The organism is Leisingera daeponensis (assembly GCF_019801465.1).
Taxonomy (GTDB): Bacteria; Pseudomonadota; Alphaproteobacteria; order Rhodobacterales; family Rhodobacteraceae; genus Leisingera; species Leisingera daeponensis_A.
In genome coordinates this window covers 167,331-390,920 of record NZ_JAHVJA010000001.1, presented here as the reverse complement: position 1 = coordinate 390,920, position 223,590 = coordinate 167,331, and the positions used below count along the sequence as shown (strand labels likewise).

Here is a 223,590-nt window from a genome sequence, read left to right as displayed (position 1 = left end):
CAGCGCGGCGTACAGGCCTATTCTTTCGAGAAATTCCGTGACCTGCAGGCGCTGATGGATAACATCGCAAGCAATTGCCATAGGTACGCTTACCAGCCTCTGCCCCGCCTCTGCCCCGCTTCTAAGCCTCATTGCAACGGCGGTTGACTGCACAGGCTGGAGGGAAAAAGGATTGCAATGACCAAGCTTTTATAAACGATGATTGCTGTTCTGACGTCAGCTGGTCCGCTCTTGGCGCAAGACGCCAAACCGATGCATCTGGTTCTGGAAGAGCGGGAGTATTTCAACAAAGTTGCCGATGAAGTCTGCGAGGGCGAGCTCAGCCGCTGGGATGAGTTGGTGGCCCGCGGCAACACCATCGACGCATTCCCCCCGCAGGCCGCCGTTTCATTGGGCTGGATCATGACCAATGAAGATTGCCGCGGAAACCCCATACCGGACGATATGGAGAAAGTTCAGTACCGGCTCAACCTGCACGCCGCAGCCCATGGGTATCCGATTGCAATGTGCAACCTGGCCCACATGCTGATCGTTGGCGAGGGCACAGACCCGAGCCGCGGCGCCCAGCTGGCGATCAAGTCTGCTGAAGCGGGATACTTTCCGGCTGCAGCCAATTTGGCCAAGCAGCTGTCAACCGGGGAACACATGCCCCGCAACCTGAAGCCGGCGGTCCGGCTGAATGAATTCGCAGAGGAAAACGGGGGTCCGGTGACGCATTGCAGAATGCCAAACAGGCCTACAGGGACGCGCTCTGGGAGTGATGCAGCGGCACGCACCGCCAGCAACGGAAAGGGCCGCCCAACAGGCGGCCCTTTCGCAATACTGTCCCTCGAAACGCTTAGCGCTTGGAGAACTGGAACGAACGGCGGGCTTTGGCCTTACCGTATTTCTTACGTTCGACAACGCGGCTGTCGCGGGTCAGGAAGCCGGCCGCTTTCAGCGCGCCGCGCAGCGACGGATCGTACAGCTGCAGCGCTTTGGAGATGCCGTGCTTGACCGCACCGGCCTGACCGGACAGGCCGCCGCCTTTGACGGTGGCGTAGACGTCGAACTGGTCTTCAACGCCGGCAACCGTGAACGGCTGGCGCAGGATCATCTGCAGCACCGGACGGGCGAAGTACTTGTTGATTTCCTTGCCGTTCACCTCGACCTTGCCGGAGCCCGGCTTGATCCAGACGCGGGCAACAGCGTCTTTACGCTTGCCGGTGGCATAGGAGCGGCCCAGTTCGTCACGAACCGGCTCACGCGCGATGGTTTCTTCAGCCACTGCTTCCACACCGGTTGCAGCTGCGAGCTCTTCAAGAGTGTTGATCTGATCAGCCATCGGTATCAGCTCCGGGTGTTTTTCTTGTTCATGGATTTGACGTCCAGAACTTCAGGTGCCTGGGCTTCATGCGGGTGCTCGGCGCCGGCATAGATACGCAGGTTGGTCATCTGCTGGCGCGACAGGCGGTTGCCCGGCAGCATGCGCTTAACGGCCTGGAACACGACACGCTCCGGGTGCGCGCCTTCCAGGATTTCCTGTTTGGTGCGCGACTTGATGCCGCCCGGGTGGCCGGTGTGCCAGTAGAAGTGCTCTTCGCGCTTCTTGCCGGTCATCTGCACCTTGTCGGCGTTGATGATGATGACGTTGTCGCCCATGTCCATATGCGGAGTGAAGGACGCTTTGTGCTTGCCACGCAGGCGCATGGCAACGATCGAGGCAAGACGGCCCAGAACAACGCCCTCGGCGTCGATCAGGATCCACTTCTTCTCGATATCTGCCGGTGTAGCAGAGAAGGTTTTCATGGCAGGTCAATCCTGTTTGTCGTGAAGGCAGAATCCCAGTGGTTCCCTGCCTGAATTCGATGGACGGGGTTTACGGGCATCCCGGGCCCCAGTCAACACCGGGAAACAACATTAACCTGTTTAAAATCAAGGTGTTAAAAAATAGGTATAATAATACCCCAAGAATTCCCTCCCTGTTCAGACTGCGGTGTTGTCAATAACGCACACCCGCACACATTCCCACCAGCGCATGGTGCCGCCGTTGGTCTCCCATGAAACCGGGCGCTAAGCCCCCGCGCAGGAAAACAACTTAAGAGAATGGCCACTCATGTTTCGCAAAATAGCTTTTGCCTGCACGCTTCCTGTAATCCTCGGCGCCTGCATGCAGAACGCCGAAGTCTCCGCCCCACCGGTCACAGCTGCCCTCAAGCACGAAGGCATTACTGCTCCCCGCGTTCAAGGCTACAAGGAGCTTACCTTCCGGACGCATGTCATTCTTGACAAGGAAAAGCTGGAAGAAACAGGCGGCTACCCCAGCAGCGACAACATGCAAGAAGTCGTCGGCGCAAAATGCACCATCGAAAGCGCCGAATTCAAGGCGGCATTCATAACCCCCGCCAAGGTCAACGTCCCGACGCTGAAACGGCAGCCAACGGACGCGTATGTAAAATGCGCAACCGGCAGCCAGTCCGGAGACGCCACTTTGGCCCCGATGCTTAACGGCACTGTCGTTGGCGGCGCGTCGGCTGCTGGGCTTCTGGCGGCAGCGGTAACCGCCGGGATCGCGGCAGGCCGTGACGTCTGGTCGTTCAATGCCAATCACACCTCTGGCGTTTCGATCCAGGTTGAATAACGTCTGGTCGAACCCGTCCGGAATGGGGCCCGCAGGCGCCGGGCCCCATTATACACTTCCTCTAAACGCTGATCTGCTCCGGCGGATTGTCCAGAAGGGCGCGCAGGCGCAGCATCGCCTCTTCAAACTGCTTCAAGGGCACATGCGCGTTGATGGCGATGCGGACCGCATGGGGCGCGCGGCCGTCACGCAGCGCAAATTCGTCCGCTGACCGGATCTGCACACCATTGGCCTCCGCCGCGCGGGTGAAGGCGGCAGCGCGCCAGCCCGATGGCAGTTTGAGCCACAGGAACGGAACCTCCGGATTCCAGGTCAGGTCAAAACCGCCGAGCGCATTGACCGCCACGCGCACATAGCGGGCCATTTCACTGCGGACCGACTGCACCAAGCCGGGCAGCCGCGGATCGGAGAGCAGGATCCGCACGACTTCCGCCAGCGGCTGCGCCAGACCGAAGTAACCGTATTCCGCAACCCGGCGCAGGTCCGCTGCCCGCCCTTCCGGCGCCAGGGCGAAACCGACGCGCAGGGCTGGCGTCAGGATCTTGGAGATCGAAGAAACGTGCCAGGCCAGTTCCGGCGCCAGCGCCCGGTAGCTGGGCGCCCGCGATTCTCCGAGGCGGTAGCAGTCATCCTCGACAATCTGCACACCGTGGCGGCGGGCGATGCGGACAATTTCCTTGCGCCTCTCCAAAGGGGTAAACAGGCCGGTGGGATTTTGCACTTCCGGGCTGGTGCAGATGACCGTTGCACCGGATTTGCGGATCGCAAGCTCCATGGCGTCCGGAAGGATGCCGTGCTCATCCATGGCGACCTCGACCACTTGCGCGCGCAGAAGCTCTGACGCGCGCCGGAAGCCGGCATAGGTCAGATCCTCGACCATGATCACCGGCTGCGGCCCCTCCAGGATTGCCTGCAGAACCACCATGATACCGTTCTGGCCGCCGTGGGTCAGGACAATGTCGTTTTCACTGACGGTTCCCACTGGCGACTGGCCCACCCAAGCGGCAGCAGCCTGGCGCACCGGCAGGTAGGCATCGCGGGTCGGATAGTTGAGAAAACGGTAGGCTTCCCCTTCCGCCACCTTATGCAGCGCCTCGCGCACCGCGGCCACCTGCCCCATGTCGGCAATCCGCGGGCTGAACAGGCTGACATGGCCGGGATCGCGCGCCTCCAGCAGATGCAGTTGCCGCGACCATACGTCATCGGGCACCGGGTTTTTCTTTTCCGCTACAAAGGTGCCGCGCCCGACTTCGGCCTGCAGCACGCCTTCGTCGGTCAGGATGCTGTAGGCCCTTGCCACGGTGCCAGGAGTAATACTCAACTGGTACGCGAGATCGCGCACCGGAGGCAGCTTTGTACCAGTTTTCAAACTTCCCGCCGCAACGGCTGACCGGATTGTATCTGCAACCTTTTTGTACTTGGGGCCTTTTGCCTCCCCCAAGCTCTGCGGCCAAATTGTACCCATTACAATCCATCCTTGGACAATATTGCACCCTCTTTGTATCAAAACACCACGACAAATCTACAGGATTGTATCAATACAATACAGAGGAAGCCTCCCATGGCACAGCATACGCAAATGGCACAATCGAACATGTCCTATCTGAACAGCCGTCCGGCCCTGCCGGTTCTGGCGCAGTGGGCCGTCTCCTTTGCCGTGCTGGTGACCAAGTGGAGCCTGCGCCATCGCACCCGAACCCATTTGAAACGTCTGAGCGATACGCAGCTGAAGGACATCGGGCTCTCCCGCGAGGACGCCCATTATGAAGCCACTCTTCCGTTCTGGCGCCCGTGATCCCCTGGGCAAAGGAACAACCTGACGGCCGGGGCATGCCCCGGCCTTTTTTTTGCACCCGCCGGACCGGTGCCGTCCTGGTGAAGCGGGTTCGCTAGACACCCGGAACATGCGCAGCTCAGGTTGCGCCGGATAAATTGCGCCTTGGCGCGACCGCGGCTTCTTGCTAGGCGCAGCGGGATGGAACCAGATTGGCAGATTTGATGCAGCGCGACCCCATTCTTGTTGTTGACCGCGAGACCGGCGAGACCTTTGAGGAGGCCGTGCTGGGCGAGAAATGGATCCGCTGGGCCTATCAGAATGCCAGCGCGCGGCCGGTGGAGAAACTGCTGTTCCGCTCCGCCCTGGTCAGCCGACTGATGGGGGCATGGTTCGACTCGCGGTTTTCCCGGGGCAAGATCGCCGCGGTCATAGACGCACTCTCCATCGACATGAGCGAGGCCACTGCCCCGGCCGAAAGCTATGGCTGCTTCAACGACTTCTTTGTCCGGCACCTGAAGCCCGAGGCCCGCCCCTTCAGCCCGGATCCGAAGGACATCGTTTCCCCCGCCGACGGCCGGGTCCTTGTGTTTCCGCAGCTGGCCGAAGATGTTTTTGTCCCGGTCAAGGGCCACCCGATGTCAGTGCGCACTATGCTGCCCGGCATAGCCGACCGCTTCATCGGCGGCGCGCTGGCGATCGTGCGGCTGTGCCCCGCGGATTACCACCGCTACCACTTTCCTGCCGCGGGCAGGATTACCGCATCACAGGACATTCCCGGCGCTCTCCATTCGGTGAACCCGATTGCACTCGGCGCCGGGCCGGATGTGTTCGGCGAAAACAAGCGGACATGGACGCTCATCGAAACCGGGACGCTGGGCACCTATTGCTTTGTCGAGGTGGGCGCCTTCGGCGTTGGCTCCATCGTGAACACCCGCACAAGCGGCGCAGTGCAAAAGATGGACGAAAAGGGCTATTTCAGGTTCGGCGGCTCCACTGTGGTGATGGTTTTCGAGCCTGGAAAGGTGCAGTTCTCTAAGGATCTGGCGGCAAACAGCGCGATAGGCCGGGAAACGCTGGTGAAGGTCGGTCAGCCGCTGGCCACCGCGCTCTAACGCTTGGGCGGGATCGAATAGGTCATCGACGCGCGGGCGACCGGTTCTGCCTGGCCTTCGGAATACATCAGCACATCGGCCACCGCCAGAACCCGGCCCAACTTCAACAGCCGCGCTTCGGCGATAACATCCGCGCCTGCCACCGGTTTGCGCATGAAATCCAGCGAGCAATTGGTGGTCACCGCCAGCGCCTCCTGGCCCAGCCGCGACAGGATAAGCGCATAGATCGCGCAATCGGCCAGCGCAAACATCGACGGGCCCGACACGGTGCCGCCCGGCCGCAAATGCCGCTCCGCCGTCAGCAGGCGCATCCGCAAGCCCTGCTCATCCATCGCATCGATGGCAAAGTCATCTTTCACCTGCGGAAAAATCTCATGCAGGTATTCCGTCAGACCTGCGACATCAAATGCCAGAGCCATGCTTTTCCTTTCCTTTCACGCTGATTAGAGTTGCCGCAACCCTTGGGAGGAGAGCAAGATGGCAATTCTGGAACGTTGCGACACTGGGAGTATCGCCCGGCTGACAATGAACACGCCGGAGAAGCTGAACGCCCTGTCGGATGAGATGCTGGCAGCGCTGCAGGAACAGATCGAGGCGCTGCGCGAAGACAGCAGCGTCAAGGTGGTGATCCTGTCCGGCACCGGCAAAGGTTTCTGCGCCGGCCATGACATTAAGCAGATGACTGCAGGCCGTGCGGGCGCAGATGGCGGCAAGGCATACTTCCAGGATCTGTTTGCCCGCTGCACCAGCGTGATGACCGGCCTGCAGTCCCTGCCCCAGCCGGTGATCGCCCAGGTTCACGGCATCGCCACCGCAGCGGGCTGCCAGCTGGTTGCCTCCTGCGATCTGGCGGTGACTGCGGAAGGCACGAAGTTTGGCGTCAACGGGGTGAACATCGGCCTGTTCTGCTCCACCCCAATGGTGGCCCTGTCGCGCAACATCCCGCGCAAGCAGGCGTTTGAGCTGCTGACAACGGGGGAGTTCATCGACGCCGCCCGCGCCGTCGAACTGGGGCTGGCCAACCGCGCCGTGCCGCTGGACCAGCTGGAGGCGGAAACCAACCGGCTGGCCGAAACCATTGCCTCGAAACTGGGAGCTGCGGTGAAGATCGGCAAGCAGGCGTTTTATCAACAGCTGCAGATGCCGCTGGATCAGGCCTACGCCTATACCAGCGGGGTGATCGTCGAGAACCTGATGTACCGCGACACTATCGAAGGCATGGCCGCCTTCATTGAAAAACGCGCGCCCGACTGGCAGGAGTGAAATTTTCCGAAAATTAACGGAAAGCTTTAGCCTTTGTTTACCAATAGGAACGTAGTGTTTCCGTAATGGGCCAAACGACCGCCTTTCAATTCGGGCGGAAAGATGGCAAAGATTGGGCAAGGCCGCTGAGCAGTCACCGGCCCGCACAATTTGGGCTGCTGCTGCGGAAGGGTCCCTCCAACCGGCTCTCTCACCCCGGTGATCCATTCCCGCAGCGGCGGCCCCAAATTTACCTTCAAACCCGCAACCCTAATTATGCATCCGGCCGCCCCTGAGAGCATGCCGGAAACGCCCATCCCTGTTGCACCGGCCCGCCCCCTGTCCTATGTGGCGGGCATGACAGATCATTCGGCAAAAACACTGCATATCGTGGGCGGCGGCATGGCCGGCTCGGAAGCGGCCTGGCAGGCGGCAAACATGGGCGTCACTGTGGTAATCCACGAAATGCGCCCCAAAGTGGAGACCTTTGCCCACCAGACCGGCAACCTGGGTGAAATGGTTTGCTCCAATTCCTTCCGCTCCGATGATGACGAGCAGAACGCGGTCGGCCTGCTGCACTGGGAAATGCGTGCTGCCAACGGGCTGATCATGACCACCGCGGATGAACACCGGCTGCCCGCCGGCGGCGCCTTGGCCGTGGACCGCGAACCCTTCGCCGAATCCGTGACCGCCAAGCTGAAGGCGCATCCGAATGTGTCTGTCTCTTATGAGGAGGTCACCGAATTGCCCGCGGAGGGCCACTGGATCTTTGCCACCGGCCCGCTGACCTCGCCGGAACTGGGCAAGGCGATCCAGGCCGAGACCGGCGCCGAGGCGCTCGCCTTCTTCGACGCTATTGCGCCGATCGTCTACGCCGAGTCGATCGACATGAGCCAAGCCTGGATGCAGTCGCGCTACGACAAGGGCGAAACCGAGGAAGAGCGCACCGCCTACCTCAACTGCCCGATGACGAAGGACCAGTACGAGGCCTTCATCGACGCCCTGCTGGCCGCCGACAAGACCGAATTCCACGAGGGCGAGACCGCTGGATATTTCGACGGCTGCCTGCCGATCGAGGTGATGGCGGAACGCGGCCGCGAAACCCTGCGCCACGGGCCGATGAAGCCGGTAGGACTGACCAATCCGCACCAGCCGGACGTCAAGGCTCATGCGGTGGTGCAACTGCGCCGCGACAACGCGCTGGGGACGCTGTTCAACATCGTTGGCTTCCAGACCAAGATGAAATACGGCGCCCAGACCGAAGTGTTCAAGATGATCCCGGGGCTGGAGAACGCCAGCTTTGCCCGGCTTGGCGGCATCCACCGCAATACCTTCATCAACTCGCCCACCCTGCTGGACGCGCAGATGCGGCTGAAGTCGAAGCCGAACATCCGCTTTGCCGGTCAGATCACCGGGGTTGAGGGCTATGTTGAAAGTGCTGCCATGGGCCTGCTGGCGGGCCGTCTGGCCGCTGCTGAGATCCTCGGCCGGGAGCTTCCCGAAGTGCCGCAGGACAGTGCCATGGGCGCGCTGATCCACCACATCACCGGCGGTGCCGAGGCCAAGACCTTCCAGCCGATGAACGTGAACTTCGGCCTGTTCCGCCCGGTCGACGGCCTCAAGGGCGGCCGCCGCGGCCGCAAGGACCGCTACAAGGCCTATACCGACAGGGCAAAACAGGTCTGGCAGGAGTGGCTCAGCAACTTTTCCTAGACGCTGCGCAAACCGCGTGTCTAGAATTGTTGCATGAGCGAAAAATTCCTCGGTAAATCCTACGGCCTTACCAGCCAGGAGGCGACCCGCGACCACTATGACCGCTGGGCCGCCTCATATGACGCTGAAATTGCGGAGAATGGTTATGCAACGCCGGCGCGGATCGCTGCGGCGCTGTGGAAATACCTGCCGGAGCCGGACACGCCGATCCTCGATTTCGGCTGCGGCACCGGCCTTGCAGGCCTGGCGCTGCGCGCGGCCGGCTACAACGTGGTCGACGGGCTGGAACCGTCCCCCGAGATGCTGGCCAAGGCACGGAACAAAGGGGCCTACAGGAACCTGTCCGAACTGGATGTCACCGACAAAGCACCGGTCAAACCCGGCACCTACCGCGCGATCGTCGGCTGCGGCGTACTGGGCACCGGCGCAGCACCGCCCGCCGCCTTTGACGTGATCATGCGCGGGCTGGACCGCAAGGGGCTGTTTGCCTTTTCCTACAACGATCATGCGCTGGAGGACCGGGCCTACACCGGCAAGCTCAATGAATGGCTGGACTGTTCGGCCGCACGGCTGCTATTCCGGGAACACGGGGATCACCTGCCCGGCATCAACCTGAAGTCCACCGTCTATGTAATTGAGAAAGCGTGACATTCACTACACGTTTTGCACCGTCGCCAACCGGACCGCTGCACCTGGGGCATGCCTATTCCGCCTTGCTGGCGCATGATATGGCCGTGGCGGAAGGCGGCACTTTTCTGCTGCGCATCGAGGATATCGACCAGTCACGCGCGCGGCCGGAGTGGGAGGCGCAGATTTACGGGGATTTGGAGTGGCTCGGACTCCGGTGGCCGCAACCGGTCATGCGCCAGTCCGACCGGCTGCCGCGCTATCAGGCAGCAATGGAGCAGCTGACCGCCATGGGCCTCACCTACCCCTGCCGCTGCAACCGCGCCGATATCGAGGCCGCTGCAGGGGCTCCGCAGGAAGGGATGCCGCAATTCGGCCCCGACGGCCGCATCTATCCAGGCACCTGCCGCGGCCGCCTGCCTGGCGCGGCTTCCGGCCGCGACGTGATCCGGCTGAATATGGAAAAGGCCGTCCGGGCCGCAGAGCCGGGAAGCTTCACCGAAACCGGGCCGGATCATGACGGCACGCATCATCTGGATCCGGAACAGCTGATCTCGGCCGTTGGCGACATCATCCTGGTGCGCCGCAATATGGGCGGTTCCTACCACCTGTCCGTGGTGGTCGACGACGCAGACCAGGGAATCACGCACGCGGTACGCGGTGCCGACCTGTTCGAAGCCACCCAGATCCACGTGCTGCTGCAAAGCCTGCTGGGGCTGCCCGCGCCCGTCTATCACCACCATCGCCTGATCCGTGATGAAAGCGGCAGACGCCTCGCCAAGCGCGATGACGCCCGCGCCATTGCCAAGTACCGCGCCGAGGGCGCTACCCCGCAAGACATCCGCGAAATGGTGGGCCTGCCGCCTTCTTCTTCCTGAAAAAATTCCCGCCGGAGGCACGGCCCGCCACGGCCGTTATTCCATTGGCCTCATCAGTTCGACCTCTTCCCCGTCCCGCACCGCGGTATAGAAACAGGCCCGCCGGTTGGTGTGGCAGGCCGCCCCGGTCTGGCGCACCAGCGCCAGAAGGCAATCGCGGTCGCAGTCGACGCGCAAATCGATCAGTTCCTGCACATGGCCGGACGTCTCGCCCTTTACCCAGAACGACTGGCGTGAACGCGACCAATAGGTAACCCGCCCGGTCTCCAGCGTGCGCGCCACGGCATCGGCATTCATCCAGGCCATCATCAGAACCTCGCCGGAGGTGTCGTCCTGAGCAATGCAGGGGATCAGCCCGGCGTCATTGTAAGTCAGGCTGGCGGGATCAAAGGACATGGCTAAAAACCTTTTGCATCTGCTGTTCGGCTCCCTATGTATGGGGAACCTGCAAAATGGGAAAGACCGGGAAAGCGATGTCTGGCGATAATGATCTGATCAAGCTTTATTCCTCGCGCATTCTGGCGCTGGCCGCCGACATTCCGCATCTGGACCGGCTCGAGGCGCCGGACGCCACGGTCAAGAAGCGTTCGCCGCTTTGCGGCTCTGCTGTCACCGTCGACATCACAGTTGAGGACGGCCGGATCACGGAGTTCGGTCAGGACGTGAAAGCCTGTGCGCTGGGTCAGGCTTCAGCGGCGGTGGTGGGCGCCAATGTGATCGGCCGTTCGCTGGCCGAGGTGGAGACGGCCCGCGATCAGCTGAAGGCCATGCTGACCCAGGACGGCCCGGTGCCGGAGGCCCCGTTTGACGGCCTGGAAGTGCTACAGCCCGCGCGCGAATTTAAGAACCGCCATGCCTCGATCATGCTGGCACTGGAGGCGACGCTGGAAGCCATGCAGACCGCCGCCAAGGAGCAGTGCGCTTAAAGCCAGCCCCATTACAGACGAAACAAACTGCAGAGCGCGCCATTCCGTTTCCGGACGGAGGCGATCGGCGGCATCCCCCTGTCCAGTATGAAAAAACCGCCGCACATCCGGGCAGATGGCGGCGGCAGTCATGCTCTGCGGTGCGGGACCCGGGCGGGCCAGGCAGGATCTACAGGCAATTCAGCCGAAGATCGGGCCAATGGGGATCGGGACAGGCGGATGATCCCCGGAAACAGTCCGGGACAGGAAAGGGCCGGCCCGGCACAGCAGAGGCATTCAGGAATACGGTACGGGTGTCAGAACAGCCCCGGAAGATGCAGCGCCGCCACCAGCATCACCATCAGCGAGGCCGCGCCGATGGCGTCCTGCAGCAGGGTCGAATGGGCGTTTTGAATGGTGGTCTTGATCTGTGCAATCATGGCTCGGGCCTCCTCCAGTCTGCGTCGCTGCTCTCAGGCAATCTTGTTGCCTCTTTGTTCTCATTTTCTGGAGCACCTGTAAAGAACTTTTTGAGAACATTTGCGAACGAAAAGGAACACCTCAAGAGAACAAACGCGCGAGATCCGCTCAACCTACTGAAATCAAACGGATCGCCTGATCCTGCTTCATCAGCCACAGGAGAACACGCGCCGCCATGCCACGGTCGCTTTCCAGCTTGGGATCAGCGGCCAGAAGCGCCCGCGCATCGCTTTGGGCCACCGCCATCAGACCGGCCTGGCGTTCCAGGTCTGCGATACGGAACCGCGGCAGGCCGGATTGCGCGGTGCCGATCACGTCGCCCGCCCCGCGCATCTGCAGATCGGTTTCCGATATCCGGAAGCCGTCCTCGGTTTCGCGCAGCACCTCCAGCCGCTTGCGGGCGCCTTCGGTCAGCGGCGGCTGGTACATCAGCAGGCAGGTCGAGTCGGCACTGCCGCGCCCCACCCGTCCGCGCAGCTGATGCAGCTGCGCCAGGCCGAAGATTTCCGCCCGTTCGATCACCATGATCGAGGCATTGGGCACGTTCACCCCGACCTCGATCACCGTGGTGGCGACCAAGACCTTGGTTTCCCCTGTCACAAATGCAGCCATCGCCGCATCCTTTTCGGCGGGCGGCATCTGGCCGTGCACCAGACCGGCTTCGCCCTCCCCCAGCACCGCGCGCAGATGCTTGAAACGCTCCTCCGCCGCGGTCAGGTCGCTCAACTCTGATTCATCCACTAGCGGGCAGACCCAATAGCACTGCCGCCCCTCGGCAATCGCCTTGCGCAAGTGGTCGACCACCTCCTGCATCCGTTCCGTGCTGATGACCGCGGTCTTAACCGGTTTGCGCCCCGGCGGCTTCTCATCCAGCACCGAAACATCCATGTCGCCGTACTGCGCCAGAGCCAGCGAACGCGGGATCGGCGTTGCGGTCATCACCAGAACATCGGCCCCCTTGCCTTTCTCGGCCAGCTCCATCCGCTGGCGAACGCCAAAACGGTGCTGTTCATCGACAATCGCGAGGCGCAGGTCGCGGAATTCGACATCCTGCTGGAACACCGCGTGGGTGCCGACCAGGATGTGAATATCGCCGCGCTTCAACGCCGCCAGCTTGGCCTTGCGCTCAGCCCCCTTGTCGCGGCCTGTCAGGATCTCGATCACCACCCCGGCATCTTCGGCAAGCGGCGCGAGACCCTCCATATGCTGCTGCGCCAGAATGCCGGTCGGCGCCATCATCACCCCCTGACCGCCAGCTTCAACAGCCACCAGCAAGGCCATGAAAGCAACCAGGGTTTTCCCGGCGCCTACATCACCCTGCAAGAGCCGGTTCATGCGCTTGGCAGAAGCCATGTCGGCTGAGATTTCCTCGATGGCCCGCGCCTGCGCGTTGGTCGGTTTGTAGGGCAGCGCCTTGAGAACCCGCGACTGGAGACGGCCCGTCGCATGGCTTTCGATCCCGCGGGCCTTGCGTTCCCTTAGCCGCGCCAGCGCCAGAGTCAGCTGATGCGAAAACAGCTCGTCATAGGCCAGCCGCGCCCGGGCGGGAGACAGCGGGCCCAGGTCATCCGGGCCTTGCGGCGCATGGGCGGTCTGCAGCGCCTCGTGCCAGGCAGGCCAGTTTTCCCGCAGCATCTGCGCCGGATCGATCCACTCCGCCAATTCCGGCATCCGCGACAGAGCGCTTTGCGCTGCCTTGTACATGGTTTTCTGCGTGACCCCGTGGGTCAGGCTGTAGACCGGCTCATATTCCGGAATGTCATGCGCCTCTGCCACCGGCAGCATGTGGTCCGGATGAACCATCTGCGCCAGCCCGTCAAACAGCTCCAGCTTGCCCGAAACCACCCGGCGGGAGCCCTCCGGCAGCTGCGCCTCCAAATAGCGGCTGCGGCCGTGGAAAAAGACCAGCTGAAACTCAGTCTCCGCGTCCTCAACGTGGATGCGGTAGGCGCCGCCCTTATTCCGTGCAGGCCGGTGGCGGCCCACGGTCACCTCAACCGTCACCGTAGCCGGCAAGTCCACCCCGCGGATTGTGTCCCGGCGGCGCCTATCCACCACAGAATAAGGCAGTGAAAACAACAGGTCACGCGGCGTTTCCACATCGATCTGCAGAAGGCTCTGCGCGGTTTTCGGGCCGATACCCTGCAGGGTCTCGGCACCGGCAAACAGCGGAAACAGAATTTCCGGACGCCCGCTCATGCTCCTGCAATCAACTCCAGCCAACCGTCTTCGTCCAGCGTCTGGATGCCCAGTTCCGCCGCCTTCTTGGCCTTGGACCCCGCTCCGGGACCGGCCACCAGAATGTCGGTCTTCTTGGAAACGGAGCCCGAAACCTTGGCCCCCAGAGCCTCCGCCCGAGCCTTGGCCTCGGCACGGGTCATCTTCTCCAAAGTTCCGGTGAAGACTACGGTCTTTCCGGCCACCGGACTGTCGGCGGCGGGGGCGTCCGGCGGCACGATGGTCAGCTTGGCAACCAGCCGGTCGAACGCCGCCCGCTCCTCCGGGTTGGCGAAAGCGTCTGACAGGGACAGGCCCAGAACCGCGCCGATCCCGTCCACCCCGATCAGGTCCGCCCAGGCGGCAGAAGCTTCTGCCGGAACGCCGCAGGCCGCCAAGGCTGCCGCCCGGGTTTCCGACACCTTTGCGCGCCGGCCTTCTTCGGAGGCCAGTTGACGCTCCGTCTCTTCGGCTTCATCCGCCGCCCGGTGCGCCAGAGCGGCGGGACGGGCTGCATCAATCGCATCCGCCATCGCCTGCCAATTCCGGTAATGCAGCGCCAGGTCGCGGCCTGCAACCTCGCCTGCATGGCGGATCCCCAAGGCAAATATCAGCTTGGCCAGCGGGATCGTGCGCTTTTCCTCGATCGCCGCAAACAGGTTCTCAGCGGACTTCTCGCCCCAGCCTTCGCGGTTTTTCAGCTGCTGCAGGCCGGATCCGTATTTCTCCTGCAGATCAAAGGTATCCGCGGGCTCCTTAATCCAGCCGTCGCTGTGGAACTGCTCCACCTGCTTGGCGCCCAGCCCCTCGATATCAAAGGCTGCGCGGGAGACGAAATGCTTGAGCTTCTCCACCGCCTGCGCCGGGCAGATCAAACCGCCGGAACAGCGCCGCACGGCGTCGCCCTCCTCCCGCACTGCGGGGCTGCCGCACTCCGGGCAGATCTGCGGGAACTGGTAGGGTTCCGCCTTGTTTGGCCGTTTGGACAGATCCACATCCGCCACCTTGGGGATCACGTCACCGGCGCGATAGATCTGCACCCAGTCTCCAATGCGGATATCCTTGCCGCCGCGGATCTCCTCACCCTTGGAATCACGTCCTTGAATGTAGTCTTCGTTGTGCAGCGTGGCGTTGGACACCACCACCCCGCCAACGGTGACCGGAGTGAGCCGCGCCACCGGGCTCAGCGCGCCGGTTCTACCGACCTGAATGTCGATCGCCTCAAGCCGGGTCCAGGCCAGCTCCGCCGGGAACTTATGCGCAATCGCCCAGCGGGGCGTGGTGGAGCGGAACCCCAGCCGCCCCTGCAGCGCCAGGTCATTGACCTTGTAGACCACGCCATCGATGTCATAGCCCAGCGTCGCGCGCTGCGCCTCGATGCTGCGGTAATGCGCGATCATTTCTTCGGTCGAGGCACACAGCCGGGTCAGCGGGTTGGTCTGGAAGCCAAGGGCCTTCAGCCGTTCAATCGCTTCCATCTGGGTTTCGGCCAGCGGCTCGCTCAGCTCCCCCCAGCTATAGGCGAAGAACCGCAAGGGCCGGGCTCGGGTGATCTCCGCGTCCAGCTGCCGCAGCGACCCTGCCGCCGCATTGCGCGGGTTGGCAAAGGTCTTGCCGCCGCGCTCTGCGTGACGGGCATTCAGCGCCTCAAAATCCGCATGGCTCATGTAGACTTCGCCCCGCACCTCCAGCACCTCCGGCGCACCGTCCAAATGCTTGGGAATATCGGTGATCGTGCGCGCGTTGGCCGTCACGTTTTCCCCGACGCTGCCGTCACCGCGGGTCGCCGCCTGGATCAGCGTGCCGTTCTCGTAGCGAAGGGACAGCGACAGGCCGTCGATCTTGGGCTCGGCAGTGAATGAAAGCCCGTCCGCCGGGCCGAGGCCAAGGTATTTCCGGATGCTGCGGTCGAAGTCGGCGACGTCCTCATCCGCAAAGGCGTTGCCCAGCGACAGCATCCGGACGGAATGAATGATCTTTCCGAAGCCGGAAGCCGCCGGCGCGCCGACCGCATCCAGCTGAGTGGCTTTTTCCGCCAGTTCGGGAAAGGCTTCCGCCAGTGCCCGGTAGCGCCGCTTCAGCGAATCATATTCCGCGTCGCTGATCTCCGGAGCGTCTTCCTGATGGTAAGCCAGATCCGCCGCCCGCAGCTGCTCCTCCAGCTTCAGAAATTCTGCTTCTGCGTTTTCTGCCGTCAGGCTGGCCACGTCTTTTTCTGTCATTCCTGCCTCGCGCGGTCCCTCTTCGTTCTCCCCTCCGGTGATAAGGCCCCGCGCGCGCCGCGTCCAGCGCATCTGACAGTCCGCACCGGACGCGCAGAAAAACGAAAAGACCCGCCGGAAGGCAGGTCTTTGCAACCGGCGGCACGGTTTCACGCGCCGCCCGGGTGATCATCCTTTCAGGCGCCGACAGCCATCCGCTGACCGCCTGCCATATGATCCTCCTGCGGGTCGCGCAGAACATAGCCGCGGCCCCAAACCGTTTCGATATAGTTTTCGCCGTCCGTTGCGTTGCTGAGTTTCTTGCGCAACTTGCAGATGAAGACGTCGATAATCTTCAGTTCCGGCTCGTCCATGCCGCCATAGAGGTGGTTCAGGAACATCTCCTTGGTCAGCGTCGTGCCCTTGCGCAGCGACAGAAGCTCCAGCATCTGGTATTCCTTGCCGGTCAGATGCACCGCCTTGCCGCCGGCCTCCACCGTTTTGGCATCCAGGTTGACCGCGATCTTGCCGGTCTTGATGATCGACTGCGAATGGCCCTTGGAGCGGCGGATGATCGCATGGATCCGCGCCACCAGTTCCTCGCGGTGGAAGGGTTTGGTCAGATAGTCGTCCGCCCCGAAGCCGAAGCCCTTGATCTTGTTGTCGGTATCGTCGGCACCGGACAGGATCAGGATCGGTGTTTCGATACGGGACATGCGCAGCTGGCGCAGCACCTCATGGCCGTTCATATCCGGCAGCCCCAGATCCAGCAGGATCAGGTCGTAGTCATAAAGTTTGGCCAGATCGATCCCTTCTTCCCCCAAATCCGTCGTGTAAACGTTCAGGTTGGCATGGGTCAGCATCAGTTCGATGCTTTTTGCCGTGGTCGGATCATCCTCAACCAGCAGAATGCGCATATTATTTTCTCCGCCTGTACACTGTTTCCCTCAGGTCGCGTTAACCTTGGTGGAAAAAAGTTAATGCCTCGTTACCATGATGGTTAATTTCCAAATACAACTCAAGGGCGGCGCTTTCTATTTTGCGTCCTGGTCGCGGAATTTCTTGAGGCGTGTGGTTTTCAGGGCCTCTTCGCCATGGTCGGCAACCGCCGCGACCCAGCTGCGGAACTCCTCCTCGCTCAGGCCGTAGCGGCGCATCGCTTCCTTCTGGGGAAGCAGCCCGTAAAGCACACCGCGCACAACCGCCGCCTTGCGCGAGGCCACCCAGCGCTTGGTGGTTTCCGGCGGCAGATCCGCCCGGGTCATGATGGTGCCGTCCGGCAGGGTGACAGCCCGCGGGCCATCGACTTTCTTCAAAAACATTCTTCTTCCCTCTGAAGATCTTGTTCGTTGGGGTCTGACACCAGAATTTCCGAACAGGCTTAACGGCGCGTGAACCACGCCCCTTGAGAGTCCTTAGGATTTTCCTATATTCTGCGGCGCCTGCCCCCTTGCCTTTAGGAGCTGCCCCATGGCGCTGGACCAAGACCCGGAACTGAACTCGCTCGGCTTTGCCAAGCCGCCCTCGGAGACCCGGGTGGTGGTGGCCATGTCCGGCGGCGTCGACAGCTCTGTTGTCGCTGCATATTTGGCCGATCAGGGCTATGACGTGGTGGGTGTCACGCTGCAGCTTTACGACCACGGCGCAGCGCTGGCCAAGAAGGGCGCCTGCTGTGCCGGCATCGATATCCACGACGCGCGGCGAGTCGCCGAGGAGCGCGGCTTCCCGCACTACGTTCTGGATTATGAGAACATTTTTAAGGATGCGGTGATCGACGAGTTCGCAGACAGCTATCTGGCGGGAGCTACTCCTGTTCCCTGCATCCGCTGCAACGAGCGGGTGAAGTTCAAAGACCTCCTGGAAACGGCCAAGGATCTGGAGGCCGACTGCATGGCAACAGGCCATTACATCCAGCGCAAGATGGGCGAACACGGGCCGGAACTGCACTCGGCCGAGGATGCGAACCGCGACCAGAGCTATTTCCTGTTCTCCACCACGCCGGAGCAGCTGGATTACCTGCGCTTCCCGCTGGGGCACCTGCCCTCCAAGGACGCCACCCGCGAGATGGCGGCCCAGTACGGGCTGGCGGTGGCGGACAAGCCCGACAGCCAGGACATCTGCTTTGTGCCCAATGGCGATTATGCCAGCGTGATCGAGAAGCTGCGCCCCGGCGCAGCGGAACCCGGCGAGATCGTGCACTCGGACGGCCGCGTTCTGGGCAGCCACGAGGGCGTCATCCACTACACCATCGGCCAGCGCCGCGGCCTCGGCATCGGCGGCCTGTCAGAGCCGCTCTATGTGGTGAAGCTCGATGTGGACAAGAAGCAGGTGGTCGTCGGCCCCAAGGAGCTGCTGGCAACCCGCACCATCCCGGTGCGCGAGATCAACTGGCTGGGCGATGAGCCGTTCACCTCTCGCGAGGAATGGCATCTGAAGGTCAAGGTCCGCTCCACCCGCCCCCCGCGCGAGGCAATCATCCGGCCGCTCAGCGACACCACCGCCGAGGTTGAGCTGCTGACCCCTGAGGAAGGCGTCTCCCCCGGCCAGGCCTGCGTGTTCTATGCCAGCGAAGGCTCCCGCATCTTCGGCGGCGGCTGGATCTGGCGCGGATACTGATCCCCTCCCCGCCGGGCCAAGGAAGGCGCAGCCTCCGCGCGGCACGCGCGGCTTGTCCTTGACGCGGCACCTTCAAACCAAAATCGGATTGGCGCCTGAGGGCAGACCTGCCCTTAGGCGCTTCTCAGAAAAATACTCTCCAAAACAGCGTCTTGCGCCCACCATTGGTGTTCCGCGGCAACAGTGCGGCAAGCTCCGCGCGGGTGCGCCAGCGCCCGCGCCACCAGAAGCCGCGCGCCGGAGGCTCCAGCCTCCGGCGCGCTTCTGCCTTAACGCCCGGGCAGGCGGTCCAGAACCGCACGCGCTGCGCACAGCCCGGGTTCTTCGCCGCCTTGTCCAAGGCGCTCCATTGTCAGTTCCATCGCGTCCAGTTGTGCGCTCGGGTTCACTGCCAGCGCGTTCAGCCGGGCGGCAATGGCCTCTGGCGTGCACTCCGGCCCCAGGCATTCCGGCACCACACGGCTCTCGCTCACCAGGTTGACCAGCGTCACCGTGTCGATCAGCGCCATGCGCTTCATGATCTGCCAGGTCAGCCACTGAAACTTGTAGGCAATCACCATCGGGGTGCGGGCGGCGGCCAGCTCCAGCGACACGGTGCCGGAGGCGGCCAGCGCCAGATCCGCCGCAGCAAAGGCGGCACGCTTGTGCGCCCTTGTAGTGGCGGGATCGAACCGGTTCGGATCGACCAGAACCGTACCCACGGGCCAGTTTTGCAAAGCGTCCTGCACCAGTCCGGCCACCGGCGCGGCAGCGGGCACGACGATACGGTACTCCGGGTGCGCCGCCGTGAACCGCTGCAGCGCGCCGCCGAAATCCGGCGCCAGCCGCGACACTTCCGACCGCCTCGAGCCGGGCAGCGCCAGCACGAAAGGCGACTGGCCCAGATCGAATTCTTCCCGGAAGGCGGCAATTTCTGCTTGCGTGGCCTGCGGCTCGGCAACCACCGGGTGGCCGACAAAATCACAGGCCATGCCTGCCGCTTCCATATAGGGCGGCTCGAACGGCAGCAGCGCCAGCACATGGTCGATCACTTCGGCCATCCTCGCAGCCCGCTTGGGCCGCCAGGCCCAGACCGAGGGCGCCACATAGTGGACGGTGCGGACGCCGCTTTGTTCCTTAACCAGCCGCGCAACACGCAGGGAGAAATCCGGGCTGTCGATGGTGATCAGAACGTCCGGCCTTGTCTCAAGGACGGCCTCTGCCGTTTCCCGGATCCGGCGCTTCAGATGGCGGTATTTGGGCAGCACCTCCGCCAGCCCCATCACCGAGAGCTCATCCATTGGAAAGCGCGAGACCAGCCCCTGCTCCGCCATCAGCGCGCCGCCGACGCCATCAAAGCTCACACCAGGTGCCAGCTGCTTCAAGCCCGCCATCAGCGCGCCGCCAAGCCGGTCGCCCGAAGGCTCGCCCGCCAGGATGAAGATCCGCAGGCTCATGCCTCCCGCAGCCAGAGAAACAGTCCCAGCCGGTCGCAAGCTGCAATCACCGCGTCCTGATCCAGAACGATGACCCCGCCTGCCTCCAGCACGATGCCGGACAGCCCGGCCCTGGCCGCGGCTTCCACGGTCTCCACACCGATCGTTGGCAGGTCAGCCCGGCGGTCCTGCGCAGGCTTCGGCGCCTTGAACAACAGGCCGCCCTGCCCGTCCGGACGCTGCTGCAGTGCCTTCAGCATCCAGTCGGTGCCAAACAGGTTCTCGACCGCAATCGCCTGCCGCTTGCGCACGGCGCAGGACTGGCCAATGTCTGCTGCACACATCGCGGCCACGATTTCCGCGCCGCGTTCAGCGTCCGTCTTGTCCAGCTCGCCCGGCTGCACCTTTGTCGGAACGCCCGCGGCCATCAGCAGATCCGGCGCCACCTCATGGGCGGCGCGGACGGCGAAGCCTGCCTGCTCGAAAATTCCGATGATGGCCCGCAGGGCACCGTCGTCTCCTGCGGCCAGGGCGGCTTGCAGCACCGGCACCAGCGGCAATGTTTCAGCGTCGATAGCAGAGGGATCTATTTGCGGGCGGCGCACTGCCCCAGCCATGCATATCTCGGTCACATCGGCCGCCTTCAGCCGCTCAAGAAAGGTGCCGAGCTGTTCAAAACGGAAGGTGATCTCGGGATCGACCATATCCGGCTCCGCCCCCGCCATCGCACAGATCAATGGACGGCCCGGCGCCCGCGCCGCTACTTCGGCCGGCAGCGCGCCGGAGCCTGCAATCACAGCCAGCATGCGGTTAACCTCCAGGAGTCAGGAAAGAGCGGTCGCTTACACCGGTGATAAAGGCAACGATTTCCTGCACGTACTGGCTTTCGGTCTCTTCGCCAAGCCGCTTGGCGCGTTCCTGAAAAGTGCCCTCGCCCTGAGCAAGCATCTGGAACGCCGCGCGCAATGCCGTGATGTCGCTGCGCGCCACGCCGCGGCGCTTGAGGCCCACAAGGTTCAGCCCGTCCAGCTCGCCGCGCTGCGCCTGCACCAGGCCATAGGGGATCACGTCATTGGTGACCATGGTGACAGCACCAATGATCGCGCCCTTGCCGATGCGCACCCACTGGTGGATGCCCGACAGGCCGCCGATGATCACATCGTCTTCCAGCACGCAGTGGCCTGCCACCGCGGCGGAGTTCACAACGATCACCCGGTCGCCCACCTGAGCGTCATGGGCGATGTGGCAGCCTGCCATGAACAAGCCGTCATCGCCGATGCGGGTCAGGCCGCCGCCGCCCTCGGTGCCAGCATTCACCGTCACATGCTCTCGGATGCGGTTGCGCTTGCCGATCACGGTCTTGCACTTTTCGCCCTTGAACTTCAGGTCCTGCGGGATTTCGCCCAGCACGGCAAAGGGGAAGACCACGGTTTCGTCGCCGATTTCCGTATCACCGGTCACGACGACATGGGATTTCAGAACAACCCGGTCCCCCAGCACCACTTCGGGGCCAACCACGCAGAACGGGCCGATTTCGCAGTCCTTTCCAAGCTTGGCGCCCTCTTCGATCACGGCACTGGGGTGAATCCGGCTCATTCTCAATCGTCCTTCTGCACGTCGACCATGGCCGAGAATTCGGCCTCCGCCGCCACTTCGCCATCAACGGTAGCGCGTCCGGAGAACTTGAAGATCTTGCCGCCCGGCTTGCCGCGCAGGGTTTCCACATGCATCTCCAGCACATCGCCCGGCACCACCTTGCGGCGGAATTTGCACTTGTCGATGTTCATGAAATATATCAGCAGATCAGTGTCGACCATGTCCATGCCGACGCCCAGCATCACCCCCGCGGTCTGCGCCATCGCCTCAATAATGGTGACGCCCGGCATGATCGGGGTGCCCGGGAAATGGCCTTGGAAGTGCGGCTCGTTCATGGTGACATTCTTGATGCCGCGCGCCGACTTGTAGCTGTCGATATCGACCACTTTGTCCACCAGCAGGAACGGATAGCGGTGCGGCAGGATCCGCTGGATCAGTTGAATGTCAGCGCTTTGCAGCTCAGTGGTCATGCTTGGTTTCCCATTTGCGTCAGAATTACTGCGCTGTCCCTAGCAAGAGGACAGCTGTTGGGCAAGTTCGCGCGCTCAGCGCTCGCCATCCTCATCCGCAGCACCATCGCCCAGAACAGCGTCGATACGGGCAATTGCCAGGGATGTGATATCAGCGGCCTCGGCGCTCAGAAAGACAGAAGAGTGATCCAGGATCGCGCCAGCGCCGGCTTCCTGCATAATCTGCTGCAGCACCGGCAGCGACGCCTTGATGAACTCCCTCCGGGCTTCTTCCCCCATCTGGGTGATTTCACGCAGCTTCTGATCCTGGCGGCGGCGTGTTTCCTGCACTTTCTGATCGAAGGCATCTGCCAGTGCACGGAACGCCTCCGGTTCCATTTCGCTGCGCCGTTCGGTCAGTTCCAGCTCTTCGCTGCGCAATTCCGCTTCAATCCGCCGGTTCTCCGCGGTCAGCACCGCGCCTTCGGCTTCGATCTCGCGCTCGGCCCGGCGGCCGAAGGCACTTTCGGAAAACAACCGGTCGGGCTGGATGGTGAGGATGCCGCTTTGCGGCAGCCCCAGCTGGAAATCAGCCCCGCCGATCGCCGGGATCTCTTGCGCGCGCAGAGACAATGCGCCGGTGCAGGACAGCGCCAGGGCAAGCCCTAGCGCAGACCAGAGACCAGGCTTAGCCTTCCGCAACAGATCAGAACCTCGCCTGCAGGGTCAGGTCAAAGCTCTGCTCTTCGTCGAAGTCCTCTTTCTTGAGGGCTTTGGAGAAGTTGAAGCGCAACGGGCCGAACCCGGTAGTCCACAGCAGCGAAACGCCGACAACGTGGCGGAAGGATCTGCCCCCGCCAACAATACCGTTCCCGGTGTTTACCCCTGCGATGTCAACATCCTGCAGCCCCCAAAGGCTGCCTACGTCATAGAACAGGCCGCCGCGCATGCCCAGTTCTTCGGGCAGGCCGAGCGGGAACTCAGCTTCGAACCGTGCGACGGCATAGTAATTGCCGCCCAGGAAGTCATTATAGTTGCCGCCGTTCGGGTGGCCGCCGCTTTGGTCACGCGGGCCGATACCACCGGGTTCGAAGCCGCGGAGAACCGAAGGCGTCAGGACGAAGCGGTCGATCGAACGGCTGAAACCGCTGCCTTGCCATTGGAATGCCCCCGCTTCCACAGTGGCGCGAAGGGTCACTTCCTCGTTCAGGATCTGCTTCTGGGCAACCAGTTTCGCCGTTGTCTTGATGTACTCGGAATCTCCGCCGATCCCGGCATAGTCAGCGCCAAGTTCGACCAGGAAGCCGGCGGTCGGATCAAGACCTGTCAAGCGGCTGTCATAGCGGTAGGTGAAACCGATCGCGCTGGCGTTCCGTTCCCCCTGCCCGATTTCTCTCCGAACCACCGGGCCTGCCAGGTTCTGGTTGGTGTCGTCGTCATCAAACAGCATCTCGTCCGCATCCCAAGTGTAGCGGACCTGCAGCGAGGTATCCTCGCCGGTATCGAACGTCAGAGCAGGCTGGAAGAAGACACGCTTGGTCTTGTACTCCGAGAAGCTGGAGTCGGTTTCGTTCAATCCCAGGTCAAGGTCAAACCGAAGCTTCCGGCCCAGCAGGTAGGGCTCGGTGAAGCCCAGCACATAGGAATCGGATTCGGTCGCGGTTGCGATGTTCAGCGACAGCCGCTGGCCCCGGCCCAGGAAGTTGTTTTCGGTCAGGCCGATGCTCAAACCAAAGCCGTCGGTGACCGAGTATGCACCGCCCAGGTTCAACGAGCCGGTCGGCTGTTCCTCAACGTCCACGTCGACGATCACCTGATCGGCAGAGCTGCCTTCGCGGGTCTCGACATCCGCATTGGCGAAAAAGCCCAAGGCGCGGATCCGCTCAGCGCTGTTGCGGATGGAGCGCGGGTTGAAGGGGTCGCCCTCGACAGACTGGAACTGCTGGCGGACAACCCGGTCCAGCGTGGTGGTATTGCCTTCGATATCGATCCGCTCGACAAAGACGCGCGGGCCGCGCGTCAGCACGAATTCGATATCCAGCGTCAGGTCACGGTCGTTGCGGGTGACCCGCGGCTCAACCCGCAGGAAGTCAATTTCATTGCGAACCGCCAGGCCTTCCATGCGATCAATCGCATTTTCGACCAGAGTCGGCGTGTATGTCACCCCCGGTTTGATTTTGAGGGTGGAAGCGAAAAGGTCCGCGTCCGCTTCCGGCATCTCGCTGGTGACGGTGATGTTGCCGAATTTGAACTGCTGGCCTTCGGTCACATCTACGACCAGGAACACGGCATCCCGTTCCTCGGTCACTTCCGCGTTGGCGCTGTTCACCCGGAAATCAACGTAGCCGCGTGACAGATAGAAGTCGCGCAGCACCTGCTTGTCGAATTCCAGACGGTCTTCGATCAGAGTGTCGGACCGGATGAAGCCGCGCAGCAGGCCCGCCTGTTTGGTTTCCAGAACCCGGCGCAGGCGGCGGTCGGAATAAACCCGGTTGCCGGTGAAGGAGACACGCTCCACCTCAATGGTGTCGCCTTCGGAAATCTCGAACACCAGATCGACGCGGTTGTTGCTGCGGCGGATGATGCGCGGCGTCACGCGCGAGGCCAGGCGCCCTTGCACGCTGTAGGCTTCGGCAATCGCCGCGGCGTCCCGCTCTGCCTGGGTGGGGTTGAACACCCGGCGCGGGGCAGATTCGATGATCTGGTCCAGCGCATCGTCCTTGAGGCGTTTGTTGCCCTCGAAACTGATCTGATTGATGGTCGGGAACTCGGTGACCTTGATCACCAGCGTGCTGCCGCGCGGCACGATTTCCACTGTTTCAAATACGCCACTGTCAAGAATACGCTGGTAGGCATCGTTCAGCTCGCCCGCGCTGACGGTCTGGCCGCGCTCGATCCCGGTGTAGGCGACAACAGTGGACGTTTGAATGCGCTGGTTGCCCTCGACCTGCACCGAATTGAACCGGTAGCTCTGCGCCTCCGCCGGCAGCGGCGCCAGCGCGTAACCCAGTGCAACTGCCAGAGAAATAGCAGAAACTTTCCGGTACAAGATATTGATGCCCGACTTGCGCTCGACACAGGACTTGCCTGTGATTTTCCCCCAAACCATTTTTCAGAACCCGATTTTTATAGCAGCTTTGCGACGTGCGTACCGGGTTTGAAAGCGCTTGTCAAAACCAACTAGAGCGCAACTTGAGGGCTTCCGGCGCAGCGGGCGGGCGCACCGGCGCCGGGAATCACAAGGTGGCGAGCCAGGCGCCGGCGGTCAGCGCGCCCAGAATGACGAAACCGGTCAAAGCCCGGTCCCAGTTCAGCCGCACCAAGAGTCCTAGGCCGCGGTAGGATCGCGAGAGTGTGTGCATCGGATATCCCCCAGTTCTTCACCCATCCGACGGCAGGCGCGATGCGCGCGCAGCCGACGGATTGAGAAAAAGTTAACGGGCGAATGTGGCAGCACTTGGGCGGCACTGTGGCCGCCCTTTGTCTCCGGTGCAGCCGGATCAGCTCAGCAGAACAGGTCATTCCCGAGGGCAAACACCATCAGCGACAGAACCACGGCGATGCCAAAGGTCATCAGAACCCTCACCGCCCGGTCGCTGGGCGGACGGCCCGCGACCGCCTCATAGGCGTAAAACATCAGGTGGCCGCCGTCCAATGCCGGAACCGGGAACAGGTTCAGCAGGCCTACTGCGGTCGACAGAACCGCAATGAAGCGGATAAAGCTCTCGGCCCCCTGGCTCGCCATTGCGCCGGAAGTTTCGGCGATGCCGATCGGCCCCGACAGGTTGCAAGTGCTGATCGCGCCGGTGATCATGTGCTTCAAGCCCGACAGCGAGGTTTCCACCACGGCCCACACCTGATAGGTGCCCGCGGCAACCGCTTCGCCGAACCCCGCAGCCTCAGTCGCCGGGGAAAAGGCCAGCCCGCCCACGATCCCGATCCGCCAGCGGGTGGCAAAGCCGCCATCCGGCAAAGGCTCATCGGTACGGCGCGGCGCCAGCGCCATTTCGACGGTTTCACCGCCGCGCCAGACGTCCAGCACCAGCACTTTGCCGTCAGCGGCCTCAACCAGGTCTTTCAGTTGCTCGAAAGACACCAGCGGGGTGCCATCTACCGCGACAATCACATCATCCGGCTGCAGACCGGCGTCAGCTGCAGCGCTGCGCGGCACCACGCCGTGCACAAATGGCGGGTACAGGTACGGCCCGTTGACCACGACCTCTTCACCGTTGCGGCGCACGGCGTATTCCAGCGGCTGCTGCTGCGGTAGCGCGGTCCGGAATGCCTCCCACGCTTCACCGTCCTGATAGTTCGGCACCGGAATGCCGCCAGCGGTGATCAGCTCATCTCCCTGCTGCAAGCCGTTCTCGAGCCCAGGCAGCGGCGCCAGATCGCCAATGGTCAGGGGTTCGCGCATGTTCCCCTGCGACAGGGCGACAGCGGTGAAAATAATGGCCGACATCACGAAGTTGAACACCGGTCCTGCCGCAACCGTTGACGCCCGCGCCCACAGGGGGGCGCCATGCATGGTCCGGCGCAGCGCTGCCGGATCCGCTGCTGCGGCCTCCATCGCTTCAGTATCCTTGCCGGAAGCCGCATCGGCATCACCCAGGAATTTCACATAGCCGCCAAAGGGCAGCGCGGCCACCTGCCAGCGGGTGCCGCGTTTGTCCATCCGGCTCCACAGCACGGGGCCAAATCCAAGCGAGAACACCTCTGCGTGGATGCCGGACCAGCGCCCGACGATGTAATGGCCGTATTCATGCACCGCCACGATCACTGACAGAGCAATGACAAAGCTGGCGATTGTATACAGAAAACCGCCGAACTGCGGGACAAAAGAAAGTACGTCCAAAGATCTACCCTATGCGTTCTTCTGCGGCGCGCGCCGCCTGTTGCCGGGCGACATGGTCAACCCGGGTCACATTATCAAGTGTCATTGCGGCATCAATGAGGTCCCGTTCCGCCTCGATCCGGTCCAGCACGGCGGCCGTCACGGCGGCCATATCGGTGAACCGGATGCGCCCGGCGATGAACTCATCCAGTGCCTGTTCCTTGGCCGCATTGAAGGCCGCCCCCATCAGGCCGCCGCGTTCCATCACCTCATAGGCCTGGCGCAGCGCCGGGTAGCGGGCCGGGTCCGGTGCGCGGAAATTCAGCTGGCCGATACGGGCAAGGTCCAGCCGTTCCACCGGCAGGGTCTGGCGCGCCGGCCAGTGCAGCGCGTAGCCGATGGCATGGCGCATGTCGGCAGCGCCGAGATGCGCCATCAGCGCGCCGTCGTTGAAACCAACCAGTGCATGGACCAGGGACTCGGGGTGCACCAGCACCTCGATCTGCTCCGGCCTGACACCGAAATATTCACGGGTTTCAATAACTTCCAGCGCCTTGTTGAACATCGATGCGCTGTCGATTGTGATCCGCTGGCCCATGTCCCAATTGGGGTGCGAAGACGCCTGCGCCAGGCTTGCCTTCGGCAAGTCCTGCAGCGGCCAGTCACGGAAGGCGCCGCCGGATGCGGTGATGACGATCCGCTCCACGGCCTCGATGTCCTCGCCCACCAGCCCCTGGAACACCGCCGAATGCTCACTGTCGACCGGCAGCAGCCGGGCGCCGTGGTTCCGGGCGGTTTCCAGCAGCAGCCGACCTGCGCAGACCAGCGACTCCTTGTTGGCCAGCGCCAGCGTGGTGCCATGCTTCAGCGCTTCCAGGCCGGGCGCAAGCCCCGCGGCACCGACGATCGCCGACATGATCCAGTCCGCAGGCCGCGCGGCCGCTTCCACCAGCGCCGCCTGCCCCGCTGCTGCCTCCACGCCGGAGCCATCCAGCGCTGCCCGCAGATCCGGCAGGCGGTCCTCAAAGGCGGTGACAGCCACATCCGCCCGCAAGGAAACGGCATCCGCTGCCAGCCGCGCAACATTGGCGCCGCCGGTCAGGGCCACCACGTCATAGGCCTCAGGCGCGCGGCGGATCAGGTCGATGGTGTTCTGACCAATCGACCCGGTGGCGCCGAAGATCGAAATTTTCCGCATGTCTCTTCCTGCCTGGTTATCCCCAGAAGACGGTTACGGCCAGGAACATGGCCGCGGCGCCCAGCATCCCGTCAAAGCGGTCCAGCAGCCCGCCATGGCCGGGAATAAGCGCGCTGGAATCCTTGACGCCCATCTTGCGCTTCAAGGCACTCTCCGCCACATCGCCGGCCTGGCTGGCCATCGACAGCAGAACCGACAGGACAACGATGCCGTACCCCAGCCCCATCTGCCCGGCAAAGACCGCGCCCACGACAGCAGCGGCCAGCCAGCCGGACGCGGTGCCGCTCCAGGTTTTCTTGGGGCTCACGCGGGGCCAGAATTTCGGCCCGCCAATCGCCTTGCCCGCAAAATACCCCGCCACATCGGTGACCACCACAATGCCGATCAGCCACAGCATCCAGGCCACCCCCATCTGGCCGCGCAGCCAGATGAATCCGAAACCCGCCAGCAACACCCACAGGCCAAAACCGGTGAAATACTGCCGCCGTTCACTGATCTGGCTGAACCCGGCCGCCACAGGCGCCGCCAGGACCGGCAGCACCCCAAGGGCTGGCAGCAGCGACGCCAGAAACACCGCAACAGCGGCGATAGCGCCCAGCTGCAACGCCGTGCCGCGCCGCCCCGGCGCGACCATCCGCACCAGCTCCCAAACCATGCCGCCGCAGCACAGTGCGATCATCACGTTGAAGACCGCCCCGCCAGCCCAGACGGCATAACCGCCCGCGGCAATCATCACTGCCGCAGACACCGCCCGCGGCAGCAGATCCGCCCACCGGTCCCTGGCAGCGCTCATGTCTTGACGGCCCCGAACCGGCGGTCGCGGCGGCCGTAGCTGTTGCACAGCCGTTCCAGCTCTTCGCCAGTGAAATCAGGCCACAGCGTGTCGATGAACTCATACTCCGCATAGGCCGACTGCCACAGCAGGAAGTTCGAGATCCGGGCTTCGCCGCTGGTGCGGATCACCAGGTCCGGGTCCGGCAGCACATGAGTATCCAGGTAGCGCGGCAGGGTTTCCTCGTCGACCTTGTCGGGATCCAGCCGGCCTTCAGCGACATCCCGCGCCAGCCGTTTCGTCGCGCGCGCCACCTCGTCGCGGCCGCCATAATTCAGCGCGATGGTCAGCTGGGTGCCGGTGTTGCCTTCGGTCTTGCGCTCCAGCTTGTCCATCAGCCCAATCAGCTTGGCGTCCAGCCGCACCCGGTCGCCGATAAAGCGCACCCGGACGTTCTTTTCCGCCAAGGCATTCATTTCCTTGGATATATAGCGGCGGAACAGGCTCATCAAACCGGCAACTTCGGTCTGTGTGCGCTTCCAGTTCTCGGTCGAGAAGGCAAAAATGGTCAGGTATTCCACGCCCAGACCTGGGCAGCACTCGACAACTTCACGGACCCGGCGCGCGCCGGCATGGTGGCCGAACAGCCGCGGCCGCCCGCGGGCCTGCGCCCAGCGGCCGTTGCCGTCCATGATGATGGCCACATGGCGCGGGCCGGAGCGGGCCGCCGGAGCTTCTCCGGCAGCACTCACTTGCGGATTTGCGTCTCCCGGCATTCTGCGCCGTCAGACCTGCATGATCTCGGCTTGCTTGGTCTCAAGCGCCTCGTCCACCGCTTTGATCATCTTGTCGGTCAGCTCCTGCACTTCGGCTTCCCAGAACTTCTGATCGTCTTCCGACATGCCGTCGGCCTTGGCCTTCTTGATCTGGTCCATGCCGTCGCGGCGGACGTTGCGGATCGACACGCGGGCGTGCTCGGCGTACTGGCCGGCAACCTTGCCCAGCTCGCGGCGGCGCTCTTCGTTCAGCTCCGGGATCGGCAGCATGATGATGGTGCCGTTGAGCTGCGGGTTGATGCCAAGGCCGGATTCGCGGATCGCCTTTTCCACTTTGCCCACCAGCGCCTTGTCCCAGACGTTGATGGTGACCATCCGCGGCTCCGGCACGTTCACGGTGCCAACCTGGTTGATCGGCGTCGGCGAGCCGTAGGCGTCCACCATCACCGGCTCCAGCATCGAAGCCGAAGCCCGGCCGGTCCGCAGCGACGCGAATTCGGTGCGCAGGTTGGCCATGGCGCCGTCCATGCGGCGTTTCAGATCGTCGGTATCCAGTTCAAAATCATCAGACATGCTGCTCTCTCCCCTTATCTGAGGCGGTCTTCCATTGGCTCATAAGCCATTGGAAGGCTGATGTATAGCGATGTTGCGGAGGATTTGCCGCCGCCGCAAAGGCTGACCCGCTCCCGGTCCCAGCCCCCGTGCAGCAAGATCTAGCCTGCCAGCGGCGTAATTCACGGCCTTGATCCGCGGGCCGCACCGGTGCCTTGGCCGAAGATGCAAAAAAACCGCGGGCCGCCAGCGGCCCGCGGCTGCACCTGCTTTCGGGGCGGATTAACCGTGGACCTTGGTATAGGTCCCTTCGCCGGCCAGAATGCCGCGGAAGCCGCCCGGCTCATCCAGCGGGAACACGATTAGCGGCAGGTTGTTGTCGCGTGCCAGCGCAATGGCAGAGGCATCCATCACCTTCAGGCGCTTGGCAAAGACATCGTCGTAGCTGACCTCGTCATAACGCACCGCGTCAGCATGCTCCTTGGGATCCTTGTCATAGACGCCGTCCACACCGTTCTTGCCCATGAAAATCGCCTCGCAAGCCATTTCATTGGCGCGCAGCGTCGCCGCGGTGTCGGTGGTAAAATAGGGGTTGCCGGTGCCGGCGGCAAAAATGCAAACCCGCTTCTTTTCCAGGTGGCGCACGGCGCGGCGGCGGATGTAGGGCTCGGCGACCTCATCCATCCGGATCGCTGAGATCACTCGGGTGAACACGCCCAGACCTTCCAGCGCCGACTGCATGGCCAGCGCGTTCATCACGGTGGCCAGCATCCCCATGTAGTCGGCGGTGGTGCGCTCCATCCCCTGGGCCGAACCCGACAGCCCGCGGAAAATGTTGCCGCCGCCGATCACCATGCAGATCTCGACCCCCATTTCCTGCACCGACTTTACCTCGCGGGCGATGCGCTGCACGGTCGGCGGATGCAGGCCGAACCCCTGATCGCCCATCAGTGCCTCGCCCGAAATTTTCAGCATGACGCGTTTATAGGCGGCGGCCGGATCCAGTTCCGGCTTTTCTTGCGGTTGAGGCATGTTGCGCTCCAGAAGATGTGAGGGTTAATTTGCGCGGCAAAATGGAGCAAATTGCTGCCGGTTTCAATCCGCGCAGCGCGGTTTCCGCACAGTTTTGCGGAACTAACCCAAGAGACGGATCAAACCTCAATGAACCTGCCTGACATCGCCCCCGGCAAACCTGTACTGATTGCAGGCCCGACGGCCTCGGGAAAATCCGCGCTGGCGCTGGAAATCGCCTCGCGCCACGGCGGGATCATTGTCAACGCCGATGCCAGCCAGGTCTTTGATTGCTGGCGGGTTATCACTGCCCGCCCCTCGGCGGAGGAAGAGGCGCAAGCGCCGCACGCGCTGTATGGCCACGTGCCTTATGATGCGGAATATTCGGCCGGCCACTGGCTGCGCGAGGTGCTGCCGCTGCTGAACGGCCCTGACCGGGTGATCATCGTCGGCGGCACCGGCCTCTACTTTACCGCGCTGACCGAAGGGATGGCAGAGATCCCCCCCACCCCGCCTGCGGTGCGCGCCGAAGGCGACACTTTGCCCCTCGAGGCGCTCAGGTCCGGGCTTGATGCGGAAACCGCCAGCCGCATCGATCTGCAGAACCGCGCCCGGGTGCAGCGCGCCTGGGAGGTGCTGAAGGCCACCGGCCGGCCGCTGGCCAGCTGGCAGGACGACACCCCTGCTCCGGCATTGCCGCTGCCGGCCTGCACCGCCATGGTGCTGAATTCCGACAAGACCTGGCTGGAGGAGCGCATCCGCAAGCGTTTCGGAATGATGCTGGATCGGGGTGCCATGGCGGAGATCGACGCGATGCGCGGCCGGTATGACCCAGACCTGCCGTCCTGCAAGGCGATCGGCGTGCCGGAACTGATGGGCTATGCCGAGGGCCGCCTCACGCTGGAGGAAGCCGAGGAACGCGCCGCCGTGGCCACCCGGCAGTTCGCCAAGCGCCAGCGCAGCTGGTTCCGCGCCCGGATGAAAGGGTGGCATCAGGTCTCCCTTACCTGACGGGGTGCCCGCCCCTTTGCCCCGGCCCGTCAATTTCTCAGCATTTTCCATTCGGTCAGGCGGAAACTTGCCAGAATCAGCGATCCGTGACCTGTTGCGGCCACCAACACCGGTTCTGCTGCCTAATATTGCTGATGCCCTTTGATTCAGACCCTTCCAGAGAGTTTCAAACCGTGCCGCTGGCCCGGCTCGCGCCGGACGGCGGCTGGCAGACCGAACTGGCGCACAGCCGCTGCCAACACCTGCTGATCTGGATCACCCGCGGCCAAGGCCGCATTTTCCTGAACGGGGAGCAGCGCGGTTTCGGACTGCACAGCGTGGTCTTCATTCCGGCCGGCACACTCTGGTCCGCCGAATTCAGCCGCCAATGCCTGGGCCAGGTCCTGATGATGAGCGGCCCCTTGCTCCCGCCGTTTCCGGAGCAGCCGGTGCACAAACGGTTCACCAGTCTTCAGGAACAGACCAGGCTGGCTGGGCATTTTGAAGCGATCAGCCGCGAACAGGCCGCCCGGGAGCCGTACTGGCACCACGCCGTGCAAGCCCGGTGCGAACTCGCCGCAATTGCCCTGCAGCGGCAGCCCGGCACGGCTGCGCAACCGCCCGGCCAGCCCGCGGCACGGCGCCTGTGCCGGGCCTACTGCCAGCGCCTCGCCGGATTGCAGGGCGGCCAGGCTACCATGGCTGCACACGCCGAAGCCCTGAAGGTGACGCCGACGCACCTGACCCGGGTCTGCAAAGCCGCCGCCGGCAAGACCGCAGCGGCACTGCTGACCGAGCGCCAGCTGCATGCCGCCCGCACGCTGCTGATCACCTCCGATTTGCCTGTTCGCGACATCGCCGCCAGGCTGGGTTTCGGCAGTGCGGCCTATTTCACCCGCTTCATTTCCCAGCACACCGGCAAGCCCCCCAGCAAGTTGCGCGAAACCGCCCGCAGCAGATCGCAATAGTTTGATCCGCCAGCAGTTTCCCGGCACCAAACCTGCCCTTCCCGGATTTCCGGTTTTACTGGGGCGCATTACTGGGCAGTTTTGAACAGTATGCAGCGGCATGCCGCTTGCAATCAGAAAAGCGACGCTGAAGATGTCGTATTTTTACACGGAAACGACGAAACTGTGCATTGACGAAACGCCCTATCTCTGCCCGAATACAGTCATGGGGAAACTTTAAACCAAAACTCGAACCATGACCGCCCGGCTTACGGCTGGGCCAACACCCGTTTCGCACAAAAATAACCGAACGGTATGACAGGGAGACCTAAATGACAAAAGACACCATCAACGGAGCCCCGATCCATTGGGCAGCCAAGATGCACGCCAAGGAAGTGCTGGACGGCAAGCTCGACCGCCGGGAATTCCTGACCCGCGCCACCTCGCTGGGCGTTACCGCGGCAGCGGCCTATGGCATGATCGGCCTGGCTGCCCCGGTGAAGGCCGCCGAAGAGAAGAAACAGGGCGGCACCCTGCGCGTGCAGCAGGAAGTCCGTCCGCTGAAGGATCCGCGCACCTATGACTGGTCGCAGATGGGCAACCTGAGCCGCGGCACCCAGGAATACCTGGTGGAATACAACAACGACGGCTCCTTCACCGGCATGCTGCTGGAAAGCTGGGAAGTCAATGAAGATGCCACCGTCTACACCCTGAATGTCCGCCAGGGCGTCAAGTGGAACAACGGCGACGACTTCACCGCCGAAGACGTGGCCCGCAACATCGCCGGCTGGTGCGAAAAGGGCCTGGAAGGCAACTCGATGGCCGGACGGTTCGCCACTCTGGTCGACAATGACTCCGGCAAGGCAATCGACGGCGCGATCGAGGTGGTCGACAGCCATACCGTCAAGCTGAACCTGCCGGCCTCCGATATTTCGCTGATTGCGGGCATGGCTGACTATCCGGCGGCAATCGTTCACTCTTCCTTCCAGACCAACGACTTCACCCAGAACGTCGGCACCGGCCCGTATCTGCTGAGCGAACTGGAAGTTGGTGTGCGCGCAGTGCTGCAGCGCAACGGCGATCATGCCTGGTGGGGCGAAGCCATCTATGGCAAGCCCGCGCTGGACACCATCGAATACGTCGATTTCGGCACCGACCCGTCGTCCTGGCTGGCGGCCCTGGAATCCGACGAAGTCGACATGCTCTATGAATCGGTTGGCGAATTCATCGACGTGATGGACGGTCTCGGCTACAAGAAGTCCGAAGTTGTCACCATGTCCTCGATCGTGATCCGGCCCAACCAGCTGGCGGAAATCGACGGCAAGAAACCCTATGCCGACAAACGTGTCCGCAAAGCGATCCAGATGGCGGTCGACAATTCGGTTTGCCTGGAGCTCGGCTATGGCGGCCGCGGCGAGACGGCAGAGAACCACCATGTCGGCCCGATCCACCCGGAATACGCCGAGCTGCCGCCGCAGAAGGTTGATCCCGAAGGCGCACGCGCGCTGATGGAGGAGGCCGGCATGATGGACTACGAGCATGAGCTTCTGTCGATCGACGACGACTGGCGCCGGAACACCACCGATGCCGTGGCCGCGCAGCTGCGCGACGCCGGCTTCAAGGTGAAGCGGACCGTCCTGCCCGGCTCGACCTTCTGGAACGACTGGGCGAAGTACCCGTTCTCCTCGACCAACTGGAACCACCGCCCGCTGGGCGTGCAGATTTGGGCGCTGGCCTACAAGTCGGGCGAAGCCTGGAACGAATTCGGCTGGTCGAACCCGGAGTTCGATGCACTGCTGGAAGAGGCGCTGTCGATCGCAGATGCCGACAAGCGCCGTGAAATCTCGGCCAAGGGCCAGGCCCTGATCCAGGAGGAAGGCGTGACCATCCAGCCCTACTGGCGGTCGCTCTACCGCCACATGCGCGAAGGTGTTGTCGGTGCCGACATGCACGTCTCCTTCGAGCATCACCACTACAAGTGGGGCTGGGCGGCCTAAGCTCTAAAGGCTCCCGCCTTCTGCACCGTCCCCTTCGGGGCGGTGCTCTCCAGCTCAAAAGATAAGAGACCCGCCCCGCAAGCCGGGTCCGATCCGCCAGACTGACAGGGAACCCCCCATGGGACTTTTCATTCTCCGCCGTTCGGGCGTGATGCTGCTGACGGCCTTGTGCCTGACGTTCATCGTGTTCTTCCTGACGAACCTCTATCCCAACCTCGAAAAACTCGCCAAGACCCAGGGCAACTTCCGCATGTCGGACGAGGCCGTGGCAAGCTGGCTCGACGCCAACGGCTATGGCGGGTCCATGGTTTCCAAATACGGGCAATGGCTGGGCGTGCTGCCGGGCTGGACCCGGGAAACCGAAAAAGGGTTCACCGGCCGCTGCATGAACGGCCCGGTCAGCGCCGAGGTGGCCGCCGAAGCGCCGACCTTCTGCGGCATCCTGCAGGGCGACTGGGGGTATTCGACCCGCTTCAAGGATGACGTCTCCACCATCATCGCGGAACGCCTTGGCAACACAGGCCGCCTGATGTTCTGGGTGCTGGTGCTGATGGTCCCGTCGGCGCTGATTATCGGCGTGCTGGCCGGGATGCGGGAAGGGTCCGTCACCGACCGGAGCCTGTCGACCGCCTCGATCCTGACCACTGCAACACCGGAATACGTCTCCGGCGTGATCTTCATCGCTGTGTTCACGTCCTCCACCGTGGGCCTGAAATGGTTCAAGGGCACCGCCACCTCGGCGATGGACAACCCGACATTCGAGAACTTCTTCCTGCCGGTCCTGACGATTGCGCTTTACGGCATGGGCTACATCGCCCGGATGACCCGCGCCTCGATGACCGAGGTGATGACCGCGCAATACATCCGCACCGCCCGCCTCAAGGGCGTGAGCTTCCACAACATCGTTCTGAAACACGCGCTGAGGAACGCGCTGATTGCCCCCTTCACCGTCATCATGCTGCAGTTCCCGTGGCTGCTGAACGGCGTGGTGATCGTCGAGACCCTGTTCAACTACAAGGGCTTCGGCTGGATCCTGGTGGAAGCCGCGGGCAACAACGACATCGAACTGCTGCTGGCCGTATCCGTGGTCTCAGTCTTCGTGGTGCTGGTCACCCAGCTGATCTCTGACATCGGCTATGTGTACCTGAACCCGCGTATCCGGATCTCTTAAGGAAGGCAGCAGAGCATGGAACCTCTAAGCACACTCGAAATCGCGGGGCGCATCATCTACCAGCTGTCCCCGGTCTGGTTTTCGCTGGCAATCCTCTTCGCAGCCTCCATCGGCTTCAAACGGCGGCTTGGCCTTTACGGCAAGCTGTTCGACAGTCCCATCGGCATGATCGGCTTCGGTCTGGTGATGTTCTGGGTGTTCACCGGCATTTACGGCGCCATGGACATGATCATCACCCATGATCCGCTGACTCAGGTCTCGGGGATGAAGAACAAGGTGCCCGGCACGCCGATGAGCGGCGCCTCCGAAGCAGACTACCCCTATTATCTTCTTGGCGGCGACAATCTGGCACGCGACGTGTTCAGCCGCCTGGTCAAAGGCGCCTGGGAGGTCATCAAGATCGCTCCGATGGCGGCCGTCTTTGCCTTCATGGTGGGGATCACACTCGGCCTTCCTGCGGGCTATTATGGCGGCCGGCTGGACACCACCCTGTCCTTTGCCGCCAACCTGATCCTGGCCTTCCCGGTGATCCTGCTGTTCTACCTGCTGGTCACCCCCGAGATCGTCGCCACCGGTGTTCCGAACTACATGGCGATCGTGCTGTTCATCTTCCCGATTGTCTTTGTCGGGGTGCTGCTGAACTCGCGCTATTACACCCGGCCCAAGGTGCGCAACCTGGTGCTGCCGCTGATCCTGGGGATCATCATCTGGTTCTACCTGCAGCTGGTCTCCAACGGCGGTTACCTGATCAACACCCCGGCCTATTCCATTCCGGGCCTGCCCCGCGTGATGGATTTCTTCGACATCCCCGGCGGCATCCTGGTGGTGTTCGTGTCGGTGGTCTTCGTCAACTCGCCCACGGTGTTCCGTATCGTCCGCGGCCTGACGCTGGACATCAAGACCCGCGACTACGTGGCGGCGGCGCAGACCCGCGGCGAAGGCCCCTGGTACATCATGCTGTGGGAAATCCTGCCCAACGCACGCGGGCCGCTGATCGTCGATTTCTGCCTGCGCATCGGCTACACCACCATTCTTCTGGGCACCCTGGGCTTCTTCGGCCTCGGCCTGCCGCCGGAAAGCCCGGATTGGGGATCGACCATCAATGACGGCCGCAAGCTGCTGTCGATCTACCTGCACCCGGCCCTGCCGCCTGCCTTTGCTCTGCTGACGCTGGTTCTAGGCCTGAACCTGCTGGCCGACGGCCTGCGCGAAGAAAGCCTGAAGGATTGATCCAAACCGGCGGGACCGGGGGCCAGCCCCCGGACCCCCGGGATACTTGAGGCCAGATGAAAGGGATCCTGTCCCTTCCAGCCTCAACAGGGAGAAAAGACAATGAACAAACTGGCAGATTACGACGGCCCGATCCTCGAGATTAACAAGCTGTCGATCTCCTTCTTCACCCGCTTGCGCGAAATCCCGGCGGTGATGGATTTCTCGGTTGCCGTGCAGCCCGGCGAAGCCGTGGGCCTGGTCGGTGAATCCGGCTGCGGCAAATCCACGGTTGCGCTTGGCGTCATGCAGGACCTTGGCAAAAACGGCCGTGTCGTCGGCGGCACTATCAAGTTCAAGGGCCGCGACCTGGCGGAAATGAGCAAGGAAGAACTGCGCGACATCCGCGGCAACGAGATCGCGATGATCTATCAGGAGCCGATGGCCTCGCTCAATCCGGCGATGAAGATCGGCAAGCAGCTGATGGAAGTGCCGATGATCCACGAGGGCGTCAGCGAAAAGGAAGCCTACCAGCGCGCGCTGGAAGTGGTAACCGACGTGCGCCTTCCGGACCCGGAGCGGATGCTGAACTCCTTCCCGCACCAGCTGTCGGGCGGCCAGCAGCAGCGAATCGTGATTGCGATGGCGCTGATGTCGAAACCATCCCTGCTGATCCTGGATGAGCCCACCACCGCCCTTGATGTGACGGTGGAAGCCGCGGTGGTTGAGCTGGTCAAGGACCTGGGCAAGAAATACGGCACCTCGATGCTGTTCATCTCGCACAACCTCGGCCTGGTTCTGGAAACCTGTGACCGGCTCTGTGTGATGTATTCCGGCGAAGCGGTGGAGCGCGGCTCGATCCACGACGTCTTTGACGAGATGCAGCACCCCTATACCCAGGCGCTGTTCCGCTCGATCCCGCTGCCGGGTGCTGACAAGAACTCGCGCCCGCTGGTGGCAATCCCGGGCAACTTCCCGCTGCCCCACGAACGTCCGCCCGGCTGCAACTTCGGCCCGCGTTGCGACTACTTCGAAGCGGGCCGCTGCGATCAGGACATGGTGATCCCGATGTCGCCCGTGCACGGCAACGACCGGCACGAAACCCGCTGCCTGAAATTCCAGGAAATCGACTGGAATGCGCCGATCACCGTGGGCGAGCAGAAGGAAAAGACCGCCCCCGGCAAGGTCATCCTGAAGATGGACAACCTCAAGAAATACTACGAGGTGGCTGCCAACGCCCTTTTCGGGGGCGGCGACACCAAAGTGGTCAAGGCCAACGAGACGCTGAGCTTCGAAGCCCGCGAATCCGAAACCCTGGCCATCGTCGGCGAATCCGGCTGCGGCAAATCCACCTTCGCCAAGGTGCTGATGGGGCTGGAAACCGCCACCGAGGGCCAGATCCTGCTCGACAACCGCAATATCGAGCAGATCCCGATCGAGGAGCGCGACACCAGGACCGTCTCGGACGTGCAGATGGTGTTCCAGAACCCGTTCGACACGCTGAACCCCTCGATGACCGTCGGCCGCCAGATCATGCGGGCGCTGGAAATCTTCGGCATCGGCAACTCCGAGGCCGAGCGCCGCAAGCGGATGCTGGAACTGCTGGACCTGGTGAAGCTGCCCCGCGCCTTTGCCGACCGGATGCCGCGGCAGCTGTCGGGCGGCCAGAAGCAGCGTGTCGGCATCGCCCGCGCCTTTGCCGGCGGCGCCCGCATCGTGGTGGCGGACGAACCCGTCTCGGCGCTCGACGTGTCAGTCCAGGCGGCGGTGACCGACCTCCTGATGGAAATCCAGCGGAACGAGAAAACGACTCTGCTGTTCATCTCCCACGATCTTTCGATTGTGCGCTACCTCTCCGACCGGGTGATGGTGATGTATCTCGGCCATGTGGTGGAGCTGGGGGATACCGATCAGGTGTTTTCGCCGCCTTACCATCCCTATACCGAGGCCCTTCTGTCGGCGGTGCCGATTGCCGATACCTCGGTGGAGAAGGAGCACATCGTGCTGGAAGGCGACATTCCCTCGGCAATGAATCCGCCGCCGGGCTGCCCCTTCCAGACCCGCTGCCGCTGGAAATCCGAAGTACCGGGCGGCCTCTGCGAAAAGGAGGTGCCCCCGGTCCGGCAGCTGGAAGGCGGCCACCAGATCAAATGCCATCTCAGCGACGAGGTGCTGGCGCGCATGAAGCCGGTGATCAAGGTTGCTGCGGAATAGCAGCGCCGGGCTGCGGGCCTGAGCATGGCGGAAACAGCAAGGCCGGGGGAAACACCCCGGCCTCTTTTTTTGGGGCGAGCCCGCGGAGCGCGATCCGGCGGCGCCTGCAAACCGCCTGATGCGGCAGCCAAAAGCAATGCCCCATACGCAGCCTTGCGGCGGCATATGGGGCTCCACAGCACTCCCCACTCCCACAGGAGGCTGATTTCAGCTGAGCAGCAGCACCGCAATCATCAGCAGGTTGATAGAGGCGAACTGCATCAGGCGCGGCGCCCGGCTGCCTTTGGCTGCCGCCAGCAGAGCCGCCGCCACAGACGCCGCCAGACCGGCCTGCGCCAGTCCGCCGCCGACCAGACCGGCCAGTCCGGTTTCCGGTCCCCAGGGTGACCCCGCAACCCCCATGCCCTTCAGCCCGACGCCGATCAGGATGCCGGTGACCGCCCCGGCCAGGCTCAGCACCGCGCTGCGCGGCTGCAGCGGCAGGCGGCCGGCCAGCACGCTGTCGATCATCTGGCGGGTTGGAACCGCGCTCGGCTGCCAGTCAATCCTCTCAAGGCGCTCGTCGAAGCTGTTGATATACAATGCATTCCCTCCAGAACCTGCGGGCAGATTCACGAAAAATTAAGGCAAATGCTTGGCACTTCAGCGGAGTTAACGGGGCATTAAGGGAAATTACCCGCAGGTTAACCGGACAGCAGTCTCAGCTGCCCCAGATCGTCTTCACGTAGTGCTGGGTTTCCTTGTAAGGCGGCACCCCGCCGTACTTCCGCACCGCTTCCGGCCCGGCGTTATAGGCCGCCAGCGCCAGGCGCCAGGAGCCGAACTTGCGGAACTGGCGCGCCAGATACCGCGCGCCGCCTTCAAGGTTCTGCTTCGGCACCGCTGGATTGACCCCCAGCGCCCGCGCCGTGGCCGGCATCAGCTGCGCCAGCCCCAGGGCGCCCTTGTGCGACTTGGCATTCGGGTTCCAGTTGCTTTCCTGCTGAACCAGGCGCAGGAACAGATCCTCCGGCACCCCGTGCTGGCGGGCAGCATGGCGCGCCATTTCCAGATACTGGCCCCGGTACTTGCCCCGGTAAGGCAGAGTGGCGGCAGCTGACGGGATCCCATAGGTCTTGGGCTGCAGCCGGACAGAGTTCTTGTACTGCGAGGAGGCCCGGCCATCCAGCACCCTGGTATGGGCGGCAAACAAGTCCCGCCTGTTCTTGCTGCTGAGAATATCGGATGCCGCAGGCTGACCTGCTCCGACCAAGGCAATAACCAACCCCGCAACGGCTATGCGCATATCCGCTGTCCTGACACTGTCCCACTTTGCGCAAATATAGCCAATGCGGAGCAAATTTAAAGCAACACGGGCGTGAACAGCCGCGCCGCCGGCGCAAAAACCGCAGAATCCATCCACAGATGCCTGCTTTTCACACCCGGCACAGAACTATACTGTGCCTGAAACGCGGCGGCGGCCGGATTCGTCCGTCCCGCTGCAGGACAGAAAATCAGGACGGAAGGACGGAACTTCATGGCCGGCTCACTCAACAAAGTCATGCTCATCGGCAACCTGGGCCGCGACCCGGAGGTGCGCAGCTTTCAGAACGGCGGCAAGGTCTGCAACCTGCGCATTGCCACCTCTGAAACCTGGAAGGACCGCAACACCGGCGAGCGCCGCGAGAAGACCGAATGGCATTCCGTCGCTGTCTTTAGCGAGGGTTTGGTGCGGGTGTGCGAACAGTATCTCCGTAAAGGCTCCAAAGTGTACATCGAAGGCCAGCTGCAAACCCGCAAATGGCAGGACCAGAGCGGCCAGGACCGGTATTCGACTGAAATCGTGCTGCAAGGCTTCGGCTCCACCCTGACCATGCTCGACGGCCGCGGCGAAGGCGGCGGCGGTGGCGGCGGCGGTGGCGGCTACGGCGGCGGCCAGGGCGGCGGCAGCTATGGCGGCGGCAATCAGGGCGGCGGCTACGGCGGCGGTTATGACAGCGGCCCGCAGGGCGGCGGCGGCGGCAACTTCGGCGGCGGTGCCTCCCACAACATCGACGACGACGAAATCCCGTTCTGAACCGGACCAGCCTGGCATACGGCCGCCGGGTCAAACATTGCAAAGCCTCCTGGCCCGCCGGCCAGGGGGCTTTTCTGGTTCTGCGGAGCGCAGGAAGCACAAGGGGAACTGGCAGGCCGCGCGTGCGACCGCCGCTGCCCCCGCACTCAAACACAAAAAAGGGGCAGCCTGCCCGGCTGCCCCTTGGTAAAATCTGCGATGCGCCGGCAGTTTTGCTGTTCGCCTCAGGCTCCAGCGCTGCGCAGCACTTCCAGAACGGCTTCCGGCGGCACGTCCCCGGTCACAAAGGCCTCGCCGATGCCACGGGCCAGAATAAACCGCAGCTGACCGGCTACCACCTTCTTGTCCTGCCCCATCAGATCCAGCAGCGCTTCGGCGGCCGGCAGATCACCGGGGATATCGGCGAGATCGGTCTTCATGCCCATCGCCTTCAGATGCGCCCGCACCCGGCTGGGATCCTCCTGCGAACACAGGCCGAGCTTCGACGACAGCTCAAACGCCAGCGCGCAGCCGATCGCGACGCCTTCGCCATGCAGCAGCCGGTCGGAATAGCCTGTCGCCGCCTCCAGCGCGTGACAGAAGGTATGGCCCAGGTTGAGCAGCGCCCGGTCGCCCTGCTCGGTCTCGTCCCGTACCACGATGCCAGCCTTCATCTGAACCGAGCGCGCCACCGCCTCGACCCGCGCCGCCACATTGCCTGCAGCCAGCGCCGGGCCGTTCTGTTCCAGCCAGGCAAAAAACTCCGCATCACCCAGCAGGCCGTATTTCACCACCTCGCCATAGCCGGACAGGAAATCGCGCGCCGTCAGGGTTTCCAGCACCGAGGTGTCGGCCAGCACCAGCGAGGGCTGATGGAAGGCGCCGATCAGGTTCTTGCCCTGCGGAGCGTTGATGCCGGTCTTGCCGCCCACCGAACTGTCGACCTGTGCCAGCAGCGAAGTCGGGATCTGCACGAACCGCACGCCCCGGCGCAGCACTGCCGCGGCGAAACCCGCCAGATCGCCGATGACGCCGCCGCCGAAGGCGATGACGACATCGCCCCGCTCCACCTTCTGCTCCAGCAGCCATTCCACCGAGCGGGTGAACTGCGGCCAGCCCTTGGTTGCCTCGCCCGGCGGCAGTGCCAGCGCTGTCATCTCCACCCCGGCCGCGGCCAGCCCGGCACGCAGGGTGTCCAGATGCTTCTCCGCCACTGTCTCATCGGTCAGCACGGCCACCTGCGGCCGTTTCAGCAGCGGCCGGACCCGCTCTCCGGCCTGCGCCATCAGGCCCGGGCCAATCACCACATCATAGGCGCGATCGCCCAAGGGCACATGAACCGTGCGCTCCATCAGTTCCACTCCAATACATCGGGGCGGGCCTTCAGCGCATCAAGCACGCGGTCCACCATGGTTTCGATCGAGGCCTGCCCGTCCGAGGCCACTGACACATCGGCCTTGGCATATAATGGCACCCGCTGGTGATACAGGTTGCTGAGTGTCGCACGCGGATCGGCCGTGCGCAGCAACGGCCGTGTATCCCGGTGGCGGACCCGGTTCCACAGCACATCGAGGTCGGCATTCAGCCAGACAGAGACGCCTTTTTCAGTGATCACCTGCCGATTCTCTTCCGCCAGGAAAGCCCCGCCGCCCGTGGACAGTATGCCGCGCTCCTCCTCCAGAAGCCGGGCAATAACCTGCCGCTCCTTCTGGCGGAAGAAGGGCTCGCCGTCACGGGCGAATATCTCAGGAATGGTCATGTTGGCGGCGGCTTCGATCTCATGATCGCTGTCCAGGAACGGCGCCCCCAGCCGGGCCGCCAGCGCGCGGCCCACGGCGGTCTTTCCGGCCCCCATCATGCCCACCATCACAATGGTCTTCTTCAGTTTCCCCGGCACCGGCGCTGCTGCCTTCTGGCCGCTGATTTGCTCTTTTTCGCTCATTCTTCAGTGAATGACGTGATCTTGCCGAAAAGGGAATATATAACTTGAGCAAAAGAGCAGGAAACAGGCATTGGATGCACTATGGGGCGATTGATTAAGTATTTGGTCTACTTGACGGTTCTGGCTGCAATCGGGCTGGTGGGCTATGCCTACGTCGGCCCCTGGTTCGGGGCCGATTTCAGCGCGCCCAGCACCGAGGTGCGCAAGCCTGTGGTGCTGAATGCGGATTAAGGCGGCTGCCGCCGGTGTGATGCTGGCAGGCAGCGCGCTTGCCAATGAGCCGCTGGCGGCAATCGACTGGCTGAACCAGCCCCAGCCCAGGAGCGGACTGCCCGGCACCGTGCTGCTGGAGCCGCCGGTCGCCGGGACCGCAGCCCTGCCGCAGGTGTCGGTCACCCCGCTGGAGGCACTTCTGCCGCCGATAGGGCTTGTTCCGGCCGCCGCTACCGGCCTGCCGGCGGATTTGTGGCGCGGCAGCGCGGCCGATGACATCGCCCGGCTGATCGAAACCGTGCCGGTGCGCAGCAGCCCGGCTATGCAGGCGCTGCTGTTCACGCTGCTGCTGTCAGAGACCCGCCCCCCTGCCGCCACCGGCGACCGCATTCTTCTGGCCCGGCTCGACCGGCTGCTGGCGCTGGGGGCTACCGACCCCTCGCAGGCGCTGGTGGAGCACGCGGGCCCGACAAACAGCAAAGAGCGTTTCGCCCGCTGGTTCGACGCCACCTTGCTCACCGGCAGCGAGGATGCCTCCTGCGCTGCCCTGACCGCTTCGCCGCATCTTTCGGACAGCTATGCCGCCCGGATCTTCTGCGCAGCGCGGCGCGGCGACTGGCCGACCGCGGCGCTGATGCTGGAAACCGCCTACGCGCTTGAGCTTCTGCCGAAGGAACAAATGGACCTGCTCGACCGGTTCCTGAACCCGGACCTGTTTGAGCTGGCTCCGCCGCTGCGCCGTCCTTCGGACCCGGACCCGCTGACCTTCCGGCTGTTCGAAACCATTGGCGAAACCATGCCCACCGCGCCGCTGCCGCCCGCCTTCGCTGCGGCCGACCTGCGCGACATTGCCGGCTGGAAGGCCCAGCTCGAGGCGGCGGAGCGGCTGGCCCGCGCCGGCGCGCTCAATCCGAACCAGTACCTGGGCCTGTTCAGCGCCCGCAAACCGGCGGCGTCCGGCGGCATCTGGGACCGGGTGGCCGCCGTGCAGCGGCTGGAAAGCGATTTGAACTCCGGCAGCGCCGAAGCGATCGCAAAGTCCCTGCCCCGCGCCTGGGAGGCCATGCAGGAAGCCGGCACAGAGACCGTCTTTGCGGATATCTTCGCGGAACCTCTGGCGCGGACAACGCTCACCGGACCGGCTGCGGCCCTGGCCTGGCGTATCCGGCTGCTGTCGCCGGCCTATGAGCTTGCCGCCCACGATGCGCAGGCTTCCGGTGCCGCGGATCATTTCCTGGCGGCCCTGGCCCAGGGGCACCCTGGCGAAGCTGCCGCGCCGTCGCCGCTGGCGGAAGCCATTGCACTGGGCTTCGCCGCGGACACGGGCGTGCCGCCTGCCATACGCCAGCTGCTGGACAACGGCCAGCTCGGCGAGGCGATCCTGCGCAGCATGGTGCTGTTTGCACATGGCGCCGACGGCAATCTTGACGATCTCACCGCGGCCCTCGCGGCCTTCCGCGCTGTCGGGCTGGAGGATACCGCCAGGCGTGCATCGCTGCAGCTGATGCTGCTGGAGCACGGCTGACATGGCCGCACCGCGTGACAATTTCCTATGGATTTCCACCTTCCTGGACGCCCAGGCGGCAGAGACCGGCGCCTCGCAGAACACGCTGCTGGCCTATGGCCGCGACCTCAAGGACCTGACCGCCTGGCTGGAGCACCGCAAGCTCAGCTTCCTCAGCGCCAGCCAGGATGATATCGAGGCCTACCTGATTGATTGCGACGCGCAAGGACTGGCCCGCTCCACCCGGGCGCGGCGGCTGTCTGCGGTCAAGCAGATCTACCGTTTCGCATTTGAAGAAGGCTGGCGCGTGGACAACCCAGCGATCCAGATCCGCGGTCCGGGCCGCGAGAAGCGGCTGCCGAAAACCCTTGAGGTGATCGAAGTCGACCGGCTCCTCGAGGCAGCCCGCCACACCGGCCGAAGTGAAAGCGACAGGCTGCGCAACACCTGCCTGATGGAACTGCTCTATGCCACGGGGATGCGGGTGACCGAACTGGTCTCGCTGCCGGTGTCGGCGGCCCGCGGCGACCCGCGGATGCTGCTGATCCTCGGCAAGGGCGGCAAGGAACGCATGGTGCCGCTGTCTCCACCCGCCCGCGAAGCGCTGGCGCAATGGCTGCTGGCGCGGGATAAGGCCGATGCCGAACGGGAGGCCAAGGGCCACCCGCCCTCGCGGTTCCTGTTCCCGTCACGCGGCAAGTCCGGCCATCTGACCCGGCACCGGTTCTACCTGCTGATCAAGGAACTGGCGGCGACCGGCGGCATCTCCCCGGACAAGGTGACGCCGCACACCCTGCGCCACGCCTTTGCCACCCATCTCCTGGCTAACGGTGCCGACCTGCGCGCGATCCAGGCGCTGCTCGGCCACGCCGACATTGCCACCACCGAAATCTATACCCATGTGCTGGATGCCCGGCTGCAGGAACTGGTGCTGGAACATCATCCTCTGGCACGCCGCGGTTAACCGCAGCGCTTGAAGCGGCGGGGCTAAGGCCCCATAAATACAGCGAACAATCAACAGACCGGACATCTGAACCCCTCATGGACACCGCCACCTCCGTACTCGACAGCGCCTTCTGGACTACTGCCGGGGCCATTGTCCTGCTCCTTGTGCTTTCGGCCTTCTTCTCCGGGTCCGAGACCGCGCTGACCGCCGCGTCGCGCGGCAAGCTGCGCGCCCAGGCCGACAAGGGCTCCCGCGGCGCAGAACGCGCGCTGGTCATTACCGAAGACAACGAGCGCCTGATCGGATCGGTCCTGCTGGGTAACAACGTCGTCAACATCCTCGCAGCCTCGCTCGCTACCGCGCTCTTTACCCGCCTCTTCGGAGAAGGCGGCGTCGCGATGGCAACGCTGGTGATGACCTTGCTGGTGCTGGTCTTTGCCGAAGTTCTGCCCAAGACTTATGCCATTTCCAATGCCGAGAAGGCCGCTTCGGCCGTGTCGGCGCCGATCAGTATCCTCGTTATGCTGCTGTCACCGATCGTGGGCGCGGTGCGGCTGTTCGTGCGCGGCGTGCTGCGTGTCTTCGGCGTCCAGATCGACCCGGACAGCCACATCATGGCGGTGCGCGAGGAGATCGCCGGCGCACTGCAGCTTGGCCATTCCGAAGGCGTGGTCGAAAAGGAAGACCGCGACCGCATCCTGGGCGCGCTTGACCTCTCCGACCGGTTTGTCGAGGAAGTGATGCTGCACCGCTCCAACATCGAAATGATCGACGCCGATGCAGAGCCGGAAACCATTCTGGAGCAGTGCCTGCAAAGCCAGCACACCCGCCTGCCGGTGTTCCGCGGCGAACAGGAGAACATCATCGGCGTCGTCCACGCCAAGGACCTGTTCAGGGCGATGTATGAACAGGCCGGCGGTGCGGCCGGGGATTCCGGGCGCCTGCAGTCTTTCGACATCTCTCAGGTCGCCAAAGCCCCCTATTTCATCCCTGAAACCACCACGCTTGACGAACAGATGCGCCAGTTCCTGCGGATGAGATCGCACTTCGCATTGGTGGTGGACGAATACGGCGCCCTGCAGGGGCTGATCACGCTGGAAGATATCCTGGAAGAGATCGTCGGTGAGATCACCGATGAATTCGACCCGCACGAGGAGAACATCGTCAAGAAAAGCTCCGACGGCTCCTATCTGGTCGAGGGCGCAGCCACCATCCGCGACGTGAACCGGGCCACCGAGTGGAACTTGCCGGATGACGAGGCCAACACTATTGCAGGCCTGGTCATTCACGAGGCGCAGATGATCCCGGTCAAGGGCCAGGTGTTCTCCTTCCACGGCTTCCGGTTCGAGGTGACCGCGCGCGAGGGCAACCGGGTGACCGAGCTCAAGATCAGGCCGCTGTCTTGACCGGAGGGCGGCCATGACCCGCGCTGCCGCGCTGGCCTGGGGCTGGTTCGACAGGATTGTGCTGGAACTGTTCCGCCAGCTGCGCTGGTCCTTCCTGCCGCCGCTCCTGATCTATTTCGCCTATGGTGCGCAGGGCATCAGCACCGTTGCCGCGTCCTTTTACGTCAAGGAATACCTCGACCTTTCCGCCGCCTTTCTGGCCGGGCTGGCATTCTGGGTGGGCCTGCCCTGGGCGCTGAAGATGCCGCTAGGGCATCTGGTCGACCTGATCTGGCGCTGGAAATACCTGCTGATCCTGGCGGGGGCGGCGCTGATGGCCGCCAGCTATGGCATCCTTGCCGCCATCGTGCTGGAACCAGCCATGATGGGCGCGGTGATGCCGATCAATGCCTGGTACGTCACCTCGGCGCTGCTGGCGCCCTGCGGCTTCGTGCTGCAGGACGTGGTCGCCGATGCCATGTCGGTGGAGGCCGTGCCCCACACCGACGAGCAGGGAAACACTCTGCCCGAAGCCGAGACAAAATCGCTGCATACGACCATGCAGACCTTCGGGCGGATCGCCCTGATCGGCGGCTCCAGCGCCGCCGCCGCGCTGAACGTCGCCCTGTTCGATGGCGCGGACGCGCTGCCGCAGCCGGAAAAGGGCGCGCTCTACGGCTTTGTCTTCACTCTCGCCCTGTTGATCCCGGTGATCTCGCTGTCCGGCGTGGCGCTGGCGATCTGGCAGAAACGGCGCAAGGCCGCCCGGCTGCGCCGCGCAGGTGTGGACGAAGCCGAAATCCGCAGCCGCATAGACCTGCCGCGCGAGCCGGTTACGCCCAACCACTGGTATTTCCTCGGCGGCGGCGCCTTTGTCGCGCTCTCCCTCGCCGTGGGGCTGGGCGATGTGCCCTACTCGCAGGAAATCGTCTTTGCCGGCTCCATGGCCATCGTGCTGTTCCTGATGCGCCAGCTTGTCGCCGTGCTGCCGACGGACCAGGCCCGCGCGCTGATCGGCACCGCTATCATCATCTTCGTCTACCGCGCCACACCCTTGCGCGGCCCCGGCGCCACCTGGTTCGAGATCGACGTGCTGGGCTTTGACCAGCAGTTCCTGTCGGTCCTCTCCCTCATCACCTCGCTGCTCACGCTGGCGGGTATGCTGATCTTCCGGCCGATGATGGCGAGCCGCCCGATTGCCTGGATCGTCGCCTTCCTCGCCATCACCGAAGCCGTGCTCAGCCTGCCCAACATCGCGCTTTACTACGGCGCCCACCACTGGACCTCCGAAATGACCGGCGGCATTGTCGACGCCCGCTTCATCGCCATCGTCGACACCGCAGTGGAATCGCCGCTGGGCCAGGTCGCGATGATCCCGATGCTCGCCTGGATCGCCCGCAACGCGCCTTCGGGGCTCAAGGCCACCTTCTTTGCGGTCATGGCCTCCTTCACCAACCTGGCGTTATCGGCCTCCAGCCTCGGCACCAAATACCTGAACGAAATCTTCGTGGTCACACGCGAGGTCACAGATTCGGCAGGCAATATCACCACGCCCGCCGACTATTCCCAGCTGGGAATGCTGCTGATCACGGTTGGTGTCATTCTCCTGGCCGCCCCGCTGACGGCAATTTTCCTCATCGAGAACAGCCGCTTCCGCACTTCTGAGTAACCCCGGATCCCTCCAGAGGCCCATAAGCGGCACGCCGTGCCGTTTTTCTTCTGGACTACTGTTCACTTCTGTACAGAATGCGGGAAACACCTATCCAGGGAGGCCCACATGAAAACCACCACCCGCGTGGCAGTGATCGGCGGCGGCGTCGTCGGCTGCTCTGTCCTCTACCACCTCACCAAGCTCGGCTGGTCCGACGTCATGCTGATCGAACGCTCGGAGCTCACTTCAGGCTCCACCTGGCACGCGGCGGGCGGTTTCCATACGCTCAACGGCGACACCAACATGGCCGCACTGCAGGGCTACACCATCAAGCTTTATAAAGAGCTGGAAGAGATCACCGGCATGTCCTGCGGCCTCCACCACGTGGGCGGCGTCACCCTGGCCGAGACCCAGGAACGCTTCGACATGCTGAAAGCCGAACGCGCCAAGCACCGTTTCATGGGGCTGGAGACCGAAATCGTCTCCCCGGAAGAGATCAAGAAGATCGCCCCCGTCACCAACGTCGACGGCATCATCGGCGGCCTCTACGACCCGCTCGACGGCCACCTTGACCCCTCCGGCACCACCCATGCCTATGCCAAGGCCGCACGCATGGGCGGCGCCACGATTGAGACCCATTGCAAGGTGATCGAGACCAACCAGCGCCCGGACGGCACCTGGGATGTGGTGACGAACAAGGGCACCATCCACGCCGAACACGTCGTCAACGCAGGCGGCCTCTGGGCGCGCGAGGTCGGCGCCATGGCCGGTGTCTACTTCCCGCTGCACCCGATGGAGCACCAGTATATCGTCACCGACGAGGTGCCGATGATTGCCGAGATCATCGACGCAGGCGGCGAACATCCGCATGTGATGGACCCGGCCGGCGAAAGCTATCTGCGCCAGGAAGGCCGCGGCCTCTGCATCGGCTTCTACGAACAGCCCTGCAAACCCTGGGCAGTGGACGGCACCCCATGGGACTTCGGCCACGAGCTGCTGCCCGATGACTTCGACAAGATCGAGGACTCCATCGCCTTCGCCTACAAACGCTTCCCTGCGCTGGAGGCCGCAGGCGTCAAATCCGTGATCCACGGCCCCTTCACCTTTGCCCCGGACGGCAACCCGCTGGTCGGCCCAGTGCCCGGCATGCGCAACTACTGGTCCGCCTGCGCCGTGATGGCCGGCTTCTCCCAGGGCGGCGGTGTCGGGCTGATGCTGGCCCAATGGATGGTCGAGGGCGAATGCGAGCGCGACACCTTCGCGATGGACTGCGCCCGCTTCGGCGACTGGATCACCCCGGGCTACACCCGGCCCAAAGTTATTGAAAACTATCAGAAACGCTTCTCCATCGCCTACCCGAACGAGGAGCTGCCCGCCGCCCGCCCGTTCCGCACAACTCCGATGTATGACATCTTCGATGGCATGGGCGCGGTCTGGGGCGCGCAATACGGCATGGAAGTCCCGAACTACTTCGCCGAAGGGGACGAGCCGCGGTATGAGACCCCGTCCTTCCGCCGCTCCAACGCCTTCGAGGCCACCGCGCGCGAAGTCAAAGCCGTGCGCGAAAACGTGGGCATCAACGAGGTCCACAACTTCGGCAAGTACCTGGTCAAAGGCACCGGCGCCCGCGCCTGGCTCGACCGCATCATGGCAGGCCGGGTGCCGCAGCCCGGCCGCCTGTCGCTAACCCCGATGCTGTCGCCCAAGGGCCGCCTGATCGGCGATTTCACTATCTCCTGCCTGTCAGAGGACGAGTTCCAGCTCACCGCATCTTATGGCTCGCAGGCCTACCACATGCGCTGGTTCCTGCAAAACCTGGACGCAGGCATTCACCTCGAAAGCATCTCCGACACCCGCAACGGCTTCCAGATCGCAGGCCCCAAGGCCCGCGAGGTGCTGCAGGCCTGCACCCGGTCCGACATCTCGGACATGCGCTTCATGGACGTGCGCCGCCTGACCGTGGGCATGGCCGACTGCATCGTGCAGCGTGTCAGCTACACCGGCGATCTGGGATATGAGATCTACTGCGACCTGCCCTCCCAACGCGCCCTCTGGGATGCCCTGTGGTCTGCCGGTCAGCCCCACGGCATGAAACCGTTTGGCATGCGGGCAATGATGTCGCTGCGCCTGGACAAGTTCTTCGGCTCCTGGCTGCGCGAGTTCTCGCCCGACTACACCGCCGCGGAAACCGGGCTGGACCGCTTCATCTCCTTCAATAAACCCGTTGATTTCATTGGACGCGCCGCCGCTGAGGCCGAACGCGACGCAGGTCCCGCCCGCCAGCTCTGCGCTTTTGAAGTCGCGGCAGACGACGCTGATGTGGTGGCCTATGAGCCGATCTGGCTCGACGGCGCGGTCGTGGGTTTCTGCACCTCCGGCGGCTATTCGCACCACGCGGAGAAATCCATCGCGCTGGGGTTTGTCCCCACCGAGAAAGCCAAGGAAGGGTTGGAGGCAGAGATCGAAATCCTTGGCAAGATGTACAAGGCCCGCCTGATCACCCAGCCATTGTTCGACGCCGACGGCGCTCGGATGCGCGGCTGATACCCGGCAGGCAGGTCAGCAATCCTGACCTGCCTGCCTCCTGTTGCCATACCTGCGCACGCTGACCCCGCGTCGCTTCCGCAACGGTTGGGTCAGCCCCCTTACCCCAATGTTTCGCGCGCGAAACATTCGGTCACACATGCTGACCTAGCTGCCGGTTTCCCCGCTTGCGCCGGGCGGCCGCTCCTGTTTTCATCTTTCCTGAAATACTCCCGCCGGAGGCCTCCGGCCTTGCGGCCCAGTGCAAAGGCCCGGAACCCCATGACCGCCATCGCCATTCTCCTGCTCGCGGCAGGCGCCTCCTCCCGGATGCAAGGCCGTGACAAGCTGCTGGAGGACGTGGACGGTCTGCCCCTGCTATCCCTGATGTGCCGGCGGGCCGCCCTGACCGGGCTGCCGGTTTACATCACCCTGCCCGGCCTGTCTCATCCGCGGGCAACAGCAACAGGCGATGCAATCCAGGTGCCGGTGCCGGATGCCGCCGAAGGCATGGCTGCCTCGATCCGCCGCGGCACCGCAGCGCTGCCTGAAGGAACGGAGGCGGTGATGATCCTGCCTGCCGACATGCCGGAGATCACGGCGCAGGACATGCTGCAGCTTGCTGCGCAGTTCCACGGCCCGGACAGCCCCATCCTGCGCGCCACAGCTGTGGACGGCACCCCGGGCCACCCCGTGCTGTTTCCGCAGCGCTGCTTTGCGGCGCTGAAATCACTCGGCGGCGATCAAGGCGCCCGCAGCATCCTAACGGCAGAGACGGTCCGGACAGTTCCCCTGCCTGGCCGCCACGCGCTGACAGATCTGGACACGCCGGAAGACTGGGCCGCCTGGCGCCAGCACCGCTGACACACTCCCCAAAAGCAAAGAAGGCAGGGCACATGGCCCTGCCTTCCTGCGCTGCGCTCTTATCCGCCGTTTCCCCCAAAACGGCGGCTGCACCTGTCAGTGCACAAGCAGATGCGCCTCATGTTTCCGCAGTGACCGGCGCGCTGCGCTGTAGGCCGCCCGGCCCTTTTGCGACTTCAGTTCCGGGAACAGTTCGAACAATTCGTTGCGCTGCGCGTTGTCCAGCCCGCGCAGGGACTGATCGCCGGGCTGGAAACTCTCGGTCCAGGCGCCGTCGGACAGTACGACCTCATGCTGGTCGAACATGAAGTGGATGTAGGTGACACTGGAAACCTCCACCGCGTCGACGCCCGCCAGACCGGTCAGATGCTTGGCTGCAACCAGCACTTCACGGTCCTCGAAGTAAAGCGCGGTCTTGTCATTTGCGACCAGCACCCGGTGGTTCGGGCTGACCATCATGTCGCGCTCCGGCAGGCCGTTGCCCAGGGCGCCTTGGCGGATCAGAACCGGCTGAAGATGCGCAGCCCCCTTCAGATCGCCGGCCTCCAGCGTGCGGGTGCCGATCCAGCGGATTTCCTGGATGCCGTTGTCACGGGTGATCACCCGGTCGCCGGCCTGCAGGTCCTCAACCTTGCGCTCCCCCAGCGGAGTGGCGATCAGCGTGCCCGGCGTGAAGCAAGGAATGATCTGCTCGATCTCGCCGAAGGTCATCGAGCCGGTCACCTCCCCGTCGCCGTCCAGGAAGTTGACGGTGCCCGACAGGCTGTTTCCATCCGGGTCGACGGTGACACCGCTCAGCTCGAACCGGCCGGAGCCGCGCATATCCAAGGTGTCGAAATCATCGCCGTCGGAGCCGCCATCAACGATGTCGCCGTCATTGCCGCCGATAAAGGTGTCCCGGTCCGCCCCGCCCAGCAGGGTGTCGGCGCCATGGCCGCCGATGATCACATCGTTGCCGGAACCGCCGCGCACTTCGTCATCGTCGATGCCTGCGTCGATGGTGTCATCGCCCGAGCCGCCGCTGATGACATCGTCGTCATCCTGGCCAAAGATCAGATCATTGCCCGAACCGCCAAAGATGGTGTCCCGGCCGTTGGTCGGGTCGGGGTCCGCGGGACGGCCATCGCTGCCGTCATCGGTGATGTTCAGCCCATCCGGGAAAGCCGGGTCCAGGCCGCCGTAGATAGTATCATCTCCGGCGCCGCCAGCCAGCATGTCTGCCCCCTCGCCGCCGATCAGAAGGTCATCGCCGGTGCCGCCGTCGATGGTATCGTCGTCGATGCCCCCGTCGATCACGTCCATGCCGGCCCCGCCGCCGATCAGGTCGGCGTCATCCCCGGTCGAGATGGTATCGTTTCCGGCGCCGCCGAAAACGGTGTCCATGTCATCGAACGGGTCCGGATCCGCCGGAATGAACGGAATGTCCGGGTCGGTGCCGGTATAGCCCGGGAAGCCGCGGTCCGGCAGCGGCACGCCGCTGTCCTTGGAGGTGTCGATCACATCATCGCCGTCGCCGCCGTCCACGGAGTCAGAACCGTCGCCGCCGTCGATTGTGTCGTCGCCGCCGCCGCCCAGAATGGTGTCGTCGCCCTCGCCGCCGGTCAGGCTGTCATCGCCCGGCACGACCGGGTCCCGCGGATCGGAAGAATAATCGTAATGCGCGTTGTCGAGTGTCGTGCCGGAGGATCCCAGGTCAATGATCAGCTTCACGTCATTGAAGTCACGGTCGCCGAGGTTGCGCAGGTCCTCGAACCCCAGCTGCACGGAACCATCCGGGAATTGATGGATCCCCTTAGTGTGGTCCAGCCCGTCCGGGTTGAGGCCCGCATTGCTGCCATAGCCGGAAGAGTAAAAGGTTCCTTGCGGGCTGACGATGCCCACGCCGACCACAGCGCCCTCAGGGGCATGATAGAGGTAGGTCTCGCCAACATCAGCACTGGCCTCCTCGGACAGCATGACGACATTGCTGATCTCGCCGGTTGCCGGGTCGATGGTGTAGGCAAAGACCTTGTTGTCAAAGGCGGAGCTGGTCGAAGAAATAGTGATTTTCACCGGCTCGCCGCTGCCAGAGACGCCATCCCCCAGGATCAGATCATCACCGCTGCCGCCATCCACGGTATCGCTGCCCGAGCCTGCGTAGACGCTGTCATCGCCGCTGCCTGCAACGATGACATCGTCATCCGGGCCCGCCGCCGGGTCGATCGCATCCGCGTTATCCACCATGTCGCCTTCGGGATCGCCGGTGTAGGCACCGTCAATCAGGTCATTGCCTGCTGTGCCTTCCACAATTCCGTCCAGTGCCGGATTCGGATTGTTGTCACTCATTGTCTTTACCCTCTCCTCACCGGCCTGGTCCCAAGCCCCATCGTTTCGGACCAGCCGGGCAGCCGCGCGGAATGCCGTTTTCAAAAACACCAGCCCGTACAGGCAGAGGGACAGACCGCGCAGACGATCTGGTTTGCGTGCTGAAACAGCACACAGCCGACTTGCAGAAGCTTTTCGGATCAGTGGAGTGCGCGCATCGCGGCACGAAGACTTGAATCAAATTTTAGCAGTCCACCACAGTCCAGCAGCTCGCAGAACTTGCCCCCCAATGGGCTGTTTCATGCATACTTAAGGTGCAGAGGGCCACAAAGCCAAAAAATTGCCTAAAATTCCCCGCATTGCGCCGGAACACCCTGAACATACGGTTCACTCTGGGTGGCCGGGCCGCGGACTGTTTCCAATTCCCGGCCCAAATCGCAGTCTGAAAGGGCTGGAATATCCCCCCTCCTCATGAGAAAGCGGTCTTTTATGCAGCTAAGTTTCCAATTTCGAAACATGGAATTTTCAAGGCGGGCCAGCCGCCCTGTGCCGCAATCTTCAGGCTTCCCTGAGCAATTAGCAGCCGCTTTGAAAACAATGCCGGACTTTCGGCCAGATTGTTCCCGCCCTCAGCGCAACGCTGTTCCTGACAGTGCGAATCGAACCGGACCGATGGCACGCGGCGGAAGCAAAACCACAAGGAAATAGTGCCAGGGATTTGAATCAAACACGGCTCAGCCGCAAATGTTCTGCCGCAGAACACCTGCCGGAAACGAATGCCTGAGCGCTCGTATTCAAATACCTTGAAGGGATTATGGCGGAGAGACAGGGATTCGAACCCTGGAGACGGTTTCCCGCCTACACACTTTCCAGGCGTGCGCCTTCGACCACTCGGCCACCTCTCCGTTGAGGGGGCTTTTGAAGGATCAGCCGGGGAAATGCAAGGGCTGAAACTGCAAAAACTTCACTTACCCCCCAATTCTTTTTCAGGCCTCCAAATGCAGGTAGACGCGGCGGTTCAGCTTGCCCTTTTTCTCAACCTTTCCAAGGCGGATGCGGCCGATTTCACCGGTGCGTTTAACATGGGTTCCTCCGCAGGGCTGCAGATCCACCTGCTCGTCTGCAGTGCCGATCCGCACCAGCCGCACCTGGCCCGCCCCGCGCGGCGGTGAGACCGACATGGTCTTGACCAGCTGCGGATTGGCATCCAGTTCGGCGTCAGTGATCCAGTCCTCGGTCACTTCAAGATCGCGATCGATCAGCGCCTGCAGCTGATCCTGAAGCGCCTGTTTGTCTTCCGGTGTCTCCGGCATGTTGAAATCCAGCCGCCCCTTCCCGGCGCTGATCGAACCGCCGGTCACCTCCAGCGGAATCACGACAGACAGGAGGTGCAGCGCTGTGTGGACGCGCATGTGGCCATAGCGGCGGTCCCAGTCGAGCACCTGGGTCACGGCGGCGCCTTCCGGCGGCAGGGCTGAGCCCTCCGCCGGGACCAGAACAACGGCGCCCTCCTCGCCCTTGACCGTCGTGGCGACATCGCACTGCCCTTCGCCCCACAGCAGCTTGCCGCTGTCGCCCGGCTGCCCCCCGCCGGTGGCATAGAACAATGTACGGTCCAGGATGATCCCGCCCTGCTCGGTATGGGCCAGCACCTGTGCCTCCGTCATCCGGGTATAGGCGTCCTTGCGGAACAGCGGCTCACTTATCGGCACCTGAATCTCCATCGGCATCATCGTCAGGATTTTGCTGCACATCTTCCAGGTCCGGCTTGGGCGGGGCCGCCGCGGAGGCGGATGCCGGAATGCCGGCAGGCTGCTCCCCGGAGGAGGCCGCCTTGGTCTGGGCCAGCGCCTCGGGATTGCGGATCCAGATGTCGCGCTGCATGAAGGGGATCTCGATCCCCTCTTCCTGGAACCGCTTCGCGATTTCGTAGTTCATGTCGGATTTCACCGACAGCACCCAGTTGACGTCGCGCAGGATGGCGCGGATCTCGAAATTGAGGGAATCGGCGCCGAATCCCTGGAACACCACCGAGGGCGCGGGGTTCAGCAGCACCATCGGGTGGTCCTTGGCAATCTCGCTCAGGATAGCCTCAACCTTGCGCGGGTCGGTGCCATAGGCGACGCCGACCGGCACGATCGCCCGCCCTACGGTGTTGCCGCGGGTGTAGTTGGTGACAGTGCCTGAAATCAGGTCGGAGTTCGGCACAATCACATCGGTGCGGTCGAAGGTCTCGATCCGGGTGGAGCGCACCGAGATATCGCGCACATAGCCCATCAGCCCGCCGACCTCGATCCAGTCGCCCTTGGAGATCGGGCGTTCGATCAGCAGAATGATGCCGGACACAAAATTCGACACGATGGTCTGCAGGCCGAAACCGATGCCGACCGACAATGCGCCCGCGACGATGGCCAGAGAGGACAGGTCGAGACCCGCCATCGAAATCGCGACCAGCGCCGCCAGGAAAATCCCGACATAGCCCAGTCCCGAGACGATGGCGTTCTGGCCGCCCGGGTCGATGCTAGTCTTGGGCAGAAGCGAATTGCGCAGGCTGCCCTGAATCAGCCGGGTCAGCGCATAGCCTGCGGCAAAGACAACGGCAAAGGTCAGGAAGGCGGTGGGAGAAATCCTGGTTTCGCCGATCTGGAAGCCTTCCAGAAAGCGCGACCACAGCTCGGTCATATCCGCCACGCGCGCGCCCCAGATCAGCGCCAGGAGCGGCAGGGCCATCGCCGCCAGCAGGAAGCCGATCAGGACCGCAAACAGCGAATCACGGGCGGCCGAGCCCTTGCCCGACAGCCAGCCGTACACATCGCCGAGGAAGCGCTGCACCACCAGAAGCGCGGCCAGCAGGGCCAGGGTGGATACCGCCGGGTAGATCAGAGCCTCCGCCGCGTTGACATAGCCAAGCGCGGCGAGCAGCGGCGAGATGAACCCCAAAAGATAGGTGGCGCGCCGGACCAGGGTCAGAATGCGGTTGGCACCTGCAGCAATGGCCCCGTCGTCCTCGGTATCCGCGGGCTGCCTCTGCCGCCGTTTGGCACCGATCCGGTGCAGCCGCAGCAGCACCAGCGCCGCCGCGGTGATCAGCGGGAAACTGGCAACCGAATGGACCGGCGCAGGAATGGTTTCGATGTTTTCCAGCTTCACCAGCGCGTCCTGCAGCACCAGGATCACCGCCAGGATGTCGACCATCAGCCGGGTTTCATTCAGCCGCCCTTCCTGCACCGGCACCAGATCGTTTTCGATCCGGCCGGAAAAGAGCTGGTTGCCCAGCCAGTGGAAGGACAGCATGACCAGCGCCCAGCCGGGCACATTGTCGAGCAGAAGAGAGCCGCGGAAGCCGGCGATGCCGGACAAGTCCACTGCCGCAACAAGGCAGATAATGCCGATGAAGGGCAGGATGACTTCGAGAAGGGATACGACGAAGCCCCAAATGCCGCGGCCGCTGCTGCCGAACTGCCGCAGGTAATCACCCGCCGCATGGGCCCAGGGCCGTCCCCGCAGCAGCAGCAGAGCGGCGATTGCCAAGAGCAGCAGCAGCGCCGGCAAGCTGTTCTGCACACGCTCGGCAGTGGTGGCACTCCCGATCCGGTAGGCGGTTTCATTCCAGATAGACCCGGCGGAGCGGCCCAGGGTGCGCAGCGCACCGGCCCAGTTTTCCGGGTTCAAAGGCGAGGGGCCGCGCTCCAGAAGTTCGCGGGTCCGGCGCTCGCGGATGATCTTGTCGATTTCGGCGATCAGGCCGTTGGCGCGGCTGTAAGCCTCCTCCGAGACGATGCGCGGCACCTTCAGTTCGCGAAGCTGCTGCTCCAGCGAGGCGCGCAGCTCGGCAATATCCTCCGGCTCGCTGCTGCCTTCCTCCGGCGCTTTGCCAAGAGCGCCGATCTGGCCTTCCAGGGTCTTGATCCGGTCGCCGTTTTCGGTCCGCGCCTGCATGAACCGCTGGCGGTAGCTGGTCAGCTCCTTGCGCAGGGTTTCCAGTGCGGCGCTGGACGCGCGCCTGGCATCAATCACATCTTCCGCGCGGCTCGCGGTCTTGAGCCAGTCCTGATAATAGGCGCGGGACTCAGCGTTCAGCTGGGCCAGCGCAGGCATCACGAGGCCGGTCACAAGGACCAGCCCCAGCAGCACGTTCCGCACAGCGGTTATGAAAGGTGTCATACGTCCTCAAAAACACCTGGGATCGACGCGGGCGTGTGGGTCATCCACTCCGGCACCGGCAGGTTCTTTTCACGCAGGAAGTCCGGGTTGAACAGCTTGGACTGGTAACGGGTGCCGTAGTCGCACAGCACGGTCACGATTGTGTTGCCCGGCCCCATGTCCTTGGCCATGCGCACGGCCCCTGCGATGTTGATGGCAGTGGAACCGCCCAGGACAAGGCCTTCGTCGTGCAGCAGGTCGAAGACGTAGGGCACAGCCTCTGCGTCGGAAATCTGATAGCTGTAATCCGGAGAGAACCCCTCGAGGTTCTTGGTGATGCGGCCCTGGCCGATGCCCTCGGTGATCGAGCTGCCCTCGGACGCCAATTCGCCGGTGGTGTAATAGGAATACAGGGCCGCGCCCATCGGGTCGGCCAGCGCAATTTTAACGCCCTTGGGCTGCAGAGCCTCGGCAACGCCTGCAAGGGTGCCGCCGGAGCCAACGGCGCTGACGAAACCGTCGACTTTACCGCCGGTCTGTTCCCAGATTTCCGGGCCTGTGGTTTCCACATGGGCCTGGCGGTTCGCAACGTTGTCGAACTGATTGGCCCAGACGGCCCCATTGGGTTCGGTCTTGGCCAGTTTCTCTGCCAGGCGCTGGGAATAGCGCACGTAGTTGTTGGGATTCTTGTAGGGCGCCGCTGGCACCTGGACCAGCTGGGCGCCCGCAAGGCGCAGCATGTCCTTCTTTTCCTCGGACTGGGTTTCCGGGATCACAATCACCGTCTTGAAGCCCATCGAGGCGCCGACCAGCGCCAGGCCGATACCGGTGTTGCCGGCGGTGCCTTCGACAATTGTGCCGCCCGGCTTCAGCTCGCCGCGGGCAATGGCATCGCGGATGATATAGAGCGCTGCGCGGTCCTTGACCGACTGGCCCGGGTTCATGAACTCCGCCTTGCCCAGGATCTCGCAGCCGGTCTCTTCGCTGACGCGGTTCAGGCGGATAAGAGGTGTGTGGCCGACGGCATCAGCCAGATCGCGTGCAATGCGCATGGTATCCCTTTCGATCATTCCCCCAAGGTGTATCCAAGCGGTCCGGCGACCACAAGGCGGGAAGCGGGTCAGGAATGCCCGGCGCGCAGCCGCTCACGGTGCCGTGACAGCCACAGGGCTGCAGTCACCAGCGGCATATCCTGATAGGTCTGCGCGTCAATGCCTTCCATTAGCGCGTCATAACTGATGATCCGGCTGCGGATGTCTTCGCCCTCGCCCGCCAGGCCGCCGCCGCCGCTAACATCAGAAAGATCGGCAATGCCAATGAAAATATGAACAAATTCCGTCAGGGAGCCACTGGAAGGATAGACTTGCGCCACCGGCTCGAGCCGCTGCACGGAAATGCCAGCCTCTTCCTGAGCCTCGCGCACGGCGGCCTGCTCGGGCGTTTCGCCCGGATCCACCAAACCTGCCACCGGCTCCCACATCCAGGGGCGGCTGTCGCCGGAAATATAGACAGGTGCGCGGAATTGCTCCACCAGCAGCACCTGGTCCCGCTTGGGGTCATAGGGCAGCACGACGGATGCAAGCGCCGCCATCGCAGCACTGCGGTGCACCACCGGGCTCATGGACCCGTCATAGCGGCGGAACTGCAGCTCCATTTCTTCCATTGCGAAGAAATTCAGGTAGGCGCGGGTGTGGCTGTGAACAATCACGTCCTTGGTCAGATCATGTTCAGGGTCAGCGGGCCGTGCCTGCCCCGCCAGCCAGCTGGCGGCCCTGCGGCGGATCGCAGGAAAGGATTCTGCGATCTCCTCCGCCGATTTGCGGCCGTAATAAGCCATGACTTCCTCAGCAGCGCGCAGGGAAAGCGCGCCCCATTCAGCCGCCCAGACCTCCAGATCCCAAGGATCGGCCGTTTGCCACATGCCCGGTTCCGGAAAGTACACCTCAGCCTCGGCATAGCTGCCATCCGCGAGCCGAACGGCGACAGGCTTCAGCTCATAGCCGAAACCGCCTTCGTAAAAGTTCAGCGCATCCAGGTCGGCCGCCGACAGATCCTGCACAAAAACGCCGTCTGCCGTGGCGCCCTGGCGTTCCTCGATTGCCGGAAAGGGCTGTCCGACCACCTGGTAGACACCGTGGCCGGGCAGTTGGGCAGAGCGGGCCTTCAGCGCGTCACCGCTCCGGCCCAGCACCAGTTCGAGCAAAGGGATATGGCGCAGCGTGCCAAAGAAGAAGAGATCAGCCACGGAAGGTAACCTGTTATTAATATGTGATTTCAGCGCCAGCGGCGTGAGGCGTTTTCGGTCGCGAGGCCGGCCAGGACGCCGCCGATCACCAGCGGCACCAAAACCGACGGCACTGCGATAACAAAGAAATATTCCAGCGCAATGACAAAAATCTGCGACAGCGCTTCAAACGGGCCGTCATAGCGGTGCCGCATGGCCAGACGGAACATTTCCCAAGCGCCCTGGACGAACAGCGCCCACAGCACCATCACCGCCATACCGGTAAGGCCGTTATTGATCGCTGGCACCAGTCCGCCGCCTGCCCGCCGCCCCATGAAGATCCAGCCGCACAGCAGCCCCAGCACCACATTGACATGCACGAAATATCCGAAGTCGGTGCCTTCCGGCATCTGCGGCATGACCAGAAAGGACGCGAGAAACGCCACCAAAGCCAGGGATAAAGCGGCGGTCAGGCGGGCTCCGGTGGGCATAAGCGGTCTGGTTCCGTGGCACAGTTCAATCAGCGATGAGCAACTGTAATCTGCGTCACGTCGCAATTTCCAGTCTTAAAGGCGGCGGCGCAGGAAGTGAGGTAAAAGTTCCACATCTTATGGAAACGCTCATCGAATCCGAGGCCGGCGATCTGCTCCCAGCGGGCGTTGAAGGTTTCGTGCCAGCGTTTGAGCGTTTGTTCGTAGCTGCCGCCGAATTCGATCGACCTCACCACCCCCAGACCCGCTTTCTCCACCTGGTCACGCAGTACAGCCGGTGATGGCAGCATACCGCCCGGGAAGATGTGCTTCTGGATGAAATCGATGCCCTTGCGGTAAATCTCCCAGCGCCGGTCGGCGACGGTGATGATCTGCAGCGTCGCCTTGCCGCCAGGTTTCAGCCGGTCGTGGATGGCACCGAAGTAGGCGGGCCAGTATTTCTCGCCCACCGCCTCGAACATCTCGATGGAGGCAATGCCGTCGAACTGGCCTCGGCAGTCGCGGTAGTCCTGCAGGCGCAGCTCCACCTGGTCCGAGAGGCCTGCGTTTTCAATGCGCTGGCGGGCAAACCTTAACTGCTCCTTACTGATCGTCAGGCCGGTCACCTTCAGCCCGCGCTCCTTGGCGGCGTATTCGGCAAAGCCGCCCCAGCCGCAGCCGACCTCCAGCACATGATCGCCGGGCTGCACCCCCATCTGGTCGACCAAGGAGGCGTATTTTGCGGTCTGCGCCGCCTCCAGACTGTCCTGGCCGCTGCGGAACAGGGCGCTGGAGTAGGTCATCGTGTCGTCCAGCCACAGCCGGTAGAACTCATTTCCAAGGTCGTAGTGGTAAGAGATGTTTTTCTTGGCCTGGCGCCGGTGGTTGCGGTGCAGCCAGAAGCGGAAGCGTTCATACGCCCGCGCCAGCCCCTGCCCCGGAAAACCGTCATAGACGGTGTTGGCCCCCATATGCACCAGATCCATGAAGGCCTGGAGGTCGCTGGTGCTCCACCAGCCTTCCAGATAGGCATCGGAGAAGCCCAGGTCGCCTTCCCGGATCAGCCGGGAAAAACAATCCGGGTGGTGGATGATCAGGTCAGCAGCCGGCCCCGGGTTGCGCCCCTTGGCCGTGAATACGCGCCCGTCCGGCAGTTGGATATCCAGCTGCCCGACTTCCATGGCTTTCACTTTGGCAAACACTGCCGGAAAGTAGCGCGGCAGGTTTTTCTGGCCGTCAACGGACGTGAGCTTCATTCGCTTCCCCCTGTGCGAGATACGGACGTGCTACAGGGAAAAAGCTAGGCCGGAGGGGGCTTTCTGGCAAGAAAACTGTGCGTTAGCCGTTTTCACGGCTTTCGTGATAGGCCGCAAGGGCGCGGTCCCGGCCGGCCTGCAGGCTTATGACCGGATTCGCCCGCGGCATGTCCGGGGCGAGGTTCCAGGACCGCGGAGCAGCATCGAAGAAATCAAGCGCGGACCGGGGCGGCTGCCCCTGGCCTTCGGCAATCCAGCGGCGGGTATAAACCCCTGACGGGTCAAATTTGTCCAGTTGCCCGCTGGGATTGAAAACACGGAAAAACGGGGCGGCGTCGGGACCGGAGCCCGCCACCCATTGCCATCCCATAGCGTTGGCGGCAGGGTCCCAGTCGACCAGCGTGTCCGCGAACCAGTCCATCCCGCACTTCCAGTGAATCATCAAATGCTTGGTGAGGAAACTTGCCACGATCATCCGGGCCCGGTTGTGCATCTTTCCAGTCACGTAAAGCTCCCGCATGGCAGCATCGACAAAGCCGTAACCGGTCTGCCCGCGCTGCCAGGCCTGGAATTGCGGGGTGTCTTCATGCGACCAAGGGAAATCCCGCCATTCCTGGCGCCAGCTTTCGGTCAGGATATGCGGCGAGTGGTACACCAGGTGGTAGGCAAACTCGCGCCAGACCACCTCCTTGAGGAAGGTTTCTGCGCCACTTCCGCCCTGCTCCATTGCAGCGCGGCCCAGGTGCCACAGGCGGTGCGGGCTGATCTCCCCCCAGGCGAGGTTTTCCGAGAGGCCGGACGTTGCGTCCTCGCCCGGAAAGTCGCGGCATTCCTTGTAGGCGGAAACCTTGTCTTCCAGGAACTCATCCAGCCGGTCCTGCGCCGCAGCTTCGCCCACGCGGCAATAGCGGGCCACAACATCCGCGCCCCGGCGCATGGCAGCGCCCATCTTCCAATCACTGATTTCTTCGCTTGCAGGCCATGTGTCCGGCGCAGGAATTTCCGAGGGGGCGGGCCGCAGGCTGTCGACATCGCGCACCCGCACGGATTTCCAGAACGGCGTGAACACCTTGTACATGCCGCCGGTTTTGGTCTCGACGGACCAGGGCTCGAACAGCAGCCGCCCGCCGTGGGACCGGGCGGCGGCCCCCTGCGCCTTCAGCTGCTGCTTGACTTCCGTGTCGCGGGCAATGGCCTGCGGGTCATACAGGCGGGACCAATGGACAGCCCCTGCCCCGGTTTCACTGATCAGTTCCCGAAGCACCTCAAGCGCGCCGCCGCGGCGCAGGATCAGGCGGGAGCCGGCCTTCTCCAGAACTCCGGAAAAATGCTCCAGTCCCAAGCCAAGCCTGAACTTGGGCGCGGCACCCAGCGCCTCATCCTGCGCATCAAGGATATAGACCGGAATCACCGGCGCGCCGGTGTTCACCGCAGCCGTCAGCGCCGGGTTGTCTGCCAGGCGGAGGTCCCGCCTGATCCACCAGATTACCGGGCTGCGGCTGCTCATGTCGTGCTCCTTGTCCTGTTCGCGTTACAGCACCCTGTCCAGCGCCTCGATCAGCTTCGCGACCTCGTCTTCGGACGTGTAGTGGGTGAAGCTGATACGCAGCACGCCTTCGGCTGGATCAATGCCCATCGCCTCCAGCGCACGGACGGCATAAAAATCGCCGCCGCCGGCCATGATGCCAAATTCTGCCAACTGCGCGGCCGCCGGTTCCGCGGCGCGGTTCAGGGCCAGGGCCACCGTCGGCGCGCGGGTATCGGCTTGCGACGGCCCCAGCAGGCGCACGCCGTTGCGGTCCTTCACCGCGTCCAGCAGCGGCTGCAGCAGTTTCACCTCATGCGCGCGCATCAGGTCATGGACAAAGGCACCGGTTTCCGCAGCGGTGCCTGAATGGCGGTGATGGGATGCCAGCGCCTCGAAGTAATCCGCCATGCCGGCCGACGCCGCCACCTGGGCGTGATCCGGGCCTGCCGGGGTGAACCGCTTGTAGAGGCTATCTGCGTTGAAATAATGCGCCTGGTTCGGCAGCAGCTCGCCCAGCGCCCGGCGGATCACCATGACGCCCTGATGCGGCCCGTAGGTCTTGTAGGAGGAGAACAGGTAGATGTCGGCCCCCAGCTCATCCACGTTGGGCAGCCCGTGCGGCGCGTAGGAGACACCGTCAACACAGACATAGGCGCCCGCGGCATGGGCCATTGCGGTGATCTCCGCCACCGGGTTGATCTCTCCCACCACATTGGAGCAGTGCGGGAAGCAGACCAGGCGGACGTTTTCGTCCAGCAGGTTTTCCAGCTGTGCGGTGTCAAGATGGCCGGTTTGCGGGTCAATCTGCCATTCGCGGATCTCGATCCCCTCCTCCGCCAGCCGCCGCCAGGGGCCGCTGTTGGCCTCGTGGTCCTGATTGGTGACGATGATCGCCTCCCCCGGTTTCATCAGCTTGCGGAACGCCTGCGCCAGCACAAAGGTGTTCTGCGTGGTCGAGGGGCCGAAGCTCAGCTCATCCGCGGCAACCCCCATCAGCGCGGCCAGACGCGCGCGGGCCTTGTCCATCTCCTCGCCGCCGAGGCGGGAGGCTTCGTAGGGGGCATAGGGCTGCACCTTGCGCTGGGTATAGAAACGGGTCAGCCGGTCGATCACCTGGCGGCAGGTGTAGGACCCGCCCGCGTTCTCAAAAAACGCCTGCCCGTCAAGGCTGGGTTCGGCAAAGGCCGGGAACTGGGCCCGGACGAAATCGATATCCAATGCAGTCATTACAGATCTCTCCTCAATCGCTGCGGTCCGATGGGAAGGCCGGCGCATGCCAGGGATCTCCCCGAACATGGCAGGTCTTCCAGCCGAGCCGCGCTCCCGCACAAGGGTTGAGGGATCGCAGGCAGCCCTGCAAGGCAGAAAAAGCCGAGCAGAACGCTAAGGTCGTAGCGTACCGGCAGCGGTCCGGTCAAGCGCCAAGGCTGATGCCGGAAACTGTCATGAGGGCATGGCACTCTGACGGCATCACAACACGGAGGATTAGACATGGCGTTTACACCAAAGGATTTTCTGGTCTGGGGCGAAGTTCCCGTCAGCGACCTGGACGCGGCGGTCCGGTTTTACAGCACGGTGACTGGCGCCAGCCTGAGCATCGACAACAGCGGCCCGAACCCCATCGCGATGTTCAAACCCGCAGATGAGGCCAACGGTATTGCCCTGCACCTCTACCCGGGCAGGCCCGCTGGCGACGGCCGCGGACCGACCCTGCATCTGACCGCCGAGGGGGAACTGGAAGATGTAATGGCACGGGTCACTGACGCTGGCGGCAAGGTGGTGTCCGAAACCATCTCCATCCCGCCCGGGCGGTTCTTCTTTGCCACCGACCCCGATGGCAATTCGCTTGGGTTCTTCAAGTACAACGCCTGACGCAAAAAGGCCCCGGGGACATCCTGGGGCCTTCCTGCTTCAGGTTCTGCGGCGTGCTCAGTCGCGGCGCCGCTCCCGCGCCAGTCCGATGAATACCGACACGCACATCAGCACCAGAACGATCGCAAAGGGGAAGCCGGTGGCGATGGCGGCCGCCTGCAATGCCCCGAGACCGCCGCCGAGCAGCAGCACGATGGCGATGGCGCCCTCCAGGATGCACCAGAACACGCGCTGCGCGGTCGGCGCGTCGGTCTTGCCGCCGGCGGTGATGGTGTCGATCACCAGCGAGCCGGAGTCCGACGAGGTGACGAAGAACACGACCACCAGGATGATGCCGACAAAGGACAGGATACCGGTCAGCGGGAAGGTCTCGAACAGCTTGAACATCTTCAGCTCGAGCGCGGCCTCCTGCAGCGCCTGGCCGGTCTCGCCCGCCACCAGATCCAGCGCTGCACCGCCAAAGACGCTCATCCACAGGGCGCCAACCACAGTCGGGATCAGCAGCACGCAGGTCACGAACTCGCGCACGGTCCGCCCGCGGGAGATACGGGCGATGAACATGCCGACAAACGGCGACCAGGAAATCCACCAGGCCCAATAGAAGGTGGTCCAGCCCTGCAGGAAGTTGGTGTCGTCACGCCCCACCCAGTTGGATAGCTCCGGCAGGAACACGGCGTAGTCAACGAGATTGGTGAAGAATCCGGACAGGATGGCAATGGTGGGGCCGACAATCAACACCAGCAGCAGCAGCAGCGCAGCCAGGATCATGTTGGCCTCGGAGAGCCGCTTCACGCCCTTTTCCAGGCCCGCAACAACCGAGACCAGCGCAAACAGAGTAATGGCAACAATCAGGAACACTTTCATGCTGTCAGTGACAGGCACGCCGAACAGGTAGTTCAGGCCGGCCAGCGCCTGGCTGGCGCCCAGCCCCAGCGAGGTTGCCAGGCCGAAGATGGTGGCAAACACTGCCAGCACATCGACGATATGGCCCAGCACGCCCCAGGTCGCATTGCCGAACAGCGGGAAGAACACCGAGCGCATGGTCAGCGGCAGGCCGCGGTTGAAGGAGAAGAAGGCCAGCGCCAGAGCGACGATTGCATAGACCGCCCAGGGATGCAGCCCCCAGTGGAAGATAGTCGCAGCCATGGCCAGCCTCTGCGCTTCGGCCGCATCGCCGCCAGCTGCACCCAGCGGCGCCCAATCGGTGCGCATACCGTCTTCGCCGGCGGCCGTGCCGCCCAGCGAGGCACCGAAATGCGAGATCGGCTCAGCCACGCCCCAGAACACCAGGCCGATCCCCATGCCGGCCGCAAACAGCATCGCAAACCAGCCGGCATAGGAATAGTCCGGCCGCGCATCGTCGCCGCCCAGACGGATCGAGCCATAGGGCGTCACCACCAGGAACAGTGCGAACAGCACGAAGATGTTGGTTGAAATCATGAAGACCCAGTCGAAGTTGCTGGTCAGCGCCGGACGCAGCCAGCCAAAGAACTCGGCTGCCTGTTCCTTGAACACCAGGGCAAAGAAGACAAAGGCAACAATGGTCAGGGCTGAAATTGCAAAAACAGGGTTGTGCACATCCAGGCCCATGACCTGGATATTGTCCTGGCCGACCTCGTAGTCCGCCTCGGGTTCGTTGGTTTCTGTAGTCATGACGTGTCTCCCCGAATAGTCAGTGGGCTTGTCATCCGCAGGATCGCCGGCCGGGGGGCCAGCAATATGGACTCCTCATCGGCCGAAACCGACATTGCCACATATTTGTGACAGGAGCGCCAAGGGTGAGCGGCGCAGATATCAACCGGAACGCCGCATTGCAAACAAGTCTCCTGGTGCCCCGGCGAATGCAGCGCCCGCGCGGTGCGAGGGGGCTCAAAACAGGAAAAGGGCCGGAAGTTCCGGCCCTTTCCAGTTTTGGCAATTTCGGCCCCGGTCAGGCGTTCACATCCACCACGACCCGTCCTTTGACCTGGCCCTTCAGGATATCCGCCCCCAGCGCGGGCAGATCGCTGAGAGCCGCGGGCCGGATCATCGCTTCTAGCTTGTCCATGGGCAGGTCGCTGGCGATGCGCTGCCAGGCGCGGACGCGGTTTTGATAAGGCTGCATGACCGAATCGATCCCCAGAAGGTTCACACCGCGCAGCAGGAACGGGATGACTGTCGCAGGCAGGCCTGCGCCGCCAGCAAGGCCCACGGCCGCAACCGAGGCGCCGTATTTCATCTGCCCCAGCACGCGCGCCAGCATGGCGCCGCCAACAGCATCGACACAGCCTGCCCAGGTTTCGCTTTCCAGCGGGCGCTTGGTGGTTTCGTTGATTTCCTCCCGCGCCACGATCTGAGTGGCTCCAAGGGATTTCAGATAGTCCGCAGTTTCCGGGCGGCCGGTGACCCCCGCCACCTCATACCCCAGGTTTGCCAGGATCGCGGTGGCCACAGATCCGACGCCGCCCGCAGCCCCGGTGACCAGTACCGGGCCATGGCCGGGTTCCAGCCCATGATCCTCCAGTGCCATAACCGCCAGCATGGCGGTAAAGCCTGCAGTGCCAACCGCCATTGCCTGACGGCTGTCCAGCCCGTCGGGCAGCGGCACCAGCCAGTCGGCGCGCACGTTGGCCTTCTGGCTGTAGCCGCCCCAGTGGGCCTCCCCAACACGCCAGCCGGTCAGCACCACCTTGTCGCCCGGCTTATAGCGGCCATCGGAGGATGTCTCGACGGTGCCGGCAAAATCGATCCCCGGCACATGCGGGTATTTCCGCACCAATCCGCCGCCCGGCCCGATGCAAAGCCCGTCCTTGTAGTTCACCGTGGAATACTCCACCGCCACGGTCACCTCGCCCTCGGGCAGCTGATCCAGACCGATCTGCTCCACCGCGGCGGAGGTCTTGCCGCTGTCTTCATCCTTGTTCACAACCAGTGCATTGAACATCGTGCCATCCTTTCCTGTACCGCGGACCAGATCCCGTGCCGGCCTGGCCCGAAATTCCTTGGGGGAGCCAGGGCTCCCCCGCACATCACTTCAGCGCCAGAACCGCTCCTGCACCGTCGCGGGGCGCATGCCCGCCGGAGTTTCAACTCCCAGCACGGTGCCCGGCGCCCAGTGGGACCGGCCGACCATCCCGATCGCCGCATTCACCCCGAACTCCGGTGAGAAGATGGCCGACCCGATCTCCCCCACCCGGAGGCCATCGGCATACAGCGGCCAGGCGTCCAGGCAGGGCGGGATTTCTCCATCGATAACCAGCGGACGGATCTGGCGGGCGGGGCCGTTTGCGGCCTGTTCCGCCAGAGCTGCCTTGCCGATGTAGTCCTCGGGCGAATTGCAGAACTTGCCCAGCCCGCATTCATATGGCGTGTTTTCGCGGGTCATGTCATTGCCATAGCTGAGCAGCCCGCTCTCGATCCGCTCAATCGCGTTCGGGCAGCCTGCCCGCACGTTCAGGTCTCCGCCTGCCGTGAAAAGCGCGTCCCACAGGGGCATGCCCAGGTCCGCTCCCTCGACATAAACCTCGAAACCGCCCTGCTTGGACCAGCCGGAACGGGCCACCACGAACTCCACGCCCTGAAAGGCCAGCCGCTTGTAGCGGAAGAAACGGATGTCACGCACCGCCTCGCCAAAGACGCGGGCCATCAGCTCGTCCGCCTTGGGCCCCTGCACAGCCAGCGGCGAGACGTCGGGCTCCACGATCTCCACATCAAACCCTTTGGCGATGGCAATGCCCAGCGCGAACTGCAGCAGGTCGCCGTCGGCCAGCGACAGCCAGTAGTGGTCCGCTGCCAGTTTCACGGCCACCGGGTCGTTCAGCATCCCCCCGTTCTGGTCGACCGTCGGCACGTAGTAGCACTGGTCGTCCGCCATCTTGTCCATGTCGCGCGGGCTGATCAGTTTCATCAGCCGCAGCGCGTCCGGCCCCTTGATGCTCACCTGGCGCTCGCAGGCCACATCCCAGACCTGCACGTGCTCTTTCAGGTGGGCGCAGTCGTACTCCAGGCTGTCGAACACCGTGGCCAGCAGCATGTGGTTATAAACCGTGTACCCCTTGACACCCGCGGCCTCGACACCGGGGGAAAAGGGGGTGCGCCGGATGCGGCGGGAAGGAAAGATGCTTGCCATGCTCAAGTCTCCATTTGAGCGTTTCAATGAATTGGCTGCACGCGGCAAAACCAATGCCGCAAAAGCCTGCGTACAGAGGATCCAGGCATTGCCCTCTCCCGACTCAAGTCTTAGATTCTAAATGTCAGACTTTTAAATGTCAGACAAATGATTTTTTGCCGGGGCCGCGCCCGGCGCAGCCAACTGACAGGACCAATGGCATGAAAATCGATCCCAATAGTTCCGCTGATCTGTCGGTTCAGATAGCCCAGGCAATCAAGGATGCCATCATCTCGGGCGAATTGATCGTGGATGAGCGGCTGCCGTCCGAGGCAGAACTGTCGGATCATTTCCAGGTGTCCCGCCCGACTGTCCGCGAGGCGCTGAAACGGCTGGCGGCGCAATCCCTGATCCGCACGCAGCGCGGCGCCTCCGGCGGGGCCTTCGTGAACCGGCTGAGCTTCGAGGATGCCTATGCGCAGCAGGTCACCACCTCGACCCTTCTGCTCAGCATGAATGAAGTGAGCTTTGATACCGCCTGCGAGGCGCGCTATGCGCTGGAGCGCGCTTGCGCGCCGCTGTCGGCGGAGCGGCGCAGTGCCGATCATCTGGCAACAATGCGTGCAGAGATCTTCCGCCAGGGGCAGCCGGGGCTGACCGATGTGGCTTTCTGCGCCTCCGATGTCGCCTTTCACCGGGCGCTGGTGGACGGTGCCCGCAACCCGGTGCTGTCCTATCAGCTGGCCGGGGCAGTCGAAGCAATGCAGCCGCTGATGAACATGATCACCTTCACGGCACGCGACCGTGCGGTGATCACTGGCCTTCATACCCGGATTGCCGATGCCATCGAAGCGGGAGATGGCGGTGCTGCCGCTGCTGGGCTGCAGGATCTGGAATGCGAAACCCGCAAGCTGGCCTCTGACGTCTTTGCCGCGCGGGCGCAGAGGTAACGGATCAACACATTGCCAACCATGTGCCGGGCCATTTGTGTCATGATCAAACCCGGCTTCGCCCTTTCATCCGGCATCTGGCTGCGCGATATCTCCGCCTGCAACGCGGTGCAGAACGGCCAGGTGCCGCGCCGCAAGATCCGCGATATCGAGCGCTATGCCGGGATCGAGGCCTTTCTGGCTAAGGTCCGCGCCGCGGCTTTCAGGTGGTGACGAATCGCGGGCAGGTTGTCGTGTTCTGCAACAGCACCCCGATCCGCAAACTGGTGTGACACCGCGGTTTTCCAGCGCGGAAAACGGCCAGAAAATCCTGCGAGGATTTCTGGCGGCGCCGCTTGCGGAAAAGTGCCGGTTTTCCTCGCAGGATTCCGGTTGCCCCCTTTGCAACTGCTCAGAAGCGCATTATATAACTGCTGTTCCCTTGTGGAACTATGGACATAAACGCGCTCGTAATAAGCGGATCGGACCCGGGGGCGGTACCCGGCGGCTCCACCAACATCCTTCGTTTGGGGATCATGGGGCCGAAACAGGATCGACGGACGTCTAAAGGGGTTTGCTTTGTCTCGGCGGGGTGCCACCGTACCGGCCCAAACAGTACAATTGCAAACGACAATCGTGCTCCGGTTGCTCTGGCTGCGTAAGCAGTTCGAGGAATCGAAATCTAAGTCCTTGCGCCTAGCCGCGTAAGGCGGGGTCCGCAGGTACCTGGCAACAGAAACCTGCACTTTACCTTTCCCGGAATAATATGCTTGCTTGACGGCCTACCGGATACTGCCGCGTCTTCAGCCGGACAACAGCGCCCGAAGAGTAAAAGAATGGCAAGACCTACCAAAACACAACAAATTTCCCCGCGCCGGGCGCCCCCGGCGGGCGGCACGGCACAGCCTGCGGCGGATGAATGCCCGAAAATGGCTATCCTGTTTGACCCGGACAACAGCGCAGAAATGCCCCTGACTCGTCTCCTTCATTTTTGGTTCGAAGAGGTCTGGTGCAAGGGCAATCTGGATGCGGTCGCCGAGGTGATGACATCAAAGACGCTGATTTCCGGAGCCGTCTCGGCCTTGGCCGAACCGGAATGCGACTATGGCGAGGTGGTCGCCGCCCTGCGCAATCTGTTAGGCCCCATTAAAGTGACCTTCAGCCATGCAATGGAAACCCGGGACTGGGTATCGGTCCGGCTGCTGGTTGATACCAGTGATCCCAAAGACGGGAACAGCTTTCAGATGACCGGGCAATTGATGGCACGCGTCGAAGACGGAAAGATCGCCGAGATGCATTCCAACATGGACTATTTCAAGATGTTCGAGCAGCTTGGCCAGCTGCCGCATGAGGCAATGGCCATATGTATGACCGGGGAACGGCTGCGCTAGCCTCCGCCTGCAAATGCTTGACAAATGGGGACAAACGCGCTTGTAAGAGCTTATGGGGAGCACCGCGAACGCCCCGTGAGGCGACAGCCCAAGGTTCGCATGTTAACCTTCGCTTGCGAGGAGACATGCTCATGCCTGCCCCGAATGAAATCACCCCTGCCCAGCTCCTGCGCCTGATCGGCACACCGAATGCGCCGGTTCTGGCGGACATTCGCACAGATGCCGACTTTGACGCTGATCCCTTTCTGATCCCGGGCTCCTTCCGGCACCCGCATACCGGAATTGAAAGCCTCAAGGCGCGCCTCCAAGGGCGGCCGTGCGTCGTGATCTGTCAGAAGGGCCTCAAACTGTCACAGGGCGTTGCGGCCTGGTTGCGCAGCGACGGGATCCAGGCCGAATTCCTGCAAGGCGGCATGCAGGGCTGGCGCTGCCTGAAAGGCGCGCCGCGCCTTCCTGCAGGCGCCCTTCCCGCACCTGCCGGCGGCGGCACTCTGTGGGTGACCCGGCACCGGCCGAAGATCGACCGTATCGCCTGCCCCTGGCTGATCCGCCGCTTCGCGGACCCGGCAGCGCGCTTTTTATTTGTCGCTCCTGCGGAGGTCGCTGGTGTTGCGGAGCGCTTTGGCGCAACCCCCTTTGATGTGGAGAACGTGTTCTGGTCGCATCAAGGCGAATTCTGCACGTTTGATACCATGCTGGATGCATTCGGGCTGCGCACGCCCGCGCTTGACACCCTGTCCCGGGTTGTGAGAGCCGCCGACACCAACCGGCACGATCTGGCACCTGAGGCGGCGGGTCTTCTGGCGATCTCCGTCGGCCTCTCTCGCCAGCACAAGGATGACCATCAGCAGCTAGAGGCAGGCATGGCACTATACGACGCGCTGTACCGCTGGGCCCGGGACGGTCGCGGCGAAGGCCACGACTGGCCCGCGGACCGAAGATCATGATCCCGCCCCCCTGGGCGGACATGATCCGCGTATTCGGGCGCATCGGGATCCTCAGCTTCGGCGGTCCCGCAGCGCAGATAGCAGTGATGCACAAGGAACTGGTGGAGGACCGGCCCTGGCTGAGCGAGGAAAGCTTTCTGCGCGGGCTGTCCTTTTGCATGCTGCTGCCGGGCCCTGAAGCCATGCAGCTGGCGACCTACACCGGCTGGCGTATGCGCGGCACCGCCGGCGGGCTGCTGGCCGGGCTTCTGTTCGTGCTGCCGGGGGCCGCAGTGATCGCGGTGCTGGTCTGGCTTTATGCGCAATTCGGCACCCTGCCCGCGGTCCAGTCCGCCTTTCTGGGCGTGAAGGCAGCCGTGGTCGTCATCATTCTGCAAGCCCTGCGGCGGCTCGCGGGGAAAGCCTTGAAGAAACCGCTGGATTGGGTCCTGGCAGGCCTGGGGTTTGCTGCGCTGTTCCTGCTGAACCTGCCGTTCCCGCTTGTGGTGCTGGCTGCGGCCTGCATCGGACTGCTGCAGAGGGATGCCGCCGGGGCTGCACCGCCACACACCCTGCCTGCGCGCGACGGCAGCACCCTGCGAACCATTGCAGTTTGGGGAGGGCTGTGGCTGCTGCCGCTGATCGCACTGAGCCTGGCCGGGGCGTCGTTCCTGTCCGATATCGGCTGGTTCTTTTCCAAGCTGGCGGTCGTCACCTTCGGCGGCGCTTACGCGGTGCTGGCCTATATCAGCCAAACAGTGGTCACCCAGTTCAGCTGGATCAGCGCCGGGCAGATGATCGACGCCCTCGGCCTGGCCGAAACCACCCCCGGCCCGCTGATCCTGGTCACCCAGTTTGTCGCCATGCTGTCGGGTTTGCAGGAGGGCGGTTTCGGACTGTTTCTGGCCGCCGGCGCCGTGGCCCTTTGGGCCACCTTCATGCCCTGTTTCCTGTGGATTTTTGCCGCGGCGCCCTATGTGGAGCGCATCGCGTCACACCCAAGGCTGGGCATGGCGCTGAAGGCAGTGACCGCCACCGTTGCCGGCGTGATACTGAACCTGTCGGCATGGTTTTTGATGCATGTTGCCTTTGCGGAAACCGGCACCTTTGAGACTGGCATACTGCAGGTTCCTTTTCCGGTCTGGAGCAGCATGATCACTCCGGCCGCGCTGCTGGTTCTGCTTGCCCCGCTGGCCGCCTGGGCAGTACGCGGCAATATGCTGCTGCTGCTTGCGGTGATGGCAGCCGCAGGCTTGCTGATTGCCGAATTCCCTTTTGCAATCAGCTGACTGAGACGCCTTGGGCACCGCCCCCTGCGGCAAAAAATTTTTGGGCGGCCAACAAGGCTGCTCTTTTGTTTCCGGCAAAATCTCCTATGCTTGACGGCAAATGAACAAAGGGTGACTGCATGTCCCGTGAAATTGACTATGGCAACCTGATGCACACTGCCATGCGCGGCCTGATCCGGACCGTGCTGCAGGACATCTCCGACAACGGCTTGCCCGGCAACCATCACTTTTTCATCACCTTCGACACGGCCCACCCCGATGTAGAACTGGCCGACTGGCTGTCCGACCGCTATCCCGGCGAGATGACCGTGGTCATGCAGCATTGGTTCGACAATCTGACCGTGGACGAAGACGGCTTTGCGGTCACGCTGAACTTCGGGGACTCGCCGGAGCCGCTCTATATCCCCTATGACGCGATCCGCACTTTCGTGGACCCCTCGGTGGAGTTCGGGCTGCGGTTCGAAAGCGCTGACGAAGAGGCCGACGGCTACGCCTCTGCCCCGGAGCCGGAGGACGAGCCGGAGATGGCTGAAGAGCCGCAGGAGCCCAAGAAAAAGGACGCGGATGTTGTGTCGCTTGACAGTTTCCGGAAGTAGGCCCGGCGCCGCTCCCGCACAGTAGACAGGCAGCCTTGCAGGGCTGCCTTTTTCTTTCCGGTCAATGCTTGGTCAGGAAGGTCGCCAATTTCCGCTGCGGCTCGCCATTCAGGCGGGAAACATAGACCAGGTCGAGCCCGCCCTCGGCCAATGTGCGGTCGTACTGCTGCATCTCGTAGTCGCCGTTCGGGTGAATGAACAGCGAAAAGACCGTCAGCGTGTCACCGGTTATCCGGCCCCAGACAAAGGGCTCCCCTTTCATCGGGTCTAGAGGCACCGAATGGCCGAAGACATTGCGCGTCATCGCAGAGGTGTAGACGCCGTTGCGCCCGGCTTTCTGAAATTCGATCTGGTAAGTCTTGGACTTCCTGCGGCCGTCGTCCTTTTCCGTGGTGGAAGTCCACTTGATGGTGAACCCCTTCTTCATCTCGCGGATCACCACGCTCATGTCCCTCGGATCGGTGTCGCCATCTGCCTTGACGATTTCAACGCTGCCGGAATACTCGCCTGCAAAGTCGGAAATTCCTGCCGCAAGCCCCTGCGCCGCAGCAAACACCGAAAGGCCCGCCGCCAGCAGCACAGCGGAAAAGGCCCGCATCGGCGCAGCAGTTCGTAAGTATATAGGCACCCGCATCTCCTTTCCGGCATGGCGGCGCAAGTCCTTGTAGTGCCAGCATAACACGGTTCCGGATATTTACAGCGCCCGGAATGCGCCAATTCGGCACTATACCTTGCGGCCCTTTTGGCTATGCTGCGCGCAACTGGCCAATTGCGCCGCATTCCGGCACAGGCTAAACGGCATACAATCGCATACTCAACGGAGAGACAGACGGATGTCCGCAACCCGCACCGAAACCGACAGTTTTGGCCCGCTTGAAGTCCCGGCAGAGAAATACTGGGGCGCGCAGACCCAGCGCTCGATCATGAACTTCCCGATCGGCTGGGAAAAACAGCCGGTGGCCATTGTGCGTGCGCTCGGCGTGATCAAAAAGGCCTGCGCCATGGCCAACAAAGCCTCGGGCAAGCTGGACGCGAAAATCGCCGATGCCGTGATCCAGGCGGCCGGCGAGGTGATCGAGGGCAAGTTCGACGACAACTTTCCGCTGGTGGTCTGGCAGACCGGCTCCGGCACCCAGTCCAACATGAACTCCAACGAGGTGATCGCAAACCGCGCCATCGAGATCCTGGGCGGCGTGATCGGCTCCAAGGATCCCGTGCACCCGAACGATCACTGCAACATGGGCCAGTCGTCCAACGACACCTTCCCCACAGCCATGCATATCGCCACCGCGATGTCTGTGCGCGACGTGCTGGTGCCCGGCCTGACCAAACTGGCCGAAGGGCTGGAGGCCAAGTCGGAAGAGTTCAAAGACATCATCAAGATCGGCCGCACCCATACCCAGGACGCGACCCCGCTGACCCTGGGCCAGGAATTCGGCGGCTACGCGCACCAGATCCGCCAGGGTCTGGCGCGGGTCGAGGCGGCGATGCCCGGCATTTACGAGCTGGCGCAGGGCGGCACCGCGGTCGGCACCGGCCTCAACACCCAGAAGGGCTGGAGCGAGACCGTGGCGGCAAATATGGCGGAAATCACCGGCCTGCCCTTTGTCACCGCGCCGAACAAGTTCGAGGCGCTGGCCGCCCATGACGCCATGGTGTTCCTGTCCGGCGCGCTCGCGACCATTGCGGGCAGCTGCTACAAGATCGCCAACGACATCCGCTTCCTCGGCTCCGGCCCGCGCTCCGGTCTGGGCGAGCTGATCCTGCCGGAGAACGAACCGGGCTCCTCGATCATGCCGGGCAAGGTGAACCCGACCCAGGCAGAAGCCCTGACCCAGGTGGCCGCGCATGTGATGGGCAATGACGCGGCGATCAAGTTCGCAGGCTCGCAAGGCCATTTCGAGCTGAACGTCTACAACCCGATGATGTCCTACAACCTGCTGCAGTCGATCCAGCTTCTGGGCGATGCGGCGGACAGCTTCACCGAGCGGATGCTGAACGGCATCCAGGCCAACGAGCCGCGCATCGACAAGCTGATGAAGGAGAGCCTGATGCTGGTCACCGCGCTGGCGCCGACCATCGGCTACGACAACGCCACCAAAGTGGCCAAGACCGCGCACAAGAACGGAACCACCTTGAAGGAAGAGGCCATCGCGCTCGGCTTTGTGGATGAGGCTACGTTCGACGCGGTGGTGCGCCCCGAGGAAATGATCGGTCCCAAGGACTGATGGGCAAGCCGGTCAATCTGAACCGGTACCGGAAAGATAAGGCGCGGGCCGAGAAAAAGGCCCGCGCCGACCGGAACGCCGTGACTTTCGGGCGGACCAAGGCTGAAAAGGACCTGGACAAGGCGCGTAACGTGCAAGACGCCCGCCGCCTGGACGAGCACAAGCGCGACGAATGAACTCCCGCCCCAAGAAGCATTCGCTGACCCTGCGCGGACACCGGACCTCGGTGTCGCTGGAGGATGAGTTTTGGGATGCCTTCCGTGAGATCGCCGCACGGGAAGACAGGGCAATCAATGACTTGGCAGCAGAAATCGACGAGACCCGAGGTGAGGACTGCGGGCTGGCGTCAGCGATCCGGCTGTATGTTTTGCGCAGTTTGAAAGCAAGTTAACCACGATCCCGGCCAGTGGCCGCATGCCACAAGTGTTTCGCACGGTCTCTACCAAATTATGGTTGCAGCAGATTTTTGACGTGAAATCCGCGCGCTATGGCGGGGTGGTGCGCCGCAAACTGCGGGATGTGGAAAGGAATGCCGGCCTGGCCCGGCTTCAAGCCCAGGTGCTGCGCCGCGGTGATCATACGGTGTTAAACGGCGAACAGGTCGTCATCTTCTGCAATAATGAACCCGTTCGCCTGTTGTGCTGACGCCAAAGTTTTCTGAAAATTTTGACTACCGTTTCGACAGCTGCAACCAGATCCCGTTCTTGGAGCGCACCGTAAGATGCGCCACCGGCACCGGTGCCTTGCCAGCCACCGGTTCAATGCGGAACCGGCGCAGGATCATCGAGAGGATCAGCGGCCCCTCGACCATGGCAAAGCCCGCTCCGGTGCAAACGCGGGAGCCTGCTGAAAACGGGATAAATGCCTCCCGCTGGCATCGCTTGCCGTTCTCCGTCCCCCAGCGCGCCGGGTCGAACCCGTCCGGGTTCTCCCACAGCCGCTCGTGCCGGTGCAGGTGCCAAGGGCTGAGGACCATCTGCGCGCCCTTGGGCACGGCACGGTTGCGGAAGCGTTCCGGGCAGGATGCCTGGCGCACCATCATCGGCACCGGCGGATACAGCCGCAAGGTTTCGCGAAAGACATCCCGGCTGATTTTCAGTTTGGACACCGAGGCAAAGCTCTCATCCTCCAGCGCAGCCGCTTCAGCCGCAACCTTCTCCTGCCATTCCGGGTAAAGCGCCATCAGATAAAGCGCCCAAGCCAAAGCGGAGGCGCTGGTTTCATGGCCCGCGAGAAAGAAGATCGCCACCTGATCCACCATCTCGGCGGTATCAAACGTGCTGCCGGTCTGCGGGTCCCGTGTTGTCATGATCTTGGTCGCCAGGTCATCCGGCGCGGTCCCCGCCCCGATCGCCGCCATCCGCTCCGTGGTCAGCTCTGCGATCAGCGCCCGGATTTCCGCTGCGTTCCGGCGGGTTCCGCGGCGGAAGAACCGCGGCATCCAGCCCGGCAGCGGCACGAAGGCAGCCAGGTTCAGCAGCGGCTGGCTGCGCTGGTAGTCGCGGAAGCGGGTGAACACTTGGCCCGCTACCTCATGCTCGATCGGGATCGAAAACAGCGTGCGGAAGATCACATCCGCTGCCGCGTGCGAGGTCTCTTCCTCAATCTCCACCGGCCCCTGCCTGCCCTCCAGCCGCTTGACTGCCGCCTCTGCTGCGGCTCGCATCGCCGGGTAGGTATCCTTCAGCCGCCCGCCCTCAAAAGCCGGATCAATGATCCGGCGCTGCCGCTTCCAGGTTTCGCCATTGGTCAGAAACACGGAATTGCCCAGCAAGGGCTTCAGCCCCTCTCCAATGCGGTCCGACTTTGGAAAATCATCCGGCCGGTCCTTCAGCAGCAGCTTCACCAGGTCCGGCTGGTTCACCAGGAAGGAGCGGAAGAACGGCGTGCGGAACTCTGCCATCCAGGCGCGGTACAGCTTTGCGGGCTGGGCCGAGAGAATGTCCTGGCGGAACAGCCGCAGATAGCGCCACAGCGACACGCGGCTGGCCCGCGCAGGCGGTTTTGGCGGAATAGTCAGAGTCATTCAGCCGCCACCGAAGTGAACTTGGATACAGGCACGTCAATCCGCGACTGCGAGGGTTTGCGGCCGCGGTAGCGTTCTTCCAGCGTCAGCGGCCCGGCCGTAATGCGGAAATAGTCATAGTCGCCGGGCCGGTCGAAAGCGCAGAGATACTGGAAATGCAGCCGGAAGAACCGCCAGCGCAGCTGCTTCCATCGTTCCGGACTGAGCGTCTGCGTGAAAGCGGCGGAGAACACCAGCGGCCAGCGCTTGCCTTCCGGCGCGACGCCGCTGACCGCCACCGGATCGCACAGCGCGAAGGCGCAGCCGTCACCCGGCGCGGTCACATCCACCCAGGCGAGTTCCCCCTGCTGAGACAGGTAGCGCAAATCCGCCCGCAGGCGCCCGGCCCGCGGCAGGAAGGAGACCATTGGCACCACCTGCCCCAATGTAAGAAACCCCAGCGCCGGACGCTGTGCAGGCAGCCCCTCGCGGAGCAGGTCTGCCAGCACGGACACCCCCAGATGCGCGCCGGAGGAATGGCCGACAACCAGCACCTCATCCAGGCTGTTGTCCGCCATCGCCGCACGGATCAGGGTGCGAAACTCCGCCATGCGGGCATCCATCTCCGGTGGAATGGCGCCTCGCGAAGCTGCCGAATGGGCATAGTCATGCATCAGGTAATAGGCAAAAAACTTGCCGTCACGCCTTTTGAACCACCGCAGCAGCGCGTAGCCCGCAGCAAGGCCCAGGACCCATCCGATGCTCGCGGCCAACGTGCCGCCCACCCCTGCGAACCCGGCCAGCACGCCAAATGCACGGGCCAGCCCCCAGGCCAGCAGAAGCGCCAGAAGCGCCTGCAAAAGCAGCATTCCCACCGGATAAAGCGCAGCGATCACCGGCCCTTTGCGCAACCGCATCAGGCGTCTCAGCGCTCCGGTGGCAATATAAACCCAGGCGGTCTTCAGGAGCAGCCAGTAAGTGCCGGGAATCGTCGCCTCCATGCTGCCGCGCACAATGTCGGACCAGACAAGAACTTCGATATCGGCCTCGCTCCGCAGCCCGTCCATTTCCGCAGCGGCGTGCCAGCCATAGGGGCCTCGGGTCCGTTTCGGCGCAAGCGCCAGGCTGTAGCCGGAAATCTCCGCCTGTGCAGCGCCTTCCTTGCGGTAAAGCTCACGGTAGCGGCGTGGGTGAATCGGGTCATATCCGGGGATGTAAAACACCCGCCGCCGGTGCACCTGCTGGGATTTGGAAACGGATTGATCCACGCTGACCTGCTCTGTCTTTCCGAAGGCAGGTTAGCAGTGCAATCCGGCGAGAGTAAGGCCCGGATGGTTCAAGAAAAAGGGGGCTGGCAGCCCCCTCGATCCATCCAGGTTCAGCCCAGAGCTGCCAGGGCCGGAAAGGTCTCCAGCAACCACCACGAAAAAGTGGTGAACAGCCCGGTGACCAGCATGACGCCGACGAACAGCAGGAGGCCGCCCATAATCTTTTCGATCAGCCCCATGTGCCGCTTCATCTTGTTCATCAGCGTCATCGACCGGTTGAGGAACATCGCGGCCAGCAGGAAGGGCACGCCCAGCCCCGCGGCATAAACGCCCAGCAGGATGGTGCCGCGGCTGACTGAAGCCTCCGACGCCGCCAGCGACAGGATCGCCCCCAGCTGCGGCCCGATGCAGGGGGTCCAGCCGAAGGCAAAGGCCAGCCCCAGCACATAGGCCCCCAGCGCCGAGCCCCCGGATTCCCCGGCCTCCATCCGCGCTTCGCGGTCCAGCAGCGGTATCCGGAAGACCGACAGGAAATGGAGACCGAAGACGATCACCACCACACCTGAGATCTGCGCGAAAAGCTCCTGATTCTTCAGCACAAAGGCGCCAAAGGCCGAGGCCGTGAAACCCAGCAGCAGAAACACGGTGGACAGCCCGAGAACAAAGAACAGCGCTGCAATGATGGCCTTGCGCCGCGCGGCAACCGTGCCTTGCATCTCGCCGATCGTCACTCCGCTCATGTAGGCCAGATAAGGCGGCACGATCGGCAGCACGCAGGGCGACAGGAAACTGATCACGCCGCCCAGCAGCGCCACCAGCATGGCAGGGAGCAGCCCTGCGTCGATGATCTCGATTCCAAACATGCCCAACACTTATGCCAGCATTTCTCCAAGGTCACGGGGACGGCTGGTCACATCCTTGTGGACAGCATGAAACATCGCGCTTATCTGCACACCATGACCGAGATCAATGAAAAATTGGACGCCATCGGGCTGCTGTGTCCCCTGCCCGTCCTAAAGGCACGCAAGCGGCTGAAATCGCTGCAGCCCGGCCAGGTTCTGGAACTGCTGGCGGATGACCCTGCAGCCGTCATCGACGTGCCGCATTTCTGCAATGAATCTGGCCACGAGTTTCTGGGGCACAGTGCCGGCGCAGGCCATCAGATCTACTTGATCCGCAAGGGCGGCTGACTTCCTGCGGCCCTTACCGGCCGATCGGCGCGCATAGCGTCAGAAAATTCCAGTGCAAAAAAGAAAGGCAGGCCAACCGGCCTGCCTTTCTTTTGAGTTTTTCCGGCCTCAGCTGCCCATTGACCACCAGCCGCGGCGCTTGGGTTTCGGCGAGGCCGCCGGTTCCGGCTCAGCTTCCGCTCCAGCCATGGCAGGTTCCGGCTGCTTCTCTTCACTTTCAGGCGCAAGCTCGGGATCTGAGGCTTCTTCTTCAGCCGCCTCCTCTGCGACAGGCTCTTCCGCCACAGCTTCTGCCACAGCTTCAGGCTCTGCCGCTTCGGTTTCCTCATCGGCTGCGGGGGCCTCTGCCACCGCTTTGGATTCTGCAGCTGCTGCGGCGTCAGCCTCTGCCGCGTCTGCCTGTGCCGGGCCTTCTTCTGCAGGGTCTGCGGCCTGCGCTTCGGCCAGGACGGCCGCGGCTTCAGCTTCGGTTTCCGCATCCGGCTGTTCCGCCGCAACTTCCGCTTCCGACGCCTGCACGGACTCGCCCGCAGATTCAGCCGCAACCTCCGCCGCCTCTGCGCCTTCCTTCTCCGCTGCAGCTTCCTCAGCGACCGCAGCTTCCGCCTCGGCCGACTTGGTCTTCGGCTTGCGCGAACGGGTGCGGGTACGGGTGCGTTTCTTCTCTTTCACCTCTTCTACAGCGGGCTCTTCACCTTCCGCAGCGGGTTCTGCAGGCTCAGCGGCCTCTTCCTTGGGCTGCTCCTGGTCGTCGCCGCCCTCTTCACCGTTATCGCCTGCCTCGCCGTTCTGCGACAGCTCGCCATTGCCGGACTTGCGGCGGCGGCGGCGGCGGCGCTTGCGCTTGGGCTTATCATCCACCGACGCCTCTTCCGCGGTCTCGGGTGCCGCCGGAGCCTCTTCCTCGTCCTGCATGGCCTCGTCAGCGTCCACCTGATCCATGATCGAGGTGTCCACCGAAACCACAGGCGCGCTGGCCGCAGGCACGTTGCGGGACGCGGTCTTGAACTTCTCAAGAACAAAGTCCGGGCTCACCAGATGCGCGTCGCCTTCGATCCGCACCGACAGGCCGTAACGCGCCTCGATTTGGGCGATGTGCTCGCGCTTCTGGTTCATCAGGAAGTTGGCGATGGAGACCGGGCAGCGCACCAGAACCTCGCGGGAGCGGCGGCGGGTGCCCTCTTCCTCGATCTGGCGCAGAATCGACAGCGCCATGGAATCGTCGGAGCGGATCAGCCCGGTGCCGTGGCAATGCGGGCACGGCGCGGTGGTCGCCTCGATCATGCCGGGGCGCAGCCGCTGGCGCGACATTTCCATCAGGCCGAAGCCCGAGATCCGGCCCACCTGGATGCGGGCGCGGTCGGTCTTCAGCTTGTCCTTCATGCGCTTTTCGACGGCGGCGTTGTTCTTGCGCTCGTCCATGTCAATGAAGTCGATGACGATCAGACCTGCCAGGTCGCGCAGACGCAGCTGGCGCGCCACCTCTTCAGCAGCCTCCAGGTTGGTCTTAAGCGCGGTTTCCTCGATCGAGCCTTCCTTGGTCGCCCGGCCGGAGTTCACGTCGATGGCCACCAGAGCCTCGGTCACGCCGATGACGATATAACCGCCGGACTTCAGCTGCACGGTCGGGTTGAACATGCCCCCCAGGTAGCTTTCGACCTGGAAGCGGGCGAACAGCGGCAGCCCGTCCTGGTAGTGCTTCACGTTCTTGGCGTGGGACGGCATGATCATCTTCATGAAGTCCTTGGCGATGCGGTAGCCGCGGTCGCCTTCCACCAGAACCTCGTCGATCTCGCGGCTGTAAAGGTCGCGGATCGAGCGTTTGATCAGGTCGCCCTCTTCATAGATCTTGGCGGGCGCGATGGATTTCAGCGTCAGCTCGCGGATCTGCTCCCACAGGCGCTGCAGGTATTCATAGTCGCGCTTGATCTCGGACTTGGTGCGTTTGGCACCGGCGGTGCGCACGATCAGGCCTGCGCCGGTCGGCACGTCCAGTTCGGTTGCGATGTCCTTCAGTTTCTTGCGGTCGGCTGCATTGGTGATCTTGCGGGAGATGCCGCCGCCGCGGGCGGTGTTGGGCATCAGCACGCAGTAGCGCCCGGCCAGCGACAGGTAGGTGGTCAGCGCCGCGCCCTTGTTGCCGCGCTCTTCCTTGACGACCTGCACCAGCAGCACCTGGCGCACCTTGATCACTTCCTGAATCTTGTAGCGGCGCGGGCGCGGTTTGCGCGGCGGACGGATGTCCTCGCTGTCATCCTCGTCGGCAACCGACTCGATGCTTTCGTCCTTGGTGGCGGCGTCAGCCCGACCGGCCTTGCGCTCGTCGCCACCTTCTTCGTCACCGTCTTCAGCGTCGACTTCGGCTTTAGCTTCTTCAGCCTCAGTCGCGGCCTCAGCAGATGCTGCTTCCGCCTCGGCCTCGGCTTCGCTCTCTCCGGAGACTTCCGCCACGGCTTCCTCAGCCGGAACTTCCTCAGCCTCCAGTGCTTCTGCAGAGGCAGTTTCACCTGCCTCCGAAGCGCCGGTTTCTTCCGGCTCTTCCACCGGGGTCTCGGCAACACGCTCCATCGGCGAGGAGCCTTCCGGCACCTCGGCCAGTTCCGCCGGGACGTCCGCAGCCGCGGAGCTGTCTGTCAGGTCGATCGTTTCCATACCGGCGATTTCGCCGCCGGCGGCGTCGGAGGTCTCAACCTCCTTGGTTTCCACGGCATCTTTGGACGATGCCTTGGCCGCCTTGGCAGAGGACTTGGAGCGGCGCGAGCGCTTCGGCTTGGCCGGTTTCTCTTCCTCGTCCTCATCGCGGGCGCGCATTGCCTCGGCATAAGCGCGCTCTTCCTCCATCAGGGCCTCACGGTCCGCGACGGGGATCTGGTAATAATCCGGGTGGATTTCCGAAAACGCCAGGAAACCATGGCGGTTGCCGCCATAGTCTACAAACGCCGCCTGCAGGGAGGGCTCAACCCGGGTTACTTTTGCGAGGTAAATGTTGCCAGCAAGCTGGCGTTTGTTTTCGGATTCAAAGTCAAATTCCTCAACCTTGTTTCCATCGACCACCACAACGCGGGTCTCTTCCGCGTGGGTGGCGTCAATAAGCATCTTCTTTGCCATGGGTCCTTGGTGCACCTGCCCTGTGCGCCCGCAAGCCTCCTGCTTCCAGGCGGCCGCGCGCGTTTCGGGTGGTGTCTTGTCAGGGCGATCTCGGACGGCGCGGTGCAGCAGGTGGTCCCGGGTTCGATGCCCGGCCTTCCTGCCTCAGTGCTCTTCGCTCTCGCGCGCGTCATCGCGGTTCTTCTCCGGCAGCCGGGACTGCCCGGCACTGCCTTGTTATCCCTTCACCGGTTTACTGTCCGGTTCGGGCGCTAAACTGCCCCCTTGTTTCAAGAGGGCCAATCGGTCTGGCTGCAGCTTTCTCGGATCATGCCGGACAAAAGCCAGAGCCAGCGAAACTCATCAGAACGGGCGAAACCACTTGCCGGTTTCCGGCCCGTTGGGCCAGCATAAGGCCTGTGGATAGGTAATGACAATGGACATTCGTCACCGCCCGGCCTGAAAATGCAAACGGCCCGCCCCTGTCAGGCAAGCCGTTCATTTCAGGTGACTTTCCCACCGGACAGCGGTTCCCGGCACAGACAACCGGGCAATTCACTCATTTTCCGGACCGTTTGCCGTGGCGGCAGCAGTCTGCCGAAAGCTCAGCTCAGGTAATCCGAGCGTTGCAGGCCGTACTTCGCCATTTTCTCGTTCAGAGTCCGGCGCGGCAGGCACAGCTCGTCCATCACGCTGGCGATCGAGCCCTTATGACGGCGCATGGTGTTGTCGATCAGCATCCGCTCAAAGGCTTCCACGTATTCCTTCAGCGGCTTGCCTTCGGTGGTCATCACCGGCTGCATTTCCTCGTGATCCGACATCAAGAGCGAGGCAATGGTGCCCGAGCCGCGGCGCGACTGCAGCACCGCGCGTTCTGCAATATTGATCAGCTGACGCACGTTGCCCGGCCATGGCGCCTGCAGCAGTTGCGCGGCTTCCTGAGCGCTCACTTGCGGCGCGTCGCAACCGTATTCCTCGGAGAACTGTTCGGAAAGACGGGTGAACAGGGTCAGGATGTCCTCGCCGCGCTGGCGCAGCGGCGGCACGGTAATGCGCAGGGCCGCCAAGCGGTAGAACAGGTCCGGCCGCAGGGCGTCCTCGCAGGTCTTGCCCGCTTCCTGCAGGTTGGAGATCGCGATGATCCGGGTTTCTGCCGGCGTGCCCTGCTCATTGATCACGCTCAGCAGCTTCGCCTGCAAGGTTTCCGACAGCGCGTCGATGTCTTCCAGCACCAGGGTGCCGCCGCGGGCTTCTTCAACCGCGGGCAGCATGCTGTCTTCCGGCAGCATCGGGCCGAACAGCCGTTTTGCCAGCGCTTCCTCTTCCAGCGCAGCGCAGGAAATCAGCACGAATTTCTTGCCCGCGCGGCTGCCGACCGCGTGCAGAGCATGCGCGACCAGCGTCTTGCCTGTGCCGGTCTCGCCGTCGATCAGCACATGACCGTCAGCCTGGCCAAGGTCGAGGATATCCTCACGCAGGCGCTCCATCACCGGGCTCTGGCCGATCAGCTTTTTCATAATCTGGCCGCCGTCAGACAGTTCGCGCCGCAGGGCCCGGTTGTCCAGCGTCAGGCGGCGGGCGCCGGTGGCGCGCTTGGCCAGCTCCGACATCCGGTCCGGGTTGAAGGGTTTCTCCAGGAAGTCGAAGGCCCCCACGCGCATCGCCTCAACCGCCATCGGCACATCGCCGTGGCCGGTGATCATGATCACCGGCAATGCGCTGTCGCTGCCCATCAGCTTCTTCAGGAACTGCATGCCATCCATGCCCGGCATCTTGATGTCGGAGATCACAATGCCCGGATAATCCGGCCCCAGAACCTTCAGCGCCTCTTCCGCGCTGGAGAAGGTCTCCGTGTCATACCCCGACAGCGCCAGCCATTGGCTGATCGACTGCCGCATATCCTGTTCGTCGTCCACGATCGCGATTTTCATAGCCTGGGCCATGCGCGTTCTCTCCTAATCACTCCTGGCTGCCCTATTCGGCAGCTTCGATACCGTCCACCAGGACCGGCAATTGCATCTCAAAGACCGCGCCGCCGTTCTGGCCGTTGCGGGCGGTCAGCCGTCCCCCGAGGTCGTTGACGATCCCCGAGGAGATGGCAAGCCCCAATCCAACCCCGTCACCGGGCTGCTTGGTGGTGTAAAAAGGCTCGAACAGGTTGTCGAAGTCCTTGATACCCATCCCATTGTCGCGCACCGACAGGGTCGCAGTCTCGCCGGCCGCCAGCAGGATTTCCACCTCAGGGTCGTCCACAGATTTGGTGGCGTCCAGCGCATTGCGCAAGAGGTTGACCATCACCTGCTCCAGCCGCATCCGGTCGCCCATCACCATAACAGGTTCTTCCGGCAGGATGCGGGTTATTTTCACATGCCGCTGACGCAGTTGCGGCTCCATCATCGACAGGCTTGAGGCCAGCGCATCGCCAAGATTTACTGGGCTGAACGCATCGCCGCCCTTGCGCGCGTAGGATTTGAGCTGGCGGGTGATCGCCCCCATCCGCTCAATCAGATCATCGATGCGCCCGAAGGAGGCCAGCGCCTCGTCCGGACGGTTCCGGTTCAGCAGCAGCCGGGCGCCGGCCAGATAGGTTTTCATCGCCGCCAGCGGCTGGTTCAGCTCATGGCTGACGGCGGCAGACATCTCGCCCAAGGCTGCCAGTTTCGAGCTCTGCGCCAAGCTCTGCTCGGCCACCGCAAGGGTCTTTTGCATGCGCTCGCGTTCGGCAATTTCCCGCTGAAGGCGAGCGTTCAATACGCGAAGCTCTGCCGACTCGCGCTGGAACAGCGCCATCCGAAGCGCCGTCTTGCGGCTGAGAAAATAGAAAGCCAGCGCCAGAAGGATGGCGAATCCCATGATCTCCAGAGCCAGAACAGCATTTACACGCTCGCGGACCGAGGAATAGGTGGTGAAGGTCGCCATCCGCCAGCCCTGGAACGGCACCCGGGTTTCCAGCCGCATCACCGCCTCACCCTGCAGGTAGGCATCCGGCGGCAGCGCCGTCCAGTCTGTGGTGGCACGGATCGCGCGCTGAATGGCCCCTTCCGGCGTCTGCAGCGTCAGCGCCTCTGCCTCCTTCAGCCCGCGCCAGCGCGCTTCCGTGGCCAGGATGATGTTTCCGGTGCTGTCCGTGACCAGAACGGCATCCGAAATGCCGGCCCAGGCGCGTTCAAACTTCTGCAGGTCGACCTCGACAACAATAGCGCCCAGCACACCGGTCGCGTCCACTATGCGCCGCGAATAGGTGAACCGGTAGCCGCCGACCTCCCGCGGGATAACGGAGAACACCGTCGATTTCGCACGCACGGCATCGACGAAATAGGCGGCGTTGCGGTGGCTCTCGCCCAGCCGGTTGCGGTCGGTTGCCGCCACCGTGCGCCCGTCCTGCGCCAGGAGCATGATAGAGGCTGCGCCGATCTCGTCGACAAAGGAGATCAGCCGCTGGGTGGAGAGGGAAAAGTCGCTCGACTGCAGCGCCGAAATAAGCGTCTGGTCGCGCGCCAGCAGCTGCGGCACGATGGCGTGCTGGCGCAGCTCGCTCAGCAGGTTGCCGGAATAAAGCGCCAGACGCAGTTCAGCGCGGTTGCGGGTGCTTTCGGTGAACCGGTGGGTCAGCGCCCGGTTGGTGGTCCAGACAGTAACCGCGGCCACAGCCATAAAAAGAACCAGCGCCAGACGCGCCCGCCACGAAATCGTGCGCGAGCGCGCCTTGGGTGTTTTTTTGCTCGGATCGGTGCGCGGGGCGGTCATGCCCTAAACCTATTGCGGCCGCTCCGCTTGCTCAAGTCACGCAGCGGTGACCATCCCGGCCAATGCGCGGAACACTGCCGCACCATCGGTGCCGCCATGGCCCTGGTCAGCAGCCCGCTCCGGATGCGGCATCATCCCGAGAACACGGCGGTTTTCCGACAAGATGCCGGCGATGTCCGCAACCGAACCGTTGGGGTTCTCCTCATAGGTGAAGGCCACCCGGTCCTGATCCTGCAGCGCCTTGACGGTGTCCGCATCGGCAAAATAGTTGCCGTCGTGGTGGGCAATCGGCACCCCGATCACGTCGCCTGCGCCATAGCCCTGAGTGAACACGCTGTCAGAGGTCGCGACCTTCAGGTCGACAGTGCGGCAGATGTACTTGAGGCCGGCATTGCGCAGCAGCGCCCCCGGCAGCACGCCGGTTTCGGTCAGGATCTGGAATCCGTTGCAGACGCCGATGGCATAGCCGCCGCGGTCGGCATGTTCGATCACAGCCTTGCAGATCGGAGACTGGGCCGCGATGGCCCCGCAGCGCAGATAATCGCCATAGGAGAACCCGCCCGGAACCCCGACGATGTCGATGCCTTCGGGCAGCGCGCTGTCCTTGTGCCAGACCATCGACACATCAAAACCGGCCTGCTCGAACGCCACCGCAAGGTCGCGGTCGCAGTTCGAACCCGGGAAAACAACAACCGCCGCTTTCATCAGGCCATCTCGATGCTGTAGGATTCGATCACGGTGTTGGCCAGCAGCTTCTCGCACATCGCGGTCACGTCGGCTTCGGTTGCGCCTTCGGCCAGATCCAGGTCGATCACCTTGCCCTGACGCACGCCCTCGACCTTGTCAAAGCCCAGAGCGCCAAGCGCGTGGCGCACGGCCTCGCCCTGCGGATCCAGAACCCCGTTCTTCAGCATCACATGCACCCGTGCCTTCATCGCGTCATCCCTCAGGTTTTCGATGGCGAAGCCCCAAGCGGGCTTCTTCTTTGCAAAAAATACTCAAAGACCCGCGGCGCGGTCAGGCGCAGCGGGTCCCTGTCTCAGTTGACCAGCGTCGGCTTGCCCGGCGCAGGCGGATTGTTCGGCATCACGCCCAGGCGGCGCGCCACTTCGCTGTAGGCGTCGGTCAGGCTGCCCAGATCGCGGCGGAACACGTCCTTGTCCAGCTTCTGACCGGTATTGATGTCCCACAGGCGGCAGCTGTCCGGGCTGATCTCATCAGCGATCACCAGGCGCTGGAAATCGCCCTCGTAGATGCGGCCGATCTCGATTTTGAAGTCGACAAGGCGGATGCCGACAGCCAGGAACACGCCCGACAGGAAGTCGTTCACCCGCAGCGCCAGGCTCAGGATGTCGTCCATGTCCTGCTGGCTGGCCCAGCCGAAGGCTGCGATGTGTTCCTCAGTGACCAGCGGATCGCCCAGGGCATCATCCTTGTAGCAGTATTCCACCACCGGCCGCGGCAACTGGGTGCCCTCGTCGATACCCAGGCGCTTGGAGATCGAACCGGCCGCGTAGTTGCGCACGATCACTTCCAGCGGAATGATCTCGCAGCTGCGCACCAGCTGTTCGCGCATGTTCAGGCGTTTCAGGAAGTGGGTCGGTACGCCGATCTGCGCCAGACCCAGCATGAAGAACTCGCTCAGGATGTTGTTCAGGACACCCTTGCCCTCGATCACGTCGTGTTTTTCGGCGTTGAAAGCAGTGGCGTCGTCCTTGAAATACTGGACGATGGTGCCGGGCTCGGGGCCCTCGTACAGAGTCTTGGCCTTGCCTTCATAAATCTTCTTGCGACGCGCCATTGGGAACCTTTCGGGTCAATGCCGGGAATCCGGCCTGCGATGTGCCGCTCTCATAGTGCAAGGGGGCTTCAGCCGCAAGCTTGCTGCACTGACCGGGTGAACGGCATCCCCGGCCGCAACCGCCCCTGTCTGCGCCCGCCGCTCCGGGCAGACCCGCCCGCCCCGTTCGCATGATTGCTCAAAGGCCTTTCCAGACAGAGTTTTTTCTTGCCCTGAGCCGGTATCATGCTCCTATCATACAAGGGGTACAATAGGTTTAATGAGGACGCGACATGACAACATTTGACGAACGCGAACAGGCCTTCGAAGCAAAGTTCGCGCATGACGAGGAAATGCAGTTCAATGCGGAGGCGCGCTGCAACAAGTTGCTGGGCCTGTGGGCGGCCGGGCTGCTGGGATTGAGCGGCAGCGACGCCGAAGCATTTGCCAGAACGATCGTCGCAGCGGACCTGGAAGAAGCCGGCCACGAAGACGTGGTGCGCAAGCTGGAAAAGGAACTGCACGGCAGGACCTCTGCCGAAGACATCCGGATGAAGCGTGCAGAACTGCTGCCGCAGGCCAAAGCACAAATCCTGACGGAGGCCGGCTGACGCCCGCCGTCCCGCATCCGCGCGCGGGCTCCACCTTCTGATTGCTGCGGCCGCAGCAGCCGCTGCCGATCTAGGCCGCATAAGTTCCGCGCGCTGGCGCAATTTCCCCTAGGCCGCCCGTTTTGCGGCAGCCGGGAGGCGCTCTCATAATGAAGATGAAGAAAATGAAATTGCCCTTGCGCGCCCGGCGTGAGACAGGGGAAGCAGACCAATTTGCCGCCCGGCCCGCCGGGGCGGCCTGCTGACACGGAACTTTATCGATGACAAACACTTTCACTCGTCTGCTGGAAACCAAGGACGTGCTTCTGGCGGATGGCGCGACCGGAACCAACCTGTTCGCCATGGGCCTGCAGTCCGGCGACGCGCCGGAGCTGTGGAACGTCGACGAGCCCAAGAAAATCCTGGCACTGTACCAGGGGTCCGTTGATGCAGGCAGCGACCTGTTTCTGACCAACAGCTTCGGCGGCACCGCCGCACGGCTCAAGCTGCACGACGCGCAGGGACGGGTGCGGGAACTGAACCGCATCGCCGCCGAACTCGGCCGCGAGGTGGCGGACAAGGCGGACCGCAAAGTTGCCGTGGCAGGATCGGTCGGCCCCACCGGGGAGATTTTCGAGCCCGTCGGCGAAATGTCCCATGCGCTGGCAGTCGAGATGTTCCATGAGCAGGCCGATGCCCTGAAGGAGGGCGGCGCCGACGTGCTGTGGCTGGAAACCATTTCCGCGCCGGAGGAATTCCGCGCGGCAGCCGAGGCCTTCAAGCTGGCGGACATGCCCTGGTGCGGCACCATGAGCTTTGACACCGCTGGCCGCACCATGATGGGCGTGACCTCCTCGGACCTGGCCCAGCTGGTGGAAGAGTTTGAAAATGCGCCGCTGGCCTTTGGCGCCAACTGCGGCACCGGCGCCTCAGACATCCTGCGCACCGTCCTCGGCTTTGCCGCCCAAGGCACCGAGCGCCCCATCATCTCCAAGGGCAATGCCGGCATTCCCAAATATGTCGACGGCCACATCCATTATGACGGCACCCCGGAACTGATGGGCGAATACGCCGTGATGGCCCGCGACGCCGGTGCCAAAATCATCGGCGGCTGCTGCGGCACCATGCCCGATCACCTGCGCCACATGCGCGCCGCATTGGACAGCCGCCCGCGCGGCGACCGCCCGGCACTGGAAAAAATCGTTGAAGTGCTCGGCCCCTTCACCTCCGACAGCGATGGCACCGGAGAAGATGCCGGAGCCGGCGCAGAGCGCCGCGGACGTCGCGGACGGCGCCGCGCCTGACAGCCGCAGCAGGCAAGCACTGATCCACACGAAATGGCGCCGCAGGTGAACACGCGGCGCCATTTTCTGTTTCATTAGCCGCCGCGCTGGCGGCCGTCCCGGCGTCCTTCAGCCAGGCTAACCGACGATGCTGAAACCGTGGATTGCGGGGTCAGGTTCGGTCCTTTCGGTGAGGACATCCTTGACTGAAGCAGCGCCCGGGCCGCGCCCCATCCTGCGCACCATATCCGCAACGCTGGCGGCCGGCCCCATCAGCAAAGCCCGGACCGAACCGTCCGGCTCATTGCGCACCCAGCCCGACAGCCCGTGGCGCAGCGCTTCCGCCCGCGCCCAGGTGCGGAAGGCCACGCCTTGCACGCGTCCCGTGACACGCGCCTTTACAGCAACAGAAGTCATTGGACACCTTCCTTTCCGTCATGAAGGGCCCCAGCATAGCACATATTGCCACCGCCGCTGATCAAGAAAGAGTCAGAACAGGGCCATCTGGTCGCCCGGCTGCGGCGGTCTTGCAAACAGATCGCAGCGCAGCGCCGCCGTCCGCTCCTTCAGGCCCAGCCGCCTGCACGCCGCCTTGAACCGCTGCGCGATCATTTCGGCATACCGCCCCTCGCCCCGCATCCGGTGGCCCCATCGCGGGTCATAGTCGCGTCCGCCATGCATTTCCCGCAGCCGCGTCATCACCTTGGCAGCGCGGCCAGGTTCATGTTCCGCCAGCCACTCCTGCCACAGTTCCGACACCTCCCGCGGCAGCCGCAGCATGATCCAGCTGGCGGCATCCGCCCCGGCCTCCGCCCCGGCGGCGAGCAGCGCCTCCAGTTCATGATCCGTCAGCCCCGGAACAACCGGCGAGGTCATCACCCGCACCGGCACCCCGGCATCTGCCAGCCGCCGGATCGCGGCCAGGCGCCGGGCCGGCAGCGGCGCCCTCGGCTCCATCCGGCGGGACAGATCCGGGTCCAGCGTGGTCACCGAAACCCCCACCCGCACCAGCCCCCTGGCCGCCATCGGCGCGAGGAGGTCCAGGTCCCGCTCCACCATTGCTCCCTTGGTCACGATTGCCACAGGGTGGTTGAATTCGCTCATCACCTCCAGGCAGCCGCGGGTGATGCGCAGGTCCCGCTCGCAGGGCTGGTACGGGTCGGTATTGGTGCCAAGCGCAATCGTGCCCGCCTTGTAACGCGGCGCCGCCAGTTCCTTGCGCAGCACTTCGGCGGCATTGGGACGCGCCACCAGCCGGGTCTCGAAATCCAGCCCCGGCGACAGCCCCAGATAGGCATGGGTCGGCCGTGCGAAGCAGTAGATGCAGCCATGCTCGCAGCCCCGGTACGGGTTGATGGACCGGTCGAACGGCAGATCGGGAGACCGGTTGTACGTGATCAAGGTGCGCGCCGTCTCCTGCCGCACCTCGGTGGGAATCACCGCTTGCGGCATCTCCTGGAACCAGCCGTCGTCCACGGCCTCCCGCGCCATGTCATACCGGCCTGCCGCATTGCTGAGGCTGGCGCGCGTTTTGCGGCGCAATGGAAGTGGCGTGTTTTCCGTCGGCATGGACGCAAACTAGCGGCCACAGCGGAACAAATAAAGAACAAATGGGCAATTTCGAAGATTTCCATGTGGAATCTTCATTATTCTTGCGCCGGAATTGTCTCTATACGTCGGTTAGAACAGCGGCAATGTCGCAAATAATGCAGTCCGCGGGCAGCATTCTGTCACAAAAGCCTCTGAAACAGGCCAACACCGGGGATTCCCCCGTCAGCAAGGATTAGGCGCATGTCGGACGAAGAAGACATCATCCTCTCGGAACTCGATGACGAGGAACTTGTTCAGCAGATGTTTGACGACCTTTATGATGGTCTCAAAGAAGAAATCGAAGAAGGGGTGAACATCCTTCTCGAGCGCGGCTGGGTTCCCTACGACATCCTGACCAAGGCTCTGGTGGGCGGCATGACCATCGTCGGCGCCGATTTCCGCGACGGCATCCTGTTCGTTCCGGAAGTGCTGCTGGCAGCCAACGCAATGAAGGGCGGCATGGCCATCCTGAAGCCGCTGCTGGCCGAAACCGGCGCACCGCGCGTCGGCTCCATGGTGATCGGCACCGTCAAGGGCGACATCCACGACATCGGCAAGAACCTGGTTTCCATGATGATGGAAGGCGCAGGCTTCGAAGTTTACGACATCGGCATCAACAACCCGGTCGAGAACTACCTGGAAGCTATGGAAGAGCACAAGCCCGACATCCTCGGCATGTCCGCTCTGCTGACCACCACCATGCCCTACATGAAGGTGGTCATCGACACCATGGTCGAGCAGGGCCTGCGCGACGACTACATCGTGCTGGTCGGCGGCGCGCCGCTGAACGAAGAGTTCGGCAAGGCCATCGGCGCTGACGGCTATTGCCGTGACGCAGCCGTGGCCGTGGAAATGGCCAAGGACTTCGTTGCGCGCAAGCACAACTCGATGAGCGCCTGATTTGGCACGCAAAGGACGTGCAGCCCGCTTGACCGAGCGGGCTGCCTTCCGCCCGCCGACCGGGCGGACGCTTGAGGAAAACTCCCTCACCGAACAGGGTCTGGCTGCCCCTGAGAAAAAAACCGGCCGCATCCTGCTGATCGCCTGCGGCGCGCTTGCGCGCGAAATCCTTGATATCAAGGAGACAAACGGCCTGGATCACATCGACCTCACCTGCCTGCCTGCCAAGCTGCACCTCTACCCGGAGCAGATCACCGACGCCATTGAAGGTGCCGTGGCCAAGCATTCAGCGGTCTATGACAAGATCTACGTGGTTTACGCCGACTGCGGCACCGGCGGCGCGCTGGAGCGCAAATGCGCAGAGCTGGGCGTCGAGATGGTGGCGGGCCCGCATTGCTATTCCTTCTTCGAGGGCAACGACACCTTTGCCAAACATGCCGATGAGGGCGAAATCACCGCCTTCTACCTGACCGACTTCCTGGTCAAGCAGTTCGACGCCTTTGTCTGGCGCCCGATGGGCCTGGACAAGAACCCGGAGCTGCGGGACATGGTGTTCGGCAATTACACCAAGCTGGTCTACCAGTCTCAGGTCAGCGACCCCAGGCTGGTGGAAAAGGCCCGCGAATGCGCGGACCGCATGGGGCTGGCGTTCGAGCACCGCCACACCGGCTACGGCGATCTGGAAACCGCCATTTCGCGTTGGGCCAAATAGGCCGTTCATCGTTTCGGAAATACTCCAGGCAGCGCGAGGGACCGGCCCCTCGCCCGCTCTCCTCAGGCCTGCGCCATCGCGGTATCGCGGATCCGCTCGATCATCGCCCGCAGCCCGTTCGAGCGCTGCGAGGACAAATGCTCGTTCAGGCCCAGCCTGCCCAATTCCGCCCTGGCATCCACCGCTGTCACCTCGGCCAGCGGCAGCCCGTTGTAAAGGCAGCGCAGCACCGCAATCAGGCCGCGCACGATCATCGCGTCGCTGTCGCCGTCAAAACGGAACGCACCGCCCTCGACGGTGGCGTGCAGCCAGACCTGGCTGGCGCAGCCGTCGACTTTGGTTGCGGGTACTTTCAGCGCATCGTCCAGCGGCTCCATCGCCCTGCCCAGGTCGATCACATGCCGGTAGCGGTCCTCCCAGTCCTCCATGAACTCGAAGTCTTCCACGATCTCTTCAAAGGCGGCAGTGGCCATTGTCCGTCTATCCTCAAAAACCGCATCCGGTGCAGATCAGCACCTAAGCCCCTGCCCGCCGCTTTTCAACCGCTTTTCAAGCCGCAGCCAATCGGGTAATCCGTTGCAAAGACATTTTGAATGGGCGGGGACGGATGCATAAACCATTGGCTCTCACATTGGCCTGCGCGCTGGTGCTATCAGCGTGCGGCTGGCGGGATTCACGGCTGAACCCGACCAACTGGTTCGGCAGCTCCGAACCGGCAGAGGTTGAAGTGGCCGGAAACGTCAACCCTCTGCTGCCGCAGGAAACCAACGCCCGCGGCATCTTCGCCAAGAAGCCGCCCAAGGACAAAAGCGTCCTGATCAGCCGGATCGACAGCCTCGAGATCGAGCGGACCAGCACCGGCGCCATCATCCACGCAACCGGCATTGCGGCGCGCCAGGGCGCCTTCGACGTGGAGCTGCGCCGGGCCGAGGGCACTGAGGATGGTGTTCTGACCTATGATTTCCGGATCGTGTATCCGGAGGAGCCGACGATCACCGGCAGCGAGTTCAGCCGCACACTGCACGCCGCCCGCACCCTGTCGAACCAGGACCTGCAGGACGTCCGCATCGTGCGGGTGAACGGCGAGACCAACGCACGGGAAAGCCGCCGCCGCTGAGCCCTCGGCAGCGAAAAGGAAAAAACGCCCGCTTCCGCGGGCGTTTTTCTTTTCGCATCCTGGCAGCTGCCGCAGCGTTCCGGCAGTTACAATTCCACAACCTTCACGTCCTGCCCCTTGGCCGCAAGACCGATCTTGCCTTCGCACAGGCGCAGCGCATCGGCCCCGAACACCTCGCGGCGCCAGCCGCTGAGGGCCGGCACATCGCGCAGGCCCGCCGCAATCGCGTCCAGGTCCGCGCTCGGCGCGATCAGTTTCGCTGCGACCCCTTCGGCCTCGGTCTTGGCTTTCAGCAGCACCCGCAGCAGGTCGGCCAGCGCCGGATTCACCTGCAGCTTCTCCTTGCTGCGATCCATCTTCGGATGCTTTTCGGGAGGACAGGCAACGCCCTTGGCCACGGCCTCCAGGATGCCTTCGGCAATCGCCCCCTTGCGCGCCTCGCGCAAAAGAAGGCGGGACCCGCCCAGATCACCCGGATTTCGCGGCTTGGTCGAGGCCAGCTCGACCAGCGCGTCATCCTTGAACACCCGGTTGCGCGGCACATTGTTGGTCTGCGCATAGGTCTCGCGGAAGGCCGCCAGTTCGCGGACCACCGCCAGGAACTTGCCAGAGCTGGTCCGGGTTTTCACCCGCTTCCAGGCATCCTCCGGCCGGATATCATAGGTCGCCGGATCGGTCAGCACCTGCAGCTCCTCGGTTACCCAATGGGCACGGCCGCTCTTGTCCAGTTCCGCCGCCAGGAACTCATAGATCTTGCGCAGGTGGGTCACATCCGCCAGCGCATAGGTTTTCTGCGCCTCGCTCAGCGGGCGGCGCGACCAATCTGTGAAACGGGAAGTCTTGTCCAGCCCCTGCTTGACGATCTTGCGCACCAGCGTCTCATAGCCCGCCTGCTCGCCAAAGCCACAGACCATCGCCGCGACCTGGGTGTCGAACAGCGGCTTCGGAAAGACCTGCGCGTCGACCCAGAAGATCTCCAGATCCTGGCGCGCGGCATGGAACACCTTGACCACATTCTCGTTGCGGAACAGCTCATAAAGCGGCTCCAATGAGATGCCGTCGGCCAGCGGATCGACCAGGACCGCGTCGTCCTCGCCGTCCCCGGCAAAGGCCAGCTGGATCAGGCACAGCTTGGAGTAATAGGTCCGTTCCCGCAGAAACTCGGTATCCACCGTGACATAGTCGTGCTGCGCTGCAGCTTCGCAGAAGGCCTGCAGTTCTTCGGTAGAGGTCAGAGTTTTCATCAATTACGGCTTTTTGTTTATCGGTATGACCGGCCCGTGATACGCGCTTGTTTCAGCCAATGCAAACAGGTGCCAGACCGGGCCGGGCATTCTGACGGCCCTGCTGTGGCTCCCGGCACACGGGCCTCCCATCAGTTCACATTCCGTGATGTGTCCTACCGCAAACATTCATTTTCATAATACCCGCCGCAGTCGTAGATTGCGGGCACACCCTTCACAGGAGGATAGACGATGACCGTTCTTGATCTTTTCCCCGCGAAAACCGGTGGTTTCACCCTGTCCCGCGGGCTGATTCCGCTCCTGGCGGCGGCATTGCTGCTGGCGCTGGTCGGCCTGCCCGCTTTGATGGCACCGGCGCCGCAATCAGAGCTGCTGGATTGGCGCGGAAACAGCGCGGCCTCGCAGGCGTCGCGCTAGGGCAGCTGCACCGGCGTCTTGTCGCCCGCGGCAAAGCGGCGCAGCACGGCGGGATACAGTTTGTGCTCCTGCACCAGCACCCGCGCAGCCAGCGCATCCGGGGTATCATCCGCCAGCACCGGCACCCGCGCCTGCCCCAGAACCGGCCCATCATCCAGAAGCGGCGTCACCTCATGCACAGTGCAGCCATGCTCGGCGTCGCCGGCTTCCAGCGCACGGGCGTGGGTGTGCAGCCCCTTGTATTTCGGCAGCAGCGAGGGGTGGATGTTCAGCATCCGCCCCTCGAACTGCGAGACGAACCCGGCTGTCAGCACCCGCATGAACCCCGCCAGGCAGACGATATCGGCCCCCGCTTCAAAGATGGGTTTCACCAGCTCAGTCTCAAATGCTTCCCGGTCGCCCTTGAACGGGCGGTGGTCCACCACGGCGGTTGCCACACCAGCCGCAGCGGCCTTGGCCAACCCGCCGGCATCCGCATTATTGGACAGCACAAGGCAGGCGCGTGCCGGGTGGTCGCCGGTCATGCTTTCCAGCAGCGACACCATATTGGAGCCGCCGCCGGAAATCAGGATCGCGACCTTCTTGTGGCTCACAGCAGCTTGCCCGAATAGCGCATGCCGGCGCCTGCGGTGACGGTGCCCAGACGGGCCACGGTTTCGCCTTCACCTTCCAGCACCTTCACCAGCTCATCGGCGCGGTCGGCGGAGACCGACAGGATCATGCCGATGCCGCAGTTGAAGGTCTTCAGCATTTCGGCTTCGGCGATACCGCCGGTTTCGGCCATCCATTTGAACACGGGCGGCAGCTCCCAGGCGTTCAGGTCGATGTCGGCGCCCAGATCGTCGGGCAGCACCCGCGGCAGGTTCTCGGTCAGCCCGCCGCCGGTGATATGGGCCAGTGCGTGCACGCCCCCTGCCCGCACCGCAGCCAGGCACTGTTTGACGTACAAGCGGGTCGGGGTCAGCAGCGCCTCGCCCAGGGAGCCCTCGCCGAACGGGCAATCCGCATCCCAGCCCAGGCCCGAGACTTCCACCAGCTTGCGCACCAGAGAGTAGCCGTTGGAGTGCACACCGTCAGAGGCCAGTCCCAGCAACACATCGCCTTCCGCCACGCCTTCGGGCAGCGCCGAGCCGCGCTCCATCGCGCCCACTGCAAAACCTGCGAGATCAAAGTCGCCCTCAGGGTACATACCCGGCATCTCCGCGGTCTCGCCGCCGATCAGCGCGCAGCCGGAGCGCACGCAGCCCTCGGCGATGCCTTCGATGATGCGGGCGGCAATGTCGGTTTCCAGCTTCCCGGTGGCGAAATAGTCGAGGAAGAACAGCGGCTCGGCGCCCTGGCAGACCAAATCGTTCACGCACATCGCCACCAGGTCGATGCCGACACCGTCGACCACGCCGGTGTCGATGGCAATCCGCAGCTTGGTGCCGACGCCGTCGGTGGCGCCGACCAGGATCGGATCGTTGTAGCCGGCGGCCTTCAGGTCGAACAAGGCGCCGAAACCGCCCAGCCCGCTGGCCACGCCGGGGCGGTTGGTGCGCTTGGCGGCCGGCTTGATCCGGTCAACCAGGGCGTTGCCCGCATCAATGTCCACACCTGCATCCGCATAGGTCAGGCCGTTCTTGCCGCTGGTCATCACATGGCTCCTTCAAATCGGTTGCGCAGCCTTTAGCGCAAGGCGCATCAGAAGGGAACTAGGGAATCCGCTGCGCCGTCTCTGACAGCGCAGCAGGGGATATCTGCGGCCTCAGATACCAAACTGCCAAGGGGCCGCCTGATAGGCATAGGCGCCGCCCTGCCGCAGCACCCGGCCCAGCGCCGGAAAGTCCACATGCGCGCCGGTGACCAGCAGGTTGTCCGCCTCCGCCCTGTCCATCATCTTGCGCCGGGTCTGCGCGGTCTGCGCCGGATCGGTGTCAAAGGCGATGGTCCATTCCGGCAGCGCAAACTGCAGCGCGGCGCTGTGGATCAGGTCGCCCCAGAACAGCAGCCCCTCGCCGCCTGCATCCAGCATGAAGCCGGTATGCCCCGGCGTATGGCCCGGCAGTTCCACCGCGGTGAAGCCGGGCGCGGCCTCACTCTCCCCCTGCAGCAGGTGCAGCCGGTCCGCATAGGGCGCGACCGAGCGGCGGGCCATGTCAAAAAAGCCGCGGCTGCCTTCCCGCACGCCCGCCAGGATGGCATCGTCATGCCAGAAATCCCATTCCCGCTGCCCCACAACCAGCCCAGCATTGGCAAAAGCCGCCGCGCCGTCCGCTGTGATCAGCCCGCCGGAGTGGTCCGGGTGGATATGTGTCAGCAGAACTGTATCGATGCTCTCAGGCGCAACGCCCGCCGCGGCCAGCCCGGCGCCCAGCGCCCCCAGCCCCGGCCCCATCAGCTGCGCCGTGCCGGTGTCGATCAGCAATTTCTGACCGCTGCGCTCCACCAGGTAGCCGTTGACCGGAATTTGCAGCGCACCCTCCTTCAGCCGGTGCAGCCCCTTTGCCAGCACGGTTTCAGCCTTGGCCGGGTCAAAATCATTGAACAGCTCGGTTCCCAGCGGCAGATGCCCGTCCAGCAGCACGGTGATCCTGGCATCTCCCAAGGTAAAGGAATGAGTGGCCGGGACTGCCTGCGCCGTGTTTTCAGCCGCCCATGCCCAGCTGCTGCCTGCCACCCCGCTTGCCAGTGCCGCCGCCGGGGCTGCCGCCAGCCCGCCCATAAATGCCCTGCGATTGATTGTCATAAGAAACTCCAATATCAGTTTCAGGAAATACTCCTGTGCACCGGAGATAAGGCGGCATTTCCCTGCCTTGCAGCCCCGAAGCACCGATAACGGTTATTAGCAACATTTATAGGCATTCCATGGACAAGCTGACCCTGCTGGAGACGTTCACCATCGCTCTGGACGAAGGCAGCCTGAACCGCACTGCCCAGCGCCGCGGCATCACCCAGTCGGCCGTCAGCCAGCAGATCAAGCAGCTGGAGGCGCTGATGGGCCAGCAGCTGCTGCACCGCACCGCCAGGGGCATCCACGCCACCCGCGCAGGCGCTCTGGTCAACAGCCACGCGCAAGCTCTGCTATCAGGCTACAACCGCATGACAGCCGAAGTCGACGCGCTGGAGGGCAGCGTTTCCGGCACCTTCCGCATCAGCGTGAACTCCTTTCTGGGCCGCAGCGTGATCGGGCCGATGCTGCTGGACCTGAACCGGGAGCACCCGGACCTCAACATCGTGATGCGGCTGGAGGACCGGCTGGTCGATGTGGTGCGCGAAGGCTACGATCTGGCGATCCGCACCGGAAAACTGGGGGATACCGATGGCTTCGGGCGCAAGATCTCCACCCTGGAGACAGTGCTGTTTGCCACCCCGGATTACCTGGACCGCGAGGGCCGCCCGGAGACGCCCGAGGACCTGAAGCGGCTCAAGTTCATACAGCACCACGAGGATCAGACCCGCGGGTTCTTCCCTCTGCGCCGCGGCCCACTGGAATATCCCGCGCCGGTGCAGGTGGGGTTCACCGCCGATGATCCCGACCTGATCATGCACGCTGTCAGCAGCGGTTCCGGATATACCCGCGCGCCGCGCTTCATGGTCGAGGAGCAGCTGGCCAGCGGAGAATATGAACAGGTGCTGCCCGGCTACGAGGCACCCTTGAAGGATGTGTTTGCCGTCTACCCTTCGCGCCGCGCGCCGGACCGGCGCCGGGACCTGACGATCGAGCACACCGCTGCGCGGCTGGACGCCCTGCACCGGAACCAGACGGCGGAATTGCCTGCCCCTTCCGCAATCACCGCTTGACCTTGCCTGTCTCATTTCCTAACCACAAATCCATGGCGGGCCTGTAGCTCAACGGTTAGAGCAGAGCGCTCATAACGCTTTGGTTGCAGGTTCGAATCCTGCCGGGCCTACCATTCTTCAACACTGCCTGCCCCGCCTGTTGCCAGGCTGAAGGCTTCGAGTGTCCCGGCCGTGGTGGCCGGAGCCCTCAGCGCGCTCAAGCGCCTAGCTGATTCCCCAGCCGTCCTTCAGATAGCTGACATTTCTGCTGACCCCGGCTGCATCCAGTGCGTCAGTATAGGCCAGCACCTCGCACACCGGACCGCGCCACGCCCGGCTGGACCCGTTATTGCGCCCGCCGATTGAAGCCAGCGCAAACGGGGAGGCGGATTTTATGTGGAGCACTGACAATGGCATCGGCAGCAGTGAGGTCGTGGCACCTCCGCCGTTCAGGTGGACTGTCATCCCGGGCGGCAATGAAGCCGTGAAGATGCCGGCGTTATTCTCATGGCCCATAACCCGGTTGGCACTGCTGGAATCGAGGCCCGCAAGGTCGGTCGTGAGGGTGTTGTAGGTGTCAAATGCGCTGCGCGCACCGTCGGCATAGGCCATGACAGCAAACACTTCCCTGACAAGAGCATCCGATGCAAGCGTCAGACCTCTGGCGTTGGCCGCATCCGGCCAGACCAGCGCCGGACGCCCGCCTGCCACGGGGGCTGAAGCCACATAAACTGGCCCCCCGCCCGACAGTCTGCCGAGAGCCGCGCCTCCGGGAACCAGGTTCGCGACACTGATGACTTCCTCCCCCGCCCCGCGCGTGATGGTTCCCGTTGCCTTGGCGCTGTACCATCCAATCAGGCCGTTCACGGCAGGACGGGAGGCTGGCCCCTGCACTCCTGCGCCCGTGACGGAAAACCCCAGGCCCAGCATCAGTACCACCCTGCAACGGATGCGGTGGTGCCCGTTGCCTCGATGCCTGCAGCTGAGAAGCCGATGGTTTCGCCAGCCGTGACGGCATAGGTAATCACGGTCCCGGCTTCGTCGCGCATTGCGAGGTCGCCAGAAGCCAGCACCCTGAGGACGCGCGGCCTTACCGGCAGATCCACGCCGTCCTGCGGTGTAATTGCAATATGGTGGGTGGCCGGGCTTTCAAGTCCGCGGCGGAAACTGGTGAAAGGGTCGATCTGTGGCATGAGATAATTCCCCGATGTGTTGCGCTTCAGGTCTGCTTCCCCGAAACCAGAGAGATACCGGCAAAATACCAAAATCCGGAAAACCCGGCGTTCGCTGCCCGGGCACGCGGCGCAACACATTGCAGTTTGCTGAAGGGGGCAGCTCTTTGCGGCGGCACCAGACGAAGCCGAACAGGCAACGCGCGTACAATGCCGCCGTCCCTTGCTGCCGTTACCCGGCCGCAAGCATTTTGCTTTTATAATCCCCGACGTCCGGTAGGGTGGCCTAAGAACAGGGCAAATCACTTTTTCCGTAGCAATTTCGAGACTGTTTTCAGGCGTTGCCCCCGCCGCAAGATCAATTCAGAGGCAATGAGTCATGGCGACAGAAAAGCTCACTATCATCAAGGCTGACGTGAAGAACGAGGTCACCAAGAAGGTGAAACCGAAGTTCGTTCAACTCGGCAATATGAACTTTGCGGCCACGGTCGAGGTGGACAAGAGTGTTGCCAAGGAGCTCGACACTGACGCCCGCTTTGTCGCCAAGCTCTATGATGATGCCACCAAGGAATACAAAAAGCTGCTGAACGAATGCACCCTGCGGGTGGACGCAGCCAACAACCTGGGATCGGTCCTGCCGCTGACCGACAAGGAATGCAAAGAGCTGGACGCCGACATCAAGAAGATCTTTTCCAAGTATGAAAAGTCGATTGAACATGTCGCGACCAAGCATTTCGACAAGTGGAGACAGGCCAACAAGGACCGCAAGAAGTACCGCATCAAGGTGGTCAGCGCGATTGTGCTCGGCAGCGCCTGCGCCATTGGCTCCACCGCCTCGCTGGCCGCCGGTACGGTGACCGGCGGCGCGTCAATCGCCGCCAGCATCTATGGCATCGCGCAGAGTATTGTCTCGGTCGCGCGCGCTGTGCAGAAGGTGACCTCTGATATCGTGAAGATCCATGGCGAACTTGAGAAAGCGCTGAAGCAGCTGGTCTCGGCCTATGAGAATCAGTCCAAGGCCAAGGTGAAAGCCAAGGAGATCGGCAAGGAGATCCTGGCCGACTTCCTGATGGTCGAGACTGCAGGCTTCAACCGGGTCGACAAGCACCTGGAAACCTACAAGGCCAAGCTCAAGAACATCGACCTGGAAATTGCCGCCCTCGGGAAGGAGCTGAACAAGCTTCTGGACAAGCAGAGCAAGCTCGACAAGGAGATCGAGAAGAAACTGGGCAAGATGGCCAAGGACCGGGGCTACAAGAGCAAGAAGTTGGACGGGCTGTTTACCGCCATGGAGGCCGCCCGCAAGGAAACCGCCCGGCTCATCAAGAGCATCGAAGCCTATCACGTCAGCATCAAGCCCGCCGAGAAGTTCCGCGACAACTCGCAGAAAGCCGTCGACGCCCTGCGCCACAAGGATCCGGTGTGGGCCAAGTGGGTGATCTGGGTCGGCAGCCTGGGCCTCGGCACCACGGTTACCAGCATCGCCTCCGGCGGGGAGAACCTGGTCAAAGCTGCTTCGGCAATCGAAACCGGGTTCAATACCCTGTCCAAGGAATTTGCCTGACAGCCGGCCAGCAGGCACAGATCATTGGATAGTCAAACGGGCAGCCTCTTCGGGGCTGCCCGTTTGACTTGGCCGGGGCGGGATCAGCGGGCGATGACGATATCCGCCTTCAGGCCGCCCAGATCGGTACTTTCACCCAGCCGCAGGGTGCCGCCGTGGGCGCGCGCGGTGTCGGCCACGATTGCCAGCCCCAGCCCCACTCCAGTCCCCCGGTCCTGATTGCGGGCCGGGTCCAGGCGGGTGAAGGGGCGCACGGCGTCGCCGCGCTGCTCTGCCGGGATACCCGGCCCGTCATCCTCGACCCGGATCCGCATGGATTTGTCGGTCACCGCAACCGACACCCGCGCCCTGGAGCCGTAGCGCACCGCATTGGAAATCAGGTTCGACACCGCCCGCTGCATCGGCTGGCGGCGCAGCATCACTTCCCCTGCCCCGGTCATTTCGCCCAGCGCCACCTGCTTCTCCTGACGTTGCCAGTCGCTGATGATACCGCGGACCAGTTCCTGCGGGTCCACCGGCTCAGGCTCGCTGACCGCCGCGCCGCGGGAGAAATCGAGAAACGCGTCCAGAAGCGCCTGCATTTCATCCACGTCGCGCAGCATCGGCGCCGCGTCCTCCTCGTCCAGCATCGCCAGCTCCAGCTTCATCCGCGTCAGCGGGGTGCGCAGATCGTGGCTCACCCCCGACAGCATCAGCGTGCGCTGCTCGATCTGGCGTTCAATCCGGGCGCGCATGTCCAGAAAGGCGCTGCCCGCGGCCCGAACCTCGGTTGCGCCGGAAGGCGAATAGGGCACTGCCCGCCCGCGCCCGAAGGCCTCTGCCGCATTGGCCAGCCGCTTGATCGGGCGCAGCTGGTTGCGCATGTACAGGAAGGAGATCATCATCATCAGAAAACCGAACAGCAGCATGGTGACAATCAGCTGGTGCGGTGCCGCGGCAGTCAGCCTGCGGCGGTCAAAGCTGAGTTCCACCAAGCCATGCGCGGTGCCGAAGTAAACCTGCACCATCCTGTCAGGCAGGAACCGTGCCGCCAGAAACCCGGGGAAAGTCTTTTCCATTTCCTCCCGCACCACCCGGCCGGAAAACTCGATCAGGCTGAACTCATCCTCCGGCAGCGGCGCACCGGGCGGCAGGAAACGGGCCTGCATCTGCAACGGCTGCAGTAACGGCGCGATCTGCGCCAGCGCCGTCTCCTGATCCGGTGCGGCATCCGCGAACTGGCGCAGCAACTCCATTTCGCGCTGGATGGTCGCCGTCATCTGCACCGTCACGTCCTCAAGATCGCGCTTGATAAACACCACGGAGATCACGATCTGCAGCGCCACAATCGGCACCACCAGGATCAGGGCCGCACGGGCATAAAGGCTGCGCGGCATATATCGTTTGAGCCATTGGAAGAACATGGGGTAAGCCTATAGGGCGGCGGAGAAAGAGAAAAGATTTCCCGCACCGCGGCAGCCGGATAAACAGCAATTGGGCAGGACGATGCAAGCACCAGATGATTTCAACCCGCAGCCGGGAACAGCCGAGGTGCTGGAACCGGGCTTGCGCCGCATCCTGGCGCCGAACCCCTCTCCGATGACCTATCGGGGCACCAACACCTATATTCTGGGCACCGGCGGGCTGGCGGTGATCGACCCGGGGCCGGACTCGGACGCGCATCTTGCGGCGATCCTGGAGGCTGTGCAGCCCGGACAGCAGATCACCCATATCATCGTCACCCACAGCCACCTGGACCACTCGCCGCTTGCGCGCGGCCTGAGCAAGGCCACAGGCGCGCCGGTCCATGCCTTTGGCGGGCCGCAAGCGGGCCGCAGCGAGGTGATGTCCCGCCTCGCCGATGGCGGGCTGGCTGGCGGCGGCGAAGGCATCGACAAAGAGTTCTCCCCCGATGTCACCGTGGCCGATGGCGAAGTCATCAGCGGCGACAGCTGGGACCTGGAGGTAATCCACACGCCCGGCCACTTGGGCAACCATATTGCGCTGGCCTGGAAGGATGCCTGTTTCACCGCCGATCACGTGATGGGCTGGGCCAGTTCCTTGGTGTCGCCGCCGGACGGCGACCTGACCGATTTCATGGCCTCCTGCCGCCGCCTGCGGCAGCGCAGCTGGCGGGTCTTCCATGCCGGCCACGGCGCGCCCATTACCGATCCGGCCGGACGGCTCGACTGGCTGATTGCCCACCGGGAATCGCGCGAAGCCGCGATTCTGGAAGCCTTGGCACAGGCCCCGGCCACCGCCCGCAGCCTGGCCGAACTGATCTATACCGACACCCCGGCCGCGCTGCTGAAAGCCGCGGAACGCAATGTTTTCGCCCATCTGGTGGACCTCACTGGCCGGGGCAAGGCAGCCCCTCAGGGTGTTCTTTCCGCACCCTCGGTCTTTGCATTGAAGGGCTGCTGATTTTTTTCAAAAAATTGCCCGCTGCCCTCTGGACGCCCATTCTGGGGAACGCTATACGGCACGGACCGTTCCGGCGTAGCTCAGCGGTAGAGCAGTTGACTGTTAATCAATTGGTCGTAGGTTCGATCCCTACCGCCGGAGCCATAAAAAGCCCTCAAGCGGCAACGCTTGAGGGCTTTTTTGCATCCTCGGCCAACGTACCATCTCCCTGAGCCGAAGAGCCCGGTCTGCAATGCGCGCTTTGCAATGGCATTTATGTCTATATAAATAGTCATTAACTCATTTTATTGGAGGCAGCATGGCCGCACCCCGGGCAAACATGAGCTACCGCGATATCAAGCAGGTGGTGCTGGACAGAATCCACAACAAGATCTGGGCGCCAGACAGTTTGCTTCCCAGTGAAACCGACCTCGCCGAAGAGTTTTCAAGCACCCGCACCACAGTGAACCGGGCGCTGCGGGAACTGGCTGAGGAAGGCTATCTGGAACGCAAGCGCAAAGCAGGCACCAGGGTCCTGAACGCCCCGGCCAGGAAGGCCCAATTCGCAATTCCTCTGGTCCGCGATGAAATCACGGAAACCGGGTCAGAATACCGCTACGCCCTTGTCGAAAGAAACGTCTTGCCCGCGCCGCACTGGCTGTCTGCCAGAATGAACATTCCGCAGGGCCGGGATGTGCTGCACCTCAGGTGCATGCACTACACGGATAACGCGCCTTTTCAGTACGAAGTGCGCTGGATCGTTCCCGACAGCATTCCAGAGGTGCTCGATGCCGATTTCTCCAGCGTCGGCCCCAACGACTGGCTGGTGCAGAAGGTGCCGTTCACGAATCTGGAGCTGAGCTTCCTGGCGACCAAGGCTGACCAGACCGTGGCTGAGTTTCTGGACACTCAGGCAGGAGAACCGATCTTTACTGCAGAGCGCATCACATGGCTGCGCGGGCAGCCCGTGACGCTTGCGAAACTGTTCTTTGCCCCCGGCTACAGAATGACGACCCATCTTTGACCGCAGGCAAAGGAGAGGATTTTTGCCTCTCTCCACTGCCGGCGCCCGCATGCCGCTCGGCGCCTCGAAAAAATTTCTCCGGCATGAGAATTTCCTCTGGACGCCGCAGATCGGAAACCCTATACGACGCCACATGTTCCGGCGTAGCTCAGCGGTAGAGCAGTTGACTGTTAATCAATTGGTCGTAGGTTCGATCCCTACCGCCGGAGCCAAAGAATTCAAGGGCTTAGCGAATAATCGCTAAGCCCTTTTCTTTTGGGACAATGGCCCGGACCGGGCATCCGCCGTTCAGGCCCGGCACCCGGGAAAAGGCAGCTGGCCGCCAGGTTTCTTGCGCCCCTGGCGGCACGCTTTGCAGGATCAGCTGTTGGGACGCACCCGTGCAGCGGTCTTGTTGGCAAAGGCCTCCAGGCGCTCGCGCGCGGCCGGCTGGGTGTTCACCACACCTGCCACAACCGCCTCGGCATAAGCCGCATCCATGCCGGACATGTTGTTCAGATGGCTGATCGCCGAGCAGATCGCGTAGTTGGTCAGCGGCAGGTTTTCGGCAATCTTGTCGGCCAGTTCCAGCGCCTTGTCGAAACTGGAGCCTTCGGTGATGTACTGTGCCAGCCCCAGTTCTACCGCTTCCTGGCCCTGATAGACGCGGCCGGTCAGAATCATGTCGATCATCCGGTACTTTCCGATCATGTCGGAGACCCGGATGGTGGCGCCGCCGCCGGTGAAGATGCCGCGCTGGCCTTCGGGAAGCGCAAAATAGGTGCTCTGATCGATCACCCGGATATGGGCAGCACTTGCAAGCTCCAGACCGCCGCCGACAACCGCGCCTTGCAGCGCTGCGATAACCGGGACGCCGCCGTATTCCATCTTGTTGAAGGCTTCATGCCAGCGCAGGCACACATGCATGAAATCGTCGGGGCTGCGGTCCGCCTTCCAATGCTCGACCAGGTCGAGGCCAGCGCAGAAGTGGTCGCCCTTCCCCGCCAGCACCACGGCCTTCACCCCGTTGCGGTGGGCAGTGCTGAAGAAGCTGACCAGTTCCTCGATGGTCGCGGTATCCAGCGCGTTGCGCTTGGTCGGCCGGTTCAGCCAGACGATGCTGACGCCGTTGTCCTGCTGTTCGATCTCCAGGTTTTCGAAAGATTGCGCATTTGCTGCTTGGGTCATGGTTCTGGCCCTTCCCTTATTTTCCGGCACTTGTCCGTGCCGCCGTGACTTGATGTTCAAAGATGGAGCGCGGCATCGCTCAGGCTCGCGCTGCCCTCGGTGATGCGCAGGCGTTCGGCGCCGCACTCCACCAGAATGTGCTGCGCGTAAAACACCGCCGTGGCGATCTTCTGAGTCATAAAGGCCGTGTCTTCCCCCTGCTCCAGCCTGGCGCTGGCCGCCAGAACGGACCTGCCAAGCTGCCAGGCCACTGCCAGATTGCCAGTCAGCATGAGGAAAGGAACACTGCCGCCATAGGCCGCATTCGGGTCCGCCGCGGCATTGTCCAGCAGCCAGGCGAGGCTGTCCTCAAACGCCTGGCGGGCATCGCCCAGGCGCTTCGCCACGGCCTGCGCCGGTTCGCTTCCCTGCAGCAGGGCCTGTTCGGTCTCCTGCACCAGCCCGGCGAAGCGGCGTGCGGTTGCGCCGCCGTCCCGCAGCACCTTGCGGCCCAGCAGGTCGTTTGCCTGGATTGCAGTGGTGCCCTCATAGATCGGCAGGATCCGGGCATCCCGGTAGAACTGGGCAACTCCGGTTTCTTCAATGAACCCCATGCCGCCATGGACCTGCACCCCGAGAGAGGTGACTTCCAGCGAGCGCTCGGTGCAGAAGGCCTTGACCAGCGGCACCAGGAATTCGGCCATGTCCAAAGCGTCAATGCCGCCCTGTTTGGCCAGGTCCAGCCAGCCCGCGGTGGCGATCGCCAGCGCCCGGCCGCCTTCGGTCAGCGCCCGCATCCGCAGCAGCATCCGCTGGACGTCCGGGTGCCGGATGATCGGAGCCGCGTCCTTGCTGCTGCCATCCACCGGACGGCTCTGCACCCGTTCCTGCGCATATTCCAGCGCGTGCTGGCAGGCCCGCTCGGACACCGCCACCCCCTGCACGCCAACGGCAAAGCGCGCGGCGCGCATCATCACGAACATATACTCGAGCCCGCGGTTTTCCTCGCCCACCAGAAACCCGGTTGCCCCGTCGTATTCCAGCACCGCGGTCGGGCTGGCGCGAACGCCCAGCTTGTGCTCCAGGCTGACGCAAGTCACCGCATTGCGGCGGCCCGGCGTGCCGTCTTCCCCCACCAGAAACTTCGGCACGATGAACAGGCTCAGCCCCTTGGGGCCCGCCGGGGCGTCCGGGGTGCGGGCCAGCACCAGGTGGATGATGTTTTCCGTCAGCCCGTGCTCTCCGTAGGTGATGAAAATCTTGGTCCCGCTGACTGCATAGGTGCCGTCCGCAGCAGGCTCCGCCTTGCAGCGCACCCGCCCCAGATCACTGCCGGCCTGCGGCTCTGTCAGGTTCATGGTGCCCGACCAGCGGCCGGAAATCATCGGTTCCAGGTACTTCTGCTTCTGGGCATCCGATCCGGTCAGCAGCAGCGCCTCCACTGCGCCGTCGGTCAGCAGCGGGCACAGGCCAAAGCTCAGGTCGGAAGCATTCAGGATCTCCGTTGCAGCCGCCGCAGCCGCCCGCGGCAGCCCCATGCCGCCGAACTCCTCCGGGTGCGGCAGGCTCTGCCATCCCATCTCTGCGAATTGCGCATAGGCCTGTGCATAGGGGTCCGGCAGCACGGCCTCTGCACCGTCGAGCCGCGCACCGGCCTCATCCCCGGTTCTGGACAGGGGCGCGATGACATCTGAACAGAAACGCCCCAGCCCCTCCAGTGCCGCCTCGATATCCGCAAGCTCAATGCCGCTGCCTGCCGAAGCCGCCTCCGGCGCTGCCGGCAGGTGCTCGATGTTGAACATGATATCGCGAATGGGGGCCTGATAGGTCATTTCCGTCGCTCCGGATTATTGTTCATTCATGCCAGATACGCGTTGCAAGACGCCTGGCCCACGTTCAATACAGACATTATCCTATCAGAAAGTGACAAACCGCTCGAACGCCATGCAGCTCTCCGCACCAGATTCTTCCAGCCTTGCAACAGTGTCGCCGCAGTTTGCCGGGGATTGGATCTCAGCACTGCGGCGCTGCTGCACGGACGGCCAGCTGGAGTCCTTCCTGCAGCGCGCTGGCCTGCACCTGTCCGCGGGGCAGCTGTCGCACCGGGTCACCTTGGACCAGATCGTCCGCCTCTATCAGATTGCCGCTGTTGAAACCAAGGACGAGATGACAGGCCTGTGGAGCCGCCCGGTACGCCCCAGGGCCTTACAGCACCTGCTGACGACGGTCCGCGAGGCCGGCACGCTGCCCGCCGCCCTGCACCGCTTTTCCACTTTCTGGAACCTGCTGCTGGACGACTACCGGATCGATCTGACTGAGGACAATGCCACCACCGGCCTGCAGCTGGTGCCACAAGGCGCGCAGCCCGTGCAGCGGTTCGGCCACATGCTGATCCTGAAACTGGCACACGGGCTGCTCTCGTGGCTGGCCGGCTATGAGGTGCCGGTCCGGGCGGTGCACTTTGCCTTTGAACGGCCCGGCTTTGCGCAGGATTATGCGGCCATTTTTCCCGCCCCGGTGCGCTTCGAGGCCCCCTGTTCGGCTATTGTCTTCGAAACCGGGAAGCTAGGCCTCCCCGGCCTCCGCAGCAACGCGGAACTGAACGCGTTTCTGGCCCGTGCGCCCCGCGACTGGATCTTCACCAGGTTCCGCGAACACACCCAGTCGCTGAAGGTGCGGGAGTTCCTGTTCCAGACCAGCTGGGAGAGCTGCCAGCTGCCGGACGCGGCGAAGGCGCTGAACGTCACACCCAGAACGCTGATGCGGCGCCTGGAAGCGGAAGAAACCTCGTTTCAGGCCATCAAGGACGGGCTGCGCCGCGACCTTGCCATCCGAGACCTGCAAACCGGCAAGAAAAGCATCGAGGAAATATCGCAGGACGTCGGGTTTTCCTCCGCGGCGAATTTTCACCGGGCGTTCCGCCGCTGGACCGGCGCCCCGCCGAGTTCGTACAAGTCCCCCTCAGCCTGACCGAGGCTTCAGAAAAGCGGCTGCTGCCTTATCCCCCAAGGTTCGCAGGCAGCGCCGCATAGCCGCGGAACCGGATCCGTCCGCCCTGGACCCGCCGCCCTTGCAGCAAACGGTAGTCCGGAAACCGGCGCAGCAGGCGTTCAATGGCGATCCTTCCCTCCAGCCGCGCCAGTGTCAGCCCGACACAGACATGCGGGCCGCCGGCAAAGGCCAGATGCCGGTTCGGCGTCCTGGTGATGTCGAAATCCCCGGGTTTCTCGAACACCTCCGGATCACGGTTAGCCGCGCCGATCACCAGATGCAGGTTGGTTCCTGCCGGAACCCGGACACCGCCGATCTCGGCCTCTGCCGTCGTTTCGCGGTTGCCCAGCTGGTTCGGAGAGCGGAACCGCAGCATTTCCTCCACCGCGGGCTTGATCAGCTCCGGCTGCGCCAGCAGCCGCCGCCTTTGCTCCGGATGGTCATGCAGCAGCGCCAAACCGTTTCCGATCAGATTGGTGGTGGTCTCATGACCCGCATTCAGTATGAAGATGCAGTTTTGTATCAGTTCGATCTCGCTGAGGGTGCCCTCGGCGCCCACGCCGTTGATCAGCCGGGTCAGTACGTCGGTTTCGATATCCCCCGGATTTGACCGCCGCCGGGCAATCAGGTCTCGCAGATATGCCTTGAACTCCTCCACCGCGCGGTGGCCGGCGGCCAGTTCCGCCTCGCTCAGCGCGGGTTCCAGCGCCCCCAGGATTGCCAGCGACCAGTCGCGCAGCGGCGCCCGTTCCTCCATCGGAACATCAAGCAGGTTACCGATGATCTGAACCGGGATAGAGGCAGCGAAGTCGCCGATCAGGTCCACCTCGGTCCGGCCCGCCATCCGTTCCAGCAGATGGTCGACGGTTTCAATCAGTCCCGGCTCCATCTTTGCAATGGCCCGCGGCGTCAAGGCCGAGGTCATGATCTTGCGCACCCGCGTGTGCAGCGGCGGGTCAGAGAAAACCAGAGAGGACGTGTGATGTTCAAACAGCGGCGAGCCCGGGCCGTACTTGGGGCCGAAAACCCGTTTCTTGTCCGAGGAAAACAAGGCGGTGTCACGGTAAATCCGGTCCAGGTCGGCGTGGCGGCAGACCAGCAGCGACCCGTCCGGCTGCGGCAGCACCGGTGCCTCCCGCAGCAACGCGTCATAGTAAGGGAAGGGATTGCCGGCAAAGCCGGCAGGCGGATCCGCCAGATCAAATCCCTCAACATTCACAGGCCCATGCACCGTATCGCTCATCCGTCGCCCTCCTGCTGGCTTTTGCAGCAGGGTTTCCCCCGCAAATGCGACTGTCAATCACCCAATCCAGCGCGGAACACAGCGTCAGACACCCAGAACCGCGGTTCCGAACACGGCGGATTTCCGCGTGACAAATGCGGGCGCTCCGGATAGAAACAAACCATGAACACTGCCATTTCCTCCATCCGCAACCTCGGCCCCGCATACGAGGAAGCCTGCCACCGGGCCGGCATCGCCTCCGCCGAGGAGCTGCGCGCCATTGGTGCCGATGCGGCTTATGCCAGGCTGCTGCAACACGGCACCCGGCCGCATTTCATCGGCTACTACGTGCTGGTGATGGCGCTGCAGGGGCGGCCCTGGAACGATTGCAAGGGCAAGGAAAAGGAAGAGCTGCGCAAACGTTTCGACGCGATCAAGGCAGAGGTCCGCCCGCAGCACAGCTCCAAACTGCTGGCAGAGCTGGACGCGATCGGCGTGCGGGCCAGCCCCGCGGACCTCAAGGCGCTCTGACCGCCCCGCTTCAGACCCGGCCGGACCGGCCGGGAGTCTTGGCACAGGGCGCTGCCGCCGCCCGGACGGCAGCGCAGGCGCAGATGCAACCATTTTCCGGCTTCAGGCGTTGAGCCCCCGAGATTGGCTCGACACAAGGAGTACCGGCATGGACCTGATCCGCATTATTTTCGCCGTCATTCTGCCGCCGCTGGGCGTGTTCCTGCAGGTGGGGCTTGGCAAGCATTTCTGGCTCAACATTCTGCTGACGCTTCTCGGCTACATCCCGGGCATCGTGCATGCGGTCTGGATCATCGCAAGGACGCCTGAACATGCCTGATCTTGCCAAACATCATCACAAGCAGCTGCAGGCGCTGGAGCGCCTGGCGCATCGCATGGACCGTGCCTTCCGCATCCCGCTGATCGGGGTGCGGATCGGTTGGGACAGCATTGCGGGCCTGGTTCCCGGCGTTGGTGACACCATTGCGCTGATCCCTGCGGGGTATATCCTCTATTCCGGCTACCGCATGGGGGCTTCCGCTCCAATACTGGCCCGGATGGCGGCCAATATCGGCGTCGATGCCCTCATCGGCTCTATCCCGCTGGCCGGCGATCTGTTCGACGTGGCCTGGAAGGCCAATACCCGCAACACCGACCTGCTCCGCCGCCATTTCGAGGAGCGGGCCGCCAGCGATGAGCCGCTGCCGAAACGCCTCGGTCGCAAGCGCTTTTCCAGTCTGACCGCGCCGCGCGAACTGCGGCTGGCGCCCACTTATGTCGGCGCGCACCACCCCGGTGCGCTCCATCGGCGGAAACCGCACAAACAGGCTTCGTGGCAGCATCCGCTGAACCGGACGCTCGATTCATGAAACCGGACTGATCATGAAAAAGGGGCTGCCAGCGCCAAGCTGCAGCCCCTTTGTATCTTAGCGCAGTTAAGCCTGAAGCTTAGCCGACCAGCTCGATGCCGGAGAAGAAGTAGGCGATTTCCACCGCAGCGGTTTCCGGCGCGTCGGAACCGTGAACGGAGTTTTCGCCGACCGATTCAGCGAACTCGGCGCGAATGGTGCCGGCGGCCGCATCAGCGGGATTGGTGGCGCCCATCACTTCACGGTTCTTGGCAATGGCGTTTTCGCCTTCCAGAACCTGCACGACCACCGGAGCGGAGGACATGAACTCGCACAGTTCGTCATAGAACGGGCGCTCGGCGTGCACTTCGTAGAACTTGCCTGCCTGCTCTTTGGTCATGTGAATGCGCTTCTGCGCCACGATGCGCAGGCCGGCTTCTTCGAACTTGGCGTTGATCTTACCGGTCAGGTTGCGGCGGGTTGCATCGGGCTTGATGATCGAGAAAGTGCGTTCCAGTGCCATGTGGCATTCTCCTGATTGATGGGCCGCAGGGCGTATCCCCGGGCCGGAAACTCCGCGCGCCGCCTAACATGGCTTGGCGCGCTTGGGAAGCCGTTTTCGGACCGCGCGCAGGCGCACGCGCCTGCGGCGGGTCTATTTTCAGCAGGAGGAAGGCGGCAGGCCGATTGACAGCCTCCGGCTGCTGCGCCACACCGCTGATCATGTTACGCATTCAGGACATCACCTATTCGGTCGAAGGCCGCCCGCTGATCGAGAGCGCTTCCGCCACCATTCCCACCGGCCACAAGGTCGGCCTGGTCGGGCGCAACGGCACCGGTAAAACCACTCTGTTCCGGCTGATCCGGGGCGAGCTGGCGCTGGAAACCGGCAGCATCACCCTGCCCTCCAAGGCCCGCATCGGCGGTGTCGCGCAGGAGGTGCCGTCGTCCAATGTGTCGCTGACCGACACGGTTCTGGCTGCAGATACCGAACGCGCCGCCCTGCTGGCCGAAGCCGACAGCGCCACCGACCCGGCACGGATTGCCGAAATCCAGACCCGGCTCAGCGATATCGACGCCTGGTCGGCCGAAGCGCGCGCCGCCTCCATCCTGAAGGGCCTGGGCTTTGACGACGAGGATCAGAAACGCCCCTGCTCCGACTTCTCCGGCGGCTGGCGGATGCGGGTGGCGCTGGCTGCGGTGCTGTTTGCCCAGCCCGACCTGCTGCTGCTGGACGAGCCGACCAACTACCTCGATCTCGAAGGCGCGTTGTGGCTGGAAAGCTACCTGGCGAAATACCCGCATACGGTGCTGATCGTCAGCCACGACCGCGGGCTGCTGAACCGGGCTGTGGGCGCCATCCTGCACCTGGAGGACAAGAAGCTCACCCTGTACCAGGGCCCCTATGACACCTTTGCCGAAACCCGGGCTGCGCGCATCCTCGCGGCTCAGGCCGAAGCCAAGAAACAGGAAGCCCGCCGCGCCCACCTGCAAAGCTTCGTCGACCGCTTCCGCGCCAAGGCGTCCAAGGCGGTGCAGGCGCAGGCCCGGCTCAAGATGATCGCCAAGATGAAGCCGATCACCACCCCCCAGGAGGCCGCGCTGCGCGCCTTCACCTTCCCCGAGCCGGAAGAAATGCCGCCGCCGATCATCCATATCGAGGGCGGCGTCACCGGCTATGGCGAAACCGAAATCCTGAAGCGGCTGAACCTGCGGATCGACCAGGACGACCGCATTGCGTTCCTGGGCAAAAATGGTCAGGGCAAGTCCACGCTGTCGAAACTTCTGGCGGACCGGCTGCCGCTGATGGCGGGCAAGTTGACCCGGTCCTCCAAGCTGCGCATCGGCTACTTCGCACAGCATCAGGTGGATGAACTCTATATCGATGAAACCCCGCTGGACCATTTGCGCCGCCTGCGCCCGGATGAGGCACCGGCCCGCTGGCGCTCGCGGCTGGCTGGCTTTGGCCTGGGAGCCGCGCAGGCCGAAACCGAGGTCGGGCGCCTGTCCGGCGGCCAAAAAGCACGCCTCAGCCTGCTGATCGCCACCATCGACGCGCCCCATATGCTGATCCTCGACGAGCCGACCAACCACCTGGACATCGAAAGCCGCGAAGCGCTGGTCGAGGCGCTGACCGCCTATTCCGGCGCGGTGATCCTGGTGAGCCACGACATGCATCTGCTGAGCCTTGTGGCGGACCGGCTGTGGCTGGTCTCGGACGGCACGGTGAAACCCTATGACGGCGATCTGGAAAGCTACCGCACCCTGCTGCTGGCGCGTGAAAAGCCCGCCGCCAAAGCCGACGCGCCTAAGCCCGCCAAGCCCAAGCGCGCCTCCCGCGAGGTGCTGATCGCCCTGCGTTCCGAGGTCCGCAAATCCGAGACACGGGTCGAGAAGCTCAGCGAAATGCGTGAAAAGCTTGACGAAAAGCTTGCCGACCCTAGCCTGTATGAACCGGGCAAGGCGGCCGACATGGCAGTCTGGCAGAAAAAGCACGCTGAGTGCATCGAGGCGCTGGAACGGGCAGAAGGCCTGTGGATGGAGGCGCTGGAAAAACTGGAGCAGGCCGAGGCGCAATGATCGACACCGCATTCCTGATCACGTCCTTCGTCACCCTTTTCGTCATCGTCGACCCGATCGGCCTGACCCCGATTTTCATTGCACTGACCCAGGGCATGCCGCCGGCCCGCCGCCGCTCCATCGCGCTGCGGGCAACCATCACGTCAGCGGTGCTGCTGGCAATATTTGCAGGTTTTGGCGAAGCAGTGCTGGGCTTCATCGGCATCTCAATGCCGGCATTCCGGGTCGCCGGCGGCGTGCTTCTTTTCCTGACCGCGCTCGACATGCTGTTTGAGCGCCGCAACAAGCGCCGCGAGGACCGCAGCGAGGAGGATGAATTCGACGACCCCTCGGTCTTCCCGCTGGCGATCCCGCTGATGGCGGGGCCCGGCTCGATCGCAACCGTGATCCTGCTGACCGGTCAGCAGCCCGGCATTGCCGGCTTCGTCATGGTCATGGGCGTGGTCATCGCGGTGCTGGCGATCCTGCTGGTGATGTGCCTGTTCTCCGGCTTGTTCGAACGGATGCTGGGCAAGACCGGGATCACCGTTGTCACCCGGCTTCTGGGCATGCTGCTGGCTGCGCTTTCGGTTCAGTTTGTGCTGGACGGCCTGCGCGCTTTCGGCTTCGCAGGCTAGTATAACGCCCCGGTCCGCCTACATGGTAATCAGGAGGTGAGCGTATGGGCGAATATGAAACCGGGCGGTTTATCTATCTGATCATACTGCTGGTTGCGGTCGGGTCCTGGGTCTTTGTCCAGAACCGCCAAAGCATTGGAAAAACGCTGCAGATGTTTGCCGTCTGGGGGTTCATCTTCCTTGGGGTGATCGCCTCCTACGGCCTGTGGGAGGACATCCGCCAGACCGTCCGCCCGCAGCAAAGCGTCGCCATTGACGCGGGCCGGGTTGAAGTGCCCCGCTCTCCCGATGGCCATTACTACCTGACGCTGGAGGTGAACGGCGCCCCGGTCCAGTTTCTGGTCGATACCGGTGCCAGCCAGGTCGTGCTGAATGAACGCGACGCCACCAGCGCGGGCATCGACACCGGCAGCCTCGCCTACCTCGGCCGCGCCAGCACCGCCAACGGCGAGGTGCGGACCGCCTCTGTCTGGGTTGACGAAATTTCACTGGGCGGCATCACCGACAAGAATGTCCGCGTCTGGGTCAACCAGGGAGAGCTGGAACAATCCCTTCTGGGCATGGGCTACCTGCAGCGCTGGTCCAGCATCGAAATCCGCAACGGCGCACTGGTGCTGACACGCTAGCCCCGCCTCGGGGCGCAATCGGACTGATCCGCACCTTGAGCCGGATCAAGGACTTGCGGCTGCCAGCCTCCTAGATTGGAAACCACCATTCCAATCAGAAAGGAGCACGAGAATCCCGTGACCGATGATGAACTTAAGCAACTGCAGGACAGTTACAGCAGGCTCCGGGAGGATGCCGCCCAGACGCCAGCGTTCTTTTATGACGCGCTGTTCCGCCATGCACCGGAACTGCGGCGGCTGTTCCGGGACGATCTGGAAGGCCAGGGCATGAAGTTCATGACCACGCTGGGCGTTATTCTTGCAAAACTGAAGGACGAAACCGCGGTGGCCAGTCAATTTCAGGAACTGGGCAGGACCCATGCAAGCCTGGGAGTTCTGGCCCCGCATTTTGCCCCGATGGAGGACGCCCTGATCGACACCCTGCACCACGCGCTCGGCAAGGAGATGACACCGGAGCTGGAAGCACTGTGGCGGAAGGCGTTCAAGGAAATTGCCGGCCAAATGATCCGGCGCGGCAGTATCCCGAACAGCTGAACCGGCGCGCGGCGATGGCGTTACCCGTTGCCAGGCTCGGCCGCTATGAACCCATTGACGGGATAGACCCGCCCGAATGCGCCCGGATAGCTTTCCAGGCGGACTGCGGACCAGTCGTTGTTTTCGGAAACGTCAATCACAGCCATGCCCAGCGAGATCTTGTTGCGGTGCCAGTTGGCATGATTGATCCGGATCCTGCGCGCGTCTTCGACCTTGGACACCACGGCGACATGGCCCAGCGGATTGGAGCGGGTGGCGCTGAACGCCATCACGGCGCCGGGCTGCGGTTCGCGGCTGCGGGCGAACTGGCCTTTGGCCTGCTCCCACCAGGTCTTGGCATTGCCGAAGATTTCGATGCCGCTGGCATTGCGGGCGAAGGGCACGCACCAGACCCGGCGGCCGTTCGATTGCAGGTACTGAACTTCCTGAACGGCAAACTCCAGCCGCTCCGCCTCAACCTCTGCCCGGCTCACCGAGCCGTTCTGAACTTCGCCGCAATTGGCGAGTAAAAGGAGACCGGCTCCGGCAATAGGAAGCAGCCGCAGCCGCTTGACCGCACATCGAAAATTCATCTGTCCCCCCAGTGTCCTGGTCGCGCCTTCCGGTTTTCCGGAATGTTGATGGCGGCAGGGATAAAGCGGGAGTGACTAAAAATCGAGAGATTGTTGCCCTTGTGAAACAAATCACACAAGCCATCGGCAGCTTTTCGCCAATACAGAAGGCTTCGGCCGGAAATCCGCCTATTTCTCGGCCTTTTTTTCCCAGCGCCCGCTTTCTTCGGACCAGTATTGGGCGGAACAGCCTTCGTCTGTCAGCGCCTTCCACTGGCTGCGGGCGTGCTGAACCGCTTCCGGGTCGGTGCCGTCGAACAGGATGCAGACACGGCTCAGCGCCTGCACTTCCCCGGCGCTGACGGCGGCACCATCCACCGCCATCACGCAATCAGGGTTGTTGGCGGCCTCCGGCCCCGTAGTCAGCAGGATGGGCTGCAGCGCATCATGGGGGCCGCCCGCCAGGCCATGGGCCAGAAAGCTCTCTTCCGCCCCCTGCCACAGCCGGTCGTCCAGCCAGGCCATGCGTTCCGGATCGCGCCCGCGCACGGCGATGCGCCAGCCCGCCCCGCGCGCCTTGTCCAGAAGCACCGGCAGGGTCTCCTCAAGCGGCCTGCGGGTCAGGTGGTAGAAATAGGCAGCCCCCATGAAGTTTTATTCCGCCTCGAACTTGTCCGCGACCAGCCGGTTCAGCGCCAGCACACCCCAGCCGGTGGCGCCTTTGGGCGCATAATCCGTGTCTTTGCTGACAGAAGCAACGCCGGCGATATCCAAGTGAATCCAAGGCATATCGTCCTTGATGAACCGCTGCAGAAACTGCGCCGCGGTGATCGAGCCGGCGGGACGGCCGCCCACGTTCTTCATATCGGCGATGCGGGACTTCAGTTGCTCGTCATACGCCTTGCCCAGGGGCATCCGCCAGGCGCCTTCATCTTCTGCCTTGGCGGCCTTCAGGAATGCGTTGCACAGATCATCGTCATTGGAGAACACGCCGGCATTATCATGTCCCAGCCCGATAATAATCGCACCGGTCAGCGTTGCCAGGTCAATCACCCCCGCGGGTTTGAACCGCTCCTGCGCGTACCAGAGCACGTCGCACAGAACCAGGCGGCCTTCAGCGTCGGTGTTGATGATCTCGACCGTGTCGCCTTTCATGGACTTCACCACATCTCCGGGACGGGTGGCATTGCCGGAGGGCATGTTCTCGACCAGACCGACCAGACCGACCACATTGGCCTTGGCCTTGCGCAGCGCCAGCGCCCGCATGGTGCCGGCCACCACCCCCGCGCCGCCCATGTCCATGGTCATCTCTTCCATGCCGGCGGCGGGTTTCAGGGAGATGCCGCCAGTGTCGAACACCACCCCCTTGCCGACCAGCGCCAGCGGTGCGGCATCCTTGGCGCCGCCCTTCCACTGCATCACCGCCACTTTGGACGGGCTGTCGGAGCCTTGCCCGACGCTGAGAAGCGTGCGCATCCCCAGTTTTTCCAGCTCTGCCTCTTCCAGGATTTCGACCTCCAGGCCGATCTCCGTCATTTCCTCAATGCGGCGGGCAAATTCCGTGGTGGTCAGCACATTGGCCGGCTCATTAACCAGATCGCGTGTCATGTGCACGCCCTCGGCCAACGCCAGCAGCGGCGCACAGGCCGCTTCAAGGTTCGACGGAGATTTCGAGGCGATCACCACTTCTGCTTCGGGCTTGTCGTCCTTCGGCGACTTGTGATTGTCGAAGGCGTAATCCCGCAGCGCCATGCCCAGGGTCAGATCCGCGGCCTTGTTCATGCTGCCGGCCATGACGGTCAGCCGCTTGCCCGCGGCCCCCTTCACCAAGCTGGCTCCGGCCTTCCGTGCCTCCACCGGTGTCAGCTTGCGCGGCAGCACCAGCACGTCCAGCGCCTCAGCCTTCATGCCCGCAGGCCAGCCCAGCGAAATCACATCGCCTGCCTTAGCCTTCTTGAAGCCTTCCGAGTCGATCAGCCGGGCAATCGCACCCTTGGCCAGACGGTTGGCACTGCGTGCAGCCTGATCCATGCTGCCTTCCGGAGTCACCAGAACCGCAACGCGTCCGGTCATTTCTGACAGAGCTTTGGGGTCATACTCGGCAAAACGGATCGGGGTAAGGCTGCTCATTTACATATGCTCCTGCTGACTTCATTGATTGTTGGCCCCAGAGGTATCCTGCACAGCAGCGCTTGGAAAGACCCGGCTTCCGCCCGCGGACCGCCGCCGATCGCCGGCGCTTGCGAGAATGCAGTTTTCCCCGCCAATCAAATCCACTAAGGTCCGGCAAAATTACAATGGCAAGATCTGGGGGGATCGGGTGTCACGCTACGACAGATATGTGCTGTCACAGTATCTGCTCTTCTTCGGCTTCTTTGCCCTGATTCTGGTGGCCGTGTTCTGGGTCAACCGGGCCGTTGTGCTGTTCGACACGCTGATCGGCAACGGGCAGTCCGCACTGGTGTTTCTGGAATTCACCGCGCTCACCTTGCCGAACCTGATCCGGATGGTGCTGCCGATCGCCGCCTTTGGCGCCGCGGTCTGGGTCACCAACCGGCTGAACGGGGAAAGCGAGCTGACCGTGCTGCGCGCCACCGGCACCAGCCCCTGGCAAATGGCCCGCCCGGCACTGGCCTTCGGCATCATCACCGCGCTGATGATGTCCGCGCTGACCCATTACCTGCTGCCCGCCTCGATCAGCCAGCTGGACGTGCGTGAAAGCGAAGTCTCCCGCAACATCACCGCCAAGCTGCTGAGCGAGGGCGATTTCCTGCACCCCACCGATGGCGTCACCTTCTACATCCGTCAGATCGATGCAGACGGCACCCTGAACGACGTGTTCCTGTCGGACCGCCGCGACCCGGCGGTGACGGTGACCTATACCGGCGCACGCGCCTTTCTGGTGCGCGACGGCGCCAGCGCCCATCTGATCATGGTGGAAGGCATGGCACAGCGGCTGGACCACAAGACTCAGCGCCTTTCCACCACCTTCTTCTCAGATTTTTCCTATGATATCAGCTCCCTCGCCCGCAAAGCTGAAAACCCTTCCCGCAACATCCGCGCCATTCCCAGCCTCGAGCTTTTGAACAGCACCGAGGCAGTGACCCGAAGCGATGGCTATTCCGCGGGCGCCCAGGCCGAAGAGCTGCATCTGCGGTTTGCCCGCGCTCTGGTCTGTGTTGCTGTGACGCTGATCGGCTTTTCCGCACTGATGCTGGGCACCTTCTCGCGCTTCGGGGTCTGGCGGCAGGCCTTCCTGGCCTTTGTGGTGCTTATTTTCATCGAGGGCCTGCGCGGCGTGGTCACTGAGCCGGTTCTGCAGAATCCCAGCCTCTGGCCGCTGATCTACCTGCCCGCCCTGCTTGGCCTTTCGGTTGCGCTGGTCTTCCTGATCCTGTCCGGCCGTCCGAAACGGATCCGGGCACCGGCAGCGGAGACGGCGGCATGAAGCTGGACATCTACTACGCCCGCCGCTTCTTGCAGTGGTTCCTCATAATCGTTGCGGTTCTGATGACGCTGGTGGTGCTGATCGACTTGAACGAACAGGTCCGGCGGTTCGAGGCCGCCGATCTCAGCCTGGCACAGCTGGTTGGCCTGACGCTGCTGAACATCCCGGCAGCGCTCAGCGAGTTCCTGCCGCTGATCATGATCCTCAGCACCATCGTGCTGTTCGTCGGCCTCGCGCGCAGCAGCGAGCTGGTTGTGACCCGTGCCATCGGCCGTTCCGGAATCCGCGCGCTGGCAGCGCCGGTGCTGGTGGCAGCCGCTATCGGCGGCCTAGCGGTCACCATGCTGAACCCCATCGCGGCTGCCACTGCCAACCGCTATCAGGACCTGGCGGAAACCTACCACAACGGCGGCCCCTCGGCGCTGTCGCTGAGCGGCGAGGGCCTGTGGCTCCGCCAGGGCGGCGTCCGCGGCCAGTCGGTCATTCACGCCAAGGGCTACAGCGGCGACGCCGCCGACATCACCCTGCACGACGTCTCGATCCATGCCTACACCAACGCGGGCGGCCCGGTGCGCCGCATCACCGCTGACAGCGCCCGGCTGGACGGCAGCAACTGGGTTCTGGCCAATGCCAAGGCCTGGCCGCTGGCAGCCGGGATCAATCCGGAAACCGGGGCCGCCCAGCATGACGAGCTGCGGCTGCCCACCACTCTGACCACCGACCGCATCCGGGACACGCTCGGCTCCGCCAGCGGCATCTCAATCTACGATCTGCCCTCCACCATCCGCGAATTGTCGGCCGCGGGCTTCACCACCAAGCGTTACGAGGTCCAGCTCCAGGCAGAGCTGGCGCGGCCGCTGTTCCTGATTGCCATGGTCCTGGTTGGTGCCTCCTTTACAATGCGGCACGCCCGCTTCGGCGGCACCGGCCTGGCGGTGCTAATGGCAGTGCTTCTGGGATTCGGGCTTTATTTCATCCGCAATTTCGCGCAAATCCTTGGCGAGAACGGGCAAATACCGGTGGCGCTTGCCGCCTGGGCGCCGCCCGCCGCCGCAATACTTTTGACCTTGGGACTGCTTCTCCATGCCGAAGACGGGTAATCTGCGCCGCGCGCTGCTGCTTTCCGCCGTGCTGCCCTGGCTGGCGCTGACCGCACCAGCCCCGCATGCCCAGACCGCCACTCCGCCCGATCCGGCCCAGCCTGCAATGCTGGTCGCCGACCAGGTGTTCATCGCCCCCGACCGCACCCTGGTGGCGGAAGGCAATGTCGAAGCCTTTCAGGGCAATATCCGGTTGCGCGCGAAAAAGATCACCTTCGACCAGAGCACCGGCACACTGCAAATCGAAGGCCCGATCCGCATCGACCAAAACGGCGACATCACCATTCTGGCCAATGCCGCCGAACTGGATCAGGACTTGCGCAACGGCCTGCTGAGCGGCGCCCGCATGGTGTTCCAGCAGCAGCTGCAGCTGGCTTCGCTGCAAATGACCCGCGTCGGCGGGCGCTATACCCAGCTCTACAAAACTGCCGTCACCTCCTGCCATGTTTGCGAGGACGGCCGCCCGCCGCTCTGGCAAATCCGCGCGGAGCGGGTGACCCACGATCAGCAGGAGCGCCAGCTCTATTTTGAAGGCGCCCAATTGCGGGTGCTGGACGTGCCGGTTTTCTATTTCCCGGCAATCCGCCTGCCGGATCCCTCGCTGGAGCGGGCCAGCGGCTTTCTGGTCCCGTCCGTGCGCTCCACCTCGAACCTCGGCACCGGGATCAAGGTTCCGTATTTCTTCACCCTGGGCCCGCACAAGGACCTGACGCTGGCGCCCTACATTTCCTCCAGCACCCGGACACTGGACCTGCGCTACCGCCAGGCCTTCCGGCGCGGCCGTATCGAGCTTAACGGCGCCTTCACCAGGGACGACCTGTATCCGGATCAGGACCGCGGATATTTCTTTGGCGAGGGGGCATTCCAGCTGCCGCGCGGCTACCGCTTCACCTTCGACGTCAAGGCGGTTTCCGATGATGCCTATCTCGAAGACTACGGCCTGCCGGACCTTGACCGCCTGCGGTCGCGGGCGGAGCTGACCCGGGCCCGCCGAGACAGCCTGTTCCGCACGTCACTGACCCATTACAAGACCCTGCGCGACAGCGAGCGCCAGAGCGACATCCCGTCCGGCATCGCGGAAGCCTTCTACCAGAAGCGTTACTTCCCTGCCCTGACCGGCGGCGAAATGCGTCTGACTCTTCAGGGCCACGGCCATCACCGCAGTTCCAGCCTCGAGGCCACCACCACGGACAGCAACGGCCGCGACCTGGCCCGGCTGACGGCTGATCTCAGCTGGACCCGCACCTGGACGCTTGGCTACGGCGTCCTGGCAGAGGCCGAGCTCGGCGCAGCGGCCGATGCCTTCCGGACCTATGATGACGCCTTTTTCACCGAGGATGTCACCCGTCTGACGCCGCGCGGCGCCATGACGTTCCGGCTGCCGATGACCCGGCGCGAGGCCGGCGGCGCGACACAGTACCTGGAGCCGATCCTGCAATTGGGCTGGCGGGACGAAGGCGGCGGCACGGTCGTCAGCGAGGAGAGCCGGTTTGTGGAATTCGATCAGGGCAACCTGCTGTCGCTGTCCCGCTTTCCGTCGAACGATGCGCGCGAGGACGGCTTCACCCTGGTCTATGGCGCCAACTGGGCCCGCTATGCGCCGGACGGCTGGCAGGCTTACGCCACGATCGGCCAGGTCCTGCGCAGCGACGGCGACACCCGCTTCACCAAAAGCTCCGGTCTCGGCGGCACCTCTTCGGACCTTCTGCTGGCCGGGCAGGTCAAATTCGGCGACGGGCTGGCGATCTCCAGCCGCGGGCTGCTGAACGGCTCGCTGAACTTCTCCAAGGCCGAAGTCCGCGGTGAATGGCGCACAGACCGCTCCAGCCTGTCCGGCACCTACCTGTGGCTTGGCACTGACCCGGACGAGGACCGGACCGAGGAAAGCTCGGAAATCTGGGTCGACGGACGCTATGATATCAACCCCACCTGGTCCGCCAGCGCCCGGCTGCGCTACGACATTTCCGACGCCCGCGCCACCCGCGCCGGCCTCGGCGTGGCCTATCAGAACGAGTGCGTAACGGTCGACCTTTCGGTCAACCGCCGTTATACCTCAACAACAAGTGTTGAGCCGACAACGGATTTCGGCTTTACCATCTCGCTCAGCGGTTTCTCCGTGAAGAGCGGCAACAAACAGTACAGGCGGTCATGCAGCAAGACGTGAATACCCGGTTCCCGGCTCCCTTCCTTTCCCGTGCTCTCAAATCCGCAGCCGCACTGGCGCTGGCCGCGGGTCTTTCCCTGACCGGCCTGCCGGCCGGGGCACAGAACCTTTTTGCTCCCGCAATCACCGTGAATGACGAGGTCATCACCCGCTACGAACTGGAGCAGCGGGCCCGCTTCCAGGCGGCGCTGCGGGTTCCGGGCGACCCGCTGGAGACCGCCCGCGAGGAGCTGATCAATGACCGGCTCAAACTGGAAGTGCTGAAGCAGGCCGGGATTGAGCTGTCCGACGAGGATGTCACCGCCGGCATGGAAGAGCTTGCCGGGCGCGCCAACCTGTCTCTGAACGAGTTCCTGACTGCCTTGCAGCAGCAGGGCGTCGACCCGCAGACGCTGCGCGACTTCACCAAGATCGGCCTGGGCTGGCGCGAATACACCCGCGCCCGTTTCCTGTCCCGCGCCCGCCCCACACCCGAGGAAATCGACCGCGCGATGGGCAGCGCCGGCACCGGCAGCGTCCAGGTGCTGCTGAGCGAATTCATTGTGCCGATCAATGAGCAGAACGCCGCCCAGGTCGAAGAACTGATCGAACAGGTGAGCCGGCTCAAGAGCTATGACAGCTTTGCCGCAGCGGCCTCCCAGTACTCCGCTGCAGCCAGCCGCAACGAGGGCGGCCGCCTGCCGTGGATGCCGCTGACCAAGCTGCCGCCGCAGCTGCAGGAAATCGTGCTGGCGCTGAAACCGGGGGAGATTTCCGAACCGCTGCCGCTGCAGAACGCCGTGGCCCTGTTCCAGATGCGCGGCGTGCGCGAAGTCGAAGGCGCCGCCCCGCGCTACGCCGCAATCGAATACGCAACCTACTATGTGCCCGGCGGCCGCACACCGGAAGGGCTGGCAGCGGCGCAGAAGGTCGTGAACAGCGTCGACACTTGCGAGGACTTCTACGGCCTGGCCCAGGGACAGGATCCCTCGGTGCTGGACGTGCAAAGCCTGCCGCCCGCCGATATCCCGCGTGACATCGCGCTGGAGCTGGCCAAGCTGGACCCGGGTGAAACCTCCACCACGCTGACCCGCAACAACGGCGAGACCCTGATGGTGCTGATGCTGTGCGGCCGCACTGCCGACCTGGGCGAAGGCGCCAACCGCGAAACCGTCGCCAATGCGCTTGTCGCACAGCGGATGACCTCGCTCACCGACAGCTTCCTGGAGCAGCTGCGCGCGGATGCGCGGATCGACATCAAATGAGCCAGCCCGGGCCCATCGCCCTGAGCTGCGGCGAGCCCGCAGGCATCGGCCCGGAAATCGCCGTCAAGGCCTGGCAGGCGCTGCGGGACAGCTGCCCGTTCTTCTGGATCGGCGACGCCCGGCATCTGCCCGCGGGCACACCGGTCACCGAAATCGCTTCCCCTGCCGCGGCAGCCGCAGCCTGCGCGGACAGCTTCCCTGTGCTGCCGCTCACCTTCGGCGGCGGAACAGCTAAGGGGACGGCTGACCCGGACAACGCCGCCGGGGTGATTGAATCCATTGAGACCGCTGTGCAGCTGGTCCGGTCAGGCAAGGCTTCTGCCGTCTGCACCGCTCCGATCCACAAGAAAGCCCTGATCGACGGCGCGGGATTTGCCTATCCCGGCCATACCGAGTTTCTGGCGGCGCTGGCGGGCCGTGAGCGGGTGGTGATGATGCTGGCCAGCGATCAGCTCCGCGTCGTGCCCGCCACCATCCATATCGCCCTGTCCGACGTGCCAGCCGCACTCACCCCGGAACTGCTGCGCGAAACCATTGGGATCACCGCAGCAGGCCTGCGGGACCAATTCGGCATCGCTTCCCCGCGCATTGCGGTTGCTGGCCTTAACCCGCACGCCGGCGAAGGCGGCGCCATGGGCCGCGAGGAACTCGACTGGATCAACGCCCTGATCGTGCAGATGCAGGGCGAGGGACTGAACGTCACCGGGCCGCATCCGGCTGACACCATGTTCCACGCCGCGGCCCGCGCACGCTATGACGCGGCGGTCTGCATGTATCACGACCAGGCGCTGATCCCGATCAAGACTCTGGATTTCGACCGCGGCGTCAACGTGACCCTGGGTCTGCCGTTCATCCGCACCTCGCCCGATCACGGCACCGCCTTTGACATCGCGGGGACCGGCCAGGCCAACCCTTCCAGCCTGATCCAGGCGCTGAAGCTGGCGCAGACCATGGCCGCCGGCACTTGATTCTTCCCCGGGCGGCAAATATCCCCGCCGGAGGCATGAATGTTCCGGCGCGCCGCCCGCGCCTTACTGCAAGGTTCAGATGACATGAGCGCTATCGACAGCCTTCCCCCCTTGCGCGAGGTGATCGCGACGCACCAGCTGTCGGCCCGCAAGTCTTTGGGGCAGAACTTCCTTCTGGACCTGAACCTCACAGCCAAGATCGCGCGCCAGGCAGGCGACCTCACCGGCTGCGACGTGCTGGAGATCGGCCCTGGCCCCGGCGGCCTCACGCGCGGCCTGCTGGCCGAAGGCGCCCGCCACGTGCTGGCTGTGGAGAAGGACCAGCGCTGCCTGCCCGCGCTGCAGGAGATCGCTGACGCCTACCCGGGCCGCTTCGAGGTCATCAACGGCGACGCGCTTGAGATCGACCCGCTCGCACATCTCACACCGCCGATCCGCATCGCCGCCAACCTGCCCTATAACGTCGGCACCGAACTTCTGGTGCGCTGGCTGACCCCCAGGGAGTGGCCGCCGTTCTGGCAGAGCCTCACGCTTATGTTCCAGCGCGAGGTGGCCGAGCGCATCGTGGCCCAGCCCGGCTCCAAGGCCTATGGCCGCCTTGCCATTCTTGCACAATGGCGCGCAGAGGCGCGCATCGTTCTGTCGTTGCCGCCCGGCGCCTTCACCCCGCCGCCCAAGGTCTCCAGCGCCGTGGTGCATCTGGACGCCCTGCCCGAGCCGCGGTTCCCGGCAGATGCCGCGGTGCTGTCGCGCGTGGTCGCCGCCGCCTTCAACCAGCGCCGCAAGATGCTGCGCGCCTCGCTGAAGGGCATCTCCCCCGAAATCGAGGCGCATCTGACCGCCGCCGGCATCCCGCCCACCGAACGCGCCGAACAGGTTAGCCTCGAGGCGTTTTGCGCGCTGGCCCGCGAAGTCGCCAAAGCCTGACCCATTTCATTTCCGCTGGAGCCTGAAATTTCCAATGACCCAATCAGTTGCCTCGCGCCCGCCCCTGCTGTCCGTAAACGTCAATGCGGTTGCCTATCTGCGCAACCGGCGCGAGGTGCCCTGGCCCGACCTGATCGACATCTCCCGCGCCATCCTGCAGGCCGGGGCTCACGGCATCACCGTGCACCCGCGGCCGGATGAACGTCACATCCGCTTCTCCGACCTGCCCGCCCTGTCGCGCCTGATTGCAGAGGAATTCCCTCAGGCCGAATTCAACATCGAAGGTTACCCGACCCGCCAGTTCATCGATCTGGTGCTGGAGAATAAGCCGCACCAGGTGACACTGGTGCCCGACACCCCGGAACAGTCGACCTCTGACCACGGCTGGGACTTTGCGGCTGACGGCGGCATGCTCCTGCCTATCGCGGAAGAATTCAAGGCCGCGGGCATCCGGGTCTCCTACTTCGTTGATGCAAACCCGTCTGATCCGGCGCTGGCACGGCAGGCCGGTGCCGACCGGATCGAATTTTATACAGGCCCCTATGCGGAACAAACCACGCCCGGCGCCATTGCGCAGGAACTTGGCAAGATTAAGGACACTGCCGACGCCGCCCGCGCGCTGGCCGCGGACGGCAAGGGCGCGCTGATGATGAACGCAGGCCACGATCTGACCGTGGAAAACCTGCCCGGACTGCGCCAGGCCATCCCCGATCTGGCCGAGGTCTCGATCGGCCATGGCCTCACCGCGGATGCCTTGATGCTGGGCTTCCCGGAAGCCGTCCGGCGCTACTTGCGGGTGCTGGGCCACGCGCTCTGATCCTTCTCTGCTCTGGATCTTGACGGCCATCGGCTCACGCAGCCTAATCGGAATGCGCCACTCAATCACCGGGACTGAAGGAGCAAATGCAGTTTTCCGCAGACTACAGCGGCCGCCTGCCGGAAATCGCCGAACATTTCCGGGCGGTGTTTTCCGCGTCGGAAGGAGACAGCGAAGGCGATCTCATCGCTGCCCTGGTTCAGGAGATGTTTGCCTCCACGGCTGATCCGGATCTTTCCGCTTTTACGGCGTTGGAAGACGGCAGCATTGCAGGCTGTATCCTGTTCACCAGGCTCAGCTACGAACAGGACAGCCGCTCGGCGTTTCTCCTGTCGCCAGTCGCTGTCCGGACGCAAAGGCAGGGGCAAGGCATCGGCCAGGCCCTGATCAGGCACGGGCTGACCGCAGTGCGCCAGCATGGCGCTGATGTTGCCGTGACCTATGGCGATCCGTCCTATTACGGCAAGACGGGCTTCCGGCAGATCACCGAATCCCAGGCAGCGGCTCCGCTGCCGCTCAGCCACCCTCATGGCTGGCAGGCGCAATCCCTCACTGGCGCGGAGCTTGCACCGCTGCGCGGTCCTTCGCGCTGCGTCCCGGCATTGAACAACCCGGTATACTGGTAACCCCGCGGCCCCCTGCAAACCAGTTCCGCCCCCATTCAAGAAAAACCCCCGGCGCCATTGGCCCGGGGGTTTTCTTCATAACATGCAGACTGCCGCGTTACTCAGCCGCTTCTGCCGGACCATCCTCGGCTTTCGGCTTGGGCTTGGCGCGCGCGCGGGCGGGTTTCTTCGGTGCCGGGGCGTCACCGCCCTCGCTTGCTGCGTCGCCGCTCTCCGCTTTCGCCGCTGGCTTGCGGGTGCGGGGCTTGCGGGCCGGCGCCTTTTTCGCGGCCGGCTCATCGCCTGCCTCCGCCGAAGCAGCGCTCTGGCTCTCGGGCGTTTCGACCAGGCCGCTGTCCTGGCCGTTGCCGTTGTCGCCGCGGGGGTCGATCACTTCCGGCTGCGGTGCACTGGCCGGGTCGGCCTCTGCCGCCGCCGACGACGCCGCGGCCTCGCGCTCCTGGCGCTCCAGCCGTTCGGCACGCTCGCGGTCGCGCTCAGCCTGGCGCTCGCGGTTCTGGCGTTCCTGCTCCTCGCGGCGCGCCTCGATCTCGCGCTGCGCCTCGTTCAGCATCCGCAGGTAATGCTCCGCGTGCTGCTGAAAGTTCTCTGCCGCGACACGGTCATTGCTCAGCTGCGCGTCGCGGGCCAGCTGATTGTACTTGTCGATGATCTGCTGCGGGGTTCCGCGCACCTTGCCTTCGGGACCGGAGCTGTCGAACACCCGGTTGACAACATTGGCGCCGTTCGGACGATTCCGGTTCGACTTGGAGCGTGAACGTGATTTGGACGATCTCATATGCCTATCATAAGCCTTGAGTTAATGCGCCGTTGACCCTGTGCAGCGCGCCTCAGCGCCGGATCGTTAGCTTTTTTGGGCTTGATGCCGCGGGAATGCTTGAAAAGCGTTCACCTCTTACGGCTCATCTTGAGTAACCATGTTCCAGAGCCCCAGACAAGGGGGCCAATGGGATTTTCTTTGTTTTTTCGGTCGAATCTGCGGTTTCCCGCGTCAAAATCCGCAATTTGAGACGGAATGCGCCCGCACCACACGGTCGCGCCCGTCGAGGTCCGGCAGCACCGCGATGCCGCTGAGACCCGCCGCCTCCAGCAAAGCGCCGACCGCCCGGCCCTGGGTCGGGCCGATTTCCAGCAGCACGCGGCCGCCTGGCGCCAGATGCTCGGCGGCCCTGGCAGCAATCTGCCGGTAGGCCCCCAGCCCGTCGCCGCCATCGGTCAAGGCGATGCCTGGCTCATGCCCGCGCACCTCGGCCGACAGCCCCTCCATCTCGTCCAGCGCGATATAGGGCGGGTTGGACACGATCAGGTCGAATTGGTCTTTGACGTTTTCAAACCAGTCGGATTGCTGAATATCGGCACGCGCCTGAACCCGGTGCAGCACCGCATTGGCGCTGGCCTGCAGGCAGGCCGCCTCGCTGATGTCGACCCCCAGCCCGGTGGCCTCCTGCCGCTCTGCAAGCAAAGTCACCAGAATGCAGCCGGAGCCGACCCCGAGGTCCAGCACCCTTTCATAAGGTTCCGCCAGCGCCGCCTCGATCAGGATCTCTGTCTCGGGCCGCGGATCCAGGACATCGCGCGAGACCTTGAACCGGCGGCCGTAGAATTCCCGCTCGCCGATCAGATGCGAAACCGGCACCCGCACGGCACGCAGCGAAATCAGCTGCTCATAGCGTTCCGCCACTTCCGCGGCCAGCTCCTCCGGCGCTATCAGGGTGACCCGGCTGGCCTCGATCCTCGCTGCATGAGCCAGCAGCACCCGCGCATCGCGTGCCGGGTCCGGCACCCCGGCTGCCCGGAGCTTGGCCGTTGCAGCCGCCATTGCCTGTGCCGCGGTCTCCGCCATGCCTATTGCCCCATCTCGGCCAGCAGCCGCGCCTGATTGTCCGCCGTCAGCGCGTCGATGATTTCGTCCAGGTCGCCGCCCATCACCTGGTCCAGCTTGTAAAGCGTCAGGTTGATGCGGTGATCGGTCATCCGCCCTTGCGGGAAGTTGTAGGTGCGGATCCGTTCGGACCGGTCGCCCGAGCCCACTTGGCTCGCGCGGTCGGCTGACCGCTCGCTGTCGATGCGCTGGCGCTCCAGATCATAAAGCCGGGTCTTCAGCACCTGCATCGCAATCTCGCGGTTGCGGTGCTGGGATTTCTCCGACGAGGTCACGATCAGCCCCGTCGGCAGGTGGGTGATCCTGACCGCCGAATCGGTGGTGTTCACATGCTGCCCGCCGGCCCCCGACGCCCGCATGGTATCGATGCGGATGTCATTCGGATCGATGTGGATGTCCACATCCTCAGCCTCCGGCAGCACCGCCACGGTGGCTGCCGAGGTATGAATGCGCCCGCCGCTTTCAGTCGCGGGCACCCGCTGCACCCGGTGCACGCCGGATTCATACTTCAGCCGGGCAAAGACGTTCTCGCCTTTGATATGGGCAACCACTTCCTTGATGCCGCCCAGCTCGGTTGCCTGCTCCTCGATGATGTCGAACTTCCAGCCCTGCCCCTCGGCATAGCGCTGGTACATGCGCAGCAGATCGCCCGCGAACAAAGCCGCCTCATCACCGCCGGTGCCGGGGCGGATCTCCAGCATCGCCGGGCGGCTGTCCGCGGCATCCCTGGGCAGCAGCGCCAGCTGCAGCGCGTGCTCGGCTTCCGGGATCGCCGCCTTCAGCGCAGGGATCTCCTCCGCGGCCAGGTCCTTCATGTCCGGATCCGCCAGCATCAGCTCAGCCTCCTCCAGATCACTCAGCAGCCTGCGGTAGGCCGTCACCTGCTCCGCCACCGGCCGCAGGTCGGAATATTCCTTGGCCAGGGCAGCAATATCCCCGCCCCCGGCGCCATCCGCCATTGCGGCTTCAAGATACTGAAACCGCTGCACGATCTGTTCCAGCCGTTCTTCGGGGACCATGGGTGCGCCTATTCTTGTTCATGTTTTGGCCGATTGACCCCCATGTGATATGCTAGAGCCATGCGACATGCCAGAGTCCTTATTGCCACAATCCTCTTCAGTCTGCCCGCCGCGGCGCTGGCGGATGTGGCCGGGCCCGGCGGCAAGACCATCGACTGCTACTGCACCGACAAGTCCGGCGCCCGGGTCGAACTAGGAGAGCTGCGCTGCCTGCAGGTGGACGGCCGCATGTTCATGGCGCAATGCCAGATGTCGCTGAACGTGCCGATGTGGCGCGAGGTGCAAAGCAGCTGCCTGTCGGCGTCACTGGGTTCGCTTCCAGGCACTTCAGGCGCCCCGTCAGAGCTGCCGCGGCTGTGATCTACGGCATCCCAGTTGCATGACAGTTTTGACTGCGGAAAGCAGGCCTGCTGGAAACGCCCGTCACTGTGACTTCACCCATTTTTCCAGTTCACTGTCGTAGCGATAGGTCACCACTACACCGCCGAGGCTGATCGGATAGAAAACATCAATGGTGGCGTCGTCGATGCGGGAATAGTGCTGGGCCCACATGGATTTTGCCGCGTCAACACCCTTGCAGTGTATCCGCCGCCCGTCGCCTAGGTCGAGCACTGCAATATTTTCCAACCGGCCTTTCCTCCCTGGCTGGTGCAATTCAATTTGCGCCTGAAGCGCTTCCCGTCAAACCACGGCTCTGCCGCCAAAGGCGGAAGAGCCCGCGCCGCGCGAACGCGCGGCGCCCGGCCCAACTGTGAAGGGCTTTCATTCAAAAGCCCGCGAGCAGGCGGGAGCCGCCGCCTACTCCCCCGCGGAAGCAGCCTGCGGACCGTCCTCCATCTCCGCCAGCCAGCCGTTGATCCGCTCCTTGTTGGCGCCCAGGTCGGACCGGCCGAACCGCAGCCGGGCATAGACCTTCAGCAGATCGCCGTCCTGCGCTGCGGTGGTGTAGTCGGGAAAGCCCAGCACCTGGGTGCGGGTGATATAGGTCACCATCCCGTCGTCCGGCCCGCCCGCCAGCACGCTGGTGCGCGGCGCCGTGCTGGCGATGCGGTGAAACCGCTCCAGCCCGTCCGGCCCGGCCCGAACCACCCGGAACACGCCGCCGCGGAACTCCTTGTCCTCGGTGAACTCCGGCTGGGTGTTCCAGTCCAGCGGATCGCTCGGCGCCAGCCGGACGAAGCCCAGCGCGGCAATGGCTGCGGCCAGCACCAGCCAGCCGAACAGCATCATCCGCCTCATTGCGGTTTCAAGGTCAAACCTTGCCTCCTCCTCCTCACGCGCGGCCCTCCCCCGGCCTGTCGCGCTGGCCGGACCGCTTATCTCGTTGCCACGCCCGGCAGCACGCACAGCAGCTCATAGAGCAGGTTGGCGCCCACCAGAGCCGTGTTGCCCGAGGGATCATAAGGCGGCGACACCTCCACCAGGTCGCAGCCCACGATGTTGACCCCCTTCAGCGACCGGATCAGCTCCAGCGCCTGCGGCGTTGTCAGCCCGCCGATTTCCGGCGTGCCGGTGCCCGGCGCATAGGCCGGGTCAAGACTATCGATATCATAGGAGACATAGACCGGCCTATTGCCGATATCGCGGCGAATTTCCGCACCCATCTGATGCAGCGAGCGGTTCCACAGCTCCTGCGCCGGGAAGTGCTGGAACCCCCAGCCCTGCGCCTCGGAAAAATCGGTGGCGGCATAGCCGGTGCCGCGGATGCCGATCTGATAGGTCTTGTCCGGTACGATCAGCCCTTCCTCGTAGGCGCGGCGGAACACCGTGCCATGGGTCTCCCGCTCGCCGAACATCTCGTCGTTCACATCGGCATGAGCATCCACATGCACCAGTGCCACCGGTCCGTATTTCTTGGCAATCGCACGCAGGATCGGCAGGGTGATCGAATGATCGCCGCCCATCGCCACCGGGATCACCCCGCCGGACAGGATCGCGTCATAGCTGTCTTCGATGATGCGCAGCGAATCCGGCAGCGAAAACGTGTTGATCGCCAGATCGCCGATATCGGCGATGTTCAGGCTGTCAAACGGCGCCGCCCCGGTCGCCATGTTGTAGGGCCGCAGCATCGCGCTTTCGGCCCGGATCTGCTTGGGGCCGAACCGAGTGCCCGACCGCCAGGATGTGCCGATGTCCATCGGCACCCCCAGAACAGCGACATCCAATCCATCCAGCGAGGTTGCCTGCGGCAGCCGCATGTAAGTGTTCGGCCCGGAGAACCGCGCCAGGTCGTTACCGCTGATCGGTTGATTGAAGTCAGTCATTGTCTCTCACGCTTCGGCCAAGACGGCGGAAAAGTTCCGCCGCCGCATGTCCCCGGCAATAACACCTGCGCCGCCGGTGTCAAAGAGCGGAGGCGGCCGCTGCGCCAGCGGCCGCGGAACTGGTGCAGACACGCCGCGCCTGCGCGGCTCCCTAGGCGTTCAGCGGCTGCGCCCGCTCCACCAGCCGGGCGAAGAAGGATGCGCCCACCGGGGCGATACCGTCATTGAAGTCGTACTTCGGATGGTGCAGCCCGGCGCTGTCACCCTGGCCCAGAAACAGGTAGGAACCCGGCCGCGCCTGCAGCATATAGGCAAAGTCCTCCGCCCCCATCTCGCGGCTGCCGTCCGCCTCTACTTTGCCCGCGCCGGAGATTTCCTGGGCAACCTCCACCGCAAAGGCCGTTTTTTCCGCGTCGTTGTAGGTCGCGGGGTAACCGACCTCGTAGTCCAGTTCCGCCTCGACGCCATAGCTTGCGGCCTGCCCCGCAACGATCTCCTTCATCCGCCGCATCACCATCTTCTGCACCTCCGGGTTGAAGGTGCGCACGGTGCCGTTGATGTAGGCGGTGTCGGGGATCACGTTGTCGACGGTGCCGGTATGGATCTGGGTGACGGAAACCACCAGATCCTCCAGTGTGTGGTGATTGCGGCTGACGATGGTCTGGATCGCCTGCGCAATGCCGCAGGCCGCCATCACCGGATCACGGGTCTCATGCGGCATGGCGCCATGGCCGCCCTTGCCCTGGATATGGATATCGAAGGTGTCCACCGCCGCCATCAGGGCGCCCGGCGTGGTCAGGAAATGACCCTCGGGCAGCCCCGGCGCATTGTGCAGCGCATAGACCTCGCCGATATCGAAGCGGTCCATGATGCCTTCCTCAACCATGATGCGGGCGCCGCCGATGGCCTCCTCCGCCGGCTGGAAGATAAGCGCAGCCCGGCCCCGGAAATTGCGGGTCTCCGCCAGATATTTCGCCGCCCCCAGCAGCATCGCGGTATGGCCGTCATGGCCGCAAGCGTGCATGTTGCCCGGATGGCCGGAGACGTATTCCACCCCGGTCTCCTCCGGGATCGGCAGCGCGTCCATATCAGCGCGCAGGCCGATGGTCGGCCCTTCTCCCTGCCCGTTGATGATCGCCACCATGCCGGTCTGCGCGATGCCCTCGTGCAGCTCATCCACCCCGAACTCCCGCAGCCGCTCCGCCACGAAGGCTGCCGTCTTGGGCAGGTCCAGCGCCAGTTCCGGGATCTGGTGCAGATGCCGCCGCCAGGCTTTCATCTCCTCGGCATAATCGGCAATACGGTTCACAACGGGCATTGGGGTGGACTCCTGCTTCAGACTCGGGATGATGCATCTGACACCGGAACAAGAGCAGCCGCAATGCAAGAAACAGACCTGATCCACGACCAGACCGCAGGCATCGAGCGCCTGCTGGAAATCATGGCACGCCTGCGCGACCCCGAAACCGGCTGCCCCTGGGACATCGAACAGGATTTCGCCAGCATCGCGCCTTACACCATTGAAGAGGCTTACGAAGTTGCCGACGCAATCGAACGCGAAGCCTGGGAGGAGCTGAAGGGCGAGCTGGGCGACCTGCTGTTCCAGTCCGTGTTCCACGCCCGGATGGCGCAGGAGGCGGGCCACTTCACCTTCCAGGACGTGGTCAGGACCATGTCGGACAAGATGGTCTCCCGCCACCCGCATGTGTTCGGCGGCGAAAGCCGTGAGAAATCCGCCGAACAGCAGACCCGGGACTGGGAGGCGATCAAGGCCGCCGAGCGCGCCGGCAAGGAGCAGCAGGGCACGCTGGACGGGGTCGCCGTCGGCCTGCCCGCCCTCTTGCGCGCTTACAAGCTGCAGAAACGTGCCGCCCGCGTCGGCTTTGACTGGCCGTCGGCAGACAATGTCATCGCCAAGATCACCGAGGAATGCGCCGAACTGGTCGAGGCCCGCGACAGCCTCTCCCAAGCGGAAGTCGAGGAAGAATTCGGCGACCTGCTGTTCGTGATGGCCAACCTGGGCCGCCATCTGGGGGTTGAGCCCGAAGCCGCCCTGCGCGCCGCCAACGCCAAATTCACCCGCCGCTTCGAGGGCGTGGAGGCCAAGCTCGCCGCCCGCGGCAAACGCCCCGAAGACAGCGATCTGGCCGAAATGGACGCCCTCTGGGATGAAGTGAAAGCAGACGAGCGCGCCTGAATGGGCGCCGCCTCTTCTTCTTTGCCCGAACACTCAAAGCCCGGCGGCCCTGCCGCCGGGGACTTCGGACAGGCGGTTCAGACCAGGTTGGCCTTTTTCAAGGACGATGAAATCGCCTTGTAGTCCTCGAGGATCTTCTCCTTCTTCGCCAGCTCTTTCCACAGCTTCTCGGCGGTTTTCCTGTCGTCCACGGCGACGTTCACCATCACTTCCTTCAGCTTCTTCACATCGGTGATGCCCAAAAGCTTGGCCGCCTTTTGGGGATCGCCCATGCCGTTCTCCGCGACATATTTCTTGTACTCGTCGCTGCCGGTGAACCCCATCACGTCCTTGTTCAGCATCAGCACGACTTCTTTCTTCCCGGTCTCGATGATCTTCTTCCAGTCACCGCTCTTGAAGTCGCCCTTGTCGGCCAGCGCCTTTGCGGCAAGATGGGTTTTGGAGGTGATGTTGACCGGCTCCTTGCCCTTCTTCTGATCCATGTAGCGGGTCCACAGCGATTCCGGGTTGCCCTTGTTCTGGGTGAACATGAACTCGTTCAGGCAATAGCGCCGCTTGCAGTAATCCATGTAGGCGGCGGTCATTTTCTTGTCTTTCAGGATATCGCCAACAACCTTGGGCTCTTTCGGCATGTCTTGCTTTCCCCGCGCAAAATCAATGTGTTTCCGGCCAACCAATGCCGTACCAATAAGACCCTTACCGGGCAGAAAAATCACCGCCTGCGCCCGCCGGGATCCCGCCGGTGACGCTGCGTAAGACAACTATAGAAAGCAAACGCAGGCGCAGCAAACTTCCGTCGCAGAAAATCCCCCGAAATTTGAGCAGACCTGCCCGGTGGCGGTTCAATCCCGGCGCAACAGCGCGTAGTCTCCAGGCTCACGATCAGCGGAGTCAGCCATGAGCGCCAGAAAAATCATCATCGACACCGACCCGGGACAGGATGATGCGGTCGCCATCCTGCTGGCGCTGGCCAGCCCCGAAGAGGTGGAGCTGCTCGGCATCACCTGTGTCGCAGGCAATGTGCCGCTTTCCCTTACCAGCAAGAACGCCCGCATCGTCTGCGAGGCGGCGGGCCGCACGGATGTGCCGGTCTACGCAGGCAGCAAGGCACCGCTGGCCCGGCCGCTGATCACAGCCGAACACGTGCATGGCCAGACCGGCCTCGACGGACCGCAGCTGTGGGAACCGGAAATGCCGCTGGCCGAAGGCTGCGGCGTCGATTTCATCATCGAAACCCTGCTCAGCCACGAGCCGGGCACCGTCACCCTGTGCACGCTGGGTCCGCTCACCAACGTCGCCGCCGCCTTCGGCAGGGCCCCCGCGGTCATCGAACGGGTGCAGGAAATCGTGATGATGGGCGGAGCCTATTTCGAGGTCGGCAACATCACTCCGGCCGCCGAATTCAACATCTATGTCGACCCGGAAGCCGCTGAAACCGTGTTCAGGTCCGGTGTCCCGGTCACCGTGATGCCACTGGACGTGACCCACAAGGTTCTGGCCACCAAACCGCGCGTCGAGGCGATCCGTGCCCTCGGTACACGCGTCGGGCATTTCACCGCGGAGATGCTGGATTTCTTTGAGCGTTTCGATGTGGAGAAATACGGCTCCGACGGCGGCCCGCTGCATGATCCCTGCGTCATCGCCTGGCTGCTCAGGCCGGAGCTGTTCTCCGGCCGCCATGTGAATGTCGAGATCGAAACCAAATCGGATCTGACGCTCGGCATGACCGTCGCCGACTGGTGGGGCGTTACAGACCGCAAGCCCAATGCCCTGTTCATCGGCGATGCCGACGCGGATAGCTTCTTCAAACTCCTCACCGAAAGGCTCGCCCGCCTATGAGCGCTGCCCTGCACCTGGCCAAACCCGAACACCTGGACACCGTGCTGGCCCTGGTTGCCGCCTTCCACGCCGAAACCGGGCTGGACAGCAGCGACGAGCACCGCCGCGCAGGGATCGAGCCGCTTTTGAACGGCCACCCCTACGGCGCCGTCTACCTGATCGGCCCGACCCGGGCACCGATCGGCTATATCGTCATCACCTTCGGCTGGTCGGTGGAATTCGGCGGCATGGACGGTTTTGTCGATGAGCTGTACATCCGCCCCGCCGTGCGCGGACGCGGCATCGCAACCGAGGTGCTGACCGAGCTGCCGAAATCGCTGGCGACTGCCGGCATGCGCGCCCTGCACCTGGAAGTGAGCCGGGAAAACGAAACCGCCCAGCGGCTCTATCTGCGGACCCGCTTCCAGCCGCGCAAAAACTACATTCTGATGTCCAAGAACCTGTAGCGCTCCTCCCCCGGTTTTAACGCAGCCCGGCTGTTTTTCCGGCGGAACGCAATCATCACCTTTTGCCCGGTGACGCCAGACGGTCCAGGTCCGGCAAAAGACCGCCGTCGAGCCCCCCCGTCAGGCGGTTCTGCGCCTGCGGCAGCGGTCCGGGTAAAGAATGCGGAACCATCGCCCCGAAGCCGGCGTTATAGTACCGTCTGCGGCCCGCAAACTGGCCGCCCCGAACCTGAAAATGGAGAAATTACATGACTTTCCGCTGGATCCCTGCACTTGCAAGTTCTGCTGTCCTTGGTTTGGGCGCCTGCACCAACCTGACCCCGGAACAGCGCACCGTTGCCGGTGTTGCTGGCGGCGCCGCAGCCGGTCTGATCGCTGCCGATGCACTCAAGGCCGACGATGACTGGCGCCTGATTGCAGCCCTCGGCGGCGCCGCCGCAGGCACTCTGGTTGCGCAAAACAACCAGACCCGGCAGTGCGCCTATTCCCGCGGCGACGGCACCTATTACACCGCCCCGTGCTAACAGAATTCAATCTGGCGCCCTCCCCCGGCAAGGGCGCCAGATGTTCAGATGCGGCCCGGTGTCAGATCAGGCCGCCTATCTGGACTCAGCGTATTTCCCCGCCAAGGTTCAGCCGTTTGACCGGATCATCCGCCGAGGCGGCCTGCCCGCTGAACGGATAGGTTCCCGGTTCGCTGCATCCCAGAAGAGTTGAAAGAACTGCACAGATTGCCACTGTGCGCAAAGCCCGCATCGTCATGGCCTGTTCCCCTTTCCCGCAGCGCCTGCTGCGCCGCGCAGAGAAAGGGTAACATGAGGCAGGCGGAAGCGTCTGTGATCCGGGCCACATAACCGGCAGTGGCTGGCTATTAGCCTTCCGCTATCTCCGCAGCCACGTCCCGCCCCAGCTGTTCCGCATCAAACCCCGGCCCGCACGGCACAGAGATCAGGCGGCCGGCCTGCAGGGGGTATCCATCCTCCAGGTCCCGCATCCGCTGCAGGACACCGGCACAGCGGCGCGCATGGTCCGGCCCTTCCTGCGGTTCGATGCGGGCGCAGAACCTTTCCGCCGCATCTGAAGCGCTGCAGGCGCAGTGCACCTCCACCACCGTGTCATAGCGCTGCAGCCATCCGGCCGGTGTCCCGGATCCAGCGCCCGCACCGCGCGGCTGCCACTGCGCCACCAGCACGCAGCAATCCAGCGCCTCCGCCGCCGTCTGAAACAACCGGTCGCTGTCCCGGTTCAGCTGCCTGAGCTGCTCCGGCCCGGCCTCTCCGGCACGGGCGGACAGAACCTCCAGGAAATCGTTCCGGACCAGACAGGGCCAGCTTAACTGCCGTGCCAGGGCATGCCCCAGCGCTGCTTTGCCGCTGGCTGGCAGGCCTGTCAGGATAATGGCCGTCTTCATCGTCTTGCCTTGCTTCGCCCAAACCCAGACTTATCACCTGCGGCGCGATACCCGCATAGGTTTTCACAGAAACGGGAAAAATTGCGGAAATTTGCCGCATCGCCCGGCTTCATCCAGCCCGGCCCCGGCTGCGGCCGGATCACCATGTCCCGGATCCCGAACCGCCGCCCTGCGGCACCGGTCCCCGCACCAGCGAACACCTTTTTGCCCCTTTGGCCCGCATCCCGGCACACATCGCATCCCGCTGCCGGCTTAGGCAGTATTCGCAGGGCATTCGACCAAACCTGCTGCCTGTGCCAGCCTCTCCGCCTTTACTCAGCCTGGCGGGCAAAGCAAAAGCCCCGCCGTGCGGCGGGGCTTTCAGGCAGGCGAGTACCGCCATCCGCGGGCGCCAGGCGCCTTACTTGAGGATGGAGCGGCCCGCGTATTCGGCCACTTCGCCCAGCGCCTCCTCGATGCGGATCAGCTGGTTGTATTTCGCGAGCCGGTCGGAGCGCGCCAGCGAGCCGGTCTTGATCTGGCCGCAATTGGTGGCAACCGCCAGATCCGCAATGGTGGCATCCTCGGTTTCGCCCGAGCGGTGCGACATCACGTTGGTGTAGCGCGCGCGATGCGCCATATCGACCGCCTTCAGGGTCTCGGTCAGGGAGCCGATCTGGTTCACCTTCACCAGCATCGAGTTGGCCACACCGCGCTCGATGCCCTCGGCCAGGCGGGCCGGGTTGGTCACGAACAGATCGTCGCCCACCAGCTGCACAGAGTTGCCGATTTTGTCGGTCAGCAGCTTCCAGCCGTCCCAGTCATCTTCGGACATTCCGTCTTCGATGGAGATGATCGGATAGTCGTTGACCAGAGCCGCCAGATAGTCGGCGTTTTCCTCGGAGGTCAGCGATTTGCCTTCACCCGCCAGGACATATTTGCCGTCCTTGTAGTATTCGGTCGCCGCGCAATCGAGCGCCAGGTAGATCTCTTCGCCGGGCTTGTAGCCTGCTTTCTCAATCGACTTCAGGATGAAATCCAGCGCTTCGCGGGAGGAGCCGATGTTCGGGGCAAAGCCGCCCTCGTCGCCGATGCCGGTGCTGAGGCCTGCCGCCGACAGCTCTTTCTTCAGAGTGTGGAACACTTCGGAGCCCATGCGCACCGCGTCGCGGATGTTATCCGCGGCCACCGGCATGATCATGAATTCCTGGATGTCGATCGGGTTATCGGCATGCTCGCCGCCGTTGATGATGTTCATCATCGGCACCGGCAGCACGCGGGCCGAGGTGCCGCCGATGTAGCGGTAGAGCGGCTGGGTGGTGAAATCGGCGGCGGCCTTGGCCACTGCCATCGACACGCCCAGGATCGCATTGGCGCCCAGACGGCCTTTGTTGTCGGTGCCGTCCAGCTCGATCATCGCCTGGTCAACGGCCACCTGCTCGGTCGCGTCAAAGCCGACCAGTTCTTCGGCGATTTCGCCGTTCACCGCGGCCACCGCTTCCAGCACGCCCTTGCCCATATAACGGGACTTGTCGCCGTCACGCTTCTCCACCGCCTCGTAGGCGCCGGTCGAGGCGCCCGAGGGCACCGCCGCGCGGCCCATGGTGCCGTCTTCCAGGATCACGTCAACCTCAACCGTCGGGTTGCCCCGGCTGTCGAGGATTTCACGGGCGTGAATGTCGATAATGGTGCTCATCTGTCCGTCCTTGGTTGGTGCCTGAAAGCGGCGCGGTCTGTTGCCAGCGTCATACCAGCCGCTGCCGGAAAGTAAACCGGGCTCGTTATCGCTAACACGCATAAAAGCGGCGGTTTAGGGCTAACAATGCCCTGTTTGCGCCAACAGCTCCGCAGAACCTGCCGCCGTCCGCCGCCCTGGGACTTCAGGCCGCAGCCGCTGCCGCAGTCGCCCTGCGGGCGCGCCGGGCCAGCCGCTGCTCCCGGACAAATGTGTACAGACCGGACCCGATGATCAGCGAGGCCCCGGCCAGGGTCAGCGTGTCAGGCCGCTCGCCGAAGACGATGACACCGACGAGAATCGAAAACAGCAGCCTCGTGTAGCGGAACGGGGTGACCGCCGAAGCATCACCGATCCGCATCGCCACCACGATGCCGTAATAGCCCATGACGCCAAAGACGATGCCGCCCAGCATCATGCCGTATTCGCCGCCCTCCAGCATCCGCGCCTCGCCCGGCGTGAAGGCCAGCAGCAAGCCGCCCGCCAGAACCAATGACAGATAGGCCTGAAAGCTCACCACCGAGGAGGGCACCGCGCTGTCCATAACCCGGGTCATCAGATCGCGTGCAGCCACGCCCAGGACGGCGACAATCACCAGCAGCGCCGCGGGCTCGAATCCGTCCAGCCCGGGCCGGATAATCAGCAGCACCCCGGCAAAGCCGGTGCAGATCGCCAGCCAGCGCCGCCAGCCCACATCTTCGCCCAGGAACAGCGCCGCGCCCATGGTGATCACCAGCGGGGTTGCCTGGAACACGGCGGCCACGGTGGAGATGTCGACAAGCGCCAGCGCCGAGGCAAACCCCATCGCCGAAACCGCCTCGGTTCCCGCCCGCAGCACCGGCTTCAACCGCCAGGCCCGCGGCGCGAACAGGGCGTTGCCCTGCAGCTTGGCCATCACCGCAAAGATCAGCCCGCAGCCCAGCCCCAGGCAGATCAGGATCTCGCCAACCGGCAATGAGCCTGCCATCTGCTTGATAAACATGTCCTCAAGAGTGAAGGCCGCCATGGAGGCGATGACCAGCAGAATGCCGTGCAGATTGTTCATGTTCGCGCGTCCCGTCTTTCAAACCGCCAGAATGCCGGTCCGTCCGGGCAAAAGACATCAGCGCCCAAGCGCCGGCAACTCTGTTTCCGACCTCGAAACATGACAAGTCGTGAGCACACACATCAATTCTTGTGATGCGCCGCCTGCCCGCGAACCTGCGGAGCTGTCACTTTTCTCCAAGAACTCAGTCCTTGCGGCGGGTTCAATCCGCCTTGCGCGGCACCCCGTAAAGCTCCAGCTTGTGACCGCGCAGCTCATATCCCAGCTTGCGGGCAATCCGTTCCTGCAGCTCTTCGATCTCGGGATCGCAGAACTCGATCACCTCACCGGAATTCATGTCGATCAGATGGTCGTGATGCTCCCGCTCCGCGTCTTCGTAGCGCGCGCGCCCGTCACCGAACTCCAGCCGCTCCAGAATGCCCGCTTCCTCGAACAGCTTTACCGTCCGGTAGACCGTGGCGATCGAAATGCCTGCATCCATCGCGCTGGCTCGGGCATACAGCTCTTCGACATCCGGATGATCATCGCTGTCCTGCAGCACCTGGGCGATCACCCGGCGCTGGCCGGTCATGCGCAGCCCCTTGCGCTCGCAGCGGGCGATAATCGTCTTTGCCATTGGCGTCCTCGCGGTTTTCTGGGGTTCCTCTTTAACGGATGCGTTTGCCCGCGAAAACCGGCTTTTCGCCTGCATCAGCAGTTGACAAACGGCTTATCCACAGCCATTTGGCTCCCAGGCATCCCTCCCTGCCGCGTGAGCAGAGACCAGAACCGGACGCACCGCCTGTGCGTGACAGACCATCCGGGGTCTAGTGATATGCCGCCATTCCCAAAATCACGCGTGGGGATTGCAGAGGCCAGCGGCCTGGCATCCGGCCAGCGCGCGCCCGAGGTCCCTGCCCCGCATGAAACCGCTGCCGTGCAGCGGACCCGGCCAGTGCAGACCGCAGGGCCGTGAAAGGACGATACGTGACTGAATTTTCGACCATGGGGCTGCCTGAGAAGCTCCTCGCCCGCCTCAAGGACATGGGTCTCAATGACCCCACCCCGATCCAGGCCCGCGCCATTCCCCATGCCCTGAACGGCAAGGACGTGCTGGGCCTGGCCCAGACCGGCACCGGCAAGACCGCCGCCTTCGGCGTGCCGCTGGTTGCACGGATGCTGGAATACGGCCGCAAGCCTGCCGCGATGACCGTGCGCGGCCTTGTGCTGGCCCCCACCCGCGAACTGGCAAACCAGATCGCCGACACGCTGAAGGGCCTTACCGAAGGCACCCCGATGAAAGTCGGCCTGGTGGTCGGCGGCGTCTCCATCAACCCGCAGATCGCCCGCATCGCCAAGGGCACCGACATCCTGGTCGCCACCCCGGGCCGCCTGATCGACATCCTCGACCGCGGCGCGCTGGACCTCGGCTCCTGCGACTTCCTGGTGCTCGATGAGGCCGACCAGATGCTGGACCTCGGCTTCATCCACACCCTGCGCAAGATCGCGGCGCTGATCCCGGCCGAGCGCCAGACCATGCTGTTCTCGGCCACCATGCCCAAGCAGATGAACGAAATCGCAAATTCGTATCTGCAAAGCCCGGTCCGGATCGAGGTCTCGCCTCCGGGCAAGGCCGCCGACAAGATCACCCAGTCGGTGCATTTCATCGCAAAGGCCGCCAAGCTGGACCTGCTGAAGGAACTGCTGAACGAGCACAAGGATGAGCGCACCCTGGTCTTCGGGCGCACCAAATGGGGGATGGAAAAGCTGATGAAGACGCTGGACAAGGCGGGTTTCTCGGCGGCTGCCATCCACGGCAACAAGAGCCAGGGCCAGCGCGAACGCGCCCTGGCCGCCTTCAAGGAAGGCGAGATCAAGGTGCTGGTCGCCACCGACGTGGCGGCGCGCGGCCTGGATATTCCGGACGTGAAATACGTGTACAACTACGAGTTGCCGAATGTGCCGGACGCCTATGTCCACCGCATCGGCCGCACCGCCCGCGCAGGCAAGGACGGCCAGGCGGTCGCCTTCTGCGCCCCGGATGAAATGGACGACCTGAAGGCGATCCAGAAAGTGATGAAAATCTCCATCCCCGTCGCCTCCGGCCGCGCCTGGGAAGCCATGCCCGACCCGGCAGCCCCCGCAGGCAAACCGGGCGGCCGTCCCGGCGGGCGCCGCGGCGGCAAACCCGGCGGTCAGCGCCGCCGTGGCGGTGGCGGCGGCAACAGCCAGGGCAAGCCGCAGGCCGGCAAGCCCGGCAACGCCCAGCGCCGCAGCCAGAAGCAGCGCGCGCGCTAACCCTCCGTGCTGACCCGGGTCAACGACGGCAAAGCCGCAGCGCGCCAGCGCTGTTCATCCTTGACGCGGATCAGCACATAAAACACTTGCAATGGCGCTTAAGGGCAAACCTGCCCTTAAGCGCCTCTCAGCAGAAAACAGCGCTGCGCAGCAGCGCCGGGCCCAAAGCCGCAAGGGGGCTGCAGGCGCAGCCTGAAGCACCTGCGGACGCGGGAGCGCTCACTCTTCAAAGGCAGTCAGACAGCCCGCAAATCCGCCCAGACCGGCAGATGGTCCGAGGCGATATGCGCCGGCCGCTTGCCATGCACCCCATGCGCCACCGCTTTCAGCCGCTTGCAATGGGCAATCCTATCCAGCGGACCCAGCGGACGCAGCGCCGGAAAACTGGGCCGTGGCGGCAGAAAGGTCAGCGCCGGGGCGATATGCTCCAGCACCTGGGTGCGCGACCATTCGTTGAAATCTCCCGCCAGCACCACGGCTGCGTCATCGCGCTTCGCGGCCCGCGCCAGGGTGTGCATCTGCTCACGCCGCGCCCGGCCGGTCAGCCCCAGATGCGCGCCGATCACCCGCACCGGCCCCAGCGCCGTCTCCAGCTCCACCCAGACGGCGCCGCGCGGCTCCAGCCCCGGCAGCGCGATATGGCCCTTGGCCCGCAGTTGCACCCCGTTCCGGTACAGCACCGCGTTGCCATGCCAGCCCAGCGAGCCGGCGCCGCCAAGGTCCGCCGCCTGCCAGCCGGTTTCCTCGACCAGGAAATGCGGCAGCGCCGCGGGCCGCGGCGGCAGCCGCTTGTCGGCCTCCTGCAGCACCGCCACATCAGCCTTGAGCCCCTCCAGCACCTGCAGGATGCGCTCCGGCCGCCGGCGCAGGTCCATGCCGACGCACTTCTGAATGTTGTAGGTGGCGATCCGCATCGTGTCAGGCAGGGATTTTTCTGGCATTTGCTTGTCCCGGGTCTCAACCAGAGTGTGGCTCAGGACACCGCTCCGGCACAACAGTCATCCCGCCGCAGAGCGGCAGCAGGGGGCGGTCTGCCCCCGCTCAATTCACCTGCGGCATAAACCCAGCCGGATGAACCGCGGATCAGGTGCCGCAGAATGTCGCCTGCACCACTTCTTCCGGCAAAGGCGGGCGCTGCAGGTCGCTATGCTCCGGCTGATCCCGGTAAGGGGCGGCCAGCACCGCGCTCAGGCGGTGGAACAGCGCGTAATCGCCCGCGACCGCGCCTGCGATCATCTCCTCGATCCGGTGGTTGCGCGGGATGAAGGCCGGGTTAGCAGCGCGCATCACCGCCTCAGGATCCGGTTCATCCGCCAGCCGCGCCTGCCAGTCATTCTCCCAGGCATCGAAGGCTGCGGGATCGGTGAACTGGTCCCGTGCCTTGCCCTCCGCCAGTGCGCGGAAGGTATTGGTGAAATCGCTCTGGTTCTCTGCCATCCGCCCCAGCAGCGAAGTGACCAGTTCCAGGTCGCCGTCCTGCGCCGAGGTGATCCCCAGCTTGGCCCGGAAGCGGGTCAGCCAGGCCGCCTCGGTCAGCGCGGGCATCGCATGCACAATTTCGGTCGCTTCCTCCACTCCCGCCTCCGGGTCATCCAGCTGCTGTATCAGCGCGGTGGCCAGCTGCGCCAGGTTCCACACCGCAATGGTCGGCTGGTTGGCATAGGCATAGCGCCGCCCGCGGTCGATCGAGGAGAACACCGTGTGCGGGTGGTAGACATCCATGAAGGCGCACGGCCCGTAATCGATGGTCTCACCGGAAATCGAGAAGTTGTCGGTGTTCATCACCCCGTGAATGAATCCCACGCTCATCCAGGCAGCAATCAGCTGTGATTGCGCATCGCGCACGGCGCGCAGCAGCCCCATCGGCCCGTCGGCCTCAGGGTAGTGGCGCGCGATGGCATATTCTGTAAGCCGCTGCAGGCTAACCTTGTCGCCCCGCGCGGCGAACACTTGGAAGGTGCCAACGCGCAGATGGCTTGCCGCCACCCGGGTCAGCACCGCACCGGGCAGGCCGCCTTCGCGCCAGACGGTCTCGCCGGTCTCCACTGCCGCCAGCGCCCGCGTGGTGGGAATGCCAAGCGCGTGCATCGCCTCGCTCACCACATATTCGCGCAGCACCGGCCCCAGCCAGGCGCGCCCGTCGCCGCCCCGCGAGTACGGCGTGCGGCCCGAGCCCTTCAGCTGGATGTCCCGGCGCTTGCCGTCGGTTCCGACGGTCTCGCCCAGCAGAATCGCGCGCCCGTCGCCCAGCTGCGGATTGTAGGTCCCGAACTGATGCCCGGAGTAAAGCTGCGCCAGCGGATCGGCCCCCTCAGGTACCTGATTGCCGCTGAACACCTCGGCCATCTCCACCGCCTCACCGGGCGCGATCCCCATGATCCGCGCCAGATCCTCGTTGAAGGCCACCAGCCTGGGCGCCTTCACCGCCTGCGGCGGCAGTTTGGAGTAGAACTGCCCCGGCAGGGCGGCATAGGTGTTGTCAAAGGGGATCATGAGTGTCATGGCCCAAACATATGACTGGAATAGAGATTTACCAGCACCAAAGCAGGGAGAGCAGCAATGGACGCAGACCGGATCATCCAGCACCTGGGCCTGCAGCAGCACCCCGAAGGCGGCTGGTACAAGGAAACCTGGCGCGCGGAGAATGAAGGCCGCCCCGCAGGCACCTGTATTTACTTTCTTTTGAAGGCTGGCGAGCGCAGCCACTGGCACCGCGTCGACGCGGCGGAAATCTGGCTCTACCACTCCGGCGCGCCGCTGGTGCTGTCGATGGCGGCGACCGATGCAGGCCCGGCGCAGGACCACCTGCTCACCCCTGACCTCACCAAGGGAGCGCCGCAGCTGATTGTGCCTCAGGGCCACTGGCAGGCTGCCCGCAGCACCGGGGACTACACACTGGTCAGCTGCACGGTTTCGCCGGGGTTCCAGTTCGAGGGGTTTGAACTTGCAGACCCCGATTTCGATATCCCGCGCGGCTGACCCGGCCCTTGCGGCGAATCACTTGACTGGACAAGACTGTCCATATGTCTGCGCATATGGACCGCCCGCTGGATCACACCGCCCTGATCAAATCTCTGCCGCCGGACACAAAGGCGGCGCTGACCGCCCGCTCCGACGCGGCGGGCCTGCGGCATCTCGCGCTGTATCTCGCGGCTCTTGCCGCCTGCACCGCCGGGATCGCCCTGCAACTGCCGTTCTGGCCGCTGCTGATGCTGCCGCAGGGCATATTGCTGGTGTTCCTCTTCACCCTCAGCCACGAATGCACCCACCAGACGCCTTTCCGCAGCAGGTGGCTGAATGAGGCCGCGGGCCATTTCTGCGCCCTGGCCATCGCGCTGCCCTTTGTCTGGTTCCGCTACTACCACCTGGCGCACCACAAATTCACCAACGACCCGGAGCGCGACCCTGAACTGGAACACGGCGGACGGCCCGAGACCTTCGGCCAATGGCTCTTGTATCTGAGCGGCTGGGGCTACTGGAAAGGCATGTTGCAAACCCTTGGGCGCAACGCTTTTGGCACCATCAACGCGCCCTACTTGCCCGGGCGCCGCCATGCGGACATGCGGCTGGAGGCGCGGCTGCTCCTGGCCATCTACGCCGCCGCGCTGCTGACGCTTCTGATCTCCCCTGTGGTCCTGTGGCTGTGGATCGCGCCGCTGCTGATCGGCCAGCCGGTCCTGCGCGCCTACCTGCTGGCAGAACACGGGCTGTGCCCAGCCGTGGCCAACATGCTGGAAAATTCCCGCACCACCTTCACCAGCCGGCTGGTACGCTTCGTGGCCTGGAACATGCCTTACCACGCCGAGCATCATTCCTTCCCGAATGTGCCCTTCCACCAGCTGCCTGCCTTCCATGCCATCACCCAGGCGCACCTGAAGTCCACGTCACGGGGATACCGGGCGTTCACCGCAGACTACATCCGCCAGCTTTCCCACTGAACCGCCTGCCATAGAGGAAACAATTCTTCAAAAGAAAATTGGCAAGGGGTTTCAAGACCTCTTGCTTCCACGCCTCCGGTCACGCCCCCGGCACGCTGACCACGCCGCCGCCGACACAGGCACTCACGCCCGTCGTTCCGGGCGCCGAGGTCGGCATGCCCCGCGCCACCCGCACCGCCAGATGGGCAAAGGCCTGCGCCTCCAGCATGTCGCCGTCCAGCCCTGCGTCCTCCACCGGTTTCACCGGGCAGTCCAGCGACACCCGCAGCATCTCCATCAGCACCGGGTTGTGCCGCCCGCCGCCGGTGACCAGCACCGCTTCCGGCGGCTCCGGGCAATGCTCCATCCCCTGCGCCACGGCGGCCGCGCACATGGCAATCAGTGTGGCTGCCGCATCCGCGTCGCTCAACTCGTTCACAAGCCCGACCATCTCGGCAAAGTCATTCCGGTCCAGCGACTTGGGCGGCATTCTGGCAAAATACGGCTCGGCCAGGAACAGCTCCAGCGCACCGGTTTCCACTTTGCCCAAGCGCGCCACCTTGCCGTCCGCATCCCAGGGAATGCCCAGCCGCTCCTGCACCAGATCATTGACCGGCGCATTGGCCGGGCCGGTGTCGAATGCCAGCAGCGCGCCCGGCTGCTCGGGCCGCTCAAACCTTGGATCCACATAGGTCAGGTTGCCGACCCCGCCCAAGTTCAGGAAACACAGGGGACGTTCGGCGCCGATGTATTTGGCGCAGGCAAAGTGAAAAAACGGCGCCAGCGGCGCGCCCTCGCCGCCCATCGCCACATCGTCAGAGCGGAAATCCCAGACCACCGGCTTGCCCAGCCGTTCCGCCAGCGCCGCCCCGTCGCCCACTTGCAGAGTACCCTGCCGCCGCGGCGCATGGGCCAGGGTCTGGCCGTGAAAGCCGATGATCTCCACATCCCCGAACCCGGCCAGCGCCGCCGCATGGGCCGCATCGCAAACCGCCGCCGCGGCCTCGACCTCCGGCCCTGCCCATTTTCCCAGCCCTGCGCGCAGCACACTGCGCTCCTCTGCTGAATACTCGCGGTAAACGCTCTCACCGAACTTGTGAATGCGCGCGCCGTCGGTCACCACCACAGCCGCATCCACCCCGTCCAGAGAGGTGCCGCTCATCGCGCCCAGCGCCCTGACCGCCCCCGTTTTTGCAATGGCCTTGCTCATCGCCCCTGCCCCTTCCAACCATCCGGGCCGTGCCGCCCGTTCGTGCGCCACAATACAGCGCATAAATTGCCGGGAAAACAGGTTCCAACCGGCCCCGATGCGATTTATAGGGGCTGGGTGCAAACCAAGAGACCGAGGCATGTCATGACCTACACTCCCAAATCGGATTTCATCGCTGTAATGATGGAACGCGGCTATCTGGCCGACTGCACCGATTACCAGGGCCTGGACGAGGCGCTGCTGAAGGGGGTTCAGCCTGCCTATATCGGTTATGACGCCACCGCGCAGTCGCTGCACGTGGGCCACCTGTTGAACATCATGATGCTGCGCTGGCTGCAAAAGACCGGCCACAAGCCGATCACCCTGATGGGCGGCGGCACCACCAAGGTGGGCGACCCTTCGTTCCGCTCGGACGAACGCCCGCTGCTGGGCCCTGAACAGATCGACGCCAACATCGCCGGCATGAAGAAAGTCTTCGCGAATTACCTCACCTATGGTGAGGGCGAAAACGACGCCATCATGCTGAACAACGCGGAATGGCTCGACAACCTGAACTACCTCGAGTTCCTGCGCGACATCGGCCGCCATTTCTCGGTGAACCGGATGCTGTCGTTCGAGAGCGTGAAATCGCGCCTCGACCGCGAGCAGTCGCTGTCGTTCCTGGAATTCAACTACATGATCCTGCAGGCCTATGACTTCATGGAGCTGAACCGCCGCTACGGCTGCATCCTGCAGATGGGCGGTTCCGACCAGTGGGGCAACATCGTCAACGGCATCGACCTCACCCGCAGGGTGATCGACCATGAGGTCTACGGTCTGACCTCGCCGCTGCTGACCACTTCGGACGGCCGCAAGATGGGCAAGTCGCAGGGCGGCGCGATCTGGCTCAATGGCGAGATGCTCTCGCCTTATGAGTTCTGGCAGTTCTGGCGCAACACCACCGACGCCGACGTCGGCCGCTTCCTCAAGCTCTACACCGAGCTGCCGGTCGACGAATGCGAACGCCTCGGCGCGCTGCAGGGCTCCGAGATCAACGAGGGCAAGGTGATCCTCGCCAATGAGGTGACCAAGCTGCTGCACGGCCCGGATGCCGCCGCCGCAGCCGAGGCCACCGCCCGCGAGGTGTTCGAGAAGGGCGGCGTCGGCGACGACCTGCCCACCCTGACCCTGTCCTCTGCGGACCTGGGCGACGGCATCTCGATCGTGCAGCTGATCGTCAAATCCGGCTTGGCGAAATCCGGCAAGGACGCCAAGCGCCTGATTGCCGAGAACGGCGCCAAGCTGGACGACCAGCCGCTGACGGATGCCGGGCTGATGATCGACGCTGGCGCCCTGTCCTCGCCGATCAAGCTGAGCGCGGGCAAAAAGCGCCACGCGCTGGTGCAGCTGGCCGGCTGAGCCGCCTGAAGATGAACTAAAAAAGGGAGCCTCCGGGCTCCTTTTTTTCATGCCCGCAAGCACTCCCGCCCATTCCAGCCCCATTACAGATGGGCCTTCATGGTTGGGCCGTGCAGTACGCTGGCGCGTGCTGCGGCACCGCTTCGGACGCAACCCGCGGCTCACCGGCCAGCGCCGGGTCAAGGACGGCACCGCCGCCGCGCACAGCGTGGTCTACCGCTGGCGCGATGGCGGCCTAGTCAGGCAGATTACGGCGCCGCAGGGGCAGACCTGCCCTGCAGCGCCTCTCAGGGAACCTTCACGCCGCGCAGCGGCGCCCGGCCCAAGGCCGCGCAGTGGCGCAGTGGCGCAGCCAATGCACCTGCGGGCGCGGGAGCCTTTCCGAGCGCTAGAAAAACAGCGCCTCAATCAAAGTCAGCACCAGGAACACCGGCACCGACAGGCCAAAAGCAACCAGCAGCGCTGCCGTCTTGGTTATCCGCGGCGCCCTTGCCGCCTGCCCCATGATCTGTTTTGTCCCTTTCATGGGATAAGTTAACCATGATTTAGGTTTCCAGCGCGTTAATGGACCCATGTTCGACAGCGCCCCCGATCCCGATTTGCCCGCGACGGCAGCCCCCCGCTGCCAGCCCCGCCCCCTTCAGCAATCGCCGGAGTTTGCCCGCGCGCTGATGGCCTGCGGCCAGGATCCGCTGATGCTCGACGGCACGCTGGTGCTACACCGCCGCCTCCCCGGCGGCCTGCGCCTGGCAATGGTGAACCGGGCGGACCTCTCCCGCCCAGCGCCGATGATGGCTGCCCTGCACGCCGCCGGTCTGGGGCGCACCCCGCTGATCCTGTCGCCGGAGGCGCCCTCCCCGCATCTGTGCCGCTTGGGAGCGGTGCCGCTGGTCACGCCCGCGCATACCGCGCTCTGGGACCTCAGCGGCGATCCGGACCTGCGCCGCGCCGCCCTGCACCAGAAATGGCGCAACCGGCTGAAGCACGGCGAGGCGCAGAACCTCCGGCTGACCCGCCAGACTATGCCGCATGACGTGCGCCACTGGCTGTTCCAGGCCGACGCCAGGCAGCAAAGCGCGCGCGGCTACCGCAGCTGGCCCATCGGTCTCACCCTCGCCTATGCGCGCGAAAACAAGGGCCAGGCGAAACTCTTCCAGGCGTTCGAGGGCAAGCAGGCGGTGGCCGCCATCCTGATCCTGACCCACGGCGGCGCCGCCACCTATCACATTGCCCACACCACCGCCCGCGGCAAATACCTCAGCGCCCATCCGCTTTTGCTGTGGGAGGCCGCCAGCTGGCTTTCCTCCAAGGGCATCTGCCAGCTCGACCTCGGCCTGATCAACACCGAGGACGCGGCGGGCCTTGCCCGGTTCAAGCTCGGCACCGGTGCGCGACTGCACCGGCTGGGCGGCACCTGGGGTTTCTGGCCGCCGCTCGGCCGCCTGCTGCGCCCCCTCGCCGTGTTCGACCGGCGGCAAATGACCTGACCGGCGCGCGCGACGCCCCGTCCCGCTGGACAGGCGCCCGGCGCCTCCATTATATGAACACATGTTCAGATAACCGGGAGGAGCCCCGCTCATGAAACTTGCAGACACCGCAGCCATCATCACCGGCGGCGCTTCGGGCCTGGGGGAGGCCACCGCGCGCTACTTTGCGGAACAGGGCGCCCAGGTCACCATCCTCGACCGCGACGCCGGGCGCGGCGCCCAGGTGGCGGAAGAAATCGGCGGCCACTTCGCCCAGACAGACGTGACCAGCGAGGAGTCGGTCGCCGCCGCCATCGCCCACGCGGCGGACAAGATGGGCAAGATCACCGCCTGCGTGAACTGCGCGGGCATCGCCATCGGCGCCAAGACCGTGGGCAAGGACGGCCCGCATCCGCTGGACGCCTACAAGCGGACCATCGACATCAACCTCGTCGGCACTTTCAACGTCGCCCGCCTCGCCGCTGCCGAGATCGCCAAGAACGCGCCGGACGAAGACGGGGCCCGCGGCGTGATCATCAACACCGCCTCCATCGCCGCATTTGACGGGCAAAAGGGCCAGGCCGCCTATGCCGCCTCCAAGGGCGGGGTTGCCGGCATGTGCCTGCCGATGGCGCGCGATCTGGCCTCGATGGGCATCCGGGTGATGACCATCGCGCCGGGCATCTTCATGACCCCGATGCTGGCCGGCCTGCCGGAAGAGGTGCAGCAGCAGCTCGCCGCCGACGTGCCCAACCCGGCCCGCCTGGGCGATCCGCGCGAATACGGCCGCCTCGCCGGTTTCATCGTCGAGATGGGCTATCTGAACGGCGAGGTCATCCGCATCGACGGCGCCCTGCGCATGCGCTGACGCGGGTTGCGGGTCAAGGGCGGCAAAACCGCCGTGCGCAGCACGGTTCACCCTTGACGCGCAATCAGCGGAAAACACACTCGATATGGCGCCTTGCGGAGCACACTTGCCCCGCAAGCGCTTCTCAGCAGAAAACATAGGCGTTGCGCAGCAACGCGCGGCCCAAGGCCGCACAAAGGTGCCTTGGCGCAGCCAGGGCACCTGCGGGCGCGGGAGCCCTCCGCCAATTGACAAGCCACAGCACCCGGTGTTCTCTCCCCCGGCACGGAGGCACCGATGACAAAAACCGAACGGCAGAAGATGCAGGCGGGCGAGTGGTACTGTTGCCTGGACAGCGAACTCTCGGCGTTGCGCCACCAGGCCCGCGTTGCAGTGCATCAGCACAACACCGCGCCTCCTGATCCGGCGGAAATCCTCAGCCCGCCGCTCGCCGCACTCTTTGCCGGGCATGGCGAAAACTGCCTGATCGAGGCGCCGTTCCACTGCGCCTACGGCCTCAACATCAGCCTCGGCAGCAGCGTCTACCTGAACGCCGGCTGCACCATTCTGGACACTGCGCCCGTGACCATCGGCGACGGCACCATGCTGGGGCCGAATGTGCAGATCTACTGCGCCCAGCACCACAAGGACAGGGCGCTGCGGGCGCAGGGACTGGAGATCGCCTATCCCGTCACCCTGGGTTCAGATGTCTGGATCGGCGGCGGTGCCATCATTCTGCCCGGCGTCACCATCGGTGATGGCGCCATTGTCGGCGCCGGGGCCGTCGTCACCCGCAGCGTGGCCGCCGGTCAAACAGTGGCGGGCAATCCGGCCCGCCCCCGGAACGGGTGGTCCGGCCAGTGATCAAACCGTAAAGCCTGCGTCCGCCGCCTTAACCAGCCCTTAACATTTTCTGATGAATTTCAAAGTTTTACGGCAGAAACTTTGACAAAATGTTTCGCGCGTGAAACATTTGGTCAGCCTCTCTGTCCTAATTGAAATGAGCCGCTTCAGCCTTCGGCCTTTTCCTCCAGCAGCAGCCATTCCTCCTCAGCCGCCGCCAGCTTTTCCTGCCGCTCGACCAGCGCTTCGGTGGCTTTCTTGAACTTGACCGGCTCGCGGGTGAACAGCTCCGGATCGCTCATCAGCTCCTGCAGCTTGCCGATCTCCGCTTCCAGCCGTTCGATCTCGCCGGGCAAGGCTTCCAGCCGGTGCTTCTCCTTGAAGCTAAGCCCGTCCCTGGGCTGGCTCTCCTGCTTGGGCTTTGGCTTTGCGGGTTTCACCTTCTCGGGCCGTTCCGCCGCCTCCAGCGGCCCGCGCTGCGCGATGTAGTCGCTCCAGCCGCCGGCATAGGCCGTGGCCTTGCCGTCGCCTTCCATCGCAATCGTCGTGGTCGCCACCCGGTCCAGGAAATCCCGGTCGTGGCTGACCAGCAGCACGGTGCCGTCGTAATTGTCCAGCAGCTCCTGCAGCAGATCCAGCGTCTCGACGTCCAGATCGTTGGTGGGTTCGTCCAGCACCAAGAGGTTCGAGGACCGCGCCATCAGCCGCGCCAGCAAGAGCCGCGCCTTCTCGCCCCCCGACAGCGAGCGCACCGGCGCCCGCGCCTGGCGCTCATCGAACAGGAATTCCTTGAGGTACCCCACCACATGCTTGGGCTGGCCGCGCACCATCACCTGATCCGCCTTGCCGGAAATCCCCAGCAAGGGGTCTGCGGTCAGGTTCTCCCACAGCGTCGAATCGCCGTCCAGCTGATCGCGGGTCTGGTCGAACAGCGCAATCTCCAGGTTGGTGCCCAGCTGCACCGCGCCCGCATCCGGCTCTTCCATGCCCAGCAGCATCTTCAGCAGCGTCGTCTTGCCCGCCCCGTTGGGGCCGACAAAGGCCACCCGGTCGCCGCGCTGCACCTTCAGCGAGAAATCCCGGACGATCTCTTTGCCGCCGAACGCCTTGCTCAGCCCCTCCGCCTCGATCACCTTGCGGCCGGACTTCGGCCCGGCCTCCAGCGCCATCTCGGCGGTGCCCTGGCGCTTGATCTGGCCCGCGCGTTCCGCCTTCAGGTCCTGCAGCGCCCTGACCCGGCCCATGTTGCGCTTGCGCCGGGCCGAGATGCCTTCCACCGCCCAGCGGCTTTCCGACTTGATCAGCCGGTTCAGCTTGTGGCGCTGCATGTCCTCGTCTTCCCAGATCTTGTCGCGCCAGGCTTCGAAATGCTCGAACCCCTTCTCCTGGCGGCGCACCTCGCCGCGGTCCACCCACAGGGTGGCGCGGGTCAGCGCCCGCAGGAAGGCGCGGTCGTGGGAGATCAGCACAAACGCCGCACGGGTGGCCTTCAGTTCGTTCTCCAGCCAGGTGATCGCCTCGATATCCAGATGGTTGGTCGGCTCGTCCAGCAGCATCAGGTCCGGTGCCTCGGCCATCAGCTTAGCCAGAGCGGCGCGGCGGCGTTCGCCGCCCGAGGCGGTCTCGACCGGCCGCGCCGGATCGAACTTCAGCCCCTCGCCCGCGCGTTCCACCTTGTACATCTCGCCCGGGTCCAGTTCGCTGGCGGCAAAATCGCCCAGCGTCGCAAACCCCTCCATCTTCGGGTCCTGCTCCATGTAGCCGACGGATTTGCCCGGCGGCACCACGATGTCGCCCTGGTCGGCTTCAACAATCCCCGCCATCACCTTCATCAGGGTGGATTTTCCCGAGCCGTTACGGCCCACCAGCGCCACCCGGTCGCCTGGCTGCACCACCAGATCGAGGTTGGCGAAAACCGGATCGCCCCCGAAAGTGAGGGAAATGCCGGTCATCTGCAAAAGAGGAATACGTGCCATGCCAGCCAGCTACCCCGGCGGCAAAATCGCGTCAACGCTCCCTGTTCATCTTTCCGAAAATACTCAAATTCACCCGGCCACCGCCCTGAGCAGCCGCTTGCGGGCCGCCGGAATCGCGCCGATCTCCAGCCCGGTGAACACATGCAGCGTGTTCATATGGCTGTCCACCACCGCATGATCGCTGACCCAGCCGCCCATCATCAGATAGGTGCGCAGCAGCGGCGGCATCCGCAGCATCGCCTTCTTTGCATCCGGCTTGCGCCGCAGCCGGGCGGCAAAGCGGAACACATCGGGCGCCTTCACCCGCGGCAGCCAGCGCTGGGGCGCCAAGTGGCGGTGCTTGAGCATCGCGAAAGCGTCCAGGTATTCCTCGGAGGAGGTGCCTGCAAAGGAGGAACAGCCAAACAGCATCTCCACGCCCTCGGCATCGACAAACCCCGTCATTGCCCCCCAGGCGATGCGCAGAATGTCCGGGTCCTGCCAGTCCGGGTGGATGCAGAAACGGCCCATCTCCGCCATCCGCCCCTCAAAGGCCCGCAGCGCCGACAGGTCGTAGAATTGCGCCGAGTAGCTGCGCGAGAGCCCTTCGCCGCCCTCCAGCACCAGCAGCCGGAAACAGCAGACCAGCGTGCCGCTGCGCAGATCCTCCAGCAGCACATGCTCGCAGCTGCCGTCATAGGCATCGCAATCCGTCCCGGCGGTTTGGAAACACAGCGTGCGCAAGGCCTGCGCAGCAGCCACATCCGCGGCTCCCGACGCCAGCCGGGCGCGGTAACGCCCCTTGCTCAGCAGCACCCGTTGCTCTGCCATCGCAGCCTCCCCATTCTCCGGCTCAGCCCATAGCATACGTGCTGTGACAGAGCAGTGAAGCCGCCCTATTCGGTATCCAGGATCTGGCCGGGACCGAAGTTGCCCAGGCTGCCCAGCAGCTGGCGCAGGAAGGTGTTGTCCTGCACCCCGGAGCTGGTCACCCGGCGCTCCAGCGGCACCACCTTGCCGTCTTCCAGGCTGTAGCGCTCAATCCCCTGCACCACGCCAGCGGCATCAAAGCTGATCGCCACCAGATCGCGTGCCACCGGTTCCGGCGCCTTGGCACCATAATGGCGGAACCGGGTGGCGACGTAATAATAGCCGCTTTCGTTCAACACGCCGGTTGAGGACGGCCGCCCGATGGTCTCCGCCACCGAATCCCGGGTGTCGATGCCCGGCACCACCTCGGCCAGTTGGTCCGGCGTCGGCACGTAGCCATGCTTGCGGTAGACGGACGTGCAGGCCGCCAGTGCCAGCCCTGCCGCCGCAAATACTGCGCCGCGCAAAACGGCCTTGAAGTGAAATGCCTTTGCAACCATGACTGCCCCCCAGCCTGCCGCCATGTCCGGCGGCTTGAATACGTCTTTCATCCCGATTACCTAATGACCGCCTCCGGTTCAAGAAACGAAAGTCCCCGATTATGTCTGACAGCACCGCTTTGCGGGTGGCGGACCTGCCGCAGAACGCCCCGACCGCCTTCGAAATAACTCCGGGCAAGGACGCCCTTGCCGCGCTGGCCGCGGAATTCGGCGTGAACAGCCTGCGCAAGGCCCGCTTCGCCGGCGAGATCAGGGCGATGGGCAAGAAGGACTGGAAACTGACCGGGCGCCTGGGCGCCACCGTGGTGCAGGACTGCGTGGTGACGCTGGAGCCGGTGACCACACGGATCGAGGAGCCGGTCGAGATCACCTACCTGGCCCGCATCGAAACCCCGGAAGGCGCTGAGGTCGAAATGCCGGAGGACGACAGCATCGAACCTCTGGGCAGCCATATCGATCCGGCCGCCGTGATGGCCGAGGCGCTGGCGCTGCACATCCCGGCCTACCCGCGCAAGGCCGGCGCCGAGCTGGGCGAGGCGGTCTACGCCGAGGACGGGGTGCAGCCGATGCGGGACGAGGACACCCGGCCCTTTGCCGGCCTGGCCGCGCTGCGCAGCCAGCTGAAGGATGAGGATTGAGGACAGATTTTTTGCAGCGCAGAAAATCGCCTCTGGCGCCGCCCCCGCCCCTGCCCTAAAAAACAGCTTGCGCCAGCGGAGATTCGCAGTATTTTCGCGCGCTCATCGGAATTTTTGGTTGGACAATGCTTGGGCAGACGCCTAAACGCACGTCAGACTGATCGAACAGAATGCAATCGCGCCGCGGGGCTGCCCCCAAGGCCCAAACAGACAAAGGTTGAGACATGGCCGTCCAACAGAACAAAGTATCCAAATCGCGCCGCAACAACCGCCGCGCGCACGATGCACTGGTTGCTGCGAACCCGAACGAATGCGGCAACTGCGGCGAGCTGAAGCGCCCGCATCACGTGTGCCCCTCCTGCGGCCATTACGACGACAAGGAAATCGTCGCAGCGGCTGACGAGATCGAGATCGACGAGGACGCGGCGTAAGCCACGGACAGGATCCTGATGCCAGGCAGGCTTTCGCATGACGGGTAAACCCGATCAAATTCAGGCAAAAGCCGGCCGCATCACCATTTCTGTTGACGCCATGGGCGGAGACGCCGGCCCCGCAGTTGTGGTGGCCGGCATTGCCATGTCCGCACAGAAGAACCCGGACCTCGGGTTCATCCTGCACGGTCCTGCCGAACAGCTGACCCCCCTGGTCGCCCGCAAGCGCGCGCTGAAAGGCCGCGTCGAGATCCGCGATGTCCGCGAAGTGGTCACTATGGAGGACAAGCCTTCCCAGGTGATGCGCAACGGCAAGGGCACCTCGATGTGGTCGGCGCTGGAAGCAGTCAAGAACGGCGAGGCGGCCGGCGCGGTGTCCTGCGGCAACACCGGCGCGCTGATGGCGCTCAGCATGCTGCGGCTGCGCAAGCTGCCGGGCGTCAACCGCCCTGCTATTGCAATCCTCTGGCCGTCGCTGAACCCGCAGGGGTTCAACGTGATGCTGGATGTGGGCGCCGATGTGAAGGCGGATGCCGAGGACCTGCTGCAGTATGCCCTGATGGGCACCTCTTATGTGCGCAACTCGATGGACCTCTCCCGCCCCCGCGTCGGCCTGCTGAATGTCGGCACCGAGGAGCACAAGGGCCGCGCGGAGCTGAAGGAGGCCTACGCGCTGATTGCCGGGCATGCCGCGCAGGCAAGCTACGAGTTCGTCGGCTTTGTCGAAGGCAGCGACATACCCGGTAATGCCGTAGATGTGATCGTCACCGACGGCTTTACCGGAAACGTGGCAATCAAGACCGGCGAAGGCACTGCCCGGGTGATGCGCACCGCCCTGCGCGAGGCGTTCGAGTATTCCTTTCTGTCGAAAATTGCCGCGCTTCTGGCGATGACCTCCTTGAAAAGGCTGTCAAAACGCATGGACCCGCGGCGGGTGAACGGCGGCGTGTTCCTTGGCCTCAACGGCACTGTGGTCAAATCCCACGGCGGGGCAGACGCCACCGGAGTCTCGGCGGCGGTGAAGCTCGCATTCCGGCTTGCTCAGCACGGTTTTGCCGAAAAGCTGGCGGCGCGGGTTGCATCTGCCGGCGCGCATACCCAAGATGATACTGCCCCCCGCGCTGTGCGGGCGGCCACTGACAAAGAATAACAGCAAGGCAGGCTCCGGATGACGCGACGTGCGGTAGTTGTTGGCACTGGCCATTACCTTCCCGAACGGGTGGTTGAAAACGCGGAATTCGAGGCCACGCTGGATACATCGGATGAATGGATCCGCACCCGGTCTGGCATCGAACGCCGCCATTTCGCCGCTGAGGGAGAGACCACTTCTGATATGGCCGCCAAGGCAGCTGAACGCGCTTTGGCGGACGCGGGACTGACCGCGGATGATGTGGATGCCATCGTGGTGGCAACCTCCACCCCCGATCTCACCTTCCCCTCTGCCGCCACCATGGTGCAGTCCAAGCTGGGCATGACTAAGGGCTTTGCCTTCGACGTGCAGGCGGTCTGCGCGGGATTTGTCTACGCGCTTTCCAACGCCAGCGCGCTGATCGCCTCCGGCCAGGCCTCGCGTGTGATGGTGATTGGCGCGGAAACCTTCAGCCGGATCATGGACTGGACCGACCGCGGAACCTGCGTGCTGTTCGGCGACGGCGCCGGCGCGCTGCTGCTGGAGGCCCAGGAACAGCCCGGCACCAACAAGGACCGCGGCATCCTGGCCACCGACCTCAACTCGGACGGCCGCTACAAGGATCTGCTCTACGTCGACGGCGGCGTGTCCACCCAGTCCACCGGCCACCTGCGGATGCAGGGCAACCAGGTGTTCCGCCACGCGGTCGAAAAACTTGCCTCCACCGCCAACACCGCGCTGGACCGCGCAGGCCTCTCGGCTTCGGATGTCGACTGGATCGTGCCGCATCAGGCCAATATCCGCATCATCCAGGGCACCGCCAAGAAAATGGGCCTCAGCATGGACAACGTGGTGGTAACCGTGCAGGATCACGGCAACACCTCCGCCGCCTCCATTCCGCTGGCCCTGTCGGTCGGCAAGGAACGCGGCCAGATCAAGGAAGGCGATCTGATCGTGACTGAGGCCATCGGCGGCGGCCTGGCCTGGGGGGCTGTTGTGCTGCGCTGGTGACCGCGCAGCTCTAATTTCCGCCCGAATACCCCGGCGCAATTCATTGATATTGACAGGGAAATTCCCTCCGCCCTATGCTTTGGCAAACAACGGGGATTGGTATGGGCGAAAAAACACTGACACGAATGGATTTGAGTGAAGCTGTTTTCCGGGAAGTCGGCCTGTCGCGCAACGAAAGCGCACAGCTGGTGGAAAGCATGCTTCAGCATATGTCGGATGCCCTGGTGCGCGGTGAACAGGTGAAAATCTCCTCGTTCGGCACCTTCAGCGTAAGGGACAAGTCAGCCCGGGTGGGGCGCAACCCGAAAACGGGCGAAGAAGTGCCGATCCAGCCGCGCCGCGTGCTGACCTTCCGGCCCTCCCACCTGATGAAAGACCGCGTGGCAGACGGCAACCGTAAGTAAACGGGACCAATAGGCCATGTCGAAATCACCGGACGCCTTCCGCACCATCAGCGAAGTTGCGGAATGGCTGGACGTGCAAGCGCATGTTCTGCGCTTCTGGGAGAGCAAGTTCACCCAGGTCAAACCTGTGAAGCGCGCCGGCGGGCGGCGCTATTACCGGCCTGCGGACATGCAGCTGCTGGGCGGAATCAGGAAACTGCTGCACGACGACGGCCTGTCCATCAAGGAGGTGCAGGCGCTGCTGCGCGAGCACGGCGTGGCCCATGTCGTCGGCCTGTCTCACCCGCTGGAGGGCGAGGAAGCGCCCGCCGCCAAGGCACCGCCTGCCGACACGCTGGGCAAGGACTGGCAGGAGACGCTGGACCTGAGCGCGGAAGCCGCACCGCAGGCAGCGGCGGAGGACAGCAACGTCCTGGGCTTCCCGAAGCCGACGATGGCAGATGTCCCGCGCCCGCCATCCTTGTCCACCCCTTCCCCTGCCGCGCCGCGGCCGGAAGCTGCAGCCGCACCGCAGATGCAGATGAACCTCGCGCCCGCGTCACCGGCCGGCGGCGCCGATTCTGCCGGTGACGCGCCGCCCGCAGCGGAAGAACCGTCCGGCGCTGCTGCAGAAGCCGCCGAAGACGCCGCATGCCCCGCAGCCGAAAGCTCGCAGCCCGCCCCCTCCGGCCCGGAGCCCTTCACAGCAGAAGAGGGCAGCCTGGAGCAGCCTGCCAGCGCCGAACCGCCGGAAGACCAGCCGGAATCAGGGGAGCCTGCCCCATCGGCAGAGCAGGAACACCAGCCCGCTGCTTCCGGCGCTGAAGAATTGCTGGCGCATGCCGCCGGGGAAGCCGCTGCAGAGGCCGGGCGTCCTCCGTCCGCGCCGCTGGCAGAGGCCGAAACGGACACGCCACTGCCGCCGGAAGCCGCTCCCGAAGCGGATGAGGCACTGCCGCTTCTTGCCGGTCAGCCAGCCGCCGCAGAGGCCGCTTTTGGGGAAGAACTGCAGCCCGCAGCACCCCCGGCGGACGAGGCGCCGGATACCGCCGCCGACCTTGAGACGGATTCAGCCCCCCAGGCACCGCCTGCGCCGCTGGAAGAGCTTGCGCCGCTGACCGGACAGGAACACCTGCCGGAACCGGACACAGAAGCCCCCATTGCCGCGGACGCAGAGGTGCAGGAACCGGCTGCGGCGGAGCACGCACCCCAAGCGGAGGCCGGCCATGCGCCCGATGCAGACCCGGAGACCCCGCCTGCGCCACCGCAGGAGCTTGCGCCCCTGACCGGTCAGGAACACCTGCCGGAACCGGATGCCGCTGCCGGAGCCGCGGAGGCACCGGAGCAGCCCGCCGCCGCGGATGCGCGCGAACGCGAAGAAGACACCGCTGATGCGGACGCGGAAGAGCTTCCTTCCTTCACCGCAGATACCGCCGCAATGGACCCGGTGCCGGAGGGTCCGGCAGACCCGTCCCCGGCAGAGGACACCCTGATCGCCGCCGCGGGGATGCAGCCCGAGGAACCGCTGGACTTCGCCTTTCCCGCGCGGGAAGAACCGGACACGGAGCCTGATCCTGAGCCGGATACGCCTTCCGACCCCGCCGAAGCCTTTCCGCCGCATGATCTGGACGAGGCCGCCCGCCAGGTCGACGCGCTCGAGTTTGCCAGCGGCTTCAACGGCGGCGAGGAAGAGGATATCCGGCCGGACGCCCTTCCAGGATCGGAGCCGGACATGCAGCCGGAGACCGAGGCAGTGGCTGGTGCCACTCCCGATCAGCTTTCCGAAGACGCGGCGGAAGCGCTTGCGGAGGCGCCTGTGCCTGCCCTGGCCCCGCCGCAGCCCGGCATCCTGGCGCTTCTGGCCGCGACCAGCAGCCTGCCGCCGCAATCGGTGGCCGGCGTTGCCGCCTGCGCCGAAGAACTGCGGGCGCTGGCCGCAGGCAAACCGTAAACCAGGCACCGGAATCCGGTCCGCAGCCCGGCCCGCTTTCCCTGATTTCCGGACCGGTCCCGGCACGGGAAAACAGCAGACGCAGGCGGGCGGCGCTGCAACCGCCTCAGCCCGCTGAATTTCTTTGCGGCAGCACAAAAAATCTTGCCGCCCCCTCTTGCCCCCGCCGCGAAAACGGTTAGAAGGCTTTGCAACGGGCTATGGCGCAGCCTGGTAGCGCGTCCGTCTGGGGGACGGAAGGTCGCAGGTTCGAGTCCTGCTAGCCCGACCATATGAAAAACGCCCGGGTGTTCACGCACCCGGGCGTTTTCGTATCCTGCGCAAGGCTTTGGCGGCTGCGCACAGGGATTGCGCACGGGGTCCATTTGGGCCAGCATCGCCGGAAAACCGGCGCGGAGGGGGACAGGACATGACAGGCGTATTGCCCGGCCAGACCATTGAAATGATGCTGCAGCGCGGGGAGATCACCGTCAGCACGCCGCTGGTGGACGGCCAGGTGCAGCCTGCCAGCCTCGATCTGCGGCTGGGCCATGTCGCCTACCGGGTGCGCGCGTCTTTTCTGGCCGGCCAGGGCCGCAGCGTTTCCGACCGCCTGACCGAGTTCGAGATGCACCGCATCGACCTGAGCAACGGCGCGGTGCTGGAGAAGGGCTGCGTCTATGTGGTGCCGCTGATGGAGGGCCTGGCGCTGCCGGATAATGTCTCGGCCGTCGCCAACGCCAAAAGCTCCACCGGGCGGCTGGACCTGCTGACCCGCACCATCACCGACGGCGGCGAGGAATTCGACCGCATCAAGCCCGGCTACACCGGCCCGCTTTACGCCGAAATCTGCCCCCGCTCCTTCTCGGTTCTGGTGCGGCCGGGCATGCGGCTCAACCAGATCCGCTTCCGCACCGGCCAGGCGGTCCTGTCCGATGCGGAACTCAAGATGCTGCACGCGGGCACCCCGCTGGTGGACGGCGAGGCGGTGATCGAAGACGGGCTCGGCTTCTCCGTCGACCTGAAACTGCCCGGCACCGATCTGGTCGGCTACCGCGCCAAGCCGCACACCGGCGTCATCGATCTGGACCGGATCGGCGAATATGACCCGCAGGAATACTGGGAAGAGGTCCGCACCAAGGACGGCCGCATCATCCTGGACCCCGGCGCGTTCTATATTCTGGTCAGCCGCGAGGCGGTGCATATCCCGCCCGCCTATGCCGCAGAAATGGCCCCCTATCTGGCGATGGTCGGCGAATTCCGGGTGCATTACGCAGGCTTCTTCGACCCCGGCTTCGGCCATGACGCGGCCGGCGGCACCGGCTCGCGCGGGGTGCTGGAGGTGCGCTGCCACGAGGCGCCCTTTGTGCTGGAGCACGGCCAGGTCGTGGGCCGTCTGGTTTATGAGAAGATGGCCGAGGTGCCGGAGCAGCTTTACGGTGCCGGCATCGCCTCCAACTACCAGGGCCAGGGCCTGAAGCTGTCAAAGCACTTCAAGACGCCTGCATAAGCTTCCCAAGGGCCGGGCGGGTGATCACTTCACCGGCCCGCCCTGTGCCAGATCCTCCGTCGTGCCCGCCTGCACCGGCCGGTCCAGATGCGTTGACAGCACCGTATAGGTGCGGGTGGCCCGCACGCAGCCGACCTCGTAGATCCGCGCCAGCAGGCCCTCCAGCGCTCTGGGGGAGGCAACCCGCACCTTGAGGATCAGGTTAGTATCGCCGGCCGAGCTGTGCACCTCTTCAAGTTCCGGCATCTCCTGCAAGGCCAGCAGGTCGGTGGTCACGCCCCAGCCCTCGGTGTCCACATGGATAAAGGCCAGCAGCGGTTTGCCCACTGCGGCGCCATCGAGCCGCGCCACCGTTGCCTCGATCGCGCCGGAGGCGCGCAGCCGCTTCACCCGTTCATGCACCGCCGGTGCCGACAGTCCGACGTCCTGCCCGATGGCGGCATAGGACAGCGTCGCATCCACGCTTAGCGCGCCTAATATTTTTCGGTCCAAAGCGTCCGGCACCCGTGCCGTGCCCGCGTTTTTCCGAACGCTGTCTGTTTTTTCCGCCGCCATATCCCCCCGCCCTTCACAGAATTTAATTCAGCCGCTAGCAGTTTTGGCAGAACATCTTTCGAGGGCAACCCCATGCGTCCGTCTCTTCGCACCTCCATCGTGATTCTGATGAGCGCCATCGGCGTGATTGGTGCCAATTCGCTGCTGCTGTCGCCGCTGGTTGCAGCGGTGGGCCGGGACCTGGGCGCCAGCCCGGCCGAGGTGATGCGTGCGGCCAGCGCCTATGGCCTCGGTGTCGCGGCGGCGGCGCTGCTGCTGGCGCCGCTGGGCGACCGTTTCGGCGCCGGGCGGCTGCTGCGCGCCGCGCTTTTGCTGCTGGGCGCAGGTCTGGGAGCCAGCGCCGCTGCCCCCGGGGTCTGGGGGCTGATGGCGGCGCAGGCGGTCTGCGGCCTGGCAGGCGGCGCCGCGCTGCCCTCGATCTACACACTGGCAGCAGCGATCGCGCCCAAGGGCCGCGAATCCCGCACCCTGGGCGCCGTGCTGACGGGCTGGACCGTGTCGCTGGTGCTGGGTGTCAGCGCCAGCGCCTGGGCAGCGGACCTGGCGGGCTGGCGCGCTGTCTATGCGGCGCTTGCCGGCGGGACGCTGCTGCTCTGGGCTCTGTCGGCGCGGCTGCGCCATTCGGGGCAGGCAGGCGGCCAGGCGACCTCGCCGCTGACCGCCCTCAGGGTGCCGGGAATTACCCGCGGGCTGCTGGCAACGGCGCTGCTGATGCTGGGTTTCTACGCCACCTATTTCTTTACCGGCGCCCATGTGACGCTGACGCTGAACCTGTCCACAGCGCAGGCAGGGCTGCTGCCGCTGTTCTACGGCACCGGCTTCGGCCTGGCGGTGCTGGCCGACCCGCTGCTGGACCGGCTGGGGCCCGGACGCGCCGCTGCGCCAGTGCTTCTGCTGGTGGCTGCGGTCTACCTGCTGATGATGGCCGCTGGCGGCCGCTACCCGCTGCTTCTGGGCGCGGCGGTGGCCTGGGGCGTGTTCCAGCACCTGGCGCTGAACCTGCTGGTCGCAAGGCTGACTGCGCTGGACCCTGCGCAGCGCGGCGCCATCATGGGGCTTTACAGCACGGTGACCTATGTCTGCGTTTTCGCCGCGCCTTTTGCCGGCGGGCTGCTGTTTGCCCCCTGGGGGCTGGCCGGCTGCCTGGCATTCTCGGCCCTGCTGGCCCTGGGCAGCGCGGCAGAGGCACTTGGCCTGCGGCGGCAGCCCGGCGCAGAGGCTACCAGCGCCCCGGTTTGACCTTGGGGATGCGCGACGCTGCATTGCGCAGCTTGCGCTGCGGGCTAGGGCCTGCCCCCGGCGCCGCTGCCGGGCCCCGGCTCTTGCCCAGGCGCTGCGCGCCGCGCCCTGCGGCATAGCGCAGCCCGGCATTGACCGCCCGTCCGATCAGGCGGCGCAGCACCATGCGGATGATCCAGTTCGCGTTCATGTCCTCAGCCCTCTTTCAGCCCTGCCCGCTCCTTTAGCAGGGTAATGCGGCAATTTCCGGGCGCCAGGCGCAGCGGCAGGATCACTCCCCGAACAGTTCCGCCTGTTCTTCCGGCTCGTCGTCCTCGTCGCCGCCCTGGCCCATCGGCAGGCTGCCCGGCGGCGGCCGGTTCTCCAGCAGGCCCGCGGCGCGCAGTTCCTTGAGACCCGGCAGATCGCGGGCGCTCTCCAGACCGAAATGATCCAGGAAATCCGGTGTCACCACAAATGTCACCGGCCGGCCCGGCGTCATCCGGCGGCGGCCGAGGCGGATCCAGTCCATTTCCATCAGCTGGTCGATGGTGCCGCGCGACACCGAGACGCCGCGGATCTCCTCGATCTCCGCCCGCGTCACCGGCTGGTGATAGGCGACGATGGCCAGGGTCTCGATCGCGGCGCGGCTCAGTTTGCGCAGCTCGGTGGTTTCTTTCTGCATCAGGAAACCGAGATCCGGCGCGGTGCGGATCGCCCAGGCATCGCCCAGCCGCACCACCCGCACCCCGCGTCCCTCATAGCGCTTGCGCAGATGCTCCAGCGCCTCGCGCGGGTTGCAGCCATGCGGCATCCGCCCCTCGAGGTCGCGCAGGGTCACCGGCTCGGCGCTGGCAAACAGCACCGCCTCCACCATCCGCTCCTGCTCCGCCATCGGCGGCGCGTCGAACAGCGTGTCATTGCCGTCGCGGATGGGAGCGCCATGGCTCTGGCCGTCCATGATCTGATCTTCCATCAGGTATCCTCGTTCAGGCTGCGCAGCTGGATCGGCGCAAATGTTTCGCTCTGGCGCAGTTCGGCCTTGCCTTCCTTGACCAGCTGCAGCGAGGCGGCAAAGGTCGCCGCGGTGGCCGAGCGCCGCTTCACCGGGTCGCTGTGCCAGCCGTCCGGCAGATAGCTGATCAGGTCGGTCCAGTCGCCGGTGAAACCCAGCAGGTGGCGCATCCGGTCCAGCGCCTCCTCCATGGTGAAGACCGAGTCCCGGTCCATCACGAAGGGGCGGAAATCCTCCTTGGTGCGGATGCGGGCATAGGCCTGCATCAGGTCCAGCAGGTTGGCGGTGTAGGTCACGGTCTTGATCCGGGCGACGGTCTCCACCTCGCCGCGGGCAAAGAAGTCGCGGCCCAGACGGTCACGCCCCATCAGCCGCGCCGCCGCATCGCGCATCGCCTGCAGCCGCTCCAGCTGGAACGCCAGGTGCGCCGCCAGTTCCTCGCCCGACGGCCCCTCTTCTTCGGGGTCCGGGGGCAGCAGCAGGCGGGACTTCAGATAGGCAAGCCAGGCCGCCATCACCAGATAGTCGGCCGCCAGCTCGATCCGCAGTTCCTTGGCCTTCTCGACAAAGGCCAGGTACTGCTTGGCCAGCTCCAGGACCGAAATCTTGCGCAGGTCCACCTTCTGGGTGCGCGACAGGGTCAGCAGCAGGTCAAGCGGGCCTTCGAACCCGTCCACATCCACGATCAGGGCCTCGGCCGCCAGCCGTTCCTCTACCGTCGTGTCCGCTTCTGAAAAGAGTGTCTGCTCAGCCATACACCTGCCCGCCCATGAGGGCGGCAAGTTCTCTTTCGGCGCTCATAATGTCAAGGGCAACAGGCGTGCGGCGGGCCTCCAGGGCGCGTTCTGCGCGGGTCTGTGCCGCTGCGCTCATGGTGCCGGCGGCTTCGGCCACGGCGATCCGTTCCTCCAGCGAGGCATTGCACAGCAGCACCACATCGCACCCTGCCTCGATCGAGGCGCGTGCGTTGCCGGCCAGCGAGCCCTGCAGCGCCTTCATCGAGATATCGTCGGTCATGATCAGCCCGTCAAAGCCGATGCGTTCGCGGATCAGCCGCATCATCACCGGAGAGGTTGTGGCCGGGCGGTCATCATAGGCGTCATAGACCAAATGCGCGGTCATCCCCAGCGGCAGGTCATTGAGTGCCGCAAAGGCGGCAAAATCGCCTTCCTCCAGCGTCTCCGGATGGCTGGCCACATGCGGCAGGTCCAGGTGGCTGTCTGCGGTGGCGCGGCCGTGGCCGGGGATGTGTTTCAGCACCGGCAGCACGCCGCCGTCCAGATGCGCGGTCGCCACCGCACGGGCAATCCGCGACACGGTTGCGGCACTGGTGCCATAACAGCGGTTGCGCAGAAATTCGTGGGTCTCCGCAAAGGCGATATCGGCAATCGGCGCACAGTTGCTGTCGATGCCCAGCCCGTGCAGCTCATGCGCGATCAGCCGGTAGCGCAGATACATTGCCCGGACCGCGTTCTCGCCTGCCAGCTGCACATGCTCCAGCGGCGGGCGCCAGTTGCGCGCCAGCGGCTTGCGCAGCCGCTGCACCCGTCCGCCCTCCTGGTCGATGGTAATGGGGCAATTGCGGCCCACAGCCTCGCGGAAGTCATCGCACAGCGCCTGGATCTGCTCGACGTCCTCCAGGTTTCGCGCGAACAGGATAAAGCCGAAAGGGTCGGCATCGCGGAAAAACGCCTTTTCGTCCGCGGTCAGCCGCAGCCCCTCGGCATCAAGAATGGTGGCTCCGTAGGTCATGATTGCCCCCTGGCGTACGCGCTCCCCCGGTCACTCCTGACGACACCGCCCCGGCCTGGCCGGGGAGGGGCGGCGCCCGCCCATGGGGGCAGGACAGGCGCAGCGGATGCTTGCTGCTCCACAGTTACCGTGTGGTCACCGGAATGCAATCGGCATTGCCGGCCACCAGTGCCGAACAGAACCGGCGGGTATCGGAGAGCCCGTCAAAGCCCATGGCCCGCAGCCGGTAGAAGGTGCGGCCGCCGCTTTCAGCGCGCTGGATCACCCGCTGCTTGGTGCCCAGATATTCCGGGAATCGGGCGCTGATGCGGTCCCATTCGGACCGTGCCACTTCGGGGCTTTCATAAGCGCCCAGTTGCGCCAGCCTGGTGCCGGGCGCCAGGGTGTCCGGGTCCACATCCACCGGCGCGGCATAGGCTGCCGGGGCGGCGGCGGAAGCCGGAGCGGTAGAGGCCGGAGCCGGGCTGAACCTTGCCGGCCGGGCCGACGGCCGCAGCGACACCTTGACGCCGGGCGCATTCAGCAGTGCCGGGGAAACGGCGGCGGCAAGCGCCGGCTGCAGCGGTTCCGGCTGCACGATCGCAGGCGCCGCTGCCGAGGCGGGCACCGCGGCAGAGACGTCTTCCGCCTCGCGCGCAAGCTCCGCCACCAGCGCGTCGATGTCGCCGTTCTGGAAAGAGGCCACTGCCTCGTCGCTGACACCGGGTTCCGCACCGGGTGCGGCCGGCATATCCGGTTCCGCCGGTGCGGCAGGCAGCGCCGCGGCCTCGGCAGCTTCCGCAGCAAGCTCCGGCAGAGGCTTGTCGTCTTCGGTGAGTTCAATTGCGGACGGTGCCAAGGTCAGCCGGTCGGCGGGCGCCGCGGCGCTGCCGCTGGCCGCCACCGCGTTCACAGCCAGCCCCTGGTGGTCCGCCTGGCTGCCGCCGGGGTTTTCCGGCTGTTCGCGCATCGGGCCTTCGGCGGCACGCACCACCGGCACGCCGCTGACGTCGCGCATCACCAGCTTGTAGCCCCAGTAGCCGACGCCTGCGACCAGCGCGATGGAGGCCACCGCGCCCAGAATGCTCAGCGTTTTGGAGAACCGCGCCCGCAGGCCCGCCGGGGCTGCGGCATAGGCGGCGTAGTCGTCAGCGCCGTAGCCCTGCCCCTCCGGCTGATAGCCGTAGGCCGGGTCTTCGTAGCCATAGTTCGGCTCAGCCCCGGGCCCGGTATACTGCTGGCCCGCGCCGGTCTGGCCTGCATAGTGCTGACCGGAGTACTGCTGCCCGTAAGAGCCGCCAGTTGCGGTGTCCTGCTGCCGGCCACCGCCCTGTGAATAGGCGTGCCCCTGGCCCGCCTGCGCAAAATACGCCATTGTCCGCCTCACTGCCCGGTATGGCGGCGCCAATCGGCCCCGCACTCCCAGATCTCTTGAACTGCCTCAATCCGGCGAAATGTGCGGTTTGTTCCCTTTGGGGCAAGCCCCTCGGTTATCGCATCTCTTCTGCCGGTTTCACGCCAAGAATACCAAGACCAGCGGAAATGACAACGGAAACGGCCCGCGCCAGCGCCAAATTTGCATGTGTTGCCAATTGGCTGCTCTCATTAACAAAGCGTAAACCTTCGTTCGATTTGCCCAGGTGGTACAGCCCGTGCAGCTCGGAGGCGAGGTCGTAGAGGTAGAAAGCCACCCGGTGCGGCTCATGGGTGCGGGCGGCGATTTCCACCTGGCGCGGCCATTCGGCCAGCTTCTTGGCGACCGCCAACTGCGCCGGGTCGGCGATCAGGCTGAGGTCGGCGGCGTTCAGGGTGGCGTCATCCGCCGCAATGCCCTGCTCCTCTGCCTTGCGCAGGGTCGAGCAGATCCGCGCATTGGCGTATTGCACGTAGAACACCGGGTTGTCCTTGGACTGCTCCAGCGCCTTGTCGAGGTCGAAATCAAAGCCCTGGTCGTTCTTGCGCGTCAGCAGCATGAAACGGGTGACATCCGCGCCCACCGCATCAACCACGTCGCGCAGGGTGACAAAGGTGCCCGCGCGCTTGGACATCTTGAATTCCTGGCCGTTCTTGAACAGCTTCACCAGCTGGCACAGCTTGATGTCGAGCGGCACCTTGCCGTCGGACAGCGCCGACACCGCCGCCTTCATCCGCTTGACGTAACCGCCGTGGTCGGCGCCGAAGATGTCGATCAGCTCGTCAAAGCCGCGCTCCACCTTGTCATAGTGATAGGCGATGTCGGGCGCGAAATAGGTCCAGGAGCCGTCGGATTTCTTCACCGCCCGGTCCACGTCGTCGCCGTGATCGGTGGACTTGAATAGGGTCTGCTCGCGCGGCTCCCAGTCGTCGGGCTTCTTGCCCTTCGGCGGCTCCAGCACGCCCTGGTAGATCAGCCCCTTGGCCTCGAGGCTGGCCAGCGCCGCCTCAATCTTGCCGGTGCCATAAAGCGACTTCTCGGAATAGAACTTGTCCATCTTGATGCCGAGCTGGGCCAGATCCTCGCGGATCAGCTCCATCATCGCATCGGTGGAGAACTCACGCACCTCAGCCAGCCAGACGTCTTCGCCCTTGCCGACATAGGCATCGCCGACCTTGTCCTTCAGCGCCTGGCCCACGGGAACCAGGTAGTCGCCCGGATAGGTGCCGTCGGCAAAGGCCACCTCCTGCCCGTGCGCCTCCAGGTAGCGCAGGTAGACGGAGCGCGCCAGCACGTCGACCTGGCCGCCGCCGTCGTTGATGTAGTATTCGCGGGTGACATCATAGCCGGCATAGGCCAGGAGCGCCGCCAGCGCATCGCCGAACACCGCGCCGCGGGTATGGCCCACGTGCAGCGGCCCGGTCGGGTTGGCAGAGACATATTCCACATTGACCCGCTTGCCTTCGCCCATGTCCGAGCGGCCGAAATCCGTGCCTGCGTCCAGGACCTCGGAAAGCACCTCTTGCCACACATGCTTCTTAAGCCACAGATTGATGAACCCAGGCCCGGCAACAGCTTTCGCGGCAGCAGCCTCTATCTCTGCCTCAGACGCGCTAGACAAATCGGCTATACCCATCTCAATTCGTGGGTCTCGGATCAGTCGGTTCGCAAGCTTCAATGCAATGTCGCGCGGCTTCATTTTGGCGGGCTTGGCCAGCACCATCGCCGCATTGGTTGCCATGTCGCCATGGGCGGCATCGCGCGGCGGCTCCACCGCGACATTGGCAAAATCGAGCCCCTCGGGCAGCGCGCCTTCGCCGGTCATGCCGGTCAGGCTGTCAATCACAAGCGTGCGGATATCGGTAAAGAGGTTCATATCTGGCGTCCCAACTGTTCAGCACTGCGGATACCGGGGGCCAAAGGCAGGGTCAACAGGATTGCAGGGGCGGCCTGCGGTCTCAGACGCAGCGCACCGGAAAATCCGGATTTTCCTGCCCGTCCTCTTCCTCATGAAAATCGCACCGCTGCGGCGGCGCGTGGCTCACAGAACCGCGGTGCGGCCTTCCAGGATCTTGCCCGCAGGAGCGGAAAGCGGGCACATCGAACGGGTCCCTGTGGATCAGATGCTCCACCTCGATCCGGTCCTCGGCCTCGACGATCCACAGCGCGCCGCAGAAGTCGCCGTCCGTATCCGGCTTCAGCCCGCCGCCGATACGCAGCTCCGGGTGATCCTTAACATAGGCCGCATGGGCATTGCGCCGGGCCGTGTCGGCACGGATATCCATCATTGCCGGCGCATCGCGGAACAGCACCGCCCAGCGGGTCATCGCCGGCGCGGAATTGCGGGCTTCACTGGCAGCGGTCACGAGAACATCCCCTGAATGGCCGAGGCGGTGCCCCATTCGGTGATCTTGTAGGTGCGCAGGGACGCCACGTAATAGGGGTCCTGCAGGATCAGCCGCTCCACGTCCTGGCGGGTCTCGGCCTCCACGTTCCAGATCGCGCCGGGAAAGTCCTGCATCGGCCGCATCGCCAGCGCACCGCCGATCTGCAGCTCAGGCCGCGACCGCACAAAGGCGATATGCGCCTCGCGCCGCTTCCTGTCGCTGCGAACCCGGTCCATGTCCGGCTTGTCCGTGAATGTGACGGTCCAGCGTGCCATGGCTTTCCCCTCGTAATGCCTCCCCTGCGGATACCGCCGATGCCCCGCGGCATCATAGGGCCAGATCATAACACGGCTTACGGCCAATTTGCAGCGTGGCGCGGGAGCCGGGGTGCGGACAACGCCCCGGCTCAATAGACTTTCAGATCATGACGGATGCCCCTGCGACTGCTTTGCGCCGTCGCAGATTTCATACCAGCCGGGCTTCTCCCCCACGAACTCGTGGAAACTGTTTGCCGCTTCAATCGCCCCGTCCAGCGCGTTTGCGGCGATCGGGAAGCTGTCCTCCTCCGACAGGATTTCCCCCAGCGAGCTGCCGCAGATCCGGCAGAAACAGCGGCCGTATTTATAGGGCGGCGCGGGCTGGTACAGCGCCACGTCCTCCCTGCCCGCCACCCAGCGCAGGTCGTCCTTTTTGACAAAGACAATGGTGCTGGCCCCAGCCTTGCGGCAGCGTGAGCAATGGCAAGTGCCCATCAGCGCCGGCTGCGCCAGCAATTCAAATTTCACAGCGCCGCAACAGCAGCTTCCCTCAATCATTCCTGCAATCCCTCTCATCAAACACTTCGAATGAGAACATTAAGTGAACATTGTGTGAGGCACAAGCCGCTTCAAGGCGCTGCGCAAAGGCCCGCCGCAGCGCACGCGCCGCTTGCGCCGGCTTAACCCGGACATGCCATGATCACCCCCGCTGCAGCACATGGCGCGGGTGTGCCCCCCCGCGCACAGAAGACCAGGACCCCGAAGACCACCTCAACAAAAAGTGCAGGGGCGTCTGACTGACGAAGCTTTTGACCGGACCCGGGGCGCGCTGGCGTTCCGGCCTTTCCCTCCGCCCCCGTGGCGGCGGCGCCATCCCTACCCCGCCCGCTGAAGGCAAAACGCAAAGGACAGCAGCACAGAGCGCAGCGTGAGAAGCCCTCAGACCTCGACCTTCACCCCGATCAGCCGCTCATGCAGCTGCAGGGCAAACCGGTCGGTCATGCCGGCGATATAGTCCGACACGATCCGCGCCAGTGCGGTGCGGTCCGCGGCGGCCGCGATCTCGGCGTGCCAGCGCTCCGGCATGTCCTGCGGGTTGTCCAGGAAATAGGGAAACAGCGCCTCCACCACCTTGGCGACCTTGGCACGCTTCTCCATCACCGAGGGCGCCCGGTACATGCGGGTGAACAGAAAGGCGCGAATGTCCTTCAGGTCGCGCCACAGCGGATCGGAGAATTTCACCACCGGATGGCCCAGGCCGCGCACGTCTTCGACGCTTTGCACGCCGGTGTCCGCCAGCAGGCCGCGGGCGGTGCTGATCACATCCTCAACCATGAAGCCAAAGAACCGCCTCAGCGCCTCGTGCCGCCGCCGGTTCGCATCCAGACCGGGATACTTCCGGTCCACCTCGCCATAGGCCCTGTCCAGCAGCGGCAATTGCGCCAAGTCATCGTCGGTGAACAGCCCGGCGCGCAGCGCATCATGGAGGTCATGGTTGTTGTACGCGATGTCATCCGACAGCGCCGCCACCTGCGCCTCGGCACTGGCGTGGGTGTGCAGCTCCAGGTCCACCGCTGCGTTGCACTCGGCCAGCGCCCAGGGCAGTTCCCCCACCACCGGACCATTGTGTTTGGCAATGGCTTCAAGGGTTTCCCAGGTGAGGTTCAAACCGTCGAACTCGGCATAGTGACGCTCCAGGCAGGTCACGATGCGGATCGCCTGGGCATTGTGGTCAAAGCCGCCGTAGGGCGCCATAAGCGCATGCAGCGCGTCCTCGCCGGTGTGGCCGAACGGCGTGTGGCCAAGGTCATGCGCCAGCGCCACCGCCTCGGTCAGTTCCTGGTTCAGCCCCAGGGCGCCGGCAATGGTGCGGCCCACCTGCCCGACCTCGATCGAATGGGTCAGCCGGGTGCGGTAATTGTCGCCTTCATGCTCCACGAACACCTGGGTCTTGTGCTTCAGCCTGCGGAAAGCGCTGGCGTGAATGATGCGGTCGCGGTCGCGCTGATAGGGCGAGCGGAAGGAGCTTTCCTCCTCCGGCACCTGCCGCCCGCGGCTGCGGTCGGGCATCGTGGCATAAGGCGCATGCAGTTCAAATCTTTTAACCAAAGCCGGGGCTCCACATCTTGCCGCTTGAATTGCACCTTTCTATATAAAGCTTTGCACTGCAACCTACGCCCGTGGAGAAACCTGATGCACCTGCCCCCGAAAGTCACCGACCGCGCCTTTGCCCGGCTGGCCGAGATCGGCGCCGCGGATCAGGGCCAAGCGCTGCGGGTCGCCGTGGAGGGCGGAGGCTGCTCCGGCTTTCAGTACGAGATCGCGCTGGACAAGGCGAAAGACGACGACCTGGTGCTTGAGGGCCAGGGCGAAAGGGTGGTGGTCGACAGTGTCTCCCTGCCCTTTCTGGAAAACGCTGTGATCGATTTCACCGAAGAGCTGATCGGCGCCCGCTTCACCATCGAGAACCCCAACGCCACCTCCAGTTGCGGCTGCGGCACCTCGTTTTCGATCTGACGGCACCCTGGCGCACTCCCCGGCCTTGCGTCAGGCAAGGCCGCACCCGCCCCTTCAGCTGGGGACGGGCGCTTCGCCCCTTGCGGAGCTCAACAGCCGGCTTTAAGGGCTAAGGGTCGGTCTGCAGCCGACCGGCACTGCGCAAGCGCGGCATTGCCGGGGCAAACTGGTCCCACACCAGGTAAAGGCCGGAGGCCACCACGATTGCACCGCCGATATAGGTGGAGGCCGGCGGGAACTCCCCGAAGAACACCGCGCCGATGACCGCCATCCAGATGAACTGCAGGTTCATCAGCGGGGTGACGGCATAGGAGGCCAGGAGCCGCAGCGCCACCACCAGCAGCCAGCGCGCCCCGAACAGGAGGAACGCATAGGCAGCCGCCCAGGCCACATCCGCCACGGGCATCGGCATCCAGACAAACGGCAGCACCAGCAGCATCGCCCCGCACAAAGCCAGGTTCGGATAGAACACCTGCGCCAGCGCATTGGTTTCGAAGCGGCCGATAAACCGGGCCATGGTCATCGAAAACGTGCCCGACACCACCGCGCCGAAAGCAATCAGATGCCCCCAGCCAGACCCGGCGCCGGCGCCGCCATCGGGCAGCAGAAACAGCACCCCGGCAAAGCCGGCCGCCAGCGCCAGCCAGGCCGCCGGGCGCACCGGCTCCTTCAGCACCAGCCCTGACATGGCGCCCGCCAGCAGCGGCATCAGGCCGATGAACACAAACACCTCGGCAAAAGGCAGGAGCCGGAAAGCGTAGAAGAAACAGACCGCCGCAACCAGCGTTGCCGCTGACCTGAGCGCCATTGCCCGCGGGCAGGTCGTGCGGAACCCGCCGCGCTGCGCGGGCAGCCGGTCGGCCAGCAGGCAGAACCCCGCCACCATAGCGCCCGACAGCGCATACAGCTGTGCCGCCGAATACTGCCCTGCCAGCAATTTCGTGATCCCGTCGGCGGAGGCGATCAGCCCGGTATAGGCCACCGCAAGCAGCGCCCCGCCAAGCGCCTGGCCGCGCGCGCGGCCCATCACGCCGCCCCTGCGCTGCCCGCGCGGGCGAACCCCTCGAAGAAACTGGCGAACCTGGCGCAGCTGCGCTCTGCCGCGGTGAGCAGCCCGTGCTCCTCCTCGTTCAGCCTGCTCTCGGCCTGCGCCTTGACCGCCCCCCAGCCGGGCCTGGCTGCCCCGGCGTCAAAGACGGCTTCTGAAAGACGTTTCAAAATACTTCCTCCCCGCACAGCCGACACATGCATGCCCCCCGGGGGAACCGCCTGCCGGAAGGCCTTGCGCCCGGACAGGATCATGAGCCAGTTAACAACAAAATACTCGTGATAAGAATCGTGAAGTCCAGAGAATTCTCCCTCTGATAGAGTAAAAGCGGAAACCTGCCTGTCAAGCCAGCCCTCCCATGCGGCTGGCGGCACCTGCCCGGCGTAGCGCAGAGCAATGCAGATCTCGGCCAGAAGATCGGCGTTCTGATCGAGAAATGCCACAAGCCCGGCAAACTCCAGACTGATCAGAGCGGCCTGCGGCAACTGCGGATCACGGCGGCCGTATTCCGACAGGTAAAAGACGATGTGGGTCAGCTCGTAAGCTGCCTTTTTGTTCGGTATGGCAAAGGTTTGCGGGCGGCTGACAAATGCGCGAAGCCGGTCGTCCAGACCGTCGTCGCGCAGCTCCCCGCCCCGCCGCGCCAGCAGGCGGCGGGCCTCGGCGCGCTGCAGGTCAGAGAGCTCTGCCTGCGCCAGCCCCTGAGCCTGGACCCATGCGGCCAGCTCCGTCCCGGTCTCCCCCGGAAGGCCCAGGTCCTCGAGGTCCAGGCAGATCGAGAGGATGAAACGGTAATACTGGCGGAAGAAACTGATGTGCCGCGCCGCGCCTTCGTAGAACCCCTGCAGCGGCGCCAGGGCCTCAGCGGCAACATCCGCCCCGGTGCATTCCAGAATGTTCAGAAGCTCCGCGTTTTCCTTGAGCCAGAACACGTCATCCTGGCTTCGCCGGTGCATGGCGAAGCCGCCGATCAGCGCTTTGTGCGCAGCCGCCCGGGACTGGCGGGCAGCTGGAGAAAAGAACGGGATGATCTGGGCCATGAAAACCTCCTGCGGATGGATGCGGCGCGGCAAAGGCGGCCCCGGACGCGGGGCGGCCAAAGATCAGGAGCCGGGAGGGAGGCCGGCCCCGCCCCGGTCAGCTGCCGGAGGAAAACAGCCGGGTTGCATCGCCTGCGCTGATGCGCGCCTCTGCCGCCGGTGCGGAGCCGGAGGAGAACATTTCCGTCAGGCTGCCGGACGCGGTTTCACTTTCCGCCGCGGGCGCAGAGCCGGAAGAATACATTTCCGTCAGCTCACCTTCAACAACCTTGGATTGCATTACTGGCGCAGAGCCGGAAGAAAACATCTGCACCAGAGCCCCCTCCGCCGTCTCCGCGCGCGCCGCCGGACCGGAGCCGGAGGAGAACATGTCCACCAGGTCGCCTGCTGCGGTTTCACTGCAGGCCGAGGGAGCCGACCCGCTGGAGAACAGCCCTGTTTCGCCGCCGGCCCAGCTGCCTGAAAGCCGCGGCATGGAGCCCGAGGAGTAGAGCGAAAGGCCTTCGCCCGCTGAGAGATCCGCGCAGGTTGCGGGCGCGGAGCCGGACGAGAACATCTCTGTTGCATCGCCTTCGAACAGGCTGGCGCCCGCGGCTGGGCGGGTTGCTTGGACGGTCTGGATATTGCGCTGAGCAGTCATTTTGGAACCCCATTCGTTAGAGACAAAAGGCTCCTTGACGCTGGCACGGCCGCCGCGCAGCGCAAACAAAAAATGCAATTCCACATTGCATTTTGCAGCTTCAATTACTTTAACTTCAACCCGCTGTTTTTTGCGCGATTTCAATTATTTCAATTCATCCACAGCTTATTCACCGCGTTATTCACACGCATATTATTGCAAAATAAATAAACTCAACCCCAGGGGTATTTTTCACCCCTGCAAAGCATCGCGTTCCGCAGCTGCCCGGGTGATTCGCGATTCGCGCATCGGGCTTGCCCCGGAGCGCTGATTCAGCGATAGATCAGCCCCGAATAAAGCAATCTGTGCCGGAGGCAAGCCATGAAAATCGCCACATTCAACATCAATGGCATCAAGGCCCGGGCGCAGGCGCTGCCGGACTGGCTGGATGAAGCCCAGCCTGACGTGGCGGTGCTGCAGGAGATCAAGTCGGTGGACGAGGCTTTCCCGCGCGAGATCTTCGAGGAACGCGGCTACAATGTCGAAACCCACGGGCAAAAGAGCTTCAATGGCGTGGCCATCCTGTCGAAACTGCCGCTGGAGGATGTGCGCCGAGGGCTGCCCGGCGATGACAGCGATGAGCAGGCGCGCTGGATCGAGGCGACGGTGGTCGGCAAGCAGGCGATCCGCATCTGCGGCCTGTACCTGCCCAACGGCAACCCGGTGGAGCTGGCGGCGGACGGCAGCCCGGTTGCGGGCGGTAAATACGCCTACAAACTGGCCTGGATGGAGCGGCTGAAGGCCCGTGCTCAGGCACTGCTGGATGACGAGATGCCCGCGCTGATGGCCGGCGATTACAACATCATCCCGCAGGCCGAGGACGCCAAGCGCCCCGAGGCCTGGCTGGACGACGCGCTGTTCCGCCCCGAAAGCCGCGCCGCCTTCCAGCGCATTGTCAACCTCGGCTTCACCGAGGCCTTCCGCGCCCGCCACCAGGGTCCGGGGCATTATTCCTTCTGGGATTACCAGGCCGGCGCCTGGAACCGCGACGACGGCATCCGCATCGACCATTTCCTGCTGACGCCGCAGGCGGCGGACCTGCTGCTGGACTGCCGGATCGACAAGGATGTGCGCGGCCGGGAGAAGCCGTCCGACCACGTCCCGGTCTGGGTCGAACTGGACATCTGAGGGACGTTTGCGCCGCGCGCCAGCGCGGCGCCACGCCCAACCCGTTGGGGTTCATTTCAATGAACCGGAACGGGGCGGGAGCCCTGACCTTTTTCAATTTCACACTGTTTTGAGCCGCGCTCCGCTGCCGGGCGTCAGGCGGTGACGTCGTGCCGGTAGATCCAGTCGAACTGGCTGACCATCCGGCCGGGCGCAAAGCGGCCGCCCAGTTTCAGCACCTGATGCGCGGGCCAGCTGAGCGGCGCGCGAAGGTGGTACTTCCAGGCATTGTTGCTGGCAGCCCGCACAACTTTCGCGGCCCGCTCGCGGCGGCGCGACTGGTAAAGCGCCAGGCCGGACTTCATCCCCGCCGCTTCCTGCAGGGAGCGGGCCAGCACCCAGGCATCCTCCAGCGCCAGATTTGCGCCCTGCGCCATGAAAGGCAGCGTCGGATGCGCGGCATCGCCCAGGATTGCGGTGTTCTCGCCATGCCAGCTTTCCGCCACCGGATGACGGAACAGCCCCCAGAGCAGCACGTCCTCCACCGCGTTCAGAAGCGCCGCGGCGCTGCCGCCGAAGCCGCTGAAAGCCGCGCGCAGGCTTGCCGGGTCGTCCTTGAAATTCCAGCCTTCCTCGGCCCAGGCGCGGCGCTCCTGCACCGCGACCAGGTTCATCAGGCTGCCGTCGCGCAGGGGGTAGGCCACCAGATGCCGCCCCGCCCCCATGAACAGCTGCGCCTCGGGCGGCAGGTTCAGGCTGTTCGGCACCGTGGCGCGCCAGGCGACCTGGCCGGTAAAGGCCGGCTTGCGTTCGCCATTGAGCGCAATGCGGGTTTTCGAGTGCAGCCCGTCGGCGCCCACCACCAGATCGCCGCCGCATTGGGCGCCGTTGCACAGATGCACGATAGGCCGCGCGCCGGGGACCACGCGCTCCGCTTTCTGCAGCAGCCGCACCTGCACGCCTTCGCGCCGCGCTGCTCCGGCCAGAATGCCGATGAGGTCGGAGCGGTGCACGAAATAATAGCGCAAACCAGCGGCGTGTTCATCCAGATCCAGCCGCAGCACCTGTTTGCCGCGGCGATGGCCGCGCAGCACCACCGCGCGGGCGCGCTGCGAGCACCAGGCCAGATCATCCGCCAGCCCGAGCGCCTTCAGCACTGCCACGCCGTTGGGGGTGATCTGCAATCCTGCCCCGACCTCGGAAATCGCTTCGGCCTGCTCCAGCACGGTGACGGCGGCGCCGAAGCGGCGCAGCGCCAGCGCCGCGGCCAGGCCGCCGATGCCGGCGCCGATGACGGTTATTTTCAGGCCTTTGAGGTCCATGGGGCTCCTGCAGATTCTCCGCCCGCCCCCAATGAAACAAAAAACGCCGGAGCAAAAGGCCCCGGCGTTAATGTTTCTTGCGATTTTACCGCCAAATTCAGCGGTTAATCGTCACGGTGGACCTTTTCGCGGCGCTCGTGGCGCTCCTGCGCCTCCAGGCTCATGGTTGCGATCGGGCGGGCATCCAGGCGCTTCAGCGAGATCGGGTCGCCGGTCACTTCGCAATAGCCGTATTCGCCTTCGTCGATGCGGCGCAGCGCCGAGTCGATCTTGGCAACCAGCTTGCGCTGGCGGTCGCGGGTGCGCAGCTCCAGCGCGCGGTCGGTCTCTTCGCTTGCACGGTCGGCGACATCGGGAATATTGCGGGTGCTGTCCTGCAGCCCCTCAATCGTGTCGCGGCTGTCCGCCAGCAAATCCTGCTTCCATTCCAATAGTTTGCGTCGGAAATACTCAAGCTGCCGCTCATTCATGAACGGCTCATCTTCGGCCGGGCGGTAGTCGTCCGGCAGAAACACTTCTTGCTTCATTTCGGCTCCTTCGGTCTGGCCCATAATGCTGGTCATAATTTGCACCTGAACATTGTGGCTCCCCCTCTGCCGCAGCGTTTATCCCTATCGGAAGGGAATGTCACTACACAATAGTGGCGCCGTTTGGTTAAAACCGTGATAACAACGCGGCATCGCGGCATCAATCATGGCGGATACGGGAAAGATATGCGATTTCAGGGCACTAAGGAATATGTTGCAACGGACGATCTGAAGGTTGCGGTGAACGCGGCGGTGACGCTGGAGCGGCCGCTGCTGGTCAAGGGCGAGCCCGGAACAGGGAAAACCGAGCTGGCAAAACAGGTTGCCGGGGCGCTGGGGTTGCGGATGATCGAGTGGAACGTGAAGTCCACAACCCGCGCCCAGCAGGGGCTTTACGAGTATGACGCCGTCAGCCGCCTGCGCGACAGCCAGCTGGGCGAAGAGCGCGTGCATGACGTGAAGAACTACATCCGCAAGGGCAAGCTGTGGGAAGCGTTCGAGGCGGACGAGAAGGTTGTGCTGCTGATCGACGAGATCGACAAGGCCGACATCGAGTTTCCCAACGACCTCCTGCAGGAACTCGACAAGATGGAGTTCCATGTCTACGAGACCGGCGAGACGATCCGGGCGAAGCACCGGCCGATCATGATCATCACCTCCAACAACGAGAAGGAACTGCCGGACGCCTTCCTGCGCCGCTGCTTCTTCCACTACATCCGCTTCCCGGACGCGGAAACGATGAAGCAGATCGTTGCGGTGCATCATCCGGGCATCAAGGACGCGCTGCTGACCGCTGCGCTGACCCAGTTCTACGAGATCCGCGAAACGCAGGGGCTGAAGAAGAAACCCTCCACCTCGGAGGTGATCGACTGGCTGAAGCTTCTGCTGGCCGAGGATCTGAGCCCGGAGGATATCGCGCGGGACGGCGCCAGCGCCTTGCCGAAACTGCACGGGGCGCTGTTGAAGAACGAACAGGACGTGCACCTGTTCGAGCGCCTTGCCTTCATGGCGCGCGGGCGGCGCTGACGGCACAGGGTCACGGCACAGTCGGCAGGCGCATTTCCCGGCGCCTGCCTGTTTCGCTTCAAATTGCTGCCGCATTCCCCTATCAGAGGAAACAGGGCCGGGCTGAGACAGCCGGGCCAGCAGGAGACGCCTGAGTGCCCGCGGACGCAGCATTGGACTTAATTCGATCCCCCCGCCGCAGCCGGCGGCGCCTGTTCAGGACGGCAGCCTGTGCTCTGACAGCGCTGGCGCTGGCGGCCTGCACGGCGCCGGCTGCCCGCGTCGAGGCTCCGACCCGCGCTGCTGCCGCGCCGCTGGCGCTGCCGCCGGTCAAGGTGTTCACGGCGCCCCGTCCGCAGCCACCGCAGCGCTCGAATGCCGCGGTCGCCCGCGACTTTCTGGACCTGCATTTCCAGCTGGAGGGCGGCAGCACCCTGCCCCAGTTCACCCGGTTCGAGACCCCGATCACGCTGCGCGTGACCGGCACGCCGGCGCCGGGCTTCACCCGCGAGCTGAACGCGCTGCTGGCGCGGCTGCGCGCGGAGGCCGGAATTTCCATCCGCCGGGTGTCCGGCGAAACCGCCAGCATCACCATCCAGATGGTCTCGCGCAATGAGATCCGCCAGGCCCTGCCCAAGGCGGCCTGCTTTGTGGTGCCCAATGTCTCCTCGCTGGCTGAGTACCGGCGCAACCGCCGCAGCCCGCGCACCAACTGGGCGCTGCTGCGCGAGCGGGACCGGCTGGCGGTCTTCCTTCCCAACGACACCAGTCCGCAGGAGGTTCGCGACTGCCTGCACGAGGAGCTGGCGCAGGCGATCGGGCCGCTGAATGACCTGTACCGGCTGCCGGATTCGGTCTTCAACGACGACAACATGCACGCGGTGCTGACCGGGTTCGACATGCTGATCCTGCGCGCAACCTATGCGCCCGAGCTGAGAACCGGCATGAGCCGCGATCAGGTCGCCGCCCGCCTGCCCGCCATCCTGGCCCGGCTGAACCCGCGCGGCGAAGGCGCCGCGGCCCAGGGGCTGCCGGAGACGCCGCGGGCCTGGGCTGCGGCCTACGAGCGGGCGCTGGGGCCGCAGGCCTCGCTGCGCGAACGGCTGCGCGCCGCCAACAAGGCAGCGGAGATCGCCCGCGACCTGGGCTGGATCGACCACCGCCGGGCGCTGAGCCACTATACGCTGGGACGGATGCTGCACATCCGCGAGCCGGAGCTGGCGCTGCAGCATTTCCTGACCGCGCGGGACTTCCTGCAGGGGCTGCCTGGCACCGGCATCCATCAGGCCAAGGTGGCGGTGCAGCTGGCCGCCTATGACATTGCCACCGGCAATGGCGCCTCGGCCCTGGCCCGGCTGAAGCCTGCGATTGAGGCCGCCGCATCCCATGAGAATGCTGCCCTGCTGTCCACCCTGCTGATGCTGCAGGCCGAGGCGCTGGAGCTGGAGGGCCGCATCGCGGAGGCGCGCCGGGTCAGGCTGGACAGCCTGGGTTGGGCGCGCTACGGGTTCGGCCCGGATTGGGTGGTGGAAGCCCGGCTGGAGGAAATCGCCGCTCTGCGCCCTTCCGGTTCCTGACGCGGCCCGCAAGAAACTGATCCTGAAAGACAAGAGACGGATAGAACCATGATCGTAATCACCGCCGTTCTGCTGGGCGGCCTGATTGGCGCCCTGAAGGCCCGCAAACGTGGCGGCAACACCCTGGACATGCTGCAATACGGGGCTGTCTATGCCATCGTTTTTGGTATTCTCGGCCTGCTGGCAACCATTCTGACACACCGGGTGCTGGCGTAACAGCAAACAGAGGCCTGCGATGTTCCAGCCGTTCTTTGAAAACCTGCGCAAAGCGGCCATTCCGGTCAGCCTGCGCGAGTACCTGACATTCCTTGAAGGGATGAAGGCAGGGCTGGCGACCTATGACATCGAAGCGTTTTACTTCCTCGCCCGCGCCGCGATGGTGAAGGATGAGCGCAACATCGACAAGTTCGACCGCGCCTTTGCCGCCACTTTCGAGGGGCTGGAGGCAATCCCTGCTGATGCCGTGATGGAAGCCGTGGACATTCCAGAGAACTGGCTGCGCAAGATGGCCGAGAAGCACCTGAGCGCCGAGGAAAAAGCGGAGATCGAGGCGCTTGGCGGCTTCGACAAGCTGATGGAAACCCTGAAGGAGCGGCTGAAGGAGCAGCAGGGCCGCCACCAGGGCGGCAACAAGTGGATCGGCACCGCCGGCACCTCCCCCTTCGGCGCCTACGGCTACAACCCCGAGGGCGTGCGCATCGGCCAGGACAAGAGCCGCCACCAGCGCGCGGTGAAGGTCTGGGACAAGCGCGAGTTCAGGAACCTCGACGGTGATGTCGAGCTCGGCACCCGCAACATCAAGGTGGCGCTGAAACGGCTGCGCCGCTGGGTGCGCGAGGGCGCACAGGAGGAGCTGGATCTGGATGGCACCATCCGCTCCACCGCCGAGCACGGCTATCTGGACGTGAAAACACGCCCCGAACGGCACAATGCAGTGAAGGTGCTGCTGTTTCTGGACGTGGGCGGCTCGATGGATCCGCATATCCAGGTGGTGGAGGAGCTGTTCTCCGCCGCCCGCGCCGAGTTCAAGCACCTGGAATATTACTACTTCCACAACTGCCTGTACGAGGGCGTGTGGCGCGACAACCGGCGGCGCTGGAACGAGAAGACCCCGACCCACGACGTGCTGCGCACCTACGGGCCGGACTATAAATGCATCTTCGTGGGTGACGCTTCGATGAGCCCCTATGAGATCGCCTATCCCGGCGGTGCCAACGAGCACTGGAACGAGGAAGCGGGCCAGGTCTGGCTGCAGCGCGCGCGCGAGGCCTGGGCGTCGAACCTGTGGATCAACCCGGTGCCGGAGAAATACTGGGACTACACCCATTCGATCGGCATGATCCGCGAGATTTTCGAGAACAGGATGGTGCCGATGACATTGGACGGTCTGGAGCGCGGCATGCGGGAGCTGTCTCGGTAAATTCTCCCGCGCCGGCACCGCAGGCGGGCCTGCCGCAGAAACCGGCAAATTCCGGCCAGGCTTCGGCCAGCGGTTGATTGCAGCCCAGCCTGCACCTAGGTGTTGTGGCGGCATGAGCAGCAGAACCCGAACACCCGCCCCCGACGCAGGCCCCGGCACCGGACCAGCCCCTGGCCCGGTCACCGGCCCTATCCTGATCCTTGATGATCTGCGCGGCGGGCGGATGCATCTGTCCGCCCTGTTCATTGCGGAAAGGGGAACTGCCCTGCCCCCGCTGCTGCTGGAAAGCGGCAGCGTGACGCCTGAACCCCTGGCGGATTATGAATCCCATACGGTGCTGCGGGCACGGTTCAGCCTGCCGGCTGAGACGGCCTCCGCCTACCGGTGGAACGGCACCCTCTTTGAGGTCACCGGCGGGTTCAGCGGCGGCTTGCGGATCGCCTATGCCTCCTGCAACGGCGAGGAGCACGGCGATCTGGAGCGTGACGGCGCGGAGCGCAACGCCATGTGGGCGCGGATGGGCGCGGCACACCGCGCCGCCCCCTTCTCTCTGCTACTGCATGGGGGCGATCAGGTCTATGCGGACGAGGCGACCTGCGGCCACCCCCTGAGCGAAGACTGGCCGGACCGCATCCCCCGCGTGCCGACCCGGGAGGATCTGGCGGACCTGCGCCGCCATCTGCGCGAACGTTTCCTGCAGCGCTATCTGGCGGTTTACAGCGCTCCCGAATTTGCCTGGATCGCGGCCCGCGTGCCTTCGCTGATGCAATGGGACGACCACGACATCTGCGACGGCTGGGGCAGCCTGCGCCGGGCGCGCACCTATTCCCCCGTCGGCCAGACCCTGTTTGCCGCCGCGCGGGAGGCGGCGCTGCTGTTCCAGCACGGCTGCCGCGACGGGGACCTGCCGCCGCGCTTCGCCGACCCGGAGGGCCGCCACTTGGGCTGGCGCATCGAAGCCGCCGGGCTGCGGCTGCTGGCCCCCGACCTGCGCTCCGAGCGCAGCCGCCGGCGGGTGATGGCCCGGGGCGGCTGGCGGATGATGAAGGCCGAGGCGGAACGGCGCTTTGCGGGGCGCACCCTGCTCCTGTCGAGCGTGCCATTGCTGGGGCCGCGGCTGTCGCTGCTGGAGCTGCTGATGGTGCTGATGCCAAGGATGCAGAAATACGAGGACGACCTGCGTGACCAGTGGCAGAGCCGCGCGCACCGGGCCTCCTGGCGGCGGATGCTGCGTATGCTGCGGGACATGGCGGCGCAGGACGGCCAGCAGGTGACCGCCATCTCCGGCGAGATCCATCTGGCCGCGCGCGGTGAAATGGCGCTTGGCGGCGGCAAGACCCTGCACCAGCTGGTAGCCTCGGGCATCACCCACCGGGCGCCGCCCAGGGCCTGGGCAAAGGTTCTGGGGCTGCTGTCCTGGCTGGGCGATGCGCCGCTGGCGGGCCATCCCATCCGCATCCGCCGCATTCCCGGCCAGGCCGGGCGCTATGCTGCGGAGCGGAACTATCTGGTCCTGGAGCGGCGCGGCGGGGAATGGTCGGCCAGCTGGGATCTGGAATCCTCGGGCCGGTCAGAGCCGCTGCCCCTCTAGCCGCAGGCGGCGGCGGGTTCGGCAACCCTCTTTTGCACAATCACAGGATGATCATCTGCGGAAATCCGCCGCTCCGGCGCTTCGCAGGCGCTTGTCCGCCGAGGCCGCCCTGCCTTGGTTGAACGGCGAGCCCGGCAGGCGGTACCCAAGGGAAAAAGGCGCGGCGCAACAAGGCCGCCAATCCCGAGCAGGAGCATCGCGTGAGCGTGCCGCATCATGACATTTCCCCCCGTGGCAGTGCGCCTGCCGCAAGCGTGAAGCCGTTCCAGATTCGCGGCCGGTATTTCACCGCCGTCGCCCTGCGCCCGGAAGACGGGCCGCTGGATCAGGCGTTTTACGCCGCCCTGGACGCGCAGCTGCGCTGGAGCCCGCATTTCTTTGACGGCGCGCCGCTGATTCTGGATCTGGCCCAGGCGCCGGGGCTGAGCCGGCCTGCCGAGATCCGGGCGCTGGCGGACAGCCTGCGCAGCCGGGATCTGGCGGTCTTCGGGGTGCAGAACGCCACGCCCGCCCAGGCCGCCGCAGCGCAGGACGCCGGGCTGATCCTGCTGGCCAGCGGCAAGGACGCGCCGCTGAACACCGGCCCGGGCACGCGCCGCGAACCGCCCAGGAAACTGCGGCCGCCGGAGAATGTGCTGATCAACCGGCCGGTGCGGTCCGGTCAGACGGTGGTGGCCGAAGGCGGCGATCTGGTTGTGGTCGGGCCGGTCAGCTCCGGCGCCGAGCTGATCGCGCGGGGCAGCATCCACGTCTACGGGCGCCTGCGCGGCCGGGCAATGGCCGGCGCCGAGGGCGACGAGAGCGCCCGCATCTTCTGCCACAGCCTGGATGCGGAACTGCTGGCGGTGGCGGGTCTCTACCGGACCAGCGAGAATTTGGAGCCGGAGCTTCTGAACCGCCCGGTGCAGGTGTTCCTGCAGGACGGGCGGCTGTGCGTGGAAGCCCTGGGGTAAGGAAGGCAGGACAATGAGCAAGGACCTGAAACTGGAAGAGCCGCTGGGCCGGGTGATTGTCGTCACCTCGGGCAAGGGCGGCGTTGGCAAGACCACGACCTCTGCCGCCGTCGGCGCCGAACTGGCGCGGCGCGGGCACAAGACGGTGGTGATCGATTTTGACGTCGGCCTGCGCAACCTCGACATGATCATGGGCTGCGAGCGCCGGGTGGTGTTCGACTTCATCAACGTCATTCAGGGCGACGCCAAGCTGAAGCAGGCGCTGATCCGTGACCGGCGGCTGGAGAACCTGGCGGTGCTGCCGACTTCGCAGACCCGCGACAAGGACGCGCTGACCAAGGACGGCGTCGAGAAGGTGCTGGACGAGCTCCGCAAGGAATTCGACTATATCATCTGCGACAGCCCGGCCGGCATCGAGCGCGGCGCCCAGATGGCGATGCATTTTGCAGATGAAGCCATCGTTGTGACCAACCCCGAGGTGTCCTCGGTGCGTGACAGCGACCGGGTGCTGGGGCTGCTGAACAGCATCACCGAGCGCGCCAGCAAGTCCGGTGCCGAGCCGGTCAAGGCGCAGGTGCTGATCACCCGCCACGACAAGTCCCGCATCGACAGCGGCGAGATGATGACGGTGGAGGACGTGCTGGAAGTGCTGGCGGTGCCGCTGCTGGGTATTATCCCCGAAAGCCCGGCGGTGCTGCGCGCCTCCAATCTGGGCGTGCCGGTGGTGCTGGACGAGCCCTCGGCCGCGGGCACCGCCTATGAGGACGCCGTGGGCCGGCTGATCGGCGAGCAGATCGAGATGCGGATCGCCGCGGACCGCCGCCCCGGCCTGCTGCAGCGGCTGTTCGGACGGACGGTGTAAGCGCGATGTTCGGATTTTCCCTCCGCCCCCGCAAAGCCTCTGCCAGCACCGCCAAGGAGCGGCTGCAGATCCTGCTGGCGCATGAGCGCAGCGGCAGCGGCGGCGCCCGCCCCGACTGCCTGCCGCAGTTGCAGCGCGACATCCTGGAGGTGATCCGCCGCCACATGCAGGTCGGCGACGAAGCGATCGACATCCGGATGGAGCGCGGCGACGAGCTGTCGAGCCTGGAGATCAACATAGAGTTCCCGGCAACTCCGGGCGTGAACTAGGGCCGGGGCCCGCGGGGCTGCTGACTGGCGGCCCCGGAAATTTTACGAAAATCCGGCGCAGAATCCCCACCCCTATCCTGCGCCGGATCAGGGCAGGTTAACCTGCCCGTGTTGTCATGGGCCTTCCGCAAGTTCCCTGCTGAAGGCCCATGACGCATTACCCTTCCCCCGCCGGACCCGGACCGGCCGCCGATGACGCCCCGCAGGACAGACTGCGGCTGGCCGAACTACTGGGTGCGCTCAGCCATGCGCTGGACCTGACCGAAGGCCAGCCAAAGGGCCATTGCGTCCGCTGCTGCTGGATCGGCATGCAGGTGGCGGCAGAACTGGGGCTGGGCCAGCAGGCGCGCTCCGATCTCTATTTCACGCTGTTAATGAAGGACCTCGGGTGCAGCTCCAACGCCGCGCGGATCTGTCAGCTCTACCTGGCCGACGATCTGTCCTTCAAACGTAACTTCAAGACTGTCAGCGGCCCGCGCCAGGGCCTGGGGTTCCTGTGGCGCAACACCGCTGCCGCTGAGGCCCCCTGGACCCGCCTGAAAACCCTGAAGCAGGTGCTGGCCAGGAACAGCGAGATCGCCGGCGAGCTGATCGAGACCCGCTGCAACCGCGGTGCGGCGATTGCCCGGCAGATGCGGTTTTCCGAGGATGTCGCCGACGGCATCGCCTGCCTGGATGAGCATTGGGACGGCGGCGGCCAGCCGCTGGGCATCCAGGGGGAAGCGATCCCGCTGTTTTCGCGGATTGCCCTGATGGCGCAGGTGACGGATGTGTTTGCAGCCGACCTTGGGGCCGACGCCGCGGCCGAAGAGCTGGAGCGGCGCGCCGGCAGCTGGTTCGACCCGGATCTGGTGCCGGTTTTCACCGCTGTAATCCGCCGCCCGCGGTTTTTGGCGGATCTGCAGGCCCCCGCACTGGAGGCCGCGGTGTTCGCGACGCCGCAAGCCCAGCACATCCAGGCCGTGGACGAGGATTACCTGGATGAAATCGCCCGGGCATTCTCGCTGGTCATCGATGCCAAGAGCCCCTTCACCCACGGCCACTCGCAACGGGTGGCACGCTATACCGGGCTGATCTGCGACCAGCTGGGATACACGCCGGAGCGGCGCCGCTGGATGGTGCGCGGGGCGCTGCTGCATGACATCGGAAAACTGGGGATCTCCAACACCATTCTGGATAAGCCCGGCAAGATGACAGACCGGGAATTTGCCCTGATGAAGCAGCACCCGGTGCTGGGCCACGCTGTGCTGAGCCGGATCAATGCCTTCCGCGAGCTGGCGGATGTAAGCGCAGCGCATCACGAGCGGCTTGACGGCAAGGGTTATCCTTACGGGCTGGACGCCAGCCGGCTGACACAGGAGATGCGGGTAATGGCGGTCGCCGATATCTTCGACGCGCTGACCGCCAACCGCCCCTACCGCGCCGCGCTGCCGCTGGAGAAGACCTATGCGATCATGGATGACCTGGCAGGCCCCGGCATCGATCCGGAGTGTTATGCCGCCCTGCAGGACGCGGTCACGGCGAGCGGCTGGCCCGCGGCCTCGGACGCGCCCTTGGCCGGCGGGGAATGGGAGCTGCCCCTGGCGCAGCGCAGCGCCTGACGCCTAGCTGGCGAGGTTGCGGTTCTTCTGCGAATAGAGCGCCAGCGCGGTCACCTGCCCAGCAACGATGGCCGAGAACATCAGAAGCGCTGACAGGCCGATGCTGGCATCCGCCATCAGGGTTTCATTGAACAGCGATTGCGTCGCGCTCATCAGCACCCGGCTGCCGGGCACCAGGATCAGAATCCCCTGCACGATATAGATGGCGCCGGTCAGGTTCAGCGTTTTGGCAAGCCAGGTGCCGTAGAGGGTGATGCACATGGCGGTGACCCAGGTGCCGACGATCCAGCCGCCGCCGAAGCCCAGGTACAGCGGCCCCCACATGCCCAGTACGGTTACCGGCAGCGCGCGGGCGATGTCGGCCAAGCGGGCGTTGAAGATCACGCCGATCGAAAACGACAGCGCCGGCAGCGCCAGATAGGGCATCCACCACAGCACTTCGTTCACGTTTTCCACCTGCGGCGCTGTCCCCCAGAGCGCCGCACCGATGCTGACGCCGATGTAGATGCCGATGAACAGTTTCATCAGGACGAATATCGACTGGGCAAAAAGGCTCGAACCGGAGATCACGTCGTTGAAGGCAAGGCATTCCAGCGAGTTGGCAATCGACAGCCCCGGCACGAACAGCACGATGGCGGCGATGCAGGTGCCCCAGACCGGCACCTCCACCCCCATGCTGCTAACCAGGGAGACAGCGAGGCCCGCCACCAGCGCCGACAGGAATTCCACCAAGATCACCCGGTCGCCGCGGCAGAACAGCTGGCACAGCCAGACCAGAAACCCCAGCACCGCCGACAGCGCAATGGTGGTCAGGGCGCTGCCGATCAGGGTCAGAAAGGCGGGCGGGATGGCTATATTGGCCAGCATGATCAGCCAGCCGGGATAACGGCCCGGCTCCTCGATACCCGGGTCCTCCACCGCGTTGATGCGGATGATGGTGCGGGCCAGCAGGCTGAGGTTGATCTGCGCAGGCTCCAGGCGGCGGATGATGAACTGGTTGTCCTCGTCCGGGAACTGGCAGGAAATCGACGTGGGCGTGGCCTGCACGATCACGTTGATGCCCTGTTTCCTGGCGTAGAACTGCAGGTACTTCTCGATCTTGTAGGGCGCACAGCCGCTGCGGTGCAGGGTCTCGCCGGTGTCGGCGATGTTGCGGAGCTGTGAGAGCGGTGCCATGTGCCGGAAGCCGTTGTTTTCAGTTGCCTTAGGGTCCGGCCCCCTTACAGGATGCAGGGCCCGGCGGGGAGTGCGGTTTTTGCATGTCTGCCATCACAGGCGGTCAGGGCGGCCGGGTCTCAGCGCCGGCCTCCGCCTGCCCGGTGCTGAGGCCGAAGCCGCGCACCACATCCAGGAGCGCGGCACTGACAAGGGCGGTGCCGGCCTGGCTTTCCTCCCCGGCCCGCTGCAGCAGCGCGATGTCGCGGCTGGCGCCCTCGGCAACAAGCGGGCGGAGGATCACCTCGCTGCGGCCCTGCGGCTGGCGCAGGGTATACAGTTCCGGCAGCACCGCGACACCCGCGCCGGAGGCCGCCATCAGGCGGATCGAATCGAGGCTGGTGCCCTCGTAATCATCGGCCACCACGCCGCCGAAGCCCGAGGCCAGCGCATAGACGATGCGCGACAGCCGGTGGCCGCTGTCCAGGGTCAGGAAATTGCGCCCCCGCAAGGAGCTGCCGTCGACCGGACCGGTCTCCGCCGCCAGCGGATCATCCAGCGCCGCGGCGATCCACAAGCGTTCGCTGAACAGGCGGACCTGGTGGGTGTTGGGGTGGTCCTCGGGCGTCGAGATGATCATGTCGAACCGCCCCGCCTTCAGCCCCTGCTCCAGATCCCGGGTGTTCTCCTCGCGCACGATCACGCGCAGGCTGGGCTGGGTGCGGTGGATGGCGCTGACCGCCTTGGGCAGCAGATAGGGTCCGATCGAGGGCAGGACCCCCAGCCGCAGCCGCCCGCCGAACGGCACGCCGCCGGTGACCGCCGCACGCAGGTCCTCGACCTCCCCCAGTATCCGGTGCGCCCGCCGGATCACCTCCGCGCCCATCGCGGTGGGCTGGGCGCCGGCCCGGCCGCGCTTGAACAGCCGGGTGCCCAGATCCTCCTCCACCGCGGAAATCTGCGCCGACAGGCTGGGCTGACTGACGTTCAGCGCCTCGGCCGCGAGGCCGAACTGGCCCAGCCGGGCCACCGCCACGATGTATTCGAGCTGTCGCAGGGTTGGGCGCATTACATAACCTGAACCTATGTGAAGATTAGATACAATATATTGGAACTATGCTGCAGTGCAATTCATGAGGGCAAGAACCGGAATGGAGAGACAGATGCCCGCCGCCCTCGAAACCCTTGCCAGCAGCTTGCTGGTGCCAACGATCCTGTTCTTTGCCCTTGGCCTGATTGCCGCCTTTGCCCGAAGCGACCTGTCGATCCCAGAAGGCGCCGCCAAATTCATGTCGCTGTATCTGCTGCTGGCGATCGGCTTCAAGGGCGGGGCCAGCCTGGCGGAGCACGGGCTGAGCCCGGATCTGTTTGCCACCATCCTGGCCGGTGTGGCGCTGTCGTTCCTGCTGCCCTTCATCGCCTTCGCGCTGCTCAGGATGCTGACCCGGCTTGATTGCCTGAACGCGGCCGCCGTGGCCGGGCACTACGGCTCGATTTCCATCGTGACCTTTGTCACCGCAACCAGCCTGCTGGAGCTGACGGGAATCGCCTATGACGGCTATATGGTGGCGGTGGCCGCGGCGATGGAGGTACCTGCGATCCTGTCGGCGCTGTGGCTGGCGCACAGCACCGGCAGCAACGGCCAGCGGCCCGAAGGGTTCTGGCGCGAGCTGCTGGCGAATGGCTCTGTTGTGCTGCTCTTGGGCGCCTTTGCCATCGGCGCGATCACCGGCGGCAAAGGGATGGAGCTGATTGCCCCGTTCATCGTCACCCCCTTCACCGGCATCCTGTGCCTGTTCCTCCTGGACATGGGCCTGTCGGCGGGCCGCAGCCTGATCAGGAACCGGGAGATGCTGTCGCCGGGACTGTTCTTCTTCGGCGCGGCAATGCCGGTGGCCGGCGCACTGCTGGCCTATGGCGCCGGCTGGGCCGTGGGGCTGGGCAGCGGCAGCCTGTTCCTGTTGATGGTGCTGGCGGCCTCGGCCTCCTACATCGCGGTGCCAGCGGCGATGAAGATCGCCCTGCCCAAGGCGGAATCCGGCATCTACCTGACGCTGTCGCTGGGGGTGACCTTCCCGTTCAACATCACCGTCGGGCTGCCGCTCTATAACTGGCTGGCGTCCTGAAGCTCCGGGCAGGCGGCACGCCTTGCGCTGCCGCCCGTTCCGGCCCATATCTGAAGCATGCTGCGCCTTTTGCCCATTCTGCTGGCCATCGCCTATGGCCTTGTCATGTACCGGATTTCCATCTGGCGCACTCACCGGGAGCTTGACCAGCGCTCGACCGAGCTGGCCGACCCTAGGCTGAAGCAGCTGACCGACCGGCTGGCGGCCGCGCTGAACATTGCCCGTATTCCGGTGCACATCTACGAGGTCGACCCGGTGAACGGGCTGGCGGCGCCGGACGGGCGGATCTTCATCACCCGCGGGTTCTACCGCAAATACCAGAACGGCGAGGTCAGCGCCGAGGAGATGGCCAGCGTCATCGCCCACGAGCTGGGCCATGTGGCGCTGGGGCACGCCCGCAAGCGAATGATTGATTTCTCCGGCCAGAACGCGCTGCGCACCGCGCTGATGATGATCCTGGGCCGCTATATCCCCTTTATCGGGCCGTGGATCGCCGGAGTGCTGACCTCGCTGCTGGCGGCACGGCTGTCGCGCGGCGATGAATATGAGGCTGACGAATACGCCGCGGCACTGCTGACCAAGGCGGGCATCGGCGTGGCGCCGCAAAAGAGCCTGTTCGCCAAGCTGGAGGAGCTGACCCAGCAGCGCGCCGGCATGGCGCCGGCATGGCTGATGAGCCACCCCAAGACCGAAGAGCGCATCGCGGCGCTGGAGCAGCTGGAAGCGAAATGGGCCAAGGGCTGAGGCCGCAGCGGAGTTGAGGGGCCGGCCCCTCTAACTCCCCCGAGTATTTTCACAAAGAAGAAGAGAGGGCCTTGGCGAGCCGCGGCAGCCGGGCTTTCTTCAGCAGCGGGCGGATTTCCCAGCTGCCGCCCGACAGGCGGTTGGCTTCGACCAGAACCTCTGCCCCCAGCGTCTCCATGCCGGTGCTGTCCTGCAGCCAGATCCCGTAGAGCAGCTCATCCGGGCCCAGGCGGTCCAGGCCTTCCTCGGCCAGGGTGTGGCGCGGAAAGTCCTTGTTGTTGAGCGTCACCACAGCTTCGGCGTGGCCTGCGATGGCGGCGGCCAGCACATGGGTGTCGGCGCTGTCGGGCAGCCAGAGGCGGGATTCGATGCCCGGCGACGGGGGCACTTCCGCCTTGGGCCAGCCGGCCCGGACCAGGGCGATCTCCGCCTTGGCCTGGGCAGCCCCCTCCGGGCCGAGTTTCTCCGCCGCGCGCTCCCATTCGCCTAAGATACGGGCGGACCAGAGCGGCGTGAAATGGCCCCGCTTGGCGGCGCCCAGCAGCATCTCCCGCATCACAGTCGGATAAAGGACGCAGGTATCCAGCAGCAGCTTCACCGGCGTCAGTCCAGCCGGAAGAACACGGCCTTCAGGTAGCCGCTTTCGGCCAGCTGCGGCAGCTGCGGGTGGTCGGGGCCGGCGTAGCCGGTGTGGATCAGCGCGCCGCGGCGGCCCGCCTTGCCGATGCCGCGGGCCGAGGCATTGCGGAATTTCGCAAGATCCGCCGCATGCGAACAGGAGCAGAGGCCGAGATAGCCGCCGGGTTTCACCAGCGGCGCGGCCAGTTTGGCGACGCGTTCATAGGCGCGCAGGCCGGCCTCCAGCGCCTGTTTCGAGGGGGCGAAGGCGGGCGGGTCGCAAATCACCACATCGAAGCTTTCACCCTCCTCACCCAGCGCGGCCAGCACGTCGAAGGCATCGCCCTGACGGGCTGTGAACTTGTCCTTGAACCCGGCAGCCTCGGCGCCTTGGGCGGCCAGTTCCAGCGCGGCGGCGGAACCGTCAACGCAGGTGGCCTGCCCGGCCCCGCCCGCCAGCATCGCAAGGCCAAAGCCGCCGACGTGAGAGAACACGTCCAGCACCCTGGCGCCGGGTGCGGTCAGCCGCGCGGCAAAGGCGTGGTTTTCGCGCTGATCGAAAAACAGGCCGGTTTTCTGGCCGCCTGTGAGGTCTGCCATATAGGTGGCGCCGTTCATCACAACCGGCACCGGTGCGCAGGGGGCCTCGCCCAGCAGGGTCTGGTTCATATCGTCCAGCCCTTCCAGGCCGCGGGTGCGGCCGGAAGCGTTCTTCAGGATCACCTCTGCGCCGGTCACCTCAGCGAGAGCCGCCGTGAGCATGTCCAGGTGCACTTCCGCCCAGGCCGCGTTGGGCTGCACCACGCAGGCCGCGCCGAACCGGTCGATCACCACGCCCGGCAGGCCGTCGGATTCGGCATGCACCAGCCGGTAGAAAGGCGCATCGTACAGCCGTTCTCGCATCTCCAGCGCACGGGACAGACGCGCTGCGAACCAGGCCTGATCGATCACCGCGTCCGGGTCGCGGTCGAGCATCCGGGCGATGATCTTGCTGTCCGGATTGACCGAGACCAGCCCCAGCGGGCGCTGCGCCTCATCCTCCAGCACCGCCAGGGTGCCGGGCGCCAGCTTGCGGGTGCGCCGGTCGGTCACCAGTTCGTTGGCATAGACCCAGGGAAACCCGTGCCGGATGGCGCGGGCGTTCGACTTGGGCTTCATTTTCACGCGGGGGCGCTGGAGCGCATCTGGGGAGGCTGTCATGGCTTCCTCTTATCCGTTAGCCCGGAACAGGAAAAGGGGCCGCGTGGCCCCTCTCCTCAGAACTTTCGCGCTTGCAGCCGCCTTTACTGCAGCGCCTGCAGCAGGCCTAGGCGGGGGTTCTTGTAGCTGCCGGGCTTGGTCAGCTCCTGACGGATCACACTGGCGAGATGGCCGGTGATGCGCACTTTCTGGGTCTGGCCGCGCGCCATGGCTTCCAGAGCGCGGGCGCCGCCAAAGGCCTTGAGATCGGCCTCGATCACCTTTTCAGGCCGCAGAAGCGCGCCGGTGACGGGATCGGTCAGCCGCATCTTGAAGGTGATGGCGTGAATGCCGCCGGTGGTATAGCGCGCCTTTTGCGTCAGTGCGTGGAAACGCTGCACCTCGACGCTGAGATGCGCCCCGATCTGCCCGTCCAGCCCGGCGCTGCCCTGCTCCATCGCAGCCTGCACGATTGCCTGCACCTGGGCATAGCGGTCGCCATGGGGGTCCTCGCGCCAGACGATGTCTCCCTTGGGCAGGTAGCTGTTGGATTCCGAGACCTTGAGGCTGCGCGGCACGGTGACGGCGACACGGCTGATCCGCAATGCAGGCAGCGGGTCCGTCTGCGGCAGCGCTTCATAGCCGTCAGGCACGCGGATGGCGGCGTCTGGCACCGGCTCGAATGGCAGGTTGCGGGACGGCACGTCCACCGTTGCGCAAGCGGAAACCGTCAGCCCCAGGGCAACAAGAGCAATTCTGCGGAAAAACTTCATAGGTCAGATCCTCGCCGTTGGTCAGCACCGCCGGGTGAGGGTCCGAAGGGCGCTGTCCATGGCAAGGTGCCGGTCAATGCAGGCAGAAATGGGACATTTTGCGTCCAATTTAGCGAAAAATTAACGAATGTTGACGCTCCGTTTACTGTCTGCGGCGGCAGGGCCGGCACCCGGTGCGCGTCCAGCAGCCGCCACCGGTTCGGCATCGGCCGGACCTGTGTTATGCTCAGGGCCGGGGGCAATCATGACAGACTCCGCGACACTTCTTCTCGGCACGACAAAGGGCGCCTTTGTGCTGTCTTCGAACGGCAGGAGCTGGTCCGTCTCCGGGCCGCACTGTGACGGATGGTGCATCAATCATGTCATCGGCGACGCCGGCAGCGGCATGCTGTGGGCGGGCGGCGGAGGCGACTGGCCCGGTGCGGGGGTCTGGCGCTCCGCCGATGGTGAGACCTGGGAGCTCAGCAAGCTGTCGAACGGCCAAATTGATGAATGGGCGGCGTCGGATCCGGAAACCGCGGCCTTCTTCAACTGGGAACCCGTTGAGGTCCCTTTCGGGGATCTCACATCCGTGTGGTCGCTGCACTATGCGCATGGCGTTCTGTATGCCGGCGCCAAACCGGCTGCGCTTCTGTCCAGCAGCGACGCCGGCAGGACATGGAATAGAAATGCCGCGCTCGACGGCCATCCGTCGCGCGAAAGCTGGAACCCCGGCGCGGCCGGGCTGGTTCTGCACACGCTGCTGAGCGATCCCGAGAATGCGGACAAGCTGTGGCTGGGAATATCCGCCGCGGGGGTCTTTGCCACGGAGGACGGCGGGAAAAGCTGGGAGCGGCGCAACCGTCTGTCCAATGACACGGTCTGCACCGAGCACCATCACCCTGCCGCGCCGCGGAACGGCGAAACCGGCCATTGCGTTCACAACATGCAGCGCGGCCCCGGTGATCTGCTCTACCAGCAGAACCACCATGGCACCTACCGCAGCAGCGATGGCGGCCGCACCTGGAGTGACATTACTGCCGGGCTGCCCTCCACCTTCGGCTTCCCGATCGCGGTGCATCCTGACGACCCGGATACGGTCTGGGTGCTGCCGCTGAACGGCGACGCCGACGGGCGGTTTCCGCCGGATGCGTCAGCGGCGGTCTGGAAGTCGGCCGATGGCGGCAGAACCTGGCAGGCCATGCGGGACGGGCTGCCGCAGGGGGCATGTTTCTTCACCGTGCTGCGCCAGGCCATGGCCACCGATGCCTCGGCAGGGGTCTATTTCGGAACCAATACGGGCTCTGTCTTCGCGAGCTTCGACGAAGGCCAAAGCTGGTGCGAGATCGCCCGGCACCTGCCGACGATCCTGTCCGTGGAAACTCTGAACCGCTGAAACAAGCGCCGGCGGCGGCTGGCCGACGGCGCCCGGCGGTGCTCTGCTTGCCTGTGGCGTCTCAGCGGTCGCGCGAGCGCCAGCCGCCGCGGCGGCGGGGCTTTTCCGCGCCTGTCAGACCGTCGCGCAGCACCGCAGTCATCGGATGCTCCGGCTGGCCGTTGCCGTAGAGCTCCAGCAGCGCCTGAATGTCGGTGCGGCTGTCGCGGGCGGCGTCCATGCCCAGCGCCCAGTCGAAGAAAATGCTGCGGCACTGGGCATCGGTGATGCCCTCGATCCGGTAGGCTTCGTAGATCAGACCGCGCGGGTCGTGTTCAGTGCTGCCCTTTTTCATCCGCCGCTTCCCTTTCCACGGTTTCGTTTATCAGCGCTGCGCAGCGGCCGTAGCGGTCCAGCAGCTCCTGCTCCAGCGTTTCCAGCCGGGCATAGCCGGTGGTGCGGCAGAGAAACTGCGCCCCGCCTTCCCCGATGGTGCCGGCCTCAATGGCCTTTCCGGAGAGCAGCCGCGCTGCGCATTGCACCGACCAGAATAACCGGTAAGCGGCAGAGAGGTATTCTGCATCCGCGTCATTCAGCCACCCTGCAGCGACAGCGCCCGCAAGGCCCGAGGCCACATCGCGGGCGGCGGAACCGGAGGTCAGCGCGCCGGCCTGCGACAGCAGTTCAATGTCCATCATCCGGCCGCCACCATTCTTGGCGTCAAAGACGCCCGCGGGCGCTTTGGCAGCCGCCAGCCGCTCGCGCATCTGCGCCACCTCGCGCAGGACCTTGCCCCGCTCGCGCGGCTCCGACAGGAAGCCTGCGCGGAACGCCTCAATCTCCGCCATCAGGCCTTCATCGCCTGCGATGGTGCGGGCGCGGGTGAGGGCCAGGTGCTCCCAGACCCAGGCCTCGTTCTGCTGGTAGAGCGTGAAGCCCGCCAGGCTGACCGCAACAGGGCCCTGCGTGCCGGAGGGCCGCAGGCGCATGTCGACCTCATAGAGACGGCCCTGTGCCATCGGCGCCGACAGCGCGGTGACAAAGGCCTGGGTCAGGCGCGCGAAATAGGGGCGCGTGGCCAGCGGGCGCTTGCCGTCGGACATTTCCACCCCCTCGGGGTCGTAGATCACGATCACGTCGAGGTCGGACTGCGAGTTGATCTGCCCTGCCCCCATCGAGCCCATCGCCAGGACCGCCGCGCCGCGTCCCGGCGGCGGCCCGTGTTTCGCGGAGAAATGCGCCACCACTTCCGGCACGATTTCTGCAATCACCACTTCCGCCAGTTCCGCATACTGGGCGCCGGCCTGATGGCCGTCGATTAGCCCGCGCAGGTGATGCACGCCGATGCGGAAGTGCCATTCCTTGCACCAGCGGCGGGTGGCGTCGAGCCGGGATTCATAATCCTGTTCCTGTTCCAGCCGCGCTTTCAATTCTGCCCGCAGCCGGTCCGTTCCCGGCCAGGGGTCAAAGAAAGAGCCGCCGATCACCGCATCAAAGACGCTTGAGTTCCGCGACAGGAAACTGGCCAGTTCGCGCGAGGTGCCGGCGATGTCGATCAGCAGGTCGACCAGCTGGGGGTTCGCGCCGAACAAGGAGAAAAGCTGAACACCGGCGGGCAGACCGGCCAGGAACCCATCCAGCGCCAGCAGGGTTTCCGCCGGTTTGGCGGTCTTGGCAACGCGGGACAAAAGCTCAGGCTTCAGCCCTTCGAAGATGCGGGCGCCGCGCGACGAGCGCAGCGCCGGATAGGTCGGCCAGCGGGCAATTATGGCGCCATCCAGTTCGGCGGTTTCCTCCGGCAATGGCGCCGGAGCCGGAGCGGCACCGGGAGAGAAGAAGCCCTCGGTCAGTTCGTGAACCTCCTCCAGGCGGGCCCTGATTTCGGACTGCAGCTCGCCCGGGCCGCGGTCCATCAGGCAGGCAATACGGGCGATGCCGTCTTCGGATTTCGGCATCCTATGGGTCTGGGCGTCATGCACCATCTGGATACGGTGCTCCACCTCGCGGTGGGCGCGGTAGTGCGCGCTGAGCGTTTCGGCCACCTCCGGTGGCACCCAGCCCTTGCCGGCCAGCGCCGCCAGCCCCTCGACAGTGCCACGCAGGCGCAGGCTCTCGTCGCGCCCGCCCGCGATCAGCTGGCGGGTCTGGGTGAAGAACTCAATCTCGCGGATGCCGCCGCGGCCCAGCTTCATATCGTGGCCCGGCACCTGCAGGGCGCCGCCGGTGCCCTTGTTCTCGCGGATGCGCAGGCGGATGTCATGGGCGTCCTGGATCGCGGCGAAGTCCAGATGCCGCCGCCAGACGAAAGGGCGCAGCGTGTTCAGGAACCGCTCCCCCGCGCCGATGTCGCCGGCGCAGGGGCACGCCTTGATATAGGCCGCGCGCTCCCAGGTGCGGCCCAGGCTTTCGTAATACCGCTCCGCCGCTTCCATCGCCAGGCAGACGGGGGTCACCGCCGGGTCCGGGCGCAGCCGCAGGTCGGTGCGGAACACATAGCCGTCGCCGGTCCGGTCGCTGAGCGCTGCGCACATGTTCTTGGTCGCGCGCACCATGCCCTGGCGCGCCTCGTAGAAGTCATCCGGGTCAAAGCGGGTTTCGTCGAACAGGCAGATGAGGTCGATGTCGGAGCTGTAGTTCAGCTCATGCGCGCCCATCTTGCCCATCGCCAGGATGGTGAGTCCGCCCGCAGTCTCCGCGTCATCCTCGGTCAGGCCCGGCAGCTTTTTTCGGCGGATCAGACTGGCGATTTCCGCCTTGATGGCCACATCGGCGCACAGCGCCCCGAAATCGGTCAGCGCCCCGGTCACCTGCTCCAGGCTCCAGCCGCCCGAGAGGTCGCAGAGCGCGGTCAGCAGCGCCAGCCTCCGCTTGGCCTGCCGCAATCCGGGCTTCAGCTGTGCTGCCTCCAGGCGGCGGCACTCCGCGAAAACCTGCTGCAGTGCCGCGTCAGGATCGTGCAGCGCCTCCGGCAGCCAGTCCGCCTCGCGTGCGGTGAGTTCCTTCAGGTAGGGGCTGGAGCCGCAGGCGCCCGCCACCAGTGCCGCCTGATCGCCGGACAGCCCCGGCACCTGGGCGCGCGCCTCGGCGCCCAGGTCCGGGTCATAAGGGCGGGGAATGCGGGTGATCGTCAGGCCGGATGTCATGAGCTGAGACTGTGCCGGGGGCCGGGGCGCGTCAATGGCCGAATTGCCGCGCCGCCGCACAAGCTTACGCTGGGTCAGGAATACCCGAATAGGTAAAGATCGACTTTCAAGGTAATGTTAACGTCACGGTTATGCTCCCGTTACGGAGCTGTTTCGGCGTAAAGAGTGATTTGTTTAAGGGACGCTCGGATCTGTCTTTGTTTCGGACAGGTCCCGGCAGCGGAGGCGCCTCCGTTGCAACCGCCCCTCCCGGCATCGCAACCGGAGCATAACCGCGCCTCTCCCTCGACATCCCCTTTCCCCGGTGCAAGTGCGCCTTCCAGTGGGTCCTTGGTTCCGCAAGGCCTGCGGGTCCGCGGCGCGCCGGCGGAAAATGTGAAAAAGATTTACATGGGGTCTTGAAAGCATCCGGACCGCTTCCGATATGCAGTCATGTGAAAAGGATTTACATTCACCCGCAACCTGGAGGACCCCGATGACGAGTTTTACCCCGACCGCCCCTGCCGCCCCGGTACAGGGCTGGTTTTCCCGCAGCGAAGCCTGGCTGGACAGCAAGGGCAAGGGCGCCTGGATCGCCGCCATGGTGCTGGGCTTTGTGTTCTTCTGGCCGGTTGGCCTGGCCCTTCTCTTCTACATGATCTGGAGCAAACGCATGTTCAGCAAATCCTCCTGCCGCCACCGCAAGTCCTGGGCCCGCCATGGCTACTCGGCGATGAAACCCTCGGGCAACAGCGCCTTTGACGCCTACAAGGCCGACACCCTGCACCGCCTGGAGCAGGAGCAGCATGACTTCGAGGCCTTCCTGCAGCGCCTGCGCGAGGCTAAGGACAAGGCCGAATTCGACGAATTCATGAATGAGCGCGCCCGCGCCGCCGCCAGCGAAGACCCGGAGGACGGCGGCGAAGACCAGGGCGAACCCAAGCGCCACTGATCCCAGCCCTCTCCGGCCGCCCCGCCCTCCAGGCGGGGCTTCCCCCGCACCCTATCAGCAAAGGACCCTTTGATGACCGCCCTGCCCGATCCCGACTACCAGGCAGAATTCTATGCGTCTGTTCCCGCCAAGCGCCTGATCGCCTGGATTATCGACAGCATCCTGATCTTTGCCCTCAGCGCCGGCGCCGTGGTGCTGACCGCCTTCACCGGACTTTTGATCTGGCCGCTGCTGTATCTGGCGGTGGGCTTTGCCTACCGGACCGTGACCATCGCCAACGGCTCCGCCACCTGGGGCATGCGTTTTGCGGGTATCGAACTGCGCGACGGCGAAGGCCGCCGGATGGACAGCGGCATGGCAGCCCTGCACACCGCCGGTTATACGCTGTCGCTGGCGCTGCCGGTTCTGCAGGTGATCTCGGTCATCCTGATGCTGACCTCGTCGCGCGGCCAGGGCCTGACGGACCACTTCCTGGGCACGGTGATGCTGAACCGGCGGGTTTGAACCAATCCGGCAAGACAGCGTTAAACCATTTTCCACAAGACCGCTTGGCGCACCGGAACCGCGTTGCTATCATCCAAGGGACCGCAGGCGATCTGTTCCGCCTGTTCCGCGAAACTGCTGACGGGTTCCGATGCGCCATACTCTTCCCATTGCTCCGCAGTTCTATGTGACTGCGCCGCAGCCCTGCCCCTATCTGGAGGGCCGGATGGAGCGCAAGCTGTTCACCGCGCTGCAGGGCGACGGGGTCGATCAGCTGAACAACAGCCTCAGCCAGCAGGGGTTCCGCCGGTCGCAGAATGTGCTCTACCGGCCGTCCTGCTCGGAATGTTCGGCCTGCCTGTCGGCGCGGATCGACGTGGCGGCCTTCAGCCCCAGCCGCAGCCAGAAACGCACGCTCAAACGCAACGCGCATCTGGAGCGTCGGGCCACCTCGCCCTGGGCGACCGAGGACCAGTTTGCCCTGTTCCGCAGCTACTTGGACAGCAGGCATGCCGACGGCGGCATGGCCGACATGGATGTGTTCGAATACGCTGCGATGATCGAGGAAACCCCGGTGCGCAGCCGGGTGGTGGAATATGCGGCGCCGGGCAGCAGCAACCTGACCGCTGTGTCTCTGACCGATGTGCTGGAGGACGGCTTGAGCATGGTCTACTCCTTCTACGCCCCGGACCGGCCGCAGGACTCGCTCGGAACCTTCATGATCCTCGACCATATCAAGATCGCGCAGGAGGCCGGGCTGCCTTACGTCTATCTCGGCTACTGGGTGCCCGGCAGCCAGAAGATGGGCTACAAGGCCAAATTCTCGGGTCTGGAAATCTATCACCAGAGCGAATGGAAGAAGATGACCGACCCGGCGCAGTTCGAGACCGCCAGCCACCCTCTGTCGACCGACCCGATTGCCGAACAGGTCGCTAACATCCAGCTGCCCGAGCATCCGATCCACAAGAAGCGCTGATGCAGTACATCCACGCCGTGTCGCTGGTGGTGCCGGAGTATGACGCCGCCATCGCATTTTACTGCGGCCAGCTGGGCTGGCAGCTGGCAGAGGATGTGGACCAGGGCCGCAAGCGCTGGGTTCGGATCCTGCCGCCCGGGGCGCAGCAGGGCAGCCTGATCCTGGCCCGCGCCGAAGGGGCGGCGCAGGAGGCTGTGATCGGCAATCAGTTCGGCGGCCGCGTCGGCCTGTTCCTCGCCACTGACGATTTCGCCCGCGATCATGCCGCGATGCTGGCCAAGGGAGTGATCTTCGAGGAAGAGCCGCGGCATGAGCCCTATGGCACCGTCGCCGTGTGGCGCGATCCTTTCGGCAACCGCTGGGACCTGATCCAGTTCGCCTGAGGCCCGCGCCGCCCCCTTTTCATCTTTCCGAAAATACTCCGAGGTGAATGCGCGCGCCGCGCGCAGAGGGGCAGCGCCCCTCCTTCATCCCTGCCTGCGGGGCAGAACCCCTGCCCGGTTCAGATATGGAAAGGGGCCCGCTTGGGGCCCCTCTTCGTTTCTTGTCCTGCCGCCCGGATCAGTTCGGGATCAGCGCCGGCACGATGGTGACAATCGACGGGAATGCCCAGAGGATGCCGATACCCACCACCTGGATCAGCACGAAGGGCACGATCCCGCGGTAAATATGGGCCGTCGTGACCTCCTTCGGCGCCACCCCGCGCAGGTAGAACAGCGCGAATCCGAACGGCGGTGTCAGGAACGAGGTCTGCAGGTTCACCGCCACCATGATGGTCACCCATTTCGGATCGAACGATCCGCCATAGATCACCGGGCCCACGATCGGGATCACGATGTAGATGATCTCCAGGAAGTCCAGCACGAAGCCCAGGAAGAACAGCACCAGCATCACGATCAGGAAGACCGTCATCTCGTTGTCGAAGCTCTTCAGGAACTGCTGGATGTAGTGCTCGCCGCCGAAGGAGATCACCACCAGGTTCAGCAGCTGCGAGCCGATCAGGATGGTGAAGACCATCGAGGTCACCTTGGCGGTTTCCCGCACCACCGGGGTCAGCACGCCGGAGCGGAACAGGACCCAGCAGCCATAGAGCAGACCGAACAGAGCATAGAGATACATCGCATAGGCCACGCCGAAGGCGATGATGGTCTCCGCCGTCAGCCCGCCCTGGTTAATGCGCAGGTCGAAGTTCATGCCGATCAGGATGCAGAGCATGACGGCAAAGGTGGACCAGATGATGATCCTGCCCGATTTACCCTCGTCCTGCAGCTTGCGGTAGGCCGCCAGCATGATGGCACCGCCCGCGCCGAGCGCCGCAGCCGGCGTGGGGTTGGTGATGCCGCCGAGGATCGAACCCAGCACCGCAACAATCAGCACCAGCGGCGGGAACACCACCCGGATCAGGTCGTTTCCGGCACAGCGCGCGGCAGCCTCGCGGCAGCCGTAAAGCGCCAGCAGCAGCGGCAGCGCGATCCACAGCACCGTGATCCCGGCAGAGGTGGTCGGCGCAATCGCCGCCAGATCCACCAGTGCGATCAGCAGGATGCCGATGGCGCCCAGGATCAGCGGCTTGGGATCGCGCGAGGGCGCGACGCCGCGGCCAAAGGTCAGCACCAGCCCGAGCAGGACCATGATCACGGTAATGCCGGTGCCGATGGGTGCAGCAGCAGCGATCTTGGCCTCCCGGGCAGCGACGATTTCCTCGTCGCTCAGCCGCTTGGCCAGGGCCACGCCCCCCGCCGCGTTGATGGCCTTCTGCTCTTCCACTGCGGCATCCCAGGCGTCCTGCCCGTGCAAGTCGATCATTGCCGCCTTGCAGTCCGCGCCGACATTGGTGCGCAGCGATGCGGTTTCACCGGCGTCCGAGAAGGTGGAGACGGTGATGTTCTGGCTGCCGATCACGTTGAAGCTGGAGAGCAGGACCGCGCCGCCGATCAGCGCCGCAGGCACGCCCAGGAACCAGATCAGCCCTTCGTTGCGGGTGATCACCTCGCCGGTGCCGCCTTCCAGCGTCACGGCGGGCGCCTTGTGCGGGTTCAGCAGCGCATAGCCGAAGGCATAGGTGGCATAGAGGATCGCCAGCAGGATGCCCGGCAGCAGTGCCGCCTGGAACAGGGTGCCGACCGAGACCACCGCAGGTTCGCCCAGATAGGTAAGCGCATCGGAGCAGCCTGCCTCCATCGCGCGGGTTTCCTGCGCAGTGGAATAAAGGTCGCCTGCCAGGGTGCCCAGAAGAACGATCACGATCGACGGCGGGATGATCTGCCCCAGCGTGCCGGAGGCGGCGATCACGCCGGTCGCCAGCTCCGGCGAGTAGTTGTTGCGCAGCATGGTGGGCAGGGCCAAGAGGCCCATGGTCACCACGGTGGCGCCGACGATGCCGGTGGAGGCCGCCAGGAAGGCGCCCACGACCACGATCGACACCGCCAGGCCGCCCGGCAGCGGCCCGAAGACGCGTGCCATGGTGGTCAGCAGGTCGTTGGCGATCTTGGAGCGCTCCAGGGTGATGCCCATCAGCACGAACATCAGCACCGCCAGAAGGGTTTCAATCGACGCGCCCGCCAGCACCCGCTCGTTCATCCGGTTGACGATGAAGGAAATGTTGCGGTCCAGCGCGGTTTCCCATCCGAGCGGGAACACGGCTTCGGCCACCCTTGGCAGATCCGGATAGCGGAAGGTGGATATCTTGTCGGGCCTGACGCCCGAGCCCACCAGGTCCCGGTAGGCCTGCGACGAGGTGTCGATGGCCTGGTGGATCAGGATGCCGGCGCTATCCAGCGCGGCGATGATCCCGAAGGAGATGATCCCGGCGCCGCCGATGGCAAAGGCCACCGGAAAGCCGGAGAGAATGCCCCCGAAGAGGCAGAAAAATACGATGAGCAGGCCGATTTCGACGCCATCAAGTCCAAATAGCATGTTTCCGACGTCCCTTTAGTGCGTGCCTTCGTAGGCTTCTTCACCCTCTCCAAGACTGTCCTTGTCGAGGTATTTGTTTTCGCTGCCGGGGCCTTCGACGAACTCGAGGTACGAGCGGTAGAAGAAGGCGATGGCGTGCAGGAACACGAGACCTGCAAAGGCGATCAGGAGGATCTTGAACAGGAAGTAGGCGTTGAACCCGTTGGGGCTGAAGCCGATCGTTTCCACGTTCCAGCGCAGGGCGCGGGATTTCATCACCAGCCGGTCGAGCGTGTCCGAGGCCGACGGTTTCGGCACGATCAGGTGGCGCCACAGGAAGAACCAGCCGTACATCCATGTCAGCACCGCGGCGGGCATCATGAACAGTAGCGAGCCGAGCATGTCGACCACCCGCTTGGCGCGGAAGCTGATGCCGGAATAGATCAAGTCCACCCGCACATGGCCGCCCTGCACGAAGGTGTAGGTCACGCAAAGGCAGACCACCAGGGCATTGTAGAACTTCAGTTCCTCGGCAAACCAGCTGATGTCCTGGCTGAACGGAATGCCGAACCCGAAGCTGATGTCGGGCCGGGCAAACACCCGCTGCATGAAGACGATGATGATCTGCTGCAGAACCATCAGCAGGCCCGCCCAGGCAAAGAAGCGGCCGGTGATGTTGGCCAGCCCCTCCAGCCCGCGGACCATGCCCCACATGAAACCGCGGAAGTAGATGCCGATGGCGGTCAGCACCAGGAAGGCGGTGAAGACGACAAAGAAGAACTCGACCGAGCCGCCGTAGTAGACGAAGCGCATGATCGAGGCCTTGTCGGACCAGTCAAGCCAGAGCTGCGGATGGGTGACGGCATAGCCGAAATTATAAAAGGCGCCGGCGATGTTCTGGACAAGCCAGAGCAATCCGCCCGCTATGGCGCCGAAGAAGGTGAGGCCACTCTCTTCCTGCATGTTTCCCCCGGGGGTCTTTGCTGCGGCGGGTCCGGCGCACGGCCCTATGGCCGGCCGTTGCCCGCGTCACGCAACTGGAAAGGGATCCCCCGCACAGCGGCGGGGGATCCGGTTGATGCCGGTCAGGCGGTTCAGCCCAGGACGCGGTCGCGCTGAGTGCGGTAGGCGCCTTCGGACTTGGTGATCCAGCCGGAGGAGGCTTTCATAGATGCTTCGACGCTGCCGCGGATTTTTGCGAACAGCTCGTCGCCCATGAACTCGTCCAGGGTTTCCTTGGTGGCCTGGCCGAAGGCGTCCCAGACGCTGTCCGGGAATTCCAGGGTCTTCACGCCGCCGGACTGCAGGCGCTGCAGCGCTGCACCGTTGTTGTTCATGAACTGCGCCAGGCTCCACTGGTGGCCGGCAGCCGATGCCATCTCGATGATCTTCTGGTGCGCAGGCGACAGGCTCTCGAACACTTCGCGGTTGGTGGCAACCGACAGTGCCGCACCCGGCTCGTGGAAGCCCGCGGTGTAGTAGGTCTTGGTGATTTCCTGGAAACCGGCCTTCTCGTCGGCCCAGGGGCCGATCCATTCGGTGCCGTCGATCGCGCCGGAGGACAGCGCCTGATACACTTCGGAGCCCGGGATGTTCTGAACGGAGGCGCCCAGTTTGCCCAGCGCCTTGCCGCCCAGGCCCGGCATCCGGAACTTGAGGCCATTGAAGTCCTCGGGGCCTTTGATTTCCTTGTTGAACCAGCCGCCGGACTGCGGGCCGGTGTTGCCGCCGATGAAGGACTTGAGGCCGAAAATCTGGCCCAGTTCGTCATGCAGCGCCTGGCCTTCGCCGTGGTAGTACCAGTTGGTGATTTCCTGCGGGGTCATGCCGAACGGCACGGCGGTGAAATAGGCGTAGCCCGGATGCTGGCTGACGAAGTAGTAGTCGGCGGCGTGGTACATGTCAGCCTGGCCTGCGGTCACGGCGTCGAACACTTCGAACGCGCCGACCAGTTCGCCTGCGGCTTTCAGGTCGATGGTCAGCGAGCCATCGGACATGGAGGTAATGGCGTCGGCAACGAACTGCGCGGAATCATGCACGCCCGCCAGGCCGCGGCCCCAGGTGGTCACCATGGTCAGGGTGCGGTTGCCCTGGGCATAAGCCGGTGCAGCCAGAGTGCCGGCTGCTGCGGCGGAGCCGCCCAGTGCGGACGTTTTCAAGAAAGAACGGCGATCCATAAATTATTCCTCCCATTATCATTCGGATTGCCCGGAAGGTCTCCCGGGCGGATCGGTTCGAGTGCGGTCAGCCTAGCGGCAGCGGATTTTATGTGAATACCTACTACTGCGTAGAACGGGACGTTTTTGCCGGGTTTGACAGCAAATGTTGCGCATTTTTGACTTGAACATAAAAACTGAAACACCCGCCCAAGGTGCAAACCATCCTGCCCCCTTTGATTCTTCTGGGCGGCCGGGCAATGATTCGGTACACGAATCTTACCAATTCCGACGGAGTGCCAATGCGCCTGTTCCGCTCCCTGCTGCGCCCTGACTACGCGCAAAAGCTGTCGCTTCTGATGACCCTGCCGCTGATCGTGGCGGGCACCGCGATTGCGCTGGTGGTGGGTTATCAGTCCCGCGCCCTGGCGGAGCGCGAGATCCAAGCGCTGGAACTCCAGCTGCTGGAGGCCAAAAAAGCGGAACTGCGCAATTACGTCACCCAGGCGCGCAACGGGTTTGCCCACATCTACGGCCTGGCAGCGCCCGATGATGCGCAGGCCAAGGAGCAGGTGACCCAGATTCTCAGCGCGATGATCTACGGCAAGGACGGGTTCTTTTTCGTCTACGACTACGACGGCACCAATCTGGTGAGCCCGCGGCAGACCGAATACATCAACCGCAACTGGGCGGGCCTCACCGACAGTGCCGGCGTGCCGGTGGTGGATGAGTTCATCCGCCTCGCCCGCGACGGGGCCGGCTGGCACAGCTTCACCTGGCAGAAACCCTCGACCGGCGAAGAAGCGCAGATGATCGCCTATGTGCTGGGCCTGCAGGACTGGCAATGGGCGATCGGCACCGGCGTTTTCATCGACGATGTGCTGGCGACCGTGGCGGCCTCGCGCGCCGAAGTGGAGGCGCGGGTGCAGCGCACCTTCCTGTACATCGGCGGCATCACCCTGATTTCGCTGGCGCTGGTTTTTGCCTCCGGCATGTTCCTGAACATCCGCGAACGGCGGCTGGCGGATGCCAAGCTGAAGGAGCTGACCCAGCGGGTGTTCGACGCACAGGAGGAAGAGCGCGGCCGGGTGGCGCGGGAGCTGCATGACGGAATCAGCCAGTTGCTGGTGGGTGTCCGCTATGCTCTGGACAACGCCCGCCGCCGCCTGGCGCGCGGCGACGGAGAGGGTGCGGCAGCACCGCTGGAGAAGGGCACCGAAAACCTGCTGACCGCGATCACCGAGGTGCGCCGGATCAGCCGCGACCTGCGCCCTGGCGTGCTGGACGACCTGGGCCTGGGACCGGCGCTGAAGGCGCTGACCGACGATTTCGCCGTCCGCACCGGAATTGACACCGAGTTTTCCACCGTGGTGTTCCGCAACCGGCTGGATCAGGATTCCAAGATCGCGCTCTACCGCATCGCCCAGGAAGCACTGACCAACATCGAGCGCCACGCGGAAGCCACCAAGGTCAGCATCGACCTGCGCGGCCACACCCGCGGCGCCACCATGCGGATCTCCGACAACGGCCGCGGCCTGCCGCCGCGCGATGCCCGCAGCGGGCCGGGGATCGGCCTGCGTAACATGCAGGAGCGGATCGAGCAGCTTGACGGAACCTTGCGCATTCTGTCATCACGGGGCACCCAAAGCGGCACCGTGATCGAGGCAAGCCTGCCTCTGAGCCACCTGCTGCCGCCGGGCGAGGAAGGGACACCGGTGCAATTGCCGTGACCGGGGGAGGATGCGGCGGCCTGCGCGGCCTATTGAATGAACGACAACTGCCGTTGGGGGGATGATGGCGGATCCGGTGAAAGTACTGATCGTGGATGACCACCCTATGGTGGCCGAAGGCATCCAATCGATCCTTGAAAGCTATGATGACATCGAGGTCGTCGGCTCCCTGACTGACGGGCGCGACGCGGTGGAGCGGATGGCGGCGCTGCGGCCGGATGTGGTGCTGATGGACCTCAACATGCCCAAGCTCGGCGGCCTCAGCGCCACCGAGATCATTCTCGAAGAACACCCCGGCACGCGCATCCTGATCCTGTCGATGCATGACAGTGCCGAATATATCTCCACCGCGCTCAGCCATGGCGCCATGGGCTATGTTCTGAAAGACGTGCCGACGGAGGAAATCAAGCAGGCCATTGACGCGGTGATGAAGGGCAAGACCTACCTCTGCACCGGTGCCGCCGGATCGCTCAAGCCCAAGGCTGGCGACACCCGCGAGGCGCTCACCGGGCGGGAGCAGACGATCCTGCTGGAGCTGGCACAAGGCAAATCCAACAAGGAAGTCGCGCAAACGCTTGATATCTCGGTTAGGACTGTCGAGACCCACCGCAAGAACATCAAACGCAAGCTGGGCATTTCCTCCACTGCCGGCCTCACCCGCTATGCGCTTGAGCATGGCGTGCTTCAGGGCACCGGCGCCGGGTTCTGACACCTCCTTCAGAATTGTCTTTGCGATCCTTGGCCCCTGCCCTAGCCTTCGGGCCGAGGAGCTGCGCCATGACCATCGACAAACCGCCGATCCCGCCGGAAACCCAGGCCAAATGGCAGCGGGTGGTGGATCTGGTGGCGGAACTGACCGATGTTCCGGCAGCGCTGATCATGGCGACGGTGGATCTGGATCATCGCGTCAAAGTCTCCAATACCGCGGAAAACAATCCCTATTACCCCGGCCGCAAATACCGGCTGAACGAAAAGCTCTATTGCTTCGGCGTCTTTGAAAACGACGGCGAACTGGTGGTCGAGGACGCGCAATGCGACCCGCGCTGGCAGAACAATGAGGACATGGAGCACGCCATGTCCTTTTACATCGGCTATCCGATCAAATGGCCGGACGGTGAAGTCTATGGCACCATCTGCGTTCTCGACACGCGGCGCAACAACCGCGCCCTGATGTTCCGCAAAGGGCTGCAGGAGTTCTGCCGGGTGGTCGAAGGCGACCTGGCGCTGCTGCTGGAAGTGGCCCAGCGCAAACAGGCCCAGGCAGAGCTGCGCGAGACCGTGCGCGCCCGCGAAGACACCATCAGGCGCCGCACCAAGGCGCTGGAGGAAGCCAATACCGCGCTGCGGGTGCTGATCGACAATGTGGAGGCCTCCCGCCACGAAAGCGAGCAGCAGATCGTGCAGCAGATCAAGGGAATGGTGCTGCCCTACGTGGCCAAGCTGCGGCATCTGGATGCCGGCCGCGAACTGCAGAGCGCCTATCTGATGATGATCGAGGACAATCTGAAGAACATCACCTCGGCGCTCTCGTCCAAGCTGGCGCAGACGCTGGAACGGCTGACGCCTGCGGAAACCGAGATCATGCAGCTGATCATGATGGGCCGCACCACCAAGGAGATCGCCGCCACCCTGGGGCGCGGGACCAGCACCATCGATTTTCACCGCAACAACATCCGCCAGAAACTGGGGCTGAGCCGGCGCGAAAACCTGCGCCAGCACCTGATTGCGCTGAGTTCGGCGGAGTAGCCGCTATTTCAGGCTGTTCAGCAGCGCCTGCGACGGATCGCCGGTTGCGGCCAGGCCGCGGCTGGACTGGTAATCGCTGATGGCGGCACGACTTTTCGGTCCCAGCACCCCGTCGGCGCCGCCGGTGTCAAAGCCGCGCGCAGTCAGGCGCTTCTGCAGCAGGATGCGGTCGTCCTTGGTCAGCCCGTATTTGTCCGGCGGGAAGCTGGCGCGCAGCGGGCCGCCGCCGGCGATGCGGTCGGCCAGGTGGCCCACACCGATCGCGTAGGAGTCGGAGTTGTTGTAGCGCTTGATCGCATTGAAGTTGCTGGTGACAGTGAATACCGGTCCGCCCTGCTGCGGCTGCAGGCTGCGCCCCGGCGGGGTGCCGGTCGCCCCGGCCTCGCCGCCCCACTTCAGGCCGCGGGTCCAGCCGTTTCTTTGCAGGTAAGCCGCGGTGGAGGCCAGCGCGTCGGTCGGATCCTCGGACCAAATATCTCGGCGCCCGTCGCCGGTGAAATCCACCGCAAAGGCCTGGTAGGAGGTCGGGATGAACTGGGTATGCCCCATTGCTCCCGCCCAGCTCCCGGTCATCCGGTCGGGCGTGATGTCGCCGTTCTGAAGGATCTTCAGAGCCGCCAGCAGCTGCTTTTCGAAGAACGCCCCGCGCCGCCCGTCATAGGCCAGCGTTGAAGTGGCAGAGATCACCGGCACATTGCCGCGGCGCTCGCCAAAAAAGCTCTCCAGCCCCCAGATCGCGCAAATGATTTCCGCATCGACGCCATAGCTGCGCTCAAGAGTGCGCAGGGTGGACTGGTGGCGGGCAAAGGCGGCACGCCCCTTGCTCAGACGCTCTTCCGAGACGGCGATGGAGAGGTAATCCTCCAGCGAGCGCTTGAATTCGGTCTGGTTGCGGTCGCGGGTGACGACGCCGGGCAGATACCCCGCCCCGCGGAAGACCGCACGCAGGGTGGACGCCGAAATGCCCTGCGCCTCGGCCCGGCTGCGGAACGAAGCAACCCAGGCGTCATACCCTGCATTGGGCACGGGCTGCAGGTCCGCAGGCAAGCCGGAGGCGCCGCTGGGGCCGCTGCCCGCGGGCACTGTGCCGCTGCAGGCGGCAAGCCCCAGGGCTGCCAGGCCAAATCCGAAGTGACGCCGTGTGATGCTCATGCTCTCTGCCTCTTCCATCAGGTGTTTTGCTGCCCGGTTTCAGCCGGATCCTTTGCCGGACAGGCTGCCAGAATCCATCCTTGCCGCCAAGACCCGGAATTCCGCCGCAGCAAATCCCCGCCGCCCGCCTTCGCGCTCTGATTATGGGGACTGCCCCCATAATCCCCCCATAATCTTCCGGGGCACCCCTTGGAGCATTACGCGCCTAGCCTGTTTGCATCGCTGCGCCAAAGCGGCGGCCAGACAACAACAGGGAGACGCAACCAATGGATGGGCAGAAGAAGGACTTGAAACCGGCCAGGCTCGATGGGCGCAAGGATGATCTGGCCCCCGGCCTGTCACGTCGCAGCTTCTTTGCGGCGGCAGGTGCTGCGGGTGTCGGAACCGCCGCCAGCCTGCTGGGCACCACCACCGCGCAGGCGCAATCGACCGACTGGCTGCAGCCCGGCAACAACAACCATGTGATCGACCTGCAGAACATGTCCGCCTTTGCAGATGGCGAGGTGAAGATCGATTTCTACGGCCATTGCGCGCTCAAGATCACCTCCCCCGGCGGCGCCTCGGTCCTGTTCGACCCGTGGCGCGACGATCCCTCGGGCGCCTGGGGGCTGTGGTTCAAGCAGAAGTTCCCGGAGGTGCTGGTGGACATCACCATGTCCACCCACACCCATTTCGACCACGACGCCATTGACCGGCCGCAATCGACAATGGTGCTGGACCGGATGGCGGGCGCGTTCGAATTCGCGGACCTCAGGATCACCGGCTATGCCGACAAGCACGCCTGTGTTGCACCGGGCTGGTATCCCTGGACCGATGCGCTGGCCGAGTTCGGGGTCGAGGCCTGCCCGCCCAATAACCCGGGCCATATGGACATGGTGACATATGTGGTGGAAACTGGCGGCATCCGCACCCTGATCTGGGGCGACAACCGGCCCGATCCCGCGGACGGGTTCTGGGATGCCATCGGGCGCATCGACGTGCTGACCCTGCCGGTCGACGGTTCGGAGCACATCCTGTCCTACGAACAGGCCAACGCGCTGGTCGAGCGGATCCAGCCCAAGGCGGTGATCCCCACCCATTACCTGTCGGAGACCACCACCTACACGCTGTCGACGCTGCAGCCTGCCGACAGCTGGGTGAAGGGGCAGAACAGCTTCAGGATGCTCGACGGCGCCTCCCTGTCGCTGGCAGCAGCGGATGTGCAGGGAATGGACAAGGAGTTCCTGTATTTCGGGCACAACGCGCTGACGGAGTAACCCTCAGCATTGCCGCAAACACGTTGTGCCCGGCGCGCCGGGCGCCCCGCCCCGGGGCGCCCGGTGTTGCCTCGGAAAGACCTGTCAGCCGCCGGCAAACCGTTCCGGCGGAAATCCGGCACTGGCAAAGATGTTCCAGATCTTCTGTTCCAGCCCTGCCGCGCCGATTTCGAGGCAGTTGTTCCTGAAGTACCAGGTCATGAATTGCGCATACCCGCCGGTGCGGGCCAGAGCACGCTCCAGCGCTCCGTCAAACTGCCCCGGCGCGGCAATGGTTTCCCCCATGTGGTGCAGGTCGGTAGCGCCGTAGAACACCGCCGGGGTGCGATGCAGAAACCCTTCGGCGGCCACTCCGGAATTCACCGAGACACAAACACAGCAGGCCGCCAGAATGTCATGGACGTTGGCCTGAGTGGGGATGACCCGGGCGTCCTGCGCGGCGATTTCCAGCAAGGCGGTCAGGCTGTCGATGTCGGCTGTCAGAGGATGCGGCTTGACCAGAACCGGCCGGCTGCCTGCACCGCCGAGCACATCCTTCAGAACCTCGATATCACTAAACGTCGTCGCGCCTGCGTCCAGCGGATACCGGCCCTGGAAGAAGACAGCAATGGCGCCATCCGGCACCTCGGTCCTGTCCTTCATCTGGCCATAGCGGGAGCGCCGCTTGTCCCTGAATTGGTGCTGCAGGCGCCCGTAGAACCGTTTGGCATATTTGAAGGGCACCATGTCCGGGCTGAACGGGCGGTCAGCGATGGAGCTGTAGCTGCGGATACCCTTGGGATCCAGATGCCAGAAACCGGGCAGATAAGCCGAAGCGGCGTTCAGGACGTTGGGCATCTTCATGTGATGGTCGCTGAAGATATGCAGATTGCCGTCCGCGAACCGGCCATCCGCCACCTGCTGGGTGCCGATCCGGATGTCTGGATCCTTGGCCCGCTTTTCTGCTTCGCTGCCGGTTTCTGCCAGCATCCGTTCAATGATCCGGAAAAGCTCAAGCCCTTGGCCTTTTGTGTACCCTTCCATCTGCTGTTTCTTCAGGTGGAATATGACCTTGGGCAAACGGCGTATCCTCTGACCAGCGGCGAAATCTGCATTGTGCTTATCTGCAGCCTGGCCTGCGTCGCGGTCAAGCCGGTTTCAGTCCCGCAGGGCGTCGGCGCGGAGCCCTTCACGCTCGTAGTGGCGCGGCAGAACCCGGCCGTAAAGCTGCCTGGTGCGCTCCACCCCGCCGCACATCCCCTCGGTCTCGGCAAAGGAGAAGATACCGACATAGCGCCTGCGCGGGCCTTCGACCGGGGCCACCCGGTGAAGCGAATAGCGGCCGCGGAAAATCTGCAAGTCCCCCGGCTGAAGCACCAGCTTGTGCACCAGCGGCGAGCCGCCTGCCAGCACCCGCGCCACCCCGTCATAATTTTCGTCCGTGGAGGTGCGCAGCATCGGTGCATATTCGAATTCGCCGCCCGCCTCGCCGTTCTGGATGGCCAGCGTCACCGTGTAATTGTTCGTGTCGAAATGCCAGGGGAAGCCCTGACCTTCCTCCACCATGTTGACGATCACATCCGCCAGCGGGTCGTCATAGCGGAAGAAGCGGCCTTCCGGCTCCCCCAAGGCTTCACGGATGAACGGCATGAATCCAGGGTATTCATAAACCGCCCGCAGCGGGCCGTCCGCACCGAAGTTGTCCGCCGGGATGAAGGCGTTGGAGCGGTCGTAGAACTGGCGGACGGGATGGGTTTCCGGCAAGGACGGATCGTCCTTGGAGAAATAGGCATTGGTGCGGCTGAAGGACTTATGTCCCTGGCTGGCCACGGATTCGGCCTCTGCCGCCAGCCGGGCAATACCGTCCGAATGCGCGAATCCCGGAAGCACCGCACAGCCGTCAGTCTCCAGCTCGCTTTGCAAATCCTCCATCATCCGCGCATAAGCCTGCGAGCCCGGGCGGTCGATTGGATAGCGTCCAAGATCCACAACCTCTGCAAGATCCGCCATGCCTTGTCCTTCCTTGTCACCTCTTTGCACTTGAACTTGCCCGCAGCAGGAGGGCTGATCTGGCACAAACGGGACACAGGCATGCCGGTTTTGAACGATTCCGCCCCCGAAACCGCCGCCATTTTCGCGGATATTTCACACCACCCCGTGACGGGAGCAAGAAAATGTCCCTGAACAGGTCTTTTTTGACAGCTTTCGCGGTTGACGCCCCTGCCCGGCACACATAATGTCGCCCGCAACGCAAAAAGGAGCCTGTGGCCGTGACCACCCTAGTCGTAATCGTAGGAACCAAGCGCATGGGCCGGTAACGGTAGACCATAATCGAACCCATGCGCCTCCGACCTGAAATCGGGGGCTTTTTTTATGCGTAACGGACGATGCCGCCAATTGGAGCAAAAAGCAGATGACACGTGAAATGACCGGCGCAAAGATGGTTGTCCAAGCCCTGAAGGATCAGGGTGTGGACGTAGTCTTCGGATACCCAGGCGGCGCCGTGCTGCCGATCTATGACGAGATCTTTCTGCAGAATGACATCCGCCATGTTCTGGTGCGGCACGAACAGGGCGCCGTGCACGCCGCCGAAGGCTATGCCCGCTCCACCGGCAAGCCCGGCGTTGTGCTGGTGACGTCCGGCCCCGGCGCCACCAATGCGGTCACCGGCCTCACCGATGCGCTGCTGGATTCGATCCCGATCGTGGTTCTGACCGGCCAGGTGCCGACCTTCATGATCGGCTCGGACGCCTTCCAGGAGGCGGATACCGTCGGCATCACCCGCCCCTGCACCAAGCACAACTGGCTGGTCAAGGACACCGAAGCGCTGGCCGGAACGCTGCACGAGGCCTTCCATGTCGCCAAATCCGGCCGCCCGGGCCCGGTCCTGGTCGACATCCCCAAGGACGTGCAGTTCGCAAGCGGCAAGTATCAGGGGCCGAAACCCTCGGCCTCGCATTACCAGCCGCAGCTGAAGGGCGACATGGAGGAGATCACCGAACTGGTCGAGGCCATCGAGAAGGCCAAGCGCCCGGTGTTTTATACCGGCGGCGGCGTCATCAACTCCGGCCCGGCGGCCAGCCAGCTGCTGCGTGAACTGGTCGACGCCACCGGCATCCCGGTCACCTCGACCCTGATGGGGCTTGGCGCCTATCCGGCGTCCGGCAGGAACTGGCTGGGGATGCTCGGCATGCACGGGCTTTACGAGGCCAACATGGCGATGCACGGCTGCGACCTGATGATCAACATCGGCGCCCGCTTCGATGACCGGATCACCGGCCGCATCGATGCCTTCAGCCCGAAGTCGAAAAAGGCGCATATCGATATCGATCCCTCCTCGATCAACAAGGTGATCCGGGTCGACATTCCGATTGTCGGCGATGTCGCCCATGTGCTGGAGGATCTGCTGAAGGTCTGGAAATCGCGCGGCCGCAAAGTGAACCGCGAGGCGCTGCAGAAATGGCACAAGCAGATCGATGAATGGCGCGCGGTGGACTGCCTGTCGTTCAAGAACTCCGAGAAGACCATCAAGCCGCAGTATGCGCTGCAGCGCCTGGAGGAACTGACCAAGGGCCGCGACCGCTATGTCACCACCGAAGTCGGCCAGCACCAGATGTGGGCGGCGCAGTACCTGAACTTCGAGGATCCGAACCGCTGGATGACTTCCGGAGGGCTCGGCACCATGGGCTATGGCTTCCCGGCTTCGATCGGCGCCCAGATGGCGCATCCGGACGCGCTGGTCATCAACGTCGCGGGCGAGGCGTCCTGGCTGATGAACATGCAGGAGATGGGCACCGCGGTGCAGTTCCGCTTGCCGGTCAAGCAGTTCATCCTCAACAACGAGCGCCTCGGAATGGTGCGCCAGTGGCAAGAGCTGCTGCACGGCGAGCGCTACAGCCACAGCTGGTCCGAGGCGCTGCCTGATTTCGTGAAGCTCGCCGAAGCCTTCGGCTGCAAGGGCATTTGCGTCAGCGATCCCGCGGACCTGGATGATGCGATCATGGAAATGATCGAATACGACGGGCCGGTGATCTTCGACTGCCTGGTGGAGAAGCACGAGAACTGCTTCCCGATGATCCCGTCGGGCAAGGCGCACAACGAGATGCTGCTGGGCGAGGCCGAGACGCAGGGCGTCATCCAGGCCGGCGGCGCAGTGCTGGTGTAACCGCGGCAGCGCCGCAAGTTTCTTCGAGGAATTCGCCTGAAAGCCCGTGTCCTTCAGGCAGCGACATACGAGAGGAAGACCACGAATGTCTGCCCTACACATCAAAAAAGGCTCCAACCGCCATTCCGCCTACAACCTGCGCCCGACGTTTTCGGACGTGCAGGAGCGGCACACCATTGCGGTGCTGGTGGAAAACGAACCCGGCGTCCTCGCCCGCGTCATCGGGCTTTTCTCCGGCCGCGGCTACAACATCGAAAGCCTGACTGTGGCGGAGGTGGACCATACCGGCCACCTCAGCCGCATCACCATTGTCACCACCGGCACCCCGCAGGTGATCGAACAGATCAAGGCGCAGCTCGGCCGCATCGTGTCGGTCCGCGACGTGCATGACTTGACGGTCGAGGGCGCTGCCGTGGAGCGCGAGCTGGCGATCCTGAAGGTGGCCGGTGAAGGCGACAAGCGCGTCGAAGCGCTGAGGCTGGCGGATATCTTCCGCGCCAACGTCGTCGACAGCACCCTGAACAGCTTTGTCTTTGAAATCACCGGTGCGCCGGAAAAGATCGATGCCTTCGCCGATCTGATGCGCCCGCTCGGCCTGAGCGAGATCGCCCGCACCGGTGTTGCCGCCCTGCTGCGCGGCAACTGATCCTGCTGCCTCCCCGAACCGGGCTGGCGCTACATTTGAACGAACTGCAGCGGCGCGGATACGCGCCGCTCTTTTGCTGCTTGCAGCGGGAACAGAACAACCTTCTGCTCCTGCTCGCGGGCTTCTTCAGCCGATCCGCCGCAGTCTGCGGTGGCGCACAGCCGGTCTGCCAGACCCGGGCTGCCCTGCTCCATCACGATCGCAAGATTTTCCGCAACCCTGATATTACCACTCAAGGTTATATCAAACTCAACCCAGTCCCCCGGATGCAACTCCGGAAAGTCGACCCCGGCCTTGTTTGAGAAAAAAGCAAGGTCCCCCTGGTCATCGCACCAGATCACGGCTTTGGTCAGGGGGGCGTCACTCCATAAAATGACTCCAATCATACCAGTCCTCGTATTGCCGCACGTTAATTCTGGACCAATTGAGCTGACGCCAACATGACAAAAATCGGGTTTCGCTATTGCATTTTGTGTCAGTTTGACTAGCCTCCTGACGTGAATTAGCGACACCCCTGACGCACAAGGGCTGCGAGGGCAGCTATGCCGATGCCGGAAACTGGCATAAGTTACCGGCAA

Annotated in this window: 220 protein-coding genes, 5 tRNA genes and 1 other RNA gene; 110 read left to right on the top strand and 116 right to left on the bottom strand. The window is 64.3% G+C overall.

The genetic code is table 11. From position 1 onward, the window contains the following. Window positions 1-838: 838 nt before the first annotated feature. Both rpsI and rplM read right to left on the bottom strand, forming a co-directional pair. Window positions 839-1,324 carry a 30S ribosomal protein S9 gene (rpsI, locus tag KUV26_RS01945; protein WP_222502448.1) on the bottom strand — a complete coding sequence of 162 codons (486 nt, stop codon included), beginning with the start codon at window positions 1,322-1,324 and terminating at the stop codon, window positions 839-841. Window positions 1,325-1,329: 5 nt separating this feature from the next. Beyond that, a complete protein-coding gene (gene rplM / locus KUV26_RS01940; protein WP_222502447.1) occupies window positions 1,330-1,788 on the bottom strand; it encodes a 50S ribosomal protein L13 in 459 nt (152 codons plus the stop codon). Between the two features lie 361 nt (window positions 1,789-2,149). On the opposite strand from rplM, the gene KUV26_RS01935 reads away from it, so the two are divergent. After that, on the top strand, window positions 2,150-2,620 hold the full coding sequence (locus tag KUV26_RS01935; protein ID WP_222507140.1) for a hypothetical protein: 471 nt from the start codon (window positions 2,150-2,152) through the stop codon (window positions 2,618-2,620). Window positions 2,621-2,681: 61 nt separating this feature from the next. Here the strand turns inward: KUV26_RS01935 and KUV26_RS01930 are convergent, their stop codons facing one another. Next, a complete protein-coding gene (locus KUV26_RS01930; RefSeq protein ID WP_222507139.1) occupies window positions 2,682-4,085 on the bottom strand; it encodes a PLP-dependent aminotransferase family protein in 1,404 nt (467 codons plus the stop codon). A gap of 96 nt (window positions 4,086-4,181) precedes the next feature. Here KUV26_RS01930 and KUV26_RS01925 point away from each other — a divergent pair, with 96 nt between their 5' ends. Continuing rightward, window positions 4,182-4,415 (top strand): DUF1127 domain-containing protein, encoded by a 234-nt coding sequence (locus KUV26_RS01925; RefSeq protein WP_222502444.1) that lies wholly within the window; start codon window positions 4,182-4,184, stop codon window positions 4,413-4,415. 203 nt (window positions 4,416-4,618) lie between these two features. Further along, entirely contained in the window at window positions 4,619-5,509 is an 891-nt protein-coding gene (gene asd / locus KUV26_RS01920) for an archaetidylserine decarboxylase (RefSeq protein ID WP_222507138.1), read from the top strand. On the opposite strand, the gene KUV26_RS01915 is transcribed toward asd, so the two are convergent. Next, window positions 5,506-5,928: a PaaI family thioesterase gene (locus tag KUV26_RS01915; protein ID WP_222507137.1), complete on the bottom strand. Its 423-nt coding sequence runs from the start codon at window positions 5,926-5,928 to the stop codon at window positions 5,506-5,508. The two genes, asd and KUV26_RS01915, sit on opposite strands and share 4 nt — an antisense overlap. Window positions 5,929-5,986: 58 nt before the next feature. Here KUV26_RS01915 and KUV26_RS01910 point away from each other — a divergent pair, with 58 nt between their 5' ends. The 4 genes from KUV26_RS01910 (at window position 5,987) to gluQRS (ending at window position 9,969) form a co-directional block, all read left to right on the top strand. After that, window positions 5,987-6,772, top strand: coding sequence for an enoyl-CoA hydratase (locus KUV26_RS01910; protein WP_222507136.1), 786 nt, complete (start codon window positions 5,987-5,989; stop codon window positions 6,770-6,772). A 336-nt stretch (window positions 6,773-7,108) separates the two neighbouring features. Next, window positions 7,109-8,464 carry a methylenetetrahydrofolate--tRNA-(uracil(54)-C(5))-methyltransferase (FADH(2)-oxidizing) TrmFO gene (gene trmFO / locus KUV26_RS01905; protein ID WP_222507135.1) on the top strand — a complete coding sequence of 452 codons (1,356 nt, stop codon included), beginning with the start codon at window positions 7,109-7,111 and terminating at the stop codon, window positions 8,462-8,464. A 33-nt stretch (window positions 8,465-8,497) separates the two neighbouring features. Beyond that, complete coding sequence (locus KUV26_RS01900) at window positions 8,498-9,112, top strand: class I SAM-dependent DNA methyltransferase (protein WP_222502439.1); 615 nt, start codon at window positions 8,498-8,500, stop codon at window positions 9,110-9,112. Further along, entirely contained in the window at window positions 9,109-9,969 is an 861-nt protein-coding gene (gluQRS, locus tag KUV26_RS01895; protein ID WP_222507134.1) for a tRNA glutamyl-Q(34) synthetase GluQRS, read from the top strand. Before KUV26_RS01900 ends, gluQRS begins: the two co-directional genes overlap by 4 nt. 36 nt (window positions 9,970-10,005) lie before the next feature. On the opposite strand, the gene hisI is transcribed toward gluQRS, so the two are convergent. Next, window positions 10,006-10,365 carry a phosphoribosyl-AMP cyclohydrolase gene (gene hisI, locus KUV26_RS01890; protein WP_222507133.1) on the bottom strand — a complete coding sequence of 120 codons (360 nt, stop codon included), beginning with the start codon at window positions 10,363-10,365 and terminating at the stop codon, window positions 10,006-10,008. A 77-nt stretch (window positions 10,366-10,442) separates the two neighbouring features. Between hisI and KUV26_RS01885 the strand changes: the two genes are divergently transcribed. After that, window positions 10,443-10,895, top strand: coding sequence for an iron-sulfur cluster assembly scaffold protein (locus tag KUV26_RS01885; protein ID WP_222502719.1), 453 nt, complete (start codon window positions 10,443-10,445; stop codon window positions 10,893-10,895). 296 nt (window positions 10,896-11,191) lie between these two features. On the opposite strand, the gene KUV26_RS23530 is transcribed toward KUV26_RS01885, so the two are convergent. The 5 genes from KUV26_RS23530 to KUV26_RS01865 form a co-directional block, all read right to left on the bottom strand. Further along, window positions 11,192-11,314 (bottom strand): hypothetical protein, encoded by a 123-nt coding sequence (locus tag KUV26_RS23530; RefSeq protein WP_019296173.1) that lies wholly within the window; start codon window positions 11,312-11,314, stop codon window positions 11,192-11,194. A 148-nt stretch (window positions 11,315-11,462) separates the two neighbouring features. Further along, complete coding sequence (recG, locus tag KUV26_RS01880) at window positions 11,463-13,553, bottom strand: ATP-dependent DNA helicase RecG (protein ID WP_222507132.1); 2,091 nt, start codon at window positions 13,551-13,553, stop codon at window positions 11,463-11,465. Beyond that, window positions 13,550-15,793 (bottom strand): NAD-dependent DNA ligase LigA, encoded by a 2,244-nt coding sequence (gene ligA / locus KUV26_RS01875; RefSeq protein WP_222507131.1) that lies wholly within the window; start codon window positions 15,791-15,793, stop codon window positions 13,550-13,552. The genes recG and ligA overlap by 4 nt, the downstream gene beginning before the upstream one ends. Window positions 15,794-15,969: 176 nt before the next feature. After that, complete coding sequence (gene ctrA / locus KUV26_RS01870) at window positions 15,970-16,689, bottom strand: response regulator transcription factor CtrA (protein ID WP_222502434.1); 720 nt, start codon at window positions 16,687-16,689, stop codon at window positions 15,970-15,972. Window positions 16,690-16,806: 117 nt separating this feature from the next. Further along, window positions 16,807-17,094 (bottom strand): DUF1153 domain-containing protein, encoded by a 288-nt coding sequence (locus KUV26_RS01865; RefSeq protein ID WP_019296169.1) that lies wholly within the window; start codon window positions 17,092-17,094, stop codon window positions 16,807-16,809. 148 nt (window positions 17,095-17,242) lie between these two features. On the opposite strand from KUV26_RS01865, the gene mnmA reads away from it, so the two are divergent. Next, window positions 17,243-18,388, top strand: coding sequence for a tRNA 2-thiouridine(34) synthase MnmA (gene mnmA, locus KUV26_RS01860; protein WP_222507130.1), 1,146 nt, complete (start codon window positions 17,243-17,245; stop codon window positions 18,386-18,388). 269 nt (window positions 18,389-18,657) lie between these two features. On the opposite strand, the gene lpxB is transcribed toward mnmA, so the two are convergent. From lpxB to pyrH, 13 genes are all read right to left on the bottom strand, one after another. Further along, window positions 18,658-19,824, bottom strand: a complete 1,167-nt coding sequence (gene lpxB / locus KUV26_RS01855; RefSeq protein ID WP_222507129.1) for a lipid-A-disaccharide synthase — start codon at window positions 19,822-19,824, stop codon at window positions 18,658-18,660. Further along, a complete protein-coding gene (locus KUV26_RS01850) occupies window positions 19,821-20,609 on the bottom strand; it encodes an LpxI family protein (RefSeq protein WP_222507128.1) in 789 nt (262 codons plus the stop codon). Before KUV26_RS01850 ends, lpxB begins: the two co-directional genes overlap by 4 nt. A 4-nt stretch (window positions 20,610-20,613) precedes the next feature. Further along, complete coding sequence (gene lpxA, locus KUV26_RS01845; protein WP_222507127.1) at window positions 20,614-21,399, bottom strand: acyl-ACP--UDP-N-acetylglucosamine O-acyltransferase; 786 nt, start codon at window positions 21,397-21,399, stop codon at window positions 20,614-20,616. A gap of 2 nt (window positions 21,400-21,401) precedes the next feature. After that, window positions 21,402-21,869, bottom strand: a complete 468-nt coding sequence (gene fabZ / locus KUV26_RS01840; protein ID WP_222507126.1) for a 3-hydroxyacyl-ACP dehydratase FabZ — start codon at window positions 21,867-21,869, stop codon at window positions 21,402-21,404. A gap of 75 nt (window positions 21,870-21,944) precedes the next feature. Then, a complete protein-coding gene (locus tag KUV26_RS01835) occupies window positions 21,945-22,499 on the bottom strand; it encodes an OmpH family outer membrane protein (protein WP_409996938.1) in 555 nt (184 codons plus the stop codon). Window positions 22,500-22,554: 55 nt separating this feature from the next. After that, on the bottom strand, window positions 22,555-24,957 hold the full coding sequence (bamA, locus tag KUV26_RS01830) for an outer membrane protein assembly factor BamA (RefSeq protein WP_222507124.1): 2,403 nt from the start codon (window positions 24,955-24,957) through the stop codon (window positions 22,555-22,557). Between the two features lie 127 nt (window positions 24,958-25,084). Further along, window positions 25,085-25,210: a hypothetical protein gene (locus tag KUV26_RS23525; protein WP_261398491.1), complete on the bottom strand. Its 126-nt coding sequence runs from the start codon at window positions 25,208-25,210 to the stop codon at window positions 25,085-25,087. 143 nt (window positions 25,211-25,353) lie between these two features. Beyond that, the gene (gene rseP / locus KUV26_RS01825; protein WP_222502426.1) at window positions 25,354-26,703 is read right to left on the bottom strand and encodes an RIP metalloprotease RseP; all 1,350 of its coding nucleotides are present in this window, start codon (window positions 26,701-26,703) and stop codon (window positions 25,354-25,356) included. A 4-nt stretch (window positions 26,704-26,707) separates the two neighbouring features. Next, window positions 26,708-27,880: a 1-deoxy-D-xylulose-5-phosphate reductoisomerase gene (dxr, locus tag KUV26_RS01820; RefSeq protein ID WP_222502425.1), complete on the bottom strand. Its 1,173-nt coding sequence runs from the start codon at window positions 27,878-27,880 to the stop codon at window positions 26,708-26,710. Between the two features lie 16 nt (window positions 27,881-27,896). Further along, the gene (locus tag KUV26_RS01815; RefSeq protein WP_222507123.1) at window positions 27,897-28,673 is read right to left on the bottom strand and encodes a phosphatidate cytidylyltransferase; all 777 of its coding nucleotides are present in this window, start codon (window positions 28,671-28,673) and stop codon (window positions 27,897-27,899) included. Beyond that, complete coding sequence (locus tag KUV26_RS01810) at window positions 28,670-29,428, bottom strand: isoprenyl transferase (protein ID WP_222502423.1); 759 nt, start codon at window positions 29,426-29,428, stop codon at window positions 28,670-28,672. The genes KUV26_RS01815 and KUV26_RS01810 overlap by 4 nt, the downstream gene beginning before the upstream one ends. A 9-nt stretch (window positions 29,429-29,437) precedes the next feature. Continuing rightward, window positions 29,438-30,001, bottom strand: a complete 564-nt coding sequence (gene frr, locus KUV26_RS01805; RefSeq protein ID WP_222502422.1) for a ribosome recycling factor — start codon at window positions 29,999-30,001, stop codon at window positions 29,438-29,440. Window positions 30,002-30,262: 261 nt separating this feature from the next. After that, entirely contained in the window at window positions 30,263-31,012 is a 750-nt protein-coding gene (gene pyrH, locus KUV26_RS01800; RefSeq protein ID WP_222502421.1) for a UMP kinase, read from the bottom strand. A 129-nt stretch (window positions 31,013-31,141) separates the two neighbouring features. On the opposite strand from pyrH, the gene miaA reads away from it, so the two are divergent. From miaA to KUV26_RS01770, 6 genes are all read left to right on the top strand, one after another. Further along, the gene (miaA, locus tag KUV26_RS01795) at window positions 31,142-32,002 is read left to right on the top strand and encodes a tRNA (adenosine(37)-N6)-dimethylallyltransferase MiaA (RefSeq protein WP_222502420.1); all 861 of its coding nucleotides are present in this window, start codon (window positions 31,142-31,144) and stop codon (window positions 32,000-32,002) included. Window positions 32,003-32,136: 134 nt separating this feature from the next. Further along, entirely contained in the window at window positions 32,137-32,949 is an 813-nt protein-coding gene (locus KUV26_RS01790) for a helix-turn-helix transcriptional regulator (protein ID WP_222507122.1), read from the top strand. Between the two features lie 311 nt (window positions 32,950-33,260). Then, the gene (locus KUV26_RS01785; RefSeq protein WP_222502418.1) at window positions 33,261-34,925 is read left to right on the top strand and encodes an ABC transporter substrate-binding protein; all 1,665 of its coding nucleotides are present in this window, start codon (window positions 33,261-33,263) and stop codon (window positions 34,923-34,925) included. A gap of 118 nt (window positions 34,926-35,043) precedes the next feature. After that, the gene (locus KUV26_RS01780) at window positions 35,044-36,096 is read left to right on the top strand and encodes an ABC transporter permease (RefSeq protein ID WP_222502417.1); all 1,053 of its coding nucleotides are present in this window, start codon (window positions 35,044-35,046) and stop codon (window positions 36,094-36,096) included. A 15-nt stretch (window positions 36,097-36,111) separates the two neighbouring features. After that, window positions 36,112-37,326 (top strand): ABC transporter permease, encoded by a 1,215-nt coding sequence (locus KUV26_RS01775; RefSeq protein WP_222502416.1) that lies wholly within the window; start codon window positions 36,112-36,114, stop codon window positions 37,324-37,326. Window positions 37,327-37,428: 102 nt separating this feature from the next. Next, a complete protein-coding gene (locus tag KUV26_RS01770) occupies window positions 37,429-39,519 on the top strand; it encodes an ABC transporter ATP-binding protein (protein WP_222507121.1) in 2,091 nt (696 codons plus the stop codon). Between the two features lie 207 nt (window positions 39,520-39,726). Here the strand turns inward: KUV26_RS01770 and KUV26_RS01765 are convergent, their stop codons facing one another. Continuing rightward, window positions 39,727-40,101, bottom strand: coding sequence for a hypothetical protein (locus KUV26_RS01765; RefSeq protein WP_222502414.1), 375 nt, complete (start codon window positions 40,099-40,101; stop codon window positions 39,727-39,729). Between the two features lie 118 nt (window positions 40,102-40,219). Continuing rightward, window positions 40,220-40,804 carry a lytic transglycosylase domain-containing protein gene (locus KUV26_RS01760; RefSeq protein WP_222507120.1) on the bottom strand — a complete coding sequence of 195 codons (585 nt, stop codon included), beginning with the start codon at window positions 40,802-40,804 and terminating at the stop codon, window positions 40,220-40,222. A 231-nt stretch (window positions 40,805-41,035) separates the two neighbouring features. Between KUV26_RS01760 and ssb the strand changes: the two genes are divergently transcribed. Then, complete coding sequence (gene ssb, locus KUV26_RS01755; protein WP_222507119.1) at window positions 41,036-41,575, top strand: single-stranded DNA-binding protein; 540 nt, start codon at window positions 41,036-41,038, stop codon at window positions 41,573-41,575. 224 nt (window positions 41,576-41,799) lie between these two features. Here the strand turns inward: ssb and aroB are convergent, their stop codons facing one another. Further along, window positions 41,800-42,906, bottom strand: coding sequence for a 3-dehydroquinate synthase (aroB, locus tag KUV26_RS01750; protein ID WP_222507118.1), 1,107 nt, complete (start codon window positions 42,904-42,906; stop codon window positions 41,800-41,802). Next, window positions 42,906-43,496, bottom strand: a complete 591-nt coding sequence (locus KUV26_RS01745) for a shikimate kinase (protein WP_222502410.1) — start codon at window positions 43,494-43,496, stop codon at window positions 42,906-42,908. Before KUV26_RS01745 ends, aroB begins: the two co-directional genes overlap by 1 nt. An 81-nt stretch (window positions 43,497-43,577) precedes the next feature. Between KUV26_RS01745 and KUV26_RS01740 the strand changes: the two genes are divergently transcribed. The 7 genes from KUV26_RS01740 (at window position 43,578) to KUV26_RS01710 (ending at window position 52,582) form a co-directional block, all read left to right on the top strand. Further along, window positions 43,578-43,727 (top strand): hypothetical protein, encoded by a 150-nt coding sequence (locus tag KUV26_RS01740; protein WP_222502409.1) that lies wholly within the window; start codon window positions 43,578-43,580, stop codon window positions 43,725-43,727. Next, entirely contained in the window at window positions 43,717-45,234 is a 1,518-nt protein-coding gene (locus KUV26_RS01735) for a hypothetical protein (RefSeq protein WP_222507117.1), read from the top strand. Before KUV26_RS01740 ends, KUV26_RS01735 begins: the two co-directional genes overlap by 11 nt. Before the next feature lies 1 nt (window position 45,235). Further along, window positions 45,236-46,177 (top strand): site-specific tyrosine recombinase XerD, encoded by a 942-nt coding sequence (locus tag KUV26_RS01730; RefSeq protein WP_222502407.1) that lies wholly within the window; start codon window positions 45,236-45,238, stop codon window positions 46,175-46,177. Window positions 46,178-46,254: 77 nt separating this feature from the next. Continuing rightward, the gene (locus tag KUV26_RS01725; protein ID WP_222502406.1) at window positions 46,255-47,565 is read left to right on the top strand and encodes an HlyC/CorC family transporter; all 1,311 of its coding nucleotides are present in this window, start codon (window positions 46,255-46,257) and stop codon (window positions 47,563-47,565) included. Between the two features lie 13 nt (window positions 47,566-47,578). Further along, window positions 47,579-49,213 (top strand): hypothetical protein, encoded by a 1,635-nt coding sequence (locus KUV26_RS01720; protein ID WP_222507116.1) that lies wholly within the window; start codon window positions 47,579-47,581, stop codon window positions 49,211-49,213. A gap of 108 nt (window positions 49,214-49,321) precedes the next feature. Beyond that, a complete protein-coding gene (locus tag KUV26_RS01715; RefSeq protein WP_222507115.1) occupies window positions 49,322-51,739 on the top strand; it encodes an FAD-dependent oxidoreductase in 2,418 nt (805 codons plus the stop codon). A gap of 261 nt (window positions 51,740-52,000) precedes the next feature. Beyond that, complete coding sequence (locus tag KUV26_RS01710) at window positions 52,001-52,582, top strand: NTP transferase domain-containing protein (RefSeq protein WP_222507114.1); 582 nt, start codon at window positions 52,001-52,003, stop codon at window positions 52,580-52,582. Between the two features lie 96 nt (window positions 52,583-52,678). On the opposite strand, the gene KUV26_RS01705 is transcribed toward KUV26_RS01710, so the two are convergent. The 10 genes from KUV26_RS01705 to KUV26_RS01660 form a co-directional block, all read right to left on the bottom strand. After that, window positions 52,679-54,907 (bottom strand): Hint domain-containing protein, encoded by a 2,229-nt coding sequence (locus KUV26_RS01705; protein WP_222507113.1) that lies wholly within the window; start codon window positions 54,905-54,907, stop codon window positions 52,679-52,681. Between the two features lie 794 nt (window positions 54,908-55,701). Continuing rightward, window positions 55,702-55,791 (bottom strand) — tRNA-Ser (locus KUV26_RS01700). An 81-nt stretch (window positions 55,792-55,872) separates the two neighbouring features. Continuing rightward, window positions 55,873-56,592 carry an alanyl-tRNA editing protein gene (locus KUV26_RS01695; protein WP_222507504.1) on the bottom strand — a complete coding sequence of 240 codons (720 nt, stop codon included), beginning with the start codon at window positions 56,590-56,592 and terminating at the stop codon, window positions 55,873-55,875. Beyond that, a complete protein-coding gene (locus KUV26_RS01690) occupies window positions 56,585-59,050 on the bottom strand; it encodes a DUF3772 domain-containing protein (protein ID WP_222507112.1) in 2,466 nt (821 codons plus the stop codon). Before KUV26_RS01690 ends, KUV26_RS01695 begins: the two co-directional genes overlap by 8 nt. After that, the gene (locus tag KUV26_RS01685) at window positions 59,047-60,081 is read right to left on the bottom strand and encodes a cysteine synthase A (RefSeq protein ID WP_222507503.1); all 1,035 of its coding nucleotides are present in this window, start codon (window positions 60,079-60,081) and stop codon (window positions 59,047-59,049) included. The genes KUV26_RS01690 and KUV26_RS01685 overlap by 4 nt, the downstream gene beginning before the upstream one ends. 68 nt (window positions 60,082-60,149) lie before the next feature. After that, a complete protein-coding gene (locus KUV26_RS01680; RefSeq protein WP_222507111.1) occupies window positions 60,150-61,274 on the bottom strand; it encodes an NUDIX domain-containing protein in 1,125 nt (374 codons plus the stop codon). Between the two features lie 29 nt (window positions 61,275-61,303). After that, the gene (locus KUV26_RS01675) at window positions 61,304-61,744 is read right to left on the bottom strand and encodes a TrgA family protein (RefSeq protein WP_222502398.1); all 441 of its coding nucleotides are present in this window, start codon (window positions 61,742-61,744) and stop codon (window positions 61,304-61,306) included. A 29-nt stretch (window positions 61,745-61,773) separates the two neighbouring features. Then, entirely contained in the window at window positions 61,774-62,979 is a 1,206-nt protein-coding gene (locus KUV26_RS01670) for an SAM-dependent methyltransferase (protein WP_222507110.1), read from the bottom strand. Window positions 62,980-63,061: 82 nt separating this feature from the next. Continuing rightward, window positions 63,062-64,486 carry a cryptochrome/photolyase family protein gene (locus tag KUV26_RS01665; protein ID WP_222507109.1) on the bottom strand — a complete coding sequence of 475 codons (1,425 nt, stop codon included), beginning with the start codon at window positions 64,484-64,486 and terminating at the stop codon, window positions 63,062-63,064. A 24-nt stretch (window positions 64,487-64,510) separates the two neighbouring features. Continuing rightward, a complete protein-coding gene (locus KUV26_RS01660; RefSeq protein WP_222507108.1) occupies window positions 64,511-65,734 on the bottom strand; it encodes an aminotransferase class V-fold PLP-dependent enzyme in 1,224 nt (407 codons plus the stop codon). A 264-nt stretch (window positions 65,735-65,998) separates the two neighbouring features. Here KUV26_RS01660 and KUV26_RS01655 point away from each other — a divergent pair, with 264 nt between their 5' ends. Next, window positions 65,999-66,379 carry a VOC family protein gene (locus KUV26_RS01655; RefSeq protein ID WP_222507107.1) on the top strand — a complete coding sequence of 127 codons (381 nt, stop codon included), beginning with the start codon at window positions 65,999-66,001 and terminating at the stop codon, window positions 66,377-66,379. 57 nt (window positions 66,380-66,436) lie between these two features. On the opposite strand, the gene KUV26_RS01650 is transcribed toward KUV26_RS01655, so the two are convergent. The 3 genes from KUV26_RS01650 to KUV26_RS01640 all read right to left on the bottom strand — a co-directional run bounded on the left by KUV26_RS01650 (window position 66,437) and on the right by KUV26_RS01640 (window position 70,487). Continuing rightward, the gene (locus KUV26_RS01650) at window positions 66,437-68,032 is read right to left on the bottom strand and encodes a BCCT family transporter (protein ID WP_222507106.1); all 1,596 of its coding nucleotides are present in this window, start codon (window positions 68,030-68,032) and stop codon (window positions 66,437-66,439) included. A gap of 277 nt (window positions 68,033-68,309) precedes the next feature. Next, the gene (acuI, locus tag KUV26_RS01645; RefSeq protein ID WP_222507105.1) at window positions 68,310-69,302 is read right to left on the bottom strand and encodes an acryloyl-CoA reductase; all 993 of its coding nucleotides are present in this window, start codon (window positions 69,300-69,302) and stop codon (window positions 68,310-68,312) included. Window positions 69,303-69,392: 90 nt separating this feature from the next. Further along, window positions 69,393-70,487 carry a dimethylsulfoniopropionate demethylase gene (locus KUV26_RS01640; protein WP_222507104.1) on the bottom strand — a complete coding sequence of 365 codons (1,095 nt, stop codon included), beginning with the start codon at window positions 70,485-70,487 and terminating at the stop codon, window positions 69,393-69,395. A 200-nt stretch (window positions 70,488-70,687) separates the two neighbouring features. On the opposite strand from KUV26_RS01640, the gene KUV26_RS01635 reads away from it, so the two are divergent. From KUV26_RS01635 to KUV26_RS01605, 7 genes are all read left to right on the top strand, one after another. Beyond that, complete coding sequence (locus tag KUV26_RS01635) at window positions 70,688-71,416, top strand: FadR/GntR family transcriptional regulator (RefSeq protein ID WP_222502390.1); 729 nt, start codon at window positions 70,688-70,690, stop codon at window positions 71,414-71,416. Between the two features lie 42 nt (window positions 71,417-71,458). After that, the gene (locus KUV26_RS01630; RefSeq protein ID WP_261399700.1) at window positions 71,459-71,629 is read left to right on the top strand and encodes a hypothetical protein; all 171 of its coding nucleotides are present in this window, start codon (window positions 71,459-71,461) and stop codon (window positions 71,627-71,629) included. Window positions 71,630-71,792: 163 nt separating this feature from the next. Then, window positions 71,793-72,142: a transfer-messenger RNA gene (ssrA, locus tag KUV26_RS01625) on the top strand. A gap of 218 nt (window positions 72,143-72,360) precedes the next feature. Beyond that, window positions 72,361-72,786 carry a nuclear transport factor 2 family protein gene (locus KUV26_RS01620; RefSeq protein WP_261399699.1) on the top strand — a complete coding sequence of 142 codons (426 nt, stop codon included), beginning with the start codon at window positions 72,361-72,363 and terminating at the stop codon, window positions 72,784-72,786. A gap of 131 nt (window positions 72,787-72,917) precedes the next feature. Next, window positions 72,918-73,733 carry a chromate resistance protein ChrB domain-containing protein gene (locus KUV26_RS01615; RefSeq protein ID WP_222507103.1) on the top strand — a complete coding sequence of 272 codons (816 nt, stop codon included), beginning with the start codon at window positions 72,918-72,920 and terminating at the stop codon, window positions 73,731-73,733. After that, window positions 73,730-75,001 (top strand): chromate efflux transporter, encoded by a 1,272-nt coding sequence (gene chrA, locus KUV26_RS01610; RefSeq protein WP_222507102.1) that lies wholly within the window; start codon window positions 73,730-73,732, stop codon window positions 74,999-75,001. The genes KUV26_RS01615 and chrA overlap by 4 nt, the downstream gene beginning before the upstream one ends. Window positions 75,002-75,120: 119 nt before the next feature. Beyond that, window positions 75,121-75,597 carry an SspB family protein gene (locus KUV26_RS01605; protein WP_222502386.1) on the top strand — a complete coding sequence of 159 codons (477 nt, stop codon included), beginning with the start codon at window positions 75,121-75,123 and terminating at the stop codon, window positions 75,595-75,597. 61 nt (window positions 75,598-75,658) lie between these two features. On the opposite strand, the gene KUV26_RS01600 is transcribed toward KUV26_RS01605, so the two are convergent. Continuing rightward, a complete protein-coding gene (locus KUV26_RS01600; protein ID WP_222507101.1) occupies window positions 75,659-76,231 on the bottom strand; it encodes a hypothetical protein in 573 nt (190 codons plus the stop codon). A gap of 199 nt (window positions 76,232-76,430) precedes the next feature. Here KUV26_RS01600 and fumC point away from each other — a divergent pair, with 199 nt between their 5' ends. Genes fumC through KUV26_RS01580 form a run of 4 tightly spaced genes read left to right on the top strand, consistent with a single transcriptional unit; the run spans window position 76,431 to window position 78,470 of the window. Next, window positions 76,431-77,825 carry a class II fumarate hydratase gene (fumC, locus tag KUV26_RS01595; protein ID WP_222507100.1) on the top strand — a complete coding sequence of 465 codons (1,395 nt, stop codon included), beginning with the start codon at window positions 76,431-76,433 and terminating at the stop codon, window positions 77,823-77,825. Then, window positions 77,825-78,001 (top strand): DUF4169 family protein, encoded by a 177-nt coding sequence (locus tag KUV26_RS01590; protein WP_222502383.1) that lies wholly within the window; start codon window positions 77,825-77,827, stop codon window positions 77,999-78,001. The genes fumC and KUV26_RS01590 overlap by 1 nt, the downstream gene beginning before the upstream one ends. After that, a complete protein-coding gene (locus KUV26_RS01585) occupies window positions 77,998-78,216 on the top strand; it encodes a ribbon-helix-helix domain-containing protein (protein ID WP_222502382.1) in 219 nt (72 codons plus the stop codon). The genes KUV26_RS01590 and KUV26_RS01585 overlap by 4 nt, the downstream gene beginning before the upstream one ends. Window positions 78,217-78,239: 23 nt before the next feature. After that, window positions 78,240-78,470 carry an N-(5'-phosphoribosyl)anthranilate isomerase gene (locus tag KUV26_RS01580; protein WP_222507099.1) on the top strand — a complete coding sequence of 77 codons (231 nt, stop codon included), beginning with the start codon at window positions 78,240-78,242 and terminating at the stop codon, window positions 78,468-78,470. Between the two features lie 25 nt (window positions 78,471-78,495). On the opposite strand, the gene KUV26_RS01575 is transcribed toward KUV26_RS01580, so the two are convergent. The 3 genes from KUV26_RS01575 to KUV26_RS01565 all read right to left on the bottom strand — a co-directional run bounded on the left by KUV26_RS01575 (window position 78,496) and on the right by KUV26_RS01565 (window position 81,961). Further along, window positions 78,496-79,851, bottom strand: a complete 1,356-nt coding sequence (locus tag KUV26_RS01575; protein WP_222507098.1) for a cytochrome P450 — start codon at window positions 79,849-79,851, stop codon at window positions 78,496-78,498. After that, window positions 79,848-81,098, bottom strand: a complete 1,251-nt coding sequence (locus KUV26_RS01570) for a hypothetical protein (protein WP_315900051.1) — start codon at window positions 81,096-81,098, stop codon at window positions 79,848-79,850. Before KUV26_RS01570 ends, KUV26_RS01575 begins: the two co-directional genes overlap by 4 nt. 110 nt (window positions 81,099-81,208) lie before the next feature. Next, complete coding sequence (locus tag KUV26_RS01565; RefSeq protein WP_222502380.1) at window positions 81,209-81,961, bottom strand: cytochrome c biogenesis CcdA family protein; 753 nt, start codon at window positions 81,959-81,961, stop codon at window positions 81,209-81,211. Window positions 81,962-82,054: 93 nt separating this feature from the next. Here KUV26_RS01565 and KUV26_RS01560 point away from each other — a divergent pair, with 93 nt between their 5' ends. Next, the gene (locus KUV26_RS01560) at window positions 82,055-82,288 is read left to right on the top strand and encodes a sulfurtransferase TusA family protein (RefSeq protein ID WP_222507500.1); all 234 of its coding nucleotides are present in this window, start codon (window positions 82,055-82,057) and stop codon (window positions 82,286-82,288) included. 108 nt (window positions 82,289-82,396) lie between these two features. Here KUV26_RS01560 and KUV26_RS01555 read toward each other — a convergent pair whose 3' ends face one another. The 6 genes from KUV26_RS01555 to purC all read right to left on the bottom strand — a co-directional run bounded on the left by KUV26_RS01555 (window position 82,397) and on the right by purC (window position 90,923). Next, complete coding sequence (locus KUV26_RS01555; protein WP_222507097.1) at window positions 82,397-85,396, bottom strand: ribonuclease E/G; 3,000 nt, start codon at window positions 85,394-85,396, stop codon at window positions 82,397-82,399. Between the two features lie 584 nt (window positions 85,397-85,980). After that, window positions 85,981-87,318, bottom strand: coding sequence for a sigma-54-dependent transcriptional regulator (locus tag KUV26_RS01550; RefSeq protein ID WP_222502378.1), 1,338 nt, complete (start codon window positions 87,316-87,318; stop codon window positions 85,981-85,983). A 31-nt stretch (window positions 87,319-87,349) separates the two neighbouring features. Beyond that, a complete protein-coding gene (locus KUV26_RS01545) occupies window positions 87,350-89,122 on the bottom strand; it encodes an ATP-binding protein (protein ID WP_222502377.1) in 1,773 nt (590 codons plus the stop codon). 36 nt (window positions 89,123-89,158) lie between these two features. After that, window positions 89,159-89,827 carry a phosphoribosylformylglycinamidine synthase subunit PurQ gene (gene purQ / locus KUV26_RS01540; protein ID WP_222502376.1) on the bottom strand — a complete coding sequence of 223 codons (669 nt, stop codon included), beginning with the start codon at window positions 89,825-89,827 and terminating at the stop codon, window positions 89,159-89,161. Continuing rightward, on the bottom strand, window positions 89,827-90,057 hold the full coding sequence (gene purS, locus KUV26_RS01535; protein ID WP_019297460.1) for a phosphoribosylformylglycinamidine synthase subunit PurS: 231 nt from the start codon (window positions 90,055-90,057) through the stop codon (window positions 89,827-89,829). Before purS ends, purQ begins: the two co-directional genes overlap by 1 nt. Before the next feature lie 104 nt (window positions 90,058-90,161). Further along, window positions 90,162-90,923, bottom strand: coding sequence for a phosphoribosylaminoimidazolesuccinocarboxamide synthase (gene purC, locus KUV26_RS01530; protein WP_039145684.1), 762 nt, complete (start codon window positions 90,921-90,923; stop codon window positions 90,162-90,164). Window positions 90,924-91,195: 272 nt separating this feature from the next. Here purC and KUV26_RS01525 point away from each other — a divergent pair, with 272 nt between their 5' ends. Both KUV26_RS01525 and bmt read left to right on the top strand, forming a co-directional pair. Then, window positions 91,196-91,513, top strand: coding sequence for a DUF1476 domain-containing protein (locus tag KUV26_RS01525; protein ID WP_222502375.1), 318 nt, complete (start codon window positions 91,196-91,198; stop codon window positions 91,511-91,513). 260 nt (window positions 91,514-91,773) lie between these two features. Next, window positions 91,774-92,796: a betaine--homocysteine S-methyltransferase gene (gene bmt / locus KUV26_RS01520; protein ID WP_222507096.1), complete on the top strand. Its 1,023-nt coding sequence runs from the start codon at window positions 91,774-91,776 to the stop codon at window positions 92,794-92,796. Window positions 92,797-92,913: 117 nt separating this feature from the next. On the opposite strand, the gene KUV26_RS01515 is transcribed toward bmt, so the two are convergent. Then, window positions 92,914-93,192 (bottom strand): acylphosphatase, encoded by a 279-nt coding sequence (locus KUV26_RS01515; protein ID WP_222502373.1) that lies wholly within the window; start codon window positions 93,190-93,192, stop codon window positions 92,914-92,916. A gap of 72 nt (window positions 93,193-93,264) precedes the next feature. After that, entirely contained in the window at window positions 93,265-94,344 is a 1,080-nt protein-coding gene (locus KUV26_RS01510; RefSeq protein ID WP_222507095.1) for a PA0069 family radical SAM protein, read from the bottom strand. 222 nt (window positions 94,345-94,566) lie between these two features. Between KUV26_RS01510 and KUV26_RS01505 the strand changes: the two genes are divergently transcribed. Together KUV26_RS01505 and KUV26_RS01500 are read left to right on the top strand one after the other, a co-directional pair. Next, complete coding sequence (locus tag KUV26_RS01505) at window positions 94,567-95,265, top strand: corrinoid protein (RefSeq protein WP_222502371.1); 699 nt, start codon at window positions 94,567-94,569, stop codon at window positions 95,263-95,265. Between the two features lies 1 nt (window position 95,266). After that, on the top strand, window positions 95,267-95,977 hold the full coding sequence (locus KUV26_RS01500; RefSeq protein WP_222507094.1) for a DUF1638 domain-containing protein: 711 nt from the start codon (window positions 95,267-95,269) through the stop codon (window positions 95,975-95,977). 62 nt (window positions 95,978-96,039) lie between these two features. Here the strand turns inward: KUV26_RS01500 and KUV26_RS01495 are convergent, their stop codons facing one another. After that, on the bottom strand, window positions 96,040-96,450 hold the full coding sequence (locus KUV26_RS01495; protein ID WP_222507093.1) for a SufE family protein: 411 nt from the start codon (window positions 96,448-96,450) through the stop codon (window positions 96,040-96,042). A gap of 134 nt (window positions 96,451-96,584) precedes the next feature. On the opposite strand from KUV26_RS01495, the gene KUV26_RS01490 reads away from it, so the two are divergent. Beyond that, window positions 96,585-97,094, top strand: a complete 510-nt coding sequence (locus KUV26_RS01490) for a hypothetical protein (protein WP_222507092.1) — start codon at window positions 96,585-96,587, stop codon at window positions 97,092-97,094. Between the two features lie 86 nt (window positions 97,095-97,180). Here the strand turns inward: KUV26_RS01490 and rnd are convergent, their stop codons facing one another. After that, a complete protein-coding gene (gene rnd / locus KUV26_RS01485) occupies window positions 97,181-98,338 on the bottom strand; it encodes a ribonuclease D (RefSeq protein WP_222507091.1) in 1,158 nt (385 codons plus the stop codon). A 231-nt stretch (window positions 98,339-98,569) separates the two neighbouring features. Between rnd and KUV26_RS01480 the strand changes: the two genes are divergently transcribed. Continuing rightward, the gene (locus KUV26_RS01480; protein WP_222502366.1) at window positions 98,570-98,755 is read left to right on the top strand and encodes a hypothetical protein; all 186 of its coding nucleotides are present in this window, start codon (window positions 98,570-98,572) and stop codon (window positions 98,753-98,755) included. On the opposite strand, the gene purN is transcribed toward KUV26_RS01480, so the two are convergent. The 3 genes from purN to KUV26_RS01465 form a co-directional block, all read right to left on the bottom strand. Next, window positions 98,752-99,348, bottom strand: a complete 597-nt coding sequence (gene purN, locus KUV26_RS01475) for a phosphoribosylglycinamide formyltransferase (protein WP_222507090.1) — start codon at window positions 99,346-99,348, stop codon at window positions 98,752-98,754. The two genes, KUV26_RS01480 and purN, sit on opposite strands and share 4 nt — an antisense overlap. Further along, a complete protein-coding gene (gene purM / locus KUV26_RS01470) occupies window positions 99,345-100,391 on the bottom strand; it encodes a phosphoribosylformylglycinamidine cyclo-ligase (protein WP_222502364.1) in 1,047 nt (348 codons plus the stop codon). Before purM ends, purN begins: the two co-directional genes overlap by 4 nt. A gap of 111 nt (window positions 100,392-100,502) precedes the next feature. Further along, window positions 100,503-101,483, bottom strand: coding sequence for an MBL fold metallo-hydrolase (locus KUV26_RS01465; protein WP_222507089.1), 981 nt, complete (start codon window positions 101,481-101,483; stop codon window positions 100,503-100,505). A 119-nt stretch (window positions 101,484-101,602) separates the two neighbouring features. On the opposite strand from KUV26_RS01465, the gene KUV26_RS01460 reads away from it, so the two are divergent. Together KUV26_RS01460 and KUV26_RS01455 are read left to right on the top strand one after the other, a co-directional pair. After that, complete coding sequence (locus KUV26_RS01460) at window positions 101,603-102,538, top strand: LysR family transcriptional regulator (RefSeq protein ID WP_222507088.1); 936 nt, start codon at window positions 101,603-101,605, stop codon at window positions 102,536-102,538. A 37-nt stretch (window positions 102,539-102,575) separates the two neighbouring features. After that, window positions 102,576-102,651 (top strand) — tRNA-Ile (locus tag KUV26_RS01455). Window positions 102,652-102,742: 91 nt separating this feature from the next. On the opposite strand, the gene KUV26_RS01450 is transcribed toward KUV26_RS01455, so the two are convergent. Together KUV26_RS01450 and KUV26_RS01445 are read right to left on the bottom strand one after the other, a co-directional pair. Next, entirely contained in the window at window positions 102,743-103,243 is a 501-nt protein-coding gene (locus KUV26_RS01450) for a hypothetical protein (RefSeq protein ID WP_261399698.1), read from the bottom strand. Between the two features lie 203 nt (window positions 103,244-103,446). Continuing rightward, entirely contained in the window at window positions 103,447-103,710 is a 264-nt protein-coding gene (locus tag KUV26_RS01445) for a hypothetical protein (protein WP_222507086.1), read from the bottom strand. Between the two features lie 358 nt (window positions 103,711-104,068). Here KUV26_RS01445 and KUV26_RS01440 point away from each other — a divergent pair, with 358 nt between their 5' ends. Continuing rightward, window positions 104,069-105,253, top strand: coding sequence for a hypothetical protein (locus KUV26_RS01440; RefSeq protein ID WP_222507085.1), 1,185 nt, complete (start codon window positions 104,069-104,071; stop codon window positions 105,251-105,253). An 83-nt stretch (window positions 105,254-105,336) separates the two neighbouring features. Here the strand turns inward: KUV26_RS01440 and KUV26_RS01435 are convergent, their stop codons facing one another. After that, complete coding sequence (locus KUV26_RS01435; protein ID WP_222502358.1) at window positions 105,337-106,656, bottom strand: ATP-binding protein; 1,320 nt, start codon at window positions 106,654-106,656, stop codon at window positions 105,337-105,339. Window positions 106,657-106,738: 82 nt separating this feature from the next. Between KUV26_RS01435 and KUV26_RS01430 the strand changes: the two genes are divergently transcribed. From KUV26_RS01430 to KUV26_RS01415, 4 genes are all read left to right on the top strand, one after another. After that, window positions 106,739-107,656: an MBL fold metallo-hydrolase gene (locus KUV26_RS01430; RefSeq protein ID WP_222507084.1), complete on the top strand. Its 918-nt coding sequence runs from the start codon at window positions 106,739-106,741 to the stop codon at window positions 107,654-107,656. 69 nt (window positions 107,657-107,725) lie between these two features. Beyond that, a tRNA-Asn gene (locus KUV26_RS01425) sits at window positions 107,726-107,800 on the top strand. Between the two features lie 175 nt (window positions 107,801-107,975). Next, complete coding sequence (locus KUV26_RS01420; protein WP_222507083.1) at window positions 107,976-108,659, top strand: GntR family transcriptional regulator; 684 nt, start codon at window positions 107,976-107,978, stop codon at window positions 108,657-108,659. 137 nt (window positions 108,660-108,796) lie between these two features. Beyond that, a tRNA-Asn gene (locus KUV26_RS01415) sits at window positions 108,797-108,871 on the top strand. A 148-nt stretch (window positions 108,872-109,019) separates the two neighbouring features. Here KUV26_RS01415 and dmdD read toward each other — a convergent pair. Further along, a complete protein-coding gene (gene dmdD / locus KUV26_RS01410) occupies window positions 109,020-109,826 on the bottom strand; it encodes a methylthioacryloyl-CoA hydratase (RefSeq protein WP_222507082.1) in 807 nt (268 codons plus the stop codon). A 56-nt stretch (window positions 109,827-109,882) separates the two neighbouring features. After that, window positions 109,883-111,637 carry an acyl-CoA dehydrogenase gene (locus KUV26_RS01405; RefSeq protein WP_222507081.1) on the bottom strand — a complete coding sequence of 585 codons (1,755 nt, stop codon included), beginning with the start codon at window positions 111,635-111,637 and terminating at the stop codon, window positions 109,883-109,885. A 112-nt stretch (window positions 111,638-111,749) separates the two neighbouring features. Here KUV26_RS01405 and KUV26_RS01400 point away from each other — a divergent pair, with 112 nt between their 5' ends. Beyond that, window positions 111,750-112,775 carry an AraC family transcriptional regulator gene (locus tag KUV26_RS01400; protein WP_222502712.1) on the top strand — a complete coding sequence of 342 codons (1,026 nt, stop codon included), beginning with the start codon at window positions 111,750-111,752 and terminating at the stop codon, window positions 112,773-112,775. Window positions 112,776-112,803: 28 nt separating this feature from the next. On the opposite strand, the gene KUV26_RS01395 is transcribed toward KUV26_RS01400, so the two are convergent. Continuing rightward, window positions 112,804-114,039 carry a cytochrome P450 gene (locus tag KUV26_RS01395; protein ID WP_222507080.1) on the bottom strand — a complete coding sequence of 412 codons (1,236 nt, stop codon included), beginning with the start codon at window positions 114,037-114,039 and terminating at the stop codon, window positions 112,804-112,806. 162 nt (window positions 114,040-114,201) lie between these two features. Here KUV26_RS01395 and KUV26_RS01390 point away from each other — a divergent pair, with 162 nt between their 5' ends. The 3 genes from KUV26_RS01390 to KUV26_RS01380 all read left to right on the top strand — a co-directional run bounded on the left by KUV26_RS01390 (window position 114,202) and on the right by KUV26_RS01380 (window position 115,397). Continuing rightward, complete coding sequence (locus tag KUV26_RS01390) at window positions 114,202-114,549, top strand: TfoX/Sxy family protein (protein ID WP_222502353.1); 348 nt, start codon at window positions 114,202-114,204, stop codon at window positions 114,547-114,549. 148 nt (window positions 114,550-114,697) lie between these two features. Further along, the gene (locus tag KUV26_RS01385; RefSeq protein WP_222502352.1) at window positions 114,698-114,868 is read left to right on the top strand and encodes a YqaE/Pmp3 family membrane protein; all 171 of its coding nucleotides are present in this window, start codon (window positions 114,698-114,700) and stop codon (window positions 114,866-114,868) included. Beyond that, window positions 114,861-115,397 carry a DUF4112 domain-containing protein gene (locus tag KUV26_RS01380; RefSeq protein ID WP_222507079.1) on the top strand — a complete coding sequence of 179 codons (537 nt, stop codon included), beginning with the start codon at window positions 114,861-114,863 and terminating at the stop codon, window positions 115,395-115,397. The genes KUV26_RS01385 and KUV26_RS01380 overlap by 8 nt, the downstream gene beginning before the upstream one ends. 79 nt (window positions 115,398-115,476) lie before the next feature. Here KUV26_RS01380 and ndk read toward each other — a convergent pair whose 3' ends face one another. Next, on the bottom strand, window positions 115,477-115,899 hold the full coding sequence (ndk, locus tag KUV26_RS01375) for a nucleoside-diphosphate kinase (RefSeq protein WP_008556653.1): 423 nt from the start codon (window positions 115,897-115,899) through the stop codon (window positions 115,477-115,479). 200 nt (window positions 115,900-116,099) lie between these two features. Here ndk and KUV26_RS01370 point away from each other — a divergent pair, with 200 nt between their 5' ends. From KUV26_RS01370 to KUV26_RS01355, 4 genes are all read left to right on the top strand, one after another. Continuing rightward, the gene (locus KUV26_RS01370; protein WP_222507078.1) at window positions 116,100-117,956 is read left to right on the top strand and encodes an ABC-F family ATP-binding cassette domain-containing protein; all 1,857 of its coding nucleotides are present in this window, start codon (window positions 116,100-116,102) and stop codon (window positions 117,954-117,956) included. Then, window positions 117,953-118,573, top strand: a complete 621-nt coding sequence (locus KUV26_RS01365) for a MarC family protein (protein ID WP_222502349.1) — start codon at window positions 117,953-117,955, stop codon at window positions 118,571-118,573. The genes KUV26_RS01370 and KUV26_RS01365 overlap by 4 nt, the downstream gene beginning before the upstream one ends. A 44-nt stretch (window positions 118,574-118,617) precedes the next feature. Next, a complete protein-coding gene (locus KUV26_RS01360) occupies window positions 118,618-119,199 on the top strand; it encodes a TIGR02281 family clan AA aspartic protease (RefSeq protein ID WP_222507077.1) in 582 nt (193 codons plus the stop codon). A 117-nt stretch (window positions 119,200-119,316) separates the two neighbouring features. Next, on the top strand, window positions 119,317-119,733 hold the full coding sequence (locus KUV26_RS01355) for a globin domain-containing protein (RefSeq protein ID WP_222507076.1): 417 nt from the start codon (window positions 119,317-119,319) through the stop codon (window positions 119,731-119,733). Window positions 119,734-119,753: 20 nt separating this feature from the next. Here the strand turns inward: KUV26_RS01355 and KUV26_RS01350 are convergent, their stop codons facing one another. From KUV26_RS01350 to KUV26_RS01340, 3 genes are all read right to left on the bottom strand, one after another. After that, entirely contained in the window at window positions 119,754-120,305 is a 552-nt protein-coding gene (locus KUV26_RS01350; protein ID WP_222507075.1) for a CHAP domain-containing protein, read from the bottom strand. A 168-nt stretch (window positions 120,306-120,473) separates the two neighbouring features. Continuing rightward, window positions 120,474-120,932: a DNA polymerase III subunit chi gene (locus KUV26_RS01345; protein WP_222502345.1), complete on the bottom strand. Its 459-nt coding sequence runs from the start codon at window positions 120,930-120,932 to the stop codon at window positions 120,474-120,476. 6 nt (window positions 120,933-120,938) lie between these two features. Further along, window positions 120,939-122,414 carry a leucyl aminopeptidase gene (locus tag KUV26_RS01340; RefSeq protein ID WP_222507074.1) on the bottom strand — a complete coding sequence of 492 codons (1,476 nt, stop codon included), beginning with the start codon at window positions 122,412-122,414 and terminating at the stop codon, window positions 120,939-120,941. Window positions 122,415-122,604: 190 nt separating this feature from the next. On the opposite strand from KUV26_RS01340, the gene lptF reads away from it, so the two are divergent. The 8 genes from lptF (at window position 122,605) to KUV26_RS01300 (ending at window position 131,578) form a co-directional block, all read left to right on the top strand. Beyond that, entirely contained in the window at window positions 122,605-123,732 is a 1,128-nt protein-coding gene (gene lptF, locus KUV26_RS01335; RefSeq protein ID WP_222502343.1) for an LPS export ABC transporter permease LptF, read from the top strand. Beyond that, window positions 123,729-124,832 carry an LPS export ABC transporter permease LptG gene (gene lptG / locus KUV26_RS01330; RefSeq protein ID WP_222507073.1) on the top strand — a complete coding sequence of 368 codons (1,104 nt, stop codon included), beginning with the start codon at window positions 123,729-123,731 and terminating at the stop codon, window positions 124,830-124,832. The genes lptF and lptG overlap by 4 nt, the downstream gene beginning before the upstream one ends. Beyond that, window positions 124,816-126,996: an LPS-assembly protein LptD gene (locus KUV26_RS01325; protein ID WP_222502341.1), complete on the top strand. Its 2,181-nt coding sequence runs from the start codon at window positions 124,816-124,818 to the stop codon at window positions 126,994-126,996. Before lptG ends, KUV26_RS01325 begins: the two co-directional genes overlap by 17 nt. After that, window positions 126,981-128,240, top strand: a complete 1,260-nt coding sequence (locus KUV26_RS01320) for a peptidylprolyl isomerase (RefSeq protein WP_222507072.1) — start codon at window positions 126,981-126,983, stop codon at window positions 128,238-128,240. The genes KUV26_RS01325 and KUV26_RS01320 overlap by 16 nt, the downstream gene beginning before the upstream one ends. Then, entirely contained in the window at window positions 128,237-129,208 is a 972-nt protein-coding gene (gene pdxA, locus KUV26_RS01315; protein ID WP_222507071.1) for a 4-hydroxythreonine-4-phosphate dehydrogenase PdxA, read from the top strand. Before KUV26_RS01320 ends, pdxA begins: the two co-directional genes overlap by 4 nt. Before the next feature lie 84 nt (window positions 129,209-129,292). Then, a complete protein-coding gene (gene rsmA, locus KUV26_RS01310; RefSeq protein ID WP_222507070.1) occupies window positions 129,293-130,135 on the top strand; it encodes a 16S rRNA (adenine(1518)-N(6)/adenine(1519)-N(6))-dimethyltransferase RsmA in 843 nt (280 codons plus the stop codon). Between the two features lie 34 nt (window positions 130,136-130,169). Beyond that, window positions 130,170-130,952 (top strand): pyridoxine 5'-phosphate synthase, encoded by a 783-nt coding sequence (locus KUV26_RS01305; RefSeq protein WP_222507069.1) that lies wholly within the window; start codon window positions 130,170-130,172, stop codon window positions 130,950-130,952. Window positions 130,953-131,038: 86 nt separating this feature from the next. Continuing rightward, window positions 131,039-131,578 carry a GNAT family N-acetyltransferase gene (locus KUV26_RS01300; protein WP_222507068.1) on the top strand — a complete coding sequence of 180 codons (540 nt, stop codon included), beginning with the start codon at window positions 131,039-131,041 and terminating at the stop codon, window positions 131,576-131,578. Between the two features lie 97 nt (window positions 131,579-131,675). Here KUV26_RS01300 and KUV26_RS01295 read toward each other — a convergent pair whose 3' ends face one another. From KUV26_RS01295 to prfA, 3 genes are all read right to left on the bottom strand, one after another. Then, a complete protein-coding gene (locus KUV26_RS01295) occupies window positions 131,676-132,356 on the bottom strand; it encodes a DUF4167 domain-containing protein (protein ID WP_222502336.1) in 681 nt (226 codons plus the stop codon). 213 nt (window positions 132,357-132,569) lie between these two features. After that, the gene (gene prmC / locus KUV26_RS01290) at window positions 132,570-133,421 is read right to left on the bottom strand and encodes a peptide chain release factor N(5)-glutamine methyltransferase (protein ID WP_222507067.1); all 852 of its coding nucleotides are present in this window, start codon (window positions 133,419-133,421) and stop codon (window positions 132,570-132,572) included. A gap of 2 nt (window positions 133,422-133,423) precedes the next feature. After that, complete coding sequence (prfA, locus tag KUV26_RS01285) at window positions 133,424-134,479, bottom strand: peptide chain release factor 1 (protein ID WP_222502334.1); 1,056 nt, start codon at window positions 134,477-134,479, stop codon at window positions 133,424-133,426. Between the two features lie 60 nt (window positions 134,480-134,539). On the opposite strand from prfA, the gene KUV26_RS01280 reads away from it, so the two are divergent. Continuing rightward, on the top strand, window positions 134,540-134,839 hold the full coding sequence (locus KUV26_RS01280; RefSeq protein WP_222502333.1) for a hypothetical protein: 300 nt from the start codon (window positions 134,540-134,542) through the stop codon (window positions 134,837-134,839). Window positions 134,840-134,902: 63 nt separating this feature from the next. Here KUV26_RS01280 and KUV26_RS01275 read toward each other — a convergent pair whose 3' ends face one another. From KUV26_RS01275 to KUV26_RS01260, 4 genes are all read right to left on the bottom strand, one after another. Further along, on the bottom strand, window positions 134,903-135,106 hold the full coding sequence (locus KUV26_RS01275; RefSeq protein ID WP_222507066.1) for a hypothetical protein: 204 nt from the start codon (window positions 135,104-135,106) through the stop codon (window positions 134,903-134,905). Window positions 135,107-135,277: 171 nt separating this feature from the next. Continuing rightward, entirely contained in the window at window positions 135,278-135,718 is a 441-nt protein-coding gene (locus tag KUV26_RS01270) for a DUF1499 domain-containing protein (protein WP_222502331.1), read from the bottom strand. 77 nt (window positions 135,719-135,795) lie between these two features. Beyond that, the gene (gene speB, locus KUV26_RS01265; RefSeq protein ID WP_222502330.1) at window positions 135,796-136,743 is read right to left on the bottom strand and encodes an agmatinase; all 948 of its coding nucleotides are present in this window, start codon (window positions 136,741-136,743) and stop codon (window positions 135,796-135,798) included. A 151-nt stretch (window positions 136,744-136,894) separates the two neighbouring features. After that, window positions 136,895-138,061 carry a M20 aminoacylase family protein gene (locus tag KUV26_RS01260; RefSeq protein ID WP_222507065.1) on the bottom strand — a complete coding sequence of 389 codons (1,167 nt, stop codon included), beginning with the start codon at window positions 138,059-138,061 and terminating at the stop codon, window positions 136,895-136,897. 63 nt (window positions 138,062-138,124) lie between these two features. Between KUV26_RS01260 and mazG the strand changes: the two genes are divergently transcribed. Continuing rightward, window positions 138,125-138,940 carry a nucleoside triphosphate pyrophosphohydrolase gene (gene mazG, locus KUV26_RS01255; RefSeq protein WP_222507064.1) on the top strand — a complete coding sequence of 272 codons (816 nt, stop codon included), beginning with the start codon at window positions 138,125-138,127 and terminating at the stop codon, window positions 138,938-138,940. Between the two features lie 77 nt (window positions 138,941-139,017). Here mazG and KUV26_RS01250 read toward each other — a convergent pair whose 3' ends face one another. Beyond that, the gene (locus KUV26_RS01250) at window positions 139,018-139,572 is read right to left on the bottom strand and encodes a hypothetical protein (protein ID WP_222507063.1); all 555 of its coding nucleotides are present in this window, start codon (window positions 139,570-139,572) and stop codon (window positions 139,018-139,020) included. Between the two features lie 265 nt (window positions 139,573-139,837). Here KUV26_RS01250 and KUV26_RS01245 point away from each other — a divergent pair, with 265 nt between their 5' ends. From KUV26_RS01245 to KUV26_RS01235, 3 genes are all read left to right on the top strand, one after another. After that, window positions 139,838-140,779 (top strand): nucleoside hydrolase, encoded by a 942-nt coding sequence (locus KUV26_RS01245; RefSeq protein ID WP_222507062.1) that lies wholly within the window; start codon window positions 139,838-139,840, stop codon window positions 140,777-140,779. Next, window positions 140,776-141,225 carry a GNAT family N-acetyltransferase gene (locus KUV26_RS01240; protein ID WP_222502325.1) on the top strand — a complete coding sequence of 150 codons (450 nt, stop codon included), beginning with the start codon at window positions 140,776-140,778 and terminating at the stop codon, window positions 141,223-141,225. The genes KUV26_RS01245 and KUV26_RS01240 overlap by 4 nt, the downstream gene beginning before the upstream one ends. Before the next feature lie 248 nt (window positions 141,226-141,473). Then, window positions 141,474-141,749 (top strand): glycine zipper 2TM domain-containing protein, encoded by a 276-nt coding sequence (locus KUV26_RS01235; protein WP_019298551.1) that lies wholly within the window; start codon window positions 141,474-141,476, stop codon window positions 141,747-141,749. Between the two features lie 347 nt (window positions 141,750-142,096). Here KUV26_RS01235 and KUV26_RS01230 read toward each other — a convergent pair whose 3' ends face one another. The 4 genes from KUV26_RS01230 to KUV26_RS01215 form a co-directional block, all read right to left on the bottom strand. Continuing rightward, on the bottom strand, window positions 142,097-142,636 hold the full coding sequence (locus tag KUV26_RS01230; RefSeq protein WP_222507061.1) for a hypothetical protein: 540 nt from the start codon (window positions 142,634-142,636) through the stop codon (window positions 142,097-142,099). A gap of 400 nt (window positions 142,637-143,036) precedes the next feature. Continuing rightward, window positions 143,037-144,311, bottom strand: a complete 1,275-nt coding sequence (gene eno / locus KUV26_RS01225; protein WP_222507060.1) for a phosphopyruvate hydratase — start codon at window positions 144,309-144,311, stop codon at window positions 143,037-143,039. A 184-nt stretch (window positions 144,312-144,495) separates the two neighbouring features. Beyond that, the gene (locus KUV26_RS01220; RefSeq protein ID WP_222507059.1) at window positions 144,496-145,395 is read right to left on the bottom strand and encodes a DMT family transporter; all 900 of its coding nucleotides are present in this window, start codon (window positions 145,393-145,395) and stop codon (window positions 144,496-144,498) included. A 202-nt stretch (window positions 145,396-145,597) separates the two neighbouring features. Next, window positions 145,598-146,011, bottom strand: a complete 414-nt coding sequence (locus tag KUV26_RS01215; RefSeq protein WP_222502321.1) for a Fur family transcriptional regulator — start codon at window positions 146,009-146,011, stop codon at window positions 145,598-145,600. 350 nt (window positions 146,012-146,361) lie between these two features. Between KUV26_RS01215 and KUV26_RS01210 the strand changes: the two genes are divergently transcribed. Continuing rightward, window positions 146,362-147,672 (top strand): DEAD/DEAH box helicase, encoded by a 1,311-nt coding sequence (locus tag KUV26_RS01210; protein WP_315900049.1) that lies wholly within the window; start codon window positions 146,362-146,364, stop codon window positions 147,670-147,672. Between the two features lie 236 nt (window positions 147,673-147,908). Here the strand turns inward: KUV26_RS01210 and KUV26_RS01205 are convergent, their stop codons facing one another. Continuing rightward, a complete protein-coding gene (locus KUV26_RS01205; RefSeq protein WP_222502320.1) occupies window positions 147,909-148,613 on the bottom strand; it encodes an endonuclease/exonuclease/phosphatase family protein in 705 nt (234 codons plus the stop codon). 142 nt (window positions 148,614-148,755) lie between these two features. Further along, window positions 148,756-150,174: a protein adenylyltransferase SelO gene (locus KUV26_RS01200; protein WP_222507058.1), complete on the bottom strand. Its 1,419-nt coding sequence runs from the start codon at window positions 150,172-150,174 to the stop codon at window positions 148,756-148,758. A 57-nt stretch (window positions 150,175-150,231) separates the two neighbouring features. On the opposite strand from KUV26_RS01200, the gene KUV26_RS01195 reads away from it, so the two are divergent. After that, a complete protein-coding gene (locus KUV26_RS01195) occupies window positions 150,232-150,651 on the top strand; it encodes a cupin domain-containing protein (protein WP_222507057.1) in 420 nt (139 codons plus the stop codon). A 44-nt stretch (window positions 150,652-150,695) separates the two neighbouring features. Further along, window positions 150,696-151,610 carry a fatty acid desaturase gene (locus KUV26_RS01190; RefSeq protein WP_261399697.1) on the top strand — a complete coding sequence of 305 codons (915 nt, stop codon included), beginning with the start codon at window positions 150,696-150,698 and terminating at the stop codon, window positions 151,608-151,610. 79 nt (window positions 151,611-151,689) lie between these two features. Here the strand turns inward: KUV26_RS01190 and KUV26_RS01185 are convergent, their stop codons facing one another. Next, window positions 151,690-152,799, bottom strand: coding sequence for an anhydro-N-acetylmuramic acid kinase (locus tag KUV26_RS01185; RefSeq protein WP_222507056.1), 1,110 nt, complete (start codon window positions 152,797-152,799; stop codon window positions 151,690-151,692). 144 nt (window positions 152,800-152,943) lie between these two features. Here KUV26_RS01185 and tyrS point away from each other — a divergent pair, with 144 nt between their 5' ends. Continuing rightward, window positions 152,944-154,197: a tyrosine--tRNA ligase gene (tyrS, locus tag KUV26_RS01180; RefSeq protein ID WP_222507055.1), complete on the top strand. Its 1,254-nt coding sequence runs from the start codon at window positions 152,944-152,946 to the stop codon at window positions 154,195-154,197. Between the two features lie 388 nt (window positions 154,198-154,585). On the opposite strand, the gene KUV26_RS01175 is transcribed toward tyrS, so the two are convergent. Continuing rightward, the gene (locus tag KUV26_RS01175) at window positions 154,586-154,723 is read right to left on the bottom strand and encodes a hypothetical protein (protein WP_222507054.1); all 138 of its coding nucleotides are present in this window, start codon (window positions 154,721-154,723) and stop codon (window positions 154,586-154,588) included. Between the two features lie 46 nt (window positions 154,724-154,769). Here KUV26_RS01175 and KUV26_RS01170 point away from each other — a divergent pair, with 46 nt between their 5' ends. From KUV26_RS01170 to KUV26_RS01160, 3 genes are all read left to right on the top strand, one after another. Then, window positions 154,770-155,684: a GNAT family N-acetyltransferase gene (locus KUV26_RS01170; protein ID WP_222507053.1), complete on the top strand. Its 915-nt coding sequence runs from the start codon at window positions 154,770-154,772 to the stop codon at window positions 155,682-155,684. Between the two features lie 91 nt (window positions 155,685-155,775). Next, window positions 155,776-156,531 carry an SDR family NAD(P)-dependent oxidoreductase gene (locus KUV26_RS01165; RefSeq protein ID WP_222507052.1) on the top strand — a complete coding sequence of 252 codons (756 nt, stop codon included), beginning with the start codon at window positions 155,776-155,778 and terminating at the stop codon, window positions 156,529-156,531. A 276-nt stretch (window positions 156,532-156,807) separates the two neighbouring features. Further along, the gene (locus tag KUV26_RS01160) at window positions 156,808-157,374 is read left to right on the top strand and encodes a sugar O-acetyltransferase (RefSeq protein ID WP_222507051.1); all 567 of its coding nucleotides are present in this window, start codon (window positions 156,808-156,810) and stop codon (window positions 157,372-157,374) included. Window positions 157,375-157,520: 146 nt separating this feature from the next. On the opposite strand, the gene KUV26_RS01155 is transcribed toward KUV26_RS01160, so the two are convergent. The 3 genes from KUV26_RS01155 to KUV26_RS01145 all read right to left on the bottom strand — a co-directional run bounded on the left by KUV26_RS01155 (window position 157,521) and on the right by KUV26_RS01145 (window position 160,678). Continuing rightward, window positions 157,521-159,329, bottom strand: a complete 1,809-nt coding sequence (locus tag KUV26_RS01155; RefSeq protein WP_261399696.1) for an ABC-F family ATP-binding cassette domain-containing protein — start codon at window positions 159,327-159,329, stop codon at window positions 157,521-157,523. 69 nt (window positions 159,330-159,398) lie between these two features. Next, window positions 159,399-160,139, bottom strand: a complete 741-nt coding sequence (locus tag KUV26_RS01150) for a GNAT family N-acetyltransferase (RefSeq protein WP_222507050.1) — start codon at window positions 160,137-160,139, stop codon at window positions 159,399-159,401. 65 nt (window positions 160,140-160,204) lie between these two features. After that, window positions 160,205-160,678: an outer membrane protein assembly factor BamE gene (locus tag KUV26_RS01145; protein ID WP_222507497.1), complete on the bottom strand. Its 474-nt coding sequence runs from the start codon at window positions 160,676-160,678 to the stop codon at window positions 160,205-160,207. A 101-nt stretch (window positions 160,679-160,779) separates the two neighbouring features. Here KUV26_RS01145 and KUV26_RS01140 point away from each other — a divergent pair, with 101 nt between their 5' ends. From KUV26_RS01140 to KUV26_RS01105, 8 genes are all read left to right on the top strand, one after another. Further along, on the top strand, window positions 160,780-161,316 hold the full coding sequence (locus KUV26_RS01140) for a YceD family protein (RefSeq protein ID WP_222507049.1): 537 nt from the start codon (window positions 160,780-160,782) through the stop codon (window positions 161,314-161,316). 224 nt (window positions 161,317-161,540) lie between these two features. Continuing rightward, window positions 161,541-161,747, top strand: coding sequence for a 50S ribosomal protein L32 (rpmF, locus tag KUV26_RS01135; protein ID WP_008558107.1), 207 nt, complete (start codon window positions 161,541-161,543; stop codon window positions 161,745-161,747). A 37-nt stretch (window positions 161,748-161,784) separates the two neighbouring features. Then, window positions 161,785-162,897 (top strand): phosphate acyltransferase PlsX, encoded by a 1,113-nt coding sequence (gene plsX, locus KUV26_RS01130; protein WP_222507048.1) that lies wholly within the window; start codon window positions 161,785-161,787, stop codon window positions 162,895-162,897. An 18-nt stretch (window positions 162,898-162,915) separates the two neighbouring features. Beyond that, window positions 162,916-163,887, top strand: coding sequence for a beta-ketoacyl-ACP synthase III (locus KUV26_RS01125; RefSeq protein WP_222502308.1), 972 nt, complete (start codon window positions 162,916-162,918; stop codon window positions 163,885-163,887). 101 nt (window positions 163,888-163,988) lie between these two features. Then, window positions 163,989-164,291 (top strand): integration host factor subunit alpha, encoded by a 303-nt coding sequence (gene ihfA, locus KUV26_RS01120; protein WP_008207184.1) that lies wholly within the window; start codon window positions 163,989-163,991, stop codon window positions 164,289-164,291. A 16-nt stretch (window positions 164,292-164,307) separates the two neighbouring features. Continuing rightward, window positions 164,308-166,221 (top strand): MerR family transcriptional regulator, encoded by a 1,914-nt coding sequence (locus KUV26_RS01115; protein ID WP_222507047.1) that lies wholly within the window; start codon window positions 164,308-164,310, stop codon window positions 166,219-166,221. Between the two features lie 194 nt (window positions 166,222-166,415). Next, window positions 166,416-166,492, top strand: a tRNA-Pro gene (locus KUV26_RS01110). Between the two features lie 138 nt (window positions 166,493-166,630). Beyond that, entirely contained in the window at window positions 166,631-167,710 is a 1,080-nt protein-coding gene (locus KUV26_RS01105; RefSeq protein ID WP_222502307.1) for a 2'-deoxycytidine 5'-triphosphate deaminase, read from the top strand. A gap of 24 nt (window positions 167,711-167,734) precedes the next feature. Here the strand turns inward: KUV26_RS01105 and KUV26_RS01100 are convergent, their stop codons facing one another. After that, window positions 167,735-168,265 (bottom strand): Lrp/AsnC family transcriptional regulator, encoded by a 531-nt coding sequence (locus KUV26_RS01100; protein WP_222507046.1) that lies wholly within the window; start codon window positions 168,263-168,265, stop codon window positions 167,735-167,737. A gap of 72 nt (window positions 168,266-168,337) precedes the next feature. Here KUV26_RS01100 and KUV26_RS01095 point away from each other — a divergent pair, with 72 nt between their 5' ends. Next, the gene (locus tag KUV26_RS01095) at window positions 168,338-169,504 is read left to right on the top strand and encodes an MFS transporter (RefSeq protein ID WP_222507045.1); all 1,167 of its coding nucleotides are present in this window, start codon (window positions 168,338-168,340) and stop codon (window positions 169,502-169,504) included. Here the strand turns inward: KUV26_RS01095 and KUV26_RS01090 are convergent. From KUV26_RS01090 to KUV26_RS01045, 10 genes are all read right to left on the bottom strand, one after another. Then, window positions 169,485-169,694, bottom strand: a complete 210-nt coding sequence (locus KUV26_RS01090) for a hypothetical protein (RefSeq protein ID WP_222507044.1) — start codon at window positions 169,692-169,694, stop codon at window positions 169,485-169,487. The two genes, KUV26_RS01095 and KUV26_RS01090, sit on opposite strands and share 20 nt — an antisense overlap. Window positions 169,695-169,775: 81 nt before the next feature. Further along, window positions 169,776-170,459, bottom strand: coding sequence for an SMC-Scp complex subunit ScpB (gene scpB, locus KUV26_RS01085; RefSeq protein ID WP_222502303.1), 684 nt, complete (start codon window positions 170,457-170,459; stop codon window positions 169,776-169,778). Beyond that, window positions 170,459-171,253 (bottom strand): segregation and condensation protein A, encoded by a 795-nt coding sequence (locus KUV26_RS01080; protein ID WP_222502302.1) that lies wholly within the window; start codon window positions 171,251-171,253, stop codon window positions 170,459-170,461. Before KUV26_RS01080 ends, scpB begins: the two co-directional genes overlap by 1 nt. Beyond that, the gene (gene nagZ / locus KUV26_RS01075) at window positions 171,246-172,250 is read right to left on the bottom strand and encodes a beta-N-acetylhexosaminidase (protein ID WP_222502301.1); all 1,005 of its coding nucleotides are present in this window, start codon (window positions 172,248-172,250) and stop codon (window positions 171,246-171,248) included. The genes KUV26_RS01080 and nagZ overlap by 8 nt, the downstream gene beginning before the upstream one ends. A gap of 124 nt (window positions 172,251-172,374) precedes the next feature. After that, complete coding sequence (locus tag KUV26_RS01070; protein WP_222507043.1) at window positions 172,375-173,604, bottom strand: SPOR domain-containing protein; 1,230 nt, start codon at window positions 173,602-173,604, stop codon at window positions 172,375-172,377. Between the two features lie 115 nt (window positions 173,605-173,719). Further along, window positions 173,720-175,519: an arginine--tRNA ligase gene (argS, locus tag KUV26_RS01065; RefSeq protein ID WP_222507042.1), complete on the bottom strand. Its 1,800-nt coding sequence runs from the start codon at window positions 175,517-175,519 to the stop codon at window positions 173,720-173,722. Between the two features lie 82 nt (window positions 175,520-175,601). Further along, on the bottom strand, window positions 175,602-176,009 hold the full coding sequence (locus KUV26_RS01060; protein WP_315900047.1) for a YciI family protein: 408 nt from the start codon (window positions 176,007-176,009) through the stop codon (window positions 175,602-175,604). Next, window positions 176,006-176,305 (bottom strand): YciI family protein, encoded by a 300-nt coding sequence (locus tag KUV26_RS01055; protein ID WP_222502297.1) that lies wholly within the window; start codon window positions 176,303-176,305, stop codon window positions 176,006-176,008. The genes KUV26_RS01060 and KUV26_RS01055 overlap by 4 nt, the downstream gene beginning before the upstream one ends. Before the next feature lie 147 nt (window positions 176,306-176,452). Next, a complete protein-coding gene (locus KUV26_RS01050) occupies window positions 176,453-176,815 on the bottom strand; it encodes a GFA family protein (RefSeq protein ID WP_315900046.1) in 363 nt (120 codons plus the stop codon). Window positions 176,816-177,226: 411 nt separating this feature from the next. After that, window positions 177,227-178,378, bottom strand: coding sequence for a deoxyguanosinetriphosphate triphosphohydrolase (locus KUV26_RS01045; protein ID WP_222507496.1), 1,152 nt, complete (start codon window positions 178,376-178,378; stop codon window positions 177,227-177,229). A 102-nt stretch (window positions 178,379-178,480) separates the two neighbouring features. On the opposite strand from KUV26_RS01045, the gene KUV26_RS01040 reads away from it, so the two are divergent. Beyond that, a complete protein-coding gene (locus KUV26_RS01040; RefSeq protein ID WP_222502295.1) occupies window positions 178,481-178,804 on the top strand; it encodes a HesB/IscA family protein in 324 nt (107 codons plus the stop codon). A gap of 109 nt (window positions 178,805-178,913) precedes the next feature. Here the strand turns inward: KUV26_RS01040 and KUV26_RS01035 are convergent, their stop codons facing one another. The 3 genes from KUV26_RS01035 to KUV26_RS01025 form a co-directional block, all read right to left on the bottom strand. Beyond that, window positions 178,914-179,831 (bottom strand): DMT family transporter, encoded by a 918-nt coding sequence (locus KUV26_RS01035; RefSeq protein ID WP_222502294.1) that lies wholly within the window; start codon window positions 179,829-179,831, stop codon window positions 178,914-178,916. Further along, window positions 179,831-180,892 (bottom strand): DUF6902 family protein, encoded by a 1,062-nt coding sequence (locus KUV26_RS01030; RefSeq protein WP_222507041.1) that lies wholly within the window; start codon window positions 180,890-180,892, stop codon window positions 179,831-179,833. Before KUV26_RS01030 ends, KUV26_RS01035 begins: the two co-directional genes overlap by 1 nt. Before the next feature lie 97 nt (window positions 180,893-180,989). Beyond that, entirely contained in the window at window positions 180,990-181,616 is a 627-nt protein-coding gene (locus tag KUV26_RS01025; protein ID WP_315900045.1) for a DUF6749 domain-containing protein, read from the bottom strand. Window positions 181,617-181,892: 276 nt separating this feature from the next. Between KUV26_RS01025 and xth the strand changes: the two genes are divergently transcribed. Beyond that, window positions 181,893-182,699 carry an exodeoxyribonuclease III gene (xth, locus tag KUV26_RS01020; protein ID WP_222502291.1) on the top strand — a complete coding sequence of 269 codons (807 nt, stop codon included), beginning with the start codon at window positions 181,893-181,895 and terminating at the stop codon, window positions 182,697-182,699. Window positions 182,700-182,833: 134 nt separating this feature from the next. Here xth and KUV26_RS01015 read toward each other — a convergent pair whose 3' ends face one another. Both KUV26_RS01015 and dksA read right to left on the bottom strand, forming a co-directional pair. Continuing rightward, window positions 182,834-184,000: an FAD-dependent monooxygenase gene (locus KUV26_RS01015; protein WP_222507040.1), complete on the bottom strand. Its 1,167-nt coding sequence runs from the start codon at window positions 183,998-184,000 to the stop codon at window positions 182,834-182,836. A gap of 104 nt (window positions 184,001-184,104) precedes the next feature. Further along, window positions 184,105-184,527, bottom strand: a complete 423-nt coding sequence (gene dksA / locus KUV26_RS01010) for an RNA polymerase-binding protein DksA (RefSeq protein ID WP_036762180.1) — start codon at window positions 184,525-184,527, stop codon at window positions 184,105-184,107. Window positions 184,528-184,713: 186 nt separating this feature from the next. Between dksA and KUV26_RS01005 the strand changes: the two genes are divergently transcribed. The 9 genes from KUV26_RS01005 to KUV26_RS00965 all read left to right on the top strand — a co-directional run bounded on the left by KUV26_RS01005 (window position 184,714) and on the right by KUV26_RS00965 (window position 193,805). After that, a complete protein-coding gene (locus tag KUV26_RS01005; protein WP_222507039.1) occupies window positions 184,714-185,553 on the top strand; it encodes an AAA family ATPase in 840 nt (279 codons plus the stop codon). Between the two features lie 134 nt (window positions 185,554-185,687). After that, on the top strand, window positions 185,688-187,109 hold the full coding sequence (locus tag KUV26_RS01000) for a DUF2927 domain-containing protein (RefSeq protein ID WP_409996936.1): 1,422 nt from the start codon (window positions 185,688-185,690) through the stop codon (window positions 187,107-187,109). Window positions 187,110-187,157: 48 nt separating this feature from the next. Then, a complete protein-coding gene (locus KUV26_RS00995; protein WP_222507038.1) occupies window positions 187,158-187,325 on the top strand; it encodes a hypothetical protein in 168 nt (55 codons plus the stop codon). Window positions 187,326-187,344: 19 nt separating this feature from the next. After that, the gene (locus KUV26_RS00990; protein WP_222507037.1) at window positions 187,345-188,529 is read left to right on the top strand and encodes a vWA domain-containing protein; all 1,185 of its coding nucleotides are present in this window, start codon (window positions 187,345-187,347) and stop codon (window positions 188,527-188,529) included. A gap of 112 nt (window positions 188,530-188,641) precedes the next feature. After that, complete coding sequence (locus KUV26_RS00985) at window positions 188,642-190,120, top strand: alkaline phosphatase D family protein (protein ID WP_222507036.1); 1,479 nt, start codon at window positions 188,642-188,644, stop codon at window positions 190,118-190,120. Window positions 190,121-190,320: 200 nt separating this feature from the next. Then, a complete protein-coding gene (gene minC, locus KUV26_RS00980) occupies window positions 190,321-191,073 on the top strand; it encodes a septum site-determining protein MinC (RefSeq protein ID WP_222502285.1) in 753 nt (250 codons plus the stop codon). Between the two features lie 43 nt (window positions 191,074-191,116). Next, window positions 191,117-191,935, top strand: a complete 819-nt coding sequence (gene minD, locus KUV26_RS00975; protein WP_409996792.1) for a septum site-determining protein MinD — start codon at window positions 191,117-191,119, stop codon at window positions 191,933-191,935. A 5-nt stretch (window positions 191,936-191,940) separates the two neighbouring features. Next, complete coding sequence (gene minE / locus KUV26_RS00970; RefSeq protein WP_222507035.1) at window positions 191,941-192,204, top strand: cell division topological specificity factor MinE; 264 nt, start codon at window positions 191,941-191,943, stop codon at window positions 192,202-192,204. Window positions 192,205-192,353: 149 nt separating this feature from the next. After that, window positions 192,354-193,805 (top strand): HD-GYP domain-containing protein, encoded by a 1,452-nt coding sequence (locus KUV26_RS00965; protein ID WP_222507034.1) that lies wholly within the window; start codon window positions 192,354-192,356, stop codon window positions 193,803-193,805. A gap of 3 nt (window positions 193,806-193,808) precedes the next feature. On the opposite strand, the gene KUV26_RS00960 is transcribed toward KUV26_RS00965, so the two are convergent. Both KUV26_RS00960 and KUV26_RS00955 read right to left on the bottom strand, forming a co-directional pair. Continuing rightward, on the bottom strand, window positions 193,809-194,981 hold the full coding sequence (locus tag KUV26_RS00960; RefSeq protein WP_222502281.1) for a threonine/serine exporter ThrE family protein: 1,173 nt from the start codon (window positions 194,979-194,981) through the stop codon (window positions 193,809-193,811). Between the two features lie 103 nt (window positions 194,982-195,084). Continuing rightward, window positions 195,085-196,029, bottom strand: a complete 945-nt coding sequence (locus KUV26_RS00955) for a LysR substrate-binding domain-containing protein (RefSeq protein ID WP_222507033.1) — start codon at window positions 196,027-196,029, stop codon at window positions 195,085-195,087. Window positions 196,030-196,123: 94 nt separating this feature from the next. Here KUV26_RS00955 and KUV26_RS00950 point away from each other — a divergent pair, with 94 nt between their 5' ends. Further along, window positions 196,124-197,086 carry a sodium-dependent bicarbonate transport family permease gene (locus KUV26_RS00950; RefSeq protein WP_222502279.1) on the top strand — a complete coding sequence of 321 codons (963 nt, stop codon included), beginning with the start codon at window positions 196,124-196,126 and terminating at the stop codon, window positions 197,084-197,086. Between the two features lie 57 nt (window positions 197,087-197,143). After that, a complete protein-coding gene (locus tag KUV26_RS00945) occupies window positions 197,144-197,830 on the top strand; it encodes a M48 family metallopeptidase (RefSeq protein ID WP_222507032.1) in 687 nt (228 codons plus the stop codon). A 49-nt stretch (window positions 197,831-197,879) separates the two neighbouring features. Here KUV26_RS00945 and KUV26_RS00940 read toward each other — a convergent pair whose 3' ends face one another. The 3 genes from KUV26_RS00940 to KUV26_RS00930 form a co-directional block, all read right to left on the bottom strand. Further along, window positions 197,880-198,428: an RSP_2648 family PIN domain-containing protein gene (locus KUV26_RS00940; protein ID WP_222507031.1), complete on the bottom strand. Its 549-nt coding sequence runs from the start codon at window positions 198,426-198,428 to the stop codon at window positions 197,880-197,882. A gap of 5 nt (window positions 198,429-198,433) precedes the next feature. Next, window positions 198,434-199,648: an RSP_2647 family RNA methyltransferase gene (locus KUV26_RS00935; protein ID WP_222507030.1), complete on the bottom strand. Its 1,215-nt coding sequence runs from the start codon at window positions 199,646-199,648 to the stop codon at window positions 198,434-198,436. Window positions 199,649-199,731: 83 nt separating this feature from the next. After that, window positions 199,732-200,400: a DUF6778 family protein gene (locus tag KUV26_RS00930; protein WP_222502275.1), complete on the bottom strand. Its 669-nt coding sequence runs from the start codon at window positions 200,398-200,400 to the stop codon at window positions 199,732-199,734. 244 nt (window positions 200,401-200,644) lie between these two features. Here KUV26_RS00930 and KUV26_RS00925 point away from each other — a divergent pair, with 244 nt between their 5' ends. Next, window positions 200,645-201,775, top strand: coding sequence for a WD40/YVTN/BNR-like repeat-containing protein (locus KUV26_RS00925; protein WP_222507029.1), 1,131 nt, complete (start codon window positions 200,645-200,647; stop codon window positions 201,773-201,775). Between the two features lie 61 nt (window positions 201,776-201,836). On the opposite strand, the gene KUV26_RS00920 is transcribed toward KUV26_RS00925, so the two are convergent. Both KUV26_RS00920 and KUV26_RS00915 read right to left on the bottom strand, forming a co-directional pair. Then, the gene (locus KUV26_RS00920) at window positions 201,837-202,109 is read right to left on the bottom strand and encodes a hypothetical protein (RefSeq protein WP_222502273.1); all 273 of its coding nucleotides are present in this window, start codon (window positions 202,107-202,109) and stop codon (window positions 201,837-201,839) included. Next, the gene (locus KUV26_RS00915) at window positions 202,090-204,897 is read right to left on the bottom strand and encodes a glutamine-synthetase adenylyltransferase (RefSeq protein ID WP_222507028.1); all 2,808 of its coding nucleotides are present in this window, start codon (window positions 204,895-204,897) and stop codon (window positions 202,090-202,092) included. Before KUV26_RS00915 ends, KUV26_RS00920 begins: the two co-directional genes overlap by 20 nt. A gap of 475 nt (window positions 204,898-205,372) precedes the next feature. Between KUV26_RS00915 and KUV26_RS00910 the strand changes: the two genes are divergently transcribed. From KUV26_RS00910 to KUV26_RS00895, 4 genes are all read left to right on the top strand, one after another. Continuing rightward, on the top strand, window positions 205,373-205,828 hold the full coding sequence (locus KUV26_RS00910) for a DUF2852 domain-containing protein (RefSeq protein WP_222502271.1): 456 nt from the start codon (window positions 205,373-205,375) through the stop codon (window positions 205,826-205,828). Window positions 205,829-205,900: 72 nt separating this feature from the next. Further along, window positions 205,901-206,332, top strand: coding sequence for an RDD family protein (locus KUV26_RS00905; RefSeq protein ID WP_222507027.1), 432 nt, complete (start codon window positions 205,901-205,903; stop codon window positions 206,330-206,332). Window positions 206,333-206,462: 130 nt separating this feature from the next. Beyond that, on the top strand, window positions 206,463-207,287 hold the full coding sequence (locus tag KUV26_RS00900; RefSeq protein ID WP_222507026.1) for an arginyltransferase: 825 nt from the start codon (window positions 206,463-206,465) through the stop codon (window positions 207,285-207,287). Then, on the top strand, window positions 207,287-207,670 hold the full coding sequence (locus KUV26_RS00895) for a VOC family protein (protein WP_222507025.1): 384 nt from the start codon (window positions 207,287-207,289) through the stop codon (window positions 207,668-207,670). Before KUV26_RS00900 ends, KUV26_RS00895 begins: the two co-directional genes overlap by 1 nt. Window positions 207,671-207,848: 178 nt before the next feature. Here the strand turns inward: KUV26_RS00895 and KUV26_RS00890 are convergent, their stop codons facing one another. The 3 genes from KUV26_RS00890 to KUV26_RS00880 form a co-directional block, all read right to left on the bottom strand. After that, window positions 207,849-210,203, bottom strand: coding sequence for a TRAP transporter large permease subunit (locus KUV26_RS00890; protein ID WP_222507024.1), 2,355 nt, complete (start codon window positions 210,201-210,203; stop codon window positions 207,849-207,851). 15 nt (window positions 210,204-210,218) lie between these two features. Then, entirely contained in the window at window positions 210,219-211,145 is a 927-nt protein-coding gene (locus tag KUV26_RS00885; protein WP_222502266.1) for a TRAP transporter small permease subunit, read from the bottom strand. A 131-nt stretch (window positions 211,146-211,276) separates the two neighbouring features. After that, window positions 211,277-212,359, bottom strand: coding sequence for a TRAP transporter substrate-binding protein (locus KUV26_RS00880; RefSeq protein ID WP_222502265.1), 1,083 nt, complete (start codon window positions 212,357-212,359; stop codon window positions 211,277-211,279). Between the two features lie 281 nt (window positions 212,360-212,640). Here KUV26_RS00880 and KUV26_RS00875 point away from each other — a divergent pair, with 281 nt between their 5' ends. The 3 genes from KUV26_RS00875 to KUV26_RS00865 all read left to right on the top strand — a co-directional run bounded on the left by KUV26_RS00875 (window position 212,641) and on the right by KUV26_RS00865 (window position 215,814). Further along, complete coding sequence (locus KUV26_RS00875) at window positions 212,641-214,068, top strand: cache domain-containing protein (protein ID WP_222507023.1); 1,428 nt, start codon at window positions 212,641-212,643, stop codon at window positions 214,066-214,068. A 64-nt stretch (window positions 214,069-214,132) separates the two neighbouring features. Continuing rightward, entirely contained in the window at window positions 214,133-214,777 is a 645-nt protein-coding gene (locus KUV26_RS00870) for a response regulator transcription factor (protein WP_222507022.1), read from the top strand. Between the two features lie 68 nt (window positions 214,778-214,845). After that, window positions 214,846-215,814 (top strand): LuxR C-terminal-related transcriptional regulator, encoded by a 969-nt coding sequence (locus tag KUV26_RS00865; protein ID WP_222502262.1) that lies wholly within the window; start codon window positions 214,846-214,848, stop codon window positions 215,812-215,814. Window positions 215,815-215,817: 3 nt separating this feature from the next. Here KUV26_RS00865 and KUV26_RS00860 read toward each other — a convergent pair whose 3' ends face one another. Beyond that, entirely contained in the window at window positions 215,818-216,966 is a 1,149-nt protein-coding gene (locus tag KUV26_RS00860) for a lytic murein transglycosylase (protein ID WP_222507021.1), read from the bottom strand. A 266-nt stretch (window positions 216,967-217,232) separates the two neighbouring features. Between KUV26_RS00860 and KUV26_RS00855 the strand changes: the two genes are divergently transcribed. Further along, entirely contained in the window at window positions 217,233-218,222 is a 990-nt protein-coding gene (locus KUV26_RS00855) for an MBL fold metallo-hydrolase (RefSeq protein ID WP_222507020.1), read from the top strand. Between the two features lie 84 nt (window positions 218,223-218,306). Here the strand turns inward: KUV26_RS00855 and KUV26_RS00850 are convergent, their stop codons facing one another. Further along, entirely contained in the window at window positions 218,307-219,245 is a 939-nt protein-coding gene (locus KUV26_RS00850) for a hypothetical protein (RefSeq protein ID WP_222507019.1), read from the bottom strand. Window positions 219,246-219,359: 114 nt separating this feature from the next. Then, window positions 219,360-220,211, bottom strand: a complete 852-nt coding sequence (locus KUV26_RS00845) for a hypothetical protein (protein WP_222507018.1) — start codon at window positions 220,209-220,211, stop codon at window positions 219,360-219,362. Window positions 220,212-220,614: 403 nt separating this feature from the next. Here KUV26_RS00845 and KUV26_RS00840 point away from each other — a divergent pair, with 403 nt between their 5' ends. Next, window positions 220,615-222,366 carry an acetolactate synthase 3 large subunit gene (locus KUV26_RS00840; protein ID WP_222502257.1) on the top strand — a complete coding sequence of 584 codons (1,752 nt, stop codon included), beginning with the start codon at window positions 220,615-220,617 and terminating at the stop codon, window positions 222,364-222,366. Window positions 222,367-222,451: 85 nt separating this feature from the next. After that, entirely contained in the window at window positions 222,452-223,012 is a 561-nt protein-coding gene (gene ilvN / locus KUV26_RS00835; protein ID WP_065269306.1) for an acetolactate synthase small subunit, read from the top strand. Window positions 223,013-223,041: 29 nt separating this feature from the next. Here the strand turns inward: ilvN and KUV26_RS00830 are convergent, their stop codons facing one another. Next, on the bottom strand, window positions 223,042-223,398 hold the full coding sequence (locus KUV26_RS00830; protein ID WP_222507017.1) for a cold shock domain-containing protein: 357 nt from the start codon (window positions 223,396-223,398) through the stop codon (window positions 223,042-223,044). Window positions 223,399-223,590 lie beyond the last annotated feature (192 nt).

Bases quoted from the DNA above. Each gene is read 5' to 3' on its own strand.
- argS (WP_222507042.1), bottom strand. From the start codon at position 175,519: ATGAACCTCTTTACCGATATCCGCACGCTTGTGATTGACAGCCTGACC.
- KUV26_RS01615 (WP_222507103.1), top strand. From the start codon at position 72,918: ATGCCTGCCCCGAATGAAATCACCCCTGCCCAGCTCCTGCGCCTGATC.
- KUV26_RS01600 (WP_222507101.1), bottom strand. From the start codon at position 76,231: ATGCGGGTGCCTATATACTTACGAACTGCTGCGCCGATGCGGGCCTTT.
- chrA (WP_222507102.1), top strand. From the start codon at position 73,730: ATGATCCCGCCCCCCTGGGCGGACATGATCCGCGTATTCGGGCGCATC.
- miaA (WP_222502420.1), top strand. From the start codon at position 31,142: ATGAACCTGCCTGACATCGCCCCCGGCAAACCTGTACTGATTGCAGGC.
- KUV26_RS00895 (WP_222507025.1), top strand. From the start codon at position 207,287: ATGCAGTACATCCACGCCGTGTCGCTGGTGGTGCCGGAGTATGACGCC.
- KUV26_RS01650 (WP_222507106.1), bottom strand. From the start codon at position 68,032: ATGACTACAGAAACCAACGAACCCGAGGCGGACTACGAGGTCGGCCAG.
- KUV26_RS01220 (WP_222507059.1), bottom strand. From the start codon at position 145,395: ATGAACAATCTGCACGGCATTCTGCTGGTCATCGCCTCCATGGCGGCC.
- KUV26_RS01575 (WP_222507098.1), bottom strand. From the start codon at position 79,851: ATGACTCTGACTATTCCGCCAAAACCGCCTGCGCGGGCCAGCCGCGTG.
- KUV26_RS00905 (WP_222507027.1), top strand. From the start codon at position 205,901: ATGACCGCCCTGCCCGATCCCGACTACCAGGCAGAATTCTATGCGTCT.
- KUV26_RS01095 (WP_222507045.1), top strand. From the start codon at position 168,338: ATGCGTCCGTCTCTTCGCACCTCCATCGTGATTCTGATGAGCGCCATC.
- mnmA (WP_222507130.1), top strand. From the start codon at position 17,243: ATGGCGCTGGACCAAGACCCGGAACTGAACTCGCTCGGCTTTGCCAAG.
- KUV26_RS00845 (WP_222507018.1), bottom strand. From the start codon at position 220,211: ATGGCGGATCTTGCAGAGGTTGTGGATCTTGGACGCTATCCAATCGAC.
- KUV26_RS01665 (WP_222507109.1), bottom strand. From the start codon at position 64,486: ATGAGCAGCCGCAGCCCGGTAATCTGGTGGATCAGGCGGGACCTCCGC.
- plsX (WP_222507048.1), top strand. From the start codon at position 161,785: ATGACGGGTAAACCCGATCAAATTCAGGCAAAAGCCGGCCGCATCACC.
- KUV26_RS01480 (WP_222502366.1), top strand. From the start codon at position 98,570: ATGACCGTTCTTGATCTTTTCCCCGCGAAAACCGGTGGTTTCACCCTG.
- KUV26_RS00885 (WP_222502266.1), bottom strand. From the start codon at position 211,145: ATGCAGGAAGAGAGTGGCCTCACCTTCTTCGGCGCCATAGCGGGCGGA.
- KUV26_RS01635 (WP_222502390.1), top strand. From the start codon at position 70,688: ATGAAAATCGATCCCAATAGTTCCGCTGATCTGTCGGTTCAGATAGCC.
- KUV26_RS01340 (WP_222507074.1), bottom strand. From the start codon at position 122,414: ATGAGCAGCCTTACCCCGATCCGTTTTGCCGAGTATGACCCCAAAGCT.
- KUV26_RS01770 (WP_222507121.1), top strand. From the start codon at position 37,429: ATGAACAAACTGGCAGATTACGACGGCCCGATCCTCGAGATTAACAAG.
- KUV26_RS00920 (WP_222502273.1), bottom strand. From the start codon at position 202,109: ATGAAAAAGGGCAGCACTGAACACGACCCGCGCGGTCTGATCTACGAA.
- KUV26_RS01015 (WP_222507040.1), bottom strand. From the start codon at position 184,000: ATGGACCTCAAAGGCCTGAAAATAACCGTCATCGGCGCCGGCATCGGC.
- purS (WP_019297460.1), bottom strand. From the start codon at position 90,057: ATGAAGGCACGGGTGCATGTGATGCTGAAGAACGGGGTTCTGGATCCG.
- KUV26_RS00870 (WP_222507022.1), top strand. From the start codon at position 214,133: ATGGCGGATCCGGTGAAAGTACTGATCGTGGATGACCACCCTATGGTG.
- KUV26_RS01745 (WP_222502410.1), bottom strand. From the start codon at position 43,496: ATGAGCGAAAAAGAGCAAATCAGCGGCCAGAAGGCAGCAGCGCCGGTG.
- KUV26_RS00880 (WP_222502265.1), bottom strand. From the start codon at position 212,359: ATGGATCGCCGTTCTTTCTTGAAAACGTCCGCACTGGGCGGCTCCGCC.
- KUV26_RS01325 (WP_222502341.1), top strand. From the start codon at position 124,816: ATGCCGAAGACGGGTAATCTGCGCCGCGCGCTGCTGCTTTCCGCCGTG.
- rpsI (WP_222502448.1), bottom strand. From the start codon at position 1,324: ATGGCTGATCAGATCAACACTCTTGAAGAGCTCGCAGCTGCAACCGGT.
- KUV26_RS00900 (WP_222507026.1), top strand. From the start codon at position 206,463: ATGCGCCATACTCTTCCCATTGCTCCGCAGTTCTATGTGACTGCGCCG.
- KUV26_RS01005 (WP_222507039.1), top strand. From the start codon at position 184,714: ATGCGATTTCAGGGCACTAAGGAATATGTTGCAACGGACGATCTGAAG.
- KUV26_RS01725 (WP_222502406.1), top strand. From the start codon at position 46,255: ATGGACACCGCCACCTCCGTACTCGACAGCGCCTTCTGGACTACTGCC.
- KUV26_RS01360 (WP_222507077.1), top strand. From the start codon at position 118,618: ATGGGCGAATATGAAACCGGGCGGTTTATCTATCTGATCATACTGCTG.
- KUV26_RS01640 (WP_222507104.1), bottom strand. From the start codon at position 70,487: ATGGCAAGCATCTTTCCTTCCCGCCGCATCCGGCGCACCCCCTTTTCC.
- KUV26_RS00995 (WP_222507038.1), top strand. From the start codon at position 187,158: ATGATCGTAATCACCGCCGTTCTGCTGGGCGGCCTGATTGGCGCCCTG.
- KUV26_RS01295 (WP_222502336.1), bottom strand. From the start codon at position 132,356: ATGAGATCGTCCAAATCACGTTCACGCTCCAAGTCGAACCGGAATCGT.
- KUV26_RS01030 (WP_222507041.1), bottom strand. From the start codon at position 180,892: ATGGCCCAGATCATCCCGTTCTTTTCTCCAGCTGCCCGCCAGTCCCGG.
- KUV26_RS01590 (WP_222502383.1), top strand. From the start codon at position 77,825: ATGGGCAAGCCGGTCAATCTGAACCGGTACCGGAAAGATAAGGCGCGG.
- KUV26_RS01055 (WP_222502297.1), bottom strand. From the start codon at position 176,305: ATGGCACGCTGGACCGTCACATTCACGGACAAGCCGGACATGGACCGG.
- KUV26_RS00960 (WP_222502281.1), bottom strand. From the start codon at position 194,981: ATGGCACCGCTCTCACAGCTCCGCAACATCGCCGACACCGGCGAGACC.
- KUV26_RS00830 (WP_222507017.1), bottom strand. From the start codon at position 223,398: ATGATTGGAGTCATTTTATGGAGTGACGCCCCCCTGACCAAAGCCGTG.
- KUV26_RS01105 (WP_222502307.1), top strand. From the start codon at position 166,631: ATGACAGGCGTATTGCCCGGCCAGACCATTGAAATGATGCTGCAGCGC.
- KUV26_RS01440 (WP_222507085.1), top strand. From the start codon at position 104,069: ATGGCGACAGAAAAGCTCACTATCATCAAGGCTGACGTGAAGAACGAG.
- prfA (WP_222502334.1), bottom strand. From the start codon at position 134,479: ATGGTCCCCGAAGAACGGCTGGAACAGATCGTGCAGCGGTTTCAGTAT.
- KUV26_RS01175 (WP_222507054.1), bottom strand. From the start codon at position 154,723: ATGAAAGGGACAAAACAGATCATGGGGCAGGCGGCAAGGGCGCCGCGG.
- KUV26_RS01885 (WP_222502719.1), top strand. From the start codon at position 10,443: ATGTCTGGCGATAATGATCTGATCAAGCTTTATTCCTCGCGCATTCTG.
- KUV26_RS01395 (WP_222507080.1), bottom strand. From the start codon at position 114,039: ATGAGCGATACGGTGCATGGGCCTGTGAATGTTGAGGGATTTGATCTG.
- ihfA (WP_008207184.1), top strand. From the start codon at position 163,989: ATGGGCGAAAAAACACTGACACGAATGGATTTGAGTGAAGCTGTTTTC.
- KUV26_RS01490 (WP_222507092.1), top strand. From the start codon at position 96,585: ATGCATAAACCATTGGCTCTCACATTGGCCTGCGCGCTGGTGCTATCA.
- KUV26_RS01215 (WP_222502321.1), bottom strand. From the start codon at position 146,011: ATGGCAAAGACGATTATCGCCCGCTGCGAGCGCAAGGGGCTGCGCATG.
- KUV26_RS01150 (WP_222507050.1), bottom strand. From the start codon at position 160,139: ATGGCAGAGCAACGGGTGCTGCTGAGCAAGGGGCGTTACCGCGCCCGG.
- recG (WP_222507132.1), bottom strand. From the start codon at position 13,553: ATGAGCGGGCGTCCGGAAATTCTGTTTCCGCTGTTTGCCGGTGCCGAG.
- KUV26_RS01525 (WP_222502375.1), top strand. From the start codon at position 91,196: ATGACAACATTTGACGAACGCGAACAGGCCTTCGAAGCAAAGTTCGCG.
- acuI (WP_222507105.1), bottom strand. From the start codon at position 69,302: ATGTTCAATGCACTGGTTGTGAACAAGGATGAAGACAGCGGCAAGACC.
- KUV26_RS01405 (WP_222507081.1), bottom strand. From the start codon at position 111,637: ATGACCTATCAGGCCCCCATTCGCGATATCATGTTCAACATCGAGCAC.
- hisI (WP_222507133.1), bottom strand. From the start codon at position 10,365: ATGTCCTTTGATCCCGCCAGCCTGACTTACAATGACGCCGGGCTGATC.
- KUV26_RS01715 (WP_222507115.1), top strand. From the start codon at position 49,322: ATGAAAACCACCACCCGCGTGGCAGTGATCGGCGGCGGCGTCGTCGGC.
- KUV26_RS01810 (WP_222502423.1), bottom strand. From the start codon at position 29,428: ATGCCGGGAGACGCAAATCCGCAAGTGAGTGCTGCCGGAGAAGCTCCG.
- KUV26_RS00935 (WP_222507030.1), bottom strand. From the start codon at position 199,648: ATGACAGCCTCCCCAGATGCGCTCCAGCGCCCCCGCGTGAAAATGAAG.
- KUV26_RS01345 (WP_222502345.1), bottom strand. From the start codon at position 120,932: ATGGGGGCTGCCTATTTCTACCACCTGACCCGCAGGCCGCTTGAGGAG.
- KUV26_RS01555 (WP_222507097.1), bottom strand. From the start codon at position 85,396: ATGGCAAAGAAGATGCTTATTGACGCCACCCACGCGGAAGAGACCCGC.
- KUV26_RS01730 (WP_222502407.1), top strand. From the start codon at position 45,236: ATGGCCGCACCGCGTGACAATTTCCTATGGATTTCCACCTTCCTGGAC.
- KUV26_RS01735 (WP_222507117.1), top strand. From the start codon at position 43,717: ATGCGGATTAAGGCGGCTGCCGCCGGTGTGATGCTGGCAGGCAGCGCG.
- KUV26_RS01670 (WP_222507110.1), bottom strand. From the start codon at position 62,979: ATGAAGCTCACGTCCGTTGACGGCCAGAAAAACCTGCCGCGCTACTTT.
- KUV26_RS01370 (WP_222507078.1), top strand. From the start codon at position 116,100: ATGTTACGCATTCAGGACATCACCTATTCGGTCGAAGGCCGCCCGCTG.
- ctrA (WP_222502434.1), bottom strand. From the start codon at position 16,689: ATGCGCATTCTGCTGGTTGAGGATGATCCGACCACGGCAAAAAGCATC.
- fumC (WP_222507100.1), top strand. From the start codon at position 76,431: ATGTCCGCAACCCGCACCGAAACCGACAGTTTTGGCCCGCTTGAAGTC.
- rplM (WP_222502447.1), bottom strand. From the start codon at position 1,788: ATGAAAACCTTCTCTGCTACACCGGCAGATATCGAGAAGAAGTGGATC.
- aroB (WP_222507118.1), bottom strand. From the start codon at position 42,906: ATGGAGCGCACGGTTCATGTGCCCTTGGGCGATCGCGCCTATGATGTG.
- KUV26_RS01305 (WP_222507069.1), top strand. From the start codon at position 130,170: ATGACCCAATCAGTTGCCTCGCGCCCGCCCCTGCTGTCCGTAAACGTC.
- KUV26_RS01300 (WP_222507068.1), top strand. From the start codon at position 131,039: ATGCAGTTTTCCGCAGACTACAGCGGCCGCCTGCCGGAAATCGCCGAA.
- eno (WP_222507060.1), bottom strand. From the start codon at position 144,311: ATGAGCACCATTATCGACATTCACGCCCGTGAAATCCTCGACAGCCGG.
- KUV26_RS01505 (WP_222502371.1), top strand. From the start codon at position 94,567: ATGTCGGACGAAGAAGACATCATCCTCTCGGAACTCGATGACGAGGAA.
- KUV26_RS01705 (WP_222507113.1), bottom strand. From the start codon at position 54,907: ATGAGTGACAACAATCCGAATCCGGCACTGGACGGAATTGTGGAAGGC.
- KUV26_RS01900 (WP_222502439.1), top strand. From the start codon at position 8,498: ATGAGCGAAAAATTCCTCGGTAAATCCTACGGCCTTACCAGCCAGGAG.
- KUV26_RS01495 (WP_222507093.1), bottom strand. From the start codon at position 96,450: ATGGCCACTGCCGCCTTTGAAGAGATCGTGGAAGACTTCGAGTTCATG.
- KUV26_RS01270 (WP_222502331.1), bottom strand. From the start codon at position 135,718: ATGAGGCGGATGATGCTGTTCGGCTGGCTGGTGCTGGCCGCAGCCATT.
- purM (WP_222502364.1), bottom strand. From the start codon at position 100,391: ATGACCAGCGGCAAGAACGGCCTGACCTATGCGGATGCAGGTGTGGAC.
- KUV26_RS01235 (WP_019298551.1), top strand. From the start codon at position 141,474: ATGACTTTCCGCTGGATCCCTGCACTTGCAAGTTCTGCTGTCCTTGGT.
- KUV26_RS01675 (WP_222502398.1), bottom strand. From the start codon at position 61,744: ATGCCCACCGGAGCCCGCCTGACCGCCGCTTTATCCCTGGCTTTGGTG.
- KUV26_RS01070 (WP_222507043.1), bottom strand. From the start codon at position 173,604: ATGGCGTATTTTGCGCAGGCGGGCCAGGGGCACGCCTATTCACAGGGC.
- KUV26_RS01545 (WP_222502377.1), bottom strand. From the start codon at position 89,122: ATGACCGCCCCGCGCACCGATCCGAGCAAAAAAACACCCAAGGCGCGC.
- KUV26_RS23530 (WP_019296173.1), bottom strand. From the start codon at position 11,314: ATGATTGCACAGATCAAGACCACCATTCAAAACGCCCATTCGACCCTG.
- KUV26_RS01910 (WP_222507136.1), top strand. From the start codon at position 5,987: ATGGCAATTCTGGAACGTTGCGACACTGGGAGTATCGCCCGGCTGACA.
- KUV26_RS01710 (WP_222507114.1), top strand. From the start codon at position 52,001: ATGACCGCCATCGCCATTCTCCTGCTCGCGGCAGGCGCCTCCTCCCGG.
- KUV26_RS01365 (WP_222502349.1), top strand. From the start codon at position 117,953: ATGATCGACACCGCATTCCTGATCACGTCCTTCGTCACCCTTTTCGTC.
- ssb (WP_222507119.1), top strand. From the start codon at position 41,036: ATGGCCGGCTCACTCAACAAAGTCATGCTCATCGGCAACCTGGGCCGC.
- KUV26_RS01200 (WP_222507058.1), bottom strand. From the start codon at position 150,174: ATGACACTCATGATCCCCTTTGACAACACCTATGCCGCCCTGCCGGGG.
- KUV26_RS01815 (WP_222507123.1), bottom strand. From the start codon at position 28,673: ATGAGCGCTGCCAGGGACCGGTGGGCGGATCTGCTGCCGCGGGCGGTG.
- KUV26_RS01760 (WP_222507120.1), bottom strand. From the start codon at position 40,804: ATGCGCATAGCCGTTGCGGGGTTGGTTATTGCCTTGGTCGGAGCAGGT.
- KUV26_RS01380 (WP_222507079.1), top strand. From the start codon at position 114,861: ATGCCTGATCTTGCCAAACATCATCACAAGCAGCTGCAGGCGCTGGAG.
- KUV26_RS01465 (WP_222507089.1), bottom strand. From the start codon at position 101,483: ATGACAATCAATCGCAGGGCATTTATGGGCGGGCTGGCGGCAGCCCCG.
- KUV26_RS01685 (WP_222507503.1), bottom strand. From the start codon at position 60,081: ATGCGCATTGCACGCGATCTGGCTGATGCCGTCGGCCACACACCTCTT.
- dxr (WP_222502425.1), bottom strand. From the start codon at position 27,880: ATGCGGAAAATTTCGATCTTCGGCGCCACCGGGTCGATTGGTCAGAAC.
- purC (WP_039145684.1), bottom strand. From the start codon at position 90,923: ATGGCGCGTCGCAAGAAGATTTATGAAGGCAAGGCCAAGACTCTGTAC.
- KUV26_RS01660 (WP_222507108.1), bottom strand. From the start codon at position 65,734: ATGACTGCATTGGATATCGATTTCGTCCGGGCCCAGTTCCCGGCCTTT.
- KUV26_RS01430 (WP_222507084.1), top strand. From the start codon at position 106,739: ATGCAAGCACCAGATGATTTCAACCCGCAGCCGGGAACAGCCGAGGTG.
- KUV26_RS00955 (WP_222507033.1), bottom strand. From the start codon at position 196,029: ATGCGCCCAACCCTGCGACAGCTCGAATACATCGTGGCGGTGGCCCGG.
- KUV26_RS01245 (WP_222507062.1), top strand. From the start codon at position 139,838: ATGAGCGCCAGAAAAATCATCATCGACACCGACCCGGGACAGGATGAT.
- KUV26_RS01865 (WP_019296169.1), bottom strand. From the start codon at position 17,094: ATGTTTTTGAAGAAAGTCGATGGCCCGCGGGCTGTCACCCTGCCGGAC.
- KUV26_RS01320 (WP_222507072.1), top strand. From the start codon at position 126,981: ATGCAGCAAGACGTGAATACCCGGTTCCCGGCTCCCTTCCTTTCCCGT.
- trmFO (WP_222507135.1), top strand. From the start codon at position 7,109: ATGACAGATCATTCGGCAAAAACACTGCATATCGTGGGCGGCGGCATG.
- KUV26_RS01115 (WP_222507047.1), top strand. From the start codon at position 164,308: ATGTCGAAATCACCGGACGCCTTCCGCACCATCAGCGAAGTTGCGGAA.
- rpmF (WP_008558107.1), top strand. From the start codon at position 161,541: ATGGCCGTCCAACAGAACAAAGTATCCAAATCGCGCCGCAACAACCGC.
- KUV26_RS01605 (WP_222502386.1), top strand. From the start codon at position 75,121: ATGTCCCGTGAAATTGACTATGGCAACCTGATGCACACTGCCATGCGC.
- dmdD (WP_222507082.1), bottom strand. From the start codon at position 109,826: ATGACCCAAGCAGCAAATGCGCAATCTTTCGAAAACCTGGAGATCGAA.
- KUV26_RS00950 (WP_222502279.1), top strand. From the start codon at position 196,124: ATGCCCGCCGCCCTCGAAACCCTTGCCAGCAGCTTGCTGGTGCCAACG.
- KUV26_RS00860 (WP_222507021.1), bottom strand. From the start codon at position 216,966: ATGAGCATCACACGGCGTCACTTCGGATTTGGCCTGGCAGCCCTGGGG.
- KUV26_RS00965 (WP_222507034.1), top strand. From the start codon at position 192,354: ATGACGCATTACCCTTCCCCCGCCGGACCCGGACCGGCCGCCGATGAC.
- KUV26_RS01930 (WP_222507139.1), bottom strand. From the start codon at position 4,085: ATGGGTACAATTTGGCCGCAGAGCTTGGGGGAGGCAAAAGGCCCCAAG.
- KUV26_RS01915 (WP_222507137.1), bottom strand. From the start codon at position 5,928: ATGGCTCTGGCATTTGATGTCGCAGGTCTGACGGAATACCTGCATGAG.
- KUV26_RS00910 (WP_222502271.1), top strand. From the start codon at position 205,373: ATGACGAGTTTTACCCCGACCGCCCCTGCCGCCCCGGTACAGGGCTGG.
- KUV26_RS01580 (WP_222507099.1), top strand. From the start codon at position 78,240: ATGCCACAAGTGTTTCGCACGGTCTCTACCAAATTATGGTTGCAGCAG.
- KUV26_RS01585 (WP_222502382.1), top strand. From the start codon at position 77,998: ATGAACTCCCGCCCCAAGAAGCATTCGCTGACCCTGCGCGGACACCGG.
- KUV26_RS01190 (WP_261399697.1), top strand. From the start codon at position 150,696: ATGTCTGCGCATATGGACCGCCCGCTGGATCACACCGCCCTGATCAAA.
- KUV26_RS01390 (WP_222502353.1), top strand. From the start codon at position 114,202: ATGAACACTGCCATTTCCTCCATCCGCAACCTCGGCCCCGCATACGAG.
- bamA (WP_222507124.1), bottom strand. From the start codon at position 24,957: ATGGTTTGGGGGAAAATCACAGGCAAGTCCTGTGTCGAGCGCAAGTCG.
- KUV26_RS01630 (WP_261399700.1), top strand. From the start codon at position 71,459: ATGATCAAACCCGGCTTCGCCCTTTCATCCGGCATCTGGCTGCGCGAT.
- KUV26_RS01400 (WP_222502712.1), top strand. From the start codon at position 111,750: ATGCAGCTCTCCGCACCAGATTCTTCCAGCCTTGCAACAGTGTCGCCG.
- KUV26_RS01445 (WP_222507086.1), bottom strand. From the start codon at position 103,710: ATGCCACAGATCGACCCTTTCACCAGTTTCCGCCGCGGACTTGAAAGC.
- KUV26_RS00890 (WP_222507024.1), bottom strand. From the start codon at position 210,203: ATGCTATTTGGACTTGATGGCGTCGAAATCGGCCTGCTCATCGTATTT.
- KUV26_RS01165 (WP_222507052.1), top strand. From the start codon at position 155,776: ATGAAACTTGCAGACACCGCAGCCATCATCACCGGCGGCGCTTCGGGC.
- KUV26_RS00930 (WP_222502275.1), bottom strand. From the start codon at position 200,400: ATGAAGTTTTTCCGCAGAATTGCTCTTGTTGCCCTGGGGCTGACGGTT.
- KUV26_RS00915 (WP_222507028.1), bottom strand. From the start codon at position 204,897: ATGACATCCGGCCTGACGATCACCCGCATTCCCCGCCCTTATGACCCG.
- dksA (WP_036762180.1), bottom strand. From the start codon at position 184,527: ATGAAGCAAGAAGTGTTTCTGCCGGACGACTACCGCCCGGCCGAAGAT.
- lpxA (WP_222507127.1), bottom strand. From the start codon at position 21,399: ATGAGCCGGATTCACCCCAGTGCCGTGATCGAAGAGGGCGCCAAGCTT.
- KUV26_RS01170 (WP_222507053.1), top strand. From the start codon at position 154,770: ATGTTCGACAGCGCCCCCGATCCCGATTTGCCCGCGACGGCAGCCCCC.
- ligA (WP_222507131.1), bottom strand. From the start codon at position 15,793: ATGACAGAAAAAGACGTGGCCAGCCTGACGGCAGAAAACGCAGAAGCA.
- KUV26_RS01740 (WP_222502409.1), top strand. From the start codon at position 43,578: ATGGGGCGATTGATTAAGTATTTGGTCTACTTGACGGTTCTGGCTGCA.
- tyrS (WP_222507055.1), top strand. From the start codon at position 152,944: ATGACCTACACTCCCAAATCGGATTTCATCGCTGTAATGATGGAACGC.
- KUV26_RS01925 (WP_222502444.1), top strand. From the start codon at position 4,182: ATGGCACAGCATACGCAAATGGCACAATCGAACATGTCCTATCTGAAC.
- purQ (WP_222502376.1), bottom strand. From the start codon at position 89,827: ATGAAAGCGGCGGTTGTTGTTTTCCCGGGTTCGAACTGCGACCGCGAC.
- prmC (WP_222507067.1), bottom strand. From the start codon at position 133,421: ATGGCGGAGACCGCGGCACAGGCAATGGCGGCTGCAACGGCCAAGCTC.
- KUV26_RS00990 (WP_222507037.1), top strand. From the start codon at position 187,345: ATGTTCCAGCCGTTCTTTGAAAACCTGCGCAAAGCGGCCATTCCGGTC.
- KUV26_RS01775 (WP_222502416.1), top strand. From the start codon at position 36,112: ATGGAACCTCTAAGCACACTCGAAATCGCGGGGCGCATCATCTACCAG.
- mazG (WP_222507064.1), top strand. From the start codon at position 138,125: ATGCAAGAAACAGACCTGATCCACGACCAGACCGCAGGCATCGAGCGC.
- rsmA (WP_222507070.1), top strand. From the start codon at position 129,293: ATGAGCGCTATCGACAGCCTTCCCCCCTTGCGCGAGGTGATCGCGACG.
- KUV26_RS01280 (WP_222502333.1), top strand. From the start codon at position 134,540: ATGCGACATGCCAGAGTCCTTATTGCCACAATCCTCTTCAGTCTGCCC.
- KUV26_RS00855 (WP_222507020.1), top strand. From the start codon at position 217,233: ATGGATGGGCAGAAGAAGGACTTGAAACCGGCCAGGCTCGATGGGCGC.
- KUV26_RS01655 (WP_222507107.1), top strand. From the start codon at position 65,999: ATGGCGTTTACACCAAAGGATTTTCTGGTCTGGGGCGAAGTTCCCGTC.
- KUV26_RS01035 (WP_222502294.1), bottom strand. From the start codon at position 179,831: ATGGGCCGCGCGCGCGGCCAGGCGCTTGGCGGGGCGCTGCTTGCGGTG.
- KUV26_RS01195 (WP_222507057.1), top strand. From the start codon at position 150,232: ATGGACGCAGACCGGATCATCCAGCACCTGGGCCTGCAGCAGCACCCC.
- speB (WP_222502330.1), bottom strand. From the start codon at position 136,743: ATGACTGACTTCAATCAACCGATCAGCGGTAACGACCTGGCGCGGTTC.
- KUV26_RS00850 (WP_222507019.1), bottom strand. From the start codon at position 219,245: ATGGAAGGGTACACAAAAGGCCAAGGGCTTGAGCTTTTCCGGATCATT.
- ndk (WP_008556653.1), bottom strand. From the start codon at position 115,899: ATGGCACTGGAACGCACTTTCTCGATCATCAAGCCCGATGCAACCCGC.
- KUV26_RS01565 (WP_222502380.1), bottom strand. From the start codon at position 81,961: ATGTTTGGAATCGAGATCATCGACGCAGGGCTGCTCCCTGCCATGCTG.
- KUV26_RS01350 (WP_222507075.1), bottom strand. From the start codon at position 120,305: ATGAATTTTCGATGTGCGGTCAAGCGGCTGCGGCTGCTTCCTATTGCC.
- bmt (WP_222507096.1), top strand. From the start codon at position 91,774: ATGACAAACACTTTCACTCGTCTGCTGGAAACCAAGGACGTGCTTCTG.
- KUV26_RS01160 (WP_222507051.1), top strand. From the start codon at position 156,808: ATGACAAAAACCGAACGGCAGAAGATGCAGGCGGGCGAGTGGTACTGT.
- KUV26_RS01205 (WP_222502320.1), bottom strand. From the start codon at position 148,613: ATGCCAGAAAAATCCCTGCCTGACACGATGCGGATCGCCACCTACAAC.
- KUV26_RS01720 (WP_222507116.1), top strand. From the start codon at position 47,579: ATGACCCGCGCTGCCGCGCTGGCCTGGGGCTGGTTCGACAGGATTGTG.
- lpxB (WP_222507129.1), bottom strand. From the start codon at position 19,824: ATGAGCCTGCGGATCTTCATCCTGGCGGGCGAGCCTTCGGGCGACCGG.
- KUV26_RS01620 (WP_261399699.1), top strand. From the start codon at position 72,361: ATGCCCCTGACTCGTCTCCTTCATTTTTGGTTCGAAGAGGTCTGGTGC.
- lptG (WP_222507073.1), top strand. From the start codon at position 123,729: ATGAAGCTGGACATCTACTACGCCCGCCGCTTCTTGCAGTGGTTCCTC.
- KUV26_RS01460 (WP_222507088.1), top strand. From the start codon at position 101,603: ATGGACAAGCTGACCCTGCTGGAGACGTTCACCATCGCTCTGGACGAA.
- KUV26_RS01790 (WP_222507122.1), top strand. From the start codon at position 32,137: ATGCCCTTTGATTCAGACCCTTCCAGAGAGTTTCAAACCGTGCCGCTG.
- asd (WP_222507138.1), top strand. From the start codon at position 4,619: ATGCAGCGCGACCCCATTCTTGTTGTTGACCGCGAGACCGGCGAGACC.
- KUV26_RS01260 (WP_222507065.1), bottom strand. From the start codon at position 138,061: ATGCCCGTTGTGAACCGTATTGCCGATTATGCCGAGGAGATGAAAGCC.
- KUV26_RS01040 (WP_222502295.1), top strand. From the start codon at position 178,481: ATGCACCTGCCCCCGAAAGTCACCGACCGCGCCTTTGCCCGGCTGGCC.
- KUV26_RS01935 (WP_222507140.1), top strand. From the start codon at position 2,150: ATGCAGAACGCCGAAGTCTCCGCCCCACCGGTCACAGCTGCCCTCAAG.
- KUV26_RS01850 (WP_222507128.1), bottom strand. From the start codon at position 20,609: ATGCTGGCTGTGATTGCAGGCTCCGGCGCGCTGCCGGCCGAAGTAGCG.
- KUV26_RS00875 (WP_222507023.1), top strand. From the start codon at position 212,641: ATGCGCCTGTTCCGCTCCCTGCTGCGCCCTGACTACGCGCAAAAGCTG.
- KUV26_RS01420 (WP_222507083.1), top strand. From the start codon at position 107,976: ATGAGCTACCGCGATATCAAGCAGGTGGTGCTGGACAGAATCCACAAC.
- rnd (WP_222507091.1), bottom strand. From the start codon at position 98,338: ATGAAAACTCTGACCTCTACCGAAGAACTGCAGGCCTTCTGCGAAGCT.
- KUV26_RS01785 (WP_222502418.1), top strand. From the start codon at position 33,261: ATGACAAAAGACACCATCAACGGAGCCCCGATCCATTGGGCAGCCAAG.
- KUV26_RS01080 (WP_222502302.1), bottom strand. From the start codon at position 171,253: ATGGCTGAGCAGACACTCTTTTCAGAAGCGGACACGACGGTAGAGGAA.
- KUV26_RS01435 (WP_222502358.1), bottom strand. From the start codon at position 106,656: ATGTTCTTCCAATGGCTCAAACGATATATGCCGCGCAGCCTTTATGCC.
- KUV26_RS01230 (WP_222507061.1), bottom strand. From the start codon at position 142,636: ATGAAGACGGCCATTATCCTGACAGGCCTGCCAGCCAGCGGCAAAGCA.
- fabZ (WP_222507126.1), bottom strand. From the start codon at position 21,869: ATGACCACTGAGCTGCAAAGCGCTGACATTCAACTGATCCAGCGGATC.
- KUV26_RS01090 (WP_222507044.1), bottom strand. From the start codon at position 169,694: ATGAACGCGAACTGGATCATCCGCATGGTGCTGCGCCGCCTGATCGGA.
- KUV26_RS01240 (WP_222502325.1), top strand. From the start codon at position 140,776: ATGAGCGCTGCCCTGCACCTGGCCAAACCCGAACACCTGGACACCGTG.
- KUV26_RS01250 (WP_222507063.1), bottom strand. From the start codon at position 139,572: ATGCCGAAAGAGCCCAAGGTTGTTGGCGATATCCTGAAAGACAAGAAA.
- scpB (WP_222502303.1), bottom strand. From the start codon at position 170,459: ATGGAAGATCAGATCATGGACGGCCAGAGCCATGGCGCTCCCATCCGC.
- KUV26_RS01560 (WP_222507500.1), top strand. From the start codon at position 82,055: ATGACCGAGATCAATGAAAAATTGGACGCCATCGGGCTGCTGTGTCCC.
- nagZ (WP_222502301.1), bottom strand. From the start codon at position 172,250: ATGACCTACGGAGCCACCATTCTTGATGCCGAGGGGCTGCGGCTGACC.
- KUV26_RS01100 (WP_222507046.1), bottom strand. From the start codon at position 168,265: ATGGCGGCGGAAAAAACAGACAGCGTTCGGAAAAACGCGGGCACGGCA.
- KUV26_RS00840 (WP_222502257.1), top strand. From the start codon at position 220,615: ATGACACGTGAAATGACCGGCGCAAAGATGGTTGTCCAAGCCCTGAAG.
- KUV26_RS23525 (WP_261398491.1), bottom strand. From the start codon at position 25,210: ATGCACACACTCTCGCGATCCTACCGCGGCCTAGGACTCTTGGTGCGG.
- frr (WP_222502422.1), bottom strand. From the start codon at position 30,001: ATGTCTGATGATTTTGAACTGGATACCGACGATCTGAAACGCCGCATG.
- KUV26_RS00925 (WP_222507029.1), top strand. From the start codon at position 200,645: ATGACAGACTCCGCGACACTTCTTCTCGGCACGACAAAGGGCGCCTTT.
- KUV26_RS01385 (WP_222502352.1), top strand. From the start codon at position 114,698: ATGGACCTGATCCGCATTATTTTCGCCGTCATTCTGCCGCCGCTGGGC.
- minE (WP_222507035.1), top strand. From the start codon at position 191,941: ATGTTCGGATTTTCCCTCCGCCCCCGCAAAGCCTCTGCCAGCACCGCC.
- KUV26_RS01125 (WP_222502308.1), top strand. From the start codon at position 162,916: ATGACGCGACGTGCGGTAGTTGTTGGCACTGGCCATTACCTTCCCGAA.
- pdxA (WP_222507071.1), top strand. From the start codon at position 128,237: ATGAGCCAGCCCGGGCCCATCGCCCTGAGCTGCGGCGAGCCCGCAGGC.
- KUV26_RS01780 (WP_222502417.1), top strand. From the start codon at position 35,044: ATGGGACTTTTCATTCTCCGCCGTTCGGGCGTGATGCTGCTGACGGCC.
- KUV26_RS01140 (WP_222507049.1), top strand. From the start codon at position 160,780: ATGTCTGACAGCACCGCTTTGCGGGTGGCGGACCTGCCGCAGAACGCC.
- KUV26_RS00985 (WP_222507036.1), top strand. From the start codon at position 188,642: ATGAGCAGCAGAACCCGAACACCCGCCCCCGACGCAGGCCCCGGCACC.
- KUV26_RS01155 (WP_261399696.1), bottom strand. From the start codon at position 159,329: ATGGCACGTATTCCTCTTTTGCAGATGACCGGCATTTCCCTCACTTTC.
- xth (WP_222502291.1), top strand. From the start codon at position 181,893: ATGAAAATCGCCACATTCAACATCAATGGCATCAAGGCCCGGGCGCAG.
- KUV26_RS01690 (WP_222507112.1), bottom strand. From the start codon at position 59,050: ATGACACCTTTCATAACCGCTGTGCGGAACGTGCTGCTGGGGCTGGTC.
- KUV26_RS01510 (WP_222507095.1), bottom strand. From the start codon at position 94,344: ATGCCGACGGAAAACACGCCACTTCCATTGCGCCGCAAAACGCGCGCC.
- KUV26_RS00865 (WP_222502262.1), top strand. From the start codon at position 214,846: ATGACCATCGACAAACCGCCGATCCCGCCGGAAACCCAGGCCAAATGG.
- pyrH (WP_222502421.1), bottom strand. From the start codon at position 31,012: ATGCCTCAACCGCAAGAAAAGCCGGAACTGGATCCGGCCGCCGCCTAT.
- KUV26_RS01515 (WP_222502373.1), bottom strand. From the start codon at position 93,192: ATGACTTCTGTTGCTGTAAAGGCGCGTGTCACGGGACGCGTGCAAGGC.
- KUV26_RS01185 (WP_222507056.1), bottom strand. From the start codon at position 152,799: ATGAGCAAGGCCATTGCAAAAACGGGGGCGGTCAGGGCGCTGGGCGCG.
- KUV26_RS01145 (WP_222507497.1), bottom strand. From the start codon at position 160,678: ATGGTTGCAAAGGCATTTCACTTCAAGGCCGTTTTGCGCGGCGCAGTA.
- ilvN (WP_065269306.1), top strand. From the start codon at position 222,452: ATGTCTGCCCTACACATCAAAAAAGGCTCCAACCGCCATTCCGCCTAC.
- KUV26_RS00945 (WP_222507032.1), top strand. From the start codon at position 197,144: ATGCTGCGCCTTTTGCCCATTCTGCTGGCCATCGCCTATGGCCTTGTC.
- KUV26_RS01550 (WP_222502378.1), bottom strand. From the start codon at position 87,318: ATGGCCCAGGCTATGAAAATCGCGATCGTGGACGACGAACAGGATATG.